The organism is Chitinophaga sp. G7 BAM 1005 (genome assembly GCF_057126945.1).
Genome location: NZ_CP181478.1, coordinates 2,768,228 through 2,998,913 on the forward strand (window position 1 = coordinate 2,768,228; position 230,686 = coordinate 2,998,913).

Here is a 230,686-nt window from a genome sequence, read left to right on the forward strand (position 1 = left end):
ATAACAATGCTGTTTCCAAAACAGGGAACTATTTTGAGCCGGAATTTCCGGAGATGCTTACGCTTAAAATGCTGAAGGGTACACGAGATGGATTGAAGGATCCTGCTTCCATCCTGTTGTCCGCGTCTACTGCAAAGGCATTATTCGGGGAGACGGATCCAACCGATAAGCTGGTGAAAATGGATAACGGAACAGCCGTGAAAGTGACCGGGGTGTATGAAGATCTTCCGTACAACTCAGCCTTCAGGAACCTGGATTTTATGGCGCCGTGGGCATTATACCTGAGCAGTCAGCCCTGGATCAGGGAGATGGAAAACCCCTGGCGGTCTAATTTTACGCAAACCTATGCGCAGCTGGCTGATCATGCGGACCTCGAAAAAGTATCCGCTAAAATAAAAGATGTGAAACTGCGTAAAGTGCGTGCGGCAGACGCCGCGTTTAAACCGGAAGTTTTTCTTCATCCCATGAGCAAATGGCATTTGTATGCAGATTGGGAGAACGGAAAGAATATCGGTGGCAGGGTCCAGTTTGTATGGCTTTTCGGGATCATTGGTGTATTTGTGCTGTTGCTGGCGTGCATCAACTTTATGAACCTGAGCACCGCCCGTTCTGAAAAGAGGGCCAAAGAAGTGGGCATCCGCAAGGCGGTAGGTTCCCTTCGTGGTCAGCTGATCATGCAGTTTTTCAGTGAATCCCTCCTGCTGGCTGCGATTGGTTTTGTAGGATCGCTGGTGCTGGTACAGGCCGGATTGCACGTATTTAACGACGTAGCTGATAAGAAGGTAAGCATACCTTTTGGCAGCCCTGTATTCTGGCTGGTTAGTCTTGGCGTTACGCTGTTCACCGGTTTAATTGCCGGCAGTTACCCGGCCTTATATCTTTCTTCCTTTGAACCGGTAAAAGTACTTAAAGGTACTTTCCGTGCCGGACGTTACGCTGCGATTCCGCGGAAAGCCCTTGTGGTAATACAGTTTACCGTATCGGTGATCCTTATTATCGGAACGATTGTAGTGTTCAGGCAGATCCATTTCGCTAAAAACCGGCCTACCGCCTATAGCCGGGAGGGATTGATCATTGTCCCCATATCTACGTCGGCATTGAAAGATCATTTCGAGCTTATCAGGAATGAGCTGGTGGCATCAGGCACAGTTACCGGGATGTCTTATTCTTCCGCGCCTACAACAGACGTGGATGCAATAAACAATGGATATACCTGGAAAGGCATGGCGCCAGGCGCGCAGGGAAATTTCGGGGCGATAGGCGTTACGCATGATTTCGGAAAAACGATTAACTGGCAGATCATTTCAGGGCGCGACTTTTCAAGGGATTTTGCTTCTGATACCACTGCTATGATCCTGAATGAATCGGCCGTTAAGTTTATGGGTCTTAAAAACCCCATAGGAGAAATTGTAAAAAAGGATGGCCAGCCTTTTACTGTGATTGGTGTGATAAAAGACATGGTGATGCAGTCGCCGTATGAGCCGGTTTTTCGTACTGTTTTTACATTGGATTACAACGCAGCAAATATAATCAACGCCAGGATAAATCCGGCCAAACAAACGGCGGATGCGCTCACCCGGATCGAGGCTGTTTTTAGAAAGTATAACCCGGGTATTCCTTTCGTTTACAGATTTGTAGACGACGAGTATGCGGCTAAATTTGATGCGGAACAACGCATTGGTAAATTGTCGAGCTTTTTCGCAGTGCTGGCAGTGTTCATCAGTTGCCTGGGGCTTTTTGGCATGGCGTCTTTCATGGCAGAGCAACGGGTAAAAGAGATAGGTGTGCGGAAAGTGATGGGGGCCTCCGTCTTCAACTTATGGCGTTTGATGACGAAGGACTTTATTCTACTGGTTATTATTGCTTTGGTGATAGGGGTGCCGGTGGCTTGTTATTTTATGAATAGCTGGCTGCAGCGTTATGAATACCGCACGGAAATATCCTGGTGGATCATTGTGGCCGCTTCGGTAGGAGCGTTGTTAATCGCCTTGCTGACGGTGAGCTACCAGTCGGTGAAGGCCGCCCTGATGAATCCTGTGAAGTCGCTGAGATCAGAATAGCAAACATTGTTTATCTCTGTATAAAAAAGGAGAAAATGAAGCTGATTCATTTTCTCCTTTTTTATGTTAGTTTATTTTCCATTCAGGACGTACAAAGTGACAGGTGTATCCATGCGGATGCTTTTGGAGATAGTCCTGGTGTTCTTCTTCGGCGTTCCAGAAGGCAGTTGCGGGTACCACTTCCGTTACAATTGGCCCGGGCCATTTACCGGAGGCATTCAGTGCTGCAATTAGTTCATTGGCGGTTTCATGCTGTGCTTCGTTCCGGTAAAAGATGGCGGAGCGGTAAGAGGTACCTATATCGTTGCCCTGCCTGTTCCGGGTGGTAGGATCGTGGATCTGGAAGAAAAATTCCAGAAGGGAACGGTATGATAGTACTGCTGAATTAAAGGTAACTTCAATGCCTTCCGCATGTGTGCCATGATTCCGGTAGGTGGCGTTTTGAACATCGCCGCCGGTGTATCCCACTACTGTAGAAATTACGCCCGGCAGCTGACGGATCAGTTCTTCCACGCCCCAGAAACAGCCACCGGCAAGAATTGCTTTTTCAATATTCATATATCTTTCCTCTTTTAATCAGGTGAAGTTAAGTTAAGCTGCTGAATCATTTGTGAGAAGCGCCACATTTTTATGAGCAGAGCTTTTCCGTTTGTTCAATATACGCTGCCGGAGCTGCAGGAACGGCGCTTCTACGGCTTTATTTAACAGGAGCGCGGCCAGCGCGGCGATGAGCAGGCATAGCACGAGCATCAGGTTGCCTTTTGGCGGAATACCTGTTTGGGCCAGCAAGGGCTGCACCAGGTGTATCACTCCTTTGTGCGACAAATAGAGTGCGAAGGACAGTTTGGCTATTAACGCGGTAACGCGGCTGTTGTACCGGTACAATATACCGGACGGACTTACTGCTGCCACCACCATCAATCCATAACCCGCTGCCACCAAAGGATAGCCGAATATGGAAGCATGAAAGCTCTGCTGGTCGTCGCACAGAAACCAGGCGCCCGTAAGAACGGCAAGGGACAGTAGCAGCATTATATTGCCACGTTTGGTAACCCATGCTTTTACAGCCGGCCTGAATGCAAACAGCGCGGCAATGGAAACGCCTGCCAGCAGGCCATCCAGCCGGTTGTAAGTAGGATAGTACATATGGCGGTACCAGATAATCCAACTGTTGTCCTGGCCTGTGTGAGGAGCAATCAGCGCATACCAGCAGTACAGCCGGATGCCGATGCCAAACAGAAATAATGCTGCCAGCAGGATGCCCGCTTTTCTCCATGCGTTGAAATGAAGCAGTGTAACCAGCACCAGCGGGAAAAGCAGGTAAAAATGTTCTTCCACGCACAGGGACCACACATGAGAGAACGTACCATAGTTTTTTATATCGAAGTTGAAGTTTTGTGTAAACGTTAAGAATTTCCAGAGAGGCGGCAGCGCTTCCCTTTCGTGGAATGCCGGGAAAAGGAAATAGATGGCAAGTACCACCAGGTAGGCGGGAATGATCCGGAAGAAGCGTTTGATAAAGAACTCCGGGAGAGCAATGCGTTTCCCGGATGCTATGTTTAGAAAGAGGGGATAGGATATGAGGTAACCGCTTAATACAAAGAAGAGGTCTACGCCCGTCCACCCGAAGCCCATTATGTTATCCAGCCATTGCGGATGCTGGAACATGCGGTAGTGATAGAACAACACCATCAGTATTGCCAGCGACCTTAAATGATCCAGTCCGTAGAGCTTTTTAGCGTATGTCATGAAAAAATGCCTGTCTGTTGATCCTTGTAAAATAGTGCCTTTAAAAGAGAATTGCAATGGGTGGGGTAGCATCCGGCCCGGAATGCACCCGGTTATCTAATTTCCCGGTGAATGGGAGTATTCCTGTTTGTTTTGCCATTGGGTTAACGTTTTTCTTAAAAATACAAAAAAAGTAAGCCGGCAGGCGGGACGGATTTTCACAGGATAACTTGTTTTTTATATACTTTTGCAAAAAGTAAGAGGCCAATACTAAATCGAATTTGCCAGCCATTTCACCATACGACGAGGATGAATTGCTAACCCGGATAGCGGAGGGTGATGCTGCCATATATCCCTATCTGCACGATACTTATTATAATTCTCTCGTTTATTTTTCCCGTGGTATTATACAGGATCAGCAACAGGCGGAGGATATCGCCGTGGACTCGCTTGTTAAGTTATGGCAGCTGCCTACCCGGTTTGAAAGTACGGGGAAATTAAGAGGCTATCTTTTTACTTTGGTGAGAAATGCCAGTCTGAATTACCTGAAGCATCTGCGGGTGCGGGAGCGCAGTGAGCGGGAGCTTTCCGGTGCGGAGGCCATCATGGATTCGAAGCTGGAAGCGCTGATGGTGGAGTCTGACCTGATGCGGCTTATGTACCAGGAAATAGCGCGGTTACCTGAACGTTACCGGGAGGTAGTGGAGTTGCTTTACCTGGACGACCTTTCTTCTGCGGAGGCGGCCGACCGGCTGGGCATCACACAGGAGAACCTGCGGCAGCGGAAAGGCCGGGCCATTAAGGAGCTGAAAAGCGAATTAATCAGGAAGGGTTTCAGCGAATTGTTGCTTTCAGTTATATTTTTTTAAGAAATCTGTCACGCTTTCTTTCCCTCAGTTGTTTTACTGGAAATAACCTGCATGGCTGAGGAGGATTTTACCAATATCAACACTGCCTTACCGGACCGGATTGCGCCCCTGCTGCAAAAGCAGCTGGCCGGCGAATTGCTTTCTGAAGAGGAGCTGCAACTGCTGGAAGAGTGGATGGACCGGGCAGCAGAGAACATGGCGCTCTTTGAGCGTTTACAGCATCCAGCGGCTGTTCAGGAGATGTTTAAAGCATGGCATGGGATTGAGAAAAACCGGGAGATGAACAAACAGCGGGGGATGAGCCGGGTGAATGACCTGGTGAATCATGCCGGCGTTGCACCGCGGATTCATTTTTTGCAGCGTAAAATTTTCCGTTACGCAGCGGCGGCCATTGTCATTTTGCTGGGTGTTGGCGCTTATTTCCTGGTTATTCATAAAAGCGGGGATCAGCAGCTGGCGGATAACCGCCTGCCGGCAGATATCATTGCACCGGGCCGTAATGGCGCTGTGTTAACATTGGCAGATGGTTCTAAAGTGGTGCTGGACAGTATGGGAAATGGTGTAGTAGCCAACCAGAGCGGAGTGCCTGTTTTCCTGCAAAACGGCCAGCTGGCGTATGGTTCCAGCGGAAGTTCTGCATCAACGATTGCATATAATACAGTGAGCACGCCTAAAGGCAGGCAGTTTCAACTGGTATTGCCGGATGGCAGCAAAGTATGGCTGAATGCCGCCAGTGCTATAAAATATCCAACGGTATTTACCGGGAAGGAACGCCGGGTAAAACTGGAGGGAGAAGCCTACTTCGAGATTGCAAAAAATGCAGAGATGCCTTTTAAGGTAACTGCGGGAGATGCGACCGAAGTAGAAGTGCTGGGCACCAGCTTTAATATCAGTTCTTATAAAAATGAAATTGCTATCAGCACTACACTACTTGAAGGAGTAGTAAGACTAAACGCCTACCAGCAAACGCAAACGCTTAAACCCGGTCAGCAGGCGGAAGTGGTGCCGTCCAAAGCACAGCTGAAAGCGCCGGTGAAGGCGGATATCGACAAGGTAATGGCGTGGAAGAACGGCCTGTTCAACTTTGATGACGCCACTTTACAGGAAGTAATGCGACAGCTGGAACGCTGGTATGATATAGAAGTAACTTACGCGAAAGATATACCTGCCATCCGTTTTGGAGGGGAGATCAATAAACAGAACACATTGCAGGACGTATTGCAGATCCTCGAACAATCCAATGTGCATTTCCGGCTGGAACAAGGCCGCAAACTGGTTGTGATACCATGATCCGGCACTCGTTGCCCGATTAAAAGCTAATACTAACTATACCATAATTAAAATCAAACCGAGTTACATGAGGACATGACAGATGACCGTGGATAGCCCATAAAGAAGCCGAAGGCGCTTGCAACACCTTCGGCGGAATGGCCGGGCCGATCCCGATAAACAATTTTCTTTCGAGGAACACCGCTTATTTTATCAACCCAAACCAAACGTAAGTTATGGATTTTACAGCTTATCCCAAGCCGTATGTGAGTGCTGTGCCTTTTAAGCAGCTCCCGGCAGATGGGGCATCAACCAAATCGCTGTGCACGATGGTCCGGCGCAAAGTACGAAGCCATCGTATCAATACAGCATCAATTGTTCTTGCAATGAAATTGACAATTGTATTATTAACCACGGCACTTATTCAAGTTCACGCGGCTGTGACCGCGCAAACAGTAACACTGTCCGGCAGGAACATTCCAGTAAAAAAAATCTTCCAGCTCATCAAAGAGCAAACCGGCTATGTTACTTTTTACAACCAGGAAATGCTGGCCGATGCCAAGCCTGTTTCCCTGGAAGTAAGCAGCATGCCGCTGAATGAAGTATTGAACGTGGTGGTAAAAGACCAGCCATTTAAACTGGAGATCAAGGAACGTACGAAAACCATTGTGCTTTCTCTCAAACCTGTGACTAACATTAATGCAACTTTTGCAGCGGCAAAAGTACTGCAACTTATTTCCGGGCGGGTTACCGACAGTACCAATGGCGTTCCGATGCCCGGAGCTTCTGTGAGGGTACAGGGAAAACAGAAAAACGTATCTACCGATGTGCAGGGACGTTTCCAGATAGAAGCGGATGCCGGCGATGTGCTGGTGGTGAGCTATATAGGCTACAGGTCGGTGTTTTATACGATTAAAGGAGATGGTAAAGCGATTAATATTTCACTGGCGCCGGCCATTTCAACTATCAGTAATGTGGTGGTGACAGGCATCTTTAATAAAGCCAAAGAGAGTTATACCGGTGCTGCCAGGGTGATTACGGCAAAAGAACTGCAAAGTTTCCAGGGGCGTAATATTTTCGTGACCATCGGTAATATTGATCCATCTTTCTACATTGTTCCGGATAACAGTTTTGGTTCTGATCCTAACCATTTACCGGATATACAGCTGCGCGGTACCCGGAACCTTCCCAATATAGACCAGTTGCAGGACAATACGTCGGCGGCTATTAATACACCGCTTATCATCCTGGATGGGTTTCCGACTACCTTGCAGCGCATGATGGATCTCAACAATAACGAGATTGCGTCTGTGACGTTGCTGAAAGATGGCTCCGCCACTGCATTATATGGATCGCGGGGCGCCAACGGCGTAATTGTGATCACTACAAAGGAGCCGGCGGGCGGCAAGTTGCGGCTTACCTACCGGGGCGGGATGAACCTGAGCATGCCGGATCTCAGCAGCTATCACCTGCTGAACGCCAGGGATAAACTGGAGCTGGAACGTTTATCCGGCTACTATCAGAGCACTACCAAAGATGCCGCTGCCAACATCGGAATGCAGCAATACTACAACCAGGTAAAAGAGCTTGTGGAGAGCGGCGTGAATACCGACTGGATCGCAAAGCCTTTGCGTACGCAGGCCGACCAGAACCATTCGTTGCGGCTGGAAGGCGGCGATGCCGCTTTCAGGTATGCGCTGGAAGGACAGATCAATAAAATAAACGGGGTAATGAAAGGTTCCGGCCGCGAAACGATTAATGGTAATGTGGATTTGTCGTACCGCCTGGGCAAACTCAATTTCCGCAATAACCTGATGATTGGGAATATGAAAGGGAATGAGTCGCCCTGGGGATCTTTCGGAGACTATGTAAAACTGAATCCTTACTGGAGTCCGTATGACGCACAGGGGCATATTGTACAATATTTTTCGCCCTTTAACTGGGACTACTGGACGCAGGGCACACATGGCGTCAAGCCATATCCCAACCCGATGTATGACGCTACGCTGAATACTTTCAGCAAAAGTGGATATACCTCTATTACCAATAATTTCCAGGTAGAGTGGGCGCCTGTGAAGCATTTATCGCTGCGCGGCGGCGCGGGTATTACCACCAATTCCAGCACTGCCGACGATTTTAAACCGGCTGATCATTCCGCCTTTGCGGGGTACAGCGATGCTGATATTAACCGGAAAGGAAGCTATGCGTATACCAGCGGGAAGACCTTCAACTTTACAGGTAACCTGACGGCTAACTATTTCAATGTTTTTGGCGGTGTACATGCACTTACAGCAGGTATATCTGCAGATGCAACGGAAGACCGGGCAACCAGTTATACTTTTAAGGCAGAAGGTTTCCCGGATGCGAGTATCGATTTTATAGGCATGGCGCTCCAGTATGAGCAGAACAGCACACCGGAAGGTACAGAGGCCACTTCGCGCAGGATAGGCGTGGTATCTAACGTGAACTATGCATATGACGACCGTTATTTTGTTGACCTGGCCTATCGTCTGGATGGCGCTTCACAGTTTGGAACAGACAAACGTTTTGCGCCGTTCTGGTCTACCGGTGTGGGTTGGAACCTGCACTACGAATCTTTCTTCAAAGACCATCTTCCTTTTGTAGACCGCCTGAAACTGAAGGCTGCCTATGGGGTAACCGGTAACCAGCAGTTTTATGCGTACCAGCCTTTGGCAACTTACAGTTATATTACCAACGACCATTATAAAAACTGGGTGGGAGCTTCGCAAACAGCGTTGGGCAATCCTAACCTGCAATGGCAGAAAACCGGTAAGTACAATGTGGGCATGGAATCAGAATTATTCCACAGCCGGCTGATCGTTCAGGCGGATGTATATAAAGAGAATACTTCCAATCTCTTATCTTCCCTTGATTTACCTTACTCCAATGGCTTTACCAGTTATGTAGAGAATATCGGTAAGCTGGAACAAACCGGTTGGGAGCTGATGGCCAGTGTGATGATCCTGCGCAATGAAGCAAAGCGGATCAACTGGTCTGTTACCGGTAATATTGCATATAACGCCGACAAGATTGTGCAGTTGTCGCAGGCCATGAAGGCCGCTAATGATAAGCTGGCCACACTTACAGATGGTAACACTCCCAATAAAATCATACGGGAAGGCGCCTCGCAGAATACAATTTATGCAGTACGGTCGCTGGGTATTGATCCCAGCACCGGTAAGGAACTTTTCCTGAACCGCAATGGCGAAGTAACCTATACCTGGAATGCAGCCGACAGGGTAGCGGTAGGCTTGAGTCAGCCGAAGTACCGGGGTAACTTCAGTACGTTGTTCCGTTATGGCGGTATGGCATTAAATGCTTCTTTCGGTTTCCGTTTTGGCGGCCAGTTGTATAACCAGACGCTGATTGATAAGATAGAGAATGCCGACCGGTTTTTTAATGTAGATGAGCGGGTGTATACCGACCGTTGGAAACAACCGGGAGATAAAACCTTTTTCAGGGGGCTTAATGAAACGTCGAGAATATATCCATCGTCCCGCTTTGTGCAGAACGAATCCACCTTTACCTGTCAGAATGTGAACCTATCCTACAATGTTACCGGCAGGTTATGGCTGGAGAGTATGGGTATGAAAGCGCTGACGGTGACGGCCAATACCGGGGAGCTTTTTTATATCTCCACAGTACGCCAGGAACGGGGTCTTGATTATCCATTCACCCGGCAGGTATCTATGAGTGTGTTTGCCACCTTTTAATCTGAAATCAACATGAAGAAGATAACTATCACTGCTATATTACTGAGTGCTTTATGCTTCACCGGATGCAAGAAATGGCTGGATGTAAAGCCGGAGGCACAAACAACCAAAGATGAGTTGTTCAGTACCCAGAAAGGTTTCCGCAATGCGCTTACAGGGGCTTATATTCATCTGAAAAGCGGCAATACCTACGGCGGCTCGCTAATGTGGGGAAATATTGAATATATGGCCCGTAACTGGGATGTGGTGAACACCAACAATACTGCGCTTGCCAGCCTGGCGAATGCCAATTACACCGATGCTACCGCAAGAAGCTGGCTGGATAATACCTATGCGGATCAATATAAAGTTGTGGCAGATGTGAACAGTATTTTGGAAAAGATAGATGCACAGAAAGCCATCTTTACAGATAATAATTACGCGCTGATCAAAGGCGAAGCATTGACTTTACGGGCTTTTTGCCACTTCGATATACTACGGATGTTTGGTCCAATGCCCGATAATCCTGGTGCTGCTATCCAGTTGCCCTATGTTACGGAGGTATCTCACGAAATTGTTCAGCCTGTTGGTTATGCGGAGTTTTCACAGGCCGTGTTAGCAGATCTGGATGAAGCAGAAAAATTACTGAAAGATGTGGACCCTTTCACGCAATATTCTATCGGGGAGCTGAATCCTTTACCTAACACGATTACACCGCCGGTAGTAGCAGACGATTACTACATGTACCGGCAGATCCGTATGAACTATTATGCGGTATTGGCGCTGAAAGCCAGGGTGTACCTGTGGCTGGCGCCGTTGAGTGATGCGAACCGCGGCAACGCGGCAAAGTACGCCCAGATGGTGATAGATGCCAAAGACCATTCCGGCGTGCCTACTTTCAGACTGGGGAAAGAGAGTGATCGTGTAAGCGGGGACTATACCATGTCGCCCGAGCATATTCTGGCGCTGAGTGTATATAACCTTGAGGCGATTGCCAATGGTACATTCGGCGAAACCGGTGGCCTGGTGCGTAACGACTTTAACGTGCAGGATGGATTTTATTACCTGAACAACCTGTTCCCTGTTGCAGAAAGAACGTCGGATGTAAGGTGGAAAGAGATGTGGGTGTACAAAACCTCCTCTGGCAACACCAGTTATGTAATGTATAGAAAATTTTTGCAGCGGGCCAGTTCTCCTGTACTCCAGGCGCCTTTGATCCGCCTGAGTGAAATGTATCTCATAGAAACGGAGTGTGCGCCAACGAAAGAAGCGGCAGAAGGTTATTACCGTACTTATTGCGAGCAGAAAGGGATACCGTTTGTAAACGGTTTTAATGCTTCCGGCTGGGAGAATGACCGGAGAAATAAACTGATCCGGGAATATGTGCGTGAGTTTTACGCCGAGGGGCAAACTTTCTTTGCCTATAAACGCTTTAATGTAACCACCCTGCCGGCCAGCTGGACTGCCGCTTTTTATAACGGTACAACCGACAGATATGTAGTGCCTAAACCGGATCGTGAAATTAATTACCATAATAACTAATTACAGCGATGAAAAAACTGATATGCTATATAGCTGTTTTACTGATAATAGCCTCCGGCTGTAAGAAAGCAGCATACCTGATATATAATGATATTGCCCGGATACAGTTAAGCGACACCGCTGCGCTGAACAGTACTTTTGTGTACGACGATCCGGCGATTATAAGAGATACCGTAGAAATAGAGGTGAATACAATTGGTGGTATCACGAAGTATGACCGGCCGGTGAAACTGGTGCAGGTAGTGGAATACGACTATTCCTATGTACGTGATCCTGTAACGAACCAGGTCACTGATACCATTATGAAAGCGCGGCCATTTACTGCAGTTCCCGGTGTGCATTATGTAGCGCTGAATGAACCATCGCTGCAATCACTGATGGTGGTAAAAGCGAATGAGGTAAAAGCGAACATCCCGGTAGTGCTGCTGCGTGACACGAGTCTGAAAAGTAATACTTACCGCCTGCGCGTGCAGCTGGTTGCCAGCGACCAGTTTGGCCTGGGCGAGCAAAGCGCAAGGGAAAGGACCATCGTGTTTTCTGATCACCTGGAGCGTTTTTACTCCTGGCGGGTAGACAATACCACGGCGTTAGCCTATCTTACTTTTGGACGATATAGCACCGGGAAGCACCAGTTTATGATTGATGTGCTGAAAGTAAATGTAGATGAGGCCTGGTACCAGGCAGCGCTTTTGGCCGGCGCATTAACGCAGTACCGGACTGTTTTAAAGGGGGCATTAGCGGCGTTTAATAATGACCCGGTTAATATTGCCAGCGGGAAGGCTCCTTTGCGTGAAACAGATGCACCTTCCAGTGCGGCGGTTACATTCCCTTGATTCACTATCAATCATTACAAAAATGAAACAGTTATATATTATTGCAGCGGGCTTTTTTTTCCTGATAGTTTCCGGCTGTAAAAAAGACAATAGTACTTATGCTGATCATCCGCAGCCACCGGTAACGGTGAGCGGGTTGGCTGCCAGTTATTCGGTATTCAGTCACCGCGATACGTTGCGTATCAACCCGGTAGTAGCGGATGAAAGCCGTTTCGAATTTTACTGGACGGCATATAGCACCACTTTTGTACAGAACACCGGACAAGTGCCTAAGCCGGATACGCTGGGCAGAGCAAAGAACCTGGACTATGAAGTGCTGCTGAATCCCGGGCAGTATATCCTGGTGTTTAATGTGAAAGACAAAACGAACGGTGTAATAAAGCTCATTAATGTGAACATGACGGTAGCCACGCTTAACATGAATGGCTGGTACCTGCTGAAAGACAACGGGACTACAACAGATTTTGATTTTATTCACAAGGATGGCCGTATCGACAACTGGATCGCGTTTTATAATAACGGGAGAAGTTTGGATGGGAAAGCGGTGAAAGCCGTGTATACGCCATCGTTTAAGATGACGCTTACTTCTACGAGTCTTTTTGATGCATTTACGGTGCTTTCTGAAAAGGATGCGGGCATATACCGGATCGATAACGGTGTGATGGCAATGAACTTTGATAACATGTTCTTTTCCAAACCTGCTACCCGTAAACTCCAGAATGTATTTCAGTCGATGAACACGGCGAATCTCGGTTTGATCAATGACAATAAGGCGTATTCGCTGACGAAGGGCGCGTTATTTACCGATTTGCCGCAAACCTACAAGGTATCCCCGGTAGCGGCGGTAGGGGCGATGGACATTGGTTTTGATGAGATATCCAAATCGGTGATCCTTTTTAACGGCGCCAGCTTTGCCATGCTGGGAGCGAACGGGGATAGCCTGAAGCGCCTCAACGCCGACCTGGTGTGGATGAATGGTTACGCCGGCCGGCGGAGTGCGGCCCTGGCACTTTTCCGTATGCCCACCGGAGAAGGGGTGCTTGTTAAGCTGAATGTGCAATATGGTTACCTCGCCGGATTTTCATCGCCGTTGCTATTGGTGAAAGATACCTTGCCCAAAACACATAGCCTGATGACAGCCGGTGTGATTGGTGGTAATTATGACGCCGATTATATTTACTATGGGGTGAACAACAAGATCTATCTCACCGATATTAATACATTACAGGAAGCATTACAGGTAACGCTTCCCGATGGGGAAACGGTTACCTGTATCCAGCATATTAAATACCCGCAACCCAACAGTACAACTATACCCACGACTACTGATTATCTGGCGATTGCTTCGTATGCCAGTGGCCGTTATAAAGTGTGGCTGCATACCATCAGTTCTACCGGAACGATCCAGGCATTGCCGAAGCCGAATTTTGAAGGCGACGGGCGGGTGGCTAATATCACCTATGTAGAGCAGGGCGCGGGAAGCAGGGTTTTCTAACATTATAAAGACAAGAGATCACATTATTGCCACTGGTAACAGACTGGCATGGTGGTCTCATGTCTTTCCAAAAAATAAATAATAAGATGAAAAGCTCATTACGATTAGCAATGGCCTGTTGTTTTTATACCGGCAGCCTGTTGGCGCAAACCGGTAACATTGACACGCCAATACTTTCCCGGCAGAAAACGGAACTGAAACAGGCGCTGGCCGCCGCCGATAAAAAGCTGGAAGACCGCCAGCAAGCCTGGCTGACAGCACAGCAGGCAAAGGCGAAATATGATACCATAGGGCTGGGTATGTACCGCGATGAAATGCGTGTGCTTAAAGCTGAAAGGAAAAGCCAGGAGTTGGTGTTTATACAGCAGCACCCGGATTATTTTGCAAGTGTTGATGCACTGAAAGACGCCATTGGACCCATTCCTGACGATATCACCATATATAACCGGTTGTTTAAAACATTGAAGAAACCGGTGCAGAAAAGCGAAGCCGGTGTTGCCACCCGTAAGCTGATAGACCGTTACATGACGGTAAGAGTGGGAGCGAAGGCGCCTTTGTTTTCCGCTCCCGATACGTTGGGTAACGCTGTACAACTACAGGAATACCGGGGAAAATATGTGTTGCTTGATTTCTGGGCCAGCTGGTGCGGCCCGTGCCGGGAAGAGAATCCGGTTGTGGTGGCTGCTTATCATCGGTTTAAAGACAAAAATTTTGATATCCTCTCTGTTTCTCTTGACCAGCCGGGGAAGAAAGCCGAATGGCTGAAAGCCATTCAAAAGGACGGTTTAACCTGGAAACATGTGTCGGATCTTCAATACTGGAACAATGAAGTGGCGAAGTTGTACATGATCCGTTCCATTCCGCAAAATTTCCTGATTGATCCGCAGGGAAGGATCATAGCCAAAGATCTCCGCGGCGAACATCTTACTAAAAAACTCGAAGAAATATTTAATTAACCATGCTTAGATTTAACATTGCTTTATTTGTGTTGCTTGGCGGTGCGGCCGGCGCTCATGCGCAAAAGGCTGTTCCTGCCGATTCCGCTGTTAAAAAAACGGATTCCCTCCCCGCCGCCGTGAAGCCGTATGCGCAGGTGATTACTGCAAAAGCGAAAACGTACGCCGGTATGTTCAAAGTTCATCAGCTGAGCGGGCGGTATTACTTTGAAATCCCGGACTCGATGTACAACCGGGCCATACTGGTAGTGAACCGTATTGCCCGTGCGGCGGCTGGGCCACGGCCGCAGATGACAGGTTACGCCGGCGATGAAATCGCCGAAAATGTAATCCACTTTGAAAAAGGGCCGGATGACCGTGTGCTGATGAAAGTGATGCGGTTTAGTGAACGTTCTGCAGATTCCACTGACAATGGATTATACCGGTCGGTGATTAACTCCAACCTGGAGCCCATTGCGGCTGTATTTCCGGTGAAGGCTTACAACAAAGATGTAAAAAGTACGGTGATTGATATTACCGATTACCTGAACACCGACAATGAGATATTTTACTTTAATCCGCAGGTAAAGAGTGTGCTGAAGATGGGCGCTGTGCAGGCGGATAAGTCGTATATATTAGCCATTAAAACTTTCCCGCAGAATATTGAAATCCGTACACTGCGAAGTTATCTGCCGGCAGCGGCGCAGGGGCCGGCGTCTACTATTCCGGATACTTATGAGCTGAACAGTTCTATGGTGCTTTTGCCTGAAGTACCTATGCAGCCCAGGTATGCCGATGCACGGGTAGGATATTTTGCCAGGGGATTTGTAGATTTTGATGCTGATCCGCAGGGCGTAAAGGAGCAATACCTGGTTACGAGGTGGAGGCTTGAACCCAAAGATGAAGATGTAGAAAAATATAAGCGCGGCGAACTGGTGGAGCCAAAGAAGCCCATCATCTATTACATTGATCCCGCCACACCAAAGAAGTGGGTGCCTTACCTGATTGCCGGCGTTAACGACTGGCAAAAGGCATTTGAGCAGGCGGGTTTTAAGAATGCGATCAAAGCGATGCCCGCTCCTGGAAATGATTCCACCTGGAGTATAGATGATGCGCGGCATAACGTGATTGTGTATAAGCCGTCGCAGGTGGCGAATGCCAGCGGTCCGCATGTACACGATCCACGCAGCGGCGAGATCATAGAAACCCATATTAACTGGTATCACAACATCATGCAGCTGGTACATAACTGGTACATGATACAGGCCGGCGCCATTGATCCTGCTGCCCGCAACATGAAATTTGATGATGAACTGATGGGACAGCTCATTCGTTTTGTTTCTTCGCATGAAGTAGGGCACACGTTAGGACTTAGTCATAATTTTGGTTCCAGCTCTACGGTGCCTGTTGAAAAATTAAGGGACAAGGCATACGTGGAAGCTCATGGCCATACGCCCTCTATCATGGATTATGCGCGTTTTAACTACGTAGCGCAGCCGGAAGATCATATTACAGAGAAAGGAATTTTTCCGAGAATAGGAGAGTACGATACCTGGGCCATTGAATGGGGATACCGGTGGTATCCGCAATTCAAATCGGCAAAGGAAGAAACACCTTTCCTGAATAAACTGATTGTTGACAGTCTTGCCAAAAACAAACGCCTCTACTTCGGTAATGAAAACAGCTTCTCCGATCCCCGCAACCAGAGCGAGGACTTGGGAGACGACGCCGTACTGGCTGGTAAATACGGGATGAAGAACCTGCAACGTATCCTGCCACATCTGCGGGAGTGGACGAAAGAGCCCAATGAAGGTTACAACAACCTGAAAACAATGTACGAGGAGCTAATCAAACAGTATAAATTGTATACCGTTCAGGTGTTAAAAAGCATCGGCGGCGAATATCGTACGCCGAAGAGCGTGGAGCAGCCTGGTGTTCAGATAGTGCCGGTAGAATACCAGCGGCAGAAAGACGCCATGAAATTCCTGAACGATTATTTGTTCACCACGCCCACCTGGCTCATTAATGATACACTCACTGCATTGACCGGCACCGAGCCTTTTGTACATATCGTTATAGCGCAGTCCAATGTACTGATGCGGTTACAGGGTTCCGGCACGCTGATGACGCTTATCAAAACGGCGGAGTTGAACAAGGGAATTAAGACTTATAAGGCAGAGGAGTTTTTAGAAGATCTGAAACACAGTATCTGGACAGAGCTGTATACCAATAAGCCGATAGATATTTATCGCCGCAACCAGCAGAAGGTATATGTAGAGAATTCATTTAAGGCGTTTAAAGCGGTGAATGAAATAGTGGGGAGGAATAATGGTAACGGCGCCATTTATTATATCAATCCTGATCCGACCGGTAACGATGTGTCGAGTATGATGCGGGCGCATTTAACGGTGTTGCGTAATGATATTCATAAGGCGATAGGGTTGCAAACGGGGATATCGAAGTATCACTTGCAGGATATGGAGGTGCGGATTGATAATGTGTTGAAAGGGAAGGATAAGTAGGAGATTGAAAGGGGGGCGGGAGGCCCCCTTTTTCGTTCTCAATCAATCTTCCTGGGCAGTTGCAAGAGATTACTGCTTTATAATATTATCGTGAAATATTCTCTGTTGCCCTTCGTATATTGCGGTGGTAAATAAGTGAATTACAGGATATGCAGGCTCCTTACTTAATAGGACAGATAAAACCATTGACCACGGCTGAATTTCAGCAAATAGCCGGTACGGTGACATTTCCTTTGCCGGTGAGCTACCGGGATTTTCTTTATACTTACGGACTGGGAGTGATCAATGAATTACTGATGATTCACCAACCCGATGAGGCGTATATCCGGTCTAATTTCGGGGAGTACATGGATTTGTGGGAGCTGCCGGAAAGTGAAGAACCGGTGGTGTTGAACGGGTTAACGATTGCCACTACTATCGACGGGGATATCATTGCGGCCATTGACAATACCCGGTATCCTTTTATTATCCTGCCGCGGCATTCCGATAAGATCTTACGGTTCGGGACTTTTGAAGAGGTTATTGATTATTACGATCACACGTATCATTTTTCAGGAGAATTGTATTTCGACAGTTACTATAACTACGAGCAGGAGAACATTACTTTCGTTAGCGGACCGGCTATCGATAAAGCGTTGTTTGAAAAAGTATACCGGGATTTTCTTGCAAACATACCCACCGATAAAGTTTATAATGAAGATAAACAGCCAAAGTATATTATCCAGGAGATGGGCGGCTGGGTGTACTTTGATAACATCTATAAAAGTTCGGTGAGGATTAAGTACCAGTCGCAATACCGGCCTGTGGCCGATAAGATTATTCAGGTCATCAGGGACCGGATGGCGTAGTGTTATTACTTATTCTTCAGCAACCGGTTATTGACTATCTTCTCCAGTAATTCTTCTTTCTGATATTTACTGATGGGTACTTCATGACTCCCCATGTGCAGCACGTTGCCTTCGATAGCACTGATGTGATTGATGTTGATGAGATAGGATTTATGTGGTTGCAGGAACTGCCGGGCAGGCAGGCTTTCCTGTACGGATTTCAGGGTGGCATGTGTTATTATTTTTTTATCTGCCGTATAGATAGCCACATAATTGCCCAATGCTTCTGCAAATAGAATATCGTTGAATATTACTTTCTCCAGTTTATTATCTGTTTTAATAAAGAAGTAAGGCTGTTCTTTGCTGGCGTGTTGGGAGGAGAAATAATCAAACGCTTTGTTGGCGGCTTTGAGGAAGCGGTCGAATGAAATCGGTTTTACGAGATAATCCAGTACATCCAGCTCGAAGCCTTGTATGGCATATTGCTCGTATGCGGTGGTAAAGATCACCTTTGGCGGATTGGGATAGCTTTTCAGGAATTCTATGCCGGTAATATAAGGCATCTCAATATCCAGGAACAATAGATCAACAGGCTGTTGTTTTAGCAGGGTATTGAGCTGTATGGCATCTTCACAAACAGCCATTACATGCAGGAATGGCGTTTTTTCAGCATAGCGTTGTAATCCTTCTCCCGCGAGCGGTTCATCGTCGGTGATAATGCAGCGTATCGTTAATTGATCCATTATTGGGTAGTGAGTTTTAATTCAGCCAAAAAACTATCTTCTTTAATCTGTGCGGTAAACGTGTGTTTACCGGGATATAACAGTTCCAGCCGTCTTTTCAGGTTATCCAATCCGATCCCTCCTTTTTCCTCGAAACTGATTTTATCGGGTATTGAATTCTCTACACAAAAAGATATTTCATGGTCCTTTTTTTTCAGATGGATATCGATATAAAAGTTTCCTCCTACGTATTTAAAGGCATTTTCCACCAGCGGCAAAAACAGCAGTGGATATACCTGTTCATGGTGCAGTGCTTCATCAAAAAACACGTTGAGCTGCAGCCTGCGCGACGACCTGATTTTTTGCAGGGCAATAAAGTTCTGCAGGTATTGTATTTCATTCAAAACGCTTACCGTTTGTTGCTGGTCGTACAGCTGGTAACGGAGCAGGTCGGAAAAACGTTCCACTGTTTTTTTGGCTGCTTCCACATCCATATCCATCTGGAAATATATGGTGTTTAGCGCATTAAACAAAAAATGGGGATGGTATTGCGCCCGGAGGAATTTGAGTTCTGTTTGCAACTGGTCGTTGGTGATTTTCTCCAGCTGCAAACGATTATTGATATATGCCTGTAAAAAGGAGTTGCTTCTGCGTACCCCATAGTAGATGAGGCAATATAACAAAGGGATCACATTGATATCGATGAGGTCGAACGATTGCAGGCCGTTGTCAGTGAAGGCGGCCATCGGTGTAAAAATGACGTTTTGTATGAGCTGATTGATGATGAATACATATAACAGTTCCTTCAGGATGATTTTATAGGAGAAGCCGGCCTGATTTTTTTTATCGAAATAGTGGAACAGGTGGTTGAAGATCCATACAAAAAGATAGCCCATCAGCATGCTGGATGTCATTTCAATAATGTTCAGCAGTAGTGGCCGGTACCAGAATTTCATCCCTGAAACGCTGTCTGTAAGCAGGCGGATGGTAAAGTATACCAGCAGGCCATACAACGGAGGGAAGAAATATTTCCAGAATATTTTCATGATAGCTGATTAATTATACTACTTCAGGTGGTGCCGGTATCAATTTGGTTCCTTTGGATCTGCGGTCTTTTTCTTTCCGTGCCGGTGGTTTCATACCAAACAGGAAACGCATGATGGCAAAGGGTCTGATAAACAAATGGAAGATGAATATACTGATTAAAAAAGTAACAAGAACAGTAAAAGTATATTTCAGCCCAACGTCATCCGGTACCTGCACAAGGTAATAAGTAAGTATCACAATAACGGTTTGATGCAGGATATAGAAAGGGTATACGGCCTGGTTGGCATATGCCAGTACGGGCAGCGGTTTATTGAGATATTTTTTTGCGTAGCCTACAATTGCCAATACCCACATCCAGGCGACGATGCCACCCAGGGCCAAAAATGCGTAGGTGAAGAGGTCATGTTTAACGTGGTTGCCAAAGGTCCAGGGTTCCAGTTTATTCCAGCGGATGTAGTTGATGATCATAAGGCCGGCGAAGCCGATGGCCAGTGAAAAGCGGCGGTTCCGCTCCAGGCTGTCCATGAACAGCGGATTGGCAATGCAGATAAATCCTGCCAGCACATAAAACAGCCAATAGAAGAAGTAGCCGTAGTCATGCACCAGGTCGCCGGTTTGCGGGAACCAGATGAGCAGGAAGGTATGTACCAATGTTCCGGGGATGATGAGTAAGTAGATATACCGTTTGCTGCCTACCCAGTTTAGTTTTTGAAGCAGTTTTTTCCCGTTGCCGGAGATCAGCCATACAAAAAGCGGCGCAAAAAGGATATCATACACCAGCAGGTAAGCGATAAACCAGAGGTGGTGCCAGCTCATATTGCCATGCGGATAAGCCCCGGTGGTAAACATACCGGCGTAGAAGTCGAAGAAGTTGCCTTTGAAGCCCTGGGTGAGGCGTTCCATGTATACCTGTGGAGGCACAATGATAAGGATACCCACCAGCAGCGGAATAAACAACCGCCGGAACCGGAGACCGATAAAGCTACCGCCGGAATTGCGTTGCAGCATAAAATGGCTTACGGTACCGGAAATAAAGAACAGCAGGGGCATACGGAACCGGTGGAGGAAGTCGTTCATTTCAAGCAGCACATTGCTGGTTTCTTTATTTTTTATATGCCATCCCCATTCAGACACATAGGGCATCGCGGAATGGAAGAACAGGACGCCCACGATGGCGATGATGCGGAGCCAGTCTAAATACGCTTGCCGGGAAGAAGATATTGGTTGCATAAATAATTGTTTACTGCAAACCTATCTGACCGGGCTTTTTTAAGAAAACATTTTTGACATGTGGACGTTTTCCGGTGTCGAAAAGTTCATTTATGTTAAAATACAATTCATTATTGACGGGAAAAGACCAGCAAGATTGCCTTTACCCGCTTATTTTTATTGCCGTTATGAAGAAAATATATCTATCTGTTTTATTTGTACTGGCATATCATTGTGGGATGGCCCGGCAGCAGCCGTCTACTAAACCCAACATGGCCCAGCAGGCCATGATAAAACGTGGCTATGGCATGTTTATCCATTTTGGTATCAACACCTTTGCGGATGTGGAATGGTCGGATGGCACTATCCCCGTTGAAAAGTATAACCCCACGCACCTGGATCCCGATCAGTGGGTGAAGACCGCCAGGGATGCAGGGTTCCGGTATGTGCTGCTGATCGCCAAGCACCACGACGGCTTTTGCCTGTGGGATAGTAAGTATACTACCTATGATGTAGCTGCATCGCCGGTGAAAACCGATATAGTGAAGGCGGTGTCTGACGCCTGCAAAAAATACGGGATACAGTTCGCCATATACTATTCACTGTGGGACCGTCATGAGCCGTCTTACAAGAACCAGGACAAGCAGCTGTACGTGAAGTATATGCTGAACCAGCTCACCGAACTGTTTACCAACTACGGCAACATCTGTGAATTATGGCTGGACGGCGGCTGGGACCGTAAGCCGGAAGAGTGGGGTATTGACCAGGTGTATAAACTGGTGAAGCAATTTAACCCAGCCTGTGCGGTAAGTGTGAACCACACGATTGTAAATGAAGAAGGGAAACGTAACTTTACTGTTCCCGCCGACATGACCGCCGACAATAAATATTTCTTTCAATACTTCCCTTCAGACTTCCGTTTATGGGACCCAAAGATCATTACCCGGTATGATAAGAAGCAGTACCTGCATGCAGGCAAGTCTTATTACCTGCCTTTTGAACATACCCTTTGTATCAGCGATCGCTGGAACTGGTTTGAAAAATCGGCACAGCTGCCGGTCCGTGACCTGGATGAACTAGAAGAACTCTTTTACTGGTGCACCGGCAATGACAACTGCCTCGTGATGAATGTACCACCCGACCAAACCGGCCGTATCAGGGAATACACGGCGCTGGCGGCAATCGGGATTGGGAAAAGACTTGGCTTGTCATTAACCAAACCACTGCCCAGGAATGGTACTTTTATTTCTGCCTTGAAACCGGTAAAGGCATCGAGTGTATATGCGGATACCGCGCATCGTTATGACGGGAGCTCCGTTAACGATGGAAGCCTGGAAAGCCGCTGGGCTGCTGCGGATACGCTGGCCAGCCTGGAGATTACGTTGAATCCTTCAGATGCGTTTAATAAGATCAGCATTTTTGAGTATAAGGATATAAAACAGCTGCCCGATGGTTTCTCGCAGGTAAGATTGCCACGTATCCAGGAGTATGCCGTGGATATTATGGCAAATGGATCCTGGCAAACGGTGTACCTGGGATCAGCGCCTATGGGGGATTGTAAAGTGATCCGGCTGCCGCGGAGTTACCGGGCGTTTGCATTGCGGTTTAGGGTAACGAAGGCGAGTGCGCCGCCATCGTTGTATGAGTTGTGTGTGATAAATAAAGTTTCATCATGAATACGCTTATTAATGATTTTTTGTGAAGATAGATATTCATGTTTGTTTGGAATATGAAAGAATTTGAGCGGATTATGCATACCTGCAAATGAAAAATCGAAACACGGGAGGGATACTGGTCGTTTAAATAAAGTTCAATAACTTTATGACTCGTTCCATCTGTAATATTTATGGCTGTTAAACCAATCGTCGATCAATCGTACCGCCTTGAGAAATTCCACGGGAAAGGTGGATGGACTTTTGCGCGTATCCCAGAAATTACTCCCGATAAAGTGAAAGCCTTTGGGTTGGTAAAAGTGAAAGGATTTATTGACGACTACGAAATAAAAAAATGCCACCTGATGCCTATGGGTAACAGCATCCTGTTTCTCCCGGTAAAAGCAGATATCAGGAAGAAGATAAAAAAGAAAGAAGGCGACTGGGTGAAAATAACTTTGTTCCGGGACGATGAGCCGCTCGAAATACCCGAGGAGCTGATGGTTTGCCTGGAGGATGAACCCAATGCACACCTGTTCTTTAAATCGCTGTCTGAAAGTGAGCAGAAGTTTTATATCGATTGGATCTATTCTGCTAAAAGAATGGAAACAAGAGTAAGCCGTATGACTAAATCGATCATCCGGTTATCCAGAGGATTAAAACTATACGGGAAGGAGGAAGTGTAAAGTCAGGAATAAAAGATAGTATGGTAGTAAAGTAGCCAGTCGTATGACAGCTAAATGGTCAGAAAACCGAATGGTTAAAGTATCTTTGACAACCGGCCCTCCTAAAGGAAACCGGCCATTTTTATGAGTATTATCCTGTCGCCAGGTAATTATTTTGGGAAAGAGCAACAGGTCTGCGAGAACGCGTCTTTCCTGCTGAACATTACGGCATACCAGCCGGATTTTCAGATGCTTCCCACCTGGTAAAGGGTTTCTTGCCCTGGAACTCTTATCCAATACAGTTGACAAGGCCGTATTCCACAAAACACTGCGAACTATCGGTGATCAGTACAGTCGGGGTGCTATCACCTGGGATGCCTTCCAGATGGAAGTGGAGAAAGCGCACGGCAGCAGTTTACAGTGGTTTTACAACCAGTGGTTTGAGCGGTTGGGAGCGCCCTCGTGGCAGAGCAGCTGGGAGCAGCAGCAAAATAAATTACAGCTTAACATTACGCAAAAGGACAGTATCTATCAGCTCCCGCTGGAAGTACTGATTACTTATAACAACGGAACCACCTTGCTGCAGCGCATAATAAGTCAGGCGGCATGGAAGCAAAGGTGGCGGGGTTGTTGGCCTCAACGGTGGTGAAAGGAAAGTAGTTTAGCACTTTCAGCATTTTCCAAAACGGAACAAATCAGATCAGCGTAACAGGATAGGGGGAAACTTTATAGAACGCAGGGGAAACGCCTGTGAAGGATTTAAATTCCCGGATGAAATGGGACTGGTCGAAATATCCGCACTCATAGGCAATAGCGGTGAGGGAAAGTTTATTTTTTTCTACCAGCTCCAGGCTTTTCTGGAACCGGTACAGCTTTGCATAGAATTTTGGCGGAACGCCGGTATATTGTAAGAAGAGTTTATGGAGATACCGGGAAGATATAAGATGTTGCCGGGCGATGCTTTCAATTTTTGCGTCGGCGTCCGGTTGCTTCATCTGGTGGATGATATTGCCCACCATAGCGATGTTCAGCGGTTTCCTGTTTATTTCCTGTAACCTGTTTAACAGGAATTGTGAAATCAGTTTGATCTGTTGCTCCAGGTTTTCTTTTTCCAGCAGCTTCATATGTAATTGGCGGATAGGTTTACCCAGCATATCAGCAGGGTCGTTCACCTGGTTATTCAGCAGCGCGATATCTTCCTGCATAAAAAAAGCGGCGGTATGAGGGTAAAATCTCACGCCCAGCATTTTATTATAGCTACCCACCGCTTTCACGGGAAGAGGACGGGTAATTTGTCCCCAGAGCTCAATTTTAGGTGTATTTTGAAAGATGTTATTGCTGCCTGTTTTCCAGGTAGCTGATCCCATGTTGAAAATGATTTCCATATGCCCGCCGGGAAATACCACATCGTCGATAGCAGTATCTGCCTCGGATTCAAAATGGTAGTAACATTTTACATATGGTTTTAACAGTTGCTCCGGAAGGATTTCCCTGTATATCATTTTGGCTGAAAATTGCGGTCACTGCAATTTAAGTAAAATCCGGTTTATAAAAAACGGTGTTGAATCAGTTCCATAAATGCGGGCCGGAATTTGTCGCTTGGCGGAATCCGCTTGCCGGAGATGAACGGGTGATTGATCTTGGAGAAGCGGTGAAAGAATTTATGTCGTAATACACCCGTTATTTGCCCTGTTTACCCCCCGTAACTGTGATAGGCTGATCGTATATTTACATCAGCCTATTTCGATGGAGCAGCCCGCTGTGCAAGGTTTCATTGGAATTATTCTTCACCTGAAAAAATCAGTTATTATGTTTAGGAAAACAAAAGCATTCAGCAGTTTTTCAGTAAATGACCTGCAACAGGCAAAGATTTTTTATCAGCAAACACTGGGAATAGAAGTGGAGTCAGGCGAAAAAGAGCCGGTGATTACACTTAAAATTGCGGGTATGCCATCGGTTTTAATTTATGAAAAACCAAATCATACGCCTGCCACATTTACGGTGCTTAACTTCCCGGTAAGTAATGTGGAAGAAGCCGTAGACGAGCTGACGGCAAAGGGCATAAAGTTCCAGCAATATGAGGGAGAACTTAAAACAGACAAGAAGGGGATATTCCGTGGAGGCGGTCCCGTGATTGCCTGGTTTACTGATCCTGCAGGAAATATTCTCTCGGTGATGGAGGAGGAGTAATATAGCCATTTGTTTTTCTTACTTTTACCGCTTAAATAAGGAACATTTATGGCTACAAAGATTACTGTTAACAACAATGGTTCACTGAAAATAGAAGGTGAATTTGAGATCGTGGATAAAAACGGCAACAATTACGACCTGGGTGGCCGGGAAGCGGTAAGCATCTGCCGTTGCGGACTTTCCGCCAATAAGCCATTTTGTGATGGCTCTCACAAAGGTCATTTTGAGCATGAAGCCGTGGCATTTGCCCTGCCTCCTAAAAAGTAGGGTTATTAAGATAATGTATCAAAGGCTCTGTGCAGGTGTTGCACGGAGCCTTTTTACGTCTGATATGGTAGAAATGAGCAGAATTGCATCTGTTTTCAGAAAATAAATCGCTGCATTTTTGTGTTACAAATTGCAGTAACATATGGAAGTAAGATTTTTTCAGGTAGATGCCTTTACCAGGCAGCCTTTTAAGGGAAATCAGGCAGGCGTATGCCTCCTGGGGCAAATGCCGGATGATGAAGTATTGAAAGCCATTGCCGCTGAAAACAACCTCGCGGAAACGGCCTTTTTATTACCAGTGGAAAATGGTTACCGCCTGAGGTGGTTTACGCCGTTGGTGGAAATGAAACTTTGCGGACATGCCACGCTGGCCAGTGCGCATGTATTATGGGAAGCCGGGCTGGTGGCTCCGGGTGAAACCATTTCTTTTACTACGCTGAGCGGTTTGCTCACCGCCAGCCGGGAAAACGGGTGGATAACGCTCGACTTCCCGGCCAGGGATTGTGAGCCCGCCACACTGCCGGAAGAGCTGCGCACATTGTTTAAAGGAGAAGTGACCAATGTGGAATTTAGTGTAGACCGTTACATCGTGGAATTGAAAACGGGAACTGCTGTAGCTGATTTTGTGCCCGACAGGAACCTGCTGGCGCCTTACCGCCTGGTAATTACCGGAAGAGGTGGAGGGCCTTACGATTTTATTTCCCGTTATTTTGCTACGCCGGTGGGCGTTGATGAAGATCCGGTAACAGGTTCGGCACATTGCAGTTTAGCGTCGTATTGGGCTCCGCGTTTGCATAAAAATGAATTCTTTGCTTACCAGGCATCACAGCGGGGAGGTGAACTGAAAGTAATATTGCAGGGTAACCGGGTATTGCTGAAGGGAGAAGCGGTAACAGTGATAGAAGGGGTATTCCGCTTTTAACGGAACAAAGAAGCGCCCCAGTAGCCCAGAGCCAGCCATAATAATCCCTTTATAAGAAAGAAAAGAAAGCCCCAGAAGCCGAGCTTTTTTATCCATTTGATGATCTTTGCTTTCCTGTTATTACCTGGTGACATAGCACCACAAAATTAAAGATTTTTGTGTAGATAAATGTATCTTACAGGGGTTAATATATTTCGCGTGATGAAATTATTTTTGGCTGACAATTACGTGTATGCGTCAGCGTAATCCCTTAATTCCTGTATATGATTTTCAGAGAAGCAACTATTGCAGATATTCCCGGTTTGCAGCGGGTACGCGCCGCCGTAAAAGAAAATGTACTGAATAATCCGGACCTGGTTACTACCGCAGATTATATGCAATATCTCACCACGGATGGCAGGGGATGGCTATGTGAAACAGCCGGGGTTATTGTAGGCTTTGCCATTGTGGATACGCACCGGCACAATATCTGGGCGTTGTTTGTGGACCCGCAAACAGAAGCGGTGGGGATTGGCCGGGAGTTGCAGCAGCTGATGCTCGACTGGTACTTTGCGGTATATCAAACGTCGCTGTGGCTGGGAACGGCGCCCGGTACAAGGGCCGCCCGCTTTTATACCCGCAGCGGCTGGAAAAACGCGGGGCTGATGAAAAACGGCGAATTGAGGTTTGAGATGGACCGCGACACATGGCTGAGCTTCCGGAAAGCCGTTTCATGATTGGATAAATGATTTAATACGTACTTTTGCGCTCTTTTAGCAACGATTTTTAAAAGATGCGTGTAGCAGTGCCGAATAATAAATTACTGATATCCCTGTTCCTGGGCCTCTGTGGCAGCGCCACGGCGCAGCAGCCGGCAGAGTCCGCCCTTACCACTCATCACCTCGATGAAGTGATTGTACAGGAAAACAGGCTGGCAGCGCCTGTAAAGGCGGTGAACCGTAACATTACCATCATCACCCGCCGGCAGATAGAAGCCATGCCGGTATCGTCTATTACAGAAGTATTGGCCTATGTACCGGGACTGGATGTGCGGCAACGCGGTCCGGGCGGCATCCAGGCGGATATTGGCATAGACGGCGGTACTTTTGATCAGACCCTGGTATTGCTGAACGGCGTGAAAATAACCGATCCGCAAACGGGGCATAACATCATGAACCTGCCGGTATCCCTGGCGGATGTGGATCATATAGAGGTGCTACGAGGCGCCGCCGCCCGTATTTACGGGATCAATGCGCTGAACGGCGCTATCAATATCGTTACCCGCAAAGCCATCCAAAGCGGCGCTACCGTTAGCGGCAGCGGAGGCAGCAGCTTTAAAAAGAACGAAAACAACCATCTTTACGGCGCTTACAGCATTGGGGCTACCGGCGCACTGGTGAAGAACGGCGTGAGCCAGTCGCTCTCCGCCAGCCGCAACCAGGGCAATGGATACCGCTACAATACAGCGTACGACAACTACCGCGCATTTTACCAGGCGGCCTTTAACCGCGATACCCTGCACCAGTACAATGTAATGGCTGGTTTTGTAAACAACGGCTATGGCGCCAACGGCTTTTACGCAGCGCCTGGCGATCTGAATTCAGAAGAAACGGTGAAAACCCTCTTCGCCGCCGTAAGCAATACTTCGCGCATCAATCCCAACTGGGTAATGACGCCCAGGGTGAGCTACCGGTACACTAAAGATGATTACATCTACATAAAACCTGATAAATACCGTAATCTTCATAATACCCACGTGTTTGATGCAGAGTTGAATAATACGTTCAGCACCGCTATCGGTACCTTTGGCGCCGGTGTGGAAGGGCGTTATGAGTATATTAAAAGCTCTAATCTTGGTAACCACGACAGAACCAACCTCGGTCTGTCCGGAGAGTACAAGTCGGTGGCCGACCGCCGCTTTAGTTTTACCGTTGGAGGTTATCTCAATTATAACACGGTATATGGCTGGCAATTTTTCCCGGGAGCAGATGTGGGCTTTAATATTACCCCCGATATAAAACTGTTTGCCAATGCAGGTACCGCCCAGCGCTTGCCCACTTACACCGATCTTTATTACAAAGGCGGCGGTATTACCGGTAATGAAAACCTGGGACCGGAGAAAGCAGCTTTTGCAGAAGCGGGTATACGGAAGTTCAGTGGCCGGTTCTCTTTTTCGGGCTCCGTGTTTTACAGGCAGGTCAGCAATTTTATTGACTTTGTAAAAGACACGGCCGGTGGTGCAGACCCAACAAAGGTTCCCTGGCAACCGCAGAATTTCCAGCGGGCAGATATAACAGGCTTTTCGCTTAACAGCGGCTACAACACTATTTTCGCCGGCGGTTCGCTGTTTAACAGCTTTGGCGTAAATGCCGGTTACAATTATCTTTCTCCATCCTTTAAGGGAGATGCCATCACGACTAAGATTTCGCGGTATGTGATAGAAAGCCTGCGGCACCATTTCACAGCCAACATACGTACAGATATTGCGCGTCACTTCAGCGTTTCCGCCGCAGCGCGTTATTGCATGCGTGTAAATTATAAAGACTATACCCTGGTAGATGCGCGTATTGCGTATAGGCAACCACGTTACCAGATCTATGCAGATGCCAACAACCTGCTGGATGTAACGTATGTGGAAGCCGGCGCTGTGCCTATGCCCGGCCGTTGGATAACGGTGGGAGGAAAGGTGAGCTTCTAACGTAAGATATAATTAAAAATAAAAAGGGCTGTCTTATGCTTGCAAACATAAGACAGCCCCTTTTTATTTTGATTGGTCTTTTCCTGTCTCATTCTTCTGACAATTGGTGTTGTACTCAGACAAAGTTTGGATATAATAAATTCATTTCAAGCCTTATAGTACAAAAGTGTTTTAGATGTGTAATATTATTGGCAAAATGATATTGGTTTTGGTGTTTTGTTATACTTATTCTCGGAATATGTTGGTAATGCGCCGCGTTATGTAAAACTCAGTTATGAAACAGATTTTAGTCGAATCTATTAAGAATTACAATCATGGATTTGTGTTGAAGGAACAGGATTTAAGGCGAATTATCGATTTAACTGTTGAGCAAATGAAGAAGCTTTCGGCAGAGAAGATTGAATTTGTTTATGGGATTAAGTTTAGAAATGGGGCAATTGCAAGAACCTCAGATATAGAGGATGTGCTTAAGCAGGAAAATGAGGGATCATCAAGTCTGACAAGACTCCAAATAAATGCAATTCAAATTAATAATAATGAGAAATCGAGAATCAAAATAGATTTTAGAAATCTTATAGAAAATGAAGACATCGGCGGGGCCGCTATTGTTCACTCAATAAGAAGCCAATCCCGAGATTGGGTTTTTGTTACCAGTTCATTAATTGAGGAAAGGATATCAAAAATTAAAAGACGGTCATTAGATTCTTTTTTCCCAAAAGCAGGAACTAGATTTATTTTAGGGATATTTATCCCTTTTTTCCTTTTCATATTTTCTTTCGGAATGTTATCTAATTTAGACAAGAAGATACGTGATGGAAATGTTATCTATCAAAAAGGAGTAAACCAAATTGAAGCTGATTGGGATAAAAAGGTCATTACTGATCCAGTTACTGTTCTGTTTAAAATTGAGAAAATCAGAATCTCACAAAATGCAAGGATTACCACTGTTGTAGATTGGTATGGGGTATTCCTCTCAAAGCCATTCTATATCTTTCTTACCAGTATTGTAATATTAATTATTTACGTTTCAGTTGCTGGAAGAATATATCCTATTTACAATTTTTGCTGGGGGAATTATTTGGACATTTTCTCAAAAAGGGAAAGCTTTCGAAAGGTTTTATTTGGGGTGATTCTGGGGACTGTGATTTTAGGTATTGTGGTTAATTTATTGTCTACTTATATATGGAATAATTTATAGCATACTACATCCGGATAATAGTTTGCGAGGGGAGAATAAGTCAATGCATTGCCGGCGATGACCACGTACTAACGTCGTCGGTTACACGTTGTTTCCTTTTTTTTATTGGTAAAGTAAATTGGCTGACGAATAAAAAAGGTTGCTGTAAAAAGAGAGGGTTATTGGTATTCCCGGGAGCATGGGCGGGAGTGCCCGTGCTCCCCAGGAATTATATAATACGGTAGTGAAAACAAGAACGAATTATTTGGCAGCAGCTACCAATGTTACATCCAGGTCAAAGTCATCATAGATGGCTTTATCGCCGATGCCTTCAAAGAAGCTTTTGGAACCGTATTTAATATTGTATTTGGTACGATCCACTTTAATAACTGCTTTGGCAGTGAGTTTGCTGCCAGCAACAGTTACAGCTGCCGGGAAGGTAACCGGGTTGGTGATTCCTTTGATGGTTAAGTTACCTGTTACTTCGTAGTTACCACCGCCTTTGGAAGTGACGTTGGTAGTTACAAAAGTGGCTGCCGGGAATTTTTCCACGGCGAAAAAGTCTTCGCTTTTCAGGTGGCCCAGTAATTTAGCATTGCCACCGGCATCTTTGATATCGGTTACTATGATGCTGCGGGTATCCAGTGAAAAGCTGCCACCTTTCAGTACATTGCTTTCTACTTCCAGTTTGCCGTCGGCAATATTGATGGTACCCTCGTGTTGTCCGGTTACTTTTTTACCTGTCCAGCTTAACTTGCTTTCTTTAACATCTACCAGGAAAACAGTTGCTTTCCTGGCGGAAGCCGCTTTGGTTGATTTTTCTCCTTTGTTGACAGTAGCAGGTGTGGTGAAAGACATCAGGAAGATTGATCCTCCAATAAAGAATAATGATGCTAATCGTTGCATATATGTTGTGTGTTTAAATTTGGTGCAATTTAAGGGGGACGGGGGGATTAGCGTTTACGGGATCCGGAAATTAAATGTTAAAAATACTTTTCAACGATTAAAGCATCCAGGGAAAGCCATCATGCGGTTGAGCGCTGGCGGCTTCTCTGACGCCACTTTCTTATCAGCGATGCCATCAAAAATAATTTTGTAGACTAACAGGAAAAGCCCGCTGCATCGTACTCTTAAGGCATCCGTATCGTTTCTCCTTAAAAAAGAACTAAATTTGCGTTTTAAATAACCTGACTTGAGTAATTCCGTTTTTTTAATAACGCCACCATTTACCCAGCTGAACACGCCGTACCCGGCTACTGCTTATCTGAAAGGATTTCTGAATACAAAGCATATTACTTCCTTCCAGTCGGACCTGGGTATTGAGGTAACGCTCCGTTTATTTTCAAAACAGGGCCTGGAGCAGCTGTTTGCGCATATCGCTGCGGCCCCGCCGGTGGCGGCTTCAGAGAATATTGCACGGATGCTGGTGCTGCAGGAGGATTACATACAAACCATCGACACGGTTATTTTATTTTTACAGGGAAAGAATCCTACGCTGGCACATCTTATCTGTAAGCGGGATTATCTGCCGGAAGCTTCGAGATTTGCGCAGCTGGACGACCTGAACTGGGCTTTTGGCTCTATGGGTACGCAGGATAAAGCGAAACACCTGGCCACTATGTACCTGGAAGATCTGTCGGATCTGATCATGGAATGTGTGGACCCGCACTTTGGTTTCAGCCGCTATGCGGAACGCCTGAGCCGCTCTGCCAACAGCTTTGATGAATTATACGCCGCATTACAGGCGGAATACACCTATATAGACAGTATCCTGACCGATCTGCTGGCGCTGCATATGCAACAGGTGCAACCGGTAATGGTCGCGATTTCTGTGCCTTTCCCCGGTAACCTGTATGCCGCATTGCGCTGCGGACAATGGATTAAACAACATTATCCGGCCGTAAAAGTAGCGATGGGCGGCGGGTTCCCCAATACCGAGCTGCGCTCGCTGGCGGATGCGCGCGTATTTGAGTTCGTGGACTTTATTACGCTCGACGACGGTGAAGCGCCCCTGGAAAATTTGCTGTTGTTTCTCGAAGGAAAGAAAACGGCAGAAGAGCTGAAGCGTACTTTCCTGCTTGCAGAAGAGAAAGTGACCTATGTGAACAGTAAAGCTACGCACGATTATAAACAGGCCCAGCTGGGTACGCCGGACTACAGCAACCTGCTGCTGGATAAATACATTTCCGCTATTGAAGTGGTAAACCCGATGCACAGCCTCTGGAGCGACGGGCGCTGGAATAAACTTACAATGGCACATGGCTGCTATTGGGGCAAATGTACTTTCTGTGATATTTCTCTTGATTATATAAAGATATACGAACCCATTACGGCCTCGCTGCTATGCGACCGGATGGAAACCATCATTGCGCAAACGGGGCAAAACGGTTTCCACTTTGTGGATGAAGCCGCGCCTCCTGCGCTGATGCGGGCGCTGGCGCTGGAAATCATCCGCCGTAAGCTCACCGTTAGCTGGTGGACGAACATCCGTTTTGAGAAGAGCTTCACCCGTGATCTTTGCCTGTTGCTTAAAGCATCGGGCTGTATTGCCGTTTCCGGCGGATTGGAAGTAGCTTCCGACCGTTTGCTGGGGCTGATCCAGAAAGGTATTACCGTGGCCCAGGTGGCGCGTGTAAACCGGCATTTCACGGAGGCGGGTATTATGGTACATGCCTACCTGATGTATGGATTCCCCACGCAAACAGCGCAGGAAACCATTGATGCGCTGGAAATGGTGCGGCAGATGTTCCAGGCGGGGATACTGCAATCGGCCTTCTGGCACCAGTTTACCATGACGGCCCACAGCCCGGTAGGACTGGAGCCGGCGAAATTCAGTGTACAAAAAGAAACAGACAGGATTGGCGCCTTTGCCAATAATGATATTATGCATATTGATCCTACAGGTGCGGACCACGAAACTTTCAGCTATGGATTAAAGAAGTCGCTGCTGAATTTTATGCACGGCGCCTGCCTGGATTACCCGTTGTCCAAATGGTTCGACTTCAAAGTACCGAAAACCACGGTGCATCCCGATTTCATTACTACCGCGCTGATGGAGGACGAAGCGGGCACGGTGAAGCCCACATCAAAAGTGGTGTACCTGGGCAAACAGCCGGCGATGGAAATTATTACCAAGTCAAAGAAGGGGAGTACCTGGGAAATGTCTTCCCTAACTTTCCAGGGCAAAAAAGAGAAAGTAAATATCAGCGTGCCACCTCCCCAGGGAGCATGGCTTACGCAGATGCTGCAACAGCTGGCTGTGGCTAACGCTAAAACATATACGCTGCAGGAAGTGAAAGACAGTTATGAGGCGGCGGGGCTGGATGATTTTGAATTGTTTTGGGACAACAAGCCGGTAAACACGCTTCACAAGCTGGGTTTGCTCAGATTGTAAAAAAGAGGATGGCTGCGGGTGGAAAGCAGTAAAATACATTACCGGGGATTTTCCCGGTATCAGTCATGAACAAAAAGTCAAATATTTGTTTCCACTAAACTGACCAAACATGAGTGATCAAATGTCCCTTGCAGGCTATGGTTGTAACGACCAGGGCTACCTGAATCCTATACCCGAACAGCTGGACTACCGTATGCCCTTTACCGAGGACCAGGCCGTGACTTATGGAATGCCCATTACTGTTGCGGCATATTTTGGCATGCTGAATAACTTCTACAAATTTTTAATTGCTAATCCGGGAGTGATTCCTTTGTTTCAGGGTTCATACTCCGTGGATTTCAGTAAAGCTTCTCTTTTACGTATTCTCAGTCAGGAAGGTTGCGAATATATACGTTTTCATTTTGCGATTCCGGAGCCCAACGAAAAACTGAGCCTGGTAGCGGAGGGATTGACTTTCGACAGAAGCCAGGTGGGGTACGCGCAGTTGCTGCAGAAAGCCACTGCCAACGATATGGTGCATGCCGGCGGCGATCCGAAAATAGAGGAGAGAGGTAATGGAACGCCGGTTCCGGATCCTCCGTTAAGAGAATTATTTGAATTGCTGAAAGGTCATGGATCACCGTTAGCCACGGTAGATCTGGACCTGATATTTAGTTAACCCGAATTAAAACTTTTTGTGCCGATGAACGGTTGGGTGTACGCATATTATGCTTTATTGATAGCCTGTTTTATTATTAGCTTATTTCACCTGGAGCACAGGGAAGTAAAGTTGCTGTGCGTATTGCTCGGCGTATCTATTATTACCGAAGTAATAGTGGAATTGATCGGCACAGAAGGTTTAGGTTTTTTTATAGTGTATCATTTTTTTGTGGTGCTGGAATATAGTCTGATTACAATTATTCTCCGATCGGGAATCAGGGATTACCGCTGGCGCTTACTGATGGGTGTATCCATTTTTGTGTTTTGCATGGTGTCTCTTTTCTACAGCTTTGTATTGGGCGGGTGGCGTGCCTTTCCGGGTATCAACATCACGATAGAGAGCTTCCTGGTTATTTGCTGGTGCCTTTTATCCTTTTTTTCAATAACCCCGGATAGTGAAGCGTCTATATTCCGGCACCCTGTTTTTTGGTTAACCCTTGCTTTTTTTATTTATTTCGCGGCTTCCGTGAGTGTAAATGCCTTTTATAACCTGTTACTGGAAAACGATACCACCAGGGCCAGGCATTTTTTCGCGGTATTGAACTCATTATCCAATTACCTGTTGTATATTATGCTGATAAAAGGCGTCGTATGCTTCCGGTCAAACAGGATCTCTTTGTAGCTGTGATTTTTATTTCGTTGCTGGTTACCATCATGGGACTGGTGGTAGTGGCAGCGGTAATAAGTTATAAGAAGAAGCAGGATGCATACTTACATCAGCTCAAGTTAATGAAAGAAGATTACGACAAACAACTCATGTGGTCCCAGATTGAAATGCAGGAAGAAGCCTTTGCCCACCTCGGACAGGAGCTGCATGACGATATCGGCCAATTGCTAAGCAGTACCAAGCTCCTGATCAATGTTACCCAAAGGAGCATGAAGGAAATCCCCGACACCCTGCAAATTGCGGAAGATACACTGAGTACCGCTATTCTGCATCTGCGGGCGCTTTCCAAGTCGTTCAGCCGCCAGTGGCTGGACCAGTTCAGCCTGATAGAAAATCTGAAGGCGGAGGTAGACAGGATCAATTCCAGCAGGGCCATCACCGTAAAGTTTACCCATGAACTAACGGTGCTGCCGTTACAGGCAGAGCCCCAGATCATCCTGTTCCGGATTATCCAGGAAGCAATGCAGAATTGTATAAAACATGCCCGTCCGCAGGTGATTGACATCAGTATCAGAACGGCCAACCAACAGTTGATCCTCATTATCGCAGATGATGGCTCCGGATTTGATAAAGTGGGGATGTCGGCTATTGGTATGGGTATCCGGAACATGCAGCACCGCACCACGTTACTTGGAGGCGATATCCGCTGGGAGGTGACCACCGCCGGCGGTACCGCAGTATTGATAACATTACCCCTTGAATAATTTTTGTTTATGAAGATCAACATAGGTATTGCAGATGATCATCAGTTGTTCCTGAAGTCGCTTAGTTTACTGGTGAGTGGTTTCGCCGGCTTTCATATTGTGGCAGAAGCCATGAACGGCAGGGAGATGCTGGATAAACTGGCACAACTGCCTGCATTGCCCGACATCCTGTTGCTGGATGTAAATATGCCGGTAATGGATGGCGCCAGGGCTACCGAGGCAGTATTGAAATTATATCCCACTGTAAAAGTAGTAGCGTTGTCGATGAAAGACAATGACGCCACGATCATAGAAATGCTGAAGGCCGGGTGCTGTGCCTATCTCCTGAAAGATATTCATCCCACAGAACTGGAAAAGGCATTAACGGAAATTTACGCCACCGGTCAGTATAACAATGATGCCTCCAATGTTAACTACCGCCGGTTGCTGCTGCAGTCCGAACAAAAGCAAACGCTCACGGAGCGGGAACGGGAGTTTCTTCACCTGGCATGCAGTGATCTTACTTATAAAGCCATTGCCGCTAAAATGAACGTCACCGAAAGAACGGTGGATGGTTACCGCGAAATACTGTTTAATAAGTTAAACGTGCAAAGCCGCACGGGTATGGTGCTGGAAGCTTTACGCAGACAATTGGTTACTTTGTAGCGCTTAGTTTTTCCGCAGGTTTTTTACGGGGTTCGACAATGCCGCTTTCAACGCTTTATAGCCTGCGGTGATCCATGCCATACGCCAACGCCCATAGCCGTATGATAATAGAAGCCGGATAACCCCGTATAAAAGATTGTTTGTGTCGAGATAGAAAGGTTATGGTACATAAACTATAGTAAAAGTACTATTGTGCAAGCGTTTGCGTACGGATCACCACTTCATCGATGCGGTGGTGATCCATTTTTTTTATTTCGAAGGTTATCTGGTTGAGCATTACTTTTTCACCCGGGGCGGGGATATGTTTCAGCTTATCGATGAGGAGGCCGGCGATAGTGATATCTTCTTTTTCATATTCCCGGAGCCATTCAAAATTCAGCGTTTCGCGGATATAGCTTAGTCGCGTGTAGCCATAGGTAAGCCAGCTTTTATCTTCCTGCTGTACGAGGTAACGCTCTGTGGTATTGAATCCTGGCAGGCTGCCGCCCAGCAGTCCCGAAACAATATCATGATAGGAAATCATTCCTTCACAGGCGCCGTACTCGTTAATCACCACGCCCATATTGGTATTTTCGCGGCGCAGCTGCTGGAAGATATCATACACCGCCTGGTTTACCGACAGGAAAGAAACGGGACTGAGGAACGCTTCCAGTGGCTTATCGGGATACAGGAGGAAGTCTTTTACACCCAGGGCGCCCAGTACTTCCTGTTTGCTGCTGATCACCCGGAAGGTACGGTGTATACTACGTTTAATCGTTTCCGTTATTATTTCCCTGCTCATTTCATTATTTACATAAGTGATCATGCCGGAGGGCGTCATAATGTTTTCGGCTGTGAGGTCGTATGCAGAGAACAGATTTTTATGCAGCGTGAATTCTCCTTTGTCTATCAGTCCCTGTTTATACGCTGCGGTGAGCATGCTCCGCAGATCGTTTTCCGTTAGTTTTTCTTCACGGATCGTATTTACGGAGAAGAGGCCGAGAATGAATTTCGTGCTTGCTGTAAGCAGTTTGATAAAGGGATAGGTAATTTTTGAAAAGAGGATCATCGAGGGGGTGATCAGGTAAGATATTTTTTGGGGATTCAGCAGGGCAAGTGTTTTGGGGATCAGTTCACCGATAACGATGGTGAGATAAGTGATGCTGCTTACGCCCACGATCAACGCCATGAGGTGTGCCATACTTTCGTGCAGGCCCCAGGAAACAAATACCGGCTCCAGCCAGGCTGCCATGAGATCGCCTCCGTATAGTCCTTCCAGTATGCCTACCAGTGTGATGCCTACCTGCACGGCGCTGAGAAATTCATCCGGATCTTTGATCAGGTTTAGTACGTTGAGGGCTTTTTTATTGCCATTGTCTGCCTGTTGCTGGAGGAGGGATTTGTCTACTGAAATTAAACCAATCTCCGCAATGGAGAAGTAAAAGTTGAGTGCAATAAGTACGAGTATGATGAGGATGGAAGTCATAGTTATTTTAACAACAGTTGTAGGGTATTTGTTTATTGGACTGGTTTTCAGGAGAATTGCGGCGGTTGACTGGAAAAATATTTCAGTGAAATTTTGGAAAAATAAAATGGCTGCTTATATTTGCAGCCCTGACACAATATCAGTTGCCCAGATGGCGAAATTGGTAGACGCACTGTGTTCAGGTCGCAGCGCCCGCAAGGGTGTGCTGGTTCGAATCCAGTTCTGGGCACTAAAGTGGACAAATCGATAATTGCTTCGGTTTGTCCATTTTTATTTTCGGGAAAGCCCGCGTCCAGCGCGTATATCAGCTTAACGGCTTCGTTGAGTCGGGCGGTTCGATAATGGCTTCCGTCAAAAACGAGTTTTTCGTGGAAAATCGAACCAATAATTTGCCACGATAGCTTTGTAATCGGAAAAGGCACAGGGTACCATTGTGGTATTACAACAGGAACTAGCCCAGCTGAATAAACTCATCTTTGGCAGCCGTCCGGAGCGGTTTATACCGGCTGGTGTTACAGGGCAGAAAGATTGAGCCCTATACCATCGTTTGTAAAATTGAACCCCGATTTAAATCTCACCGTATCCTGACCGGTAATAGCAATAGCTGTATCACCGAGGTTTTCAAGCTGGAGCAGGCGAAATTTGGTACGTCCCTCTCCTATATTATGCAGAATACCGGGTATGTACTTTATAGTGTTCTCAATAATAAGTTCCGCGTTATGAACTTTAACGCTATCCCTTTTAATCTAAAAACTGGACTGGGGAAAGGCAGGCAACACAAAAAAACACTTAACAAACATGTAGTTAAATAATTCATGGCAAGGGTAATTAGGGTTGATCTGAACTTCGAATATAATTAATTACATGAAAGTGTTATTGTTTTTTGTACCCCTAGCCTGTACCTTAGTTTTATGAAAACAGTCACCCAAATAAGTTAATCCAACAAGGTTTTTTTTTATACAATGTCATGTACCTTACCTATATAAGATAGTGGACGTTCTGCATATTCGTGATTTTTTTAGTGCCTATATCTCCTGTATCTTATCCCCGGATAAATCCCTTGATATTGTATGATACTATTAAGATATCTTGTTGAATAGCAATTGCAGTTTTATACCCTTATTCCAGGTCCTAGTATCTATGATTTATATGTTTAAGTTCTATGTTATTGGTATTTTTCGTTCGGTCAAGCTGCTGATCCAGAAATCCGACAGAGGGTACAGAATGCTAAAAGAGGTACGAACAGCTACGTGATTCAAATATCCCTAAAAATACCTAATAATGAAAAAGCAATTTTTCAAGAAACTTCGAGTGTTACTAACACTCGCCTTGTTAACCATAACTCCTCTGGCTCTTGGCCAATCAACATTCAGAGTTAAGCAAGATACTGTCATGGTTGTTGGTGCTGAGCTCCAGGTAAAAAATGCCTCCAAAAATGTACAGGGCTTTCTGTATAACCAGGGCGATGGAAATACAGTATTCAAAAAGCTTTCCCTGGAAAATATAGGAGACAGTGCTATCGCTATTGCCGGACAGGATACTATACCAGTAAGGTTCTCCGGCGGTGGAGGTGTTGGTGTGCCACCTGTTTCGCTGGCTGCTATGTCTATTGATGCCAACAGTGTGCAGCTGAAATGGTGGCAGTCAGACAGGGAGCTGTATCAGTCGCCGAAGATAGCCCTGATCGGAGACAGCCAGGGGGCGGGGAGTTATGCCAGTACACCGGCCAACTCCATTGCCGGAAAGCTGCAGGCTTATATTTATGCAGTATCTTCCAATGCACGGCTGACGAACTATTGTAAAGATGGATATAATTCCCGCAATCTGGCGCCTACAGGCAGCAATAGCTTTGTAGACTCGACGACAAACGTCACGAAGGCAATTGCTGATGGGAATAATATTATTATCCTCATTAATACCAGTAACGACTATGCATCCCAGGCCAGTGGCGGTGAGATGTCTACAGAAGAGGCGCTCTCTAATACCTTGCTGATAGATGAAGCCTGCAAAAAAGCTGGTGTACAGTTGTTGGTAATGAGCAGTATTCCCCGTACGGCTTTCGGTGCTTCACAGCGCCTTAAACTGAGAGAAACTGCAGATAACCTGCGTAAAACTTTCGGAGCCAGATGCATCTATGCTTATCACCTCCTGGAAGACCCTTCTAATCCCGATCTATTAAAACCTTCGTTGCAGTTCGGCGATAATATCCATTTGAATGACCAGGGGTACCTGGTAATGTTTAATGCAATGAGGAATGCACTCGCCAGCTATTTTACTTCCAATACCGATGTTGTTAAGTACATTGTACAACGGAGCGCTTATATAAACGGCCCCTATAATGATTTTAAAACTATTACATCACCTTCTGAAAACACACTTGTTGTCAGCCCTGATAGCAGTTTTTACCGAATGCGGATCTATTTCCGGGACGGGTATTTTTCCAACTGGAGTAATGTCGTCAAAGCTGTAGTTGATGATAATATCCCAGGGGGGCCAGGAGGGGATGGAATAACTGTCAATGCAGGTTTAGATCAATATTTAAATGAAAATGTTAGTACTACCAACTTTTATGGAAACGTAACAATCAACAATCCTTCTCTTTCAGTTGCTTCCTATCAATGGTCAGTTATTTCTAATATAACTGGTGTTACATTTTCAAACGCAAACGGTATAAATACAGGAGTTACAGGAATTCCTGTTGCTGCCAGGGCTACATATCGTTTGACTGTCACTGATAATCATGGTTCAACTTACACTGATGATATTGATGTATCAGTTGCCAGACCATCGGAGATGTTTAGTTCAGGAGGTTATTTAGACAACAAATATGATTCTAATAACCCAAATTTGAAAACATGGGTTTACTTGCCACAAGGTTATGATTCATTAAAACCAGGTGGTTACCCTTTAATAATATTCCTGCATGGAGTTGGAGTTAATGGCGTTGAGAATAACGATGATATCAATCAATTATTACTGGAAGCTGAAGGATTACCATACTTTTTGCATAATAAGTTGTTTCCTATGCAGTGTGTTGTTGTTTGCCCTCAATTGCATGATGAACTTTGGACTTTAGCAACCGCACAAAAAGCACTTAATTATGCTGTTAATGGATATGCAATTGATTCAAATAGAGTATATGTAACTGGTTTGTCTTCTGGCGGCGCAGGCACAACTAACGTTGCTTTAGGTAATCCAAATCTGTTAGCTGGTGGTATCGCTTCCAATACAACTTTTAATGATGTAGCACTTACAGGGAATGGAGATATAGTAAAAGATATACCATTTTTGTTTGTCCATTCTTATAACGATACAAGAGTTCCGTTCACTTCTCAATATTCAACCTTAGATGATGTTAATAGCATCAATGCTGCCAATCCAAAAGGTATATACCCTCCATTAACGTTAATAGCCTGGAATAGTGAACATGATAAGGGTACATGGAATAATTATGTTTATGATAAAAGAATTGCCCCATTTGATTTTGAAACTGACTTTTTACTTTTTCACAGCAAAAATTTGACAACTACCTGTAATAATTATGTTACAAAAGCAGAAGAAAAATTAAAGTTTTATGATTGGTCCAGAGCAAAATTAATTGTGGATAAATTGAATAATGGAACTGATAAAATGGATTTTACAAACCGATTGAATACAGTTTTGGATAGTATGACAACTGCTAAAGATCGTAAATATTATATGTTGAATCTTGGCAGTAATTCAACTTTTAACTTATATACTATCAACAACGTTACTTCAGCGGCTAACAATACAATGGTATCAAATTTGAAAGACATTAAAAATGGTACAAGTACAAAAGGTTTTACAGTAGTTAGCAACCCTGAAGGAATTACAACTGATGGACTTAATCATAATTACATGGGTATGAGTGCGGATATGTTCAAAACAGCATTCAAATACTCAAATGTTAATCCAGCGCAATGGAAGTTAACTGGACTGGATTTAAACAAATATTATGATGTAATTATATACAACTCTAATACTTCAGGAGCTTTATTTAATTCAAATAATAAAACTGGTACCAGGTCAGAATTGAACGGCAGTATCGCTCAAAGTAGATTGGAGGGTTTTAACACAATGTTTACAACTGACCATTATAATGTTAAACCGAATGCATCTGGAGAGATAGTTATGAATATGTCCGCTTTGGCTAATTTTCAATTCAATCAGAACATATCCTATTATGGTCAAACCGTTGCAATATTATTGATTGAAAAAACAACAACGGCTAATCCAAGAACCAATTTCGGCAAATTTAATTTCGCTAGCACAACCGCTGCTTCTCATCCTGACTGGGCAACTTTAACAGGCGACCCAACAACATCAATTCAAACAGCAACAGACCCTGTATCAGGTTGGTCAATCAATACTGTTAGTACTGATCCAACTCATTGGGCAAAGTATAGTGGTAATTATGGGAATGACAATGAAGCTCCTGCTAACATTTATACCGATATTTTTCCAGCAGTTGTTTCTAAAAGTGCGAGGTTAAATTATGCTTTGAATTTTAATCCAGCTACACAAAACTATAACTGTGAAGTAATTGGTATACCTGGAATGGGCTTACCTGCAGGCACTTACAATTTGAAGATACTTTCAAGTACTACAGCTGATTTTGCACCATCGAAAATTTGGGTAAAAATGGGTAGCAGTAATGGAGTATGTGATAATACAATTGCAGGTAAGGATAATGTTAACAACTATCTTTCTTATACAGGTTATTTAAAAGATGGAGAAACTATAAAAATTGGTTGCTATATGCCGGATGTTTGGGGTTTGTGTTTTATGAATGCAGTGATCGTTGAGAAAGTAGATTAATGTACTAATGAGGAACTTTTTGTAAAGACGTTATCTCATAAACTGTGTCCCTGGTAGAAAATGTAACACCAGATGCAAACGGGAATATCAACATTGCGGTGTATCAGTCGGCTAATTCTGCTACATATGGCTCTTTTTCATTTCTGAACGCATTGATAATACAAGAAAATTAATCCGCAGCAGGGTTGCTTCCCCGGATAGTGCCCCTGCTGCTTCCCAGATAGATAATCCCTATACCATGAAAATTTTTATATGGCAAAAGTTATAGCGGCGTGGTGTACCTGTGTGCTACTTTCCGTCACCGTTCATGCTCAAACGGCAAAAGTAAATGCCCCCGTTAAGCAACTTGAGGAAGAGGCCAAAAAAGCTGGGCTGCCTATGGGTAATCCTATGTTGCAGATGATGCTGGCAGACTCGCTGAACAAAAGGTCGGCCATGGCCCAGGCTAAAGCATATCTCCGGCAAAATCTTCCGGCTGTTCCGGATGTAGGCGCCGGCAAATATCTGCAGGAATCCGCCCGGCAGGAATTCTTTCAGTTTATCAGTAAGTCAGCCGGTAAACAGCAGCTCACGCAGTTGCAGCAGGCCATGAGTACCATCAAAGACACTGCCCGTATCCGTCAATACATCGCGGATAAACTGCGGGGCTTCTATGCCTTACGGGATGAAACGGGCGTGAATAAGCTGTTAAATGCCGGTGCGTATAGTAACAGTCTTAAAGAAGCCAGTGCCGGTGCTTTCGCAGAAAATACGCCGGGCGTGCCTATACTGGGTACCAGCGTTACAATAGAGGATCAGCTGATGATAAAGAATATACCCGTTAACGTGGGGTATTCAAATATTTCAGGACAAAGTACCTGGAACAATCCTTTTGCGGATCAGTCGCTCGTAAAGTTTTCATTTGATAAAGACGCTTATGTAAAACGCCTCAACAGCATAGTAGAAAAGAAATATGATCTCAAGAAATACTTTCTGAAAGACATTGATGTCAAAAGCGCGGTAAAATCCTTTGCCAGCAGCCGGTTGGAAGCGCTCCGGCAAAAACTCACGGGGCTTGGAGAAAAGCAGTCTGCCGCCTTCGGCCAATTGCTCAACAGCGATCATATCATCCAGCTGGATTCGTTGCAACTACGGAATGAGTTAATGAACAATAGAGCCCTGGGCATTACAGCGGAAGACCTTGAGCCGGTTGTTGCGGCATTGCAGGATAGTATCTTACTGGCACATCCGGTGGCCGACAGCAGCCTCAATGGACAGTTGGAACACTTCCGTACAGCCAGTGCAGCCAGAAAATATATGGCGGGCGTTTTTGCGCTGAAGAAAGAAGTAGGAGAAGGCCTGCTGGCTAAATCCATTATCTCAGACGAGCGGGTGGCCGGAGGAAAAATCAACAGGCAACTGGAAGAGGAGAGCAACAAAATCAGGAACATTAAAGAACTGTTGCCATTGAGCGGTCTGCAACGCCTGTTATTAAGTGTCAAACAACTCGACATCGGTAACATTGCGGCTTCCGGAAGTAAAGGAGGGGTACAGGACCTGTTTATGTCCGGTATACAAACCAGTTTTCTGAACAACAATAAATTCCTGATGCTGGGCGCCGGAAAGCGTATCGACGGCGGAACAATAAAAGACCTTGCTTTTAATTCGTCGCTTGATCCGGGTGCTTACAGCATGCAGTTCCTGCAAATGGGCGCCGGTGATATTACGCAGCCACACAGCCATGTAGGGATCGTGAACGCCAATACCAAAAGTGATTCCCGTCGCCAGTATACTACCCTGAATTTACCTAGAAATACTTTTGTAGGCGCTTTTTCGGAAGATATCAGCCTGGGTAGTTATGGCCGTATCGCCGCGCAATTATCAAAGTCCAATAACCAGTTTAAGAATTCGGCAGTAGGCAATGACCCGATGCTGGCCAGTAAGGCTGCTGCATTATCGCTGTTCAACGATTTCTGGGAAACCTTGTCTGTGGGGCTCGACTACAACGGGCAGGTAAGTGAGTGGAATATGAACCAGCGTGCCTATGTCAGCTATTCTGGCCTGGGATATAATAACCCGGCTTCTCCCGGAGCAGGAAGAGGAACGATTCGTTACGGATTAAAACTGAAAAGAAACTGGTATAAAAATAAACTGGTGCTGGGAGTAAGATCTGATTTCCAGGATATCAGTTCTTCGGCATTGACTTCCAGTAAATGGAAAAACAGGCAGTTTGCTATTGATGGCCGCTGGAAACTGAATAAGAAGATCGCCTTTGATGCGCGTTTTAATCAGTCGGCCATGAAAAGCACCGGTGAAAAGGCCGCATCCTTTCAGTATATGACCCGGCAATTATCGCTCGCTTCACAGGTACAGGGAAAAATGGCCGCGCTTCCATACAACAGCAATATTATGATGGGATATCAGCAGATCGATATTTTGCCACAACACAGCACCTTACTGAATATTAATATTAACCACAACCTTTTGATCAGCTCATATGTCCTTTCGTTAAACCTGTTTTACAATAAAGATATTAAGGGCGAGGCCGTGTATGCCAACCTCCTTACGGTGGAAATGGGATGGACCTACCAGGTGTTGAAGAAAATAAGCTGTAGCAGCGGCATTACCTACCTGGATAATAAGGCGGTGGTACAGCAACTGGGCCTCAGGCAAACAGCGGGCGCCAGTGTACTGCCCAGGTTAAATGTGAATATGTATGTTGACTGCCGTAAAAACCTGTTGAATACGCCACAGAACTATCTGTTCGGCAACTTCAGAAGTGAACTGGCTATTTCTTACCAATTGAATTAAGTACCTATGTTAAAGTTTTATCAGGGAGTGATTTTTTTGATGCTGTTTTGTACTGTTCAACTCCGTGCCCAGGTATCCTTTGTTTTTATCCCGGAACTGCATGGCCGCACATTGGATGGCCTGTTGCAGGTGAAGCTGGCGAATACCGGCAGCCAGTCGCAACTGGTAAGTCTTACCGTAAAAGTATCTGCTGCCGGTGCCGGCAATATTGTCAGTATAAAAACACCGGCCTTTCAGTTAATGCCCGGCACCAACTCCTTACCGGGTGGATTGATTGCCAGATCCGCCATCCGCTTTGCAGAAAATAAGGTGGCCACTATCTGTCGCCAGTCCGGCTACTTTACGGAAGGGGATTACGAATATTGTTTTGAATTGAATGCCGGTGATCAGTCGCACCAGGGCGAAACCCTGGGCGACCAGTGCTTCGATTATTATCTCCAGCCGTTTTCTCCCTTGCTGCTATTGAACCCGGCAGAAGAAGACAAGATCTGTAACAAGCGCCCCCCCTTTTTCTGGCAACCATTATTGCCGGCTGTTCCGGGTGTGCAATACCGGCTCGTACTCACGGAAGTGAAACCCGGACAGGCAAAGGTAGAAGCACTTAATTACAATATGCCTTTGATTAACCAGCTGGGCATTAGTGCTCCCATGCTTTTCTATCCTTCTCTGGCAAAAGATCTTGTGCAGGGAAAAACTTACGTGTGGCAGGTAAGCGCCTACAAAAATGATATGCTGCTGGTGAACTCCGAGATATGGGATTTTACTATGTTCTGCGAAGAGGAAACCGCGGCAGAAGTACCGGAAAGCTTCAGGGATATCACAGATCTGACAAAAGGTAATTTTTATGTGGCCCGCGGAAAAGTGCTATTTGCGGTAGAAAATGTGTACGACAAAGCCCCGCTGAATTATAAGATCCGTTGTATCACCAGGCCCGAACTGGAAATGCGTAAACTACCGGCGATCAAACTGAATCGGGGAAATAACCATGTGGTCATACCCCTGGCAGAGAACAGGTCATTCGTGGATGGCTACTATTACCTGCTGGAGTTGAAGCTGCCCAACGGTGAAGAAAAACAATTAAGATTTCTTTATAAAAGTGAAACGGAATAGCGATGAAATACTTAATAATATCCGTGATGATAGGGTTGTTAATGTCTGCCTGTCATTCAGGAAAGAAAGAAATAAAAGCTTTTTATGCCAACAATGGCCGGGCGCTGGTTCAGGAACAGGATGCAGGAGGTATCGGGGTAAGGGCCAGTTACCTGCCGGTGCAGTGGGAACGGATGCTGGGAAGGGGAAATCCGGATGCAGCGGGGGAAATGACATTTAAGTTAAACGTTGCCCTGCCAGCTTCCTCCCGGGAAGACAACCGGAAAATGCAGGCGGTAAGCGTGGATACCCTGTTCTGGCTGGTAGTAGGAAGTGATACACTGGCGGCACAGTTTACACAGCGAATTCCGAATGGAAGTACCTCTTCAGCAGAATACCTGACCACTTTCAAAAGGGCCGTACCGGCAGGAACAGCCGTATTGTATTTCGTGATGAATGATTGGATGTATACGCATCATAAGTTGGTGTTTCCCTTTCAGGTAACACATATCAATAGTATTGACTCATTAAGCAGCAGGTTATGATTCCAGGAAACATAATATTCAGAAAGTCCATTGCAGTTTTTTTTCTAGGCTTGCTTGCCTTCCAGATATTGTTACCCTGTGCTGCATGGGCACTTACAACCGGTCCTTCTCAACCGGAAAGCAAACAGTTTGCGGAAGCAGGCACCAGTGAAACGGTCGACATGTTTACCGGTGCGTTTAAATACAATATTCCAATAATGGATATTGATGGTTATCCCATCAATTTAAATTACCAGTCCGGTGTAGGAATGGATGATGAGGCCAGCTGGGTAGGACTGGGCTGGAATCTCAATGTGGGCGCCATTAACCGGAGCCTGAGAGGTATTCCGGATGATATGAACGGAGATAAGGTAATCACGGAACATTATACGGCGCCTAAAACAACAACCGGTGGCCGGGGAACTGTTAAAGCGGAGTTCTTTGGCGGGGCGAAACTGATTGGCCTTAAAGGCTCTTTGTCGCTCGGTATCTTCAGTGATACATATACCGGTATAGGAGCGGAGTTCGGCATAAATGCCGGTATCTCTCTTACACGCGGGAGTGGTACCTTAACACCCGGACTGGGCGTGGGCCTGATGTCCAATACCAGTAACGGTGTGGATGTATCGCCTAATATCACGCTGGCTTTATATGATAAGTCGAATGAGAATAAGACCACGAACGTAGGGCTGTCGGCCAATCTTGGTTATAACACCCGCCAGGGGCTGAAAAGCCTCACACTGAACGGGTCTTTCGGTGTAACCACGAGAGACCGGGATAATCAACCGGGTTCCTCCAGTTTTGATGTAGGCGGCATCGGATTCACTTATAACACACCACCTTTTTATCCGCATATCGGGGTGCCCTATAGGTCTACCAACCGTAGCTACAGTATAGATGTAGGACCATCCGGCGCCGGTGCTTTTGCGGGCATAGGACTTACCGGCTACCGGTATAAACGCGAAATACTGAACAGGATTAATACTAATCCGGCATACGGATACCTGTATGCTAACCAGGGTAAAGATGTGCCCAACGCAGTAATGGATTTCATGCGGGAGAAAGATAATGTGGTGATTCCCAACATGCCAAACATTGCGATTCCTATCGCTACGGCCGATATTTTTTCCTATTCCAGCCAGCTGGGAAGCGGGCAATTCCGCCTGCATCGCGGCGGTTCAGGCGTGGTGTTTGACCCTGCTGTCAATGACGCGAATAACACCACTACCCTTGGAGTAGATCTGGGTTTTGGATTATACTTTCATGGTGGGGTCACGTTTTATAAGCAGGATGTATCCAACAAAACCGGGAAGTGGACATACGATAACCGATTCAATGGAGTAGCTGATTATAAGAACATCGATAATACCCTCGAAGAGCATGCCTATTTTAAGCAGATGGATGAGAAGAATGTGGGGAGCAATGAATATGAGACATTGATCAAAGGCGAAGACGTAGTGCATGTGTCTTTGGATGGACCCGGCAGCAAAAGTGAACTGAAAGACGGATATAATAATACTTATCCCATATACACATCCAACCCGCTGACAAAGAAAGCAAGACAGGTAAGACGTAATGCCATTTCCTATCTCACCGCCTCAGAAACCTACAAGGGTGGCGTGATAAGAATGAAAGAAGATTACCGGGAGAATAAAGTAACTGGTTTTACACCCGCGCTACCTTCCGCAGTAACAGAGTCAAGATATGGTACCCATCTTTCTGAATTTACGGTCACAGGAGACGACGGAAAAAGAATGGTATACAGCCTGCCCGTTTATAACAAGGTACAGGAGGAGTATTCTTTTGCCACAGATCCGAATGCAGCGAAGGAGGAGGACAGAAACCTCGTAGGATTTTCGCTGAAACCCGATGGAGGAATTCAGCACAATTACGGCATTGATAAATATTTTCATAAGGAAACGCAGCCTGCATATGCATCGGCTTTCCTGTTGTCTGCGATATTGTCGCCCGATTATGTAGATGTAACAGGCGACGGTATTTCAGATGATGACATGGGTACTGCCATTAAATTTAACTATACAAAGGTAAACGGTAATTACAAGTGGCGCTCTCCGATGAAGCCGAATAGGGCGCTGTATAACAAAGCATTGAATGCTGATCCGGATGATGATAAAAGTAGCATCGTATATGGGGAGAAGGAAATATGGTTTTTAAACTCCATCGAAACAAAAAACAAGGTCATGTTTTTCCTGTTGGACAGCAGGAATGATGCGTTAGGTGTTACCGGTATCACCGGCGCTATAGACAATACCGCCAATGGCAGACAGCGTTGTTTGAAGGAAGTCCGCCTGTATTCGAAGAAAGATCTTACGACACCCATAAAAACAGCGGTATTCAACTATGAATACACGCTCTGTCAGAAAGTACCCAACCAGGCTGTTGCCGATAGTGGTAAACTTACCTTAACGGGTTTGCACTTTACCTATGGCGCTTCTACCAAAGGGAAACATTTTCCCTATACTTTCAAATATACGGGCAAGAATCCCAATTATGAATATCTCTCTACCGACAGGTGGGGTAATTATAAAGCGGCCAAATCCGGTTTGAATAATTTAAATAATGACCGCTTCCCTTATAGTACACAAGATAAGGCGATCGCTGATCAGAATGCCAGTGCCTGGAATTTGACGTATATCAGTTTGCCAACCGGCGGAGAAATTAACGTAGACTATGAATCCGGCGACTACGCTTATGTACAGGATAAACCGGCGATGCAGATGGTGGAACTGACCCAGTTGGTAGATAAAGACGGTAACCAGGCCCCGGACTTCTTTTCTGCCCGCGGTTTCATGATCAATATTAAAGAAAGCCTGAAGGGAGCGTCCGCGGAAGAGAAGAAAAATGATTTTATCATGCGTTACCTGAATGGTGAAAGGGATTTTTACGCTAAGCTATTTGTGAATCTGACGGATAAACCCGACAATGGTACTGCTGAAAGTAGTTGCGATTATGTTCCCTGTTATGGAAAGGTGATAGATGTGATAGAAAAAGCCGGTGGAAATGTAGCGGTTATATTCGAAACCATGGGCGAAGGAAATGTGACTTCGAATCCCTTCATTTTTGCCGCCTGGCAGAAAATGAGATTAGAGTATCCCAAGTATGCTTATCCTGGCTACAAGAACAGGATATCCGACGATATGCCTATACAGGCAGCATTAGGCGCCCTTGTGAACTCCATCAGTAATCTCAGTGAAATTACAGGTAACTTCTATAAAAGAGCGGAGCGGAAAAGATTTGCCCGCAATGTGGATCTGAAAAAGAGTTTTGGACGTATTGCAAAAGTGGATGGAATGAAACTGGGCGGTGCTGCCCGGGTGAAGCGTGTCAGAATATCAGATATCTGGAACACGATCAGTGGTGAGCCTTTAACAGGTGCTACCTACGGTCAGGAATATACGTATACCACTACCTGGAATGGAAAAACAATCAGCAGTGGTGTGGCCAGCTATGAGCCGGGAGTAGGTGGTGATGAAAATCCCCTGCGTTTACCGGTACCTTATACCGAAGATGTAAAGGGGGGGCTCAATAACTATTACTACCTGGAGAAACCCTTTGGAGAAACCTTATTCCCATCACCGGTAGTGGGTTATAGCAAAGTGGTGGTAAAAAATCTGAATGCCGAAGGCGTGGTGGAAGTCGCTCCTAAAACGGGATGGGTACAGCATGAGTTCTATACCTCAAAGGATTTTCCGGTACAGGTGAGCTATGATCAAAGTCCGGATGCATATAATTATGACTCCAAAGGCTGGTTTAGTTTTATTGGTTCCAATGTAGCACATGAACTGGTGTTATCCCAGGGGTATGTAGTGAAACTGAACGACATGCATGGCAAGCCCAAAGCGGAAAGAGTATTTAACCAGTCGGGGGCAGAGATTGCCAGCACAAGTTATTACTTCAATGCAAAGCCACTGGGGGTAGGCACGCAAACGCTCGTGAATAACGTGGATGTAGTGAACGAAAAAGGAGAGATTACGCAGAACCAGGTTATAGGTAGAGAGATAGAAATGATAGTGGACATGCGGGAAGAAGAAACCAGTAACACAGGCCGGACCATCCGCGCGGGTTTTGATATGATACCCGGCTTCCCGATACCGTGGGTGATCCCACACTGGCCGATGAGTCAGAACGATGAGTATCGGTTGTTCCGTTCTGCATCGGTATTAAAAACCGTGCAATATTCCGGGGTACTGGACAGGGTAGTGAAAACTATCAATGGATCTACCGTTACAACTAAAAATACTTTATATGATGCCGTTACCGGCGATCCGGTAGTCACCACCACCAATAACGAGTTTGATGATCCCGTATATCAGGTAAATATGCCGGCATACTGGATGAATAGCGGCATGTCTGGCGCTTATAAAAATAACAATGCCCTTATCCGGAATTTCGAGACAGATTTCAAAGGGAAAATTCCATCTACGCTTACCAGCTTTGTGACTACAGGAGATGAATTGATTGATCTGAAGCAGGATTCAATTTACTGGGTGGTAAAAACACTGACTAAGGGAGACCAGCATCCGTCCTATAAGCTTATCAAGAAGGACGGGAATGTGGCGAAGAATTTTAAAAGCGACGTAAAGTTGGCCCGCTCCGGATACCGGAACCAACTGACTGCCCCCGGAGCTTCCGTGGTGTGTTTGAAAAACCCGGTGCAAAATGGAGCTTTCCGCTTTACAACAGATACAAACGATGAACTGGCTTCCCTGGGTGTGCTGGATGCCAATGTAACATTGTACGATCAGTCCTGGGGCGCCCGTCTTGAAATGAAGGGCATTGAACCTGGGTATGACTATGAGCGCCCGGACAGGGGCGTGTATATCAGAAACCCCAATGCAAGCGACCGCATGTGGCCCTATTATGCACAGTACAAAGATAGCGAGGATGGGAATGACGGAACGAGCTTTTACGATCAGAATGGTGCGGAATATGGTAACAGAAAAGGTTATTTCTGGGGCGGGAATGGTAACGCCGGAAGATTAACGGCCATTGGGATGTATCCCCGGTATAAGAATTCAAATGGTAATGATTTGTGGTATTCTTACAACACTGATATAACACTGGAACCAGCCGCCAGCTATTCTCTGGGTTTGGGTGGTAATGATGAGGTGTATGTATATATCGATGGTGCGGAAGTGAGAAAGCTCACGGAAGAGAAGCTAAGCAATCATAGAAAATGGCATGTTTTTGAATTAACGAACCTGCTTCCTGGTAAACATAATTTCCGGGTCATGGGTCGTAATTCCAAGGGTCAGGAAGCCGGTTTTGCTGCGGAGATCTATAATAAATCGGCTTATGAATTATATAGCACCGGTAATTATACAAATATTATCGCTTATTCATCAGAAGATCTGATACGTTATCCCGCCGATGTAGAGGAACTTCAGGGGGCGTTAAGTACGCTGATAAGTAAAGAGGATTATACCACACCTATCATTTTCCAGATGAATCCTTTCTTGTATGGATTCCTCGGAAACTGGCGCCCAATAGAGCAGAAAGCTTTCCTGGTGAACAGGACCGGGCAACAACTGTCTGTCCCTGACATCAGGAAGGGTGGGGCTTATCAGAACTTTACTCCTTACTGGTATTTCTCAGTGACCGATAATTTGTGGAAGCCCACTTATGTAAATAATGAAAAATGGGTCAGCACTGGTACTATCACTCTTTTTGACGCCCAGGGAAATGGCCTGGAATCAAAAGATCCATTGGGAATTTTCAAAAGCGCACTGTTTAGTTTTAATAATACACTTACTGCTGCAGTGGCTTCCAATGCGATGCAGCGGGAAATATTTTACGATGGATTTGAGGATTATGCATATCGGGTGAAGGCTATTCCGGAAAATAGTAATCCGAAAGATAGCTTCAACATGTTCGTGATGATCCGCGACAAGGGACAGTATACAGACTGGCTGGATAACAAGATTGCTCACACCGGTAAATACAGCCTGAAACTAAACAGCCCACTGGTATTATACACGCGTCCGCATGAAAATGTACACCATACCGTGCCTTATCTGGATTTTTCTGATCTGGGAGAATATATGCGTACCACCAGGCCTTATGTTTACCCGATGGGATTTGCTCCAAAGCCGGGTTCAGAATACATTTTTTCTGCCTGGGTAAAAGATGCACAACCTGCTGGTAGTACCTCCGATCTGAAAGTGAGTATTAATGACGTTGACCGGCCCCTCACAGTAAAAGCTTCGGTAGAAGGATGGAAGCTGGTAGAGCTCAGATTTTATGCGGGTCCAGCCGCATCTTCTACTGCCCTAACCCTGTCTGCAGGCAGCGCTACTAGGATAGACGACATACGTATTTTACCTGTTGCCGGCAATATTAAAACGTTTGCTTATGATCCTCAAAACCAGCGACTCATGGCGCAATTGGATGAAAATAACCTGGCCACGCTGTATGAGTATGATGATGAAGGTACCCTGATCAGGTTAAAGAAGGAAACAGACCGGGGAATCATGACGATTAAAGAAAACCGCTCTTCCTACAGGGCGAAAAATTAACCGCTTTAATATTGAAAGATGAAGAAGTATCATATAAGTGGAAAGTTTATCATTTTATTCGTGTCGGCAGTAATGGTGGTTGGATTGGCCATAGGCGGCCGGCCTTTGCTGAGCAGCTGGTGGCCTCCCGTGAAAGAACAGGCAGTAGTAGCGGAAGAAGCAACCCATTTTCAACGGGAGGATGCTGCGTTGCTCGGACAGATCATTGCTATTTATAGGCGTGTCGATACGTTGTCTGTGATTGATATGGGAGGCAGTATCCGGATTAGTGATCCGGCGGAGCCGACAGAAAATGTCAATGCCACATTTAATTATTGCAGGAGAAATGCAGAAATGTATTATCAGCTGGGCGATAATGAAATGATCCAGCTGAAAGACGTGTGTATTTCGGCTAACCGGGGAATTGAGAAACTATTTGTTTCACCTCCCAAAGAGGTAGTGGCGGCTCCCCAGTTACCGGTGGATAGTATCATTGCACTCTGGGAGAGCGATAGCTATGCTATCAATGCCACGCACACCGATAATTTAACAACCGTGCAACTGCTTTGTGAACGCCATGTTACCTGTAAGGAGTTGAAAATTACCTATGACCGTAGTGCCGGGAAATTGAACAGCATTTATATGCGTTTAACCAACCTGGAAGATCCGCTGAACAGGAAGATGGACAGGGAGATCACCACGGTTTTCAATAAATGGAATGAGGTGATTACAGATGGCCGCCGGCTTAGTTTGTCTACCTACCTGCAGAAGGAAGGAGAGGGCTGGAAACCTGCTGCTGCCTATAGTAATTTCAGATTGATATCAACGCTTTAAGTGTTAACCTATTCACCATTAATGCCCTTTACCTATGGGTTATAGAAAATTAAATATTCTCTGTTACAGTGTATGCTGTGTACTGTTGATGCTGCTGGGAACGATTCATGTGGCAAACGCACAGGTAGAGTCTTACCAGAAAAGGCTACAGGGAAAGATAAAAAAAGGCGATACCCTTGTTATTAAGGATGAAAAATTCCGGAATGATGCCTTTGACTGGAAATCGATCAATAACAAGCTTGTAAGTAACGTCGTTACTTTCGGATTGTACAGGGATTCTACTTACCGCATTGATAAGCCTTTCAAGTGTGAGCTTGATCTGAAAATAGAATACTGGAGTCAGCCCGACCAGGACGATCCCATCACCATTGAGCATGCGCGGTTGAATATTGATTATGATACTGCGTGGCTGGCGCCCTACCAGGGAGAAAATATTTATTCTTTTACCAATGCCTATAAGGTAAAATTAACGGTCAACGATATCACGAGCAAAGAGCTGGGTACGGATCTGCCGGCAATTTTTTCGTTGAAAGGAGAGGTGATAGTAGACCGGCAGTATACCTCCAGTAAGGAAGGGGAATTGTCGATGACAGCATTTTTTAAATCCGGGGAAACGGAAGCTGCTCCCAAAAAACAGGGAAGAGCGGCCATGATGCCCATGGGTGCTACAGCCAATACGCCACCTTTAACGGGTATTATAAACGTTAACTGGAATGAGATCATACCCGGGCAGGAATATGACCTGGAGTGGACCTATATCGACGATGAATCCACCAATGGGCAGTTCATCACTGCAAACCGTTCCTCGATAACGGATGCGCAACTGGAAGCAATGTTCCGGAATAATTCCACCCGTATCACCACCGATCAGCATAACTACGATATCACGCTTTTGCATAGCAGCAAATACCTGTTGCTCCGTATCCGTTATGTGATCTATGTAAATGGTTTCCGGGAAGAACATCCCTGGGTTTACCAGGCAAAGCTGGCAAGTGGGGAAGTAGCCAGGGTACTGGATCTGAGCTGGCATCAACCTGGCTTTAACTGGCAATTCAGCGCCAGTTATGCGGAAGGGGGTAAGAAAAAAGAAGTAGTCGCTTATTTTGATGGGATTTTAAAGAACCGGCAAACGGTTACTATCAACAACGCAGATAAGAATGCAATATTGCAGGAGAATGTGTATGACGAGTATGGAAGGGTGGCAGCTAATATTTTGCCTGCACCTATTAACGCTACTGCTTTAACGTATTATGGGAGGCAAAATCTAAACGCGCTCAATAAAGTATATTCCTACAAGGATATTTACAACAACAGCACAGGTAGCTGCGTTGTAAAGCCAGCGCCGTTGGGAACGACAGGAGGAGCCGGTATGTACTATTCATCCGCCAACCCTTTTAAAGCGATGGATGCATCGATGAACTATGTTCCTGATGCCAACGGGTATCCTTTTGCGGTTACTGCCTATACCAATGATAATACAGGTCGTGTGCGGGTAAAGGGTGGAGTGGGAGATGTAATGCAGCCTAACCAGGACGAGGCATTGAATCATGCTACCAGGTACTTCTATGGAAAACCTGTACAATGGGAGCTGGACCGGCTGTTCGGTTCGAACGCGGGAAAAGCTTCGCACTTTTTGAAGAATATGACCATTGACCCCAATGGGCAGATCAGCATCAGCTATCTGAATGCTTCCGGTAAGCCGGTGGCCACTGCTTTAAGTGGCGGATCGCCCGGTAATGTGTTACCCCTGGCTTCAAAAGGGGTAACAGAACTGGTGGATGTGCCGGTCCTGGAACCAGCGTCTTTTGTGTTTGATCAGCAGGAACTGAAATTGAGGGGGGCCGCTACCTATCTCTGTGCGGTGCCGGATCATAATGCCAGCATCAGGTACCGGATAGATAAACTGATCAAGAAGTATAAAGAGAATGCGGTAGAGATCTGCAGTAATTGTTACTATGAACTGAAGATTGATGTGTATGATGATTGTAATAACAAGGTAGATGCGAATATAACACCGATTAAGATTGGGAGTCTTGCTCCCAACTGTGCGGACGATGGTAGTGTAGAAAACAGCTTTGTGGTAGACCTGGGAAAGGCCGGCGAGTATAGCATCCGCTTTGAATTGTCGCTGAACCCTGATGTCATTGCTGCCTATACCGATGACTTTATCAAGCGTAACACCAATTTGCAGCCGGAGTTCTATTTTATTATCAACCAGTTGAGAACAACTGATTTCACCGGCTGCGTGAGTGATTGTCATACCTGTGAAGTAGCGCTGGGTACAAAAGCGGAATTTCAACAAAGGGTCTGGCAGCGGATTGCCGACAATCAGGTGAATGCGACCTTGTACACCAATGACATAAATAACTGGAGCGGCCCCTTGTACGACATATTGAAGATGAGGTGCACTATTGCCTTGTTGAACTGCGTACCTGATCCATGTAAGGAGTTAAGAGAAACCCTGAAGCAGGATGTAAGTCCGGGTGGACAGTATGCGCAGTTCGACAGCTATGGCCGGCCGCTGGAACAGGCTGTGAATATCCTGGCAATTTATTTCAGAACAATATTCCCGGTCGATACTGTTGGTGGTTCCCGTTATGAGTCAACCAAGATTATCAATGTTGATGGGATAAGTATATCGCCCTGTGATGCCAACTTTACATTGGAGGACCTGGTGAAGAACTGGAGACCGGAATGGACAGATCTGTTTTTGCCATATCATTGGGAGTATTGTGCCCTGCAAAGCTGTGAAAGCCTGTCTGCTGTGAAGCGTTGGGATGAAAAGATCACTTCCCTGTGTTTAAAAGCATCGGACCTTCCAAAATATGTGGGTAGTAATTATGATCGTACTAATCCGACCTGGTTACTGAATGCCGATCCTTTTATGACAAACAGCGCAGCACAGCCCTACATCGCGAGTTTTGTTAACGATCTTAACAACTATTCCAGGAACCGGACGCCGTATAAAAGCAGCACTTACAATAACAAGAATATCTGGCAGTATGTTGATTATCTGCTCTATTGTGCCGACAGCACAGGGAATACCAATGCTACTGCAGATGTAACTTTTGTATCCCGCTGGAATAACTGTGTACCACAGACGCAGTGTCGGGTACCTGACAGGGAATGGCTGGCTTACGCGGAGTATTATTTCCAGTTGAAGGAGATCTATTATCAGCGTATCCGCGATGCGACGTGCGGTGATATCTGTAAAATAGGTCGTCCGTTGCCGATGCTGGGAGAAAGTTGTGCCACCGTGTCAGACTTTTCTTTCGCAGAAGATTCATTGGGCAATTGCAGTGCTGGAACAAAGCGGGTGCGGGTTAATTTCGAAGGAAACCGTTTTGCTATGGAAACGCGGGTGGCTGTTACATATTCCACAGGGACAACCAATACTTCGGAGATATTAATATTTGGTGCAGGAGATCGATATAAGACCATATGCATTCCACAATATCTTCCTTTGAGTGTGTTAAAAGTTGATTCGGTTTATTGCAGGAACAGTGGGGCTGTGTCTTTCCCTCCGAAAGGGGCGGTTGCGGTGCCATGTAGGACGGATTATACGGTGGCGGTGGATATTATAATACATAGTACATTAGGTTATAAGATAACATTTTTGTCTCCGCTATCAACTGATGTTGAGTATGTATTTACTCTGAAAATTGGGACAAATCCAAACAATATAGTTACTGTTAAGATGAACCCACCTGATCCGGTTTATATTGGGTCAGTCTATATTGGTACTGATAGTCCAACGCCGGCAGAACAGCAAATTACGGTACTTTCTTATACCTGTAACGACCCCACCGGCGGCTGCTCTCCTTTATTCAGGAATAAGATTTCCCGTATGGAGAGAATAGACTATGATCAGACTTTCTCCATGAATCCGGATTCTTTAAGGAACGATGGTTTTGCGCAGGTAGCAAATCTGGTGGCAGACAATTGTGCTAATAATGCAGATGTATGGATGTCGCAATTGGAGGAAGGACTTAGTGGATATACTTCTGCCGCGAAAAATGTACTTCGTCAGAAATTGATTGAAGTGTGCAAACTGGGTGGGGATACTGCTCACTTAAACGGTGCGAGTGCGGCAGTGCCTGGTGCTACTGCGGAGGGTTATCGTTCCTTCAAGGATGTGATGTTGGGTGTATTGGGCGCAGGTAGTATTACAATGAAGAATAATCCCTGGATTCTTTCCGGGCCATATCCATTTAATGTGAAAGCACAAACAGCAGAAGCGGTTATCGGCAACACAAACCCGGCTATCTGCGCCCGTTTGAGTGCTTTGCAGGCAACCTATAACAGCAGTGCTGCGGGACGCACATTCTTGAAATACCTCACAGATACGTATGGCAGTGCGATGAATCTCAAACAGGAGGAGTTGGATCAGCTGATAAAAAGTTGTGGTAACTGCCGGTATCTGCTGACCAGCCAGCTTACACTGCCGGTATTCCTGGAAGTAAATACAAAAGGATGTATTACACCTGCTGAGTTCACTGCCGGAATGACGGCTCTTAACCAGGAGCCATGGTCAGGCGGACTGGACAACACGAAGGATAATTATGAAACCATTGTGGCCACTTATCTGAACCACCGCTGGGGCTTTTCGCTGGGATATTCGGATTATGATGACTACAGGCAGAAGGTAACGGCGGGTACTTCGGCGTTGCTCTGCAATGAACCGGTATTCAGGTCAGTAACCCCTGATCCTGCTGAGTGTTTGATGGGAATGATAGATGGAGCAATTGCGGGTGGTCGTCGTCGTTATGTAGTATATATTGATTCTGTACGACAGGATTTCCGTAGACAATACGTTACCGTATGTGCTGCTACAAGGGCTACTGCTAATCTGAAAACGCAGCAGCAGCTTTATCATTTCACGCTTTATTATTATGATCAGGCGGGTAACCTGGTGAGAACCGTACCACCGGAAGGGGTGGATGTACTGAGTGCAGCGAGACTGAACACCACTACCACGGAAGTTCCTGCTGACTTTACCTGTAATTACAATGGAGATAACGTCAATACAAGTCTGCCATTAACATTGACGGAGTTGACTAACTCCCTGAATATTCAAACCGGCGTAGCAGTAGAAATGTGGATTAAAGGCCGGCCAACGGGAGCTACCCAGGTGTTGACTCCTACCTCCAATAATAATTACTTCTTTACTACCTGCATTAGCAGCACCTATTGCTATATCTCGATTTATAAGATGAATCCGGAGACTAATGCTATCAGTATTGCAAGGAGTAGTCATATAGCGGTGCCCATTACGGCTTTTAGCGGTGGCAACTGGCTACACCTGGTAGTACAGGGACCTAATTTGATGGATGGGGTACTGAGTACTTATGTAAATGGTCAATTACTGAATAATGATACGAAAGCACCGCCAGCGCCTTGCGCCTGGGAGATTACGGTTGGTACAGGCGGAGTATCTATCACCAATGATCTCAGTGATCTGAAGCACTTAAGAACATATAACCGTCAGCTTACGGCCGATGAAATATGGATCAACTCCCAGGAGCCTTGTATGGCACAGATGGCGGGCCTGGACGCGAAGCGTTTCTGGGGTCGTTTTAATGTACCGGCTAACGGTGCGCCGGGAACGGTAGGTGGTCCGAATTCCAATACTGAAGTACGGCCTATGCCGGTGCAGCCTCAACACAGGCTTGCTACCGATTATGCCTATACTTCTTTAAACCAGGTATCGAAACAGAAGACTCCGGATGCCGGTGTCAGCGGTTTCTGGTACGATTACCTGGGAAGACTGATTGCCTCACGAAATGCAAAACAGTGGGCCCGAAATAACAATTATAACTATTCAGTATATGATGAACTCGGCCGTATTACAGAGAATGGCGAGGTTTTTAGTAACGTCAGTATTTTTGAACCTGGTTTTATTATAAACTATGGGGATCTATTGGTGAGTCCCGTTTCAAATCCTGAGCGCATTTATACTTTCTACGACAGCCCCATGCTGCCCTCCGGCTTGGGTACACAGGATAACCTTAGAAATAGGGTCTCAGCTCAGTACCGGTATGTTGCCGCCTCTACAGGAGGAACTACGACTGATAATTTTGTTTACAGCTATGATCTGCTTGGGAATGTGAAAACGTTCTGGCATGGGAATGGGTTGTCCGACTACAAACGGACAGATTACAATTATGACCTGATCAGTGGAAAAGTGAATGCGGTTCGTTATCAGCCCGGAAAAGATGATCAGTTCTATTATGCCTATACATATGATGCAGAAAACAGGTTAGTAGAGGCAAAATCCGGTATCAGCAGTGTATCTGTCGACAAGTGGGAGATTAGTGGTGCAGTTACAGATGCCTTCTATCGCTACTATAAACATGGCCCACTCAGCCGCATGGAGTATCTTCGTAATGCCATACAGGGTATAGATTACGCCTATACGTTGCAAGGTTGGTTGAAAGGTGTTAACGGCAACTATCTATCGCCAGTATCCGATATGGGAAGGGATGGTGACCCTTCGGGAACGAAGGCGCATTTTGCCAAAGACGTAGCCTCGTATTCACTGGATTACTTCCAGGGTGACTATACTCCTATTGGCAAGCCTCCCACTGTTACGAATCCGTTCGCATTGGAATGGGAGAGTAAGGCCGCTGATATTGCAGGTCAGGATTTGTATAATGGGAACATCGCCCGTTCAGAGCTTGCCCTGAAAGGCATAAACGGAGGGAATCCGATAGGCTATAGCTACCGCTACGACCAGTTGAACCGGTTACGAACCATGCGTCAGCATACACTAGTGGGAGGGGCCACCACCTGGGAAATGGGTACTACTCCTCCAACACCCTATGCAGAAGATATTACTTATGATGCCAGCGGTAATATTCTCACGTATAACCGTAATAATATGAGCGGTGCGCCGATGGACCGGCTCACTTATAACTATCCGCGGAATGGTGGTGGGCAGCTTACCCGTAACCGGTTGAGATATGTCAGGGATGGGATCACATTGCCACTTTATCCAGGTGTCGATATTGGAAATCAGGCTCCAGCTGTAGAAACAGCAAGTGAGATTGGGAATGTAACGGGTGACGCCTACCAGTATGACGAAATTGGTAACCTGATAAAGGATGGAAACGACGTATCTGAAATAGAATGGAATATTATTGGAAAAATCAAGAGCTTTAAGAAAGGAACGCTTAAAACAGAGTATTTTTACGATCCGGTAGGTAACAGGTCGAGGAAAGTGGTGGAAACGTCTGCACAAAACTTTACTACCACCTTTTATGAAAGGGACGTAAACGGGAACGTGTTAGCTACCTACGAACATAAAACAGGGTCAGCAGATATCATATGGAAAGAGCAGTATCTTTATGGTAGCAGCCGTCTGGGTGTGTGGAAGCCTAATATGAAACTGGGTTCTACCGCTACAAAGGATGCCCTGTGGACCGCAGTTAATAACCGGGAATACGAGATTACGAATCACCTGGGAAATGTGCTGACGACGATTACGGACAACAAGACACCAACAGGTAGCGTGTATGATGTGACGCTTAGCAGTGCCGTGGATTATTCGCCGTTTGGAATGCAGTTGGTTGGAAGGAAGATGAATGGAGGTGGTTATCGTTATGGGTTTAATGGGAAGGAGAATGATAATGAAATCAAGGGGGAAGGGAATAGTTTAGACTTCGGAGCAAGGATATATGATCCAAGGATAGGAAAGTTCTTGTCTATAGATCCATTAACTCCGAAATACCCAGAGCTTACACCATATCAGTTCGCAAATAACAGCCCTATACAAGCTATAGATCTTGATGGCCTAGAGGCAGTTTTACCAGCTAATGCTTATAAAGGGTCATCCCTACAGGGCATAGAAAAGGCATCAGATATTAGTATGAAATATTTGAAAGGGGCTGCTAAGGCTGTAATGAATTGGGCAGAGAAGGTTAATCCTTGGAATGTTTCAGAGCAAAGATTTAATGAGAGAGCAGAAGAGTTTGGAGGATTAGTGCAAGCTGTTAGGCATCCAGTGCAAGCGGCAGGTAATATTAAGGCTGCGGTGAAAGATTGGGGAGGAAGAGTGGTAAGTGATAACCCAGAGGTTGCAGGTTATGCGTTTGGCCAAGGGTTATCTTTTGCAGGAGAGCTTTATTTGGGGAAGAGGTTTGCATCTCCGGCTATGGCTAATTATGAAGGAAATAGCATCCTGCGCAAAGCACTGAAAGATGGAGTGAAAATTATTATAGCAACAACAGAAGATGATAAGGCTTATTTAAGATCAATGGGGGCACAGGCGCTGTATATGGATGGTGAAGGAAGAGGAGGAAGCATACTAATTAGTAACGGAGCATCTCGGCCTCAAATTTTAGAGGAAGCAATCCACCATCAACAACGATTAAAGTATGGTGCAGAGTATGTACAGGATGTTCTAAATAAGGCTCGTTTAGAAATAGATGCTCAAGACCAACTGTTAAGGATTGGTAAGAAAGAAGGTTGGTCTACTTCTGAGATTTCTGAAATTCAAAAAGCAAAGGGGAGTTGGCAGGATCATTTAAAGAAGCTGGAGGCTAAGAAGTCATCTAATTAAGATACTATGGAAATAGAGGTTTTAAAAATTTATAATACAAGTTTGGGTATGATTGGGATTTTAGAATTTCCTGATGGGATTATACCTAAAGTTAACATGAAGTTGAAGAAAGGAAAGGATGTTTATTTAATAAGAGGGATAGCCTTTAATCAACCTATAGAGTTTGAAGGAGATAGTAATTACGCTTGTATCCTGGATGTTCAAGGATCAATTATTAACGTTGGCGATATCTTAAAAGTTGAATAAAATATTAATTTTTACTTCGATAAATAATGGGGTTTGTCTACGACTAACCCCATTATTTATGAGCAAAAGCCTTCTTTGTCCTGGCGTTTTGTAACAGGCTATCAATAGTATATAAAATGCAGTGTTTATCTTCTTCAGGCAATGAGCTGATCTCATTAAGGCGCTGCAACATGGCCGGATCTTTAAATGTATTACTGTTGGCAGCTTCGCCCAGTAAATAACCCACCGTTGTGTCCAAGAGTCGGGCTAAGGTTTTAGCCACTTCAATGGAAGGGAGCATCTCATCACGTTCATACTTACCCACGACAGTATAAGAAGTCTTCATTTGTTTTGCCAACTCTTGCTGGGAAAGGTTTTTAGCTTCCCTGCACTCTCTAACTCTTTTACCGAAAGTAGCCATTTTTAAACTGGATTAGGTACTAAATGACCGTATAATACGGTGTTTGTACAAATATATAGTACTTAAAGGCTACAGAAAAATCTGAAAAAGTTTGTCAAATAAATATGATTAAGTATGTTTGTATCGGATTAGGTACAAAAAATATTTTTTCTATGTTGACAAGCAGTAATAGACAAATCAAACTACAACCCAAACACCGGGATCAATCAGGCACTCATACAGTAGTGCCGTGGCTCAATATCAGCGGTGTGTGGTTAGAGGAACTGGGTTTTAAAGTGGGTGATATGGTAAAAATTACCACCCGTGACCGGTTGCTGATCATAGAGCCACTGGAAGGAACAGAGCAGGCCGCGCATGAATATAAGTCTGCCTTACAGGAAATGAAGCAGGCGTTGAAAAAGCTGGCGCAATGAACATACAGGAGATCAAACAGCAGCTTACGTTATCGTCTGTATTGCAGCACTACGGCTTAAAGCCAGATAAGCACCTGCGGTTACAGTGTCCGTTCCATGATGATAAAACGCCGAGCCTGCAGGTGTACTATAAAACGCATACCTGTTATTGTTTTAGTTCTAACTGTAAAACACATGGCAAGGCATTAGACGTGATCGATTTTGTGATGCATAAGGAAAGCTGCAGCAAACATGAGGCTATCCAGAAGTGCAAACAATTAATCGGTGGCCCCGTATATCAAACTTACGTTCCCTCACCGCCCGGTATATCTATACTGGGCAATATGTTTATCTATTTTAGGAATGCGGTACATCACAGCAAGCCAGCGCAGGAGTATATACGTAGCCGCGGGCTGGATGCTACTGTTTTAGAGATCGGTTATAATACGGCGCAGTTCCATCATGGTAACCGCAGAGATGAAACCTTTATCCGTTGCTGTGTAGATGTAGGGTTGTTATCGCCGTGGGGTACTAATAGCCGTGATGGCGGGCAGGCTTATAAACCTTTTGCTAAGTACTGTATCGTGTTCGCGTTGCGTGACCGTAGTAACCAGGTGTGTGGTCTGTACTTCCGCAGTACTATTAATGATGAAGATCAGAAACACTTTTATTTAAAAGAGCGTCGGGGTCTGTATCCTGGCTATCCTAAAGTTGAAACTGAGCGTTTAATCCTTACCGAGGCTATTATAGATGCTGCTACTCTACTACAGCAGTCCGCTATTACAAAGGATTACAGTGTATTATCCTGCTACGGAACCAATGGTTTTACACAGGAACACTGGACAGCAGTTAAATCCTTGCCATCCTTAAAGGAAATCATTTTTGCCTTTGATGGTGACGAAGCAGGTAGTAAAGCGGTCGCTAAATATGCGGCAGTGCTGCGTGAGCAGCTGCCGTATATTGTTATTACAACGCTTACCGTTCCTGCTGGCGAGGATATTAACAGCATGGCCTTATCCCATGAACCGGATATTTTTGTTCACCTGCTTAGTGAACGGAAAGATTTTTTTCTTTCATCTGAAAGTAAAACACCGGAACCCGCTACGTTGGCTGCTGGAAAGGAGCAATTACCTGGAGGTCTGGATACTACGAATCCTTATAAACTATGCTATAGTACAGAGGGTATATCTTATTATGTGCAGGGTGGCATCAGCAAGCAGTTGGATAGTATGAAAGTAACACTAGTGATAGAGCGGAAGGATAACAGCCAGAAAAGCCGTAACAAGTTGGATCTGTACGAAGATAAGCAAGTGGATAAACTGAGCAGAGAGGTGAGCGAAAAACTATTGCTTGATAAATCCTTGTTGGATGCGGATCTGTACCGGTTAACGGATCTTCTGGACGAATACCGGGAAAAGGCTCTTATTAAACCGGGCGGGGATACCGGGTCTGTTACAGGTGTGTATCCCCTTACGCTACAGGAACGTACAGTATCCGAAAGTTTTTTAAAGGCACCTGATCTGATCACCAGATTAAATGATCTGTTAGGACAGGCGGGCATAGTAGGAGAGGAAACGAACCGTTTATTTTTACTGCTGATCGCTATCAGTTATAAGATGCCCGAAACCCTGCACGCGCTGATACAAGGTAGTAGCGGTAGTGGAAAGACGCGGTTGTTAAAACAAATATCTGATTGCATCCCGCAGGAGAAAGTCACGAAGTTAACCCGCGTCAGTGATAAGGTGTTGTATAATTACCCGGAACATTATTTTGTAAACCGGTTGTTATGCCTTGAAGATATAGACGGGCTGAGCGAGGAAGCAGAGTTTGCGTTCCGGGAGTTGCAGAGCAACGGAGAGCTGAACAGTGCTACCAGTATCAAGCTGGATAATGGACAGATCACCAGCGGCCAGAAAACAGTAAAGGGGCCTATTGCCTCTCTGGCCTGTACTACGCGGGGAGAAATATATGAGGACAATATGAGCCGTGTGTTCCTGTTGGCAGTGGATGAAAGTACAGAACAGACCGGTCGCATTATTAACTATCAGAACAGTAAGGCATCCGGAGAGATCGACGGTAAGAAAGAGCAGGAAACAAAACAGTTTATACAAAATCTTGTACGCTGTTTACAGTCGTGCCAGGTGGTTAATCCTTATGCCAGTAAGTTACAGTTACCACAGGACGCACATAAGATCAGGCGTTTAAATGACCTGTTTTTAAACTTTGTAAAAATGGTAACACAGGTACATCAGTACCAAAGAAAAAAAGATAGTAAGGGTCGTTTAATTACAGAAATATCCGATCTTGAAACGGCGGTAGCTATTATGTTCGATAGTATTGTGCTGAAGGTGGACGAGTTAGATGGAAGTCTGCGGCAGTTTTTTGAGCAGCTGAAGTGCTGGCTACGCAAGGAGTACAGCGAAAATTATAAAACGGCTGTTTTTAGTCTGCGGGAAGTTCGTCAGGGAATGCGTTGTAGTAAAATGCAGGTGTTCCGTTGTTTTAATGATCTTGGGCGCCTTGAATATGTACGTCAGCAGGGCGGCCATGCTAACCGCGGGTTTACCTATCAGGTCATCTACTGGGATAATTACGAAGCCTTACGGGCAAGGGTGAAGCAGCACCTGCAAACGCAAATCGACCTGCTTAGAAATGTTACGCCAGCCGCCTCTATGTTACACCAGTGAAACACCAGCGAAACGCCAGAATCTTCTGCCATAGCCTAAATGTGCGCTGGCGTAACGTGTAACAAAAAAGTGTTCAAGCCCCCTTTTAGAAAAGTATCATACCTATACCGGAATCACCGTATCGTTAGCCCTTCCTTTTATTTTATCACAAAATAATATCATTAGTTATGTACCCGATCATAGATAGCTTTAAAAGCTATCTGTCCGTACTGGGATACAGCAGCACTACGCAAAGTATGCTGTCTGCGTGTATCCGTGACTTTTTGGAGTATGGGCAGTATAGCAGTATACAGCAGATCCAGCCAGTAGATATTAGCGTGTTTTATGAATGGCTGCATGAACGGCCGCTAAAACGTGGTGAAGGCGGCGCCTTGAGCGAAATGATGATCAGTCATTACGTGTATGCGTTAAAGGTATTTTTTAGCTGGCAGCTTGAAACCGGAGGCATTGCCAGTAATCCGGTTAGTTTATTGAAATTTAAAAGTCCAGGACGCGGCCATCGGGAACCCTTAACAGCGGGGGAAATAGAAGCCTTGTTTGCTGTGGCAGTCACCTGCAGGGAACATGCTATGCTGCATCTGTTTTATAGTTGCGGGCTAAGGCGTAGCGAGGCCGTACGGCTGGGGTTATCCGATGTTCACTTTAGACAGCGGTTACTATATGTAAGGTCCGGCAAGGGTGACAGACGGCGGGTAATCCCGTTAACGGAGCGGGTTGCGGTTAGTCTGGAGCAATATGTATTACAGGAGCGGGGTAGGGCCAGGTATACCGGTACTGCATTTATGCTTAATAACATGGGTAGGGCTATGCGTGGTGATAGTTATGCGACCCTGCTTAAATCTTTATTGCGCAAAGCAGGTATGCGGAAGTGTATCAGCCTGCATCATCTGCGCCATAGTATAGCTACCCATCTTTTACAAAGTGGTATGAGCATGGAGTATGTACGTGACTTTTTAGGACATAAATGCCTTGAATCCACGCAGATCTATGCGCGGCCCGGATCACATCAATTACAAGCCTTATGACACTATATGAATATCTTGAAAAGCACTACACACCTGCTACGGTGGAAAGTTATCACCGTGAAATATCTATCTTTTTAAGTACTTACACAGCTGCACCTATGGCTACTTATGCAGAGTTAATCGGTTACTTAAGTGTTTTACGAGAGCGTTATAATAATGCTGCCACCTTAAACCGCATCCTATGTAGTATTAAAGTGTACTATGATTATTTATGTAGCACCGGTAGCCGTAATGATCATCCTGCCCGTTCTATCCTGCTCAGGGATCAGCGTAGCCGTGATGTACAGTTGCAGGATCTGTTTACCGGGGAAGAACTGGAAAAGTTATTGGGCCGTAAAGAGCGTTATCGGGCGTTGTATTGCCGTAACCGGGTGTTAGTGGGGCTATTAATCTATCAGGGATTAAAACCGCAAGAAATGGCCGCTGTATGCTTTACAGACGTGAATCTGGAAGCAGGGAATATCTACATAAGATCTACTCCTACTACTAACAGTCGTACATTATCATTAAAGCCCAGTCAGATCCTGTTGTTATATACCTGGTTGCAGCAGGTGCGTCCGCAGTTATTAAAGAGCGCTGATAGCGCTGCACTGCTGATCGGCCACAGAGGGCGCCCCATGAGTGCGGATGATATAGTAAAGCATGTAATCAAGAGTTACAAAGATGCTTATCCCGGACGGGCAGTAACGGCGCAGGCTATACGTGGCAGCGTGGTAGCTAACCTGCTGGCTCAGGGCCATGATATTAGTGTTGTGCAGCAGTTCGCAGGGCATAAATATCCATCGAGTACAGAACGCTATAAACAAAGCGGGGTAGAGGTGTTAAAAGTCGCGATAGAACAGTATCATCCGATGAGATAAACCCCGCCCGTGCTGATATGGAATAATGCTTCTTTAGCAGTGTAAAGCCCTGGCATGTGAAAAGGTCTCCCTCTGGCCGTCGGCGGCAAAAACCCGCGCCAGGGCTCCGCTGCGCTGCGCCCTGTCACGGTTTTTGCGCGCTCGCCGTCCGCCGGTCGGGTAGCCTGCCAGTCTGGCGGGCTGTTTTTAAGGAAGGTTGCCTCTGTGGTCGCCAGCCTTCGGCTACCTCATTTTTGTCCGCCCCCTGCCGTCCCCCCGGGCCTTGCATTTTTGATTTTGCCGTCCGCTAGCGCTCCCGGCGAGACAAAGGTCGAAGGCGCGGCCTGCTGTGGCTCCGTTTGTGCAAGGCCCTTCCGCTGCGCTCCAGGGCCTGCACAAACTCTCACCCCAGCGGCCCGGGGGGAATGGCGGGCGGGGGCGGAGTATCGCTTCTTAAAAAACGAACAGATAAACGTGCGTACGTTAAGGATGGTAGCTTCGTGGGAACGGTTCCGCGGAGAATAAGACTGCGCGAACACCAGCGCCAGTCCCCTGATCACCTGTAGTACTATCTTGCTTCCGTCCTGGTAAGATGATGTGATCAGCAGCAGAACATAGGCTGGACGGTAGTTCTATGGCCATCTTCTGAATATAACATGAGCGGCAGTAACACATCATCTTACCAGGACGGTTACCTGCATTTTACCCGCCTGCATTTTTTTCTTTCAAATGGGAAAACAGATGAAATAAAAAGATATATTTATAGTAGTTCTTTGATTATTCGCCGTTTGGAATGCAGTTGGTTGGAAGGAAGATGAATGGAGGTGGTTATCGTTATGGGTTTAATGGGAAGGAGAATGATAATGAAATCAAGGGGGAAGGGAATAGTTTAGACTTCGGAGCAAGGATATATGATCCAAGGATAGGAAAGTTCTTGTCTATAGATCCATTAACTCCGAAATACCCAGAGCTTACACCATATCAGTTCGCAAATAACAGCCCTATACAAGCTATAGATCTTGATGGCCTAGAGGCAGTTTTACCAGCTAATGCTTATAAAGGGTCATCCCTACAGGGCATAGAAAAGGCATCAGATATTAGTATGAAATATTTGAAAGGGGCTGCTAAGGCTGTAATGAATTGGGCAGAGAAGGTTAATCCTTGGAATGTTTCAGAGCAAAGATTTAATGAGAGAGCAGAAGAGTTTGGAGGATTAGTGCAAGCTGTTAGGCATCCAGTGCAAGCGGCAGGTAATATTAAGGCTGCGGTGAAAGATTGGGGAGGAAGAGTGGTAAGTGATAACCCAGAGGTTGCAGGTTATGCGTTTGGCCAAGGGTTATCTTTTGCAGGAGAGCTTTATTTGGGGAAGAGGTTTGCATCTCCGGCTATGGCTAATTATGAAGGAAATAGCATCCTGCGCAAAGCACTGAAAGATGGAGTGAAAATTATTATAGCAACAACAGAAGATGATAAGGCTTATTTAAGATCAATGGGGGCACAGGCGCTGTATATGGATGGTGAAGGAAGAGGAGGAAGCATACTAATTAGTAACGGAGCATCTCGGCCTCAAATTTTAGAGGAAGCAATCCACCATCAACAACGATTAAAGTATGGTGCAGAGTATGTACAGGATGTTCTAAATAAGGCTCGTTTAGAAATAGATGCTCAAGACCAACTGTTAAGGATTGGTAAGAAAGAAGGTTGGTCTACTTCTGAGATTTCTGAAATTCAAAAAGCAAAGGGGAGTTGGCAGGATCATTTAAAGAAGCTGGAGGCTAAGAAGTCATCTAATTAAGATACTATGGAAATAGAGGTTTTAAAAATTTATAATACAAGTTTGGGTATGATTGGGATTTTAGAATTTCCTGATGGGATTATACCTAAAGTTAACATGAAGTTGAAGAAAGGAAAGGATGTTTATTTAATAAGAGGGATAGCCTTTAATCAACCTATAGAGTTTGAAGGAGATAGTAATTACGCTTGTATCCTGGATGTTCAAGGATCAATTATTAACGTTGGCGATATCTTAAAAGTTGAATAAAATATTAATTTTTACTTCGATAAATAATGGGGTTTGTCTACGACTAACCCCATTATTTATGAGCAAAAGCCTTCTTTGTCCTGGCGTTTTGTAACAGGCTATCAATAGTATATAAAATGCAGTGTTTATCTTCTTCAGGCAATGAGCTGATCTCATTAAGGCGCTGCAACATGGCCGGATCTTTAAATGTATTACTGTTGGCAGCTTCGCCCAGTAAATAACCCACCGTTGTGTCCAAGAGTCGGGCTAAGGTTTTAGCCACTTCAATGGAAGGGAGCATCTCATCACGTTCATACTTACCCACGACAGTATAAGAAGTCTTCATTTGTTTTGCCAACTCTTGCTGGGAAAGGTTTTTAGCTTCCCTGCACTCTCTAACTCTTTTACCGAAAGTAGCCATTTTTAAACTGGATTAGGTACTAAATGACCGTATAATACGGTGTTTGTACAAATATATAGTACTTAAAGGCTACAGAAAAATCTGAAAAAGTTTGTCAAATAAATATGATTAAGTATGTTTGTATCGGATTAGGTACAAAAAATATTTTTTCTATGTTGACAAGCAGTAATAGACAAATCAAACTACAACCCAAACACCGGGATCAATCAGGCACTCATACAGTAGTGCCGTGGCTCAATATCAGCGGTGTGTGGTTAGAGGAACTGGGTTTTAAAGTGGGTGATATGGTAAAAATTACCACCCGTGACCGGTTGCTGATCATAGAGCCACTGGAAGGAACAGAGCAGGCCGCGCATGAATATAAGTCTGCCTTACAGGAAATGAAGCAGGCGTTGAAAAAGCTGGCGCAATGAACATACAGGAGATCAAACAGCAGCTTACGTTATCGTCTGTATTGCAGCACTACGGCTTAAAGCCAGATAAGCACCTGCGGTTACAGTGTCCGTTCCATGATGATAAAACGCCGAGCCTGCAGGTGTACTATAAAACGCATACCTGTTATTGTTTTAGTTCTAACTGTAAAACACATGGCAAGGCATTAGACGTGATCGATTTTGTGATGCATAAGGAAAGCTGCAGCAAACATGAGGCTATCCAGAAGTGCAAACAATTAATCGGTGGCCCCGTATATCAAACTTACGTTCCCTCACCGCCCGGTATATCTATACTGGGCAATATGTTTATCTATTTTAGGAATGCGGTACATCACAGCAAGCCAGCGCAGGAGTATATACGTAGCCGCGGGCTGGATGCTACTGTTTTAGAGATCGGTTATAATACGGCGCAGTTCCATCATGGTAACCGCAGAGATGAAACCTTTATCCGTTGCTGTGTAGATGTAGGGTTGTTATCGCCGTGGGGTACTAATAGCCGTGATGGCGGGCAGGCTTATAAACCTTTTGCTAAGTACTGTATCGTGTTCGCGTTGCGTGACCGTAGTAACCAGGTGTGTGGTCTGTACTTCCGCAGTACTATTAATGATGAAGATCAGAAACACTTTTATTTAAAAGAGCGTCGGGGTCTGTATCCTGGCTATCCTAAAGTTGAAACTGAGCGTTTAATCCTTACCGAGGCTATTATAGATGCTGCTACTCTACTACAGCAGTCCGCTATTACAAAGGATTACAGTGTATTATCCTGCTACGGAACCAATGGTTTTACACAGGAACACTGGACAGCAGTTAAATCCTTGCCATCCTTAAAGGAAATCATTTTTGCCTTTGATGGTGACGAAGCAGGTAGTAAAGCGGTCGCTAAATATGCGGCAGTGCTGCGTGAGCAGCTGCCGTATATTGTTATTACAACGCTTACCGTTCCTGCTGGCGAGGATATTAACAGCATGGCCTTATCCCATGAACCGGATATTTTTGTTCACCTGCTTAGTGAACGGAAAGATTTTTTTCTTTCATCTGAAAGTAAAACACCGGAACCCGCTACGTTGGCTGCTGGAAAGGAGCAATTACCTGGAGGTCTGGATACTACGAATCCTTATAAACTATGCTATAGTACAGAGGGTATATCTTATTATGTGCAGGGTGGCATCAGCAAGCAGTTGGATAGTATGAAAGTAACACTAGTGATAGAGCGGAAGGATAACAGCCAGAAAAGCCGTAACAAGTTGGATCTGTACGAAGATAAGCAAGTGGATAAACTGAGCAGAGAGGTGAGCGAAAAACTATTGCTTGATAAATCCTTGTTGGATGCGGATCTGTACCGGTTAACGGATCTTCTGGACGAATACCGGGAAAAGGCTCTTATTAAACCGGGCGGGGATACCGGGTCTGTTACAGGTGTGTATCCCCTTACGCTACAGGAACGTACAGTATCCGAAAGTTTTTTAAAGGCACCTGATCTGATCACCAGATTAAATGATCTGTTAGGACAGGCGGGCATAGTAGGAGAGGAAACGAACCGTTTATTTTTACTGCTGATCGCTATCAGTTATAAGATGCCCGAAACCCTGCACGCGCTGATACAAGGTAGTAGCGGTAGTGGAAAGACGCGGTTGTTAAAACAAATATCTGATTGCATCCCGCAGGAGAAAGTCACGAAGTTAACCCGCGTCAGTGATAAGGTGTTGTATAATTACCCGGAACATTATTTTGTAAACCGGTTGTTATGCCTTGAAGATATAGACGGGCTGAGCGAGGAAGCAGAGTTTGCGTTCCGGGAGTTGCAGAGCAACGGAGAGCTGAACAGTGCTACCAGTATCAAGCTGGATAATGGACAGATCACCAGCGGCCAGAAAACAGTAAAGGGGCCTATTGCCTCTCTGGCCTGTACTACGCGGGGAGAAATATATGAGGACAATATGAGCCGTGTGTTCCTGTTGGCAGTGGATGAAAGTACAGAACAGACCGGTCGCATTATTAACTATCAGAACAGTAAGGCATCCGGAGAGATCGACGGTAAGAAAGAGCAGGAAACAAAACAGTTTATACAAAATCTTGTACGCTGTTTACAGTCGTGCCAGGTGGTTAATCCTTATGCCAGTAAGTTACAGTTACCACAGGACGCACATAAGATCAGGCGTTTAAATGACCTGTTTTTAAACTTTGTAAAAATGGTAACACAGGTACATCAGTACCAAAGAAAAAAAGATAGTAAGGGTCGTTTAATTACAGAAATATCCGATCTTGAAACGGCGGTAGCTATTATGTTCGATAGTATTGTGCTGAAGGTGGACGAGTTAGATGGAAGTCTGCGGCAGTTTTTTGAGCAGCTGAAGTGCTGGCTACGCAAGGAGTACAGCGAAAATTATAAAACGGCTGTTTTTAGTCTGCGGGAAGTTCGTCAGGGAATGCGTTGTAGTAAAATGCAGGTGTTCCGTTGTTTTAATGATCTTGGGCGCCTTGAATATGTACGTCAGCAGGGCGGCCATGCTAACCGCGGGTTTACCTATCAGGTCATCTACTGGGATAATTACGAAGCCTTACGGGCAAGGGTGAAGCAGCACCTGCAAACGCAAATCGACCTGCTTAGAAATGTTACGCCAGCCGCCTCTATGTTACACCAGTGAAACACCAGCGAAACGCCAGAATCTTCTGCCATAGCCTAAATGTGCGCTGGCGTAACGTGTAACAAAAAAGTGTTCAAGCCCCCTTTTAGAAAAGTATCATACCTATACCGGAATCACCGTATCGTTAGCCCTTCCTTTTATTTTATCACAAAATAATATCATTAGTTATGTACCCGATCATAGATAGCTTTAAAAGCTATCTGTCCGTACTGGGATACAGCAGCACTACGCAAAGTATGCTGTCTGCGTGTATCCGTGACTTTTTGGAGTATGGGCAGTATAGCAGTATACAGCAGATCCAGCCAGTAGATATTAGCGTGTTTTATGAATGGCTGCATGAACGGCCGCTAAAACGTGGTGAAGGCGGCGCCTTGAGCGAAATGATGATCAGTCATTACGTGTATGCGTTAAAGGTATTTTTTAGCTGGCAGCTTGAAACCGGAGGCATTGCCAGTAATCCGGTTAGTTTATTGAAATTTAAAAGTCCAGGACGCGGCCATCGGGAACCCTTAACAGCGGGGGAAATAGAAGCCTTGTTTGCTGTGGCAGTCACCTGCAGGGTATAATGGTCCCCGAAAAAAGGTCCGGTATTTAAGATAGAAAAAATCATCTTAAATTGCCAAAGTAATGACTAAAAAGAGCAGACGTAAATTTACCGGGGACTTCAAAGCAAAAGTTGTATTAGAAGCCCTGAAGGAGCGCAGCACAATTGAGGAGCTGGCGAAGAAGTATGAGCTACACCCAACACAAATAAACACGTGGAAACGGGAAGCTGCCGCGAAATTGGCTGGAGCATTTGACTCTGACGCTCCCACCAGCAATAGCGAAGACCAGGAGGCACAAATGGAGAAACTATATGCCCAAATCGGTCAATTGAAGGTGGAGAATGATTTTTTGAAAAAAAAAGTTGCGGTGAAGTCACTAGTCTCCCGTAGAAAAATGATTGAATCTTCAAATCCATCAATAAGTATTCGTCAGCAATGTCGGCTATTGAGCTTGCATCGTAGTGGATTATACTACCAGCCGCTTGCAGAAACGGAGGAGAATCTGACAATAATGCGCTTGCTTGATGAGCAGTACTATAAGACTCCATTTTTCGGGGAACGGAAGTTAAAGATCTGGTTGCGTGGCCTGGGATACTTCGTCAACCGCAAGCGGCTTGGCCGCTTAATGAAGCTAATGGGCTGGGAGACGTTATATAAAAGACCTGGTACGAGTGATCCGAATACATCACATAAGGTATACCCCTATTTACTTAAAGGGTTAGCGATTACGAGGGCCAATCAGGTATGGGCAACGGACATTACTTATGTGCCCATGCGTAAAGGCTTCATGTACCTTTGTGCGGTAATTGATTTGCATACCCGGTACGTAGTAAATTGGAGTGTCAGCAATACGATGACTGCAGACTGGTGTAAAAGCGTAGTTGAAGAAGCGATAGCGACAAGTGGTAAACCTGAAATATTCAATACTGATCAAGGGAGCCAGTTCACCAGTGAAATATTTACCAGCATCCTGAAAAAGCATGAAATACAGATCAGTATGGATGGAAAGGGAAGAGCGATTGACAATATTTTTGTTGAGAGGTTATGGAAAAGCGTGAAGTATGAAAATATTTATTTGAACGTATACGAAGACGGAGTAAGTTTGTATCAAGGATTGCAACAGTACTTTGAGTTTTATAATACAGAGCGCTTCCATCAATCACTGGGATACAAAACACCAGCGGATCTTTACAGAAAGATTGCTGCCTAGCCCCTGACGGGGCTTGTGCTAACAAAACAGATGCGCAGGCGCATCCATTTTGTTAGCACTTGAAAAAGCTTAGATCTACAAATTATCGGTCCTGACATTGGGGACCATTATAGGGAACATGCTATGCTGCATCTGTTTTATAGTTGCGGGCTAAGGCGTAGCGAGGCCGTACGGCTGGGGTTATCCGATGTTCACTTTAGACAGCGGTTACTATATGTAAGGTCCGGCAAGGGTGACAGACGGCGGGTAATCCCGTTAACGGAGCGGGTTGCGGTTAGTCTGGAGCAATATGTATTACAGGAGCGGGGTAGGGCCAGGTATACCGGTACTGCATTTATGCTTAATAACATGGGTAGGGCTATGCGTGGTGATAGTTATGCGACCCTGCTTAAATCTTTATTGCGCAAAGCAGGTATGCGGAAGTGTATCAGCCTGCATCATCTGCGCCATAGTATAGCTACCCATCTTTTACAAAGTGGTATGAGCATGGAGTATGTACGTGACTTTTTAGGACATAAATGCCTTGAATCCACGCAGATCTATGCGCGGCCCGGATCACATCAATTACAAGCCTTATGACACTATATGAATATCTTGAAAAGCACTACACACCTGCTACGGTGGAAAGTTATCACCGTGAAATATCTATCTTTTTAAGTACTTACACAGCTGCACCTATGGCTACTTATGCAGAGTTAATCGGTTACTTAAGTGTTTTACGAGAGCGTTATAATAATGCTGCCACCTTAAACCGCATCCTATGTAGTATTAAAGTGTACTATGATTATTTATGTAGCACCGGTAGCCGTAATGATCATCCTGCCCGTTCTATCCTGCTCAGGGATCAGCGTAGCCGTGATGTACAGTTGCAGGATCTGTTTACCGGGGAAGAACTGGAAAAGTTATTGGGCCGTAAAGAGCGTTATCGGGCGTTGTATTGCCGTAACCGGGTGTTAGTGGGGCTATTAATCTATCAGGGATTAAAACCGCAAGAAATGGCCGCTGTATGCTTTACAGACGTGAATCTGGAAGCAGGGAATATCTACATAAGATCTACTCCTACTACTAACAGTCGTACATTATCATTAAAGCCCAGTCAGATCCTGTTGTTATATACCTGGTTGCAGCAGGTGCGTCCGCAGTTATTAAAGAGCGCTGATAGCGCTGCACTGCTGATCGGCCACAGAGGGCGCCCCATGAGTGCGGATGATATAGTAAAGCATGTAATCAAGAGTTACAAAGATGCTTATCCCGGACGGGCAGTAACGGCGCAGGCTATACGTGGCAGCGTGGTAGCTAACCTGCTGGCTCAGGGCCATGATATTAGTGTTGTGCAGCAGTTCGCAGGGCATAAATATCCATCGAGTACAGAACGCTATAAACAAAGCGGGGTAGAGGTGTTAAAAGTCGCGATAGAACAGTATCATCCGATGAGATAAACCCCGCCCGTGCTGATATGGAATAATGCTTCTTTAGCAGTGTAAAGCCCTGGCATGTGAAAAGGTCTCCCTCTGGCCGTCGGCGGCAAAAACCCGCGCCAGGGCTCCGCTGCGCTGCGCCCTGTCACGGTTTTTGCGCGCTCGCCGTCCGCCGGTCGGGTAGCCTGCCAGTCTGGCGGGCTGTTTTTAAGGAAGGTTGCCTCTGTGGTCGCCAGCCTTCGGCTACCTCATTTTTGTCCGCCCCCTGCCGTCCCCCCGGGCCTTGCATTTTTGATTTTGCCGTCCGCTAGCGCTCCCGGCGAGACAAAGGTCGAAGGCGCGGCCTGCTGTGGCTCCGTTTGTGCAAGGCCCTTCCGCTGCGCTCCAGGGCCTGCACAAACTCTCACCCCAGCGGCCCGGGGGGAATGGCGGGCGGGGGCGGAGTATCGCTTCTTAAAAAACGAACAGATAAACGTGCGTACGTTAAGGATGGTAGCTTCGTGGGAACGGTTCCGCGGAGAATAAGACTGCGCGAACACCAGCGCCAGTCCCCTGATCACCTGTAGTACTATCTTGCTTCCGTCCTGGTAAGATGATGTGATCAGCAGCAGAACATAGGCTGGACGGTAGTTCTATGGCCATCTTCTGAATATAACATGAGCGGCAGTAACACATCATCTTACCAGGACGGTTACCTGCATTTTACCCGCCTGCATTTTTTTCTTTCAAATGGGAAAACAGATGAAATAAAAAGATATATTTATAGTAGTTCTTTGATTATGCGTCTTTGGGTATGCGGCTGGTGGGCAGGAAGATGGAGCGCGAGTGGGGGTATATCGTTATGGGTTTAATGGACAAGAGAAGAGTGATGAAATTAAGGGAGAAGGGAATAGTTATACTGCTGAGTTCTGGGAGTATGATCCGAGAATAGGACGGAGATGGAATCTTGATCCGAAGCCGAGCGTAGGTATAAGTGAATATGCAGGATTTGCGAATAATCCAATTGCATTTAGTGATCCGCTAGGAGATACTATCATGCCATACGGCAATGCGGAAGTGACGGGAAGAACATTAACGGATAGAGGCGGTATTCAGGATAGCCAGCAAGGAGCAATGACGATTGGTGATGCCCGATTAGTTCCTTCTTTGGATAGGAATAATAAATTGGTAGGTTATAATATCTGGAATACCAAGAGTAATTTAAAGCACCCGATAATGCAGATGGATGCAGGCGACTTAGGTACATTTAAGAGTAACTACAATACCTATATGTCTGCTGGTATTATGTATTATAATAATGGTGAACCTTCAGATGGAATGAAGTTAATTGGAGCTGGTGTTCTGAATGATAATGGAAGTTTGATTTGGAGAGGGCTTAAATCTGAGCACGCAGTAGCGTGGAGTGATCCTGTTTTTGTAAGTTCCTTTGCGTTATCAGCCACTCAAGCCAGTTTCTCGGTTATGGCTGCAGGACATGAGTTGAATGTTGGTACGAGGGTTAGTGCTCAAAAACAGGCTAGGCACTTAGCAGGGGGGGCGAAAGGTTACGCTAATGTTATGGGATCTGTTCAAGAAGCCCAAGACGTAGTTAATGCGCTTCATTCAGGGAGGGCCCAAATTATAGGGTTTAAAAATTTTGGACCGAATGGAGGTGGAGTTACTCAGGTAGATGTGAACTACTCCGGCGTGACAGGGACGTTTTATAGTCGCAATCTACAAACTGGTGAAATGGTAGGGATTCCAACCAATAATTTTAGAGTAGAAGGTGCAGGTAATAAAGTGAAAGTTTTTCCAATAAATCCCAATAAATAAAACTAGGTGAAATGAATGACGTAACTTTTATTGATGTCTATTATAATTTAAGTCAAGCTTTAATTGGGCTTATAACTGATAATATTAGGGCGATTACGTTTGAGTTTAGTAATAAGAAATCAGACTTGAAAATTAGAGTTTTTACAGAGAGTGAAGCCGCGGATATAGATAGGGAGAATATGTATTTAGCCGCTTCCGAAGCAGAGGGAATGCTAAATCAAAGAATTAATTATGATCTTGATTTTATAGTTAAAAAAGATAAAATTAATTTAGCCGACAAATTAGATGTTTGGCTATTTATGCGTTATGATCCAAAAGAAGATTGAATGTATTGGATTGAGTAAAAAATGGATAATGAAAGTATAACAGTAAAACCCGGTCAGCGACCGGGTTTATTACTTTAGGTAACTATATACCAGTTTAACCCAAATCGGGTAATTGGTTATTTACTTGAAATATAATGGTCCCCAGTGTCAGGACCGATAATTTGTATATCTAAGCTTTATCAAGTGCTAACAAAATGGATGCGCCTGCGCATTTATTTTGTTAGCATCAGCCCCGTCAGGGGCTAGGCAGCAATCGTTTTGTAAAGATCGGCCGGTGTTTGTATCCTAGTGATTGATGGAAGCGCTCTGTGTTATAAAAATCAAAGTACTGTTGCAATCCTTGGTACAAACTTACTCCGTCTTCGTATACGTTCAAATAAATATTTTCATATTTCACGCTTTTCCATAGCCGCTCTACGAAAATGTTGTCGATTGCTCTTCTCTTTCCGTCCATACTGATTTGTATTTCATGCTTTTTCAGGATGCCGGTAAATATCTCGCTCGTGAACTGGCTCCCTTGATCAGTATTGAATATTTCAGGTTTACCACTTGTCGCTATCGCTTCTTCAACTACGCTTTTACACCAGTCTGCGGTCATCGTATTGCTGACACTCCAATTTACTACGTACCGGGTATGCAAATCAATTACCGCACAAAGGTACATGAAGCCTTTACGCATGGGAACATAAGTAATGTCCGTTGCCCATACCTGATTGGCCCTCGTAATTGCTAACCCTTTAAGTAAATAGGGGTATACCTTATGCGATATATTCGGATCACTCGTACCAGGCCTTTTATATAGCGTTTCCCAGCCCATTAGCTTCATTAAGCGGCCAAGCCGCTTGCGGTTGACGAAATATCCCAGGCCACGCAACCAGATCTTTAACTTCCGTTCTCCGAAAAAAAGGAGTTTTATAGTACTGCTCATCAAGCAGGCGCATTATTGCCAGATTCTCCTCCGTTTCTGCAAGCGGCTGGTAGTATAATCCACTACGATGCAAGCTCAATAACCGGCACTGCTGCCGAATACTTATTGATGGATTGGAAGATTCAATCATTCCCCTGCGGGATACTAATGACTTCACCGCAACTTTTTTTTCAAAAAATCATTCTCTACCTTCAGCTGACCGATTTGGGCATATAGTTTCTCCATTTGTGCCTCCTGGTCTTCGCTATTGCTGGTAGGAGCGTCAGAGTCAAATGCTCCAGCCAATTTCGCGGCAGCTTCCCGTTTCCACGTGTTTATTTGTGTTGGGTGTAGCTCATACTTCTTCGCCAGCTCTTCAATTGTGCTGCGCTCCTTGAGGGCTTCTAATACTACTTTTGCTTTGAAGTCTCCAGTAAATTTACGTCTGCTCTTTTTAGTCATTACTTTGGCAATTTAAGATGATTTTTTCTATCTTAAATACCGGACCTTTTTGAGGGACCATTATATTCTCCCATTATACCGTCATTGAACAATATTTTTTTGAGAAAATAAAGTAATAATAACTGTTGCAGCAAAACAGGTAGGGGCCTGGTAAGGCGCCGAAGGCCGGAAAGCCCCTCACGATCCGCGCAAAATTTTCTCCATCTTTCTGCCCTTCGCCAGCTCATCCACCAGCTTATCCAAATACCTGACCTGCTGCGTCAAAGGATCTTCGATGTCCTCCACACGGTACCCACAGATTACTCCTGTGATGAGGTTCACATTGGGATTTAGTGACGCGCGCTGGAAGAAGGTATCAAAAGTTGCCTTTTCTGCTATCAGCTCCTGCAGCTTCTTTTTATCGAAGCCTGTCAGCCATTCTATGACCTGATGCAATTCTTCTTTTGTTCTGCCTTTCTTCTCCACTTTTGCGATATACAATGGGTAGACCGAGGCAAATGTCATTTTTGCAATACGCTGATGGTGTGTGTTGGAATTGTCCATGCCTTGATATTTTATATTATTTCAGGATAATATGTGTAGTTCTTTCTCCGTTTATTTTTTCGATTTGATGGAAGCCCGGGGCAGATATATCAATTCCTGAAAAATTGCGCCCCATAATCCAGGCGCTTATGTTCTCCATTGACTTCTCAACAAAGTCATTGTCCACGCCGGTCATTTTTTGAAACATCCATGTGTGAAGTTCCTCGCCTCTGATGCCGAGTGGATTTTCTAAGTCCTGACGTGGCCCTGCCCCGAATCCGTCCAGGGAAACTGAAAATGCGGCTACTTTGATCTTACCCGTAACTGGTTTAAAATATTCCTGTTAGTTGTTCGTCTACTAATTTACACATGTTTTATCTATATGGCTAAAAGACTTTCCCTGATATTATTGCTTTTCCTGGTGGGCGATATCTATTTCTACCAGGCTGTTATTACACTTACTCAAAATCCGGCGCTCCATCTGAGCTATTGGGTTGTTGATATTTTATTGATCGCAGGGATAATATCCGCAATATTTATGCTTAGAGCGGGTAAGCAGGTACGGCGTACTCTCTCCCTGCTGATGACGACTATGCTGCTGATTTTCATTCCAAAAATATTTTCTTCGCCGGTATTGTTGGCGGAAGATATCCTTCGTTTGTTCCAGGGCTTTCCGCCACGGAGCTTTTATATAAGCGAGGCAACACTTGCACTGGCCGGGCTGATCTTTCTTGTCGTCGTTTTTGGCGTAACACGCGGCCGGCATTTTTACAGGATAAGAAAGGAAACTATCTATTTCCCGGATCTCCCCGAGGCATTTGACGGTTTTACGATCACACAAATATCCGACGTACATTCCGGAAGCTTCAGTGACGCTAAAGGCGTACAAAAAGGACTAGATCTCGTAAATTCCCAAAACAGCGATTTGTTGCTATTTACGGGAGATCTTGTCAACAATCTGGCCTCAGAAATGGATCAATGGATCCCTATGTTTACGAACCTGAAAGCACCTTATGGAAAATATTCTGTTTTGGGCAACCACGACTATGGCGATTATATCAGGTGGGAAAGTAACGCGGCTAAGGAAGCTAATCTTACACGCTTAAAGGAGATTCATGCTGAAACAGGCTTTAAATTACTGCTTAATGAAGCGGTAGAAATAAACAAACAGGGAGAACGCGTCGCCCTCATCGGTGTGGAGAACTGGGGTAAAGGCGGTTTTCATCAATATGGCGATTTGAAAAAAGCAACGGCCGGGGTGCCTGACCACTCTTTTAAAATACTGATGTCGCATGACCCATCTCATTGGGACAAAGTAACGGTGGATCATGAACAACATGTACATCTTACTTTAGCCGGTCATACGCACGGTATGCAGTTTGGTATTGAACTGTTTGGCTTCAAGTGGAGCCCGATAAAATATTTCTACAAGCAATGGGCCGGTCTTTACAGGCAGGGGGGGAAATATCTGTACGTAAACAGGGGCTTTGGTTTCCACGGATTAAAAGGCAGAATTGGCATATGGCCTGAGATAACAGTACTTACCCTGAAGCGGGCTGGTGCAGCGTTAGCGCAGTAATTTTTTAAGGGAGAAGTTCAGAGAATAATTTAGTATATTAGGAAGAGGTATCACATTTTTCCGCGTTAATAGTTAATCCATCTCCTCCATGAAAAAAAATGCGATCTATTTGTTTGCCTGGCTATGTCTTGCACTCTGCTCTGCCTGTAAAAAAATAAGCCCCGGTAAGCTGATTGCCAATGACGCCAAAAAGGCCAATTTGGCTAACGAAGTGAATGAGGCGAACTTTACCCTCGAAAACACGTTCACGAACCCGCTGATACCACGCGGAGCCGATCCCTGGGTAACTCAAAAGAACGGAATGTATTATTTCATGTATACGCAGGGGAGTAAACTGGTGCTTTATAAAACGAGCGCCATGACCGAACTGGCATTGGCGACACCATATGATGCCTGGATTCCTCCACAGGGAATGCCGTACTCAAAAAATATCTGGGCGCCGGAACTTCATGAAATCGACAATAAATGGTACATCTATTTTGCCGCCGATAACGGCGCCAATGCAAATCACCGGATGTATGTGGTAGAAAATAACTCCGCCGATCCCACACAGGGAACATGGGTATTGAAGGGAAAAGTTGCAGATTCTACGGATCAATGGGCGATAGACGGAACCGTTTTTAAGTATAACGGACAAATGTACATGTTATGGTCCGGCGGCAATGCCGGCGCTGCACCACAGCGTATTTACATCGCCCCAATGAGTAATCCCTGGACAATTGCGGGCGCGAAAGTGATCATCTCCAGCCCGACATACTCCTGGGAAATGAATGGAAACGCCATTAACGAAGGTCCGCAGGTAATCGTCAACCCCAACGGACGCCTGTTCATCGTGTATTCGGGCAGCGGCTATTGGGTGGATACCTATTGCCTGGGATTATTAAGTCTTAACCTGAACGGTGATCCTATGAATCCCGCAGATTGGGTGAAAACATCAAATCCTGTTTTCTCGATGAATGCAGATAGTGGCGCTTTTGGTCCTGGTCACAATGGTTTTTTCAAATCACCCGACGGTACGGAAGATTGGATCATCTACCACGCACGCAGTGCGGCTGGGGGAGGCGCCCGGAATGCGCGTATACAGAAATTTACCTGGAATGCAGATGGCTCGCCAAATTTCGGTGTGCCGGTTAAAATCGGCTCGTTTGTGCAGAAGCCTTCCGGTGAGCCGGTACGTAAGATGTATACAAAGGAGAATTGGTCGATTGCAGGATTCAGCTCTGAAGAACTTAACAATAGCAGGCTGGCGATACGATTAATAGACGACAGCGCTTCCACGCCCTGGATAGCACGCTATTCCGCCCCTGCTACCAATTACCCTGACCATTGGATCACGGTAGACATGGGAGATACTCTTTCTGTAGATGGTTTTGTTTTCATCCAGAAGGATGGTGACCGGAAAATAAAGGAGTTGCAGATACTGGTGGGCAATGATAACCAGACCTGGGAAGACGTTGGTACCACTGTGCTGCTTAATCTCCATCCGAATAAGCAGTATTTCAATCTTCCTGCAAGGAAGCAATTCAGATATTTTAAGCTGGTACCAATATCGGGACTCGACAGTCAACCGCAACCCGGCCTGGCGGAAGCCGGCGCCTTTATGCTGGATAATTAAGCTTTGTTTTACAGCCTGTTGCCAATGGCGGGCTGTGTTGTGTATTGCCTGGAGGTTACCAGCTTATCTGATCTTTTTCTTCCCGGATAACATCCGCCGGGCGGGAAGAGATTCTGTCGTTTTTTTACAAACGGGCAACAACCGTCATTTTATATCTTTGTAAAAAGCATATGATCTATGGCAGACACTCATTCTGAAAGCAAATTAAAACATGAGCAGGTACAGTATATCGAATTCCTGTCAAAAGACATCAGCCGCGCCAAAGAATTTTATACCAGGAGTTTTGGCTGGAACTTTACAGATTACGGACCGGACTATACAGCATTTGAAGGTGATTATGTAGATGGCGGATTCACCACTGGTAAACCGGTAAAAGGTAGTGTTTTAATTATTCTCTATTCAAACAATATTGAAGCTACCCAACAAAAGATTGTTGCAGCAGGAGGTAAGATCGTAAAGGACATCTTTAGTTTTCCCGGTGGCAGGCGCTTCCACTTCACAGATCCTGACGGTTACGAATTGGCAGTTTGGTCGCTGTAGCAGGCCCGCAGCCGTATATTGCTGTAGTTGCCGGATGGATATGTATCAGGATTTCTCAGCAATGAGCCTCAGCACATATTCCATCTGGGTATCGCGGTTTTGCATGAAATCGCTGAAGGAGGGCCGTGCATAGGCTTTCACAAGAGAAGCCAGGTGAGATGCTGCCGATGCCGCCTCCTCATCAATAAGTAAATACAATTTTCCTTTGAAACCAGGTTGCTTAGGGTAATACACCGGGTTGTATTGAATGTTCTGTATATTCCTGCCGTTATGCAAGGCAGGGAAATAATCCTTCAGGAACAGCTTTCCGGCAGCCCTGGATGCTGAGTCCATCTTTACGGCAGTGGATACACCCCAAAAATATTCTTCATAGGAAATCTACAATAACCTGTCAGAATGTGGCCGGTTAGCAGGAATTTACCCGGTACTTTTTTGAAAGCACATAGTAGGTGAGAAGGCGTTTTACTTCTCAAAAGGGAATTAATAAGCTTTGTTCCGTTTTGTACAATTTAAAGGATTGCGGCTGTTCTAATTTTACATCGGGAAACAAAATCACCTCAATTAAACTGTAAATTATGAAACGGAATTTTCTTAGTATGAAAAAGAGTCTCCTCCTGGTGGCAATAGCCGCACTTTGGTTGTCCCAGGCAGTGGCAGCGCCAACCGACACCGTACTCCGCTTGTTCAGCCGGGCATTTCCCGATGCGAAATATACCCGGTGGGTGGAAGATAGTGAGTACTATATTGTTTCTTTCACCAGGGATGAAACGCAGTGCAGAATATGGTACGATAAAGCAGGCGCGCTCGTTTACGCTTTACGATACTGCGGAGAAAGTGAATTACCACTGAGTGTACTGCTAACGGTAAAGAAAGAATATGCCGGGAAACACATCGCCGGCGTTACAGAGCTTACGAATAAAAACGGCGTTTCGTATGAGCTTTTGCTGAGCGATAACAAGAAATGGTACGTGGTGAAGTCTAGCTCTGATGGCGATATGTACCTGAAATATGCGATGAAGAAACAGTAGTAACAGCGCTTCCCAATCCCCTTTATTTTGGAATAAAACGTCCCTGCTATTATCATTATTGTGCAGAAAAAAATATAGTTGAGAAACGGTGTTTTGACGCGTCATACCTTGTATTTTTGACGGCATAGCACATTCTTCACTAAATTTTTTACCGGTAAAAGGAGGGATAACATATGAACAGATTTGTACTTGGTTTTCAGGAGATAAACAGGACAAAGCTGATGGCTGTAGGAGGAAAGGGCGCTAATCTGGGAGAACTGTCCGGAATAGAGGGAATACGGGTGCCCGGGGGCTTTTGCGTTACTACAGAGGCGTATAAAAAAGCAACCGGAAATAATGAAGAGCTTAACAGCTTGCTGGATGAATTAACAGGGTTTAAGACAGGAGAGCGGGAACACATCAGTGAAGTTGGCGCAAAAATCCGTATGGTCATCGAAAGGATACCCATTGCTGAGGACATCGCTGAGGAGATTATGGGCTATCTCACAAAGTTTAATGAAAAAGACGCCTTTGCGGTGCGTTCCAGCGCTACGGCGGAAGACCTGCCAGCGGCATCCTTTGCCGGACAGCAGGATACCTACCTGAACATTACCGGGAAAACGGCCATCCTGAAGTATATCAGCAAATGCTGGGCTTCCCTGTTTACAGATCGTGCAATCATTTACCGGATACAAAACGGATTTGATCACAGCCAGGTTTATTTATCTGTTATTGTTCAAAAGATGGTTTTTCCACTGGCTTCCGGAATCTTATTTACCGCTGATCCGGTTACCGCTAACCGGAAGCAGCTCTCCATCGATGCAGGTTTTGGACTTGGAGAAGCACTGGTTTCCGGCCTGGTATCTCCCGATTGTTATAAGGTGGAGGAGGGGGAAATTATCGGTAAGATGACAGGAACCAAAAAACTGGCCATCTATGGAAAAGAAGAAGGAGGAACAGTTACCCGCCCGCTAGAGCCTGATCAGCAAAAGGCGCAGGTACTTACTGATCAGCAAATTTTACAGCTGGCACATACCGGAAGAAAGATCGAAGCTTATTTTGGCAGCCCGCAGGATATTGAATGGTGTTTGGCGGACGATACATTTTATATTGTTCAGAGCAGGCCAATTACTACTTTATACCCGATCCCTGAAGTGGATGACCAGGAAAATCACGTGTATATATCTGTCGGTCATCAGCAAATGATGACGGATGCTATGAAACCATTGGGATTATCTCTGTGGCAATTGACCGCTTTCCGACCGATGTTTAAAGCCGGTGGAAGATTGTTTGTTGATATTACGGATAGCCTGGCTACGCCCATCGGCAGAAAAACGATGATAGATGCCCTGGGACAACACGATCCGCTCATAAAAGACGCATTGATAACCATTACAGAGCGGGAAGGTTTTATAAAGCCGCTACCCGATAACAAAGCGTTGAATCCTGCCCTGACCAGTAGCGGTAAATCGGCCGCAGATATCCTGGGCCAGATTAAAAATCATCCGGCGATCGTTTCGGATCTGATCCGGCGTTTTCAAACATCGATAGCAACGTTAAAACAAAACATTCAAACGAAATCAGGGACTGACTTATTTGATTTTATCCTGGAAGATGGGCAGCAATCAAAGAAGAGCTTATTTGATCCGCAAAATATGAGTGCAATCATGGCTTCTGTAGATGCTTCCATCTGGATCAATGAGAACATGAAGACATGGTTAGGCGAAAAAAATGCCGCAGACACCCTTGCTCAATCAGCACCCAACAATATCACTTCGGAAATGGGCCTGGAGCTATTGGATGTCGCTGATGTGATCCGCCCTTACCCGGAAGTAATTAACTATTTACAACAGGTAAAGAACGATGGCTTTTTAGATGAACTGGCCAGGTTTAACGGTGGACCCGAAGCCCGGAATGCTATCAATACTTATCTCAATAAATACGGAATGCGGTGTGCAGGGGAAATCGATATTACGAGAACCCGCTGGAGCGAAAAACCGGCTACACTTATTCCGATGATCCTAAGTAACATTAAAAACCTTGAGCCCGGCGCCGGCAAGCGGAAATTTGAGGAGGGGAAGCAGGAAGCCTTGAAGAAAGAACAGGAATTATTAGCCAGGTTGAAGCTATTACCGGATGGCGAACAAAAAGCCGGGGAAACAGCGCAAATGATCAGCCTGCTCCGGAACTTCGCCGGTTATCGTGAATATCCGAAATACGGCATTATTAACCGCTCCTTCGTTTATAGGCAGGCGTTGCTGAAAGAAGCGGAACAACTCCTGCGGACTAACGTAATTCATGAAAAGGAAGATATATACTATCTCACTTTTGAAGAATTGCGCGAAGTGGTACGCACCAATAAACTGGATCACCAGCTCATCTCCAAACGGAAATACGAGTACAAATTATATGAAAAACTAACTCCCCCGCGTGTTATCACGTCTGACGGTGAAATTATAACGGGGAAGTATAAACGGGAAAATCTCCCCGCAAACGCAATTGTAGGTCTGCCCGTCTCTTCGGGAGTGATAGAAGGGCGGGCACGTGTTATCCTGAACATGGAAGATGCTGATCTGGAAGCGGGAGATATACTGGTGACGGCATTTACGGACCCCAGCTGGACGCCGTTGTTCGTGTCCATAAAGGGCCTGGTCACCGAAGTAGGCGGACTGATGACCCACGGAGCGGTGATTGCACGTGAATATGGCTTACCGGCCATTGTGGGCGTAGAGAATGCCACCAGGTTGATCAAAAACGGACAGCGCATCCGCGTGAATGGAACGGACGGATATATAGAAATACTATAAAACAGCCGGTTAACAGGAACCGGCTGTTTAGAAAAAATCTCTTACTCATCGTGATTAACGCGTTACTCCAATCCATGTACCAGCGTCATACTGCAATTATCAGTAGAACGCCACCTGATAGCCTTCAGCGGCTGATATTCCGGATCGTTGTAGCATTGCAATGCGGCCGCTTCTGACGGAAATTTAATCACTGCATTCATCTTCTTTGCCGTTCCTTCCACAGCGATGGCCTGCAGGTCTGAAGCCAGTACTTCGGCGCCGTATTTATGCAGTAGTTGAATAACCGGCGGACTGTACTTTGCATATTCTTCTTCATTAATGATATCGTAACTGTTGATATAATAAACCGGCATGTGATTTTTTTTGAATGATCAATAAACATATTCAGGAGGTACAATGTCCTGGTTGCGGAGATACACCGTTGCTTGTCCGCGGTGATGCGTAACATGATCAATAGTGGCATAGAAACCGGCCACCACCTGGTCCGACAGCGGCGTGTTTTCTATATTTTCTTTCAGTGCATCAAAAGCCTGGTTCAGATAATCGATGGTAGCGGCTTTGCGGGTAGTGGCAGCGGGAGGGTTCCAGTCGGAAGGCTGCTGCCTGATGTAATTGTCTTCCCACCAGCCAATGCCATAGCCAATATGATGTAGTAGTTCTCCAAACGTCCATACGGCTGGTGTTGGTTTAAAACTGTAACCCTTTTCAGGCATTGCTTCTGCTACGCTCAGCGTATAATTTTTAGCATTTTCCAGGGTCGTTAATAATTGCGTTTTCATGATATGAAGTTTGTACTGCAAAATTAACCGGCACGGTAGCCATCTGTTTAAGGAAAATTGCTCTTTTTACGAACGCATGGCGGAAGGTGATTTTCCAAACTGTTTTTTATAGGCAGCGGAGAAATGTTCAAGGCTGTTAAAGCCCGTGGAAAACGCAATATCCGTTACTGGGAGGCTGGTGTTGCGAAGCTGCAGGGTAGCCTGTTTGAGCCTTACCTGTAACATATAACTGTAGGGTGTGACGGCGGTGATCTGTTTAAAAAGACGGTTAAAATGAAACGGGCTCATATTTCCCAGCGCAGCGAGTTGCGGAAGGGTAACATTGTCGGCATAATTTTCATTGATAAACATTTTTACGTTTTCTATCGCCGGCAGGTAATTTCTTTTTTGTTTATCATTCAATGCCGGCAGGGGATGAAGAGGATCTCCGGCAGATAATACCAGCAGGAAAAGTTCTGACATCAGTTGCTCAGTCCATAAGCGGGGACGATGCGCCTTTTGTAGCAAACCGAATATATGCTGATGCAGGAATTCCATTTCCGGTGTAGCTTTTACCAGGATGGAGTGAATATCCGGGTTGTTGAAAAACCAGGAAAAGGTGGCGGCGTGTTCCATCAAAAGCGCCTCATTATCTGCTTCGAAGGAAAAGATGGTGCATTGATCCGGTATGTTGTGAACGTGTGCTACCCTGTGTTCGTAGCCGGGTTTACAAAGCAGGAACAGGCCGCTGTATGCATCCAGTTCGTTCCTGAAAACCCGGAAGCGGAAATTCCCTTTCCGGATATAGGCAATGGAAAATGTTCCCTGGTATTCTTTTTCAGACACGGTACACTCCTGGCACCGGCACAAAAAATTATGTACGGTGCAAATGGAAGATTGATAGAGTGTTTGTATATCCGCCTGCATGCTATAAAGTTATCGAAAAAAACGGATCGTATCATAACAACAGTCTGTCTATTTCCTTCATCAGCGTTTTCTTTTCCGCTGTTGATTTTGTGAGATGGATGGCTTGCTGATAATGTGTAATCGCTTTCTCCGTGTCGGTTTCCGCATACAGATAGCCCAGCAGCGAATGATAATGGCTGTTGTTGTTCAGGCTAAGTTTTTCCGCTTCCTGTATGCCGGGTTGATGCCCGTAAACTTTTGCAAAGGCAAAGGTCCGGTTCAGTGCGGTCATCGGTGAGTATTCAACCAGTATCAGCTGGTTATACAGCTGCAGGATGTGCGACCATTTATTGTTATTGGTTGGCGTGGTATGCCAGTATGCAATGCCTGCTTCGAGATGATATTTGGATACTTCATTTCCGGAGCAGGCATTTACGAGGTAGTAGTTGCCCTGTTCGATGAGTTCCTTACTCCACAGGCTTTTGTCCTGTTGCTCATAGCGCACGGTTTCTCCTTCGTTGTTGGCCCTGGCATCCAGCCGGGAACTTTGAAAGCACATCAGTGCCAGCAGGGCGTTGGATTGGGTGGTGTTGGTGAGCGGGTTTTCGGTGAGTATCAGCACCAGCCTGATTGCTTCTGAGCAAAGGTCTTTCCGGATGAGGTGATTATTGGATTTGGAAAAGTAACCTTCATTAAACAAAAGATAGAGGGTTCTTAGAACAACGTCGAGTCTTTCTTTTATTGTTGCTTCCTGTAGCTGCCGGATCTGGAAGTTATCGGTACGCAGATTCGCCCTGGCCCTGAGCAATCTTTTTTTAATCGTTTCTGTTTTGGAGAGAAATGCATCTGCAATTTCTTCTACGCTGAACCCGCAGAGGATCTGGAGGGCAAGGCAGATCTGTGATTCCGCGGAGTTAGCAGGATTGCAAACGGCGAAGATCATGGCCAGCTGGCTGTCGCTGATGGTTTGAGGATTGAAATCAAAGTCGGGATCCACCTGCGTTTCGTCCGTTGTAAGGGCGCCTTTTACCTGTGTTTCAAAGATGGAAATATGTTTGAGATGATCTTTCGTTTTATTTTTTGCAACGGTGTACAGCCAGGCGGTGGGGTTTTCGGGTATACCCTGTGCGCTCCATACTTCGGTGGCCTTTAGGAAAGTTTCGCTCACGATGTCTTCGGCAGTTTCCATGTGCTGTAAGCCAAAAAGACGGCATAATACTGCCGTCATTTTGGAATACTCCAACCTGAATAACTGGGGTAAAAGTTCTGAGCTGTTTGCTGTCATTGGCGTCAGCTTTTCTCTTCCGGTCTGAGTATTGCCCTTACTTCCACATTGCCGCCGGCTTTAAGTACCGGGTTGGCCTGGGCAAAGGCAACAGCTTCTTCAATATTGGCTGCTTTTAAAATCATATAGCCACTGATAAATTCTTTAATTTCCGTGTAGGGGCCATCTGTTACCATATCCGGCTTCACCGTTTTGGCGTCGCTGGCGGATAACCGGTTGCCTTTATCTGCCAGTTTGTTTTGGGCGGCAATACCCGCCAGCCAGTTGATTCTTTCCTGCAGCTGTTCAGGAGATGGGTTGTCGTGGGAGTTGGTGCTGTTTCTGAAAATTAATATGAATTCTCTCATTGCTGAATGTTTTATGGTTTCGTTTTAATAACGACCGGGTATTCATGACGGGGACAAATAACTTCTTTTTTTTCGTCCGGTAAAAAATACTTTCCGCCCTTCAGGCTTTTAGCTCCATATCGTACCGGTCGAGCCCAGGACCATAGGAGTCTTTTGTGATGCTGGTAACTGCAAACCCCAGTTTCCGGAAAAATGGGTAGGAGTGCTGCGTGGTATCGAGCCTGATAAGGCATAGCGGGCATATCGACTGGATCACATTTACCCGGTACAGGAATAGTTGTTTGCCGTATCCCTGTTTATGTAAGGCATGCATGATAAGACCCCAGGTCATGGCTGCTTCCTGTTTTGCGCTATCGATATAATAACCTCCGCAACCAATTACCTGTTCCTCCAGGGTAGCTACATAATATTGTTCGTTGTTATTTTTGGGGGGAGATGTATACCGTGCGTCCTGCTCCCGGAGCCATTCTTCAAAGTCGGGCAATTCTGCCGGCGCGAAAAAGCCAGGCATATTACTTTTAAATGCAGCTATACATGCCGGTTTATCGGAGGGCGTATATGGTCTGATAATCATGGACATTCGTCATAAAATGAATAACGGGAAGTTAGGGTTTTAATATCAACCGGAGAAAAAGAACCGGGAACAAGCCCCCGCTTTCGCTTCCATCAGGGAAAAGTATAACAGCAAAATACAGGCATCTTCCTGTATTATTAAAATTAATTGTCAGATTGACGATTAATAAAATAGTTTTATTATTTTTCCTGTGAGAACGATGCCAGCTACCTCGCCGGGCAGATTTTAAAACTCAATACACGTTATGAAAATGAATGTAAAAAAAGGTATACTCTTTATGTTCCTTATTGGCCTGTTGGGTACGCACCTGGCGGACGCACAAACAAAACGTAAAGCAGGCAAGCCTATCTCCGCCGATCTGTTCGGGATTTTTTTTGAAGATATCAGCTACGCAGCAGATGGCGGCCTGTATGCGGAATTAATCCAGAACAGGTCGTTTGAGTATACCCCGGCCGACAGGTGGGGTTGGCATTCCTTTACCGCCTGGGAATACGTAACCAAAGGCTTCGGTTATGGAGCCATAAATGTGGAAAGTAAATCGCCCATTCATCCCAACAACCCGCATTACCTGGTGCTCACCATCGAAGAACCCGGCCAGGAAGGCATGGGGTTACAGAACAACGGCTTCGATGGCATTGCTATAAAAAAGGGAGAACAGTATAACTTTTCGGTATTTACCCGCTTACTATCGGCAACGCCCATTCCTGTATCAGTACAGCTGCGCAGCCGGAAGGGCGATGTATACGGAGAAGTAAGTTTTACTGCGGATGCAAAGGAATGGAAGAAGAGCAACGGCGTCCTCACCGCGCAACAAACAGCCGATAGCGCTGTGCTGGTGATGGTAGCCAAAGCGCCCGGCAGCCTGGCGATAGATATGGTTTCCCTGTTCCCGGCCAATACTTTTCACGGCCGGCCAAACGGGCTTAGGGCCGATCTGGGACAAGCCATCGCGGATTTAAAGCCCAGGTTCATGCGCTTCCCCGGCGGTTGCCTCGTGCATGGCGACGGCCTCGAAAATATGTATCGCTGGAAAAATACCATCGGCCCAATAGAAGAAAGAAAAGCACAGCGGAATATATGGAGCTATCATCAGTCGCTCGGACTCGGGTATTTCGAGTACTTCCAGTTTTGTGAAGACATTGGCGCCAAGCCCTTACCGGTAGTACCTGCAGCAGTGAGCTGCCAGAACTCCGGCGGCACCTGGCGCATTGGCGGCACCGGGCAAAAAGGATTGCCACTGGACGAAATGCCCGCTTATATCAATGAAATACTGGACCTGATTGAATATGCCAACGGACCGGCCACTTCCACCTGGGGCGCCAAAAGAGCTGCTGCAGGGCATCCTGCGCCGTTTCACCTGGAATACCTGGCTACTGGTAACGAAGACAAGCAAACCCCCGTTTTCCGGGAGCGCTTTAAATTAATTGAAGCGGCTGTAAAGCAAAAGCACCCGGAAATCACGCTTATCGGAACCGTAGGGCCAGCGCCGGCAGGTGAAGACTTTGAGGCAGGATGGGCATTTGCCGATAAAAATGCTTTACAGATGGTAGATGAGCATTACTATGAAAAACCAGAATGGTTCCTGGAAAATAAAAACCGCTACGATTCGTATAACCGCAATAAATCCAAAGTATACCTCGGCGAATATGCATCCAGGGGAAATACCTGGTTCAACGCCCTGGCCGAAGCGGTGTACATGACGGCCCTGGAACGCAACGGCGACGTGGTACGGCTGTCGTCTTATGCGCCGTTGCTGGCCCGCACCGGCCATACTTCCTGGAACCCGAACCTTATATATTTCACCGGCACTACTATCACGCGTACGCCTAATTATTATGTACAGCACCTGTTTTCAAACAATGCCGGCGATACTTACTACCCGGATATCATCACGCTGAATAATAACAAAAATACAGGCGTGTCCTGCGTAAAAGACAGTAAAAGCGGTGATCTCATTATTAAACTGGTGAATGCCGGCGAAACCAGTGTAGCAGCCAAAGCCAATCTGGCCGGCCTTGTGGCGCGGCATACAAATGCAGCAGTAACGGTGTTGACAGAGAATGTAACGGATAAAAATGCACCGGCAGTTATAGCTACCACCGGTAAACTGGAAGTTGATAAGGCAGTTAGCTATGAAGTAGCTCCCCGCTCAGTGGCGCTCATCCGCATTCCGGCAAATAAATAGCAGGTAGCGGATTTTGTCTTTCTCAGGATTACGCTGATTATACTGATTAGCTTGATTTTTACTTTTATGATTTTATAAAGGATCAAGGGAGATAGAAGCGGATATATTCGCTCTTATCTCCCTTAATTATTAAATCAAAAGAAAATCCAAAAAGTAAAAATAAAGGTAATCAGTATAATCAGCGTAATCCTGAGAAAGACAAATTCCACGAATATATTTTACATTGCCGAAGGTATTATCAACCATTATTTTTATTTTAGATTCAAAATACCTTTCGCGGTTAAATGGGGGCAGACAACAGTTATACGGATGAGGAATTAATACAATTGCTGCAAACCGGCAAGGAAACTGCGTTTAACCTGTTGTTTGAACGTTACCGGGATAAGCTGTATTATTACCTCATCACCATTGTGAAAGCGCCGGAAATTGCAGAAGAGATAGTAACCGACATCTTTGTAAAGTTCTGGATCGGGAAAGAACTGCTGCATAATATCCGGAACCTGGAAAACTTTTTACACAAGGTAGCGTATCATAAAGCGCTTGATTTTCTCCGCACCACTGCCCGTCACGCCCGGTTACAGCAAATATATATCGACCGCCAGGAGCCGGCGCTCCAGAAAGGAGCCGATGAACTGCTGATAGATGCCGAATGCCGGCAGTTATTACTCCAGGCCATTAACCAGTTGCCCCCGCAACGGAAGCTGATCTACGCCATGAGTCGTGAACAGGGGCTTACCCACCGGCAGATAGCGGAAGCGCTGCGGCTGTCGCCCAGTACGGTCAAAAACAGCATGGTGGCGGCTACCCGGTCTATCAGTGACTTCCTGCGCAGGCATCATTCCAGCAAAGCTGCCCTAAATCTCTTCTTTATCAGCTGATCAGAAAGCCTTTTAAATTTTTTTTCGGGAGAAGTAGTCCTGTTTTTTCTTTCGTGCCGTCTTTTAAGGTATAAGCACGTTATATGCTCTCCGATCCAATAAGACTTCAATACCTGTTCCACCTGTTTGTGAATGACAGCGGCACGCCGGAAGAGATCCGTGAATTCTGGCAGCTGGTGGGCGACCTGGAAAACGACGACCCCGTAAAAGAAGAACTGTGGCAGTTATGGGGGAAAATACCCCATGATAAGTTTGCCCGGAAAACAGATTGGGATCAAACGCTCATGCATATACGCTCAGGCATACATGAATGGGAACAACAAGAACCCCCCGCATACCATCCACAGCGCCGTAACTCCTGGCTGGCGGCAGCAGCGGTAGCGGCTTTCCTGTTGCTTGCTGGTGGTACCTACCTGTTGTTGCGTCAACTGGAGCAGCCCCGGATAGCAGTCGTACCAGGAGCATTGCAGCCGGCAATAGTGCCTGGCCGCGAAGGCGCCATCCTCACCTTGTCCGACGGCAGCACCGTGGTACTCGATAGCCTCGGCAACGGGGTAGTGGCGAAGCAAAACGGTACACAGGTAACATTGAACAACGGCCGCCTGGCGTATAACAGCGAAACCATTTCCGGTACAGGGGGCATGAGTTATAATACCATGACTACCCCCCGCGGCAGGCAGTTTCAACTGGTATTACCGGATGGTACCAAAGTATGGCTCAATGCGGAGTCGTCGCTCCGCTATCCTGTGGCTTTTAATGCCGGCGAACGGCGCGTGAACCTCACCGGGGAAGCCTATTTTGAAGTGGCAGCGAATGCATCTGCCCCGTTTAAAGTATCGGTAGCCAACATGGAAGTAGCCGTGCTGGGCACCCGCTTTAATATTATGGCGTACAAAGAAGCCGCAGAGATCCAATCCACCCTGCTGGAAGGGGCCGTGAAAGTAAGTAATGGAAGCGTGAGCAAATTATTGCAACCGGGGCAACAGGCAGGATTATCTGAAAATAACAACCAATTCATTATTTCCCGTCCGGACCTCCCCGGTGTAATAGCATGGAAGGATGGGGTTTTCCGGTTCAGGTCAGAGAATATTATCACCATCATGCAGCAGCTGGCACGCTGGTATGATATAGAACCGGTGTTTGAAGGTAACCTGTCTGCAAAAAATTTTTCCGGTACTATCTCCCGGAAAAGCAGTCTGACAGAGGTATTACAGATGCTTGAACTAACAGAAGATATACACTTTGAAATTAAAGGAAGAAAGATAAAGGTTTCTTCCCTGTAATACATTTTTCCACGGTAAATGAAAAACGATTCCATCACGATGAAAAACGTCCACGTATGAGTGAATAATACACCCGTTCCCGTTAGTGATTGCCAAAAAGAAACCAGGAGCGGTTGCAACGCCCCTGGCAAGTAATTGGGCAATCCGACAACACCCATTTGTAAAAGATTGCTTAACGGATAAACCCAACCTGAACAAAAATATGAAATTCTACACTAAGTGTAAGGGGGAGCCTTTGCCTGGCTTGTCGTTCCCTAAAATGTTCCTCGTTATGAAAATGATCTTCGTTTTGATGGTCGGTGTTTGTATGCATGCCTTTGCGCATGTATCTGCCCAATCCGTTACGATTTCAAAAAAGAATGTATCGCTGGAGGAAGTGTTTGATGCCGTGCAGCAGCAAACCGGTTATTTTTTCTGGTATAATGCAGAACTGGTGCGGCGTACCGGCAAAGTGGATATAGATGTGCAAAGCGCGTCTGTTACTGCCCTGCTGGAAATTTGTCTGAAAGATAAACCGCTCTGGTACACTATCTCCGGGAAAACAATTGTTATCAAACGAAAACGCGTGTCGGTAGAGGAGCTGCCGGCGCCCAAAGAAAATATAAAAGGAAAAGTAACGGCTGCCGGCGGCCCGCCACTGTCGGGCGTTACCGTTAAAGAGAAAGAGGCGGCCAATGGTACCCTTACCAATGAAAACGGGGAGTTTGAGTTAAAAAATGTTTCCCCCGGTGCAACGCTGGTGTTTAGCTATATCGGGTACGACACACGGGAAATACCGCTTACCGGCAGCGATTTTCTGCTGGTAAATCTCACCCCTTCCCTGTCCGGCCTCGATGCGGTGGTAGTAGTAGGGTATGGTACACAGAAAAGGGGAGATGTAACCGGTGCTATTTCTTCCGTATCATCCAAAGCACTGAGAGAAGTGGCCGTAACCAATGTACAGCAAATGCTGCAGGGACGCGTACCCGGCGTATATGTAAACAATACCGGTAACAAACCCGGCTCTCAGCCATCCGTGCTGATCAGGGGCGTACGGTCGTTCAGTGCAGGGAATGATCCGCTCTATGTAGTAGATGGTATTCCATTGTCCGGCGGTTTAAATGACATCAACCCGGACGACATTGAATCCATTGATGTATTAAAAGATGCATCTGCTACTGCCATTTATGGTTCCCGCGGCGCCAACGGCGTATTGATCATCACTACCCGGAGAGGAAAGCCCGGACCCGCCGTGGTCAGTTACAATTCCTATCTCAACATATCCGATGTAACCAGGAAGGCCAATATGATGAACGGGCCGCAGTTTGCAGCATACCGCCGGGAAGCCAACCGAGCGGTTGGCCGCTACAACGATGCAGACCCCAATGCTGATGAAAAGATTTTCGACAAAGGAGAACTGGCCGCTATTGCAAACGGATCCACTACCGATTATCAGCAGCTGATATTACGTACCGGTATCGCACAAAACCACGAACTGAGCGTATCCGGCGGCAACGATAATACCCTCTTTAACATCTCCCTGGGATATTTCAGTGATAAAGGATACATCCGCATACAGGACTTTACACGGTATACCACACGCATTAATATCGACCAGAAGATAGGCCGCCGCATTAAAGCGGGCATGTCTACCCTGGGTACTTTCAGCGTATCCAATGGCATCGATGTAAATCCTTTCTATGCAGCGCTCACCACTTCGCCTTTAAGCGCGGCCTTTGATAGCACCGGGAAAATAAATATGCGCCCTTCGTCGGATCAGTTGCAGGTAAACCCGATGGTGGACCTGGAACCGGGAGCAGTAGTGAACCGCAATAAACGTTTCCGCATACTCAGCAGCATATATGGAGAAGCAGACCTGGCGCCCGGCCTGAAGTTCAGGATGAACTTCGCCCCGGATCTCACAGAAAGCAGAACCGGTAACTACCGCGGCGCTACATCCACTTTCCAGAATGGCGCAGCACCTGCAGCAAATAACAGCGAAACATTTACGCTGTCATATACCTGGGAAAACATGCTTACCTATAACAAAGTATTTGCCCGTAAACATAAACTGAATGTAACAGGCTTATACAGTCTCCAGAACTTCAGCAGCGAAAGCAGCAGCGGCAGCGTGAAAGACCTGCCCACCGGGCTGGATTCCATCCTCTACTATAACGTGGGCGCCGGCGCCACCATTACCGGTATTGGCAGTGGTTATAACCGCTGGAGCATCTTATCCTGGATGGGGCGTGTAAACTATGCTTTCGACGACCGTTTTCTGTTAACGCTTACCGGCCGCGCGGATGGATCATCGAAGTTCGCCGGAAAGAACAAGTGGGGCTTCTTTCCTGCAGTAGCACTGGGATGGAATATCAGCAACGAAGATTTTTTTAGTAAGAAGAAATGGCTGAATAATCTGAAACTGCGACTCAGCTACGGGCAGAATGGTAATGCAGGGATAGATCCCTACCAGACGAGGGCATTGTTGTCACGTACGTCGTACGACTGGGACGGGGTGGCCGCCTTTGGCTACCGGCCCGCCAGTTTGAGCAATGGCTCCCTCAGGTGGGAAACTACCCGTTCGGCCAATGCGGGCCTCGATTTTGGCGTCCTTAATAACCGGATTACCGGTACTGTGGATGTATACCAGTCCAAAACTACTGACCTCCTGTTGCCACGGTTGCTGCCCATTACTTCCGGTTATGCTACCATTACTTCCAATGTAGGGTCTACCAGTAATTCGGGTATTGAATTCGCCGTATCGTCTGTAAATATTGAAGCAAAACTGGAAGGCGGTTTTGAATGGAGCACCGATTTTAATATGGCTTACAATAAGGAAAAGATCCTTTCCCTGTCGCAGGGAAAAGTAGACGACATTGGCAATGCCCGCTTTATTGGTGAGCCGCTCGGCGTGTATTTCGATTATGTAAAAACAGGCATCTGGCAAACGGGGGAAGAGCAACAGGCGGCGCAATACAGTTCTGCAGTGGGACAAATAAAAGTAAGTGATCTGAATAACAGTAAGAAAATAGATGCGGGCGACCGCGTAATACTGGGCCAGGTAAGACCAAAATGGACCGGCGGCATCACCAGCCGCTTTAGCTACCGCGGTTTTGATTTGTCTGTTTTTCTTAACGGCGCATTCGGACACCTGATAAAAGATCCCCTGCGCAGCGGTAACACCTTTGCCCTCGAAGGGCGCTACAACACTGTAAATGTGGACTACTGGACGCCGGATAACCCGGTGAATACCTATCCGCGGCCACGCGCCGGACAAGGGCAGGGGCCTGTTTTCGGGAGCACGCTTACCTATTTTAAAGGCGATTACCTGCGGATCAAAAATATCAACCTGGGCTACCGCCTGCCGGGCAGCACACTGAAACACACCGGTATACAATCTTTTCGTATATACGCCAACGTGCAAAACCCGTATGTGTTCTCGTCCTTCGTACACGAGGATCAGGGGATAGATCCTGAAATCCTCAGTCAGCCTTTTTATGTGAACTATGTATTTGGCATCAACCTTACTTTCTAAATTCTGTTTATGAAGCCGATTTGCTTTATTATCATCATATTCGCCTGTTTTACTTCTTCCTGTTATAAACAACTGAATGAGGATATGCGTTCCGGTATCCCGGATAACTACCTCAATACACCGGAGGGCTTTAATGCCGGCGTAAACAGCGCTTACAGCTATTTGCGCGCCTGGTATGGTAACCAGATGGGCGCGCAGTTAACCGTGTATGGCACCGATACTTATACGTGTGGCAGCGGGGAGCTGGCATTGGATGCCTATAACTTCAACCTTACACCCGGCAGGGGGTTTATCTCCAGTCCGTGGAATGATCTCAACCTGGCAGTGAACGCCTGCAACGCCGTGATCACGAGGGCGCCGCTGGTACCCATTGCAGAAGGAACGCGAAATGCAAAGGTGGGAGAAGTACGTTTCCTGCGGGCTATGTATTATTTTCTGCTGGTGCAAACCTGGGGACCGGTGAACCTCTCGCTCACAGAAACCACCGAGGTAACTACGGTGGCACACCGTACACCTGTTGACAGCGTATACAAAGCCATTATTGCGGATCTGCAATTTGCTATCGCTAACCTGGGCGCCACCACTACAGAGTATGGCCGTGTTACAAAACCTGCCGCTGAAAACCTGCTGGCGAAAGTATACCTCACCCGGGCAGGCACCACCGCCCGGCAGCCGGACGATTACCAGCAAGCCGCCACGCTGGCAAAAAATGTGATCAGTAATTATAAATACCAGTTGCTGAATAATTTTTCAGATGTGTTTGCACAGGGTAGTGGGGAGAAGAATCCGGAAGTTATTTTCGCGGTGCAATACAGTAAAAATGTATTGACCAATGGCGTTGGTAATCAAACTCACCTGTTTTTTATTATGAGCTATACTTCCCTGCCAGGAATGGCCAGGGATCTGGCCAACGGAAGACCGTATTCGTATTTCAGACCTACCCGTTTCACCACAGACACATTGTTTGATAAGGCACACGACAGTCGTTATGAAAAGAGTTTCGTTACGGTGTATTATTGCAATAACCCTGGCGCCTATACGATTAACGGTAAACGCGTAACCCTGCAATTGGGCGATACCGCCGCTTATTTCCCGGGCCGTGAATACACCGCCGCAGAAAGGAATGCGGTTAACTATACCGTTATTGCCCCCAGCCAGTATAACCAAACCAATTTTCCAACGCTGACCAAGTTCCTCGATCCGCAACGGCCCGACATTAATAACGAAGCAGGTTCCCGCGATTTTATTGTTTCCCGCCTCGCGGAAACGTACCTCGTGGCCGCCGAAGCGCTGATGATGAGCGGCCAGGCCGCAGAAGCCGTACCGTATGTAAACGCTGTGCGTAAACGTGCCGCCAAACCCGGCGCTACTGCAGAAGAAACGGCCGCCAACCAGGCCGCAATGGAAATAACCGCCTCCGACCTCAACATCGATTTTATCCTGGACGAAAGAGAACGGGAACTACTTGGTGAGCATCACCGGTGGTTCGATTTGGTTCGTACGGGGAAATTGCTGGAAAGAGTACGGCTGCATAATCCTACCGGCGCACCAAATATTAAACCCTTTCATGTACTAAGACCTATACCGCAGGATCAGATAGATAAAACAGCAGGTGGTATCACCGCATTTCCACAAAACGATGGCTATTGATAATGTAACATCTTAAAAAACATTTTATGATCAACCAAATTATGCGCTGCATTACTATATGCATCACTTTCCTGTTGCCCTACATCACGCTTTCGGCGCAAACAGAGAGCCCCTGGGGTGTTTGTGCCCATGCACAAAAAAATCCGGAATGGCCTATGATTGATAATGAACTGCTGAAATGCCAGCAGGCAGGTATCAAATGGATGCGGGTAGATATACAATTCTCCTATGTGTGCGCTACCGCAGGTGTTATGCAGTTTACCCGGTATGATTCGCTGCTGCTCAAGTGCCGGCAGTATGGTATCCAGATCCTCCCCATCTTACAGGCGTTTGATTCGGAGATCACCAAACCCCGGCCGGATATGGTGCCTATTTATAATCACCTGCCCGAATGGCGGGCGTTTGTAAATGCGGTGGTAACCCGCTATCACGGCGACATGAAATACTGGGAGATATGGAATGAACAGGATGGCGGCTTCTGGAAACCCAGCCCCAACGCGGCGCAATACGTACCGGTGCTGAAAGCTGCCTATGAAGAAATAAAGAGTATTGACACAGCCTGCTCGGTGATCGTTGGCGGTCTTTCCGGATGGAATACCGACTACCTGAAAAGCATGTACAACGCCGGTGCAAAAGGCTACTTCGATAAAATAGCTGTTCATCCCTATGGCTATGCAACAGACAAAAGCGCCCGGATCATCCGTATGCGGAACGACTTCTATGCAGAAATGAAACTGCGCGGCGATTCGGGTATGCCTGTCTGGATAACGGAGTCCGGCGGCTCCTCCTTTGTGGCGCCTACCATCCAGAAGCAGCCGCAGTTTGTTGTTAAAGCCATTCGTTATGCTTTGCATAAGTTAGGAAAAGATACTACCTCCTTCAAAGTAGGGATTGCGGTATCACCCAGGGTCCCTAACCTCGATGAGGTGGAAACGTGGCGTTCGTGGTTGCCGGGCATCACCCTGGTGCCTATCCCGTACAGCCAGCTGGCAACCGTTGATCCCGCGGAGTTCCCCGTGATACTGGGTTCTGAATCCACCACCACCGATCAGCCCCTGCTGGAACCTTTGCGTAATTATGTGATCAACGGCGGATTAATGCTGGCCGTGAATGTATTGCCGTTCTATTATACCGGTATTCAGAACCCGGATGGTACCTGGAGCAATGTATCGCAAACAGGGATTACCTATCCTTATTTCAGGCTGGGCTTTGAAGCTTTCTGGACTAAACCCGGTATACCGCAGAGTACTACCCGGATTGCTGTAAGTCCTGACGCCCTGGCAGGAGGAGTGCCGGCCTTATCCAATGTACTTGTTGACCGTTTTATCAGCCCCAAAAACCTCCAGCCGGGCGATACCTATTATCCTGTTATTCATGCGTACAACAGCACCGATGTAAATATAGGAGAGGCCATGTCGTTGTTTACTTATGGCGATTGGCAGGGAGGCATTCTCATGGGTACCGCTTCGCTGGCGGGAGGTTATACCGAAAGCGACCAGGCTAACCTGCTGCAACGGGTATACCTGAATTATTTATCGTTAGGGGTGGAGAAAATATTCTGGTACGACCTGCATAACGATGGCAACAATGCCGCAGATAAGGAAAGTAATTTCGGTTTGCTGAGATGGGACTTTTCACCCAAACCATCTTATAATGCCTATAAGGAAATGACGGGGTACCTGGGTAGTAGCCCGCGGTTTGTTAAAAGACTTCCCACCGTTGATAATGACATCTGGGCGTTAGCATTCCGGAAGCAGGAAGACAGCACCGCGGTGCTGGCCGTATGGTCTGCCGATACAGCGGTTACTTACAATGTGTTACACAGGGACAGCCTCATCGCTACTTACAAGGGTGCCAAAGTACGTTTCATTGTATTGAACGATTCAATAGGCGCCTATAAAATTGGCATTCCCGGTCACCTGAGAATGGATTCCATTGCCTGGAAGCAATATGGAGATGCCGACTTTGCATTGACTGCCGGCAGTGATAACACTCTTTTGCCCATTACCTTTTCCGGCGGCAACCCTGCACTCACCAGGGTTTACCGGGACAGCAGCGATAATAATCAATGGAAGATGAAGATCCTGGGCGCGGGTACCGACACTATTACCGCTACCCAGTGGGATTATAACGTATATCCATCTGCAGAAAAAATTCAGAGAACACTGGTGATCAGCCCGGCCCTGTTAACGGCTACCCCGAAAGATACCAACAGGATATACGGGATGCCCAATCCTGCTTTTGAAATAGATTACACGGGATTTGTTTACAATGATGATTCAACCGTTATCATCCAACGCCCGGTGCTAACATCCACGGCTACACTGTATTCCTTTCCGGGGCAGTACCCGATTACTGCCACCGGGGCCGCCGCGGCGAACTATTCGTTTATTTATAATAGCGGAACGCTTACGGTGGGGGAAAGTACCAATAGTACCAAAGGAACGCCCAATGTACTCACCGGCGTATTCCTGGGTAGCACTACTTTAATGTCCAGCATGTTCAGCACTTACGCAGGAACGGCCTTTTATCAGCTGGTGGATTTAAGTGGCAGAAGGATCTTTGCACAAAACGTTACCTTACGGAAGGGGATAAACGTGTTCCAGTTCCAGGTACCCAATGTAGCAAGAGGAATTTATATAGCTACGGTTACCACGCCCCGCTGGCGTATTTCCGTTAAGATATTCAAATAGAAGGCGCCTCGTAATAATAGCGGATTAAAGCGGATTTTGTCTTTCTCAGGATTACGCTGATTTTGCTGATTTACTTTTTGGATTTTTTTGATTAATAATAATTAAGGGAGATAAAAGCGAATATATCCGCTTCTATCTCCCTTAATCTTTTATAAAATCCAAAAAGTAAATCAGCAAAATCAGCGTAATCCTGAGAAAGACAAAATCCGCTTTAATCCGCTATTACTCCACTGGCTGCAGATACTGCGCATAGGCATAGCCTTCTTCGCCTGCATCTGTGCGAACCAGCCACCACTGGTCACTTTGTTTACTGATCAGCGAAATAATTTCATTGTGTGCTGCTTTTCCTACAATAGGCTGGTCGGTGCCGGGGCCTTTGCGGATATTCAGGTTAGATGACTCTGTGATCACTTTCAGTTTAGCGCCTGCTACAGCAGTAGCTACATTAATATTCATCACTACATCGCCGGTGAGGAAGTTGGGATCAATTTTTCCGTAGATGTTCCACAGCTGGTCCTTTACAGCGCCGGTAGGTGCTTCGCCTTCTATATGCAATACACCATCCAGTTCGTTTACTTTCAGGTTGCTGGTACCTGCCGCCTGTGCTGCATCAATCAACTCTTTGTATTTATCCTGTAATGCTGCCATGATTTTTGTATTTAAAGAGAAAGATTATTTTACTTTTAAACCGGAGGCATCTACCTTTTTAGGTTTCAGGGCATCCAGCGCCATTTTCAGTTTCTTCCAACGGTCAGCTTTCTGTTCGCCGGTAATGATAATCACTCCATCTTTAACATCTGCCTGGATACCAGGAAAGTCTTTCACAATGCCTGCTACCGCTGTTTTCAGCGCATCGTCGGCAGTAACTTCTACCGGTGCGGGCGGTGGCGGAGGAGGGGCTACGGTAACATTGTTAACAACACTCTTAACACCCTGGTTCAGCTTAACAGCAGCTTCTGCTGCATCTTTGTCAGCCTGGCTGGCAACAGATCCGGAAAGAGTAACTACGCCATCCTTAACATCTGCACTAACACCGGGAGAGGACTGTAATGCAGTGGTTACTGCAGCCTGTATGTCTGCATCCTTTGGTTTCGATTTGCAGGAAATCATGAACAATAGACCCACGGAGAGGATCACTGTGGTCAGGTGTTTCAGTTTCATAATCATACTGAGGTTTTAATGATGAAAAAATACGTTCTTAAGTTAAGTATCTTTTTTCATCTGGCAATAAGCCTGTAAGAGTTGTTTATTTTTTAATAGACGCTTCCTGTCTTTTTAACCCGATTTTAATTGGACTGTCAGCCGTATTCAATTAATTTAGTTCAACTAAAAAAACTCCGGACCCATGAAGAAGTGGTACCTGTTATCATTCCTGTGCATCCTGTTTCGCACCGCATCAGCACAACAAAACGAGCAGATAGCTACTCAGTTTTTTGAGCAACTCGGTAAAGGAAACTGGGATGGCGCCAGGGAAAATATGGATGCCAATATGAAAGCAAAGGTAACGCCGGACATGATGAAAGGGATCTGGCAACAGCTTGAACAATCCTTTGGGAAGTGGGAGGCTTTTATCTCCCGGAAAACAGCAAAGGAAGCCGCATATGATATTATACTGGCAGATAACAGGTTTGGCAAAGCTATTATCACGTTTCGTGTGGTGTTCGACAGCAACCACCAGATCGCCGGCTTTTTTAGTGCCGGTACCAAACTTATAACTACCGCATTGCTGCCTTATGAAGAAACTGATACGGTGACTACCGCAGACGGGGGTATCCTGTATGGCGTGCTTACAAAGCCTGTAGCGAAACAACCCTGGCCGGTGGTACTCATCGTTTCAGGATCGGGACCCACTGATCACAATGGTAATAACCCGTTATCATCCACTACCAACGGTAACTCTTATCAGCAGCTGGCAACGGCTTTAGCTGCCAATGGCATCGCTTCCGTGCGTTACGACAAACGCGGCATCGGTCAAAGCACCGGCTTCAAAAAAAGTAACAGCGCTACCTCGCTCGATGACTATACGGATGATGCCATTGCCTGGATAGATCATCTGCAGAAAAATACGCGGCAGTTTAAAAACGTGGCGGTTATCGGTCACAGTGAAGGGGCGTTAATAGGTTTGATGGCTGCAGGCCGCAGGAGCTTCAAAAGCCTGGTGTCTTTATCCGGACCGGGGGAATGTATGGATAAAGTATTGCTGGCGCAGTTAAAACCGAAACTGGCCGATTCGCTGTACAACGACGTAACCGTGATTTTAAATGAACTCCGGCAGGGTAATAATCCGCAGCAGGTACCGGCGGCATTAAGCACGCTGTTCAATCCCTCCTTATATACTTTCTGGAAAAGCACTTTTCACTATGATCCCTGTGCATTGCTGCCGGCTGTAAAGATGCCGTTCTTTATAATCGGCGGCACCAATGATGTACAGGTACCGCCTGTGCAGGCGGATATTCTCCACAACTGCAAACCGGGTTCGCAGCTACTGATAATCAAAGGAATGACGCATGCGTTGAAAGACACCGCGCCGCTTCCCGCCGGGAATCAGGCGCCGTTGCCACTGTCGGCGCAATTAGTGCCATCACTGGTGAAGTTTATAGTGAATTAACTATACCGGTCGTTGCGCCACGGGTAGGCGGTATTGGAGTAACCCCTTTCTTCCCAGAAGCCCAGCTTGTTGGCGGTAAGGAATTCAATGCGGTGGATCCACTTGGCGCCTTTCCATGCATATAGTTCAGGGGTGATCATTCTTACCGGTCCGCCGTGTTCTTTGGGTAATGGTGCGCCTTCAAAGGTATGTACCAGTAACACATCGGGTTTCAGGGCTTCTTCCAGCGACACGTTGGTGGTGTAATCATCGTAGCCGTAACAGAGTATATGCGTGGCCGTGTCCTTTGGTTGTACCAATGCTGCCAGGTCCAGCAGGCGAACGCCTACCCAGTTCATATTCAGCTTCGACCAGGTGGTAACGCAATGAAAATCGGAGGTGTCGGATGTTTGCGGCAGTGAAAGGAAATCTTCCCAGCTTAATGTTACCGGGTGCTCCACGGCGCCATCCAGGATAAGCTGCCATTCGTCCTTTTCAATTTCCGGTTGTATCCCCAGGTCCAGTACGGGCCATTTATGTGTGATGGTTTGCCCTACCGGTAATACGGGCATGCCATGCCGGTTAGGATTGCCGCTGCCTTTGGGTTTATTGTCGGCTACCGATGGGGTGAGCCGCATCTTTTCCTCAAAGCGGGATTTGAGCTTCATTCTCGCTTCTACAATACGCTTTAGTTTGTCCGCCTCTTCCATAAAATAATTTTTGGGTCTTCTGCTGTAAATATACGGATTTACGCCCATCAGGCGGTGCTTTCGGCGTAGCACCCCGGCTTACCAGGCTCTCCCTTATCTGAAAAAAGTCCGGGGCTCATTATACTTTGTTCATACAAAGTAGTATATTGTACGTACAAAGTAAACCAAATAAACGCGCGTTATGGAGGTCATTCAAACGATATTCAAGGAGATCATCGGATTCCTGGGGATTTCACAGTTAATAGAAGTATGTAAAACGGGGAATTACAAGGTATTGCTTACGCTAAACGGGATCTTCTCTGTCATTTCCCCGCTGGTGCCTTTTCTGCTGTTGCTGGAAATAGGACGGGCTATATTTTATAAGAAGTTTAAGATCGAAGATTATAAAATGCCCTTCCTGATCTTTGTGGCCAACCGGTTCATCTCCCGGTTCATTTCCATTGCAGCAGTGGCTTTCTGTATCGGGCTACTGGAGAAATATGCGTTGATCAACACTTCTCTTAAATGGTACTGGTTTATTTACGGATATGTGATCTGGGAATTTTCTCACTTTATTTATCATTACTACGGGCATAAGGTGCGTTTGTTCTGGTGCCTGCATTCTACCCATCACGCGCCGCAAACCATGAATCTTTCGGTTACTTATGCGCATTTCTTCCTGGAAGCGCCTTATGCAGACGTGATCCGCACCAGTATCTGTATCCTGATGGGCGTTAATCCACCGTTGCTTTTTATCATTATGTTCATCGATGGTACCTGGGGATCTTTCATCCATGTGGGTGAAAACCTGGTTAAAGACGGGCGTCTTGGCTTTCTCAATAAAATAATTCTGACGCCGTCGCACCACCGGGTGCATCATGCAAAGAACCCCTTGTATATGGATACCAATTTCTGTAACCTGCTTAACATCTGGGATAAAGTATTTGGCACTTTCCAGCCTGAAAAGAGGGATATGCAGATCGAATATGGTATTTCAAGGGAAATGAATCCCAACAATTTCCTGGATGTTTATTTTGGTGAACTGTACGGCTTGTGGCGGGATGTCCGGAAAGCGCCAGGCATAAAAAATAAGCTGCTGTACGTTGTAATGCCGCCGGGATGGAGCCATACCGGGGATCATAAAACGGCAAAAGTGGTGAAACAGGCTTTCCTCGAGGAGGCGCAGCATAAGCCATTGCGACAGCCAACAGCCGATCAGGTCATCTGATCAAACAGGTAATACAACGGGGATTCTTCCAGCACTACACGGGAATTACCGGGTGCATCCTTTTTCCATTTGATCAGCCGGATAGCGCCATCTGCTATTTCCAGCCCGGTAATATCGCCATCATTAAAACAGCAGCAGCCGGTGTTGAAATAGGAAGGGGATGCCATTGTTTTTACCAGCTGTTTCCCGGCATATTCTGCCTGTCTTGCTGCTAATGCTTTTTGTAAGATGGCTATTTCACCGGTATCTCCCTGGGCGCGGGCTTTGTCCAGTTGTTTCGTGAGCTTGTCGATATGATCCAGTGATGCAAACACGGGTTTGTGGGTGTGCCCTGAAACCAGGAATGTTTTTTTGTACTGGATGCTCCATTCGTACATCATGATATTGTGCCGGTCGGCCAGGTCGAAGGAATCGGACAGGGTATCCATCCGGATGTCAAAAAAGCGTTGTACGGGCGTCCATATGGCGGCTACAAACCATTTGCTGAAAACATTGCCGTCGCTGCGCAGGTCGCCCTGGTGGCCATGTGTGAGATAGATTTTGTAATCATGGTCCTGGTAGCGTGTTTGCAGGATCAGCCCTTCATATACTTTCAGTTTCTTCCCGAAGATACCTTTCAGGAATTGCTGCCGTGGTACGGCGTAATGCCACTCCAGGTCGTGATTTCCGAATACCCGGAAGTAACGTTGCTGCTGCAGGAAGCGGGCTTCTTCCAGCAAGGTGTCCCGGTTTTCCCGGATCACGGTTGCCGGCGGGCATTCCCACAATTCCTCGCAATCGCCGAGGTTAATAAAGGTATAACCCCTGTCGTAGTAATAACGGAGCGCGGCCACATAATTGGCTTCTGCGGCCATAAAGTCGTCAGCGCCATCTTTTCCGCCCTTATGTTGGTCAGAGAAAATAATAAATCGGCTATGTTCGTAATCAAAGGGAACGATCACCCCTTTTTGCCGGTTGCCTTTCAGGATTTCTTCATGAAGCTGGGATAGGGATGCAAATACCTGGGATTTATCCGGTTGGGATGAAAATCTGTTGGAAAGCCAGATAATAGGACGTTGGAAGAATTTTTTCACTGGATGCGGCACGCTGTATTTTTTTAGGAAGGTGGCTCAGTACCTTACCACGCACAAAAATGAGCGATTATCAATAACCGCTCAGATTTTTTTATTTTAATAAAGCCAGACCTGTTACAGTTCAGCTTTTTACTTCTTTCTTTACGTTAACGGCACTTGGACCTTTCTGTCCTCTCTCCACTTCAAAAGTTACCTTGTCTTTTTCTTTAATAAGTTCAGTCAGCTGGTTAATGTGTACGAACACGCTATCCTGTGTCTGCTGATCGATAATAAACCCGTAACCTTTGGACTCATTGAAAAATTTCACCACACCTCTGCGGATCAGTTCTGCTGGTTCTTCCGGCAATTGTCTGCCTGGACCGAGCTGAATGTCTTCCACATTAATTTCCCTTTTCCTGCTTGGATCGGGTGGAGTAGAGGAGATATTACCATTCTCATCTATGTAAGCCATCATATCTTCCAAACTCTTTCCTTTTCCGCTTTCTCTCTTTCGCTCTTCCTTTCTTTCCTGTTTATCCAGTCTTTGTTTCGCTTTTTTCTTTTCTTTTTCTTTTTTACCAACTGTTTCCTGGGATCTAGCCATATTTATGTATATATTTTGATACCTTACAAAGATCGGTTTTTTTTGCGTAAAAGGCCCGGAATATAAAGCAGCACAGCCTTTATGCACACGCATTTTGCCCCAGGACTCCCCATAGCGGCTATTCTATATTTTTTGCACACCGGGAAATAAACTCCTTCACAGTACTGATTATCATGATATTTTATTTGTGATCAGGGGTAATTATGATATCAACGGATTTCCATAGATTAGCAAACTGGTTTTTAATCCGCAACAAAATAAACCGCCTGAAAGTGGTGTGGTCAAAAAATTTAAAACGCTTATGATGAGAAAAACGGCCCTGGTTTTCCTTGCTGCTATAGCAGGAGAACAGGCAATGGCACAGGTAGACGCCGGCCTGTTCCGTTATTCTGATGTATCCCGGTCGCAGATCGCATTTTCCTATGCTAATGATATCTGGATTGTCCCGAAAACAGGTGGCACCGCCATCAAACTGATCTCCCCACCAGGAGTGGAAACCTTTCCGAAATTTTCGCCGGACGGCAGTAAACTCGCCTTCAGCGCCAACTATGATGGTAACACCGACGTATACGTGTTACCGGTAGCCGGCGGCGTACCACTGCGCCTCACCTCATATGGTGGCTCCGATCGCGTGGTGGACTGGACGCCCGACGGCAAACAGGTGCTCTTCGCCTCCGGCAGGGAAAGCACCAAAGAACGCTTCAACCAGTTTTATACCATCCCGGAAAGTGGCGGTGCTGCTACCAAACTGCCACTGGCCTACGCAGAATTCGGATCATGGTCGCCCGATGGTTCCAAAATGGCCCTGGTAACCCGCTCCCAGAGTTTCCGCAACTGGAAAAGATATCGCGGCGGTATGAAGGCGGATATTCATGTGTTTGATTTTACTAAACAACAGTCGGAAAACATCTCCGCTAAAAGTGAAGCAGGCGACGAATTCCCCATGTGGCATAATAACTTCATCTACTTCCTGTCCGATCGCGGCACAGAGAAAAGAATGAACCTCTGGCGCTACGATACCAATACCAAAGCATACGAACAAATTACCAGCTACAAAGACTATGACGTTCACTTTCCCTCGCTTGGGCCGGACGACATCGTGTACGAAGCCGATGGTAAACTGTTTGTGCTGTCGCTGAACACACAGCAATCCACCGAGGTGAAAATCAATATCACCACCGATCTTGCGGCACTGAAACCACGCACGCAACGCACGGTGAAATATATCCAGTCCACCGCCATCAGTCCCGATGGCCAGCGCGCACTGATAAGCGCCCGCGGCGATGTTTTCTCCGTACCTGCCGTAAACGGTTATGTGAAAGACCTTACCCGCACCAGTGGCGTGGCAGAACGCTACCCCGTATGGGCGCCTGATGGCAAAACCATTGCCTGGTGGAGCGATAAGTCGGGCGAATATGAACTCTGGCTGGCCGCCGCCGGAAAGGAAAATGAAGCCAGGCAAATCACGCATTACGGCGCCGGATTCCGCTACCGCCCGCACTGGTCGCCCAACAGCAGGCAAGTGGCGTTTATAGACCAGGACCTGAAAATATGGGTGCTGGATGTAACTAGTGGTAAAACCACGGCGGTAGACAAAGCCCTCCATTATTCACCCGATGCACTGGAAGGCTTCCGCTTCAGCTGGACTCCCGACAGCAGGTGGTTCACCTATAGCCGCGACATGGACAACGGTCATGAAGCGGTATTCCTCTTTGACACAAAAAATAACCAGCGCCACCAGGTAACCAGCGGCTTCTATGATGCCGCCCGGCCGGTGTTTGATGAAGATGGTAAGTACCTCTATGTACTCACTAACCAATCGTTCAAACCTACTTACAGCAGCATCGACAATACCTTCATCTACGCCAACAGTACTGTGATCGGCATCATTGGCCTGCAAAAGGAAACGCCCTCCCTGCTGGCTACCCGCAACGATGCGGTGAATGTAAAGGAAGATAAAAAGGAACCGGAAAAACCGGCCGCCAAAAAAGGAAAAGAGAAGAAGGAGAAACCTGCGGAAGATAAGAAGGAAGCCGCCACCAGCATCGACCTGGATAACATGGAAGCCAGGATGGTACTCCTGCCGGTGCCAGGTGGCAATTACTCCCGCCTGGGGGCTGTAAAAGGCAAGATCCTGTTCATTAGCAGCACGCCACCCAGCGATGAGGAAAGCAGCGGTGAGGCCACCCTGCAATACTATGATATCGCCACCAAACAGGTGAAAACCATCATCAAAGATCCGGGCCAGTACGAACTCTCCGCCGACAGGAACAAAATACTGATCAACAACGGCCCCTATGGCGTGATCGACGTAGCCGAAAACCAGAAAATTGATACCGCTATGCGGGTGGAAGAAATGGAAATGACCGTGAATCCTGCCGAAGAATGGAAACAGCTGTTTATGGACACCTGGCGCATGGAACGCGATTTCTTCTACGATCCCCACATGCATGGCGTAAACTGGAACAATGTAAAAGACAAATACCTGCACCTCCTGGAAGGCGCCCGCACCCGCGAGGAAGTAAGCTTTGTAATCAATGAAATGCTGGGCGAAATGAATGCGTCGCATACGTATAACTTTGGTGGCGACATTGAAGATGGTAAACGTGAAAATGTGGGCTACCTGGGTGTGGACTGGCAGGCAGATGGTAAATACTATAAAGTTAAACGCATCATCCGCGGTGCGGCATGGAATGCGGAAGCCCGCAACCCGCTGGACGAACCGGGTGTAAACATCCACGAAGGCGATTACATCCTGGCCGTAAACGGTGAACCACTCACCACCGCGCAGGAACCTTACAGTGCGTTCCAGTCGCTCGCCGGGAAAGTAGTGGAGCTTACCTGGAACAGCCGTCCTTCGCTGGAAGGCGCTAAAATGGCGATCGTAAAAACTATCGGCAGCGAATACCGCCTGCGTCACCTGGCCTGGATAGAAAGTAACCGCAAACGTATTGCGGATGCCACCAATAACCAGGTAGGATACATCTTTGTGCCAAGTACCGGCATCGACGGGCAGGATGAACTGATCCGCCAGTTTAACGGTCAATGGGATAAGGCAGCCCTTATCATTGATGAACGTTTCAACAACGGCGGCCAGATCCCCGATCGCTTCATAGAAATGCTGAACCGCAAGCCGCTGGCTTACTGGGCTACCCGGAATGGTACGCCTACCCAATGGCCTTCTTATGCGCATTTCGGACCAAAGGTGATGCTCATCAACGGCTGGAGTGGTTCCGGCGGCGATGCGTTCCCGGATTACTTCCGCAAAACAGGACTGGGCCCCATCATCGGTACCCGCACCTGGGGTGGCCTCATAGGCATCAGCAACACACCGGGGTTAATCGATGGTGGCATCATCACGGTACCATCGTTCCGTATGTTTAATAATGACGGCACCTGGTTCCGCGAAGGACATGGCGTAGATCCGGATATTGCAGTAGATGAAAATCTCGGTGATATGGCCAAAGGTATAGATCCGCAGCTGGAACGGGCCATCACAGAGATAAAGAGCCTGTTGCAAACAAAGCCTTACAAGGCGCCTGCACAGCCTCCTTATGAAGTAAGATAGCAGTTTATATCACTGACCGGTCGCTGCTTGTTTTAAACAAACAGCGACCGTTTTTTTAATGTTTGCGCGGCTGAAAATTCCACCGTAATCCGCCACTAAAAAAGTAGTTGGCAGCAAAGCGATGCATCGGTTTATCCGAAAACATCTCAGATCAACTCTTCTCTTTGAAGGTAACACCGCTGTAAAGAATGCTGCCACCCGACGCTACAAAATCTATATGCCGGTTGAGGCGCCACGTATTCTGCAGTCCCACGCTCATTTCCGCATAACCCATCAGCCGCTTAGCGGTGTTCACGTAATTGCTCAGCATAAATACAGCGCCAAAATTATAGCGGTGCTGGTTCCTCATGAAGGTGATATTTATTGCTTTAGAAGAAGACACTATGTACCGGGTGTACCCCTATGCCATCACCGTATTTATTTTTCGGGAGATAAATAACACAATTGGCCCGCTCCTTAAAATACAGGCGTCATTACAATGTCATAATTGGCAGTTGTCATTTCCGTATAACCGTTACAGTAACTAAATTCAAGGTATACCACGTAGAAGAGCGTACGAAAAAATCTGTGAGCCCATTTGTCTTTTTTAACCAAACATACAGTGCAATGAAACCAAAATTATCGCTTGCATTCGCATTCGGATGCCTCATCCTCGCATCCTGTTCAAAGAACTATTTTGCCTCCGGCGAATCCCCGAAAGACAGCCTGTTGCCCGCCACCGTTAAAGCTTCCGGTATTACGGATATCGCCGTAGCACTAGGCAGCAATGCCTGGTTAACACAAAGCAACGCCGGGGCTGCGGAAGTAGTGGTAGACTATGGCCTGGCCAACTGGACCAGCAGCAGTTCTGTATTCAGCGCTTACTTCCGTACCAGCGCTACCGGCACGCTGCATCTCGCGTTGCGTGGCAAAGTACCCGGTGGCAGCAGCCAGCTGAAAATAACAGCAGCAGGCCAGTCGAAAACCATTACCGCTTCCGGCGGCAACTACCACACTATTGATGTGGGGGATTTCAATCTAACGGATACCGGCTATGTGAAAGTAGACTTCCAGGGCGTATCCAAAACGGGCGGCTACTTCGCGGACCTGTCCGATCTGTACATTAGCGGCGCCGCCACCAGTGGCCGGCTCAACTACATTCAAACCGATGTATACTGGGGCAGAAGAGGACCCTCTGTACACCTGGGGTATACCCCGCCTGCAGGTAAAAGCATTGAATGGTTTTATAATGAAGTAACAGTGCCCACCGGCCAGGACCCCGTAGGATCTTACTTTATGTCCAACGGTTTTAGCCAGGGTTATTTTGGCATACAGGTAAACAGTACCACGGAAAGAAAGGTGTTATTTTCGGTTTGGAGTCCTGCCGATACAGATGATCCCAACAGCATTCCGGATTCACTGAAGATTGAATTACTGCGCAAAGGCCCCAACGTACAAACAGGTTCCTTTGGGAATGAGGGCGCAGGCGGACAAAGCTACCTGGTATATAACTGGCAGGCGGGTACTACCTATCGCTTTTTAACACATGCTGTGCCGGTGGCAAATAATAAAACAGAATTCACCTCCTGGTTTTATGCCCCTGAAACCGGCGCCTGGCAACTTATTGCCAGCTTTCGCCGCCCGCAAACCAATACTTACTTAACCGGGTTGTATTCTTTCCTGGAGAATTTCTCCACCGAAACAGGTTACATCGGCAGGAAAGCACAATACGGCAACCAGTGGGCAATGGATACCAACGGCGCCTGGTATGAGTTAACAACGGCGCAGTTTACAGGCGATGCTACCGCTGCATCGCAATCCCGTATGGACTTTGCCGGCGGCGCGGAATCTACAAAGTTTTACCTGCGCAACTGTGGCTTCTTCTCCAATTTTGTAAAGATCAATACACCGCTTACCCGCACACCATCGGGCACAGCGCCGGTGATTAATTTTAATACCTTACCATAAAACAAATAAAAAGGGGCTGTGACTGCAGCCCCTTTTTTCAAACAATAGTAAACACTCAACGTGGCGGAGTATTATTTACCATCTCCACCTTATCTTTAATTTCCTTTGTGAACCGGATGCTTAGCGCTTTTTTCCAGAAGATGTTGGCGTGGATAGTATCTTTCATCTCCAGGTAATAATCTCCCATACTATCATAAGTATTAAAGCTCTCCGGGTAATAATCTATGTTCAGCTGAAAGAACATCCTGGACTTATCAAAATTTTTCTGTTGCAGGTTGGCATAGCCGAATTCATTCAACGTAGCTTCGTAGGGGCGTACACGGTAGCCCATGTCTTTCGACAAGGTATTGAAGTGCGTGGTGATAAGTGTTTTCAGCGAGTCTGCCGGGCAACTGTTATCAGTATAGAGATAAGTAGGAAAACGATAATGCGGAAACAGGAATCTTAGCCCGTCGTATTCTCCCGCAAATGGTATCGAGTTATGGTCATCATCTTCATAATATTTGTAGCTCCATTTTAACTGGTTACCGGGAGATTTTCTCAGGAGGTCCGTTAAGGTAAGGATAGCGCTGGTATGAACAGATCCCTGTGAGCTGTCTTTTCTCAATTGTATGGTGTCCAGTCCGGGTTTCATGGTATGCGCCACAGCCAGGTAGAAACTTTTATTTTCAAGTGGCTGTTGTAATTGCCGGGCGGCCTGCATTAGTATCTGGCCTTTATTCCAGAAAATGGTCGGATCAATAGCAATGTAACCGTTAAACAGCGCAGGATGATACAATAGCGTGTTTACCACCATCAGCCCGCCCAGGGAATGTCCTATCAGCGTACGGTAAGGTGCTGTGGCGTATTTTTTATCGATATAGGGAATGAGTTCTTTACCAATAAATTCGGTGAACGCCTCGCCGCCGCCGGAACCGGCATACCCGGAGTCGCGTGTGGGAGTGAGGTCGCGCATGCGGTTACCGCCGGTATTGGGGATGCCTACAATGATCATTCGCGGTAATGCAGTATTGCCATTGATAGTGCTGAGTTGCAGGATCATGGACTGAAGGGAGGAGAAATGGAAGTCGCCGTCCAGCACATACACCACGGGGTAGGCGGGCTTTACAAAATAGCTGGTATCTGCCGGTGGCGTATATATCCATAAGGGTCTGTTCTCTTTCAGTGCAGCAGAGTAGATGCTGTCGGGTTGCCCGAAGGAAACCAGGCTTTGGGCTGTTACGCCGGTGACAGCATATAGCATCAGGAGCGCCGGGAATAGTTTTTTCATACGGGATTATTATTTCCGGAAAGATGGAATTTTCGGGGCAGGAATTTCAGGAGTTGTGATGCCGGCGGGAATTAATGTGACGGAGTACCGGATTTGTGGGATAAAAAGGGCGGTTGATACCAGCGGTTACTATACCTTTGTGACGCTATATTGCTGATACATGTTGGAAAAACTAAGGGAACATATAGAAAAAATAGTGTCGCTTACGGATGAGGAGTTTGCCTTTGTGCGTGCTCATTTCACTATGAAAAAGTATAAAAAACGTGAATTTCTTATACAGCATGGAGAACGTGTAAGGTACTCTTTTTTTGTAGTGTCAGGACTTATCATGCTGGTGTATGACGACGAATCGGGTAGGCAGCACATTGTTTCCTTTGCGATGGAAGACTGGTGGGAGAGTGATTTCCTGGCCTATTTCAATCAAACTAAAGCTACCATGTCGTTGCAATGCCTTGAAGATACGGCCGTGTTGTGTCTTTCGCTGGAGGACTACGAAAAGCTATGTGCCGGTCTTCCAAAGATGACGTATTTCTTTCTCAAAAAAGCAAATAGCGGGCACATTGGATCGCAGCAGCGCATTTTGTCTTTCCTTACTTCCAATGCAAAGGAGCGCTATGAACAACTCCTTACACGATATCCTTCTTTGTTTCAAAGAGTGCCTAAAACCCTGCTGGCTTCCTATCTGGGCGTTTCGCGTGAAACCCTTAGCAGGCTTTGGCGTCCGTCCTGATCTTATTTTCCACAGTTTATAATTGTGATGTTTGTCACACAAAGGAAGGGTGCATTGTTCCCATCTTTGCAGTGTACAATTTTTATTAACTGTTGTGCCGGCAGTGGCACAAACCAAAAGGATCAGCAAATGGAAAAACAGGTTATTAATCCGTGGCAGTGGCAGGATAAACGTAGTTATGTGCAGGCTGTTGAAATAAAACAGGCGGCGGGCACGCTTTATTGTTCCGGTCAAACGGCTATAGACGCCGACGGACAATCAAGTAACGCCGACATGAAAACACAGGTAATACAGGCGTTGGAAAACCTGGAAAAAGTGATCACCGATGCGGGGTACGAATGCAGCGGTATTGCGAGGTTGAATGTGTATACCACTTCATCCGCAGAGTTTTTCGACTGCTTTGATATTTTCCAGGACTGGATAGCAAAGCATGGTATTAAGCAGGCGCTTACTTTGCTGGAAGTGAAGCGGCTTTTTGAAACATTAAAGATTGAATTTGAAGCTACGGTAGTGAAATAATAAAGAGAGAGGCCCGGTACACTGCCGGGCCCCTTTTATTAAGCTTTTCTGAAAACAACAATACCATTGTGTCCGCCGAAGCCGAAAGTATTGCTCATCGCTACGTTCACTTCTTTTTCTATTGCGGTTCCCAGTACAATCTGTAAGGTGGAAGGAATGGCGGCATCCAGTTCCTTTGTATTGATAGTGGGAGGGATGATACCTTTCTGAATGCTCATTACGCTGGCAATAGCCTCTATAGCGCCTGCGGCGCCCAGCAAATGGCCGGTCATGGATTTGGTAGCGCTGATATGCAGATGCGCCGGTGCAGCGCCAAACATTTTACCAATAGCAGCTATTTCACTCAGGTCGCCTACCGGTGTGGAGGTAGCATGTGCATTCAGGTAATCCACTTCTCCTTTATTCAACCCGGCGTCTTCCAGTGCCAGCTGCATCGCCCGCAGGGCGCCCAGTCCCTCCGGATGAGTAGCTGTCATGTGATAAGCATCGGCAGTCATGGCGGCGCCGGCCACTTCGGCATAAATATGCGCGCCCCGGGCTTTGGCATGTTCATACTCTTCCAGTATGAGTGCGCCGGCGCCTTCTCCCATTACAAAGCCATCGCGGTGCACATCGAATGGACGTGAAGCGGTGGTGGGATCATCATTGCGCACCGACATAGCTTTCATTGCGCAGAAACCACCTACGGAAGCAGGAGTAATGGGCGCTTCAGAGCCGCCGGTTACAATTACCTTCGCCTTACCCAAACGGATATACGTTAATGCATCCATGATAGCGGTATTGGAAGTAGCGCAGGCCGATACCGTTGTATAGTTAATACCCATCAGGCCATATTTAATGGAGATCATACCCGATGCCATATTGATGATGAGCTTGGGTACAAAATAAGGGCTGAAACGGGGATTAAAATCGCCGGAAACATATTCGGTGACCTGCTCCTCGAATGTTTGCATACCGCCCTGCCCGGAGCCCCAGATCACGCCGGTGTCAAAAGGATCCATTGTGCTGAAGTCCAGCCCGGAATCTTTCACCGCCTGGTCGGCGGCTACAAGGGCATATTGTGTAAACGGGTCGGTTTTGCGCACTTCGCCTTTGTCCAGTAACGCGGTGGGATCAAAGCCTTTCAGCTCATGGGCAAACTGTGTACGGAAGCGGCTGGCATCAAAATGGCTGATGGTGGCAGCACCGCTTTTACCGTTAACAAGACTATTCCAGAAATCAGTAACATTGTTACCGACAGGGGATACTGTCCCCATTCCTGTTATGACAACTCTTTTCATAGCTGGTTATTTATGACACAGGTCATCCAGCAGCTGTTCCGCAATATGGCGGAAAGCCGATGGTCCCATCACCCTCGATAAAAGAAGGGATGCCTGCAAATTAGATATGATAATGAGCGCCCGCGTGTTGGCGGCGCCTTTAAAGTGAATACGCTTCTTTTTCCGGCCTTCTTCGAGGCAATGTGTAAGCCAGGCGAGGATGCCGTTGGCCATTTCCTGTACTTTCGCCTGCATAGCCGGTTCCAACGTCTCAAAATCCGGGGCGAGAGAGCCCATCAAACAGATATTACCTTCCTTGCTGTGCCGGCGGAATACGTCCATCAGCTTCGCCAGCTGTTCTTCTTCCGGCAAACTTTTCCACCTGTTTGTTTGCGCAATAAATTTCGCAACGTCCTGGTCTACTATTTCCACGCCCAGGTCGGCCTTTGCCGGGAAATGATAATGTACCGCTGCATTTTTTATTTCCAGCGGTCCTGAAATATCTTTGTAACTAAAGGCGTTAAACCCTTTGGTTCTTACCAGGCGGTCGGCCAGCGCCACTATTTTATCTTTTGTTTCAGACATATTTTGCCGTTTGCGGCACAAATATACTTACTTAGTAGTAAGTAAACAAATGCCGCTGATTTTGATGTACATAACAAAGGCGGGAAGGCTTGATTCAAACCTCCCCGCAGGAACTATTTATATACGCGATGGTGTTATTCTGCCTTTAAACTGTTTACAGGATTCATCAACGCCGCTTTTACGCTCTGGAAGCTGATGGTAAGCAGGGCTATCAGCATGGCGGCCACGCCGGCCAGCACAAACACCCAGTAATGGATGGAGATGCGGTACGGGAATTTCTGTAACCACTGGTCCATCGTATACCATGCCACCGGGAAGGCAATCAGCGCTGCAATACCCACCAGCTTCAGGAAGTCGGCGGAAAGCAGCCGGGTAATACCGGATACACTGGCGCCAAGCACTTTGCGGATGCCTATTTCTTTGGTTCTCCGCTCGGCAGTATAGGCAGCCAGCCCAAATAATCCCAGGCAGCTGATCACAATAGCCAGCGTGGCAAACAACCGGGAAAGTTGCTGCATCAGCGTTTCATTGGTAAACATGGCGTTAAACTGGTCATCCACAAACTGGTAAGTAAAAGGATAAGCCGGATTCAATTGATTCATCACATCGCCAATTTTATGAAGTGCTGCTTCCTTGTCAGCCCCTGTATTCATGCGCACATACATGAGGTTGGCTCTATCAGGGATACAATAGAACACCACAGGATCGGGCGAGCCATACATATTGCCATATACATAATTTTTCACTACACCGGCTACACGGGAATGAATTACAGAATCGGCGCTGAATGGCGTGTTAATAGTTTTACCTACAGCGCTTCCTTTACCCATCAACTGTTCCAGCGATTCTGTAATCAGCACATCCATGCCATTGGCCGAGGCCACCGGTTTAAAATCGCGGCCAGCCACTATCTTCATACCAGCAGTTTGAATGAACTCCGGGCTTATGCGCCGCTGTGAAACAAGGATATTATCAGTAGGCGATTTTCCGTTCCAGCTGATATCGTCGGTGTTGTTGCCGCCGTATAAAGTAACCTGATCCGCCAGGGCGGCGTTGTCTACCACGCCGGTAGCCAGCAAAGCGGTTTTGATCGCTGCAAAGTTTTGCTTCATCGTTCCCTGAAGCTGCATAGATATAAGATTATCTTTATTAAGACCGAGGTTCCGTTTTTTTACATGCTGGATCTGCTGGTAAATGATAGCCGTGCAAATAATGAGTATAATAGAAACACTGAACTGCGTAATCACCAGCCCTTTGCGGATAAACGCGACACTACCGGTTTTTGATTTAATACCCTTTAACACAAAAACCGGGTTAAAGGACGACAGGTACAGCGATGGATAGCTACCCGCCAGCACGCCGCATATCACCGTAATACCCAGCAGCCAGATGAGATGTACCGGTTTATCCAGCCCCACGCTAAGCTGTTTATCTACCAGCGCATTAAATGCGGGCAACACCAGGAGTAGCAGTAGCACCGCCACCACCGCTGCCAGCATTGACATAAACAACGCTTCGCTGATAAACTGGGTGATGAGCCTGCCTTTCCCCGCACCAACTACTTTGCGGATGCCAACTTCTTTTGCACGTTTTTCACTGCGTGCGGTAGACAGGTTCATGAAATTGATACAGGCAATGAGTAAAATGATCCAGGCAATGAGCGAAAATAAACGGACATATTCAATACGGCCGCCACTTTGTTTTCCATCACTGAACTGGTCACGTAATCTCCAGTTGTTCATACTAAACAGGAATGCCTGGTTAATGGCGCCGGGATTATGCGCTGCAATAAATTGCTTCATTTTACTGTTGATAACGGCTACATCCGCATGGGGAGCCAGTTCTGCATACGTATCAACGGAATTAGCGTCCCAGTTTTTCAGATATGGATTTTGGGAAAAATAGATCTCAAAAGGAGCTACCCATTCAAATTTCAGCGTGGAATTTTCCGGGATATCTTTTATTACCCCGGATACCACATAGGGCTGTGCATTGTCGACCGTAATAGTTTTTCCCACTACATTTTTAGTGTCGCCAAAAAATTTGCGGGCGGTTTTTTCTGTGATCACAATGGAGTATAACTGCGGAAACGGAACAGCAGCATTCCCTTCTGTAAAAGGAAATGTGAAAATATTAAAGAGACTGGCATCCACATAGATACCGGAAGCATACATTTTTTTATCCCCGAAGGTAAACAGCAGGTTGGTGGCTTGTTCTGAAGTACGGCAGGTTTGAGCGATACCGGGTATTTCTGTCTTCATAGCTTCCGCCAGCAGGGCGGGAGTGGAGGTAAAAGTACGGATGTTACCATCGTAATTCCAGTTTTCCCACACCTGGTAGATCCGGTCTTTTTTTACATGCGAGCTGTCGTAGGTAACTTCATCTTCTACCCACAAAAAAATTACACCGGCGCAGGCTAAACCAATCGCCAGCCCGAAAATATTCAGAAAACTGTAGGTTTTGCTTTTCCAGAGATGTCTGAATGTGATCTTAATATAATTTCTTAGCATCATCATATGTACACATTTGGGAGTAGTGCGACTAGCTCAGACTAAGATAATGCCATAGTATTATATGCTGATAATGAGTTGTTTAGATAATCATAGTTGTCCGTTTTTAAAGGGCGCGTGTCCGGATATGAACAGGTTTCGCCAGGTAGCGACAACTATCTGCCCGGTTCATTGTTAAATAAGACTGATTCACACCCTCATTTGCCTGATTCACCTAAAAGTATTTGCTTACGGTGACCACGTCGTTTACTTTGCCACAAATATAAATAACAACACTATGAAACGGTATAAGAAATGGAAAGTAGTGCTGCTGATCTTCACGGGCTGCTTTATCGCCTTACAGTTTATCAGGCCGCGCATCACCCATCCACCAGTAACGGGAGAGCCGGACGTTCCGCCTGAAGTGAGTGCTGTGTTGAGGAAAGCCTGCTACGACTGCCACTCAAATGAAACGCGCCTGGCCTGGTTCGACCAGATTTCACCCGCTATCTGGCTGGTGGCCGGTCATATTACGGAAGGCCGGAAGGTGCTTAACTTCTCCAACTGGGATAGTATACCGAAAGACCAGCAAAAAGGCAAACTGTTTGAATCCCTCAACCAGATGCAGTTTAACGTAATGCCACTGTCGCAGTACACCGCGTTCCATCCCGCGGCACGCCTTACCAACGATGAAATCAGTATCCTGAAAAATTACCTCGCCACACAAATAACCCCGCTCAAACCCGATAGTAATAAAATAGCCGCCGCTAACCGTCAATACGCTGCCTGGCAGCCCGATAGCCCCATTGCAAAGGTATTGCCCGTGCCTAACGGTATCGCCTATATGCCGGAGTATAAGAACTGGGAGGCCATCAGCAGTACGCAACGACTGGACAATGGCACCATGCGGGTGATCACCGGGAATGACATCGCTGTGAAAGCCATCCGGGAACACCAGACCAATCCCTGGCCCGATGGCACTGTTTTCGCAAAAATAGCCTGGGATGAACTTACTGATGCCGCCGGGAACGTTACTCCCGGGGAGTTTAAACAGGTAGAGTTTATGATCAAAGACAGCCATAAATACGCTTCTACCAAAGGCTGGGGATGGGCGCGCTGGAAAGGAACGGATCTAAAACCGTATGGTAAAAATGCTATGTTCACAATGGAATGTGTTAACTGTCATCAACCCATGCGTGACAACGATTTTGTGTTCACCACACCTACACAGCACACGGCTGCATCCCTGCCTGATACACTTGGAATAAAAAGGAATGAATGGAAGGTGATCACCAGCGGTATTCAAAAAGATCAGACAATGAGTACGCTGTATGGCAATGAGCGCGCAGTAGCCAGTGCCAGGATAGGGGCTGCTACTTATCCCGCAGACGCCCTGCTTACACTGGTTACCTGGAAACAGCAACCAGACGATCATTGGTTCGGCGCCGTTATTCCGGGTATCGTAGCTTCCGTAGAACAGGTCCGGTTCCAGCCGGGTAATATCTCCCCGTTATATAAAAAATATAACGGCAAAAACCTGATCGCTGATAAAACCAGTGAAGAAGAAATAAAAAGCAGGATCGCCTATATTATCCGTCAACGGGCGTCTGTAATGCCTTAGGAAGTTTTCTTTGCTTTTTTAAGGGCGATCTTGTATTTGTCAGGGGTGCCGGAAATATTGATGTTCATAAAACGCACTTTTTTATCTTTATCCCTATACTCAATTTCATCTACCTGGTCTACATTCACTTCCTCCTGCTTCCGGCCAAAAAGAGCCTGGAAACCTACCTGGGTCACCATTTTCATGGGGATACGGAGGTAATAGTTCATGCTCATGTCCAGCGATTGATTGCCCGATACTTCGATATATCCGAGCGAAGAATTGATGTTCATATTCGGGATTACCAACGTACCGTTTTTCAGGGATAGCTTATTACGCAGCGTATCAAAGCGTACCATGCGGAGGTTTTTATCTTTGAAATAACCCGCCATTGCCTGCATAGGACCAAAGTCCAGCAAGGTACCATTGGTAATTTCAATATCCATCTGCGATTCTGTTTCGCTCAGCACCGGCGTAAGATCGGGATGCATGCGTACATAACTCTTGATATTCCCGCTCAGTATGCCTTTCAGGTTGTTGTTGAGCACAAAGTCCTGCCCGAAGTTATCAAACTTGATGAGCATTTTGGAGATATCTACATTTTTGAGATAGATTCCGCTCCGGAAATACAACTTCTTTGGATCAGCTGCATTGAACATGCCACGCATGGCAATATGTCCGCCTGCAATATTCATGGCAATGGTATCTACCTTTATTTTCTGGTCTTCCCGCATGTGAATATTGGCAAGCACATTTTTCAGCCACAGCTTTTTGTATTTGATCTTTTTTACATCCACCTGTGTTTCAAATGCTGAAAAAGGAATATTAAATACGTTGAAGCCGGTGGCATGGAGTGAATCATTTTCTTTTACCGTAGTACGTCGTGCCGGCGCCGATGTGGCTACAGGGTGTTCGCTGAAATCATAGTTCATCAGCTCATCAATGTCGAGCATATCAGATTTGAACCGGAAGTAATTGCTGCGTTTCAACTGGCGTTTACTTTTACCGGTAGCATAACGCATGTTCAGGTTAAAATCGGTACGGCCTACTTTACCGGTAAGGGTATCCACCACAATAAAGCGGTTATGACCATAACGTATACGGCCGGTTACATTTTCCACTTTAATAGGATGTTGTTTCAGTGTACCGGAAATATTAGCGATGCGGGCATCTATCTTTTTAAAAACAGTATCATATTTTATACTCATTTTACTCCGCAGCCATACATTGTTGGCTTCTTCATACCAATAGCCCTGCGGAATAAATTTATGGCCGCGTTCACTGATGAGGTCATTCACTGCAAGGCGGTCCGACTTAAAGTCGAACGCCACTTCGGTGTTTCCTTTTTTAATTTTATCAAACCAGATGAGATAGTTATTTAACCTTCCTTTGAAAGCAAAGCTGGTGCTGTCGATGTTTCCACTAAAATTAGTTACCCGTAAACTGGTGTCGTTGATCATCACCGCCGCGTTAAAATCATGCAGGGCGTGCGGATACTGCTGGAATTTTGCATACAGCTTCTCTACTTTGAAAGTTCCTTTGGGCAAAGGATTGGGGTGTAGTAATTCTTTTACGGATGTTTCAAATGCGAGGCCAATGTTAAACCCGGTGATTACTTCTTTAGATAAGATGGGGTGAGTGGAATCAAATTTATATAATTCTCCCAGCTGTAAACGCTTGCTGGAAGCGCTGAAGTTTACTGCCACCGGCTTATCCTGCTGGTGAAACAGCGCGGGTATATCACTGATAGCTCCCTGTGCCAGTATATCGGAGCTGCCTATACGAAAAGCAATGGAATCCAGCTGTAGCCGTCCCTGCTGAATTTGCGCATGCACATTCATATTGCGCACCGGCAGGTGATAACCGGGGATGCGGAATTCGAGGTTTTTAACGGTCAGCTCACTTTGCACACCGTCTTTCAGTTTAGCCAAACTTTCCTCCGGTATCCGCATATCCACTATTTCCCGGAAGTTCATGTTCAGCTTGATTTCACCGCTGATTTGTTCCAGGTCTTTAATGCCGAGGAATTCGCCTACAAAGCGAAGGTTCAGTTCAGAATATAGCTGCATCAGGATCTGTGGGTCGGTGAAGTTTTTCATCACGAAGTTACCTTTGAATACGCCGCTTCCCGGTTTGGCGTTGAAGTTCAGGATATGCAGTTCGGATGTTTGCAGGTTATGTGCGGCGCCGTTGGTATAGAATCCTTTGAAGCCCAGCTGGTCTACTTTCCGGTCAATTTTCTTATTCTGAAACCATACATTTTCACAACCGAAATTAAACTCCATTAAAGGCATGATGCCTTTTCCCATAGCTCCTTTGATGATGCCATCGAAAAATACGCGGCCATCGTGGCGGTATTTTTCCAGCATTGCGGCTACATCTGCGGGCACCATTGCCAGCAGGAGGTTCAGATCCGGCTTGTCGCCTTTTACCTTCAGGTCTGCATAATGTTCGCTCACTACTCCCTGCAGTTGCAGCGAGGCCTGTTCCAGCCGGATTGTACCGGGAGGTAAGGTCAGTTGTTTTTTTTGTTTGTCGTAAACGGCTGCCAGTTTAAAGTTCAGTTGTTTGTGCCGGAAGAGGGTGGTATCTGATTTTCCGGTAATATCTATTTCCAGCCTACTGTCCATATCGATGGCAATGCGGGCGGAATCCATAGAGAAAGCTGTTTTTATCTTATCTATATGGGTATTCACTTTCAGGCCGGACGCTCCGTCGAGGTAGCTGACATCAATATTTTTCAGGATTATTTTTTTGAGATCCAGGCTGAGGTCCTCACTGGAATCGGCCGGTGTAGCGGGGCTGCTGTTTTTAAATTCGTGGGCTTTGATCAGATCCACGTCGCCGTTGGCATAACGGGCCACATGCACCCGGCCGTTGGCCAGCACAATAATGCGGGCATTATAATGTTGCCGGAGAATATCCGGTAAGCTGAAGCCCACGTACAGGCGTTCTACCTGGTACAGTGGTGCCCCCTGCATCTTTTTATCTGCAAAAAAACGAACGTCGTGCAGGGCAATAGAAATATATGGGAAGTTGCTGAATGGGGAAATACTACTTTTTGTGATGACCAGCTCTCCCGCAAACTGCTTATTCAATTCCTTCACCGCCATCTGCGTGAGCCGTTCCTGTTGGCTGTATAAGATACCACCCGCTATTGTCATCACCAACAAAAAAATACCCGTGATGACCAGGAACAGCCTGATTATTTTTTTTCCCCGCTTCATGTAAATGCCTTTCTGAACGATAAAATTATGAAAAAATATAGCAGAAATTTGTTATCTCTTAAGAACGGCAAACGATTTTTATTATTTTTAACGATTCATAAAAATCTGGTTACATGAAAAGATTGATAGCCTTGTTGTTGCTCGCAGGAAGTACGCACGTTACAATGGCCCAGCAGAAAAAGCTGGACAAGTTATCCGGAAACCCCGTATTCCCGGGCTGGTACGCCGATCCGGAGGGAGTGGTATTTGGTAAAGAATACTGGATTTATCCTACTTATTCTGCTGCTTACGAAAAGCAGGTGTTCTTCGACGCTTTCTCATCGCCCGACCTGGTTACCTGGACAAAGCATCCGCGCATCCTGGACACCGCTTCCATAAAATGGGCCAAACGCGCCGTATGGGCGCCGTCGATTATAGAAATAGCGCAAAAGTATTACCTGTTCTTTGGCGCCAACGATATACAAAGCAATGAGGAAACAGGCGGCATTGGTGTAGCGATGGCCGACAATCCTGCCGGTCCGTTTAAAGACTATCTCGGCAAACCGCTGGTGGATAAGATCATCAATAAGGCGCAACCTATTGATCAGTATGTATTCCACGACAGCGATGGTAAGTACTACCTGATCTACGGCGGATGGGGACATTGCAATATTGCACAGCTGAAGCCCGATTTAACCGGCTTCATTCCCTTTGCAGACGGCACTACCTTTAAAGAAATCACTCCCGAAAAATATGTGGAAGGGCCTACTATGTTCAAAAAAGATGGTAAGTATTACTTTATGTGGTCTGAAGGCGGCTGGACAGGCCCCGACTACAGCGTGGCTTATGCCATTGCTGATTCGCCGATGGGTCCGTTCAAAAGGATCGGGAAAATCCTGGAACAGGATGCCACCATTGCCACCGGCGCCGGTCATCACTCCGTCATCGGCATTCCAGCCGAAAACCGCTGGTATATTGTTTACCACCGCCGGCCGTTAACAGAAAAAGCGGCTAACTCCCGTGAAACCTGCATCGAGCGGATGTATTTTGATCAAGACGGTTATATCAAACCAGTGAAAATTACCCGCGAAGGCGTTACCAAAGCGGTGATACACTAAACAATTTCCCTATCGCGTAAATAAAATTCCGGATACGATTATCTTGCCGGTCTTGCCTGCTCCAATTTTGCACCATCAAAAAAAGCAAAATATGATCAGGCAAACCGGCTTATTTTTTTTACTAATAGGATTCCTTATTTCACCCGTATGCCTGCGGGCAGAAGAGGAGAATGCTGGTACCATCAGGGGAAAAGTGGTGACCACAGATGGTAAGCCTGCCAGCGATGTAATTATCATCTTACAGGAAATCAATGAAACCGTCATATCAGAAACGGATGGATCTTTTGTATTTAAGCGTATCAAACCGGGTAGTTATCACCTCACGGTAACCCTGATGGGCTATACCCCGATAGAAGAACAGGTAGTAGTAAATGCCGGGAAAACCACCAACATCAGGCTGCAGCTGGCCGTTACCAGCAAAGCCCTTAAAGAAGTGGTGGTAACCGGTAACCATAATAAACTCATCAGAACATCCAGCTACGATGTGGCAAAAATGCCGCTGAAGAACCTGGAAAACCCACAGGTATACAGCACCATCACAAAAGATCTCTTACAGCAACAGGTAATTTTTTCGGTAGATGATGCCCTGAAAAATGCCCCCGGTCTTACCCGCATGTGGGACGCCACCGGCAGAGGCGGCGATGGTGGCGGTTATTATAACCTCCGTGGCTTTATTACCCAGAGTAAACTGCGTAATGGCCTGGCAGGTAATGTGACGGCTAAAATTGATGCGTATAACCTGGAACAGGTAGAAGTCATCAAAGGACCATCCGCTACTTTGTTTGGTAACAGCCTCACTTCCTACGGCGGCCTCATTAACCGCGTTACTAAAAAACCTTATGACCATTTCGGCGGAGACATTACCTATGCTATAGGCAGCTACGGCTTTAACCGTATAAGCGCTGATGTAAACACGCCGCTGGACAAGGAAAAGGATGTATTATTGAGAATAAATACCGCTTACAACTACGAAGGCAGCTGGCAGGATTATGGCTTTAACAAGAACTTCTCCTTTGCCCCCAGTTTATCCTACCGGGTTAACGACCGTTTGTCGTTCCTCTTCGATGCGGAATACTCCACCGGTCAGAATACCGGTCTGGGTGTGTTTTTCTTCCCTTATATGCAACCAATAGCAGACCTGGGCGCCAACCGCGCGGATAAACTGAAAATAGATTACAAACGGGCCTATGTTAAGAATGACCTGTATCAGACTTCCCGTAATACCAATATTTACGGGCAGATGAAGTACAAGTTGTCTGACCAGTGGACCATGAGCACCAACATCAGTTCTACCAACAGTTTTTCAGACGGTTCTTCTCCCTATTTTTATCTCCTGTCTGATGCTGCAGCTACCGGGGTAGCAGGCGCCAAAGGAAGTAACTATATTTCGCGTAACGACCAGTTTACGGATAACAGCAGAGATGGGATACTGGAAATACAACAGAACTTTAATGGAGATTTTAAGATCGGCAGCCTGAAAAACCGTTTCGTAGGCGGATTGGATTACTTCCATCATAATGCCAACCAGTTTTTCGGTGGTGGTACTTATGACACCATTCCATCTCACGGCGATATCCCCACGTATTCCAATTTCAACCGCCGTAATATGGATACCTTGTACGCCAATCACGGCCTGGCATTTACCTTTCCTATCAGGAATCTTACCAACACCTACAGCGCATACATATCGGATATGTTGAACCTGACCGATAACCTGATGATCATGGCCGCCCTCCGCGTAGATTATTTTGATAATAAAGGCAGCTACAATGATGTAAAAGGCATTTATGAAGGAGGTTATAACCAAACGGCTTTCTCTCCCAAACTGGGAATCGTGTATGCGCCTTTAAAGGACCGGATCTCCATATTCGGTAACTATCAGAACGGTTTTACCAACCAGGTGGGCACGAGTGCTGCGGGTAAAGCGTTTAAGCCGGAACAGGCCAACCAGCTGGAAGGCGGTGTGAAATTACAGTTGTTAAATGGTCGTATCAACAGTACGCTCAGTTACTATAATATCAAAGTAAAAGATGTGCTTCGTCCGGATTTGGCGAACCCCAATTTTTCTGTACAGGATGGAACACAGGTGAGCAAAGGGTTTGAGGCAGAAGTAATTGCGAATCCTTTCCAGGGCTTTAACATTGTGGCTGGTTTTGCCTATAATGATTCCAAATATGAAGCAGCCGCCAAAGATGTGGAAGGAATGCGTCCTGGCACCGCCGGTGCGCCTTCTGTAGCTAATCTCTGGCTCAGTTATCGTATATCCGCCGGCGTAGCTGATGGTCTTGGTGTTGGATTTGGAGGTAATTATGCCAGCGATAATAAAATAGTGAACGACAGAACAGTGGGCACTTTTATATTGCCGTCGTACACCGTGTTAAATGGCAGCATTTTCTACGATCAGCCCCGTTTCCGGGTTGCGGTTAAAATGGATAACATTACCGATAAGCATTACTGGATCGGTTATACTACTGTGAATCCGCAGAAGCTGAGAAGTTTTACGGGAAGTTTGTCGTTTAAGTTTTAATAAAAAAGAAGCCTGGGCTGTGTATCATCACAGTTCAGGCTTTTCGTTTATGCTGCTACGCCGGCGCGATTATCTCCCTGTATTTCGTAGTGTTGAACGCGTAGTTTTTTACGATAATAAACAAAGACGACAGTAGCTACGGCGCCCGCCAACCCCGCTACAAATACCGTTAACCTCGGACCTATAAAATGTGCCAGCAGGCCGATGAGTAAACTACCCACAGGAATGATCCCCTGGAAAGCCATGATATAATAGCTGATTGCCCTTGCGCGCATGGTGGGTATGGCATGCGTTTGAATGTAAGTGTTAATAGATGCCGTTTGCGCCATCATACCTACACCGGAAAGCGCCATAAATACCAGCGCCAGCGGCAACCAGCCCGACAGAGACAGCAGCAATACGCTTAGCGAAAAAATAAGGCTGGCCGTAACCAGGATCTTTACCAGGTCCTTTCCCGGCTTGAGTTTCGCCATATAAATGGCCGCGGCGATAGAACCAAGACCGGCAGCGCTTTCAAACCAGCTGAATGTTTTGGCGTCGCCATTGAAAATATCTTTGGCAAATACCGGCATCAGGGTATTAAAAGGGATCACAAAAAGGCTGCTGGCCGAAAGCATGAGCAGGAGGGACGAGAGGTCCTTGTCGCCCGCGATATAGTGAAAACCTTCCCTCAGTTCGGTCCAGATGCTCTGGTCGGACCGGAGAACGGGCGGCAGCACAATTTTCATCATCCACAAAGAGATCAGCACCGGCACATAGCTCAGGAAATTGCTCACAAAGCAGATGTCTTCCCCGAAAGTACTGAGGATAATCCCTGCCAGCGCGGGTCCCGCGATCCGGGCAAAGTTGGCCATCGTGGAATTGAGCGCAATGGCGTTGGGGAGGTCTTCTCTTTTTTCTACCATTTCCACCATCAGCGATTGGCGGCAGGTAACGTCAAAAGCATTGATAACGCCTTGTATCAGCGACAGGAAAATGATGCCTGGTATATTGTAGTAACGCAGCAGGATCATGAGCGCCAGCGCGCCTGCCTGCAGCATGGAAATGATCTGGGTGATCATCAGGATCCGGTACCTGTTATGCCGGTCGATATAGCTGCCTGCGTATGGCGACAGGAGCAGGGAAGGAATTAAACTTACAAAGCTCACCACACCCAGCAGCACTGCGGAGTTAGTGAGGCGGTATACCAGCCAGCATACGGCTGTTTTTTGCATCCAGGTACCTATGAGTGAAACTGATTGTCCGTAGAAGAATAACCGGAAATTCCGGGATTTTAAAGCACGAAAAGCATCCATCTGAAAATCATATTTAGGGTATTGATCCGTTATTGACTGGTGCAAATTTCGGTAAGAGAAGTATATTTGTTAAATAGATTGTTTTAATGATATCCATTGATAAAAACGATTAGAGCATGGAACTCCGTCAACTGATGTATTTCGTGAAGGCTGCTGAAATGGCGCATTTTACAGAAGCGGCAGCGGCGCTGTACATTACCCAGTCTACGTTGTCGCAGCAGATCAAGCAACTGGAAAATGAACTCGGCATGTTGTTGTTCGACCGGATCGGCAAGCATGTTCATCTTACAGAAGCCGGCGGGGTTTTCCTGTTGCATGCCCGCCAGGTTCTGCTCGACGTGGAGAAAGGCAAACAGGCGATCCAGGATTTGCAGAATATGCTGAGCGGCGAATTACGTATAGGCGTTACCTATGCCTTTACCTCGTTCCTGTTGCCGGCGCTGGCTACTTTCCCGGTGAAGTATCCCGGCATCAAAATATATGTGGAATACGGCACCACCGAGCAGCTGGAAAACAAGCTGCGGGCGTCTGAACTGGACCTTGTACTGGCTTTTCACCAGGAAGCTTTTTATAAAGACCTGGAAACACGGGAGCTGTTCCGTTCCAGGATTGTAGTGGCGGTGTCTAAAAAGAATAAGCTGGCAGGATTAAAAAAGATTAGCCTGCAAAGTTTGAATGGCATGGACCTGATCTTTGCTTCGCGTGGTTTCAGCGCCCGTGATTCGCTGGACGAAATATTACAGAAGAATAAAATTCAGCCTGCGGTAAAGATTGAAATGAACGATGTGCATTCTATTTTATCGTTGGTAGAGAAAGGGCATTGGGCCACCTTACTCAATGAAAGAGCGTTGCTGGGATGGAAAAACCTGGTGGCCATTCCTATTGAAGGGAAAGAGTTACAGCGCCGGGCGTACATTATCTGGCAAAAGGAAACTTATCACAAAAAGGCGGCAGATCTGTTTATAAAAGAATTACTGAAGGAGTTGCCGTCTGCAGGGAAGTAGCGCTATATGGCACTCAGCAGCAGCGCATTGCTGCCGCCGGGTGGCCACAAGTAAGGGGTTATTGTGCGGTTCGCAATTCCGCGATACTGCATTTATAATATTTTTCAAATACCGTTGACAGTTCTTCCCAGCTGCTATATTGGGTGAGGCTGGCAATATGGGTGAGTGTACGATTTGTTTCGATGAGCATTTTAAACACAAAGGCCATTTTCTCCTGCAGGATCAGTTCTTCCACAGTGATGAGGAATTCCTGTTCAAATGGCGCTTCCAGGAATTCAGGCGCTACGCCAAATCTGTCGCAGAGCGCTTCTTTGTCGGTCACTTCTGCCGGATGATGAATAATATAATTGGCTATTTCCCGCAGCTTCTCCCGGTAGTGTTCCATCAGCATCAGTGAAGGAGGCCCCTGCAGGTAACGGAGATAGGTAGCGAAAAAGTCGATGGCATTGCGCCGGAAGAAAAGATCCGCAGCTTCGCCTACTGCTTTAAAGCTCCGGATCCGGTGCATGATCTGGTAGTTGACTTCATTAAGATGATAAGGTGGCGCTTTTTTCACGGGCTGTTTGTCCACTGTTGGCTCTTTCAGGTTCAGCACTTTGAACAGGGGGAATTCAGCCACTAAATATTTTGCAAGCGGGAGGTGAAGGTTTACGTGAAAGTTGATCACAAATTCCTTTTCTGTAACCAGGGTAGCAGTATCAGTGGCGCCACGCCGGATATTCATTTCTCTTTTACACAGCTTCATTTTCATGGGGAAAGCGGCTGCATTTTCAGCAAAGCCTGAAATGCCAACTGCTAAACAGGTTTTGTCTGGCGCTACTGTGGTGAGTTCCACGCCCTGTTTCAGATGAACAAGGTGGTAATGGACAGATAGCTCGGTGAGCTGGATCTGCTGATCCACGATCACCCCGTATTCATCAATATCGGTAAAGCATTTGGCATTAGGGATCAGTTGAGACTGCAGGTAGCCGGGAACCTGTTCGTAAGTTGTGCAAACTCTTTTCCCCGGATTGATCAGCAGGTACTTGGTTTCTGGTTGACTCATTGTTATTTTCCTTTGATATTGCCTATTATTTGAAATGCAGTGTACTGTCTGCGGTAAAATAATAATCAGTACCTGTGGTGGCTTTTATCCCTTCGAGGAAGAAGCTCATAGGTGTATTTTTGTCCAGCAGACCGGTGAAAGTTCTGCTGGCAAGGTCAGGGTGATCCAGTGAGGCGCGGACGCCATACCACCGGAAAATGGCATTACATATTTCATCCAGGTGGGTATCAGAAAAGCAGTAAAGTCCTTTCTGCCAGCCCAGTTCCACCGTCGCATTAAAAGGTTGTGTATCAAGGGTAGCGGCTTCCTTGTTGAAGATGGCCTGTTGTCCGGGTTTCATGGTGACTGTTTTTTTGCCGGCCTTCATCCGCACCTTTCCGTCTACCAGGGATACTTTCACCATGCCGCTGTCGTAGCTGTTGATATTAAAGCTGGTACCCAGTACTTCCACGGTGCTGTTGGGCAGGTGTACGAGGAACGGTTTACCGGCGCGCCGGGCGATATTCAGATAAGCTTCCCCGTTGAGCGTGATTTCCCTGGTGGCGCCTTTAAAGGTAGCCGGGAAGTTCATGGTGGTGGCTGCATTGAGCGTAATGACAGAACCATCGGGGAGGGCTACTTCATAGCTTTTCCCATGCGGTACTATCAATGAGTGGATGCCTTGTGGAAGATCGTCAGATGCGTTGAGATACAGGGTATTGTTTTTATTGGGAATGGGTTTGCCGCCAATGGTTACACTGCCGGCTGCCTGTGTCAGGTTAATGGTGGGCTGGCCTGTAATTTCCAGCAGTACATCTTTATTGATGGCAGCCACTGGCGCTGGTTTGGGGCTGGCGAAAAAGTCCCACTTCCACGCGGAAAATGCAATAATGGCAATAACCGCAGCTGCGGCGGCCCAGGGAAGTAATATGCGGTACAGCGGTCTCTTCTGCTTAAAGTCAATCACTTCCAGCCAGGGGGCAGGAGGGGACGGGATCTGCATCATGGAAAGTTTTTCCCACTTCTCCCTTACAACTTCATCTTCTTCGATCAGTTCTTCCAGCAATTGGTCATCTGCTGCGGAAATTATTCCCGCAAGCTTTTCAGTCATTAGCCTGTATATTTCTTCTGCGCTGTTCATGTACACTATTAACCGTTTATTTAATCGGGCGGGGTATTAAAAAAGGATTTTTTTTAAGGATGCCCTTAAAGTTTTCAGCGCGTTGGCTACCTGTTTTTTTACAGTTTCTTCCGTGGTGTCCATGAAGGCTGCTATTTCTTTTCGCGTTTTGTGTTCCTGGTAAGCCAGCCGGAATGCCACCGACTGGCGTTCCGGAAGCTGACTGATGGCGGTTTCCAGCTGCTCTTTCAGCTCGTTATTTTCTAACCTGCTTTGAGGCATGGTGTAGGTTTCAGCCAGCATGATATCCTTTAACCTTTTGTTCCGCGTGGCATCTTTGGCAATTTTATTTAAACAGCGGTTACGGACGCTGACAAAGAGAAAATTTTTGAGAGAACTGGTGGTACTCAGGTCAATCCGCGCACTCAGATCCTTTTGCCAGAAATCGACAAAAAAATCCTGGACAAGCTCCTGGGCCTCTGTTTCGTTTTTTAGTATGGTATATGCAGTCACGTACAGCCATTGACGGTAGCTCTCATAGAAATACCGGAAAGCGGAAACACTGCCCGATTTCAGTTGTGCAAGCAATTCTATATCGTTGATAGATGCACTCATGCTGGGATTTAGTTGATAATCGCAGGCCCGGTGCCGGCTGCTGTTGTCAAATGGTTACTGATACGCGGTTAGGATAATACGTCAGACAGGCAGAAAACAGCATGGCTATTTTAAGCAATGAGGAAAAACTACCCGTAAGACAACTGATTTTAATACAATAACATGCACACTATAGAATATATTCGATCAGGGGGGATCGCCGGATTTTTAATAAGAAGCAAAGTTTGTTAATGAATTGTTATTCCATAATTCCTGAAAGCTGTCTCAGGTGTTTGGAAACACGGAGGTGGTGGAGGGAAAACCCGGGTTATTTTGCGCAGTTTGTACAAAATAACCCGGTATTACTATTTCTTTTTGGCGCCCCTTTTCTTGGGTTTGCCGTATTTCAGCATCATCTTTTCTTTATGGGTCACCTTTTTGTTGGGCTTCATATTTTTGGCCAGCTTCTGGTGAAAGGCCGGGCCTACATCTTCCCGCTTGGGCGCTTTTACCAACGTATTCCGCATGTGTATTTTCGGTTTTTCATCTTCCGTTAATACATCAGAAATCACCAGGTCTTCAGGTAATGGCTGTACCGGAATGGCATAGTTCATCAGGCTTTCAATCCGTGCGAGGTCTTCTGTTTCCGCGTCTTTGGTAAACAGGATCGAAATTCCTTTTTTATCTGCCCTGCCGGTTCTGCCTATTCGGTGAATATAGTTTTCCGGTACTTCCGGCGTATCAAAGTTGATCACATGGGTAACTTCGGCAATATCAAGTCCGCGGGCAATGATATCTGTGGCAATCAGGAAACGGTATTCGTTCTGCTGAAATTTGCGGACAGTATTAAAACGATGATTCTGTTCCTTGTTGGAGTGAATGATACCTACCTGGCCGGGGAATTCCTTCTCCAGCTGCTCATGCAGATCATCCGCCAGTTGTTTGGTGGCGGCGAAAATGAGGGTTTTGGTCATGCTCTTATCGTCTGTGATCAACATTTCCAGCAGGTTCACCTTCGTATAAAAGTTAGGAACCCGGTACACGATCTGGTCGATATTTTCCAGTGGGGTACCGGTAGGTGCGGCTTCTATTCTTACCGGGTTATTAAAATGCGTTTCAATCATTTTCTCCACGTCTTCCGTAATGGTAGCGGAAAACATCAGGTTCTGCCGCTTCTGGGGCAGCAGGTCCATGATATTTCTTAACTGCGTCCGGAAACCGAGGTTCAGCATTTCATCTACCTCATCAATGATCAAACGTTTTACCAGCTTCACTTTCAAAGCTCCGCTGAGGATAACGTCGTACAGGCGTCCCGGGGTGGCCACCAGGATATCCAGTTTGTCCTGCACGGCTTCCATCTGGGGATTCATATTCACGCCGCCATAAATGCCCAGTACCGATACATTCATGTAGGTAGTGAGCTTTTTAACGGCTTCCACCACCTGTACTACCAGCTCCCTGGTAGGTACAATGATCAGTACAGTGGGATATTTCTCTTTCGAAAATTTAAACTGCCGTAATGTGGGCAACAGGTAAGCGAAGGTTTTACCGGTACCTGTTTGCGCAATTCCGCACACATCCTGTCCGGACATGATAACGGAAAAGGCGCGCTGTTGTATGGTGGTAGGTCTTTTATAGCCTAATTCGTCTATCGCGTTTAATAATGGGGTGTTCAGGTTTAAATCACCAAAAGTCATGATACTACTATAATATGAACGGCAAAGGTAAAGAATTACCAATTATGGATTTGTCCTTTGTAATTCTTATTTCAATACATTAGCATAAAAAAAGCTATGAAAAACCTCCACATACCGGCTGTTTGTGTACACGCATATGGAGGCCCTGAGCAATTGCAATTGCAGGAAGTGCCCGTTCCGGCGCCGGCAAAAGACCAGGTATTGATCAAAGTAGTGGCCACCGGCGTAAATCCCATCGACTGGAAAATAAGAGAGGGTTTTATGAAACATCCTTTGCCTTATATACCGGGTGTGGAAGCTTCCGGTATTGTTACCGCCGTAGGGGAAGGCGTATTTGGTATGAAACCAGGCGACGAAGTATATGGCCCGGTAGATGGCTCTTATGCCGCCTACGCTATTTCAACGGCCGAGTTGCTGTTCCGCAAACCGCCCGGCGTATCTTTTGAGGAAGCAGCTACTATGGCGGGGGCCAGAACGGCCTGGGGAGCCCTGTTTGATATAGCCGGCCTCGTAAAAGGGCAACGCATCCTCATACATGCTGGAGCAGGAGGAGTAGGGCATTTTGCGGTACAACTGGCGTTTAATGCCGGCGCTTATGTGATAGCAACGGCCAGTGAGGAAAATCTCGGCTTCGTTACCTCGCTCGGAGCCAGTGAAGTGATTGATTATAATGCCGCCCCTTTTGAAACCCAGGTGGTGCCGGTGGATATTGTATTTGATACGGTTGGGGGAGATGTCACGGAAAGATCACTCGCCGTACTCAAACCAGAGGGATTACTGTTGTGTATTGTGCAAATGCCTGACGCTGAAAAGGTGGCTGCAGCCGGCGTGCGCGCGTTATGGGGCGGTACCAAAACACTGGCATCCATGAAGGAAGTGCATAAGCTGCTGGATAAAGGATTGATCCAACCCTACGTCCGCAAAGTATTTCATTCCCTGTCGGAAGCTGCTGCGGCACAGGAATACAGCAAAAACGGCGGCAGCGGAAGAGGAAAAACAGTATTGAAGATATCTGAAGGATAAACGGCTGATGCCGTTATTTGCCGAGTATTTTTTTCCGGTGCTGGATGCCCCATTTCTGAAGGGCGATGATCACACTGTCCAGCGTAGCTGCATAAGGCGTTAAGGTATATTCTACAGATACCGGCTGGGTATCATACACGGTTCGCTTCACCAGCTTATGCGTTTCCAGGTCTTTCAGCTCTTTGGAAAGTACTTTCGACGTTATTTTCGGAATACTGCGCTCTATATCACGGAAACGTTTATGTCCCCGGGAAACAGCTATAATAATGGGCAGTTTCCATTTCCCGCTGATCACATCCAGCGCATCCCTTACCGGCATAATTACTTTATGGCAATCAGTATGAGAGCTGTTTTCTGTTTCTGGCCTGCCGCAATCAATTGTGAGTTCTTCTGTTTTCATCTGCATACAGTTGGTTACCTTTTGTAAAGCACTTACCTTTGGGAAACTGCTTACTTTTTGATAGCAAATATATTAACTTTGTTGATAGAACCTAAATTAAAAATGATGAAAGTAGAAATATGGTCAGATATCATGTGCCCGTTTTGCTATATCGGCAAACGGAGATTTGAAGCAGCGCTGGAGAAATTTCCAGGGAAAGATGATATTACCGTGGAATGGAAAAGCTTTCAGCTGAACCCTTCCCTCAAATCCCAGCCTGGCAAGGATGTATATGACTATGTAGCAGAAATGAAAGGGCAGTCGCGCGAATGGGCGTTAACCGTACACGAACAGCTGGCAGGAACTGCCCGCGAAGCCGGTCTTACCTATAACTTCGACAAAGCCGTTATCGCCAACTCTTTTGATGCCCACCGCCTCATTCAGCTGGCCAAACAACAGGGCCTCGGCGACGCTGCGGAAGAACGCCTGTTTTATGCCTATTTTACCGAAGGTAAGGATGTGAGCAATCACAACACCCTGCTGGAACTTGGCGTGGAAATCGGACTGGATAAAGCCTCCGTGGAAGCCGTACTGGAAACGTCAGAAATGGCAGCAGCAGTGAATAAAGATGTGAACGAAGCACAGCAACTGGGAATCAGGGGAGTACCGTTTTTTGTACTGGACCGCAAATACGGCGTGTCCGGCGCACAACCGGTAGAAGCATTCACACAAACCCTGGAACAGGCTTTTGCAGAATGGAAAAGCACACAACCGGTAAATACACTGGATACCTTATCCGGACAAGTTTGTACACCAGACGGAGATTGTCAATAGTTTGATTTTTTATAAGATAATTGGCTGGTCAGCAGGAATGTTGGCCAGCCAATTTTTTTTATGGGTATAGCCGGAAGAGGGCTTATTAAAATCAGTAAACACACAACTTTTTGACTTCATTGATTGTTAATGACTGTTTTAAATAGCCGTAGTCATTTTCATTCACAGGAGATTATAAGCATGTTGGCCTGCATGCACTGGAACCCGTTTTCAAATAATTTTTAATCATATCAATTCTACACATGAACAAAAGTAACTCAGCAACTAAAGCTTATTTGGTAGGAAGCGGTATTGCTTCCTTATCTGCCGCCTGTTACCTGATAAAGGAAGGCGGACTGGAGGGGAAAAACATTACTATATTTGAGCAGGATGAAAAATATGGAGGAAGCCTTGATGCGGGCGGTAACCCAACAGATGGTTACAGTATGCGTGGCGGCAGGATGTTCGAGGAAAAATTTAATTGTACTTATGACCTTCTTTCGTTTATTCCATCAATAAGTAATCCTGAAAAATCAGCAAAAGATGAATTAATGGAATTTCACCAGGAATTTTTCTGGAATGATAAAGCCCGCCTGGTAGCAGGCGGAGAAATTGTTGATGTGGCGAACCTGGGGTTTCACGAAAGAGATAGAATTGACCTGGTAAAGCTTTGTGTTACCCCTGAAGAATTGCTTGAGAAAAAAACAATTGAAGATGTTTTCCAACCCCATTTTTTTGAAAGCAATTTCTGGTTCATCTGGTGTACCACTTTTGCCTTTGAGCCCTGGCACAGCGCTATCGAATTTAAGCGTTATTGCTTACGCTTTACGCATTTATTCAGCACCATTGATACGATGGCCGGGATTTACCGCACACAATTTAACCAGTTTGACGCAATGGTGAGGCCGATAGTAAAATGGCTAAAAGAAAGGGATGTACGGTTTGAAATGGGTACTGAAATAACGGACATTGCCGTACGAATTGACGATAAAGAGAAGGTGGCCGAAAAATTATACGTCAGGAAAAATGATAAAGAAAGAGAGATTGAATTGTTGGCAGATGACCTGGTGTTTGTTACCAATGGCAGCATGACAGCTAATTCAAGTACAGGCAATAAACATACAGCCCCTGTTTTGCAAACTGAAAAGACCGGAGGATCATGGAAGCTCTGGCAAACGCTTGCCGGCAAAACACCTGAATTTGGGAATACAGCTCCGTTCTGTAGTGATATCCAAAAAACAAAGTGGATGTCATTTACCGTTACCACAAAGGATCCCACCTTCTTCAACCTGTTGGAAAATTTTTCAGGAAGCCCGGCGGGTAAAGGCGGACTGGTTACAATTAAAGATTCCAATTGGCTGCTGACAGTTGTATTAAACCATCAGCCGCATTATTATGATCAGCCGAAAGATGTTTGGGTTTGGTGGGGCTATGGCCTTTTCCCTGACAAACAGGGCAATTTTGTCAGGAAAAAAATGTCTGAGTGCAGTGGCGATGAAATATTACTGGAATTACTATCTCATTTGCATTTCACAGAACAGGCGCAACATATCATCGAAACATCCATTATCATCCCCGTAATGATGCCATACATTACCAGCCAGTTTATGCCCCGGACGGGAAAAGACCGCCCAAAGGTTATACCCGCGGGTTCTAAAAATCTTGCCTTCATCGGCCAGTATGCGGAGATTCCGGATGACGTTGTTTTTACCGTTGAGTATTCGGTCCGCACTGCGCAAACCGCGGTATTTGGCCTGCTGAAATCAGACAGAAAAGTGTCACCGTTTTATAAAGGCCAATATGATCCGGGCATTTTGATGGATTCATTAAAAATGTTACACAGGAAGTAAAGCACCGCCTTTTTTAGGAGATAACCAACGTTGTTAAATAAACAATGCGCAGGACAGAATTCCTGCGCATTGTTTATTTAATGGAGATAATTTATAAAGACTTCAATATTCTCATAATGACATGCGCCTGCTCACCCGCCAACCGTTAACCCCAACCAAACACGATCATCCTGATTCATAATTTTCCTGCGCATTTCTTCTTAGCTTTACACCTCAAATATCCATTTATGGCGCTTCTGAAAAGAATAAACCCTTTTTCAAGGCAAAACGACGATACCGGATTCGGTACCAATGCAAATGGCTATGGCGGCCGGTTTATTAACCGCGACGGAAGCTTTAATATACGCCGCGAAGGACGCTCGTTTATGCAACGTTTTAATATCTATCATGCTTTACTGAGTGTTCCTGCCTGGCAGTTCGCCCTGGTGATCCTGCTTTTTTACTTCTCCATAAACCTGCTCTATACGGGCATTTACTGGTGGATAGGTACGGAAGGGTTTCAGGGGATCATCGGTAAAACCAGTTGGGAAAGATTTAAAGAAGTATTCTTTTTTAGTACGGAAACCTTTACCACTGTGGGTTATGGCCGCGTTAACCCGGTGGGCGACGGCGTAAACTTCGTGGCGGCCATCGAAGCTATGACGGGCTTCCTCTCTTTTGCGGTGGCTACCGGTCTTATCTATGGCCGCTTTTCAAAACCACGGGCACACCTGTTGTTCAGCGATCATGCACTGATTGCTCCTTACAAGGATAAAACAGCCCTGATGTTCCGCTTTGCTTCTTACAAAGAAAATCATACCCTCACTAACGTGGAAGTACTGGTAACAACAGGTTTCCAGGTGCAGGAAAACGGGGAGGCGGTATATAAGTTTTACAACCTCGCGCTGGAACGAAGCAAAATTGAAACCCTGTCTATGAACTGGACAGTGGTACATCCCATCGATGAAAACAGCCCTTTTCTCGGGTTCACGGCGCAGGACATGGAAGTGGCCGATGCGGAAATCTATGTAACGGTAAGAGGCTTTAATGATGTGTACTCCAATACTGTGTTGCAACGTACCTCTTACACCTACCAGGAAATTATTTATAACAGGAAATTTGTACCGATGTACCGGGAAAGCGATAACGGGAAAACAACCGTGCTGGAGCTGCACCACCTGAATAAAACAAAAGAATCGAAATAGTTTATACCCGGATGCAGTGATCATCACTGCATCCGGATCATATCATCAGTTTTTACGGGAAATCAGCAATAATCCCAGGAAAGTAAACAGCCCGTTGATAATCAGCAGTTCAAGCCCTATCTGGAATTTACCAAAAATGTGCGTCTGGTATACATCCACCACCAGGCAAAGCAGTGGCGCAGCCACACAAATCACCGGCACCAGCGCATCATGCACCTTGCGTTTGGTTAAAATGCCAAAAGCAAAAAGTCCCAGCAGCGGGCCATACGTATAAGTAGCTACTTTCAGGATCACGCCTATCATGCTCTGGTTATTCACCCATTCAAATACCATCACAAAAAGGAGAAAGATAAATGCCATCATCAGGTGAATACGCTGACGGTACTTTTTCTTTTCCACTTCGGTCCAGTCGGTACGTTTTTGCATATCCAGGATGTCGATGCAGAGCGAAGAGGTGAGGGCTGTCATAGCGCCGTCCGCACTGGGAAACAAGGCAGAGATAAGCGCAATGATAAAGATCACGGAAATCACCGGCGGCATGTGGTGCAATGCCAGTTCCGGGAATAATTTATCGCCGGTAGCAGCTACCTGTTGCTGCGCGCCATATAGATGAAGCAAACCACCCAGGAAAAGGAACAGGCCAATAACGATCACCATAATAAAAGCCAGCGACACCATGTTTTTCTTGGAGTCTTTTAACGTTTTTACGGAGATGTTTTTCTGCATCATCTCCTGGTCAAGGCCGGTCATGGTGATGGTGATGAAGGCGCCCGCCACAATCTGTTTTACGAAAAAGAGCTTGTCGTTTGGATCGGTATTAAAGATCTTTGTCAGCCCCCTTTCACTCATGGCTGTAAAACTTTCTCCCAAACTAAGGTTCATGGTATGCAGGATATAGCCTACACAAATTACCAGTCCGGCCAGCATACAGGTAGTTTGCAGGGTATCGGTATATACAATTGTTTTTACGCCGCCCTCATACGTGTACAGCAATATCATAAATAAGATGATAATGGTGGTTAGCCAGAAAGGCACGCCAAAACTGGAGAGGATGGCATCCTGCAAAATCCTCACCACCAGGTATAGTCTTGCGGTAGCGCCCAGTGTGCGGGAGAGGATAAAGAAGGAGGCGCCGGTTTTATAGGAACTTCTTCCAAAGCGGCTGTCGAGGTAATTATAGATAGATGTTAATTGCAGCCGGTAATAAAGCGGTATCAGTACATAGGCAATGGTAATGTACCCGATAAAATACCCCAGGGTGATCTGCATGTAGGAAAAGGCGTCGCGTCCAACGGCGCCGGGTACACTTACAAAAGTAACCCCGCTCAGTGAGGTGCCTATCATTCCAAAGGCCACCAGCATCCAGTTACTGTTGCGGTTACCAATGAAAAAGGAGTCGTTGTTGGAATTGCGGCCCGTATACCAGGCTACCACCAGCAGGATGATGAAGTAGGCAATGACGAATGAGAATAATAATCCTGGAGACATAAATCAAATTTAATCAAGATACTACTTTCCCGCTAAAGGCGCAAAAGAGCAGAAACGCAAATATAATATCTTCCGGACTTCACGGGCAGGGAAATTCCGCGCCCCAATCCCTTCATTTAAATACTTGACAAAGGCAAATAATAAATTTGCTTTTGTCAAGTATTTATTTACTTTTGTCTGGAAAACAAGTAAGTATGACTGTCGAATCTCCGGTTGTAGGTGATATCCGTCGCTTCAACCGTTTCTATACCGGCATGATCGGGCTATTGAACCAGCACATCCTGGACAGCAACCTGTCGCTGTCTGAAGTAAGGGTTTTATTTGAAATAGGGCAGCTTGGAAAATGCACCGCAGGGCAATTAATAGCCATTCTGAAAATTGACGGAGGGTATCTCAGCCGCCTGCTGAAAAAATTTGAGAAGAACGGCTGGCTGAACAGGCAGCAGTCTACCGCCGACGGACGTACGTTTTTTCTTCATCTCAGCGCAGCCGGTAAAAAAATGTTGTCCGGCCTGGAAGATAAATCCAACCGGGAAATCCAACAGATCACCGGTCATCTCTCCGAAAAGCAACGATACCAGGTAGCCGGCGCCATGAAAACCATTGAACAGGTATTATCTGCGCAGCCGGGCGGGCAAACTTCGGATATCCATATCCGTTATAACCTCCTGCCGGGGGATGTGGGATACCTCATCTACCTGCACGGGCAGCTGTACGCGAAGGAGTCGGGATATAACCTGGAGTTTGAGGCATATGTTTGTAAGACGTTCTACGAATTTCTCCCTACCTATAATCCGGCCAAAGACAGGATGTTTCTCGCTACCGTAAACGACCAGATTGTGGGGTCCGTAGCCATCCTGGGATCTTCCCGCCACCTGGCGCAGTTACGCTGGTTCCTGATCCATCCCGACTTCCGGGGTAAAGGACTTGGAAAGAAACTATTACAGGAAGCACTTGCCTTTTGTAAAGAAAAACACTACCAGAAAGTATACCTGATGACTACCAGTATGCAGGAAACCGCCATTGCCCTGTACAAGAATGCCGGCTTCCGCAAAACGGGCGAAAAATACCTGCAACTGTGGGGGCAGCAGCTTTATGAACAGCGTTACGACATGGATTTATTTTAAGCCTCCTGTTATGCATATTTATGCAGCAGTACTACCTGCCCCAGGTGGTACGCATCATGCTCGGCCAGTCCCTGCAGGTAATAAATGGCCTTATGTTCCGTTCCCGGAAAGGTGTCAAACAGCTCTTTCTCCGGGAATTTGCGGATGGTAGCGGCTATTTGTTCAAAGGAATGTGCCAGCCGGTGTTTGGCAGCCTCCCAGTTTTCTTCCCCGTGGTTCTCCGGCATATAAAAATCAGGCAGATCCCCGTCCTGCTCCGGCGCTTCATTGTGCATGTACCGCTGCACCCGCTGGTGCCAGAAGATCACATGGTTAATAATCTCCCAGGTATTATTGGATTCCCCGAAAGATTTTACCGCCTGTTGCGCATCAATACGCGAAAGATGTTCCTGGAAGGTAACATCAATCCAGGGCGCGCCATGGTAAAGATTTTCAATTGATACAGCTAAATGCTCCAGTAATAAAGACATACAATAGGATTTTTATTTTAAAAGATATCCGGCGCCAAACACCGGTAGCCTTCCCGTTATTCGTAATTTACTGAATTCTTTCCCTTATTTTTAAAGAATATAAAAACCATCGTTATGGATCAGCAGCAACTGGAAACCAACAAAAATGAAGATGCTATGCGGATGGCAATCAGCACCATGAAACAACGCCTGGGCGTAATAGAACAGGGCGGAGGAAAGAAAAGCCTGGAGAAAGTGAGACAAAGAGGTAAGCTCACCGCCAGGGAACGCATTCAATACCTCATCGATAAAGACACCCCCTTTACCGAAATCGGCGCCTTTGCCGCCTACGACATGTACGAAGAGTATGGCGGATGCCCCGCAGCAGGCACCGTGGGAGGAATCGGGTATGTAAGCGGCCGCCAATGTATGATTGTGGCCAACGACATGACCGTAAAGGCCGGGGCCTGGTTTCCCATGACCGGTAAAAAGAACCTGCGCCTCCAGGAAATCGCTATGGAAAACAGGCTGCCGGTCATCTACCTGGTAGACAGTGCAGGCGTATTCCTTCCCATGCAGGATGAAATATTCCCCGACAAAGAACACTTTGGCCGCATCTTCCGCAACAACGCCCGCATGAGCGCAATGGGCATCACGCAAATCGCTGCAGTAATGGGCAGCTGCGTGGCCGGTGGCGCTTATCTCCCTATCATGAGCGATGAAGTGCTCATGGTGGAAGGCAACGGCTCCATCTTCCTCGCCGGACCTTACCTCGTTAAGGCCGCCATCGGGGAAGACGTAGATGCGGAAACGTTAGGAGGCGCCGTTACCCATACAGAGATCTCCGGCATCGCCGATTATAAATTTAAATCCGATGAGGAATGTCTCGATCAGATTAAGCGTATTGTAAGCAAACTCGGTCACACCGGCAATGCAGGCTTCGACCGGATTGAACCACAGCCCCCTGCAAAGCCTGCCGGTGAACTGGACAGCGTGCTGCCGGCCGACAGCTCCCGGCCCTATGATATGCTGGACATAATAGACCGCATTGTAGATGCCAATACGCTCGACCAATACAAACAGGACTACGGCAAAAGTATTATCTGCGGCTATGCACGCATCGATGGCTGGGCTGTTGGTATTGTTGCCAACCAACGTAAAATTGTAAAAAGCAAAAAAGGCGAAATGCAAATGGGCGGCGTTATTTACAACGACAGCGCCGATAAAGCAGCCCGCTTCATCATGAACTGTAACCAGAAAAAAATTCCCCTCGTATTCCTCCAGGACGTAACAGGATTCATGGTAGGCAGCAGAAGCGAACACGCCGGTATTATCAAAGATGGCGCAAAACTGGTGAATGCCGTTGCTAATTCAGTGGTGCCAAAAATCACCATCGTTATTGGTAATTCCTATGGCGCCGGCAACTACGCCATGTGTGGTAAAGCCTATGATCCACGCTTTATATATGCCTGGCCATCCGCTAAAATTGCGGTGATGGGAGGAGAGCAGGCAGCCAAAACATTATTGCAGATCCAGGTGGCATCTCTCAAAGCAAAAGGACAAGTGATCACACCCGAAGAAGAAGCCCGCCTGCTGAAAGAAATTACCGATAAGTATTATGCGCAGACGACTCCCTACTACGCCGCTTCCAGGTTGTGGGTAGACGATATCATTGATCCCGCCGATACCCGGATAAGAATTGCAGAAGGTATTAAAGCAGCCAACAACGCACCGGTGGAACAGCCTTTTAATGTAGGCGTATTCCAGGTGTAAAGAACGGAGGGGAAAGTGTTCGATCCCCTCCGCACTTTTCCTTATCTTCGCGCTTCTTTAAAATTGAACATGGCTGAACTGGTAGTATATACAGATGGTGCATCCCGCGGTAATCCCGGTCCGGGTGGGTATGGCGTAGTACTCATATGGGGAAATGTCAGGAAAGAATTATCACAGGGATACCGTAAAACCACCAACAACCGGATGGAACTGCTGGCCGTTATTGTTGCACTGGAAGCACTGAAAAAGGATGGCTTAACAGTAACCGTTTTTACAGACAGTAAATATGTAGTGGATAGTATTGAGAAAGGATGGTTGTGGAGCTGGGTGAAAATTAATTTTAAAGACAAAAAAAATAAAGACCTCTGGATGCGTTTTATTCCGTTGTATAAAAAACACCAGGTAAAAATGCATTGGGTGAAAGGCCACGCCAGCAACCCTTTCAACAACCGTTGTGATGAGCTGGCAACGGAGGCCGCCGACAGTGGCAACTGGCTGATTGATGAAGGTTTTGAAAAAGGACTGGCCTAAAGAATAACACTGGCCCTGTAGCCAATATTACACTCACCACTTCAGGCGTTATCATCGCGCTGCGGATGCGTAAAGGCGGTTGATGTACTCCGCTCATCACATTTTTTACCAATGAAACCTACGTCAGTACTGAAAATCTATTTTGGTGAAAAATTTTTTCTTCAACATTTTTAACAATTCTTTTGTTTTTAATAATGAAAGCATATAGCTTTGCGACCCATTAGTCTATAGGAATTATAGGATAATAGAACGGAACGAATTTAAAGATTTGCTTATGGAGAATATTACCCAACCCAACTATTGTTGTTGCCATCATTAAAAATCAGCAATAGGTATTTGTCTGCTTAACCACAGCAGGTTACAACCGATCAATAACTGTTTCCGGAACTCCGTCTGTACCGGCGTTAAAAAACAATGGGATACAATGCTGCAATGCCTGTTCAATAACAGACAGGGACGGGTATTGCCAGGAAAAACCAGATCAATGCAAAACTCTCAACATTTTACTATGTTACAACGACTACTTCTCTTTCTACTGCTCATTGGACCCGTGGCAGTATTTGCACAAACACGTACGGTGACCGGTCGTGTTTATTCCGCGAAAGATAATTCGCCCTTACCAGGCGCCTCGGTGGTAATTAAGGGAACCACCAATGGCGTGGTGAGTGATCCTGAAGGTAACTTCAGGCTCCAGGTAACTGATCCTGCCGCCACCACGCTCGTAATCCGCTTCATCGGCATGGATCAACAGGAAGTGCCTATCAGCGCATCTCCCATCAATGTTTCACTCCGTTCTTCAGGGAAAGATATTGATGAAATTGTAGTAGTAGCCTATGGTACTGCTAAAAAGAGTTCCTATACCGGTTCTGTTTCGCAGATCAAAAGCGATGAACTGGTAAACAGGCAGGTATCCAGCGTTACCAAAGCATTACAGGGTCTCGCAGCGGGTGTGCAAAGCACGTCTGCCAGTGGTCAGCCGGGTTCTGATGCTACCATCCGCATCCGCGGCATTGGTTCTATCAACGCATCCGCCGATCCGTTATACGTGGTAGACGGAGTGCCTTACGGAGGTAGCCTCAATGCGCTCAATCCTTACGATATTGAATCCATCAGCGTTCTGAAAGACGCTGCTTCCAGCGCGTTGTATGGCTCCCGTGGCGCCAATGGCGTGATCATCATCACTACCAAAAAAGGAAAGAAGCAGGGAAGTAATATAGACGTTCGCGTTAGTCAGGGTTTTTCAAAAAGAGCAGTGGATAATTACGACCGGGTAAGCACCGATCAGTATTTTGAAATGTACTGGGAAGCTATCCGTAATGGCGGTCTTACCAGCGGCTTATCACCCGCCACCGCCGCCGCCCAGGCCAGCAGCAACCTCGTAAGAAGGGTAGGGATTAACCCCTATGGCACCGCTTTCCCGCAGCCGGTTGGCCCCGACGGGAAACTGGTAGCAGGCGCTAAAGCCCTGTGGGACGATAACTGGGACGATGCTATGCAAAGAACCGGGAAACGTACCGAAGCAGATGTGGCACTCAGCGGCGCCACCGAAAAATCAAGATACTATGTTTCCGGAGGATACCTGAACGACCAGGGTATTTATCTCGCTTCCGGTTTCAAACGCTATAACCTCCGCAGCAACATTGATATTGATGCCAAGAAATGGTTAAAGGTAGGACTGAACCTGAATGGTACGCACTCCGAACAGGATGCGCCTCCTTCAGAAGACAGCCGCTCTGATAACTATGTGAACTATGGCCGCCTGATGTCAAATTTCTATCCTATTTATGAGCGCGACCGGTCCACCGGCGCCTATATCCTGGATGCCAACGGTAATAAGATCTTTGACTACGGCAGCTACCGCCCAAGCGCTGCTAACACCAACACCAACCTGGTGGCTACCTCCGCGATAGATAAACACCGCCTCACCCGCGATGATTTATCGGCCCGTTTATATGGCGAAGCCACTATCTGGCGCGGACTTAAATTCAAATCAAGTTATAACGCCGATTATACCGCCAAACAACAATACGACTACACCAACCCCAACCTGGGCTTTGATGCAGAAGTAGGCGGAACAATAGAGCGGTTGAATACCCGCGTGTTCAGCTGGACATTCAACAACATCTTCACCTACGAAGAAACATTTAATGAAAAGCACCACCTGAACCTGCTGGCAGGCCAGGAAGCCTATAAGTATACCACCACTTTTTTAGATGGTCAGAAATCCGGCTTCTCCCTGCCGGGACTGGAAGAACTGTCGGATGCCTCTCTCATCAAGGATTTGCAGGGATATACCGATACTTACACGCTCTCCAGTTTCCTGGGCAGGGCTGAATATGACTACGCAGGAAAATACTTTTTATCTGCTTCCCTTCGCCGCGACGGATCTTCCCGTTTCGCACCCAATCACCGCTGGGGTACCTTCTGGTCTGTTGGCGGTTCCTGGAAATTGACAGAAGAAGATTTTCTAAAAAACAATTCCTGGCTTAACCTGCTCACACTCCGCGCCAGCTACGGCGGACAGGGGAACGATAACCTCGGGGACGATGCCTTCTATAACTACTACCCGTTGCTGAACGTAAACAGTAACCTCGGAGAAGGGGGTACCTACCGCCGCCAGGTGTACAACCCCAACCTGCAATGGGAAACCAATCTGAACTTAAATATTGGTGTTGACTTCAGTATGTTTGGAAATCGTTTAGGCGGCACCGTAGAATACTTCCAGCGCAAATCACAGGATCTGCTGTATTCCCGGCCTATGGCGCCTTCAATAGGTTATTCTGCTGTGGATGAGAACATCGGCGCACTGAAAAATACCGGTGTGGAAGCTTCCATACACGCAGTGCCCGTGAAAACAAAAGAGTTCAGCTGGACGATTGATCTCAACGCCACACACTATAAGAATAAGATCACCGAGTTACCGCAGCAAGAAATTATCAGCGGTACCAAAAAACTCATGGTAGGTAAATCTATCTATGATTTTTACCTGAGAAAATGGGCAGGCGTAAACCAGGAAACAGGTTTGCCTATGTGGTACATCGATAATGCAGATGGCACCCAAGGTACTACCGGCAACTATTCCGCTGCTACGCAGTATTATAACGGCTCCTCCCTGCCGGATGTATACGGCGGCTTTACCAATACATTCACCTACAAGGGATTTTCATTGTCGTTCCTGATGGTGTACAGTCTTGGCGGTAAAGTACTGGACCAGGATTACCTGTTCCTGCTGGGTACAGGTACCTCCGCAGGCCGCCCTTTCAGCACGGAAATGCTGAACCGCTGGACGCCGGACAACAAGATAACGGACGTGCCTAAACTGACTACCGTACAAACCAACTGGACATCCGTATCCGACCGGTTCCTGTATGATGCCAGCTATGCCCGCCTGAAAACCCTGAACATCAGCTACAACCTTCCCAAATCATTAATGGATAAAGCACATCTTAATAATGTACTGGTATATGTGCAGGGAGAAAACCTGTTCACGATCTATAACCACCAGGGGCTGGATCCGGAGCAGTCGGTAGGAGGTACTACTTACTTTCGTTACCCGGCCATTAAATCCATTTCTGCAGGTATTAATCTGAGCTTCTAAAAATTACGACCATGAAAAAGAATATATTCTTAATAATAATCGCTGCTTTGGTATTGGGCGCCTGCAACAAGGATTTCCTGGATACCAAACCAACCAATGCCGTACCGGACGACCAGGTGTTTAATACTGCCGACAACGTGGAAACCGTGATCAACGGTACCTGGGCATATATGTTTGAAGAGTTTTTCACGTATGCAGTGCCGGGTTATAAATCTATCCATCTCACCAGCGACGCGATGGGCAGCGATATCGCGGTAACGCAATCGTATGGACTACGTGATTCGTATGGATACACTGAAATGACAGACAATACCAAGAACCGCGTAAACGCTTTCTGGACCATTCTGTACAAGGTGATCGACAACTGTAATAATGTGATCGCAAAAGTAGATAATGCCACCGGCGATGCCGATAAGAAACAACGTCTCAAAGGCCAGGCATACGCGCTGCGGGCCAATTGTTATCTCACGCTGGCATCCTTTTACCAGTTTAACAGAACCGGTACAGAGAAAGCCATTCCCATCTACACAGAGCCATCCGGCCCCACCACTGCAGGAAAGGCAAAATCAACGGTGGCAGAAGTGTACAAACAGGTAATCGACGACCTGCAGAAAGCATTGCCGCTGCTGCAGAATTATCAACGCAGCGCCACCCAGAAATGGAAAATTGATCTCAACGTAGCCAATGGCTTACTGGCCCGTGCATACCTTTACAACCGTCAGTGGCCAAGCGCTATCACCGCAGCAGTCGCTGCCCGCAATGGCTACCCCCTGATGTCAGGCGATGATTACAACAAAGGCTTCAGCGATATCAACAATGGTGAATGGATCTGGGGACATGCACAAACGCCCAACCAGAGCAACGCCAGCTACAACTTCCATTTCCTCGATGTTTCCAGCCCTGCCTCTTACTACCAGAGCTTTATGGCAGATCCTTACTTTAAGAACTTCTTCGACAGCGCAGATGTACGGTTCCGCTTATTCGACTGGGATACCTTACCTGACCAGGAAGGCTATCTGCGCTACAAGAAATTCCGTTTCCGTGATGCCGGTGCGCTGGTGGGCGACCTGGTGCTGATGCGCTCCGCAGAAATGTACCTGATAGAAGCAGAAGCTTATGCACAAAGCGGCAACACTACCAAAGGCGCGGAAGCCCTCAACGTATTGCGTGCGGCACGGAATGCCACCCTTTATAAAGGCGGTGGCAGCCTGGTAGATACCATCCTGGTTGAAAGAAGAAAAGAGTTGTGGGGAGAAGGATTTTCATTGTCTGATATTATTCGTACAGGCGGCGCCGTAGTACGGAAGCCTTTCCTCTCTTATAACGGGCAGGATAGTATCATCAGTGTGCCGAGAGGCGATGGTACCTTTGTGAAAGTACCGGCACAGGGGCATCTGACGCTGAAACAACCGGATGGTACCCCGTTTGTACCGTACAGCAAATACTATCTCTTTGCTATCCCGATTACAGAATTGCAGAATAATCCGAACATTAATAACTGATGATGACAAAAGCCTCCGGAATTTCCCGGAGGCTTTTTTATAACTAATTGCCTAATATATCCACGGAATGATCCGGCTGGTATGCTTCATATAATCGGTGTATTCTTCTCCAAACTTCGCACACAGTACTTTTTCTTCTATCTTCATCCGGTAAACAAATGCCACAAAAACCGGGATGAACACAATGGCTAATCCCAGCCAGTTATTCTGTGATAACCCGAATCCCAGGAAAGATAACAGGGAACCGGCATAGGAGGGATGCCGCAATATGCTGTACAGTCCATCCTTTTTGATGTGATGGTCTTTCCGGATAGTTACATTCACGGTAAATAATCGTCCCAGCTGCGCAATGGCCACAAAGCGAAGCACCATCCCCAGCAGTATAACGCTAAGGCCTATACGGTTCATACCAGGCCCCGGAAGAATCGGGTAAGATGTTTTGGCAGATACCAATACAGAAATATTGATGAACACAATAATTACGATCCAGATAAAAGCGAGGCTGCCCTGGTCCTGTTTTTTCTTGTCGTCTGCGTCCTTGCCGCGGAGGATGCGGTGCAGCAGTATTTCAGACAGGAACCAGGCAAAATAAATAATGGTGGATAGCACGTTCATATACCAACAAATAAGACGGAATTATATTTGTAATATATATTATATTTTCTGATTTTCAAAAAGTCGTAATTTGTGAGTGCTATTAAAACTTTGTGTTATGGAGAATCTGCAGGCAATACTCGCTTCGCCCACACCTGTACTTATTGATTGTTTTGCTACCTGGTGCGGTCCCTGCCAGATGGTGCCGCCTATCCTGAAAGAAGTAAAGGATAAAATGGGAGAACAAATCAGGATTATCAAGATTGATATAGATAGAAACCCGCAGCTGGCCGCTCAATGGCAGATCGCCAGCGTACCTACGTTATTGCTTTTCCGGGAAGGAAAACTGATTTGGCGGCAGAGTGGGGTGGTGCCTGCGCATCAGCTGATACCGCTGTTAAAGCAAAAAATATAGTCCCTGTTACATTCGGGTTACTTCTCAGGCGCCCCGGACCTGCGTATGTCATGGGTCATCTATGCACTATCTATACTGTTCCCATGCACTCCTCATGGACTCCTCATGGACTCCTCATGGACTCCTCATGCACTATCTATGCACTATCTATGCACAATGTCCCCGTCGGAGTCCGCTAAATCCTATTATAAAAACTTTGCAGATCTCTCGCCAGCTGGTCGTAAATGGGCCGGGTAAATTCCATAAATAAGTCAGTAGGTGGTGGTGGCGGCATATCCCGTCCTCCCATCAGTTGCTTGTCCTCGTCACTGAGCGCCCTTTCGTCTCCTTTAAAGGTACCAAACTGGTTGAGCCAGGTGTAGCTGCCGGGAATACGGTCGGTTCGCAATAACTGTCCGTTGCCGGTATTGGTGATGCGGTAGTCCAGCAATCCTTTTGATACCACTGTTTTTTTAGTGATAAAGAGCGTAGCTTTCACCGTTTTGTAGATGTTAATGTCTTTACCGGTAGAGTCTTTCGTGGTACTAACCACAATTTCTTTTGAAACATCGCGCTGGATACGGTCTATATATGTTTGACCCACTACGAAGTCAAAAAAGCGGAGTTCAATATATTCATCGGGCCGGAGGTTTTCATTGCGTACTACCCGTTCATCGTAAAATTGTACAAACTGGTTGATATTGCGCTGTTGCAGGTTGCGCACCAGGTAATCGCGGAACTGATCGGCGCTGAACTGGTAATAGGGGGAGCGCACTTCAATTTCACTGACTACCACATTGATCACTCCCATCTGGTATGCCTCATCCCGCCGTTGTTTGGTATCCCGGTAATTGGGAATCAGCTTCAGTGCCGCGCCAAATTCGTCGTATGCCTGGCGCGCACTGGCTTTATCGCCTTTGTCCAGTAAAGCCATGCCCCGGTCGTACCGCATTTCTGCGGCGTTTTCCTGGGCGCCGGTGATGGCATCGCGGTAATCCTTCGGCTGTACCAGTTTAAGGGCAGCAGGGGAGCTGTGAATGGCGTTGTAGAGGGTTTGCAGGGCCCGGTACTCATTCCGTATATTTTCCCACTTAAGTTGGTTATTGCCCCGGAGGTATTCGTTAACGCGGTCTTCCCGCACCAGTTGCGCCTGTTTATAGGCGTCCGGCAGCATCCGCGTGGCGGTGGCATCCTGCGGTTTACGTTGCAGCTTTTTCACAAAAGCGGTAACTGCGTCGTCGTATCGGCCTTTGTTGTATAATTTTTCACCTGATTTACAGGAAAGAATACAGGTGTAGAGAAGGATGGCTGTAATGCTCAGTAACTGCCTGAATGCTAGCTTTTTCAATGGGGAACTGTTTTATAAGGATATGCTTCGCCTGCCGGCGCTGTATTTATTTGAATTGCCTTCTAAGCTCCCTGTCTGCCTCCCTTGCTTTGATAGAGTCGCGTTTATCGTGGAGCTTTTTACCTTTACCAATGCCAATCTCCATTTTTGCGAGGCTTTTATCGGTAATGAACATACGAAGTGGTACAATGGTATAGCCGCGTTCTTTCATTTTATTTTCCATCTTTCTCAGTTCCCGCTTGGTAAGCAGCAGCTTACGTTCACGCAGCGGATCATGATTGGAGGATGTACCGTGCGAGTATTCTGCAATGTGCAGGCTTTTTACGTACAATTCTCCTTTGGAAAAATAGCAGAAAGAATCATTAAAGCTCACTTTACCTGCACGGATCGACTTGATCTCTGTACCAAGCAACACCATCCCTGCAATAAATTTATCTTCTATTGCGTACTCAAAATATGCCGATCTGTTCTTTAATTCTGCCATTTGCGCTTTAATATGAGCTGTTAGTTTTTAGCCTTCAATTGTTAGCAGGGGCCGGAGAGATCCATACCATTGCTAACAATTGAAGGCTAAAAACTGTCTTCTTAATTTTTAAAGATGGTCAGCAAACTTGCCAACCTCGTTTTAAGTTCTTTTCTATCCATGATGAAATCCAGGAAACCATGTTCCAGCAGGAACTCGGCGCTCTGGAAACCAGCAGGTAAATCTTTTTTAATGGTTTCTTTAATGATCCTGGGGCCTGCAAAGCCAATGAGTGCGCCCGGTTCAGCAATGTTAAGGTCGCCCAGCATTGCGTAAGAGGCGGTTACACCACCGGTAGTAGGATCGGTCATTAAAGAGATGTAGGGGAGTCTTGCATCCGCCAGCTGTGTAAGCTTGGCCGATGTTTTAGCCATCTGCATCAGGGAGAAGGCGCTTTCCATCATACGGGCGCCGCCTGATTTGGAGATGATCATCAGCGGCATCTTGTGGATGATGCAGTAGTCGATAGAACGCGCTATCTTTTCACCTACTACGGAACCCATAGAGCCTCCGATAAAGTTAAAATCCATACAAGCCACTACCAGGTCATTACCCAGCACCTTGCCGGCTCCAACGGTCATCGCATCTTTCAGTCCGGATTTCTTCTGCGCATCCTTCAGCCTGTCGGCGTAGGGCTTCAGATCTTTAAATCCCAGGAAGTCGGTCGGGTATATATTTGGGAACAGTTCCTCGAACTGATTGTTATCAAATATGATCTCAAAATACTCTGCAGAGTTAATACGGTTGTGATAATTACACTTATCGCAAACATAATAATGCTCCTTCAGATCCTTTACGGTGGTGGTTTTTTTACAGTTAGGACACTTGTGCCACAAACCATCCGGTGCTTCTTTCTTTTCACTGGTGGTGGTAGAGATGCCTTGTTTAATTCGCTTAAACCAGCTTGACATATTTTACTATTAGATTAGAAAATAGTGGTGCAAGATACGAATTATCGCATAAAGCCAAAAACATATAGGGAAAAGTATAAAGTTTAAATCAAAAAGCAAAAAGCCATTGTAGCGGAGATAATAACATATACATATAATATATGATCGCTTTTATCCCGGTTACAACAGCTTTTTGCCTTATAGGTTCAGCTTAATGCTTGATTATGCGTTCCTGTTAATACAGTTCAGATCCCTGAACGCTTCTTCCAGGCGCTTAACAAAGGTTTCTTCGCCTTTACGCAGCCATACGCGCGGATCGTAGTATTTCTTGTTTGGTTTGTCAGCGCCTTCGGGGTTACCCAGCTGACTCTGCAGGTAATCTTTCTTAGCTTCGTAGAAATCATGAATACCTTCCCAGAATGCCCACTGCATATCTGTATCGATGTTCATTTTGATAACGCCATAACCCAGCGCTTCTGTGATCTGGTGTTTTGGAGAACCGCTACCACCGTGGAATACATAGTAAACTGGTTTGGCGGCAGTTTTGTATTTCTCCTGGATGAATTCCTGGCTGTTATGCAGGATTACCGGGCGTAGTTCTACGTTACCCGGGGAATATACGCCGTGAACATTACCAAAAGCAGCAGCTACCGTGAAACGGGGGCCTACCTTTGATAAAATTTCATACGCATAAGCTACTTCCTCAGGCTGGGTATACAGCTTGGAGTTGTCTACACCGGAGTTGTCCACACCGTCTTCTTCACCACCGGTTACGCCCAGTTCGATTTCGATGGACATGCCCAGCTTATTCATTCTCTCAAAATATTTATGAGAAATTTCAATGTTCTCTGCAATAGGTTCTTCGGAAAGATCCAGCATGTGAGAGCTGTACAGCGGTTGACCGGTTTGTTTGAAGAACTGTTCGCCTGCGTCCAGCAAACCATCGATCCACGGTAACCATTTTTTAGCCGCATGGTCGGTATGCAGCACTACCGGAACACCGTAGTATTTTGCTACTTCGTGTACGTGTTTAGCGCCGGAAACACCACCTGCAATGTTCGCCTGCAGTTTGTCGTTCGGCATGCCTTTACCGGCAAAAAATTGTGCGCCACCGTTAGAAAACTGAATAATAACCGGTGAATTCACTTTAGCAGCTGTTTCCAGTACCGCATTCACGGAGTTAGTTCCCACAACATTTACGGCAGGCATAGCAAATCCGTTGTCTTTGGCATCGTTATACAGCGCATCCAGCTCTTCGCCGAATAATACGCCAGCTCTGTATTTTCCCATACTCTGATATGTGTTTTATTTTTTAGGAAAGCAAATATAAGGAGTTAAATAGAAGATTTATAGCGAAAAGTAAGCGCTTACGTATTAATTCTACCAACAGAAAAATGTATTTTAACCGGTCTTAATCCGGTTCTGTATGAAATTGTTCCTGTTTTTCCTTGCAGGCGTATTCCTGAAAATGTCTGCTGCTGCTGCGTTTGCGGCCAATGTTGCGGATTCCCTGCTGGTACACGGGTATAAGGTGATCCCCCTCCATTCGCCGAATGGGTACTCGACTTCCTGCAAAAACACTAACTAACGGTGAGTACATTGCCATCTACCTTGATGGTGTAAGCCGTTAACGCAGCGGTAGCCGGACCCGTATTCACCGCCCCGGTAGTGGTATACCGGCTGCCATGACCACAGGGCGCATTGCATTCTATTAATTTAGACGTGTTGTTAAAAGTAGCAACGGTGCATCCCTGGTGGGTGCAGGTGCTGGAAAGGGCCGTGAAAGCCGTTGCAGTATTGCCTGAACCGGTACGGATAATGATCACCCCGTTGGAGATCCTGAAATCGCCCACATTGGTGAGGTCACTGCCGAGGTTCAATGTTAGCTTTGCGTTGCCGCCGCCCGGAGGAGTTGGGTCGGGATCATTACTGCCTCCCTTGCTGCAGGCAGCCAAACCGGCTGTACATACTAATGCCAGCGTTAATCCAATGTTGGAAACAAAATCTCTTCTTTCCATAAAATGCGTTTTAGTTGATCGTTATCCTGTTTACGCAAGTGAAAAGAAGAAAGTTGCCTCGGGGATTTAATTTTCTATCACCGATTGAAAGTAGGCGGGCGCCTCTGCCAAACGGCTGCCATACCAGGAAAACATTTCCCCGTCAACCAGCTGGATGCGCGCTTCCGGCAAAATGGCCTGCAATTCCGCTATATGTTTTTCCTTAAATGGATAGGGTTCAGACGACAATAACACCCTGCGGCACCCGCTGCCGGCCAGCCGACTGGCGGTAACAGACGGATACCGGGGCAGGTCGCCGAATACATTGTGAAATCCGCATAACTGCAACATCTGGTGAATGAACGTGTCGCCACCCGCTACCATCCAGGGATCACGCCAGATAAAATAAGCGGTGGGAACCGGCTCTGTAAGCGGCTGCAGTGAGGCAAAGCCGGCTTTTATCCGGGAAACCAGGTCAGCGGCGGCTTGCACACGATCCGTTATCGCGCCGATGCCGGCCATCATTTCATAAGCATCTTCCAAAGTCCGGATATTACTCACCCATACGGGGTAATCCTTCATCAGCGGCTCTACATCAGTGGCGAGGTTTTCTTCTTTATTGGCAATGATCAGATCGGGTGCAAGCTGCCGTATGATACCGGTGTGAACATTTTTGGTGCCACCCACCCGTGTTTTCTCCCTGAACCACGTTAACGGATGTACGCAAAACTTAGTGATGCCTACCACTTCCGTTTCCAGTCCGAGGGAATATAATAACTCCGTTTGGGATGGCACCAGTGAAACAATCCGCTGCGGCGGGTGTTTAAGCGTTATCTGCCTGTTGAGCTGATCGGTAAACAACATGTGGTTCTTTTATCTGCCCAATGCCTGTATGATATCGTACTTCGTAACAATGTGGTGATTGCCGCTGTCGTCTTTCGTCAATACCGCGCCATTTTCCCGGTTGATATACACCGAAAGCTTTTCAATAGGCGTGTCCTGGCTCACCAGCGGGAACGACGGCTGTATTACCTGGCTTATCAGTGCATCTTTCAGGTTGGCGTCGTCGATCAGGCGGTTAAACAACCCGTTTTCAGAAATGGAACCAATCAGTTCTCCGCCCTGCTCTACGGGTATATGCTCGATATCATATTTTTTCATCCGTGCAATGGCTTCACTCACTTTCTCATCCGCGCTGATCGTTACCAGCGGCTGGTTCCGGCGGCCATTCACTACATCTTTTACTGTTTTTACATCCAGGAAACCACGTTCCATCATCCACTGGTCGTTATATATTTTACCTACATAGCGGCTGCCATGATCATGAAAGATAACCACCACCACATCTGTTGGCTTTAGTCCTTCTTTCAGCTGCAACAGCCCGGCTATGGCCGATCCGGCGGAATAGCCAACAAAGATGCCTTCTTCTTTGGTGATGCGGCGTGCCATCACGGCAGCATCCTTATCAGTTACTTTTTCAAATTTGTCGATCACCTTCATGTCATAATTCTCCGGCACAAAATCTTCCCCGATACCTTCTGTTATATAAGGATATACCTCGCTCATATCCAGTTCTCCGGTTTCAAAATACTTCTTCAGTAAGGAACCATAACTGTCGATAGCCCATACTTTAATATCCGGATTTTTTTCTTTCAGGTATTTCCCGGTGCCTGTAACGGTGCCACCAGTGCCGGTAGCCACCACCAGGTGCGTAATTTTCCCGTCGGTTTGTTCCCATATCTCGGGACCGGTTTGCTCGTAGTGCGCATCGCGGTTAGCCAGGTTATCATATTGATTCACATAAAATGAATTGGGTACTTCTGTGGCCAGTCTTTTAGACACAGAATAATAGGAGCGGGGATCTTCGGGTTCTACATTCGTGGGACAAACAATTACTTCGGCGCCTACTGCTTTCAGGATATCCACCTTTTCTTTGGATTGTTTATCGGTAGTGGTGAAAATACATTTGTATCCCCTGATAATGGCTGCCAGCGCCAGGCCCATACCTGTATTGCCGGAAGTACCTTCAATGAGGGTGCCGCCGGGTTTCAGCAATCCTTTCTCTTCCGCTACATCCACCATTTTCACGGCCATGCGGTCTTTAATAGAGTTGCCGGGGTTAAAAAACTCCACCTTCGCCAGTACGGTGCAGGGAAGGGAGGCGGTTACGCGGTGCAACTTTACCATCGGGGTATTGCCTATCGTTTCGAGTATATTATCACAGTATTTCATAAAAAAGGAGATTGTATGATTACGAAAATACGGAATTGAACCGATGCGGATGTTGTCTTTCCCGGGATTACGCTGATTATACTGATTTAGAGATTGGATCACTGGGATTTTAAAGGATTTTGGGAGATATAAGCGGGTATTTTCGCTTGTATCTCCCAAAATCTTTTAAAATCCTTTATAAAATCCAAAAAGTAAAATCAAGCAAATCCGTATAATCAGCGTAATCCCGGGAAAGACAACATTCGCGTATATTTGCGGCAATGATTGAACGGATTTTTATAACAGGAACAGGTACCGGTGTGGGCAAAACCATTACTGCGGCCTGTGTTACGGAAGCATTGACCGCCGACTACTGGAAACCCATTCAAACGGGTTTAATGGAAGGCACAGATACAGATACGGTATCCTCTTTGTTGTCGAACAGGGTGTCAGTTTGTCACCCGGAAGCCTGGCGGCTGCAGGCGCCCGCCTCTCCGCATCTGGCAGCGCGGCTGGAGCACTGCACCATCGATATGGCGGGTATCCTGCAGTTGGCAGACCAGTACCAGCCGGTCGGCCGGCCATTGGTAATGGAAGGCGCGGGAGGAGTGATGGTACCCATCAATGAGGAATTGTTTACGCTGGACCTGGTGGTGGCCCTGAAAGCCAGGGTGCTCATTGTGGCGCAGAACTACCTGGGCAGCATCAACCACGCGATGCTCACTGCAAGGATGCTGCAACATACAGGCGTGCCCGTTATCGGATGGGTGTTTGGCGGCGATTATCACAGCAATGAAGACGATGTGGTAAAATGGAGCGGGTATCCGAAAGTTGGCCGCATCCCGCTGACAGATACGGTAGATAAGGCATTCGTTCAACAACAGGCACAGTTGTTGTCGGCCTCGCTGCATAGTTTACTGGCATGACTACGAAAAAGGATATACGAAAACATTTCCTGGAGCTGCGGCTGAACCTGGACGAACGCACTGCCCTCGCATTGAATGAGCGGTTACTGGCGAATGCCTGTCAACTCGATTACAGCAACGTCAGGAAAGCGCATATTTTTCTCCCTATCTCTGAAAAAAAAGAAGTAGATACCTGGCCCCTGGTAAAATGGGGGAGAACCCAATGGCCGGAAATGGAATGGGTGCTTTCCCGCTCTGACATGAAAACCGGCGAGATGAATCATTATCTCTGGAAAACCACTACCATCCTGGTGAAAAATAAGTTTGGCATCCCGGAACCGGATCAGGGGGAAGGAGTGCCACCGGAAAATATAGACCTTGTATTTGTACCTTTGCTGGCCTTCGACCGGCACGGACAACGGGTAGGATACGGTAAAGGCATGTACGACCGTTTTCTTAAACAATGCCGGCCGGATGTGCGTACCATTGGCCTGTCGCTGTTTGAACCCGTTCTGCAGATAGAAGACGCAGATTCCCGGGATGTACCACTGCATACAGTGGTGACCCCGGATCACATTTATCAATTTAAATAAACAACAGTGCTTAAATACCTGAATATTCTTTTATATCCTTTTTCCCTGCTGTATGGCCTGGTGATGTGGTTGCGAAACAGATTTTATGATAAAGGGCTGCTCACCGCCGTGGAATTTGACCTCCCTGTGATTGCCGCGGGTAACCTGTCGGTAGGAGGCACGGGAAAAACCCCGCACGTGGAATACATGATCCGCCTGCTGAAGGATCATCTGAAAGTTGCCACCCTCAGCCGGGGGTATAACCGCCGCACCAGCGGCTATATCCTGGCCGATGAAAGAAGCACTGCCGCCGATATCGGGGATGAACCCATGCAGTTTCACGATAAATTCCCGGATATTAAGGTATGTGTGGGGGAAGAAAGGATGCTGGCCATCCCGCAGCTGCTGGGAGATGAACCCGATACCCAGGTGGTGCTGCTCGATGATGCTTTCCAGCACCGTTCCATAAAACCCGGTCTTAATATCATGATCACCGATTACAGCCGGTTGTTTACCCGGGATCATGTAGTACCCTTTGGTCGTTTAAGGGAAGGAAGACAGGGATATCACCGGGCCGACTGCATTATTGTATCCAAGTGTCCGCCGGCCATGAGCAAGGAAGAGAAGCAGGCCCTGGAAAAAGAAATTAAACCATTGCCTCATCAGCGGCTCTTTTTCACTACCTTGCAATACGGCGCCTTGTCCGATATGATCACCCATCACCCGGTGGCCCTCCCCAAATCAGCAACCGTATTGCTGGCGTGTGGTATAGCAAGGCCCGAACCATTGCTCGAAGAATTGAAACGACGTTACGAACAGGTATACCTCTTGTCTTTTCCCGATCATTATTATTATACGGAGAAGGATATACTAAAAATAAAAAAAGAATGCAGCGACCTGCCCGGCACAGAAAAGATGATTATTACCACAGAAAAGGATGCGGTAAGATTACATCTGCTCAAAGGAATGCTGGCAGAACAAAATCTGCAGATGGCTGTTATTCCGGTGGAGATTGCATTCCTCTTCGGAGAAGCAGAATTATTTAATAACTTTATTTTTGACTACATAGGCCGGCACCTGCCAGCGCCCGGTCAACAATAACTTACGACTAACATGAGTAGAAAAAAGAAAAATAAAAAAGGCGGTAATCATAACCCTAACAACCCCCAACAAAGCCATAGCCAGAAGAAAACCTTTAAAGGCATATTGGAAGTAACAAGGTCCGGAATGGCCTTTGTGATCGTGGATGGCCTGACAAAAGACATCATGGTGAAGCAGAAAAACCTGCATACCGCCCTCGATAAAGATGAAGTACTGGTGGATGTATTGAAAGCAGCCCATAACGACGGCCGCATGGAAGGCATCATAACGGACATCCTTAAACGAAATAAAACCGAATTTACCGGTACCCTGCAGGTCAGCAAAAGCTTTGCTTTCCTCATCCCTGAAAAGGGATTGTTTATGCCGGATATTTATATCCCCGCCAACTCCCTCGGAGAAGCGAAAAGCGGCGACAAAGCCGTGGTGAAAATAGTAGCCTGGGGCGAAAAATCCCGCAAACCGGTAGGCGAAATCGTGGAAATTCTTGATGCCAGCGATACCAACGACCTCGCCATGAAGGAAATCCTCATTGAAGCAGGATTCCCCCTCAGCTTCCCTAAAGAGGTAATAGCTGAACTGGATACCATCCAGGAAAATATTTCGGAAGAAGAAGCAGGTAAACGGAAAGATATCCGCAAAATCCTCACCATGACCATCGACCCGGTGGATGCTAAAGATTTTGATGATGCCATCTCCATCCGGTTACTGAAAAACGGTTTGTATGAACTGGGAGTGCATATTGCGGATGTAAGTCATTATGTACTGGCCGGCACCGAGCTCGATAAAGAAGCCGATAAACGGGCTACCTCCGTGTACCTGCCGGACCGTGTATTACCGATGTTGCCGGAAAAGATCTCCAATGAGCTTTGTTCCCTTCGTCCGCACGAAGATAAACTGACCTTCTCTGCCATGTTCCAGATGAACGAAAAAGGAGAGGTGAAGCAACACTGGATCGGTCGCACCGTAATCCATTCTGATCACCGGTTTACCTACGAAGAAGTACAGGAAATCATAGAAGGCAAATCTGACGGTCCGTATAAAAATGAAGTGATGTTGTTAAACCGCATCGCCCAAACCCTGCGTGGCCAGCGTTTTGCGCATGGCGCCATTAACTTCTCCTCGCAGGAAGTACGCTTTAAACTCGATGAAACCGGCAAGCCTATTGGCATTGTCATCAAAGAGAGCAAAGAAGCGCACCAGCTGATTGAAGAGTTTATGCTGATGGCCAATAAAACCATCGCGGCATACGTGGGCAAGCTGCGGATCAATAAACAGCCCATCCCGTTCCCTTACCGTGTGCATGATACGCCCGATCCGGAAAAACTGAAAGTGTTCGCACTGTTCGCGGGAAAATTCGGTTATAAATTCGATCTCAGCACACCGGAAAGTATTGCCAGCTCCTTCAATAAAATGCTGGCACAAGTGAAAGGGAAACCGGAACAACCGGTGCTGGAAACGCTGGGCATCCGTACAATGGCCAAGGCCATTTACACCGTGAATAATGTGGGGCACTATGGTCTCGGTTTCGAGGACTATTGCCACTTCACTTCCCCTATACGCCGTTTCCCCGATGTACTGGTACACCGCGTATTGGCCGAATGCCTCGCCAACAGCGTGCGTCCCGACAAGCAAATGGAGCAGAAATGCAAACACAGCTCTGAAATGGAACGTAAAGCAATGGAAGCAGAACGCGCCGGTAACAAATACAAACAGGTGGAATACATGCAGCAGTTCATTGGTCATACCTTCGATGGCGTGATCAGTGGGGTAGCGCATTTTGGCTTCTGGGTGGAAACAATGGATACCAAGTGCGAAGGACTGATCAGCATTCACAATCTGAATAAAAGAGAAGAGTTCCAGTATAATGAAGGGGAATATTCCCTCGTGGGCCAAAGCACCGGCCGCAAGTTTCGTATAGGCGAAAAAGTGAGTATCCGCGTGGTGGCTGCCAGCCTGGCCAAACGCCAGCTGGACTACGACCTGGAAGATGAACTGACCGGCACCGGCACACCTGCCGCTGCTCCATTCCAGCATAAACGCCGTGACGACCGCAAAGGTGGTGATCATCGTCGTGACGATCGCCGTGACGACCGGAAGAAGAAAAAAGACAAGCAACGCTATAAGCCCTGGGAACAGGAGGCTAAAGCACCTCACAGGGCGCCGGAAATATCTCTCAGTGAGTCCGATCCACTACCGGTTGTTGACCAGGTGATTGTGGAAACGCATGTGGTACCGGTAATACCAGACGCACCTGAAACACCTGCAATACCGACACCAGCGCCTGTACATAAAAAGAAACCGAAGAAGGAAGTGACTGAAAAAGTAGCGGAAGAAAAACCGGTACCGGTAGTGCCTGCACCAACACCCGCTCCAGCTCCTGCGCCGGTGGCTGAAAAGGTGGTTGTTAAGAAAACAACTGCTAAACAGAAACCAGCAGTCAAAGTACCTGCGAAGAAGACAGCAGCTAAATCAGCACCGGTCGCTAAGAAAGCCGTGCCCGCGAAGAAAGCTGCTGCCAAACCAGTTGCTAAGAAAGCGGTACCTGCGAAGAAAGCTGCTGCCAAACCGGTAGCTAAGAAAGCGGTACCTGCGAAGAAAGCTGCTGCCAAACCAGTAGCTAAGAAAGCGGTACCTGCGAAGAAAGCTGCTGCAAAACCGGTAGCTAAGAAAGCGGTACCTGCGAAGAAAGCTGCTGCAAAACCAGTTGCTAAGAAAGCGGTACCTGCGAAGAAAGCTGCTGCAAAACCAGTTGCTAAGAAAGCGGTACCAGCAAAAAAAGCCGCCGCAAAAAAAGCCGTACCGGCGAAGAAAGCAGCTGATAAAAGCAAGTCAAAGAAAAAAAGTAAATAATAAAACACGAGCCAACAGCAATGCATTCATTCAAAGATTTAACAGCGCAGTTTAGTCAGCATTTTGAAAAACAACAGTTTCACGAACAGCCCCGCGGATTATATGATGCAGCGTCCCATATCCTGGGAATAAGCGGAAAAAGGATCCGCCCTGTACTGTGCCTGATGGGGAACGAATTATTTGATGACCTGCGTACGGATGCATTTGAGGTGGGCAGTGCGATAGAACTGTTTCATAATTTTACGTTACTGCATGATGATATCATGGATAAAGCGCCGATTCGCCGCGGTAAACCCACCGTTCATACGGTATATGGCGAGCCTGCAGCTATCCTGGCGGGTGACGTGATGCTCATTTATGTATATGAACGCCTGAACAAGATAGAACCGCACTACAAACAAAAGATCATCTCCGTATTTAATAAAGCCGCTATTGAAGTATGTGAAGGGCAGCAGCTCGACATGGACTTTGAAGGCATGGATCCCGAAAATGTGCAGTACGACGATTATGTACATATGATCGGGCTTAAAACCTCCGTGTTACTCGCCGCCAGCCTGCAGCTGGGCGCTATCATAGGCGGCGCCGGCGAAGGCAACCAGCAGCATATTTATTCTTTTGGTAAAAATATCGGTATCGCCTTCCAGATCCAGGACGACTACCTGGATGCTTTTGGCGACCCCGAAAAATTTGGCAAGCAGCAGGGAGGAGACATCCTCGTTAATAAAAAGACGTTCCTGCTCCTGAAGGCGCTGGAACTGTGTACCCCGGAACAACGGGCAGAGCTGAAAATGCTCATGGAAACATCGCCGGCCGATAAAGTGGAACAGGTACTGGCATTATTCCGCAGCTGTAAAGTGGATGAATGGGCGGAGAAGGAAAAAGAACGCTTCCAGCAGCTGGCGTTCCAGAGCCTGGATAACGTGGCGGTACTGTCTAACCGCAAGGCTGCACTGATGGAAGTGGCTAACTACCTCTTAAACCGTCAGCAATAAGGTTCGTATTTAAATTCGCATTATATTCGCGCTCGTCTAAACGTAATTCCTTAGCCAATGTCGTCAAATTCGCTGTTTCGGAAAAAATCACTTACTGCCATTATTAGAGATGCCAAAGACGGTTTGTCAGATGGTCATGAAACAGGGGGGATGAATAAGGTGTTAAAGGTGAAAGACCTTACCGCTATGGGAATTGCGGCGGTTATCGGGGCCGGGATCTTTTCCACCATTGGCGAAGCCTCTTTCCACGGCGGCCCAGGTGTTTCCCTGCTCTTTGTGATTACAGCAGTTACCTGCGGATTCTCCGCACTCTGCTATGCGGAATTTGCTTCCCGCGTACCGGTATCCGGCAGCGCTTATACTTATTCCTACGTTACTTTCGGAGAACTGGCCGCCTGGGTGATCGGCTGGGCCCTGATCCTGGAATATGCCATCGGCAATATCGCCGTAGCCATTTCCTGGAGCGGATATTTCAATAACCTCTTAGGTGGTATCGGTCTTAGTTTACCCGACTGGCTGGCCAGTAACTACGACAGTGCTACCCCGGAAACCATTGCCGCGGCGCCACATATTGCAGGCATCCCCTTCATCGTGAACCTCCCGGCGTTTCTGATCGTACTGCTGGTAACTTACCTGGCCTACGTAGGCATCCAGGAAAGTAAGAAAAGCGCCAACTTTATGGTAGCCCTGAAGATCCTGGTGATCCTGTTTGTGATTGTAGTAGGCTTCTTTTACGTAAATAAGGCCAATTGGCACCCTTTTATGCCCAATGGGTTCTCTGGTGTGCTGAAGGGGGTATCGGCCGTATTTTTTGCTTATATCGGCTTTGATGCGGTAAGCACCACTGCTGAAGAATGCGCCAATCCGCAGCGGGATCTGCCCAAAGGCATGATCTATTCCCTGATCATCTGTACCGTACTTTATATCCTGATCTCATTTGTACTCACCGGTATGGTGCCGTATTATAATTTGAAGGTAAACGATCCCCTGGCTTATGTTTTCACACAGGTAAACCTGCCCTGGATCAGTTATCTTATTTCTGTGAGCGCCGTGGTGGCTACCACCAGCGTACTGCTGGTATTCCAGATCGGCCAGCCGCGCATCTGGATGAGCATGAGCCGCGATGGCCTGTTGCCTAAACGCTTCAGCAAAATACATCCCCGGTTTAAAACGCCTTCTTTCGCTACCATTATCACCGGTGTCCTGGTGGGCATTCCAGCGCTTTTCCTGAACCTGACCATTGTTACGGATCTGACCAGTATCGGCACCCTGTTTGCCTTTATCCTGGTTTGCGGTGGTGTACTCATTTTGCCCAGGGAAGAAAAATCAGTGGTAAAACGGTTTCAGCTGCCTTATATCAACGGGCAATTCATTGTTCCCGGCATTGTGCTGGTACTCGTTTTCCTGTTTAGTAAGGAAATCATGACAAAACTTTCCTTCGCCGGCGGCTGGGAGGTATGGAAACATAATATTCCTTTCTACATATTTGTGCTGGTCACTATTGCACTTTCTTATTTCTCACTCACCCGCAAGCTCTCGCTGATACCGGTTCTGGGGATGCTCAGCTGTTTTTACCTGATGACGGAAATAGCGCTTAAAAACTGGATCGTTTTCTCGGTATGGCTCGCGGTGGGATTAACCATCTATTTCCTCTACAGCTATACCAACAGCAAGCTGGCCACAAAAGCGTAAATCTTCGTAACTTCAGGGTAGCTCTTTGATCTTAAAATTTATATTTTATGAACATGCTACAACGGGTTGAACACTGGGGTGATACACATCACCCGAATTGGCTGAGTGTGGTTCGCATTCTGCTGGGCGTATTTCTCATGTACGTAGGCGTCCGGTTTGTACAGGACAGGGACGCATTGATTTCCATGATTAACCAGAGCCCGGCTTTGGCCACACTGTCCATATTACTGGGACATTATGTGGTATTTGCACACACAGTAGGAGGGCTGTTCATCGCTATGGGACTGCTTACAAGGGTTTCTGCGCTGGTGAATATCCCGGTATTGCTGGGGGCTGTATTTTTTGTTCATTCTCCAACAGGGTTGTTTACAGTATACCCGGTCATGGGTATTTCCTTACTGGTGTTGTTCCTGCTGATCTTTTTCCTGATAGAAGGCAGTGGCCGCATTTCGGTAGACGACTATATGCGGCGGCATCCTGAAAAAACAAGGGCCAGGAAGTACGCTGAATAACTCTTTCTTCATATAGCCGTGCAGGTGAGTGTTACCATTTTAATGGCAATAAAGAGCTATGTCTTTGCCTGATCCTGCAAATCTTAAATCTCTTCCACGCATATCCCTTCAATATTCTATTTTTGCAGTTGAAGAATGCAATTATGAAATACCAAAAAGGCGACAACATCTTGTTGTTGAGTTCAAAAGAAGAAGGAACGGTTGTTGACATTGTGAATGATAATATGGTCATGATAGAGGTGAAAGGAACGTCTTTTCCGGTGTACCTGGATCAGATCGACTTCCCTTATTTCCATCGTTTTACCCAGCAGAAACTGGTCAAAGAAAAGCCAAAACTGATTCCTGGCGACGAAATCAAAGTAGACAGAAGCAAGTATGAAGTGTTTAAAACAGATAAGGGCATGTTCCTGTCTGTTTTGCCGGTATACCAGATGGATGGATATGATGAAACCGTGAAGCTGATGAAGTTTCACCTGTTTAATGATACGCCGCATGCCATGCGTTTCTATTTCCAGATATGGCTGAATAACCAGCTGGACCTGGAAATTAAGAACGAAATACACCCTTATAACCACTTTTATCTCGCTGATCTCATCTTTGAATCACTGAATGATAATCCGCGGTTTGAGTTTACTTTTTTCCTGAAAGAGCCACAGCCCAAGCTGGCGACTTCTGTAAAGAAAACCTGGAAGATCAAGCCCAAACAGATGTTTGTACAGCTGGAGCAGTTGCGTACCAAAGCAGAAGCTACCATTACCTACCCGCTGTTTGATAAATTTCCGGAGAAAGAACCCGAACCACCAGCGTCGCCAGAACAGGCAAAAAAGAAAGCGCCCGTTACCACTGTCGGATCGGGAAATTTTGCCAGCCTGTTAAGTAAAATACAGCTGCAACCCGAAACTTCCCTGGACCCCAAACAAGAGGTAGACCTGCACATCGAGGCACTCGAAAAAAACTGGAAAGGGCTGAGCAACATTGCCATCCTGGCTATACAGCTCAATGCCTTCCAGCGTTACCTGGAACTGGCTATCAGTCATCATCAGCATAACCTGATCGTGATTCATGGCATCGGGAAAGGAAAGCTCAAAGACGAAATTCACCAGATCCTGAAACAAACGCCGGAGGTAGCCGGCTTTGTGAATCAATATCACGCCAAATACGGCTATGGGGCTACAGAAATAACGTTTAGGTAATATTTTTATTTACCTTCGCGCTTCAACTACAAACCGTGCTATCGTTTCGCTGACTTGTTCAGTGGGAAGGAAAGTCCGGACAGCGCAGAGCAACGCACCACCTAACGGGTGGGTCCCGGTGCAAACCGGGAACAGCAAGTGCCACAGAAAATAACCGTCTGCTTCGGCAGATAAGGGTGAAAATGTGGGGTAAGAGCCCACGGTGCAGGCAGGTAACTGTTTGTGCGGGTAAACCTTGCGTGCTGAAATGCCATGTATACGGTCGATTGAGGGCTGCTCGCCCGATGACCGAGGGTAGGCAGATACAGACAACGTGCGAACGTTGTCGCAGATAAATGATAGCAGTCTGTCCCGGCTTGCCGGGGCAGAAACAGAATCCGGCTTACAGGTTTGTAGTTTTTTTTCTTCTCTTTTTTGATATCCTGAAATAAGCTGTTAACTTCCCGCATATATTTAATCTCTATTTTATGAATCAGAAAGATGAACGAACCTGGGGAGCCATTGTTCACCTGGGGGGAATTATTGGTATGCTGATATTACCTACTGTCGGCAATGTTCTTGGAGTACTGATCTTTTGGCTTATCAAAAAGAGTGAATCCACTTTTGTAGATAGCCAGGGCAAAGAAGCGATCAATTTTCAGATCACCATGAGCATTGCCGCCGTGATTGTAAACCTGATCAATAATATCGTTACCGGCTTCTGGTCACTCACCAGCTTCTGGCGTCATGCAAGAGGGGAGTTTTATAGCACCTGGGGCTGGACAAACCTGCTCGGTGTATTATGGCTGCTGAATGTTATCTTTAGCATCGTCGCTGCCGTGAAAGCCAGCAAGGGCGAATCTTACAAGTATCCGCTGAGCGTTCGTCTCGTTAAATAATTGCATAAAAGAAGGGCGGGGATTCTATCTCTTAAAAGATAAAATCCCCGCCCTTCTTTATACTGATTGAATTAGTTCTTTTTGATAGCCTTTATTTTTGCCCTGTGCTGTTTTTTACCTTTTACATTTTCGCCTTTGATAGTAGCCGCCAGCTTTAATGCTTCATAGGCATTGATCATTCCGCCGGTGATAGACAGATCCGAAAAATTTACCTTTTCATCAGCTGTACCTGGTTTGTTTACCTGCGCAGAATCTCCCGGTAATGGTGTTGCGCTTTTCTCCAGCACATATTTCAGCTGGGTGGCACTGAGCTCCGGGTAATAGGAGAGTACCAGTGCTGCTACGCCGGCTACTACAGGGCTGGCCATACTGGTACCGCTGGCGCTGCCGTATTTATTGCCACCCGGAATAGTAGAGTAAATTTGTACACCGGGAGCAAAAAGATCCACACTTTTCTTACCATAGTTAGAGAAAGGAGCCACTTTATCGTTGCCCAGGCCCGTATTGCTCGCGCCTACCGTGATCACGTTGGTGGCAACGTTGCCATCCAGGTAATTAGGGTTAGGATAGTTGGCTACAGAGTCGTTGTTGCTGCCGTCATTGCCGGCGGCATGAATCAGTAATACGCCCTTTTCTTCTGCATATTTAATCGCTGCATCCACCCAGTCTTTATGCGGGGAGAACGGTTTGCCAAAGCTCATATTGATGATCTGTGCGCCATTGTCTACTGCATAACGGATGGCCAGGGCCACATCTTTATCTCTTTCATCGCCATCCGGCACGGCTTTTACCGCCATGATGCGCACATTGTCGGCCACGCCGTCCATACCCACGCCATTGTTCCTGGCGGCCGCGATAATACCGGAAACGTGCGTGCCGTGGAACCCAAAGGTACCCATCACATCGTTGTTGCCGTATTTGTTATCGTTGATATCGTCGAGGTTGTCGCCTACAATCCTTTCCCTGTTGGCGTTTGGCGCTACTTCTGTACTTTCCGCCTTGCGCTTCAGTTCATTCATGTACTCGTCGAATTCCATTTTGAACTCGCCGAAAGTGGCTGGTTCATCACCGGCGCTTTTCAGCAAACGGCTCATGAAATTACGCGCCAGCAATACATCCTGGTTAGTTGTTTGAATACTGTCCAGCTGGGCTACATTGAAATCATCCTTACCCAGGTAGGTTTTCAAAATAGATTCACATTTGTTCACGTTTTCCTGGAGCTTCGACATGCTTTTGTATTGCATCTTAAACTGGGAATTAGGCTTCTCAATTTTCGACCGCAACTGCTGCCAGATGGCATATTCTTTTGAATCTTTTGCCAGTGCGGAATCCGGGTTGCCATAAAGGCTTTTGTAGCGGTAGTATTCACGGGCTGCTTCTTCAGAATCTTCTTTCAGGCTGCTGCCGTCTTTACCGCCCAGGAAGTTCCAGCCATGAATGTCGTCCACATATCCGTTACGGTCGTCATCCTTACCGTTACCGGGAATTTCGCGGGTATTGGTCCACAGGATACTTTTGAGATCTTCATGTGTGGTGTCGATACCAGAGTCGATCACCGCCACAATCACGGGCGTACTTTTCTTCCCTTTTAACAACTCCTTGTAAGCTTTTTCCGTTGACGTACCCAATACACTGTCGGTATCGTAACTCAACAACTGCCAGTTTTTAGGTATCTGGGGTTTACTCTGCGCTTCCGTATTTGTTGTAAATGCAGTCATCAATGCAACACACCCTGCCAGGACTGCAACCTCTCGGCTTAACAATTTCATGTTCAATAATTTTCCCTATAAAAAACAACTAAAAATATCATGATGATAACATTAAAGGTATAGAAAAAGCGGTATAACATTAAATATTAATGATAAACGCGCTATATATTGGTTGATTGGGAGATTGGAGGGGTTTCCGATCACTACAGGGACCCTTTATGTGCCGGGCATTGTTTCCGTCTATCTTATCCTGATTTGCTTGCCGGACATAGCCAGTAACCACCTGTCACAATCCCTTTTGCAATTGTTCCCAGCTGTCTTAGCTTTAGCCTGTTCTTATTCCTCATACCCCTCATCTGCCAGATCTTCGTTCGGGATTATTACAGGTATCGTATTTCATTTATTTAAATCTACCAATCATGTTAAAAGCTGTTCTCATGGCCACATTGCTGGCTACCGGCACACCTGTGTCTGCCGCTGAACCTGAAGTTACCACCCTCATTTTTGTGAACGCTGCAGAAATGGAGTCATCCCCATCAGCAGATCCCGGCCTCAGTGCCACAGGGCAGGAACAGGCCACTCAGCTGGCATCTTCCCTGGAAGGAACGGAGATTGCTGCCATCTACACCACCTATCTGAACCGCGCCGTGCAAACGGTTACCCCGCTCTCCAAGGCGCATCAGCAGCAGCTGGACTACTTCCGGTTAAACGGTGATCCGGAGCAAACCACCGCCACTCTTAAAGACATGATAAAGAAAAATAAGGGTAAAACGATTGTTATCTGCAGTGTTCCTGAAAATATTACTGCTATGTTACAGCATGCAGGCGTAAAGGGCAAAACCATGAAAACGCTGTATGATAAAGGGGCCGGGCAGGTTTTAGTGGTGAAACACAGTGGCAATAACACGGCAGTAGCACAAAAGTTGAATATGAATATTCAAAAAAAAGTCTAATATTTATATTCTGAAGAGTTTCTGATGGCTTCCCGCCATTTTTAACTTTTCTCATAAGCATGGTTTCCGTTTAACGAAAAGCGGGGTTCTCTAACCTCGCTACTATTTTTAAAACCTTGCTGCCGTCGGTGTATGTAGAGAAAAGCAACGCAGGTTGCTGAAACGTTTTTGACACGTAGTAATTTTATCAACCGCTTTTAAAAATCTGATCGGGTAGCATCTCCTGTCACGAAAATTAAAAGCTCCGGGGCAAGCGCCTCGGAGCTGGATGATCCGGAAAAATTTACAGTAAAAATATTGTTGTCAGCTATCCGTATTGGGGTATTTGTACCTGCAAACGGATAGCTGATTTATTTGCGTCAGAGATCAAATTTGATGCCCTGCGCCAGTGGGAGACTGTTGGAATAGTTGATGGTATTGGTTTGCCGGCGCATATAAGCTCTCCATGCGTCAGAACCACTTTCACGGCCACCGCCGGTTTCTTTTTCACCGCCAAAAGCGCCGCCTATTTCAGCGCCGGATGTGCCGATATTTACATTGGCAATACCACAATCAGATCCTGCATTTGAAAGGAACTGTTCTGCTTCGCGGAGGTTCAGCGTCATGATGGCGGAGGAAAGCCCCTGCGGCACATCATTCTGCATAGCAATGGCTTCGGCCAGCGTGGTGTATTTCATGACGTACAAAATAGGCGCAAAGGTTTCATGCTGTACGATGGCGTAAGTGTTTTCCACCGCTGCAATGCAGGGTTTCACATAGCATCCGGATTCGTAACCCGGGCCGGACAATACCCCACCTTCCACGAGGAAGGAACCGCCCTGTTGCTTTACCTGTTCTATTGAGCTGAGATAAGCATCCACAGCGGCTTTGTCGATCAACGGGCCTACGTGGTTGTGCTGATCCAGCGGATTGCCGATACGCAACTGTGCATATGCTTTTACCAGCCGCGCGGTAAACGCATCATACACGCTTTCGTGGATGATGAGCCTGCGGGTAGAAGTGCAACGCTGCCCGGCGGTACCTACCGCGCCAAACACGGCGCCAATGAGCGACATATCCAGGTCGGCATCCTGTGAAATAATGATGGCGTTGTTGCCGCCCAATTCCAGCAGGGAGCGTCCTAAACGTTCGCCTACGGCAGCTCCCACGGCTTTACCCATCCGGGTAGAGCCGGTGGCGGAAACCAGCGGAATACGTTTGTCGTGCGCCATCCATTCACCAGCATCACGGTTACCGGTTACCAGGCACGAAACGCCCTCCGGTACCTTGTTGGCGGCGAATACATTGGCTACTATATGCTGACAGGCCAATGCCGTAACAGGTGTTTTTTCAGAAGGCTTCCAGATACATACGTTTCCGCAAACCCATGCCAGCATGGAGTTCCAGCTCCAAACTGCTACGGGGAAGTTAAAGGCGGAAATAATACCGGTGATACCCAGCGGATGCCACTGCTCATACATACGGTGGCCCGGACGCTCGGAGTGCATCGTTAATCCATGCAGCTGCCTGGAGAGGCCTACGGCAAAGTCGCAGATGTCGATCATCTCCTGTACTTCTCCATATCCTTCCTGCAAACTCTTTCCCATTTCATAGGATACCAGTTTACCAAGATGCTCTTTATGTTCACGGAGCGCTACCCCGATCTGTCGTACTATTTCGCCTCTTTTGGGCGCCGGCCATGTGCGCCATTCTTTGAAAGCCTCCTGGGCCACGGCTACTACCTGGTCATAATCTTCCCGGTTAGCGCTTCTGACGGTAATAATCTTCTTATTATTTACCGGCGAAACCGAGGTGATTTCCTCGCCGTGAGCCGGCAACCAGTGGGTTCCCGTGCTGATACCACTTTGTGCCGCTGTGATGCCAAATGCTTTTAAGATGTCTTCCATTGTTGGTGTATTAATAAACTAAATTAGGAACTTTTTTTTGTTTGGGCGGCGTAGGTGCTTTCAAAGATCTTATCGGCATTGCCGGCTTCAAAACCTTCCCTGCGGTGTTCCCTGCATATTTCACCGGCAGGTAAATGCGCAAATGCAGGGAGCACCTTTCTTTCGGCAAACTCCACATAGGAGCCGGCAATGGGGAATTCTTCCCCGCCTGAAAAAGTAGCGGTGATCATTCCCGCTACCGTGGCGCTTTGCAGCAGCCTGCCATCCGGGCTGGTTTTAATTTTACCACCGGAGTCATTGAGATGAAAACCATGTTTCTCCAGGAACTGGTTGAAATCGGCCACTGTATTATATCCCGGGGGAAGATTATGTACGCTTACGGTAAAGTGATTAAGGTAATAGCGGTTGTAGATCACCCAGGCAGCATACTCACTCTCCGCGGCCAGCATTTTGTAGTCGGCCAGGGTAGGGGTTTGCCACAGGGCACTGTGAAGGAAAGCATCTACCGCCTTGCTGTTGTCGAGGTCCAATGCATTTACCGGATCAGACTTTACTTCATCCGTATAATGATGGATGATGGTTTGTGCGGCGGTACTCAATTCGGGCACACGCAGCTCACTGATAAAGATACGCGGGTATTGCGGTTCCGGCGGAGCATACCACCACGCATCCAGCTTCTTGGCGGGGAAGTGATACTTATCCATTTTCGTATAGCCGTAATGGAGAAATATCTTCTCGAGCGACTGTACCCCGAGCTGTGGTACGCCCATTGTGCGGAAGGCGATATGGTCATTCTCTATATCGTCTGCCTGCGTAATAATGCCTTCCTTTATCATGGCGGCGATAACGGCTCCAACATCCGGAACCCTTTGCTGATAGCGCTCCATCAGCCCGTCTAAAACATCTTTTAACATGACATACAGCTTTTAGGGCTAGTTATAATATACCGCAAAGCGGTTGTTGATCAGGTCATTAAATGCTACGTCTTCCTGGCGCACAAAACCATTGGCTGGCAGCAGTCCTTTTGCATGCAGGTCTATCACTGCACAGGCCGCGCCGGCAGTGGTAAGTTGTATGGCGGTAAAGTCCCTGCCAGACACCGCCTGGTTATAGATCTTGCGTGAATAGGAGCGTTGCACAGAGCGGCCGTTCACCATTCCCGATACAGATACAAAAACCAATACCACATCCTGCTGGGTGAAAGGTATGCTATCTTCCATAATCTCCTTCAGCATTTCTCTTTTTTTATTGAGTTTCAGCTCATTCAAAAGTATTTTCATCAGTTGGCAGTGGCCCGGATAACGTACTGTTTTGTAATCCAGATTGTACACTTTATGGTCCAGGATTTCAGCGAGGGCTCCCAGTCCGCCGGAGGTATTAAATGCCTCATATTCCACGCCATCAAGGGCAAAGCGCTCATATCCCTCCATTGGCATTACTTCTTTGCGTTCGCCTTCGTGAATGGCATCGCAGGGGTTGCAGTATTCGTTGATCAGCCCATCGGTGCTCCAGGTGAGGTTATACATGAGGCTGTTGGTAGGAAACTGTGGCAACGCGCCTACACGGAGGCGAACAGCGTCCAGCGTATCAAACTGTTTGGCAATATCGTGGGCGGCAATGCTGATAAAACCCGGCGCCAGTCCGCATTGTGGCATGAAGCTTACATTGGCTTGCGCGGCTATTTCGCGGATAGCATTGGTAGTAGCTACATCTTCTGTTAAATCAAAATAGTGGGTGTTGGCTTTGGCTGCTGCGGCAGCAATTTTTACGTTCAGAAAGAAGGGGCAGGCGCTCAGCACCATGTCCTGTTCCTGTAATGCCTGCTGAAGCGAGGTGGCATTGTTTACGTCCAGTACTGTTTTGCGGATACGGGTGTCGGTGCATTTCTGCAGCAGGGCGTCGTTGCTGTCGGCCAGCGTTACTTCATAGTCGCCGGACTGTTGCAGTAAGAAGGCAGCGGTTTCGCCGATCTTACCGGCGCCAATAATCATTACACGTTTCATAATCTGTTTGGAATTATAGTGAAGAGAGAAGCATATTTTGCTTCCGGAATAAATAATAATAAATGACGCTTCCCATAACTACGTATACCCATTACTGTTATACACGAACCTATGCATTTGCAGATGGATTGAAAACAAACCAATGCAAATCATCTGTTGTGATGAAAGCCAGTATTGCAGATACAATAGCATTACAAACCGCTAAGCGGCGCTGCAGGAAAGGAAAAGAAGGGAAGTGCTACCTATGGCACATGGGAGCAGGTGCTCCGCAGATAGGAGAGTAAAGAGAGTTGTATGTTTAACAGGTAGTTCATTCAACTTATAAAGTGCGAGGCGAATATAGGGAATTTATATCAAATACAAATGACGAATTTGTATGGAGATAATGATCTCTCTACAAATCCGTCATTCTTATTAATTAATCAGTATTGTTCATTTTCATTCGGGAAATCTTTGGATTTTACATCATTGATGTATGCCTGGGTGGCGCCAAAGATCTGGCTGTAAAGGTCGAGATAACGACGGAGGAAACGTGGTTTGAACTCCTTATTAATGCCGAGCATATCGTGCATTACCAGTACCTGCCCATCCACATACCTGCCTGCACCGATGCCGATGATCGGAATTTCCACGGTTTCGGCAACGATCTTCGCCAATGATGCCGGGATCTTTTCCAGTACAATGGCAAAGCAGCCGGCTTCCTGCAACAGTCTCGCATCGTTGATCAACTTATTGGCTTCTGCTTCTTCGGTAGCGCGTACAGCGTAGGTGCCAAATTTATAAATCGACTGGGGCGTAAGTCCCAGATGGCCCATTACCGGAACACCGGCGGAGATAATACGTTTTACAGATTCAATGATTTCTTCGCCTCCTTCAATTTTGATACCGTGGGCGCCTGTTTCTTTCATAATACGGATGGCAGATCCAAGCGCCTCCTTGGAGTTCCCCTGGTAGGAGCCAAAGGGCAGATCCACGATTACAAAGCAGCGTTTAATAGCCCTGACCACGGAAGCGGCATGATAGATCATCTGGTCCAGCGTAATTGGGAGGGTGGTTTCATGACCAGCCATTACATTGGATGCGGAATCTCCCACCAGCAGGATATCAATACCTGCATCATCAAAAATGCGGGCCATAGAATAATCATACGCAGTAAGCATGGAGATCTTTTCCCCGTCTACTTTCATCTTCTGCAGTGTATGCGTAGTGACACGCTTTATTTCTTTATTCACAGACATAAGCAGTGAGCTTTTAGCATTTAGCTGTTAGCAATAACCGCAAAGGTGGTAATATAAAAAGATAAAAGAAAATGTTTTTTATGTACGGCCGGGGATCAGGAACTCACGGCGATTTCCTCATAAAGGGCATGAATAAGGCCATCTGCAAGCCCTATCTTGGGTACATATATTTCCGGCGTATCTGCCCAGCGCATAATATTTACATAGATCTGCAGGGCAGGAACAATCACGTCGGCGCGGTCTTCCCGCAGCCCGTACAGGTGAATGCGTTCTTCCACCGTAAAGGCGCTGAACTCCTTATAATAGTCTTTCAGCGTATCCAGTGAAAGGGGCTTGCCTTCTTTTCGTTTGGAGAGAGAGAATATTTTATTGATGTTACCGCCGGAGCCGATCGCAATCACGGCGCCGATGGCTTTGAGGTGTTGTTTCAGGAAGTCTTTCAGCTGCTGCCAGTGCGCGTCGGTAACCTGTTGCTGTAACAGCCGGATAGTGCCTATATTAAAGGATTCTTTAAAGATCTGTTTGCCCGCGCTGAAAAGGGTGATTTCTGTGCTGCCGCCGCCTACATCGATGTAGAGGTACGACTTTGTTTTATCCATGTTTTCAGCCACATGGTTTTCGTAAATAAAGGCAGCTTCTTCCTGGCCAGTAATGATCTGTATATCAATGCCGGTTTGTGCTTTTACTTCCTGCAGGATACCCACACCGTTGCTGGCGTCGCGCATGGCAGAGGTGGCGCATGCCTTGAGATATTTCACTTCGTATACATCCAGCAGCAGTTTATAGGCCCGGATGGTATCAATAAGATGTGTGGCCTTTTTGTCTGAGATAACCTGGTTGTTAAATACATCAAAACCCAGCCGTAACGGTACTCTTACCAGGTTTAACTTGGTAAAGTCCATTACGCCTGCACTATTCGGCGATGCTTCAGAGATGAGCAATCTGGCAGCATTGGAGCCTATATCAATCGCAGCTAATTTCATCTGTCAGTCGTTAGATCAAAAGGGCAAAAGTATAACTTTTTAAAGTTAATGGTATTCTTTTTCGTGAAGGTATTTATAGATCTCTATCTGTGTACGGATCTTTTTATCACCGGCTTTCTTGTATTCATTTTTCTGTTCGTTGTCCAGTATACGGGCTTTTACATTACCGCTGAGCTGAATATTCATGATGTCTATCAGTTCCCTGCGTATAGCCGGGTCCGTTATGGGAGCAGCCGCCTCCACGCGGTGATCGAGGTTCCGGATCATCCAGTCGCATGAAGCAATGTATACCTTTTCCTGTCCCCCGTGGTGAAAAATAAATACGCGGGCGTGTTCCAGGTATTCATCCACGATGCTCACTGCGGTGATATTCTTTTTCCACTTTTTATTTTCCGTATAGGCGCAACAGATACCTCTTATCACCATCTTCACTTCCACGCCGGCTTTCGCGGCTTCATACAGTTTGGCGATCAGGGCGGCATCAGAAAGTGAATTCATTTTAATGGTGATAGCCGCTTTCCTTTTATGTTTCGCATTCTTGATTTCCCGGTCCATCAGGCGGAGGAAGGTATCGCGCATGTTAAACGGGCTAACCGGGAGGGTTTTGCAGCCCTGCAGGATTTTGATATCATGACGCACGTTTTCCAGGTAGGAAAAGATGCGGTTCATATCGGCAATGATAGCGCGGTTGGTGGTGAGCAGGCAGTGATCGCCGTATACCCTTGCCGTTCTTTCGTTGAGATTCCCGGTGCTTATAAAGCCGCATTGCAGCGTTTTGGTACCGATCCGTTTTTTGATCACGCAAAGTTTGGCGTGGATCTTCATATTCGGGATGCCCAGTAATACTTTCACGCCTTCCTCTTCCAGTCTTGATTTCCAGTCGAGATTGGCGGCTTCATCAAAGCGTGCACGCAGCTCCAGTACTACGGTTACCTGTTTACCATTACGTACGGCATTCACCAGCGCATTCACTATTTTGGAATTACGGGCAAGCCTGTACGCAGTTATTTTTATGGAAGATACATTCGGATCTATCGCGGCTTCCCTCAGCAGGTCGATGATGGTATCAAACGAGTGATAGGGGAAGTGCAGCATTACATCCTGCTGTTGTATGACATGCATTACGCTGGGTGCATTAACAAACAGTGGATGGGTAAACGTTTTACGGTGTAAATGAGGCGGGAAGATGGATTCCGGGAAATCCATAAAGTCTTTGAAGTTATGGATCCGGGCGCCGGGGATCAGGTTATCCTTTCCGGAGAGGCCCTGTCTGCGCATAAGATATTCCAGCAACAGCGGGTCTATGTCCTTGTCATATACAAACCGTACCGGCTTGCCTTTACGACGGTCTTTCAGTCCTTTTTCAATCTGGTGAATAAGGCTGTCAGAAATATCGTTATCAATATCCAGTTCCGCATCGCGTGTTACTTTGATGATGTGTGCAGAAAATTTATCGTAACCGAAATAGGAAAAGATATTGGGTAAGCAGAAGCGTACCAGGTCTTCCAGCAGGATGATATCATGTTCTCCGGGTTTGGAGGGCAGGATAATAAAGCGTGGAAGTACGGTGGTAGGTATTTCTATGAGTGCAAATTTTTGTCGTACAGAATTATCCTGGCGGGCCAGTACAATAGCCAGGTAAATAGATTTATCACGCAGGATAGGGAATTGTTGTATGCTTTCAATCATCAGGGGAATGATGTTGGTGCGTACCTGTTCATTGAAGTAGTTGAGTACAAATTTCTGTTGCTCGCGGTTAAGCTGCTTTTCCGTTCGCATGAAGATGTGCTGGGCTTCCAGTTCTTCCGCAATATCTTTCCACACCAGGTCAAACTCGCGTTGTTGCTCAATTACACGGGCCTGTATTTCGTCCAGTATTTTATCAGGATTTTCTTCGAGATGCATTTTTCCGGCTTTACCGAAAGACATCATGCGTTTGAGGGTAGCTACTCTTACCCTGAAAAATTCATCGAGGTTGTTGGAAAAGATGCCTAAGAAGCGGATACGCTCAAGCAATGGAACGGTTTTGTCTGCTGCCTCCTGTAAAACCCTGGCATTAAAAGAAAGCCAGCTGATATCCCTGGCAATCAATTTCTTTTTCTCTGTAAGGGGCTTCCTGGTTGTTTTCTTTGGTATTGTTACTTCGGGCATTGTCATAATATCAAGGTTCTCTCCATTCGGCAAACGCATACGAACTTATTTACATTCAAAAAAATCACATCGTCTAAACCACGATGATACAGCTTTCACTTTAATTGAAGTATTAAATTAAAGTTAAAGAAAATTGGGGAGATCGCCTTCGGCGATTGTAAATTGTCCTGGAGCAGGATTACACTGATTTAGGGATTTGATCATTTGGATTTATAAAGGATTAAGGGAGATATAAGCGGGTATATTCGCTCTTATCTCCCTTGATCATTATAAAAATCAAAAGTAATCAATCAAAAAAATCAGTATAATCAGTGTAATCCTGCTCCAGGACAATTTCCATCGCCGAAGGCGATCCCTCCGCTCTACCCGCGCGCCGGCAGCTTTTTGTTGTATATCGGCAACGCCACCAGGCTGATGAAGCCGAGCAGGATCACGAGCACGGTTTGGGCCACCCAGATGATCCAGCCAAAGGCAAAGCCGATAACCAGGGGGATGCCGTACAGCTCCAGTGATTTCTGTACCAGGGGCTGGTAAGCGCCAATACCGCCGGGGGTAACGATCATGCCTACACTACCAATCATCAGTACGGCGAGAGCGGCGCTGATGCCCAGGTGACTGGTTTCTTTCAGGCAGAAGAACCCGATGTATACCTGCGACAGGTAGCAGGACCAGATCAACACCGTATGTACCAGGAACCAGCCTTTATTTTCCATTTTGCCGATAGAAAGAATGCCTTCCATGATACCTCTTGCAAGATTTTTAATGGTGATAGCTACTTTGGACCTGGCAAATTTTTTCAGCAGCCAGAGTAAAAGCAGTATTACGCCGGCGAGTATCACAACGCCTATCAGCAGCTGGATACCATTGGCGTGTGCTATTTTATTGGATACCGGTACAAAGATCGATTCATTGACATAGGAGCCCAGAACATCCAGCTGGGTCAATACGGTGAGGGCCATGAGCAGAAGCAGGCAAACCATATCTACCGCGCGTTCCGCGATCATGGTGCCTACCAGTTTGTCGGCCGGTACTTTTTCATATTGGGCCAGTATCCCGCAGCGGGTTACTTCTCCTAGGCGGGGTACCGCGAGGTTGGCGAGGTACCCCACCATCACCGCAAAAAAGGTATTCAGGGTGGTGGGCTGATGGCCCAGTGGTTTCATCAGCAGTTTCCATCTTATGGCCCTGAACCAGTGACTGGCAATACCGATGGTCATGGTGGGTATGAGCAGCCAGTAATTGGCTTTACGGAAAGCGGTGTTGATCTGTTCCCATTGTTCTGTTGTGATGTCTTTGGTAAAAAGCCATATCAACAGCACCCCAATGCCGAAAAAGCAAATAAACTTAATGACGTTCTTAAGCATTTTGGGCATGATCCAAAGTTATTTTAGGGCGTTAGTTAAAAACAGGTACAGATACGGGTTTACAGTTTATTTCCTTCTTTGGGGAAAATGGCAATAGGCGTATATTTTTTCGCTTCTTCAAAATCCATAGTGGCATAGGAAATAATAATTACTATATCACCTGGGGCAACAAGACGGGCAGCGGGACCATTCATACAGATCACACCTGAACCACGTTTTCCTTTGATCACATAGGTTTCCAGGCGTTCTCCGTTATTTACGTTTAATACCTGCACTTTTTCATATTCGATTAAACCAGCGGCGTCCATAAGGTCTTCGTCAATCGTAATACTTCCAACATATTGCAGATTGGCTTCCGTCACAACCGCGCGGTGAATCTTACACTTTAAAATTTCGATTTGCATAATTTATACTGGCTTAGCGCTATAGAGCGTTTGCAAAGCTAGGAAAAAAATACGGAAGATCGAACAGGGGATGCAGCAGTAATGCAGTGCCTGCTGCATCCCTTGCGGGATAAGGTTAGAGACTGCCCTGCAGTATCATATTATCGATGAGCCGGACGCCATCCAGCCAGGCAGCAACGGCAACAACTACCGTGGCGTTTCCGGGAGGCTGATCCAGGTGAATGAGGGTATCATTATCCAGCTGGAGGATATCCACGTATTCCGGTTCAAAGCCTTGTTTTTTGAGTGCATCAAAAGCTTCATGGGCGCCTTCCATAAAGTGGAGACCTTTCCCGAAGTTGTTTTTTATATGAAGAAGGGCCTGGTAGATCCCCACTGCTTTTTTCCGGGCGGCGGGAGAGAGGCGCGCATTGCGGCTGCTCATGGCCAAACCGTCTTTTTCCCTTTCGGTAGGACACACCACCAGCTTTACCGGCGAATGGGTTATTGCGAGGAGCCGGCGGATGATAAGACATTGCTGCAGATCTTTTTGTCCCATAAAAAGCTGGTCAGGTTGCACAATATCCAGTAACTTGTGTACAATACGACCCACGCCCTGAAAATGCCCTGGGCGGAATTTACCTTCAAGGATTGTTTCCAGGTCGCCGAAGTCATAATGCAGATCGCTTTCCAGGCCTCCGGGATACATTTCCTCTACGGATGGCAAAAAAAGTATATCTGTCGACGCATTATTTAATTTTTTTATATCCTCTTCTATTGTGATGGGATATTTTTCAAAATCTTTTGGATCATTAAACTGAGTTGGATTGACAAAGATGCTGCAAACGACCACATCATTTTTTTGCCGGGTTGCCTGAATAAGTGACAGGTGACCGGCATGGAGGGCTCCCATAGTGGGCACAAAACCAATGCTTTTGTTGCTTTTTCTTACCAGGTCCAGGTGCTTCTTCAGGTCTGCGCTGCGCTTAAATAGATACATAAATCATTGCTTAAAAGGATGTTAAAACTGACAGATTGACCAATATTCCGTAAAAAATCCGTAATTTTGCAAGCCAAATTAAAAATTACTGCATTAATAATCAGCGTTAAATGTCCACAAAGAAAAGAATTCTTTTTATTGCCCAAGAGATGTCGCCGTACCTGGAATTGAGTGATTACGCGGCAATGGTCAATAAAATGGCAATTAAGTCCAATGAGGCTGGCCTGGAAGTGAGAGTGATCATGCCTAGATTTGGAATTATTAATGAGAGAAGACACCGTTTGCACGAGGTCGTAAGATTGTCGGGGATCAACATTGTGATTGACGGGGATGATTACCCGTTGATTATCAAGGTGGCTTCGCTTCCAAACGCCCGGTTGCAGGTTTACTTCCTGGATAATGAAGATTATTTTAAGCGTAAAACTGTGTTTGCCGATGAAAACGAAGAGTTTTTTGACGACAACGCAGCGAGAGCTGTCTTCTTTTGTAAAGGAGCCCTGGAAACGGTGAAAAAGTTCGGATGGCCTCCGGACATCATTCATTGCAGTGGCTGGATGACCTCTCTGATACCTATGTATCTGAAAACGGCTTACAAAAAAGAGCCTGTCTTTGCCAATTCAAAGATCATATATTCGCTGACTCCCAATACGTTCAAGGAAAAGTTAGGCACTACCTTTGTTAAGAAGGCCACAATCAGTAACCAGATCAAGGAAAAAGATATGGAACTGTTTAAGGAAGGTACCAACACTGCACTGAACAGGGGAGCGGCAAAATACGCGGACGCGGTTGTACTGGCCGGTGATAAACTGGAAAAGAAAGTAGTGGACGAAGTGAAAGCGGAAAAAGGAAAGATCATTCTGCCGTTTAAAAAAGACAACGATGATCTGGGCGATTACCTGCAATTGTATAATCAACTGCTGGGTAAATAGCGATCAAGTCCACCTTTAAAGCGTAGTTGAAGCGTATTTAAAGCATATTTAAAGCATGTTCGGGCAGTAAAACCAATACTCACTAACAACATAACGCGTGAAGATCAATTTCAGGAACCTTAGCTTCTTAGCTACCTATATTACTCTGCTGTACGGAGCAACCGGTTGTAACAAATCCACTATCCTGGGAAGTGGTCTAATTCCTCCCGGCGATTTTGTGAATGCACAGGACACAACGCTCACCGGTATTATTGCCAACAATATACTCCGGTATGATTCCTCTATTTTAAACGGACAAAACGCCTATAATAAAATCCTGGGATCTGTTACCACCGACCCTGTTTTTGGCAGAACTCACGCTTTCGTATACACGCAGGTGTCGTTACCCAAAAGCGCCTTTACCTTTGAAGGTACCGGTCAAACACTGGATTCTGTTGTATTGTCGCTGAGCTATAGCGGCTATACCGGTGATTCTTCCTCGCCTCAAACCTTCCGGGTGTACCGGATGGCTGAAACCGGGTTCACCATTGACTCCAGCTACGCTTATAACAAAGCTTTGGCTTATAACCCGGGAGAGTTACTGGGTACCGCTACCGTTACGCCACTGTCGCTCCGCGATTCCGTAAGCATTTACGGCACGAAGGAAACCGCCCAGCTGCGTATTAAACTGAGCACCGCTTTTGGTAATCAGCTGCTGAGCCAGAAGTCTGATGGCGCCTTTGCCACAGATTCTTCCTTCCGCGCCTACCTGAAAGGGTTTGCCATTGTACCGGATACTAATCTCGGTACCAACAGGAACATGATCTACCTGAACCTGAACAATACCAATACCAAACTGACGGTGTTCTACAAAAACACCACAGACGATTCGCTCCGGGCTACCATGTCGTTCGATCAGTATGCCAGCGCCCATGCCAATTACTTCACCCGTAATTACAATGGCTCGCAGGCTGCCAGGTTTATCAATACCAACAACCCGAACGGGGATAGTATCCTCTTCCTGAACGCCGCACCGGGGCTGTTTACCAATCTGACTATACCCGGTCTGGAAAACTTCCCGAATGTACTGATCAATAAAGCAGAACTGGTAATTACACAAATAACTTCCGGCCCAAGCGATATGAATAATATATTTATTGAACCAGGAAGCTTATCTTTACGCCAGTATACAAACGGTGATACCACCAAGATCCCCGCAGACTATTATACAGGTGGAGGCGCAGCCTATTTTGGCGGCACCCGCCAGGTGATTACCAACTTTGGAGGCGTACAGGTGGTGCAATACACCTTTAACCTCGCCAATACCATGCAGCGGTTTATCAGGAAACTGGATACCAACAAGGGTTTCAGGCTTGAAGGATATTCGCCGTTGTACATGGATCTGAATCGTGTGAAAGTCGGTGGTAGTAATCTGTCACAGTATAATATCAAGCTCAGAATTATTTACACTAAACCATAAAACTACTAATCCCAGTTTTTTATGCCTTATTTATTTACATCTGAATCCGTTTCAGAAGGACATCCTGATAAAATAGCTGATCAGATCTCTGACGCTTTGATCGACAACTTTCTGGCATACGATGCAAAATCTAAAGTAGCTTGTGAAACGCTTGTAACTACCGGCCAGGTTGTTTTGGCAGGAGAGGTGAAATCAGAGGCATATCTCGATGTGCAGGACATTGCGAGAGAAGTAATCCGTAAAATTGGTTACACCAAGAGTGAATACATGTTTGAAGCGAATTCCTGTGGAATTCTTTCTGCCATTCATGAACAATCTCCGGATATCAACCAGGGCGTTGACCGTAAATCTCCGGAAGAACAAGGTGCAGGAGATCAGGGGATGATGTTTGGTTATGCTACCCGCGAAACAGAAAACTACATGCCGCTGGCACTGGATCTGGCACACAAACTGTTGCTGGAACTAGCTGTACTCCGTCGTGAAAATAAAGAAATAAAGTACCTGCGTCCGGATGCCAAATCCCAGGTAACTATCGAGTATTCTGACGATAATAAACCGGTAAGAATTGATTCTATCGTGATTTCTACCCAGCACGATGATTTCGACCAGGACGAGAAAATGCTGGCAAAGATCAAGGAAGATATGATCAATATCCTGATCCCCCGCGTAAAAGCACAGCTGAAACCGGAACTGCAAAAACTGTTTGATGGCTTCAACATCAGTCACCATATCAACCCAACCGGTAAATTTGTAATCGGTGGTCCTCACGGTGATACCGGCTTAACCGGCCGCAAAATCATCGTAGACACCTACGGTGGTAAAGGTGCTCACGGTGGTGGCGCTTTCTCCGGTAAAGATCCTTCCAAAGTAGACCGTTCCGCTGCTTATGCAACCCGTCATATCGCCAAAAACATGGTGGCTGCAGGTGTGTGCGACGAAATACTGGTACAGGTTTCCTACGCCATTGGTGTGGCTAAACCCTGCGGTATTTATGTAAACACCAACGGTACCTCCAAAGTGAAACTGAAAGATGGCGAGATTGCAAAGAAGATTGAAGAGATCTTTGACCTGCGTCCTTATGCAATCGAGCAAAGACTGAAGCTGCGCAACCCTATCTACAGCGAAACTGCTGCTTATGGTCATATGGGCCGCGAATCTAAAGTGGTTACCAAAGTCTTCAATAAAGGCAAGAAACACGAGAAGAGTGTGGAAGTTGAGCTGTTTACATGGGAGAAGCTGGATTACGTTGATAAAGTAAAAGCAGCTTTCGGGTTATAGTCATTCCGGAAACATATATATAATTTAATTACAACCTGGCCGTTTCAACTATTGAGACGGCTTTTTTGTTTAGAGCCTGTACCTTTTTATTCATTTGTGCTTCATTTTATCACATTTTCAGAATGTGGAAAAGTTTTTCATTTTTTTTATAAAAAGTTCAAAAAAAGTTACATATTACTATTTATTTTACATCATATTTAATAGTAATATTATTGATTGGCCTACGTTTGAGGACTGGCAAGCGCATTATCGGCTCGGTCCATTTGGGATTAAATGCATAAAGACATCAGTTGGTTTCCTGAAATCCGTTATAACTCATAAAGCCCCATTTCAGGCGCATAATATTTCGCCAGGGACGTCCGTTTAGATGCTGTTTTATATCCAAAATTCTGGATATTCGCAGCCATAAATTAAAATGGACCGTTTAAATTGTTTCCGGAGACAATTGTATGCAGTGCATTATTTTTTGAATGACCGAATCCATATCACTTGAATCAATTTGCAATTTACCAATGGGTAATTGTGAGCTTTTTATTGAAACCATATAATATCTGAAAAACCATGAGGCACTACATTACCGCACGATTGTCTATGTTTACATTCGTATCCGTTGCTCTGGCTTTAGTCATCACAACTGAAAGTTGCAATAAGGATCAATTAAGCCAGGTACTACCGGAAAATAATCCAACTGAAACTGCTGCAAAGCCCCCTGTTGGCGGGAAGCAATACACGCTTGTTCCCGACAAAGACGGGAGATTGGTTGTAGATGGGAGCATCTACAAAGCCGGAGAAATTCTGAATCTGAAAGGAACATTTTCTGCTATCGTTTTTAATAACCTGAAAGGCGCTTCAGGCAGCCCTATCATTGTTAAAAACGCCAGTGGCACCGTAGTTAAAATAGGTAATCCATCCTGGAGCGGTGGTTCCTGGTCTACAGCCATCAGTTTTGTGAACTGCCATTACGTGAAAGCGGGTGGTGAAAAATCAAAATCTGAGTTTGTAGTAGAAGGAAGTACCCAGGCAGGCAGAGAAGCATATTTTAATTTTACGCTCAGCAAGCACACCGATAATTTTGAGATTGCCAATGTTACCATACGCAACGGCGGTACAGGGATATGGGCTAAAACAGACCCGGTAAAGGGCGATGTAAGCACACAGTACCCTAATTCCTATATGGACAACCTGCTGATTCACGACGTGGCTATCAGCGGTACCAACAACGAAGCATTCTATATTGGTCATACTGCCCTTTACTGGAACCTCACTGCTAATGCTCCTTATTATGGTGCTCCTTCAGGATTCACCAGCGGACAGGAGTATGTGCAGCCCATTAAATGGCGCAATGTAAAGATCTATAACAATAGTGTTTCAAATGGTGGTGCAGATGGCATCCAGACTGCCGCCATCGACAAGCTGGAAATATATGGCAATACCGTTACTAGCTGGGGCGGCCAGCATAATTCAGGTCATAACGGCGGCATCCTGATCGGCGGCCGTACCACCAACACCAACGTGCACGACAACTATGTACACGACGGATGGGGTGAACTGATCCAGTTTTACGGATCAGGCGAAAATGGCGCCACACACATTATCCATAACAACCTGTTGAGAGATAACCAGGGAGATGGCGTGAGCCTGAGAGGAACCGACAAGGCAGTGGTGCAGATCACCAACAACACTATTGCAAGAACCGGCGGCGTGTCTCTCCGTGTTAACGGCTATTTCGGTCAGACTGCTGCGCAGATCGTGAAAGATAACGCGTTCATTCAACCACGTGTAAGTGGCGGTACAATTGTTCCTAACGCCTACATATACACTGAAAATGGTGCAGCTGTTACAGAAGGAACCGGCACAGAAGCCAATTCCAAATTTGCAACAGTGGCGGATGCTGGTGTGGACACCAACAATTTCTATCAGCCTAAATCCGGTTCAGCGTTGCTGACCACGGGCTATAGAACAAACTAATCCGGACGATTCAGCAATATGCTATAATGAAACAGCCGCCTTGGTTATCCGGGCGGCTGTTTTCTTTTTTACCGGGCATTACTTTTTTCCTTCAAGATACTTCCACATCATTTCATTCACCTTCTGTGGTTGCTCGTAATGGGGCATATGCCCGGCACTGTCTACTTCATGTACTTCTAAAGTTGGGTATAAAGCAGTATAAGAACTTAATTTTTCTTTTGAGAAAAAGGGGTCTTGTTTACCATAGATGAGTAATATTTTTCCGGCTGGTATTTTCTCCAGTAAATAAAGCTGGCTTTGATTCAGCATGTTCATCCAGGACGACAGCGTGATACGCTTATATCCCCTGAAATTTATAAAATATTTTAACCGCTCCGCGTAGCTGTTAAACAGCGGCTGGTTGACGAATTCTTTCCGTTGGTTCTCCACTGAGCGGGGATACCAGTAGCCACTCATTAAAATATCTCTCATTACCGGGATCCGCAACAACCTGCTGGGCTGAAGGTCACCACTGGCAGCTGGCCCCAGCAATATAACCTGTTTCACACGCTCCGGGTGGCCAGCAGCATAATCCAGCCCGATAGGCGCTCCCATTGACATTGCGATCATATCGAATGGCTGGCGGAGCTGTAACGTGTCCAGCAAAGCGATCAGTTGCTTCCGGTACAGGCTAAGGTCATACACCGTTTCCGGCCGGTCGGAATAGCCCCTGCCGTATAGATCATAAGAAAGCACCCGGTAGCCTTTGGACAGGAGATAGGGGATATTATATTTCCATACTTCCATACCACTGCAGCCACCTCCGTGGATCAATACCAGCAACCGGGCGGTATCGGGGCCATACAGGCTGTAATGTACATTTCCCTGTTCCAGACGGATGAACTGCCCCGGCGCAGATTTGCGTGTGTGCTCATTAAGAGGCGCGGTTTCCTGCCCGTGTTTAATGAACAGGAAAGCCGCTATCAGCAGCAATAGAATGCCACTCGCCAGTGATAGTATCCATTTCGTGACCCTGGGCATACAGGGTTATCTTTTAAATTGCAGCAGCCACTCATAAATATTCATACCATCTTCCCGGTAGGAAGGGTTGTAATATCGTTCCCAACAGCAGTGTTTATGATCCCCGATGCTCAGTTTGGTCAGCCCCGGTTTGTATTTGTTCGTGCTATCTGCATAAAGTTTACAGTTGCCAAGAAACACCGGTTCTTCACGGCCGCCGAAATACCATACGTGAATATTGTTCTGGGCAGTTACCTGGAAACTTTTCAGGTTCTCTGCATCAATAGTGGCAGGAGACATGTTCACAGCTGCCGCCACCCGCTTTGCCATCTTTTTATCGGTTACAGCCATCGCAACAGACCATCCGCCCGCACTGTACCCGGTGATGTAAATACGGGAAGAGTCGATCGGGTATTTTTTCAATACATCCGTAATCGCCGCATCCAGGTGTTCCGGACCCAGTGACCAACTGGTAGCCAGCGGCGCCATTACAATAAACTCATATTTTTTGCCATCTACTTTATTAACGGCATCAATATTCTTTCCTTCGTGCATTTGCCTCGCCACACCCTGTCTGAAGATTTTAGTAATATCAGTACCGGCGATACTTCTGCCGTGGAGGCAAATAAGTAACGGGTATCTTTTCCCGCCTTTCAGATTGTCCGGTAGTTTCAGGAGCGCTGGAATGTGGTGCCAGGGCGTAATCTGTACCTCAATCTGTTTGAATGGTTTCAGGTCCTGTGCAGACAATAACGCCGTCTGCAACATAAACGTGATAATAAGAAATACTCTCATCCTTGATTTTATTTTCAGTAATCCGCCTTGCAGGCTACCATGTTCACAAACCTCTGTATTATAAATGAAGCAATACTTCTTCCAGCGAAGTGCCGATAATTGATTCCAGTACCAGCTTCGATTGTTTTACTTCTCTTTCCAGGTTTACTTTACGCACCATTTCTGCATTATAAATACGGTAAGCATCATTCAAACCTTCCACAGCAGTGTTTTGATCTCCTTTTGAGAAACGCTGCTCCACTTGTTTGTAATGATTGTAGGAGTCTTCCAGCAGGGGGAGTTGCAGTTCATACAGTTGTTTGTTTGCTGCATAGTCTTCGTAGGCGCGCAATACAGCCGATTTCAAAGCAAGCTTTTCACCTTCTTTCTGTTGTTCGAATACTTTCCCGTTTGCCTTCGCAGTTTTAACTTCGTTAGGAATGCTGATCAAATGTCCAAGTGGCACATTGATACCAAAGTTGTACCTGGGGTACAATGTATTGTTGCTGGTGGTACCGCTTCCTTTAATGGTGAATTCATTCAGGTTACCGGAAGCAACGATCATATCCAGCCAGCCGGCTTTAGCCCTGTTTTCGTCGTATTTTGTAATCTGTTTTTTTATGTCCAATGCTTTGATCTGGGGATTTTCCATCGCAAGCTCCACCAGTCTTGCTTTTAACCTGACCACTGTTGGCTGATCTGCAGGCAGGCGCAGCACAATACTGGTGTCGGCTCTTTGCGCCTTTGCCACTGTACCTGTTAATGCTACTAATAAAAAGAATAGTACTCGTTTCATGTTGTGATATTTGGAGATGATAATAAATATTTTAATTTTATAGAGATGCCGTTGAGGGCATAGTAAAGCAGGGCTGATTCAATAAGGCCGGATGATTCCTGTGCATAAATACTTACTACCAGGGCGAACATCACACAAAGGATGACCAGTGTAAATTGCTTTTCCACTTCTGTTCTGCTGGCAAAATAATTGGCGACCATATATTGCATCACCAGGTAGATATTTACCATGATGAGCAGTAAGCCGATCCATCCCTGTTCGAGGGCGGTACGTAAATAACCGCTGTCGGGCGGAAAGCCATCCAGTTCACTGCCGGAACCCGGTTCGCAGCTGAGGAACCCGCCACCGATAGGATGGCTGTATATGTAAGGTTGTATACGATGCCTGTTCACTTCCCGCACATTCAGGGAGGCATCTTCTGAACCGGAGAAGGCAGTCCTCATCCTGATAACAGTGGAATTACCGTGAAACGGACCAAACATCAATACCAGGAAAGCAAATACAAATACCAGTGCACCTATTACGGTATTCCTGTTCCGCAGGTTTACGAACAGCATCATGATCAGTCCCATTGGAACCATGATGTAAGCCGTACGGGTACCGGAGAATCCCAGTGCCATAAACTGAAGCGCCAGTGATATCAGCAGGAACACTTTTTTTGATGCAGATATCATTTTATTCGAGCTGGTCAGCAATACAATATTTATAATACAGCCGCAGGCCATGATAACACCAAATACAGCGGGATCCGACACAAAGGAGAAATTACGGATGCCGGTGAGGATGATTACTGTTTTGAATTTCTCCGGGTATTTGGCGATGTATGCTTTTTCAAATGGCATTAATCCAAACCATTGCTGAATACACGCATAAAAGGCCGCAATCGTAAGTATGATGATCCAGAATTTCAGGAATACTTTCAGGTCATTCATGTTACGGATCATTTTCATGACCAGGTACATAAAGATCATATTGCGGACAAATACCCGCGCAAAGGTGGTCCAGCCATGCCGGTCGAAAACAAACGCAGGATTGAAAAACTGCAGCAACACGTAGCCTCCGTAAATGTAAAAGGTGATCAGCACAGGATCCCGGAGGAAGTCTACTTTCTTAATACTGTCGTCTCCTGCCTTTAGCAAACTGCCCAGTAACGTGATTAACAGAATGGCATCTATCAATACGCCCACGGGTATTTCCGTGCCGGACATTCTTTCAAGCAAACGTACTGTCAGTGCTACCGTACAGGAGATAAAATAACCTGCGCGGTAATTCAGAATGGAAATCGCAGCAATAGTGGTTCCTATCACCAGCCCGATGAGCAACGCAATGTATTTTATCTCCTGGGCGCTGATATAAGCTATAGCCGGAATCAGCAGTACCCAACCGATAATAACAAATATATTGAAGATATTTTTTTTCGCAATTTCCACTTATGTCAATTTATAAGAATACTATTTTAACAGCCATAGCGATAATAGTAAGCGCTATAAAGATGAGGATCAGCATCTGATGGAGATGTTGGTCTATCGGCTTTTTCTTTGGTTGTACTTTCATATAAAATTATGCGTCATTATTTTTCCTTTTGAACGGCTTATACCGAACTTTCCTGTAAAGAGGAACCCGCATCCTATTTTTACCAGTAAACGGTAAGCAATAATCGAAAGCAGGATAGCGGATGGTATACAGATCAGCAGCAATACTATTCCGTTGGTAATTCCGATACCCAGCAGCATTGCCCGCAATGCCGCAAAAACAGTAATATGCAGCAGATAGATGTATAGAGAATAATGGCCGGTTACGCTCAGGAACTGCAGCTTCTGCAGCTTTGCGAGCCAGGATGCCAGCATTATTACAAACAAACAGCCATTAAGCGCAATGATCATTAACAGGTACAGGTTCATTTGCTGATGATACAGGTAATACCATTGCAGGGCACAAAACACCGGTGTCAGCACGAGCAGGTTTACCGGGTTGGATAACTGCTGTTGTGTTTGCGCACGGAAAAAGTATGCTGCAGTAATATCGCCGATCGCAAAGTAGATGTAGTGTAGCGCAATATCATAAAGCGCACTGTAGCTTTGCACATAGGGCGCTACACCCAGCAGTAGCAGCCCTATCACCAGTCGCCAGCCCTTTTTCTTTTTGATCAGCAGGGATGTCAGCAGGTATAATATAGTTACGTTGAATAACGCAAACAGGTACCACAGCTGATCCAGCGTTCTTGGCTGGAGCAGGATATTCAGAAAATCTCTTCCCGACCGTTCTGCGTTTGAATAATCTGAAAATAAAATCTGTAAACTGATTTGTATTATTGCCCAAAGTATATAGGGATATAATAGCGTATTGATCTTTGATATTCCAAAGCTTACGGCGCCTCTTTTAGCAACACTTCTGCTGAAAAAAAATCCGGAAAGCAGGAAAAATAATGGCATCCTGAAACTGTAAAGCATATCGTTTGTTGCCAGTACCTCTTTTGGAAGAGATACGCCCCGCGCTACCAGACCGTATGCCAGATGACGGTAAACCACCAGTACAATGGCTATTCCCTTGGCATAATCGATCCAGGCGTAACGCGAATCATTTTTTTCGGGCCGCAAACTAAATATGTCTTTTAAGATCCGTTGATACATGTTTTAAAGATCATAGCTCAATAAAATCTTCTTTTACATTATTCAAAACCACTCCGAGGAACTTATCACCAAGAGATTCCAGGAACTCCGAAGATTCTCTGTCAATCTGTTTCATTTTTAAGCGGGATGAGAAAATGGCTACCACGCCTTCGGCGTAGGCCGCCAGCTCGCGACTGTCTGTGAAATCGTTCAGTGGCGCGCCTTCCATCAAAATATAATCGTAATGTTTTTTCAGCTCCGGCAGATAATTGAGCAGGTGGTTTGGCGGTAAAATTTCTGACGGCGTATAATCGCCACCTTTACATCCGATAATTTCAATACCTGGCGTCTCGTAAGTAGTAACAATCTCTTTTACCTTTTCAATGGAAAACTCTTCCGGTGGCACAGAGAAATGTTCCAGGGTTGGCTTTGCTTCCATTTGAACGCTCACATCATTGTTACAAAAATTGGTGTCGATGATCAACACTTTCTTGTTGCTCAAACTGAGGCTGTAAGCTACCGCCTGCAGCAATGTGGTTTTACCCTGCTGTGGTTCTGTACTGGTGAACAAGAATATTTTTTTACCGCTGCTTTCCAGTTCATATCTGAGTTTGCGTAAAAGTTCGCGGAAAACATTTTGTCTTTTTAACCATTGGGCTTCATCCGTTTTCCGTTGCAATATTTCCAGCAGTTTATATCTCTGAAGATTGGTATGATTGATAGTGGCAATCAGTTTCAGGTTGGAGTTGCGGTTGAATACAGAAGGGGATTTCAGTGAATTATCCATAAACTCCCTGAAGAGGATGCCGATGCAGGAGATCATAAAAACAGCCATACCAGACATGCCCATAATGATCAGCCTTTTGGATGATTCGGGAGTGAAAGCCGGCTGTCCTTTTAATGTTTGACGGAAATTATCCTGTGGTACATTCCGGTTATCCAACGCGGAACCCAGTTTTTCTTTCAGCTTATTATATTCATCCTGGGCTAACTCTACTTCCTGTTGCAGGGAAGTAACAGTAGCTTCCTTATTGGCATACGATCCAACAGAGGAACGAAGATTACGGATCTTTCCTTCCAGGGTGCTGATATTTAACCTGGAGGCGCTTACCTGTGCTTCCAACGCATCCCTGCTTTGGATCAGTTCTTCGCGGGTACTCACTTTACCGGTAGTAGAGGAGGCGTCCAGCAGTACCTTTTGCAGTTTGGCGCGCTGCGTTTTTATTTTCTCTGCCAGCGCATTATCAGTGGAACCGGAATTTACATACTGGTCATTCAGGTCGTTGATCTGTTTTCTGAGGGTAATTATTTCTCCGTTTGAATTGGAGTAAGTTGGTTTGCCACTGCCTGCCTGAGCCAGCTGTGCGTTTACATTATTGAGAGAAGCCTGCAGGTTATTGTAGTTAGCTCTTTCATCTGATACAGATTTCTCAAACTGTTTGATCAGGTCCCATTCGTTGCCGCTGGCGGTTTCTACGTTTAACACGCCCTGTTGTGTTTTGTAACCTCTGAGCGCTTCTACTTTCTGATCCAGTTCCTGTTTCTTCTGGTTCACCAGTGCTTCAAATGTTTCTACGTTTTCAACAGAACGTTCGGAACGTGAACTGCGGTAGAAACGGATAAATTCTTTGTAAAGGGTATTAACAGTGTAAGCAGATAATTCAGGATTATCTGAATAGCAAATGATATTGATATAGTCTGTACGGGAAAGGCGTGTGGCGTAAAGCATTTTACGGATAGACTCAAAGTCGTACCGGTAAACCTTCATGAATTCCAGTATTTTTCTTTCTTCCGGCTGAGAGGAAGAGAGTATTTGCAACGAGTCAATTTTCTGACGGCAGATCCGTACTATTTCTTCCTTGCTGGCACTGGTATAATGGGGATCTTTTAAATCTTTTTCTGAAAGATGTCTGAATGGTTTATTGGAGGTGAGATCGTGTACCATCAGGTCACATGCCAGCAATCCGATTACCAGCGGGGAATTCATGGTCTCAATGACGTTATCAAATTTAACGTCTGCTTCAAAAAGATTCAGATTTTCATCGCGCAGTTTGATCTGTTCATTTGTTGTAAAGCCTGTCGCCATCTGGGCGGTGGAGGCATATAATTTGGGCTTACCGATGGTAAAGGCAAATGCTGCTGCAACGGCGGCGATGGTGCTGAACAGGATCCACCATTTCTTTTTAAGCAATGCCTTTATAAAATACACAATGTCCATATAGAATTTTTCCTTTAAGCTTTAATTGATACGCGGAGTGGGATACACAGATAAATGTATATCAGCCTTGTCCCGGCGTGGTAACTGGTATGTCAGAGGAGATGGTAAAAAATAAGATGATAATGTTTGGCAATAAGCCTTACAATATATCAGGTTTTTGGTTGAGGATGAGGTTAATGGGGAGATATCCGGGGAGCAAAGCTATCCAGGTATATCCGGTTACGGCTCAAAGGTAAAAGATTATATTAAAACACACTTTATTTTTAAGTGAAACGTAAAAATTAGTTGGTAACCGCTGAAGTTTGGCGGGTAAAGCGAATATTTTACAAAAAAAACCGTTCCGGAGCATGGCCCGGAACGGTTTTACTTTTATAATAATCATTCAGTTACAACTCAGTTCTGCCTGATAAGTTTAACACTCTTTGTTTCACCGGTAGAAGAAGTGATCTTCAGGATGTACACACCCGGCAGTACCACTGTACGTTGGGTATTGATCCTTATCAGGTTTTTACCCTGCGGTACTTCTTTCCTGGTTTCGCTGTAGAGACGCTTACCACTGAGGTCATTGATTTCGATGAGCATTACAGGTGCTGTTTTCTGCAGCGTCATATCAATGGCCAGGTTATCTATATAAGGGTTTGGATAAACGTTCACCAGCATGCTGCTTCTTGCAGTGTTCGTTGTGGTGCTTATTGAATTGCCCATTCCCATCAGCTGGGTGTTATTTCCCAGGTTCTCGATGTTGGTGGTGGCAATGATTTCCATCGCATTCAGATAGCCCACCTGACCGCCTGCAGGGATGCTGAGGGTGAAGGCAATTTCACCGTTGGCGTCCGCTGTAAGGTTCAGAAAATCAGCTGTTGTGCTGGTATTGTTTTGCGCACTCAGCGTTTTGCTTACACCATTGATGGTGAATTGGGTGCTGCCATTATCGGGCTGTGGCGCCCACCATTTACTGTTAGACAGGAACTTGATGGTGTAAGTGGTATTGGCACTTAACCCGGTGAGGTGACCGTGCATTACCGGTGCGCCTGTAAAGAAGCCAGGTAATGAGCCAAAGTAAAGGTATTCTGCCAGTACTGCATCCGGATATACACCGCTGTTATTACCGGTAGTAGCGCCTTCAACGCCGGCTGCCCACCATGTTTCATCAAAACTCAATCCTACGGTAGTGGTTTGTCCCTGGTCATTTTTCAGGTTAGACGCGGCGCCGGTAATATTGTTCCACGGAGCCGGTACGGTGTTATTGAGCTTGAAGTTCAGTAACAGTTTGTAACTGCCGCTTGTGTTCGGTGGCGGAGTTACCGTGATATTGAACGTAGTGGTATCGGCAGCGCCGTAAGTATCTTTCACAATAACTTTTACATTATTGTAAGTACCTGCATCGCTGATAGTTGGCGCTATAGAAAGGGATACGTTACCGCCTGACTGTGCCAATGTAACAAATGAAGGCAGGTTGACGGTGCTATAAGTAATCGGGTTGTTGTCCGGGTCCGTTGCCGTCACGGGAACATTCAGACTGAAACCTGCCTCCACACTCTGGTTGGTAATAGCTGTTATTACCGGTGCGTGATTGACTGCTGGCTCCGTGGAAGTACCCGCTACAACTTCGATGGCATTCAGGTAACCTACCTGTCCGCCTGCAGGAATACTCAGCGTAAATACTATTTCACCATTCGCGTCGGGGCTGAGGTTGGTGAAGCTCACCACGCTCGTGGAATTATTTTGTACATACAGTGTCTGGCTAACACCGTTGATAGTAAATTGGGTGCTGCCATTATCCGGTTGCGGCGCCCACCATTTACTGCTGGAGAAGAACTTAACGGTAAACTTCTTACCGGCTTCCAGGCCTGTGATATGACCGGTCATGCTTGATGCTCCTGTGAAGAAGCCCGGCAATGAACCAAAGTAGAGGAAGTCGTTGATCACAGCATCAGGGTATACACCACTGTTATTACCGGTAATAGCGCCTTCACCATTTGTAGCCCACCAGGTTTCATCAAACACGAGGCTGGATGCGGTGGTTTGTCCCTGGTCGTTTTTCAGGTTGTTGGTAACCCTTCCGGTAACATTATTCCACGGAGCAGGCGCAGTGCTGTTCTGTTTAATACTGAGGAACAGTTTATAACCACTGGTATCTCCACCTGCCGGCGCATTCACAGTGAGGTTAAATACCGCCGTGTCGCTGTTGCCATGTGTATCCGTACCAATTACGCCGATGTTATTAAACTGGCCTGCGTTGTTGGTAGCAGGGGCTACCAGGAGGTAAGGATTACCCGGAGACTGTACTACGGAAACAAAGGAAGGGAGGTTATAACCGGTGTAAGTAATCGCATCATTTTCAGGATCGGATCCCTGCAACTGTACATGCAGGGTGTCTCCGGCTTCCAGTGTTTTATTTGGAATAGCCGTAATCACCGGAGGCTGATTTACTACGATGGTAGTATCACCGGCTCCGCCTGCGTTTATTTCCATTGCATTCAGGTAACCTACCTGGCCGCCTGCCGGAACGCTGAGGGTAAATTTGATTTCACCGTTAGCGTCTGCTGTCAGGTTTTCAAAAACCGCCGTATTCGTAGTATTGTTCTGAACGTTCAGGGCTTTGGTTACACCATTAATAGTGTACTGTGTGCTGCCGTTGTCCGGCTGCGGCGCCCACCATTTACTGCTGGAGAAGAACTTAATGGAATAAGTCCTGTTTGTTTCCAGACCGGTGAGGTGTCCGTGCATGGACAGTGCACCGGTGAAGAAGCCGGAAAGCGAACCAAAGTAAAGGTACTGGCTCATCACGGCATCAGGGTATACACCGCTGTTATTACCGGTAGTAGCGCCTTCTGTTCCGGCTGCCCACCATGTTTCATCGAACGACAGGCCAACACTGGTGGTTTGTCCGTTGTCATCTTTCAGGTTGGATGTAGCCCCTGTGATATTATTCCACGGTGCAGGCGCAAGGCTGTTCAGCGTGAAGTTAAGGAGCAGCTTATAGTTAGGTGTTGGTTTATCCACCACGGTTAATACGAAACTGCGTACATCAATACCACCCTGGTTATCGGTTGCCTGTAACTTAATAGTATAAGTACCGGATGCGCCGTAACCTGGCTGCAGGTTGATCACACAGGTATCATTATTACTGGTTATGGTGACAAAAGGAGGGATCTGGAGTGCTGTCCAGGTGTAAGTATTACCCGGATTCAGATCATGCAGGGATACCTTCACGGTTTGCTGCGTTCCTTCATCTGCGCTCCATCCTGCAACGGAATCTATTACCGGAGGATAGTTATCATTTACGATGATATTAAACAGTGCGGTATCCTTTCCGCCGTTAGCATCTGTGGCAATCACTCCAACACCGTTATAGGCGCCCTGCTGTGCTGCTGTTGGCGCCAGGATCAGGGAAGTGGTACCGGCATTCTGCTGCAGGGAGAAAAATGCAGGCGCGTTATAAAGACTAAAAGTAATCGCATCATTATCCGGATCGGTAGCCGACAGCGGGATACTCTGGGTAGTGCCGTAGCGGATAGTCTGACTGCTGATATTGGCTATCACCGGTAGATTGTTCAGTGATTTTGCTATCACTGCTTTGGTAAATGCAGAGTAACCGCCTTCACCGAAAGCTCTTATCTTATAATATACTACTGTATTGGCAACGAGGGAAGAATCAGAGAAAGTTCCCTGTCCGGAGGCCACAGGACCCAGGCTTTTCAGCACGCTGAAGTGCAGGCTGTCTGCGAGGGAACGTTGAATTTCGTAACCTGTTTCAATAGTGCTGTTATCAGTCCAGGTTAATTTCACTACCTGGGTGGAAAGCGCCTGTGTAACCAGGTTGGTAGGCACTGCCGGCGGTAATGGCTTAGCCGCTGTGGTAGCATTGGCTACAGCGCTATAGGCCGACTCGCCATAAAGGCCGATAGCCCTTATCTTATAATAATAAGCAGTGGAGGCATTCAACGCAGTATCTGTATAGCTTACCGCGTTGGCAGCTGCAGTAGCAACAATGGTATAAGTTCCGCCGCTGCTGGTGCTTCTGTATATTTCAAAGCCTGTTTCATTATTGCTTCTGTCTGTCCATGTCAGGTTTAGTTTACTGTAATTATTTACAGCTACAGCCAGGCCATTGGGAGATGTTGGTGCGGTACCGTTTACTACAGACGTATCAATAAAGGATTCTGCCGGTATCAGCGTACGGGTATTGATGCCCGCAGCAGTGCTGGTCCAGTATACGCCCATAGCGGAGCCGCCGCCGCCCTGGAAGTAGGTAACCGTGATAGGATACACACCTGCGCTTACAGTTACGGTACCTGATGCATAAGCAGCAGCATGTGCACCATCGTTGTTTACTGTAGCTGTAGCGGAGCTGGTATACGTTTTATTAAAATACAGTTTGCTGCCGTCGTCTGAATACGTTTCAAATTTGTAGGAGCCTGTAACCGGGATACGGATATAACCTGTCCACATTACCGCGTAATTGGTGGTAATACCGGCTGGTACGATGCTCCGATCCGGTACGTAAGCCTTGCCTGTTTGGGCAGGTGTAAGGTTGGTAAAGTTGGGTAGGTTACTGTAAGAACCGGTATAATACTTATAATTAAGATTTGCTTTTTTGGTTCTCACCGTTACCTGGTTACTTGGGGTAGATGATTTTCCCGACACATCTTTTGCCTTTACATAGAAGTTATACAAAGTACCATCTGTAAGACCTGTTACGGTTGCAGTAAGTACTTTGCCTACGGATGTTCTCAACACATTGTTTGCATAGATATCGTAACCGGCGATGCCTGCATCATCTGTAGCGGCGGTCCAGTTCAATATTACCTGGTTATTGGTATAGCTACCGAGGGTTAAAGACGGAGGGGCAGAAGGAGCAGAGCTGTCTGCAACAGTGGTGCCTTTTACCTCGGCAGAGAGAGGTCCGGCCGCATTGTCGTTTACAGGACGTACTTTATAGAAATAGCTCGTATTTGGAATAAGATTGTTATCAGTAAAGGTAATTACGTTGGCATTGTTTTTTCCAACAAGCACATAAGGGCCACCGGCCTGGGTTGCCCGGTATATTTCAAAATACTTTTCATTATAGGTTGGTGTGGCATTTTCCACCCACGACAACACGATCTGTGTTTTGGTGAAACTGTTTACTGCCAGGCTGCTGATAGGATCAGGTCCGTTCACGCCGGTGCTGTTTACAATCCGGAATGTATCAGAATAGGTGCCGATGCAGTAATTTGGCGCTGTAACACGCACTACATAAGCTCCCGGGGTAGAAGTGGTTAAAGTATTGGTGGTGCTGATAACGGTAGCGCTGCCTGCACGTATCCATTCATAACTGAGCATACCCGCAGGTACCTGCAGGGTAAGACTGGTAGTACCATCCGGAGCCGGAAGCACATTGCTGGCAAGGGCAGGGGAGGTAGTGATGGTTTGCGCAGGAGAAGCAGGCTTGTAGCTGATCGCCAGCGGGGTCGGCGACCAGCCGGTCCAACCGTTAGGCAGTTGCCCTCTTACACGATAGGCGCCCGGAGTGGTTACCACGATGGAGTTAGAAGTGCCGGTAGATATAGTGACACCATCTTTCTGCCATTCATATTGCGAAAATCCCGGCGCTATACCAACGGTGATAGTCTGGCCCGGACAAAAAGTTGCAGATCCATATAATGGATAAGGATTCAGCCTGTTGGCTCTCAGCATGAAGGGCGCAAAATCTGTTTCATTCCAGGCGTCATTCCAGGTATTATGTTCATCGTTGGGGTACGTAGTAAGTTTAAAATTACCACCGGCGGCATTAATCAATGCCACCACCTGGTTAGTAGTATAGGGAGCGGGGTTGCCATCCAGGCCGCCCTGGAAAAGCCACATCGGCGTAAACTTGTAGGTATCAATATGATTGCCGTAATCTGTGGCCATCGCGCTCATTGGCAAAGCAGCCGCTGTTAACTGGGGATAACGCATGGTGAATTCCCATGTGGCCCATCCACCACCGGATAATCCGTTTACAGACAGACGGTCAGGATCACCTTTCGCGCTGGTAACGATGGAATCGATCACCTCTTTCAGGTTATCGTAGTCGTTAGGCCCCCAGTAACCACCCTGGCTTTGAGGATAAATAAGGTAACCGTCGAACTGGCCGTTATCAACACGGTTGGCCCATGTCTGGCCTCCCCATAATAACTGGAATTCGTTATCGTAGATGGTGCCTTTTTCACCTACCCCATGAAAGAACAGGTAAATGGGATATTTTTTCCCGTCGTTTACACCAGGGGCATAGGTTTTCGGGAATTTCAGGCGAAATGCCATGTTCTTATAAATGTAGCATTTATAAGAACTGGTGGTATAACTCATCCTGACTGTTCTCACCCATTTGGTGATCTTATCATACTGCGGATCTGCCGGGGGGGCTGCAGGATTGTAAGTGACTACAGGATCACTGGGGTTTAATGCTGACTGGGCTTTCACTGCAGGTAGATAGCAGAGCCCTAAGAGCATTAAAAGGAGCATGCGGTGTAAAGTTCGATTCATGGAAGTGTGTTATATGTTATGTTATCCGGCAGTCATTCGGCTTCAACTGCAGGAAAAAAAGTATAACAAGCCTGATCCGGAAAGCCGGACATACTTGCAATTCAAAGGAGATGGTAAAAATTAAATACACTCCGGATATCTGTTATCCAAAGTTGACGTGGCTTTATCGAAGGATGAGGTCTTTGGAAAAATGGCTGTAAGTAAATCATCAATTCACTGATGGTGTATTTGTATTCTCAGCTCATTTGTGACAAAAATGATTCTACAATTGGTTTTATATATTCACCGCTAAAGTAAATAACTGTAGCTATATATTAGGTTTTTTTTTGCAAACGGCGTCTTTTTGCTGGTAAACGCAAATTTTTATCGGGTGAAATAAACCGGCGGTCTCACTATTGAACGGCAATACTACGTTGTGCGCGTTCCCATACAGCAGATTGCCGTTTCCTGAAGAAGCGGATGCAACCGATGTAAACAGCTACGTTCATGAATACAAAGTAAAAAGGGATATAGAAATATTTGGCTTTGATCTGTTTTTGGGCAAGTAAGTAACCGGTAAATGCGGCCATATAGAAGAGCAGCTGTAATACGCCGGCGATTATATATATAATACCACCATTTAACAGGATAAGAAGAATATTGGAAACCAGCGCCAGTAGCAGGGATAAGGGTGCAAGCGTCCAGCGCAGCACCCGGTGGGAAACATACTGCCAGGTAATTTTGGGGTATCTGAAAGGATTTAATAGCGGAAGTAACCGGCCCATCGACTGAAAACCGCCTGCACTGATCCTTACCTTGCGCTTATACTCTTCCTGGAGGGAGGCCGACGAGGTTTCCATTGCATAAGCAGCGGGTTCATACATTACCCGGTAACCTTTCATGTTAATTTTGAACGAAATCATGAAATCATCCAGTATGGTATCTTCCTGTGGCTGTTCATAGAGTGCAGTACGGATAGCTATCAGCTCGCCGGCGGCGCCCATCACGCTATACAGTTCTGCATCCCATCTTTTTAGCAATGATTCATATTTCCAGTACATGCCCTCGCCCTCCGCTTCGGCGCCACCGGTGGTAGCCATCACTTTCTTTTCTCCGGCAACCACGCCCACCTGGTCATCTGCAAAATGTTGCATGAGCAGGGATACGGCTGCAGGGTTCAGCAGGGTATTGGCATCAGACAACACCACAAACGGAGTGGTAACAGTTGCCATTGCACGGTTTACTGCGGCCATTTTTCCTTTGCGCTGCGGATCATACAATAAAGTGATCCGGGGATGCTGCGAAATGATCTCATTGGTGTTATCGGAAGAACCATCTGTAACAAAAATGAACTGTATTTTCGCGGCGGGGTAATCCATTGACAGGCTATTGGCTATCTTTTCCGCAATAAAATCTTCCTCATTATAAGCAGCTACCAGGAAAGTAACATCCGGTACAAAAGGAGCCGCCGCTCTGGATGGTTTGCCCTGTAATAGCCGTTTGACGCGGATTACAAGATAAAGGAGCAAACCATATCCTACGTAACTATAGCATACAATAAAAATACTTAACCAGAAAATCACAGACAAAATTGACATAGAGGACAATACATTTATGGGGACACGTATGTTTTCACTGCAAAAGTATCACAATTTGCATCATACGCAATTGTATTTTTATATTAGATCGTTGTTTCATATCGTTTTATTGACATCATTCCGACCGTTTACAGTAAAAATAGTAACACTTACCCTCCAAATTAAGTCGTTTACCAAAAAAAGTATCTATGATATCCTGAAAATAATACTTTTGCTTCATGTTCATCAGATAACGGATCTGGTAACGAACAACAAAAATGTAAAAACCATCTTTCCTCTCTCATATCCCCCATGTTAAAACCGCAGAAGGTAATTTACCTGACTAATAATTGACCACATCCCATCAAAGGCCTTCGGGAGCTTGCGTATTTTTTGCATGTCCCAGATTAACGATTTTTAATAATTGTTTGTAAAGAAGGTATAAATGAAAAAGAAAATTTTGATAATTGACGATAGTATGCCGATGCGTTATTTGCTGGAGGCAGTTTTAGGAAAAGAATATTCGGTGGTTTCCGCACAGGATGGGCTGGTAGCTATTACCTGGTTGCTGAAAGGAAACAAAGCGGATCTGATCATCACTGATCTGCAGATGCCGAATATCGACGGCTGGGAATTGCTGGACTACCTGTCAGGCAGCTATCTCTACCAGGATACGCCGGTAGTGGTGCTTTCAGGATTCTACCCCGAAAAAATAAATGATCTTTCAACAAAATATAATAATGTGAGAGAAGTGCTGCAAAAGCCCTTCGACCCGATGCAATTGTTAAACAAAGTAGATTATATACTGGAAAAACAATTGAGTGTTGCTGCTGTATAAATGTCATTGTAACCTACGAATACACTACTAATTTTTAACCGATGGATACCTTTACTCATAACTTACTGCAAGTAGAAAGCATCAGAGGAATAGATACCGGTAAAAGCTCCTTGTTTTACAAACTGCCGGACGCTGAAAGTATTTTGCTTTTTGTTGGCGCTCCACATAAAGGAATGCTGACTGAAAACAATCAGTTCAGATGCATAGTGACAGAGAACGTAGAGGATGCGCAAAAAGTAATCAGCCAGTTACAGCACGTTTTTAAGAAAGTGCCTGCAGCAATTATTTACCGGTTCGACAGTGCCTATGAATCGGCCCTTTCAGAATGGGAGGCCTATTTTAAAACACACCAGTTTCTTTGCTCCATTCCCTTTTTTGTATACACAGAAAAAGGATTTGATGAACTGAAATCACTGGTGACCAGGCATTCCTTTATTGATGATGTCATCACAATAGACGCATGGCATGTACTGGGTAACAAAATCGCCATCGTGAGCAAGTTCAAACGTATGCGCACGTTCCCGGTATATAAAAGCAGCAGCCTCCGCACCCGGTTATATACCCGTAAGTTCTACAGTAATTTCCTGAAACGTACACTCGATGTGGCTTTGGCTGGCAGTGGTCTGATATTGCTGAGCCCCGTGTTGCTGGCTATCGCAGTATTGATCAGGATGGAATCCAAAGGCCCGGTGTTTTACGCTGCCAAACGTGCCGGTAGAAATTACCGCGTCTTCAAATTCTACAAGTTCCGCACAATGATACCCGATGCGGACAAGCAGCTGGATAAAATTAAACACCTGAATCAGTACGACGGACAAACAGACGGCCCTGTTTTTATAAAAGTATCCAACGATCCGCGGGTAACCAAACTCGGCAGCTTCCTCCGTAACACCAGCCTGGATGAAATTCCGCAACTGCTGAATGTACTGAAAGGAGATATGTCGCTGGTGGGTAATCGTCCCTTACCTTTGTATGAAGCTACCACGCTTACTACAGACGAATGGGTGGAAAGATTTCTCGCTCCGGCCGGTATCACAGGTTTGTGGCAGGTTAGTAAAAGAGGAAAGAAAGATATGTCCGTAAAAGAAAGGATCGACCTGGATATTAATTATGCCCATAAACGCTCGCTCAGGTATGATATGTGGCTGATGGCAAGTACGCCATTCGCGCTTGTACAAAAAGATAATGTATAATGATAACAATTATAGAAGTAATACTGTTTGTTTACCTGGCCGGTTGTGTATTGTACAATCTGTTGTTAGCCATAGCCGGCCGTTTGAGCCGGAAAAAAAAGATTGCATATGAGGAAACTGTTAACTATGCGAGGATTGCAATCCTCATCCCGGCATATAAGGAAGACAGTATTATTTTATCTACTGTAAATAGTTATAACCGCCTGCGTTATCCATTAAAACAGTTTGAAGTAGTGGTAATTGCGGATTCACTGCAGCCACGGACGATGGAGGAACTGACAGCAACAGGCGTGAATGTGATAGCTGTTAAGTTTGATAAAAGTACCAAAGCTAAATCGCTGAATACCGCTTTTGAAAGGTTGGGAGATAATTATGACCTGGCCCTTATCTGTGATGCAGATAACATGCTGGAAGCAGATTTCCTTTTAAAAATCAATCACGCTTATCAGCAGGGGCATTACGCCATCCAGGGACAAAGAGTGGCCAAAAATCTGAACACTCCTTTTGCCGTCCTGGATGCTGCCAATGAAATCATTGCCAATCACCTTTACCGCAAAGGCGCCAATGCGCTTGGATTGTCTTCTTCGGTCATTGGTTCGGGTATGGCTTTTCACTACCCCCTCATCAAACAGATCCTTAGTGAAATACAGGCTACCGGTGGATTTGATAAGGTACTCCAATTGCTGGTGATCTCAAAAGGACACAGCATTTTATACCTGGAAGACGCCTACGTGTATGATGAAAAGATTACGCATGCGGCGGTGTTTGAAAATCAGCGGAAGCGCTGGATGTCGAGTCAGCTGGTATATCTGCGCACATTCTGGAGTAAAGGATGGTCGGCATTATTCAAAGGCGATGTCAATTATTTCAATCTTGCTGTGTGCCAGAATGCACTGTTGCCGCGGATGCTCTTGCTGGCAGCATTAACGGTTTGCACAGCGCTGGCCTTCCTGCTGGAACGTTTTATACCCGTTTCTGTTTATTGGTGGATAGCCTTGTTTATACTGAATATACTTAGTCTTTTGTTACCTATTCCGGGGAAATTCTTTACAAAATATCTTTTTACCGCAGTGTTCACCTTACCACGCGCTGTTGGCATCATGATATTATTGTTATTCCGCCTGAAAGGAGCAGATAAAACCTTTATACATACTACTCATACCCAAACAGGTATTGATAATCCTTTATTAGATGCAGCCAGAAAGTAATACATATTATCCACTGGTATCGATTATAACCGTTAACTTTAACAATACTAAGGTAACCGTGGAGCTCATGGCTTCCCTTAACAGGATCAGCTATCCGAACCTGGAGATCATTGTAGTGGATAATGCCTCTGCAGAAAGCCCGGTTCCGGCAATAAAGAATGAGTACCCGTCTGCTACTGTCATCGAAAGTAAAAGTAACCTGGGTTTTGCGGGAGGAAATAATCTCGGTATCAAAGCCGCCACCGGTGAATATCTTTTCCTGGTGAATAATGATACAGAATTTACCGAAGGACTGATAGAAGGCTTGCTGGAAGTATTTGCCAAACATCCGGATGCCGGTGTGGTAAGCCCCAAGTTCCATTATTTTTTTCAGAAAGGAACGATAGAGTATGCCGGGTATAAAGCCGTGGATACACTCACCGGAAGAAACAGTATGATTGGTTGCCGGGAAGAAGATAAGGGTCAGTACGATACTATATCGGAAACGCATTACGCGCACGGCGGCGCTATGATGGTATCTGCCCGCGCCCTTGCAAAGGTGGGCCTGATGCCGGAAGTATATTTTCTGTATTATGAAGAATTCGACTGGTGCGAACAATTCAAACGCCAGGGATATAAAATATACTATCAGTACAAATCGCTGATCTATCACAAGGAGTCCATGACCACCGGTAAGAACAGCCCGTTGAAAACGTATTATATTACACGTAACAGGATATTATTCATGCGCCGGAATGTAAAGCTTCCCGCCAGGATGTTTTTCATGCTGTATTTTATTTTTCTCACCATTCCCAAAAATACCCTTCAGTTTTTATTAAAAAGGGAATCGGTTCATATGAATGCATTCTGGAAGGGAATTTTCTGGAATCTTAAACACCCTAAACCAGATAACATATGTGTGGCATAGCAGGGTTTATTGATTTTACCCAAAAATCAGACGCAGACATCCTGCGTAGCATGACAGATGTGATGGCACACCGCGGGCCCAATGATGCCGGCTATGAAGTGTACGAACATCCACAGGCATCTGTTGGCCTCGGTCAGCGGCGTTTATCGATCCTGGATCTCTCGAAGTCCGGGCACCAGCCAATGCACTATGAACAGTATTCCATCATTTTCAATGGAGAGATATATAACTTTAAAGAGATCCGCGCAGAACTGGAAAAGCTGGGTCACCACTTTCATTCCGGTGCAGATACAGAGGTATTGCTGAAAGGCTATGCACAATGGAAGGAAAAGATCCTGGATAAATGCATCGGTATGTTTGCCTTTGTTATTTATGACCGCACCGCAGAAGAAGTAACTCTTTTCCGCGATCGCGCTGGTGTTAAGCCTTTATACTATTACTGGCATGACCGCACGTTGCTTTTTGCATCAGAGTTAAAAGGAATTTGTGAACATCCGGCATTCCGGAAAGAAATTGATGAGAAGAGTTTGTCGCTGTTCCTCCAGTACAGCTACATTCCGGCGCCGTACACTATTTACAGGAACACCCATAAGCTGAAACCGGGGCATCTCCTGAAGTTATCGCTCCGGGATACTTCGATCCGGGAAGTTCAATACTGGAATGTACTGGATGCCTATCGTCAACCGCTTACCGGGTTGTCTGAACACGATGTGATCAAGCATACGGAAGAACTGATGCACAGCGCCTACGGTTACCGCATGGTATCTGATGTGCCGGTAGGGGTTTTCCTAAGCGGGGGATACGACAGCGCCAGCGTTGCCGCACTGTTACAGTCCAATACTTCCAGTCGCATCAAAACCTTCACCATTGGCTATAAAGAGCCACAGTGGGACGAATCAAGGGAAGCGAAAAAAATTGCCATGCACCTGGGTACGGAGCATCATGAATGGATAGTAGGTCCTAACGAAGCCAAAGAGGTATTACATCATTTACCGGAAATATATGATGAACCATTTGCAGATAATTCTACCGTACCTACTACGCTGGTCAGCAGGTTTGCCAGCAAGGAAGTAAAAGTAGTGCTCTCTGCTGATGGGGGAGACGAGGTGTTTGCCGGGTATAACAAGTTTAACCAGTCGCTCCGTTATACGGGAAGTTTTCCAAAACCTATACAGCGTACACTCAGTGCTGCGATGTCTGTGGTGTCGCCGGAAATTATTCCTTACTTTAACAAGCAATATAATTTTGCTTCCCGGTATGAAAAAATGAAACTGATATGGGCCAGCGGAAAGCCGCAGCATGCGCTTAAATATATCAGTCAGTACCTGACAGAAAACGAAGTAAACTATTATACCGCAGTTCCCGCAGATGGTTATAAAACCAACTTCGATATGAACGGGGAGCTGGACAATATGAATGATCCGCTGAACAGGTTGCTGGCGGTGGATTATAAAACTTTCCTGGTAGATAACAACCTGGTAAAGGTAGACAGGGCGACGATGTCGGTGAGTATTGAAGGACGGGAACCTATGCTGGATCACCGTTTGGTGGAGTTTCTTGCGAAGGTGCCCGCCAGCCTGAAAGTAAAAGATGGCATCAATAAATATATACTGAAAACCATTGTGCATAAGTATATCCCCAAAACCTTAATGGAACGTCCGAAAAGACCTTTCATTGCTCCTTTGCAGGAATGGTTTAAAGATGAGCTGAAAGAGCAGATGCAATATTATCTTTCGGGTGAGCGCCTTGCAAAATCAGGGCTTTTCAATGTACCTCACGTAGAGGGTTTATTGGAAACTTATTTGTCGGGAGGCAGGGTGAGTCATCAGAAGCTATGGAATATGCTGGTTTTCCAATTATGGTATAGCCGCTGGATAGAAAAATTGTAGTATGATGGGCAAAACAAATGGTAGAACACGGGTGCTTGAAACTATCCGCCAGGGTAAAATTGGCGGGGGAGAGAGTCACGTACTGGACCTGGTGGCCTCGCTGGATAAATCCGCATTTGATCCCATCGTGCTTTCTTTTACAGAAGGCCCAATGATAACGGCTTTACAGAAAATGGATATTCCCGTGTTTGTGATCGAAAGTGAGAAAGCATTTGATATCAGCGTCTGGAAAAAAGTAAAAAAATTCATGCAGGACCAGCAGATAGATATTGTACATGTGCATGGTACCCGCGCAAACACAAATGTGTTATGGGCCGCACGCCGCCTGGGTTTACCGGTGGTATACACTATTCATGGCTGGTCTTTTCATGACGGGTTACATCCGCTGGCCAAACGCCTGCGCATTGCCGCCGAAAAATTTATTACGGGTAAAACACAGGTAAATATTTGCGTGTCGGAATCTAACCGGCAAACGGGTATCAAAGCATTTAAGGACTTTACCGGTATCGTGGTACGAAACGGTGTAAACCTGCAGAAGTTTAATCCGGATCAGCAATACCCGGATTTGCGGGCAGAATATGGCATCCCGGAAAATAAGCTCCTGATCTGTTTTATTGCGCGTATGACTTATCAGAAAGACCCGGTGTGTATGGTCAGGGGTTTTGCAGCAGCGCTGCAACAGGCGCCGGAATTGCACTTGCTGATGATAGGAGACGGGGAGCTGATGGCAGCCGCGGTAAGTGCAGCTGCTGATGCAGGTGTGGAAAATCAGGTAACATTCGCGGGCTTCCGCCAGGATGTACCCGCAGTGCTTCACGCAGGAGACATTTATTGTTTGCCCTCTTTATGGGAAGGCTTCCCCATCGGGGTACTGGAAGCAATGGCAATGGGGAAAGCCGTTATTGCCAGCGATGTAGACGGTACAAAAGAAGCGGTGAAAGATGGCGAGAACGGGCTGCTGGTGCCATCAGGCAATCCTGCAGCACTGGCTGCTGCCATTGTAAGGGTGGCAAAGGATCATACATTAAGGACTACCTTACAAAATAATGCTAAAGCTGCCATCGCGGCGAATTTCAATGTGGCTGGCATGACGGAGAAAATTGCGGCGGTATATCAAGAGCTTTGTAAATAATAACATTTTATCAATTTCAATATGACAAAAACCGTAATCACCTACGAATATGATCGGATCACCGATATAAAGAGACTCAATTTTATAACGGATAGTCTGAAGAGTAATATTCCCGATGGAGGCCGGGTATTGGATGTAGGATGTGGTAATGGCGTTATCAGCCGGCATCTCGGGCAGTTTGGCTACGAAGTGCTGGGGATAGATATCAGCGAGAAAACCATTGCTGTTGCCCAGCAACGCAATACGTATCCCAATGTGAAGTTTGCGGCCATCAGCGCAGAAGCGCTTACTGCCCAGGGCGAAACCTATGATGCCGTAATATGCAGCGAAGTTTTGGAGCACCTGGATCAGCCGCAACTGCTGCTGAACACGATCCACGCATCATTGAAAGACGATGGCTTGCTGATAGTAACCGTTCCCAATGGTAACGGCCCCAGGGAATTGTGTGTAACAAGACCCATGCTCAAAGCACGCAACAACCCGGTTTTATGGAAGAACATTAATAAAGTAAAAAGCGCGCTTGGGTTTAAAGGAACCACCGCACAATCCCAGGCAGATAACCTGGATCACGTACAGTTCTTTACGCGTAAAGACTTACAGGACCTGGCGCAGGCGAGCGATTTCAAAATAGTGAGGTTTGCGAAAACGAATTTTGTAGAAGATGTATTTCCTTTTTCCCTGCTTACAAAGCGACTTAAATTCCTGCAAACCCTCGATTGCCAGGTAGCAGAAATATTGCCTTACAATTTTACCGGTGGCTTTAACACCTTATGGAGAAAAAGTGCCGGTTGATTTTTGAATGTTGGTACAAAAAAGAAGAAGGCTGCTCACGGTGACCAGCCTTCTCTTTTTTTATCGGCGATTGGCCGCCGCATCTATCTTATCCAGTAGTTCCGGCGTTTTATCCATATCAAATTTGCGGGCCAGTAATTTGCCTGACTGCAGTATAGCAAAAAGGTCGCTCATGGCAAATGTTTTAGGATGCGCATGCCCTTCGGACCAGTCGATATACCGCTGGTAATTATTCTGTACACTGTTTTTAAAAGGCCCGTTCATGATAACGGTCTGGAAAATAAATTCATCTCCTCCCCAGGTATATTTGTAAAAGCGCTCCAGTTCCGGGTGATCCTGGATATAATGCAGGCACCACTCGGCGCATTCCTGCGTGAGGCTCCACCAGAGCGATCCTCCATACACCTCCAGGTTCAGCGGGTGGCGTCTTTGAGGTAATATTTTGTTGATCCACGCAGTGATCCGGTATTTCCCCGGCAGCCGCAGATCTTCAAAATGCCAGGAGGTAATTTTGGGCATCATCTTTTTCAGTTCCTGAGCAGGAAGCAGATCCAGGAATTGCTGTCCTGCATGAGCGTTGAAAAACTCATAGTACACATTCATATCTGTAAGCGGATAATCCTGGGCACTGATGAGGTGAATAAATCCATATCGGTTACCCGAACCGGCAATAAATTCAATTCCATTCAATGCTGCCTGTATCGTTCCATATCCCGCCCAGGTAACATCTACCCGTTTCTCAATAAAATATACCTGCGGCATATTCATCGCCTCCTGCCATTTATTGATATCAGACTTGGCATCGAGGTGTATATAGCAATCAATAGCAGGATGTTGCAGTCTGTTCAGCAACCGGCATAATTGCGCCGGATTTTTATGACTCAGTATAATAAAAGCGAGTTTCATAAACTGAAGATTATTTATACTGTAAACGGAACAGTTTTATTTTTGATAATAATATTTTGCATTCAAGCCAGCCATAACGCCATATGCTTTTCAGGTTCACAGTGGGAAGATAACGCCGCAGGAAAATATATCCGAAGATTACTGCAAATAAAAGATTCAGGGAAGAAGCGATAGCCACTGCGCGGATATCTGCAAAAAGCAATACCAGTACAACATCCAGCACAATATTCAGTATCAGTTTAATAAGATTTTTGTAGAAATTGATCAGCGGTTTATTGATCATATCCAACGTAACCCCGATAAACCGGTCGATAGGATAGAGGATCGCCGAAAGCAGGAATATCCGTACAATATCTGTAGCCGGCAGATAAGCCTTTGCGGCGAGTAAAAGGATCAGGGGTTTGGTAAATAAAAGCAGTCCGATCACAAAAGGAAGAATAAGAATTGTAACAGTACCGGTGTACCTGCAAAAAGCACGGGATACTTCTTTCCAGTCGTTCCGGTTGGCGGCAGCAGAAATAGTAGGTTGTGAAGTAGCCACAAAACTTCTCAATATAATTTCAATCACCTCCATGAATTTCTGCGGGATGCTGTAAACCGCTACGGCAGCGGGATTAAGCATTGTTCTGAGTACCAGGTTATCGGAGTAATTCAGGAAGGCAGAAGAAACCATACTACCTACTATCAACCGGCCGTAATGATACAATGCTATTGCCTGGGCCTTTGTTCTGGCAGCCATAGTAGTCAGGGCCGTCCACCGGAATACCATGCAGTAAATGCTGGTGATCAGCAGCGACAGCGAATAAGTATATAATACATTGTGCAGTGTTACCTGTTTCAAGAAGAACAGGGCGCCGAGCAAAACCAGGAAGGACCCGTTCTGGAGCATGCGTATCTGTACAATTTTATCAAACCTGTGCGCTGCCTGCAACACCCAGGTGGCAAAGTTAAAAGGCAGCGAAAATAAAGTCATAATTCCGAGCCAGCCCAGGAAGAAATGCCACGTGGCGCTGAAATAGGGATAGGCTACCGCATATACCAGGAAGGAAAGCAGGATAAAAGAAAAGGTGAGCAACAGGGAAATATACCAGGCGGCTCCTGTTACCTGCCTGCTGATAGCAATATCTGTTCCTGCGCTGAACTTAATAATGCCGGATTGCAGCATGGCTGTGCGTATCTGATCCAGGATATTATAAGTGGCCAGAAATAATACCCATTCCCCAAAGGCGCTCAGGGAAAGCATCCTAACCAGTAATGCAAAGGAAAGTACGTTGAAAAAAGCCATTATTACATTTCCAAGAAGAGAATGGAAATGCCTGTTACGGACAACAGCTAAAAGTCTAAATGCCATGAACCATTAATTACAGTCAAATTGTATGAAAAACAATGGTCTTTTTACAGGATGAGGTTAAAAAAGGAGGAATATTCATGTCCAGAAGGACAAAGATAGTTTTTTTATTTAGAATTATTAGCATCACAATGGAGGATAGATTGAAAATAGACAAATAAATATAGATATAAAATATTTATACTTTATTTATTGTCGTGATATATGTTATTTTTTTTCATTATGTGAATTAAAAAAAAGCTTTCTTTGCAGTAATAAAAACCCTTTTTCCGGGAACTTTTAAGTATTGACTATGAGGATAGACTTTTAAAAACCATTGCACAAGCCATATATTTTTATGATAAACCATCTGCTATTGCTAAGGCAATTTTTTTGCCGCAGTATTTATAGGCTAGGCGCTGCTATATTGTTAGTATCCTGTATTGGATTAGTCCCTGTTTTCGGCCAGGTTCAGACAGCGCGTTCTTTCAGTGATCCTACCATGTCCAATATCAAAGGTTTCTATGAATACCTTCCCGCGGGCTATACCCCCGGAAACGGTAAGAAATATCCCCTGATCATTTTCTTTCATGGCAACGGCGAACTGGCCAGCTATGGTTCTCCGTTATCTTCAGTGCTAAGAAATGGTCTTCCCCGGGTAATCAATGATGGTAAATTTCCCACCACATTCACTGTAAACAATCAAACTTTTTCATTTATAGTAATATCCCCTCAGTTTAATACATGGCCGGGTTCCGGAGATGTAACGCTGTTTAAAAATTATCTTCTTACAAAATATGATATTGATCCCTCCCGCATTTACATCACAGGCTTGAGTATGGGAGGCGGATTAACATGGGGTGCACTCTGTGAAGATAAAACAAAAGCAAAAGCATTTGCAGCAGCAGCAGTTGTTTGCGGCATGTATCCACCCACCACTGCCTATGCCGGCGTAGTGGCCTCCAATAATACGCCTGTATGGGCATCCCATAACGATGGCGATCCCACCGTACCTTCCGATTATTCAAAGAACTGGGTAAAATATATTAACGCCACCGTGCCGGCTCCCAATCCGCTGGCTAAATTGTCTATTTATAGCTCCACTTCGCACGATGCATGGACCAAAGCCTATGATCCTGCCACAAAGGAAGATGGCAAAAATATGTATGAGTGGATGCTTCAGTATACACAGGGCGGAACCGTAACACCGCCACCCGTTACAGGAGGAAAGCGTATCGTAGTGCCAATGAGCAACACCGCCAACGGTCGCGCAGAAATATATTATCCGGATGCCATGAAAACATTTAACGTAAGTCCCGGTGACACGTTATGTATTCCTGCAGGAGAATATGAATATCTGCATCTCGGTAACCTGACCGGAACAGCGGCCAAACCTATTGTCATCATCAACTGCGGCGGACAGGTAAAGCTCGGGGTAAAGAACCAGGGCACTGCAGCGGTGTTTAATGCACCCACCTGCCGGTTTGTGGAGATAAGCGGAAGCGGGGACAAAAATTATGAATTTGGTTTTGACCTGAATGGTACAAACATTTCGGGCCTTAAAATATTCGGTCTTACACTGGGTGTAGGCGCTTCCGATTTTGATGTACATAATATCTACATCCATGACGGCAATATCCTGTTACAGGCTAAAACCCTGCAAACCTGTGCGCAGCCGCAATACCTGGAAGGCAGCTTTGTCATGAAGAATGTGAAACTCCATCACATTAAATGCCGCAACTCTACCGGCGAAGGTTTCTATATCGGTAACACACACTATTACTGGACGGAAGGCACCTGTGTTGATATGAAGTCGCACTGGATTGAAAACCTTTGGGTATACGACAACGACCTGGAAAATATTGGCAGCGACGGATTACAGATCTCGATGACTAAAAATGGCGACAACCGCGTATTCAATAACCGGTTAGTAAACTACGCCATGTCAAAGAACTCCGCACATGGTTATGGCATCCTCATTGGTTCCGGCTCCAGCCTGAAAGTTTATAATAACACTATCACCACCGGCTATATGCCTGCGGTGACCGTTTTCGGTTCCGGAGTAAGCGAGATATATAACAACGTGATCTCTGATATCTTTTATGAAGGGATTAATGTGGCAGATAAGATACCGGACAACACTACCCCCGATGTATTTCCTCCGCCTGCCGCTATTATCTATAATAACACCATCGTTAATACAGACGCGGGTAAGAATGGCATAAAAATATTTGCCTACCAGACACCCATCGGGCACCAGGTGTATAACAACCTGCTGGTGCAAACAGGAACAGCCTACGATTATCCTTCAAAGGGGATGTATATTAAAGGGGATCTGCCTATTAAACTAACAGCCAGCAATAACATCTGTTATACGGATGTAGCCTCCGCTAAATTTGTAGACGGAGCCGCCAAAAACTACCGGCTGTTGTCCACATCAACAGCGGTAAACACCGGCCGGGATATGTCTGACTTCACCCTGAAAACAGATTTCGACAATACCGCGCGGCCGCAGCAGAGTAAATTTGATGTAGGTGCATTTGAGTTGAAAACCGGTACTACCTCACCGCCTGTTTCAAATGCCGGCGGCGATGTTACCATTACTTTGCCAATAGATTATGTAACGCTGGATGGCGCCTCGTCTGCCGCTTCAGGTGGCAGCACCATTCAAAGCTATGCATGGAAGAAGATCAGTGGCCCTGCCGCAGGAACCATCGTGAGCCCCAATGTGATCAAAACAAATGTAACGGGTCTCACCGCCGGAACCTATGTATATGCTTTAACCATCACCGATGATAAAGGGCTGACAGATAGCGACAGCATCACCGTTACCGTGAAACCCGCTGCCAATAAGCCACCGGTGGCCAATGCGGGGAGCAATATCCAGGTACAGTTGCCGGTAAACAGTACCTCGCTGGACGGCAGCGCCTCTGCAGATGCCGACGGACAAATAACTACATGGGCCTGGACAAAAACTGCCGGTCCCGCCGGGGGAGATCTTTCCGCCGCCAATGCTGCAAAAACAAATGTAAGCAACCTGGTGGCGGGCAACTATACTTATCGCCTCATCATCACCGATAATGCAGGTGCAAAGGATACTGCTTCGGTAAACGTTACCGTATTGGCCGCCGCCAATAAACCGCCGGTAGCCAATGCCGGGAAAAATATACAGATCCAGTTGCCGGTAAACACTACTGCGCTCGATGGCAGCAGTTCCGCAGATACGGATGGACAGATCATTAGCTGGTCGTGGCAAAAAACTGCCGGTCCCGCAGGTGGCGACCTGGCAAGTGCCGGAGCGGCCAAAACAACTGTGAGTAATCTGTCTGCCGGTACATATACCTATCAGCTTACAGTTACCGACAATAATAACGCCACCGCTACCGCCACCGTAACTGTCCTGGTACTGGCGGCCGCACCAAATCAATCGCCGGTGGCAGATGCCGGCAATGACATCCCGATTCAATTGCCGGTAAACAGCGCCGCCCTGGATGGCAGCGCCTCCAGCGATGCCGACGGACAAATAGTTACCTGGCTATGGGAGAAAACCGCCGGTCCTGCCGGGGGAAGCCTTTCCGCCGCCAATGCCGCAAAAACAAATGTTACCAATCTGCAGGCAGGAACTTATACGTTCCGGTTAACAGTGACAGATAATAACGGCGCCACCAGCACAGCTACTGTAAACATTACAGTAACAGCAGCCGCCGTTAATAAGCCGCCCGTGGCCGTTGCGGGCAATGACATACAGATCCAGCTGCCGGTAAGCAGCGCCGCCCTGGATGGCAGCGCCTCCAGTGATGCCGACGGACAAATAGTTACCTGGCTATGGGAGAAAACCGCCGGTCCTGCCGGGGGAAGCCTTTCCGCCGCCAACGCCGCAAAAACAAATGTTACCAATCTGCAGGCAGGAACTTATACATTCCGGTTAACGGTAACCGATAATAATGGCGCCACCGCTGCCGCTTCAGTAAACATCACCGTATTGCCCCTGGAAAATAAGGCGCCGGTAGCCCAAACACAGGGCGACAGAAGCATTCAGCAACCAATGAATTCATTCATCGCAGATGGCAGCTCTTCTTATGATCCCGATGGCAATATTGTGAAGTATGAATGGTCACAGGTAGAAGGACCCGCCACCGCAAATTTAAAAAGCCCGGATCAGGTACAAACACTGATCAATAGCCTCAATGCCGGTAAATACCAGTTCAGGCTTACCGTTACGGACGACAGAGGCGGTACCGCTACCACTACCTTTAACTTAACCGTACTTGGCAACGACATCGTCACTCATGCGGAAGACTCATTGGGTATATTCCCGAATCCGGCCACGCAATACATCCGCTTACGGATTGTCAGGAGCGGTGGAACGCCTTTGCAGGTAAGGATTTTTGACATGAACGGCCGCATGCAGCAACAACTGAGGTATACTACTCCGGATTCATTCCAGACAGAAGTGAACATCAGCAATTTATCAAACGGACATTTTATAGTGGATGTGAAATCAGAAGACAGCAGCTATAATAAGAAAGGGCGTTTTATAAAAGTAAGCAACTAGATTTTTTCCCAGGTACCACTGGATGGCTGATATTGACGTATAGGGCGGGCAGGGTTGCCCGCCACTATTGTAAAAGGAGGAACGTCTTTGGTAACCACACTGCCGCCCGCCACAACTGAATGACGTCCTATGGTTACTCCTGCGGTAATAACGCTGTTGGCCCCAATCCAGCAATCTGCTTCTACAACGATTTCTCCAACAGTGCAGGGCTGCAACGCAATAGGAACATCGGGATCTTTATAACCATGATTCAAACCGGATAATACAATGTTCTGCGCCAGTATAACATTGTCGCCTATACGAACCGGGCCAATCAGCACATTGCCTATCCCGATCCTTACATGGTTGCCAATGATCACCGCCCCCATGCCATTATTCACCGTAGCAAAATCCTCTATCGTGGAGTAGCTTCCGAGGGTAAACGTATTAAATGGCAACACATCCATCCGCGTCCGTCTTCTTATGAGGGAACCTTTTCCCTTTTTATGAATGAAGGGGTTGATAAACAACCGCACCCACAGCCGGGGACGTGCCTGATGCTTTGGCATCAGCAGGTACAGAGCCAGTTTTTTCAAACCCGGGTGTTGTTTCAGTTTGTCTTTTATGCTCATAATCAATTACCGCTGGAGTTTAAGATCGCCTGATAAATGGCCGCAACGGAATTCTCCCAGGTATGTGTACCTGCAAAGCGGATACGTTCAGTGGCCAATCCCGGATCCGCGTTTTCTGACAGTGCTTTTTCAATCAGTGGAACATAGTCGTCCGGTGTAGCTGCCAGGTAAACATGTTCCCTGAACAACTCCATCGTTTTAGTGGCGGTTGCTACTACCGGCTTACCCATTGCAAGGTACTCGTCAATTTTCAACGGGTAATTACCTGCCGTTACTTCATTGATCACCTGTGGATTAAGGCATACATCAAAAGACTGCACGTAGGCAGGAAGCTGCGAGAGATCTTTATGCCCCGTAAAATAAACGTTGGGAAGGTGGTGTAGTCCGGAGGCTTTGAAGTCATCATCTTCCGGACCAACCAGTACCAGCTGCCATTCCGGTCTTTCACTGGCTATCTTTACCAAAACGGAGATATCCAGCCGAAGTGATTTAAGCGCGCCCACATAACCAATGACAGGGCCTTTTCCTGTTGGCACATCATCCGGAACCGGATGTTTGTCGGCCGCATTAAAAAGCCGGAGGTCACATCCCTGTCCAACATAATAGCTGGAAGGGTTATACTGCTGCAGCATTTCTTTGAGATATAATGAATTGGCTACCGCGGCATCGGCCTTGGCGATGTGCTGTGGCTCAAGCCGGAGCCCGTGCTTTTTCCAGTAAGGCACGCCCAGGAGGTAGTCCCTGCTGTAGTATACATAGCTGGAAGGCCGTAGCATTTCTTTGAGATAGAAGCCCCGGAAGATGTCATTATCATTAAATAAAATGATGTCTTTGAAATTCATTTCCCGGACAGCCTCCATAATACTGTCTGCAAACTTTCTGTTATTCCGCTTGTTAAACCAGGAAAATATTGGTGTGAAAGGGAGCCAGTTAATAGACTCCAGTATGGCAGATGGATAATAGTTCCAGAGGTTGTCACTGATAGGAACAATAGCAGGAACTTTTTTCTGAATGGCATTCAGCTGGTATTGCACATGTGGATCTTCTTTCCCCGTCATAAGGGTATTTCTGTCCAGCGGAGCGTTAATATATAATACCCTGTTATGCCGGGCAAATTCCAGCGCAATATTTTTACAGTTGCTTCCAATAGTGGTGTACCATTGTTGCAGCCCTATTACAACGATATCTCTGTTTTGAATTAAAGGCACGATAGCAAAGGTGTAGATGATGTATAACGGTTTCTTGAATTAAATGTGCAGGTCTGCCGTTGGGGATGGTTAAATATTGAAGTTGATAACTTAAATACAAAGTAAATAAAAAAAATCGATATTATTGAAGTATTACGATAAGAATCGTTCTATAAAAAAGAGGCTATGTCAGAAACAGTAGAAATAAGAACATTGACCGTCGAGGATTACCTGGACCTTAAAGAATCTATGGTGTCTGCCTATGCCGATATGGCCGGCAGCTACTGGCGGGAGCCAACCATACAGCGGCTCATTACGCTTTTCCCGGAAGGGCAGATAGCCGTTACGGTCAATGATAAAGTAGTAGGGTGCGCGCTGGCTATTATAGTGGACTATGAAAAATTCGGAGATAGTCATACCTATGAGCAGATCACCGGGTACTATACTTTTAATACGCACAACCCCAAAGGGGATACGTTGTATGGAATCGAGGTTTTCGTACATCCCGACTATCGGGGGAAAAGACTGGCCCGCCGCTTATATGATGCCCGTAAAAATCTCTGCGAACAACTGAACCTGCAAGGGATAGTGGCCGGCGGACGGATACCCAATTTTGAAAAGTTCTCCGACCGGATGTCGCCCAGGGAGTATATCGAGAAGGTACAGGACCGGGAAATTTATGATCCCACGCTTACCTTCCAGTTTTCAAATGACTTCACCGTAAAGAAGATTCTTAAGAATTACCTGCCCAACGACGAGGCTTCCAAAGGCTTTGCCACGCTGCTGCAGTGGTTCAATATCTATTATGAAAAGGACCAGGATACTATCCGGTATAACAAATCAACGGTACGCATAGGGCTGGTACAATGGCAGATGCGTGATTATGGTAGTCTCGACGGTTTCCTGCAACAGGTGGAGTATTTCATTGACGCGGTAAGCGACTATGGATCAGACTTTGTCGTTTTCCCGGAACTCTTCAACTCTCCGCTGATGCAGGAGTTCAACCAGATGGACCCCGCCGGGGCTATCAGGGGAGTGGCCCAGTACACAGAGCAGTTAAGGGAAATATTCCAGCAGCATGCAGTGGCCTATAATGTAAATATCATTTCGGGCAGCATGCCCATTGTGATCGATGAGGGACTCTACAACATTTCATATCTCTGCCGCCGGGATGGTACGTACGAGCAATATATCAAGATTCATCCAACCCCCGGTGAGGTGGCTGCCTGGGGAATCAAGGGTGGAAGCGATATCAGGGTGTTTGATACGGATTGCGGCAAAATAGGGATCCAGATCTGCTATGATGTGGAGTTCCCGGAACCCTCCCGTATCCTGGCGGAACAGGGCATGCAGATCCTGTTTGTTCCCTTCATGACCGATACGCAGCATGCGTATAACAGGGTGCGGTTCTGCGCGCAGGCAAGGGCCGTTGAAAATGAGTGCTATGTTGCCATAGCCGGCTGTATCGGTAATTTGCCGAAGGTAAATAATATGGACCTGCAGTATGCGCAATCCTGCGTGTTTACCCCGTCGGATTTTGCGTTTCCCGTAACCGGTATAAAAGCAGAATCAACGCCAAACACCGAAATGGTGGTTATTGCCGACGTGGACCTGGTATTGCTGAAAGAATTACATGCCTTCGGAAGCGTACAAACTAAAAAGGATATCCGGCGGGATTTGTATGAAGTGAGTTATAAAAGAAAGCATAACTAGACATATAAATAAGGAGGATTTTTTCGAATTGTAAATAAATACAATTTGATGTCTGAAAATAAATAGGGTAACGGCTGGCAGAGGCTTGCTGTTATCCTTTTTTAGGTTTAAATTCAGTCTAAATCCCCTAAGTTATGAAAGATCAAGCCTATTATCCTTCCTGGAAGAATTTATCCAAGTACAGGCAGTATCTTGCCTATTTCAGTGAGTATATCCGGTATAACGACTGGAAATCCCTTCAGGCGTCCCTTAAACTCGTTTTCTTAAACAAACCCTCTCTGAGCGAATGGAAGGCAAAATCAGCGATGGGGCTTTTCCGGATCCGCAGAGGTACTACCGACTTTCAGTTTATCAATTACGCCTACGAGAAGCGGGTGCGCGACTTCCTCAAGGAGCAGGTGGAAAACGGCAACATCGATGGCTTTATTGATATTGGCGCCTGTATCGGGGAGTATGATATCTGGCTGGCCGGAAAAGGAATACGCTGTGCTGCCTTTGAACCCGTAAATTACAAAGCCATTCAGGAAAACATCAGGCTTAATCATGTGGAAGATAAGGTGAAACTTTATGCCTGCGGCCTTGGTAGTAAACAGGAGAAGGTGAACTTCAACATTATGAGTACTGTTACCGGGTCAAGTTATATCGACAGGGATAACGACAAGGAAGGTAATATCCCTATTGAAAAACTCGATGACCTGATCCCCGAACTGGGATTTGATCTGCGCAGTAAAATCATTATAAAGCTGGATGTGGAAGGAATGGAGACAGAAGTGCTGGAAGGGGCGCGGAATTTTATAAGCAAGGCCGAACACCTGCGTATCATTTTTGAGCGCTATGAAGGTGACAATACTGTAAATGATAAGTTGAGCTCCCTGGCCAATTTTACTTTCGACCAGATAGACCAGTTTAACTACCTGGCTACAAAAATATAATCAGTCTCTTTATGGTGATAAAGGCAATACATGTTCATTTGTGTATTGCCTTTTGTAGTTTTACTGCTTTATGCGGGTTGGACAGATGTTCTTTATTTGTTATGTATAATGAAATACACAATGATTTTAAATAATGAAAACCGGGTAAAATATTTCTTCTTTAGTTATTGATAATTAAAATATTGATAGATTTAATTAAAGTGATACTATAACTTATGCAGCCTGTTTCCCACTATTCGTAGTAAATTACATCCTGAAAAAGTGGGTTTTAATTGAACCATCACTGTAGATATGTTGTTTAAATCAATTGATAACCATAAAATTAAAAAATAGTAGAAAGATGAGCAATAAGATCAATTTAGCACTGCAAATCATTCCTTCAGTGCCTTCAGAACAGGTATACGTGGTAGTAGACGAAGCCATTGCTGTGATTAAAGATTCCGGTGTAAAATACAGGGTATGTCCTTTTGAAACAGTGATGGAAGGAACCTATGATGAGCTGATGGAAGTAGTGCGTAAAACCCAGGAAGTATGTTTTAAGGCCGGTGCATCCCAGTTACTAGTGTATATAAAAATGCAGATAAGAAAAGACGGAGATGTTACCATTGAAGAAAAAACCGGGAAGTATGACAGCATATAACCATTTTTTTTTACCTTACTCACCGAACTAAAGGAGAGCCATAATTATGAGATACGCCGCCCCGTTGGATGATAACTCGAAGATTGTAACAAACCTGGTCATCATTATCACACTAGTGTTTTTATGCAGACAGATGACGGATGTTTCGCATGATGCCGTTACCACTACCATGTTTTTGTTTATCCTGGTGCCAGCCATCCTGGTGGCCTGGTGCCTGAGTCCCAGGTATTATATCCTAACAGCTACGACTATACTTATCAAGCGACCGCTGCATAGCATAACTATCCGGCTGGAAGATGTGGTAAGGCTGAGAAGCATTACGGAAGAAGACCTCGGCACAAGCTCCCGCTTACTGGGAGTAGGAGGCATTTTCGGGTACCTCGGTACTTACCGTTCCAGTGAAATAGGGAAGTACCAGCGCTGGTGTACCAGCCGGGAAAACCTGGTGCTGATAGAATCACTCAACAGGAAATGGCTGATCAGCCCTACCGGTGCAGATGATTTTGTAAAGCGGGTGAACGCCACCATTAACGTACCAGCTTAAAAATAGCCGGAAGCCGCTGTAATACCACTTATTATTTAATGAAAGAAGAGATATCCGAGTAATATTGCGCAGAGCATTCCAAAGAAGTCGGCAATCAGTCCGGCTGCCAGGGCGTAACGTGTAAGCTTGATATTTACCGAGCCAAAGTACACCGCCAGTACATAAAAGGTGGTTTCTGTGGTACCCTGTATAATGCTGGCCAGTTTGCCCACGAAAGAATCCGGTCCGTGCGTTTTCAGGATATCCACCATCAACGCGCGGGCGCCTCCGCCACTCAGCGGCTTCATAAAGGCCACCGGCAGGGCAGGTACAAAATCCGTATTGAACCCCATTGCCGCAAACAGCAGCCCAATTCCATTGGTGATATAGTCCAGGCAACCGGTGGTCCGGAATACGCTGATCGCTACCAGCATCCCTACCAGGTAAGGAATAATCCTCACAGATACCTGGAATCCTTCTTTTGCCCCCTCAATAAAGGCATCATATACGTTGATCTTTTTTACGATCCCTGCTACCAGGAAAATAATGACGATGCTGAAAATGATCGCACCACCGAGGGAAGCCGTTTTAGGGCCTATCTCCGCAGGAGGTAAACTACGTACCCAAAACCATAAAGCAGCCATAATCCCTGCAAACAGGGCCAGGAATATCAGTACAGGTAATTTAAAAAGATTGATCTTCTGGTAGATGGAAACAACAAACATCCCCATGATAAAGGCCATGAACGTGGATATCAGGGTAGGGATGAAGATGTCTGCCGGGTTAGCCGCGCCTGCTGCCAGTCGCAGCGCAATAACAGAAGTCGGGATCAGCACTACGCCGGCAGTATTCAGTACCAGGAACATGATCTGCGGATTACTGGCCTCTTCGGGCCGCGGATTGATTTCCTGCAGCTCCTTCATGGCCTTCAGTCCCATTGGCGTGGCCGCATTATCCAGCCCCAGCATGGTGGCGGAGAAGTTCATCATCATGGACCCCATCGCCGGATGCCCTTTGGGCACCTCCGGGAACAGTTTGGAAAAGAAAGGGTTTACCAGCCTGGAAAACCGGTTGATCATCCCGGCCACCTCGCCAATCCGCATGATGCCCAGCCATAAAGTCATAATGCCGGCCAGCCCCAGGGAGATCTCCGCACCGGTTTTGGCACTGGCAAACATGCCGTTCATGATCTCCCCGAAAATAGACGCATCATGTAAAACTACTGACTTGAAAAGTGCTACAACAAATGCAATAAGAAAAAATCCCAGCCATACGTAGTTTAATGCCATTAGATTATTGGTTTATTCAATCAACAAATAAACTAAAATAAACCTATCTTTGCGCAAATTTTAAAAAATGGCTTTGCAAGTTGGAATTGTAGGATTGCCGAATGTAGGAAAATCGACTTTATTTAATGCGGTGAGCAACAGCGCTAAGGCGCAGGCCAGTAACTACCGCTTCTGTACTATAGAACCTAACGTTGGCCAGGTGGACGTACCAGACGAACGTATGCACAAACTGGCAGAGCTGGTAAAGCCTGACCGGGTGTTGCCTACCACCATCGAGTTTGTAGACATTGCCGGCCTGGTAAAAGGCGCCAGCAAAGGGGAAGGCCTGGGAAACAAGTTCCTGGCCAACATCCGTGAGGTAGATGCCATCGTGCACGTGATCCGCTGCTTTGAAGATGAAAATATTCTCCGCGAAGAAGGCGACATCAACCCTGTCAGCGATAAGGAAATCATTGATACCGAATTACAGCTGAAAGACCTCGACAGCGTGGAACGTAAAGTAGCCCGCACCGAGAAAATGGCTAAAACCGGTGGCGATCCAAAAGCAAAGATCGAATTTGAAATACTGAAAAGATGCCAGGAACACCTGCAGAAAGGCCGTAATGTCCGCGAACTCGGTCTTGACAAAGAAGAACGGGCAGCCATTGCCGACCTGTTCCTGCTCACCGAAAAGCCAGTACTCTATGTAGCCAACGTAGATGAAGCTTCCCTTCACACCGGTAACAAATATTCCCAGGCCCTCCAGGAATCTGTGAAAGCAGAAAATGCACAGGTAATTATCATGAACAACACCATCGAAGCACAGATCTCTGAAATGGAAGATCCGGCCGATAAAGAATTGTTCCTGGGAGAATATGGTCTCACTGAACCCGGATTGAACCGCTTAATCCGTTCTGCCTATAACCTGCTGGAACTGATCACTTACTTCACTGCCGGCGTGCAGGAAGTACGTGCCTGGACTATCCATAAGGGCTGGAAAGCGCCACAGGCTGCCAGCGTAATCCACACCGATTTTGAGAAAGGCTTCATTAAAGCAGAAGTAATTGCCTACGAAGATTACGTGAAATACGGATCTGAAGCTGCTGCCCGTGATAACGGCCGCCTGCGTATTGAAGGTAAAGAATACATCGTTGCCGACGGAGATGTAATGCACTTCCGTTTTAACGTTTAAAAATACTTCTGGATAAAATCCATGAAGGTTACAACAAAAAGACGGGCC

General features: G+C 46.4%; 176 protein-coding genes, 1 tRNA gene, 1 other RNA gene and 2 pseudogenes (1 of these 180 only partly in view). 109 read left to right on the forward strand and 71 right to left on the reverse strand.

The annotated features are described in order from the left end of the window. Nucleotides 1-2,060 carry the 3' portion of an ABC transporter permease gene (locus ACMXI2_RS10930; RefSeq protein ID WP_483781628.1) on the forward strand. Its footprint begins 325 nt before the window's first position, so the window shows 2,060 of its 2,385 coding nt (coding positions 326-2,385); its start codon lies beyond the left edge, outside the window; the stop codon is at nucleotides 2,058-2,060. A 66-nt stretch (nucleotides 2,061-2,126) separates the two neighbouring features. Here the strand turns inward: ACMXI2_RS10930 and msrA are convergent, their stop codons facing one another. After that, on the reverse strand, nucleotides 2,127-2,618 hold the full coding sequence (msrA, locus tag ACMXI2_RS10935; RefSeq protein WP_483781629.1) for a peptide-methionine (S)-S-oxide reductase MsrA: 492 nt from the start codon (nucleotides 2,616-2,618) through the stop codon (nucleotides 2,127-2,129). Between the two features lie 33 nt (nucleotides 2,619-2,651). Further along, a complete protein-coding gene (locus ACMXI2_RS10940; protein ID WP_483781630.1) occupies nucleotides 2,652-3,809 on the reverse strand; it encodes an acyltransferase family protein in 1,158 nt (385 codons plus the stop codon). A gap of 260 nt (nucleotides 3,810-4,069) precedes the next feature. On the opposite strand from ACMXI2_RS10940, the gene ACMXI2_RS10945 reads away from it, so the two are divergent. The 9 genes from ACMXI2_RS10945 (at nucleotide 4,070) to ACMXI2_RS10985 (ending at nucleotide 17,814) form a co-directional block, all read left to right on the forward strand. Further along, nucleotides 4,070-4,657, forward strand: coding sequence for an RNA polymerase sigma factor (locus ACMXI2_RS10945; RefSeq protein WP_483781631.1), 588 nt, complete (start codon nucleotides 4,070-4,072; stop codon nucleotides 4,655-4,657). A gap of 51 nt (nucleotides 4,658-4,708) precedes the next feature. Continuing rightward, nucleotides 4,709-5,947: a FecR family protein gene (locus tag ACMXI2_RS10950; protein ID WP_483781632.1), complete on the forward strand. Its 1,239-nt coding sequence runs from the start codon at nucleotides 4,709-4,711 to the stop codon at nucleotides 5,945-5,947. 365 nt (nucleotides 5,948-6,312) lie between these two features. After that, nucleotides 6,313-9,660 (forward strand): SusC/RagA family TonB-linked outer membrane protein, encoded by a 3,348-nt coding sequence (locus tag ACMXI2_RS10955; RefSeq protein WP_483781633.1) that lies wholly within the window; start codon nucleotides 6,313-6,315, stop codon nucleotides 9,658-9,660. Nucleotides 9,661-9,672: 12 nt separating this feature from the next. Then, nucleotides 9,673-11,181 carry a RagB/SusD family nutrient uptake outer membrane protein gene (locus ACMXI2_RS10960; RefSeq protein ID WP_483781634.1) on the forward strand — a complete coding sequence of 503 codons (1,509 nt, stop codon included), beginning with the start codon at nucleotides 9,673-9,675 and terminating at the stop codon, nucleotides 11,179-11,181. Nucleotides 11,182-11,189: 8 nt separating this feature from the next. Further along, nucleotides 11,190-12,014, forward strand: a complete 825-nt coding sequence (locus tag ACMXI2_RS10965; RefSeq protein ID WP_483781635.1) for a DUF4843 domain-containing protein — start codon at nucleotides 11,190-11,192, stop codon at nucleotides 12,012-12,014. A gap of 22 nt (nucleotides 12,015-12,036) precedes the next feature. Further along, entirely contained in the window at nucleotides 12,037-13,509 is a 1,473-nt protein-coding gene (locus ACMXI2_RS10970; protein WP_483781636.1) for a PKD-like family lipoprotein, read from the forward strand. Between the two features lie 86 nt (nucleotides 13,510-13,595). Then, nucleotides 13,596-14,465: a peroxiredoxin family protein gene (locus ACMXI2_RS10975; protein WP_483781637.1), complete on the forward strand. Its 870-nt coding sequence runs from the start codon at nucleotides 13,596-13,598 to the stop codon at nucleotides 14,463-14,465. Nucleotides 14,466-14,467: 2 nt separating this feature from the next. Next, on the forward strand, nucleotides 14,468-16,966 hold the full coding sequence (locus tag ACMXI2_RS10980) for a zinc-dependent metalloprotease (protein WP_483781638.1): 2,499 nt from the start codon (nucleotides 14,468-14,470) through the stop codon (nucleotides 16,964-16,966). 149 nt (nucleotides 16,967-17,115) lie between these two features. Further along, the gene (locus tag ACMXI2_RS10985) at nucleotides 17,116-17,814 is read left to right on the forward strand and encodes a hypothetical protein (RefSeq protein ID WP_483781639.1); all 699 of its coding nucleotides are present in this window, start codon (nucleotides 17,116-17,118) and stop codon (nucleotides 17,812-17,814) included. Between the two features lie 5 nt (nucleotides 17,815-17,819). On the opposite strand, the gene ACMXI2_RS10990 is transcribed toward ACMXI2_RS10985, so the two are convergent. From ACMXI2_RS10990 to ACMXI2_RS11000, 3 genes are read right to left on the reverse strand one after another with little or no spacing between them, the layout of a single operon-like run. Beyond that, on the reverse strand, nucleotides 17,820-18,536 hold the full coding sequence (locus ACMXI2_RS10990; protein ID WP_483781640.1) for a LytR/AlgR family response regulator transcription factor: 717 nt from the start codon (nucleotides 18,534-18,536) through the stop codon (nucleotides 17,820-17,822). Further along, a complete protein-coding gene (locus tag ACMXI2_RS10995; RefSeq protein WP_483781641.1) occupies nucleotides 18,536-19,561 on the reverse strand; it encodes a sensor histidine kinase in 1,026 nt (341 codons plus the stop codon). Before ACMXI2_RS10995 ends, ACMXI2_RS10990 begins: the two co-directional genes overlap by 1 nt. Nucleotides 19,562-19,574: 13 nt before the next feature. Next, complete coding sequence (locus ACMXI2_RS11000; RefSeq protein WP_483781642.1) at nucleotides 19,575-20,792, reverse strand: acyltransferase family protein; 1,218 nt, start codon at nucleotides 20,790-20,792, stop codon at nucleotides 19,575-19,577. Nucleotides 20,793-20,959: 167 nt separating this feature from the next. On the opposite strand from ACMXI2_RS11000, the gene ACMXI2_RS11005 reads away from it, so the two are divergent. The 4 genes from ACMXI2_RS11005 to ACMXI2_RS11020 all read left to right on the forward strand — a co-directional run bounded on the left by ACMXI2_RS11005 (nucleotide 20,960) and on the right by ACMXI2_RS11020 (nucleotide 23,737). Next, nucleotides 20,960-22,447, forward strand: coding sequence for an alpha-L-fucosidase (locus tag ACMXI2_RS11005; RefSeq protein ID WP_483781643.1), 1,488 nt, complete (start codon nucleotides 20,960-20,962; stop codon nucleotides 22,445-22,447). A 170-nt stretch (nucleotides 22,448-22,617) separates the two neighbouring features. Further along, entirely contained in the window at nucleotides 22,618-23,109 is a 492-nt protein-coding gene (locus ACMXI2_RS11010; RefSeq protein ID WP_483781644.1) for a DUF1905 domain-containing protein, read from the forward strand. A 123-nt stretch (nucleotides 23,110-23,232) separates the two neighbouring features. Continuing rightward, entirely contained in the window at nucleotides 23,233-23,355 is a 123-nt protein-coding gene (locus ACMXI2_RS11015; protein WP_483781645.1) for a hypothetical protein, read from the forward strand. Between the two features lie 118 nt (nucleotides 23,356-23,473). Further along, nucleotides 23,474-23,737: a hypothetical protein gene (locus ACMXI2_RS11020; protein ID WP_483781646.1), complete on the forward strand. Its 264-nt coding sequence runs from the start codon at nucleotides 23,474-23,476 to the stop codon at nucleotides 23,735-23,737. 46 nt (nucleotides 23,738-23,783) lie between these two features. On the opposite strand, the gene ACMXI2_RS11025 is transcribed toward ACMXI2_RS11020, so the two are convergent. After that, complete coding sequence (locus ACMXI2_RS11025; protein ID WP_483781647.1) at nucleotides 23,784-24,590, reverse strand: DUF6597 domain-containing transcriptional factor; 807 nt, start codon at nucleotides 24,588-24,590, stop codon at nucleotides 23,784-23,786. 307 nt (nucleotides 24,591-24,897) lie between these two features. Here ACMXI2_RS11025 and ACMXI2_RS11030 point away from each other — a divergent pair, with 307 nt between their 5' ends. From ACMXI2_RS11030 to ACMXI2_RS11040, 3 genes are all read left to right on the forward strand, one after another. Next, nucleotides 24,898-25,278 (forward strand): VOC family protein, encoded by a 381-nt coding sequence (locus tag ACMXI2_RS11030; protein WP_483781648.1) that lies wholly within the window; start codon nucleotides 24,898-24,900, stop codon nucleotides 25,276-25,278. A gap of 48 nt (nucleotides 25,279-25,326) precedes the next feature. Then, nucleotides 25,327-25,545, forward strand: a complete 219-nt coding sequence (locus tag ACMXI2_RS11035; RefSeq protein ID WP_079467539.1) for a CDGSH iron-sulfur domain-containing protein — start codon at nucleotides 25,327-25,329, stop codon at nucleotides 25,543-25,545. 142 nt (nucleotides 25,546-25,687) lie between these two features. Beyond that, nucleotides 25,688-26,467: a PhzF family phenazine biosynthesis protein gene (locus tag ACMXI2_RS11040; protein ID WP_483781649.1), complete on the forward strand. Its 780-nt coding sequence runs from the start codon at nucleotides 25,688-25,690 to the stop codon at nucleotides 26,465-26,467. Here the strand turns inward: ACMXI2_RS11040 and ACMXI2_RS11045 are convergent. Continuing rightward, on the reverse strand, nucleotides 26,464-26,601 hold the full coding sequence (locus tag ACMXI2_RS11045) for an alanyl-tRNA synthetase (protein ID WP_483781650.1): 138 nt from the start codon (nucleotides 26,599-26,601) through the stop codon (nucleotides 26,464-26,466). The genes ACMXI2_RS11040 and ACMXI2_RS11045 overlap by 4 nt on opposite strands. A 129-nt stretch (nucleotides 26,602-26,730) precedes the next feature. Between ACMXI2_RS11045 and ACMXI2_RS11050 the strand changes: the two genes are divergently transcribed. The 3 genes from ACMXI2_RS11050 to ACMXI2_RS11060 all read left to right on the forward strand — a co-directional run bounded on the left by ACMXI2_RS11050 (nucleotide 26,731) and on the right by ACMXI2_RS11060 (nucleotide 30,342). Further along, entirely contained in the window at nucleotides 26,731-27,183 is a 453-nt protein-coding gene (locus ACMXI2_RS11050; RefSeq protein ID WP_483781651.1) for an N-acetyltransferase family protein, read from the forward strand. 56 nt (nucleotides 27,184-27,239) lie between these two features. Next, nucleotides 27,240-29,144 carry a TonB-dependent receptor plug domain-containing protein gene (locus tag ACMXI2_RS11055; RefSeq protein WP_483781652.1) on the forward strand — a complete coding sequence of 635 codons (1,905 nt, stop codon included), beginning with the start codon at nucleotides 27,240-27,242 and terminating at the stop codon, nucleotides 29,142-29,144. Nucleotides 29,145-29,418: 274 nt separating this feature from the next. Then, complete coding sequence (locus tag ACMXI2_RS11060; RefSeq protein WP_483781653.1) at nucleotides 29,419-30,342, forward strand: hypothetical protein; 924 nt, start codon at nucleotides 29,419-29,421, stop codon at nucleotides 30,340-30,342. A gap of 240 nt (nucleotides 30,343-30,582) precedes the next feature. On the opposite strand, the gene ACMXI2_RS11065 is transcribed toward ACMXI2_RS11060, so the two are convergent. Next, the gene (locus ACMXI2_RS11065) at nucleotides 30,583-31,227 is read right to left on the reverse strand and encodes a YceI family protein (protein ID WP_483781654.1); all 645 of its coding nucleotides are present in this window, start codon (nucleotides 31,225-31,227) and stop codon (nucleotides 30,583-30,585) included. A 286-nt stretch (nucleotides 31,228-31,513) separates the two neighbouring features. On the opposite strand from ACMXI2_RS11065, the gene ACMXI2_RS11070 reads away from it, so the two are divergent. From ACMXI2_RS11070 to ACMXI2_RS11090, 5 genes are all read left to right on the forward strand, one after another. Beyond that, nucleotides 31,514-33,715, forward strand: coding sequence for a B12-binding domain-containing radical SAM protein (locus tag ACMXI2_RS11070; RefSeq protein ID WP_483781655.1), 2,202 nt, complete (start codon nucleotides 31,514-31,516; stop codon nucleotides 33,713-33,715). A gap of 109 nt (nucleotides 33,716-33,824) precedes the next feature. Further along, nucleotides 33,825-34,373 carry a hypothetical protein gene (locus ACMXI2_RS11075; protein WP_483781656.1) on the forward strand — a complete coding sequence of 183 codons (549 nt, stop codon included), beginning with the start codon at nucleotides 33,825-33,827 and terminating at the stop codon, nucleotides 34,371-34,373. Between the two features lie 24 nt (nucleotides 34,374-34,397). Continuing rightward, nucleotides 34,398-35,036, forward strand: a complete 639-nt coding sequence (locus ACMXI2_RS11080) for a hypothetical protein (protein ID WP_483781657.1) — start codon at nucleotides 34,398-34,400, stop codon at nucleotides 35,034-35,036. Then, nucleotides 35,006-35,785: a sensor histidine kinase gene (locus ACMXI2_RS11085; protein WP_483781658.1), complete on the forward strand. Its 780-nt coding sequence runs from the start codon at nucleotides 35,006-35,008 to the stop codon at nucleotides 35,783-35,785. The genes ACMXI2_RS11080 and ACMXI2_RS11085 overlap by 31 nt, the downstream gene beginning before the upstream one ends. Before the next feature lie 9 nt (nucleotides 35,786-35,794). Further along, nucleotides 35,795-36,430, forward strand: coding sequence for a response regulator (locus tag ACMXI2_RS11090; protein WP_483781659.1), 636 nt, complete (start codon nucleotides 35,795-35,797; stop codon nucleotides 36,428-36,430). 187 nt (nucleotides 36,431-36,617) lie between these two features. Here ACMXI2_RS11090 and ACMXI2_RS11095 read toward each other — a convergent pair whose 3' ends face one another. Continuing rightward, nucleotides 36,618-37,895, reverse strand: a complete 1,278-nt coding sequence (locus ACMXI2_RS11095; protein WP_483781660.1) for a hemolysin family protein — start codon at nucleotides 37,893-37,895, stop codon at nucleotides 36,618-36,620. A gap of 145 nt (nucleotides 37,896-38,040) precedes the next feature. On the opposite strand from ACMXI2_RS11095, the gene ACMXI2_RS11100 reads away from it, so the two are divergent. From ACMXI2_RS11100 to ACMXI2_RS11140, 9 genes are all read left to right on the forward strand, one after another. Then, a tRNA-Leu gene (locus ACMXI2_RS11100) sits at nucleotides 38,041-38,124 on the forward strand. A gap of 1,052 nt (nucleotides 38,125-39,176) precedes the next feature. Beyond that, nucleotides 39,177-42,734 carry a PKD domain-containing protein gene (locus ACMXI2_RS11105; protein WP_483781661.1) on the forward strand — a complete coding sequence of 1,186 codons (3,558 nt, stop codon included), beginning with the start codon at nucleotides 39,177-39,179 and terminating at the stop codon, nucleotides 42,732-42,734. A 252-nt stretch (nucleotides 42,735-42,986) separates the two neighbouring features. Then, nucleotides 42,987-45,524 carry a TonB-dependent receptor gene (locus ACMXI2_RS11110; protein ID WP_483781662.1) on the forward strand — a complete coding sequence of 846 codons (2,538 nt, stop codon included), beginning with the start codon at nucleotides 42,987-42,989 and terminating at the stop codon, nucleotides 45,522-45,524. A gap of 6 nt (nucleotides 45,525-45,530) precedes the next feature. Beyond that, nucleotides 45,531-46,634 carry a hypothetical protein gene (locus ACMXI2_RS11115; protein ID WP_483781663.1) on the forward strand — a complete coding sequence of 368 codons (1,104 nt, stop codon included), beginning with the start codon at nucleotides 45,531-45,533 and terminating at the stop codon, nucleotides 46,632-46,634. Between the two features lie 2 nt (nucleotides 46,635-46,636). Continuing rightward, entirely contained in the window at nucleotides 46,637-47,158 is a 522-nt protein-coding gene (locus tag ACMXI2_RS11120) for a hypothetical protein (protein WP_483781664.1), read from the forward strand. Further along, entirely contained in the window at nucleotides 47,155-53,673 is a 6,519-nt protein-coding gene (locus ACMXI2_RS11125; RefSeq protein WP_483781665.1) for a hypothetical protein, read from the forward strand. Before ACMXI2_RS11120 ends, ACMXI2_RS11125 begins: the two co-directional genes overlap by 4 nt. Before the next feature lie 18 nt (nucleotides 53,674-53,691). After that, a complete protein-coding gene (locus tag ACMXI2_RS11130) occupies nucleotides 53,692-54,486 on the forward strand; it encodes a hypothetical protein (protein WP_483781666.1) in 795 nt (264 codons plus the stop codon). A 34-nt stretch (nucleotides 54,487-54,520) separates the two neighbouring features. After that, nucleotides 54,521-63,046 (forward strand): RHS repeat domain-containing protein, encoded by an 8,526-nt coding sequence (locus tag ACMXI2_RS11135; protein WP_483781667.1) that lies wholly within the window; start codon nucleotides 54,521-54,523, stop codon nucleotides 63,044-63,046. Nucleotides 63,047-63,052: 6 nt separating this feature from the next. Beyond that, nucleotides 63,053-63,292 carry a hypothetical protein gene (locus tag ACMXI2_RS11140; protein ID WP_483781668.1) on the forward strand — a complete coding sequence of 80 codons (240 nt, stop codon included), beginning with the start codon at nucleotides 63,053-63,055 and terminating at the stop codon, nucleotides 63,290-63,292. A gap of 52 nt (nucleotides 63,293-63,344) precedes the next feature. Here ACMXI2_RS11140 and ACMXI2_RS11145 read toward each other — a convergent pair whose 3' ends face one another. Next, entirely contained in the window at nucleotides 63,345-63,692 is a 348-nt protein-coding gene (locus ACMXI2_RS11145) for a helix-turn-helix domain-containing protein (RefSeq protein ID WP_483781669.1), read from the reverse strand. Between the two features lie 152 nt (nucleotides 63,693-63,844). Between ACMXI2_RS11145 and ACMXI2_RS11150 the strand changes: the two genes are divergently transcribed. The 6 genes and pseudogenes from ACMXI2_RS11150 (at nucleotide 63,845) to ACMXI2_RS11175 (ending at nucleotide 70,676) form a co-directional block, all read left to right on the forward strand. Next, the gene (locus tag ACMXI2_RS11150; RefSeq protein ID WP_483781670.1) at nucleotides 63,845-64,105 is read left to right on the forward strand and encodes a SymE family type I addiction module toxin; all 261 of its coding nucleotides are present in this window, start codon (nucleotides 63,845-63,847) and stop codon (nucleotides 64,103-64,105) included. After that, complete coding sequence (locus tag ACMXI2_RS11155; protein WP_483781671.1) at nucleotides 64,102-66,771, forward strand: CHC2 zinc finger domain-containing protein; 2,670 nt, start codon at nucleotides 64,102-64,104, stop codon at nucleotides 66,769-66,771. Before ACMXI2_RS11150 ends, ACMXI2_RS11155 begins: the two co-directional genes overlap by 4 nt. Nucleotides 66,772-66,938: 167 nt before the next feature. After that, nucleotides 66,939-67,796, forward strand: a complete 858-nt coding sequence (locus tag ACMXI2_RS11160; protein WP_483781672.1) for a tyrosine-type recombinase/integrase — start codon at nucleotides 66,939-66,941, stop codon at nucleotides 67,794-67,796. Beyond that, a complete protein-coding gene (locus ACMXI2_RS11165; protein ID WP_483781673.1) occupies nucleotides 67,793-68,656 on the forward strand; it encodes a tyrosine-type recombinase/integrase in 864 nt (287 codons plus the stop codon). The genes ACMXI2_RS11160 and ACMXI2_RS11165 overlap by 4 nt, the downstream gene beginning before the upstream one ends. Nucleotides 68,657-69,425: 769 nt before the next feature. Next, a pseudogene (locus ACMXI2_RS11170) lies at nucleotides 69,426-70,430 on the forward strand (RHS repeat domain-containing protein); the annotation flags it as partial. 6 nt (nucleotides 70,431-70,436) lie between these two features. Further along, a complete protein-coding gene (locus ACMXI2_RS11175) occupies nucleotides 70,437-70,676 on the forward strand; it encodes a hypothetical protein (protein WP_483781668.1) in 240 nt (79 codons plus the stop codon). Nucleotides 70,677-70,728: 52 nt separating this feature from the next. On the opposite strand, the gene ACMXI2_RS11180 is transcribed toward ACMXI2_RS11175, so the two are convergent. Further along, entirely contained in the window at nucleotides 70,729-71,076 is a 348-nt protein-coding gene (locus ACMXI2_RS11180) for a helix-turn-helix domain-containing protein (RefSeq protein WP_483781669.1), read from the reverse strand. A gap of 152 nt (nucleotides 71,077-71,228) precedes the next feature. On the opposite strand from ACMXI2_RS11180, the gene ACMXI2_RS11185 reads away from it, so the two are divergent. The 8 genes from ACMXI2_RS11185 to ACMXI2_RS11220 all read left to right on the forward strand — a co-directional run bounded on the left by ACMXI2_RS11185 (nucleotide 71,229) and on the right by ACMXI2_RS11220 (nucleotide 79,466). Further along, complete coding sequence (locus ACMXI2_RS11185; RefSeq protein WP_483781670.1) at nucleotides 71,229-71,489, forward strand: SymE family type I addiction module toxin; 261 nt, start codon at nucleotides 71,229-71,231, stop codon at nucleotides 71,487-71,489. After that, entirely contained in the window at nucleotides 71,486-74,155 is a 2,670-nt protein-coding gene (locus ACMXI2_RS11190; protein WP_483781671.1) for a CHC2 zinc finger domain-containing protein, read from the forward strand. The genes ACMXI2_RS11185 and ACMXI2_RS11190 overlap by 4 nt, the downstream gene beginning before the upstream one ends. Nucleotides 74,156-74,322: 167 nt before the next feature. Next, on the forward strand, nucleotides 74,323-74,721 hold the full coding sequence (locus ACMXI2_RS11195; RefSeq protein ID WP_483781674.1) for a hypothetical protein: 399 nt from the start codon (nucleotides 74,323-74,325) through the stop codon (nucleotides 74,719-74,721). Between the two features lie 61 nt (nucleotides 74,722-74,782). Next, the gene (locus ACMXI2_RS11200) at nucleotides 74,783-75,910 is read left to right on the forward strand and encodes an IS3 family transposase (protein WP_483781675.1); all 1,128 of its coding nucleotides are present in this window, start codon (nucleotides 74,783-74,785) and stop codon (nucleotides 75,908-75,910) included. A gap of 96 nt (nucleotides 75,911-76,006) precedes the next feature. Continuing rightward, nucleotides 76,007-76,489: a tyrosine-type recombinase/integrase gene (locus ACMXI2_RS11205; protein WP_483782396.1), complete on the forward strand. Its 483-nt coding sequence runs from the start codon at nucleotides 76,007-76,009 to the stop codon at nucleotides 76,487-76,489. Beyond that, the gene (locus tag ACMXI2_RS11210) at nucleotides 76,486-77,349 is read left to right on the forward strand and encodes a tyrosine-type recombinase/integrase (RefSeq protein ID WP_483781673.1); all 864 of its coding nucleotides are present in this window, start codon (nucleotides 76,486-76,488) and stop codon (nucleotides 77,347-77,349) included. Before ACMXI2_RS11205 ends, ACMXI2_RS11210 begins: the two co-directional genes overlap by 4 nt. An 804-nt stretch (nucleotides 77,350-78,153) precedes the next feature. Further along, entirely contained in the window at nucleotides 78,154-79,140 is a 987-nt protein-coding gene (locus ACMXI2_RS11215) for an RHS repeat-associated core domain-containing protein (RefSeq protein WP_483781676.1), read from the forward strand. Nucleotides 79,141-79,151: 11 nt separating this feature from the next. After that, the gene (locus ACMXI2_RS11220) at nucleotides 79,152-79,466 is read left to right on the forward strand and encodes a MafI2 family immunity protein (RefSeq protein WP_483781677.1); all 315 of its coding nucleotides are present in this window, start codon (nucleotides 79,152-79,154) and stop codon (nucleotides 79,464-79,466) included. Between the two features lie 280 nt (nucleotides 79,467-79,746). Here ACMXI2_RS11220 and ACMXI2_RS11225 read toward each other — a convergent pair. The 3 genes and pseudogenes from ACMXI2_RS11225 to ACMXI2_RS11235 all read right to left on the reverse strand — a co-directional run. Next, nucleotides 79,747-80,394: pseudogene (locus ACMXI2_RS11225) on the reverse strand (IS3 family transposase); the annotation flags it as partial. A gap of 153 nt (nucleotides 80,395-80,547) precedes the next feature. After that, the gene (locus ACMXI2_RS11230) at nucleotides 80,548-80,835 is read right to left on the reverse strand and encodes a transposase (protein WP_111580750.1); all 288 of its coding nucleotides are present in this window, start codon (nucleotides 80,833-80,835) and stop codon (nucleotides 80,548-80,550) included. Nucleotides 80,836-81,012: 177 nt separating this feature from the next. After that, nucleotides 81,013-81,378 (reverse strand): DUF2200 domain-containing protein, encoded by a 366-nt coding sequence (locus tag ACMXI2_RS11235; RefSeq protein ID WP_483781678.1) that lies wholly within the window; start codon nucleotides 81,376-81,378, stop codon nucleotides 81,013-81,015. A gap of 361 nt (nucleotides 81,379-81,739) precedes the next feature. Between ACMXI2_RS11235 and ACMXI2_RS11240 the strand changes: the two genes are divergently transcribed. From ACMXI2_RS11240 to ACMXI2_RS11250, 3 genes are all read left to right on the forward strand, one after another. Continuing rightward, on the forward strand, nucleotides 81,740-82,936 hold the full coding sequence (locus ACMXI2_RS11240; protein ID WP_483781679.1) for a metallophosphoesterase: 1,197 nt from the start codon (nucleotides 81,740-81,742) through the stop codon (nucleotides 82,934-82,936). A gap of 88 nt (nucleotides 82,937-83,024) precedes the next feature. Further along, nucleotides 83,025-84,551, forward strand: coding sequence for a family 43 glycosylhydrolase (locus ACMXI2_RS11245; protein ID WP_483781680.1), 1,527 nt, complete (start codon nucleotides 83,025-83,027; stop codon nucleotides 84,549-84,551). Between the two features lie 177 nt (nucleotides 84,552-84,728). Next, nucleotides 84,729-85,091 carry a VOC family protein gene (locus tag ACMXI2_RS11250; RefSeq protein WP_483781681.1) on the forward strand — a complete coding sequence of 121 codons (363 nt, stop codon included), beginning with the start codon at nucleotides 84,729-84,731 and terminating at the stop codon, nucleotides 85,089-85,091. Between the two features lie 45 nt (nucleotides 85,092-85,136). Here the strand turns inward: ACMXI2_RS11250 and ACMXI2_RS11255 are convergent, their stop codons facing one another. Continuing rightward, the gene (locus ACMXI2_RS11255) at nucleotides 85,137-85,424 is read right to left on the reverse strand and encodes a hypothetical protein (RefSeq protein WP_483781682.1); all 288 of its coding nucleotides are present in this window, start codon (nucleotides 85,422-85,424) and stop codon (nucleotides 85,137-85,139) included. A 242-nt stretch (nucleotides 85,425-85,666) separates the two neighbouring features. Here ACMXI2_RS11255 and ACMXI2_RS11260 point away from each other — a divergent pair, with 242 nt between their 5' ends. Further along, nucleotides 85,667-86,119, forward strand: coding sequence for a hypothetical protein (locus ACMXI2_RS11260; protein ID WP_483781683.1), 453 nt, complete (start codon nucleotides 85,667-85,669; stop codon nucleotides 86,117-86,119). Between the two features lie 173 nt (nucleotides 86,120-86,292). Then, the gene (gene ppsA / locus ACMXI2_RS11265; RefSeq protein WP_483781684.1) at nucleotides 86,293-88,905 is read left to right on the forward strand and encodes a phosphoenolpyruvate synthase; all 2,613 of its coding nucleotides are present in this window, start codon (nucleotides 86,293-86,295) and stop codon (nucleotides 88,903-88,905) included. 62 nt (nucleotides 88,906-88,967) lie between these two features. Here ppsA and ACMXI2_RS11270 read toward each other — a convergent pair whose 3' ends face one another. The 6 genes from ACMXI2_RS11270 to ACMXI2_RS11295 all read right to left on the reverse strand — a co-directional run bounded on the left by ACMXI2_RS11270 (nucleotide 88,968) and on the right by ACMXI2_RS11295 (nucleotide 92,781). Further along, a complete protein-coding gene (locus tag ACMXI2_RS11270; RefSeq protein ID WP_483781685.1) occupies nucleotides 88,968-89,258 on the reverse strand; it encodes a DUF1330 domain-containing protein in 291 nt (96 codons plus the stop codon). A gap of 18 nt (nucleotides 89,259-89,276) precedes the next feature. Next, entirely contained in the window at nucleotides 89,277-89,684 is a 408-nt protein-coding gene (locus ACMXI2_RS11275; RefSeq protein ID WP_483781686.1) for a DinB family protein, read from the reverse strand. A 66-nt stretch (nucleotides 89,685-89,750) separates the two neighbouring features. Continuing rightward, the gene (locus ACMXI2_RS11280; protein ID WP_483781687.1) at nucleotides 89,751-90,590 is read right to left on the reverse strand and encodes a helix-turn-helix domain-containing protein; all 840 of its coding nucleotides are present in this window, start codon (nucleotides 90,588-90,590) and stop codon (nucleotides 89,751-89,753) included. Nucleotides 90,591-90,621: 31 nt separating this feature from the next. Next, the gene (locus ACMXI2_RS11285) at nucleotides 90,622-91,854 is read right to left on the reverse strand and encodes an RNA polymerase sigma factor (protein WP_483781688.1); all 1,233 of its coding nucleotides are present in this window, start codon (nucleotides 91,852-91,854) and stop codon (nucleotides 90,622-90,624) included. A gap of 5 nt (nucleotides 91,855-91,859) precedes the next feature. Further along, nucleotides 91,860-92,201, reverse strand: a complete 342-nt coding sequence (locus ACMXI2_RS11290) for a YciI family protein (RefSeq protein WP_483781689.1) — start codon at nucleotides 92,199-92,201, stop codon at nucleotides 91,860-91,862. Between the two features lie 100 nt (nucleotides 92,202-92,301). Next, a complete protein-coding gene (locus tag ACMXI2_RS11295) occupies nucleotides 92,302-92,781 on the reverse strand; it encodes a GNAT family N-acetyltransferase (RefSeq protein WP_483781690.1) in 480 nt (159 codons plus the stop codon). Nucleotides 92,782-93,019: 238 nt separating this feature from the next. On the opposite strand from ACMXI2_RS11295, the gene ACMXI2_RS11300 reads away from it, so the two are divergent. The 6 genes from ACMXI2_RS11300 to ACMXI2_RS11325 all read left to right on the forward strand — a co-directional run bounded on the left by ACMXI2_RS11300 (nucleotide 93,020) and on the right by ACMXI2_RS11325 (nucleotide 104,978). Continuing rightward, nucleotides 93,020-94,960 (forward strand): alpha-L-arabinofuranosidase C-terminal domain-containing protein, encoded by a 1,941-nt coding sequence (locus ACMXI2_RS11300; protein WP_483781691.1) that lies wholly within the window; start codon nucleotides 93,020-93,022, stop codon nucleotides 94,958-94,960. A 284-nt stretch (nucleotides 94,961-95,244) separates the two neighbouring features. Further along, a complete protein-coding gene (locus tag ACMXI2_RS11305) occupies nucleotides 95,245-95,838 on the forward strand; it encodes an RNA polymerase sigma-70 factor (protein WP_483781692.1) in 594 nt (197 codons plus the stop codon). A gap of 83 nt (nucleotides 95,839-95,921) precedes the next feature. After that, nucleotides 95,922-97,121 carry a FecR family protein gene (locus ACMXI2_RS11310; RefSeq protein WP_483781693.1) on the forward strand — a complete coding sequence of 400 codons (1,200 nt, stop codon included), beginning with the start codon at nucleotides 95,922-95,924 and terminating at the stop codon, nucleotides 97,119-97,121. A 271-nt stretch (nucleotides 97,122-97,392) separates the two neighbouring features. Beyond that, on the forward strand, nucleotides 97,393-100,635 hold the full coding sequence (locus tag ACMXI2_RS11315) for a TonB-dependent receptor (protein ID WP_483781694.1): 3,243 nt from the start codon (nucleotides 97,393-97,395) through the stop codon (nucleotides 100,633-100,635). 9 nt (nucleotides 100,636-100,644) lie between these two features. Next, nucleotides 100,645-102,285, forward strand: a complete 1,641-nt coding sequence (locus ACMXI2_RS11320; protein ID WP_483781695.1) for a RagB/SusD family nutrient uptake outer membrane protein — start codon at nucleotides 100,645-100,647, stop codon at nucleotides 102,283-102,285. Nucleotides 102,286-102,311: 26 nt separating this feature from the next. Continuing rightward, on the forward strand, nucleotides 102,312-104,978 hold the full coding sequence (locus ACMXI2_RS11325; protein WP_483781696.1) for an MBG domain-containing protein: 2,667 nt from the start codon (nucleotides 102,312-102,314) through the stop codon (nucleotides 104,976-104,978). Nucleotides 104,979-105,200: 222 nt separating this feature from the next. On the opposite strand, the gene ACMXI2_RS11330 is transcribed toward ACMXI2_RS11325, so the two are convergent. Then, on the reverse strand, nucleotides 105,201-105,626 hold the full coding sequence (locus tag ACMXI2_RS11330; protein ID WP_483781697.1) for an SH3 domain-containing protein: 426 nt from the start codon (nucleotides 105,624-105,626) through the stop codon (nucleotides 105,201-105,203). 24 nt (nucleotides 105,627-105,650) lie between these two features. Then, on the reverse strand, nucleotides 105,651-106,139 hold the full coding sequence (locus ACMXI2_RS11335; RefSeq protein ID WP_483781698.1) for a BON domain-containing protein: 489 nt from the start codon (nucleotides 106,137-106,139) through the stop codon (nucleotides 105,651-105,653). Between the two features lie 184 nt (nucleotides 106,140-106,323). Between ACMXI2_RS11335 and ACMXI2_RS11340 the strand changes: the two genes are divergently transcribed. After that, nucleotides 106,324-107,586 carry an alpha/beta hydrolase gene (locus tag ACMXI2_RS11340; RefSeq protein WP_483781699.1) on the forward strand — a complete coding sequence of 421 codons (1,263 nt, stop codon included), beginning with the start codon at nucleotides 106,324-106,326 and terminating at the stop codon, nucleotides 107,584-107,586. On the opposite strand, the gene ACMXI2_RS11345 is transcribed toward ACMXI2_RS11340, so the two are convergent. Further along, nucleotides 107,583-108,275 (reverse strand): molybdopterin-dependent oxidoreductase, encoded by a 693-nt coding sequence (locus ACMXI2_RS11345; RefSeq protein ID WP_483781700.1) that lies wholly within the window; start codon nucleotides 108,273-108,275, stop codon nucleotides 107,583-107,585. The genes ACMXI2_RS11340 and ACMXI2_RS11345 overlap by 4 nt on opposite strands. A 181-nt stretch (nucleotides 108,276-108,456) precedes the next feature. Here ACMXI2_RS11345 and ACMXI2_RS11350 point away from each other — a divergent pair, with 181 nt between their 5' ends. Continuing rightward, a complete protein-coding gene (locus tag ACMXI2_RS11350; protein WP_483781701.1) occupies nucleotides 108,457-109,482 on the forward strand; it encodes a sterol desaturase family protein in 1,026 nt (341 codons plus the stop codon). Here the strand turns inward: ACMXI2_RS11350 and ACMXI2_RS11355 are convergent. Both ACMXI2_RS11355 and ACMXI2_RS11360 read right to left on the reverse strand, forming a co-directional pair. Continuing rightward, nucleotides 109,470-110,555 (reverse strand): metallophosphoesterase, encoded by a 1,086-nt coding sequence (locus ACMXI2_RS11355; protein ID WP_483781702.1) that lies wholly within the window; start codon nucleotides 110,553-110,555, stop codon nucleotides 109,470-109,472. The two genes, ACMXI2_RS11350 and ACMXI2_RS11355, sit on opposite strands and share 13 nt — an antisense overlap. Before the next feature lie 121 nt (nucleotides 110,556-110,676). Further along, nucleotides 110,677-111,138, reverse strand: coding sequence for a cold-shock protein (locus ACMXI2_RS11360; RefSeq protein WP_079469927.1), 462 nt, complete (start codon nucleotides 111,136-111,138; stop codon nucleotides 110,677-110,679). A gap of 301 nt (nucleotides 111,139-111,439) precedes the next feature. On the opposite strand from ACMXI2_RS11360, the gene ACMXI2_RS11365 reads away from it, so the two are divergent. Beyond that, a complete protein-coding gene (locus ACMXI2_RS11365; RefSeq protein ID WP_483781703.1) occupies nucleotides 111,440-114,706 on the forward strand; it encodes a S41 family peptidase in 3,267 nt (1,088 codons plus the stop codon). Nucleotides 114,707-114,857: 151 nt separating this feature from the next. On the opposite strand, the gene ACMXI2_RS11370 is transcribed toward ACMXI2_RS11365, so the two are convergent. Beyond that, nucleotides 114,858-115,055, reverse strand: coding sequence for a DUF6268 family outer membrane beta-barrel protein (locus tag ACMXI2_RS11370; protein ID WP_483781704.1), 198 nt, complete (start codon nucleotides 115,053-115,055; stop codon nucleotides 114,858-114,860). Between the two features lie 257 nt (nucleotides 115,056-115,312). On the opposite strand from ACMXI2_RS11370, the gene ACMXI2_RS11375 reads away from it, so the two are divergent. Then, nucleotides 115,313-116,653, forward strand: coding sequence for a DUF3472 domain-containing protein (locus tag ACMXI2_RS11375; protein WP_483781705.1), 1,341 nt, complete (start codon nucleotides 115,313-115,315; stop codon nucleotides 116,651-116,653). Between the two features lie 55 nt (nucleotides 116,654-116,708). Here the strand turns inward: ACMXI2_RS11375 and ACMXI2_RS11380 are convergent, their stop codons facing one another. After that, on the reverse strand, nucleotides 116,709-117,923 hold the full coding sequence (locus ACMXI2_RS11380; protein ID WP_483781706.1) for an alpha/beta hydrolase-fold protein: 1,215 nt from the start codon (nucleotides 117,921-117,923) through the stop codon (nucleotides 116,709-116,711). A 160-nt stretch (nucleotides 117,924-118,083) separates the two neighbouring features. Between ACMXI2_RS11380 and ACMXI2_RS11385 the strand changes: the two genes are divergently transcribed. After that, on the forward strand, nucleotides 118,084-118,653 hold the full coding sequence (locus ACMXI2_RS11385; RefSeq protein WP_483781707.1) for a Crp/Fnr family transcriptional regulator: 570 nt from the start codon (nucleotides 118,084-118,086) through the stop codon (nucleotides 118,651-118,653). Between the two features lie 129 nt (nucleotides 118,654-118,782). Beyond that, nucleotides 118,783-119,172 (forward strand): RidA family protein, encoded by a 390-nt coding sequence (locus tag ACMXI2_RS11390; RefSeq protein WP_483781708.1) that lies wholly within the window; start codon nucleotides 118,783-118,785, stop codon nucleotides 119,170-119,172. Nucleotides 119,173-119,210: 38 nt separating this feature from the next. Here the strand turns inward: ACMXI2_RS11390 and fabF are convergent, their stop codons facing one another. From fabF to ACMXI2_RS11405, 3 genes are all read right to left on the reverse strand, one after another. Next, entirely contained in the window at nucleotides 119,211-120,452 is a 1,242-nt protein-coding gene (gene fabF / locus ACMXI2_RS11395) for a beta-ketoacyl-ACP synthase II (protein ID WP_483781709.1), read from the reverse strand. Between the two features lie 6 nt (nucleotides 120,453-120,458). Further along, nucleotides 120,459-121,016: a TetR/AcrR family transcriptional regulator gene (locus tag ACMXI2_RS11400; RefSeq protein WP_483781710.1), complete on the reverse strand. Its 558-nt coding sequence runs from the start codon at nucleotides 121,014-121,016 to the stop codon at nucleotides 120,459-120,461. A gap of 134 nt (nucleotides 121,017-121,150) precedes the next feature. Continuing rightward, nucleotides 121,151-123,532: an ABC transporter permease gene (locus ACMXI2_RS11405; RefSeq protein WP_483781711.1), complete on the reverse strand. Its 2,382-nt coding sequence runs from the start codon at nucleotides 123,530-123,532 to the stop codon at nucleotides 121,151-121,153. Nucleotides 123,533-123,803: 271 nt separating this feature from the next. On the opposite strand from ACMXI2_RS11405, the gene ACMXI2_RS11410 reads away from it, so the two are divergent. After that, on the forward strand, nucleotides 123,804-125,126 hold the full coding sequence (locus ACMXI2_RS11410; protein WP_483781712.1) for a cytochrome P460 family protein: 1,323 nt from the start codon (nucleotides 123,804-123,806) through the stop codon (nucleotides 125,124-125,126). Here ACMXI2_RS11410 and ACMXI2_RS11415 read toward each other — a convergent pair. After that, nucleotides 125,123-128,332, reverse strand: coding sequence for a hypothetical protein (locus ACMXI2_RS11415; protein ID WP_483781713.1), 3,210 nt, complete (start codon nucleotides 128,330-128,332; stop codon nucleotides 125,123-125,125). The two genes, ACMXI2_RS11410 and ACMXI2_RS11415, sit on opposite strands and share 4 nt — an antisense overlap. 113 nt (nucleotides 128,333-128,445) lie before the next feature. Between ACMXI2_RS11415 and ACMXI2_RS11420 the strand changes: the two genes are divergently transcribed. Together ACMXI2_RS11420 and ACMXI2_RS11425 are read left to right on the forward strand one after the other, a co-directional pair. Further along, nucleotides 128,446-129,429, forward strand: a complete 984-nt coding sequence (locus ACMXI2_RS11420) for a glycoside hydrolase family 43 protein (RefSeq protein WP_483781714.1) — start codon at nucleotides 128,446-128,448, stop codon at nucleotides 129,427-129,429. Nucleotides 129,430-129,520: 91 nt separating this feature from the next. Beyond that, nucleotides 129,521-131,956 carry a TonB-dependent siderophore receptor gene (locus tag ACMXI2_RS11425; protein WP_483781715.1) on the forward strand — a complete coding sequence of 812 codons (2,436 nt, stop codon included), beginning with the start codon at nucleotides 129,521-129,523 and terminating at the stop codon, nucleotides 131,954-131,956. Nucleotides 131,957-132,003: 47 nt separating this feature from the next. Here ACMXI2_RS11425 and ACMXI2_RS11430 read toward each other — a convergent pair whose 3' ends face one another. After that, on the reverse strand, nucleotides 132,004-133,251 hold the full coding sequence (locus tag ACMXI2_RS11430) for an MFS transporter (RefSeq protein WP_483781716.1): 1,248 nt from the start codon (nucleotides 133,249-133,251) through the stop codon (nucleotides 132,004-132,006). Nucleotides 133,252-133,367: 116 nt separating this feature from the next. Between ACMXI2_RS11430 and ACMXI2_RS11435 the strand changes: the two genes are divergently transcribed. Continuing rightward, on the forward strand, nucleotides 133,368-134,255 hold the full coding sequence (locus ACMXI2_RS11435; RefSeq protein WP_483781717.1) for a LysR substrate-binding domain-containing protein: 888 nt from the start codon (nucleotides 133,368-133,370) through the stop codon (nucleotides 134,253-134,255). Between the two features lie 58 nt (nucleotides 134,256-134,313). Here the strand turns inward: ACMXI2_RS11435 and ACMXI2_RS11440 are convergent, their stop codons facing one another. The 4 genes from ACMXI2_RS11440 to ACMXI2_RS11455 form a co-directional block, all read right to left on the reverse strand. Further along, complete coding sequence (locus tag ACMXI2_RS11440) at nucleotides 134,314-135,300, reverse strand: helix-turn-helix transcriptional regulator (RefSeq protein WP_483781718.1); 987 nt, start codon at nucleotides 135,298-135,300, stop codon at nucleotides 134,314-134,316. A 25-nt stretch (nucleotides 135,301-135,325) separates the two neighbouring features. Then, nucleotides 135,326-136,390 (reverse strand): FecR family protein, encoded by a 1,065-nt coding sequence (locus ACMXI2_RS11445; RefSeq protein ID WP_483781719.1) that lies wholly within the window; start codon nucleotides 136,388-136,390, stop codon nucleotides 135,326-135,328. Between the two features lie 66 nt (nucleotides 136,391-136,456). Then, nucleotides 136,457-137,014, reverse strand: a complete 558-nt coding sequence (locus ACMXI2_RS11450) for an RNA polymerase sigma factor (protein WP_483781720.1) — start codon at nucleotides 137,012-137,014, stop codon at nucleotides 136,457-136,459. A 344-nt stretch (nucleotides 137,015-137,358) separates the two neighbouring features. Then, entirely contained in the window at nucleotides 137,359-138,690 is a 1,332-nt protein-coding gene (locus ACMXI2_RS11455) for a DEAD/DEAH box helicase (RefSeq protein WP_483781721.1), read from the reverse strand. A 96-nt stretch (nucleotides 138,691-138,786) separates the two neighbouring features. Here ACMXI2_RS11455 and ACMXI2_RS11460 point away from each other — a divergent pair, with 96 nt between their 5' ends. Then, a complete protein-coding gene (locus ACMXI2_RS11460) occupies nucleotides 138,787-139,713 on the forward strand; it encodes an NADP-dependent oxidoreductase (protein WP_483781722.1) in 927 nt (308 codons plus the stop codon). Nucleotides 139,714-139,726: 13 nt separating this feature from the next. Here ACMXI2_RS11460 and ACMXI2_RS11465 read toward each other — a convergent pair whose 3' ends face one another. Beyond that, on the reverse strand, nucleotides 139,727-140,119 hold the full coding sequence (locus ACMXI2_RS11465; protein WP_483781723.1) for a winged helix-turn-helix transcriptional regulator: 393 nt from the start codon (nucleotides 140,117-140,119) through the stop codon (nucleotides 139,727-139,729). Nucleotides 140,120-140,218: 99 nt separating this feature from the next. Between ACMXI2_RS11465 and ACMXI2_RS11470 the strand changes: the two genes are divergently transcribed. The 3 genes from ACMXI2_RS11470 (at nucleotide 140,219) to ACMXI2_RS11480 (ending at nucleotide 143,939) form a co-directional block, all read left to right on the forward strand. Then, the gene (locus tag ACMXI2_RS11470; protein ID WP_483781724.1) at nucleotides 140,219-140,926 is read left to right on the forward strand and encodes a DsbA family oxidoreductase; all 708 of its coding nucleotides are present in this window, start codon (nucleotides 140,219-140,221) and stop codon (nucleotides 140,924-140,926) included. 242 nt (nucleotides 140,927-141,168) lie between these two features. After that, a complete protein-coding gene (locus ACMXI2_RS11475; protein WP_483781725.1) occupies nucleotides 141,169-142,755 on the forward strand; it encodes an oleate hydratase in 1,587 nt (528 codons plus the stop codon). A 227-nt stretch (nucleotides 142,756-142,982) separates the two neighbouring features. Further along, the gene (locus tag ACMXI2_RS11480; protein WP_483781726.1) at nucleotides 142,983-143,939 is read left to right on the forward strand and encodes an ion channel; all 957 of its coding nucleotides are present in this window, start codon (nucleotides 142,983-142,985) and stop codon (nucleotides 143,937-143,939) included. Between the two features lie 45 nt (nucleotides 143,940-143,984). Here the strand turns inward: ACMXI2_RS11480 and ACMXI2_RS11485 are convergent, their stop codons facing one another. Continuing rightward, the gene (locus tag ACMXI2_RS11485; RefSeq protein ID WP_483781727.1) at nucleotides 143,985-145,427 is read right to left on the reverse strand and encodes a sodium:solute symporter; all 1,443 of its coding nucleotides are present in this window, start codon (nucleotides 145,425-145,427) and stop codon (nucleotides 143,985-143,987) included. A 194-nt stretch (nucleotides 145,428-145,621) separates the two neighbouring features. Here ACMXI2_RS11485 and ACMXI2_RS11490 point away from each other — a divergent pair, with 194 nt between their 5' ends. Then, on the forward strand, nucleotides 145,622-146,554 hold the full coding sequence (locus ACMXI2_RS11490; RefSeq protein ID WP_483781728.1) for a bifunctional helix-turn-helix transcriptional regulator/GNAT family N-acetyltransferase: 933 nt from the start codon (nucleotides 145,622-145,624) through the stop codon (nucleotides 146,552-146,554). Between the two features lie 8 nt (nucleotides 146,555-146,562). On the opposite strand, the gene ACMXI2_RS11495 is transcribed toward ACMXI2_RS11490, so the two are convergent. Then, complete coding sequence (locus ACMXI2_RS11495) at nucleotides 146,563-147,024, reverse strand: DinB family protein (protein WP_483781729.1); 462 nt, start codon at nucleotides 147,022-147,024, stop codon at nucleotides 146,563-146,565. 114 nt (nucleotides 147,025-147,138) lie between these two features. Between ACMXI2_RS11495 and ACMXI2_RS11500 the strand changes: the two genes are divergently transcribed. The 4 genes from ACMXI2_RS11500 (at nucleotide 147,139) to ACMXI2_RS11515 (ending at nucleotide 154,407) form a co-directional block, all read left to right on the forward strand. Next, on the forward strand, nucleotides 147,139-148,776 hold the full coding sequence (locus ACMXI2_RS11500) for an acyl-CoA carboxylase subunit beta (protein ID WP_483781730.1): 1,638 nt from the start codon (nucleotides 147,139-147,141) through the stop codon (nucleotides 148,774-148,776). Between the two features lie 69 nt (nucleotides 148,777-148,845). Continuing rightward, nucleotides 148,846-149,307, forward strand: a complete 462-nt coding sequence (gene rnhA, locus ACMXI2_RS11505; RefSeq protein WP_483781731.1) for a ribonuclease HI — start codon at nucleotides 148,846-148,848, stop codon at nucleotides 149,305-149,307. Between the two features lie 508 nt (nucleotides 149,308-149,815). Beyond that, nucleotides 149,816-152,905, forward strand: coding sequence for a SusC/RagA family TonB-linked outer membrane protein (locus tag ACMXI2_RS11510; RefSeq protein WP_483781732.1), 3,090 nt, complete (start codon nucleotides 149,816-149,818; stop codon nucleotides 152,903-152,905). Nucleotides 152,906-152,916: 11 nt separating this feature from the next. Next, a complete protein-coding gene (locus ACMXI2_RS11515) occupies nucleotides 152,917-154,407 on the forward strand; it encodes a RagB/SusD family nutrient uptake outer membrane protein (protein ID WP_483781733.1) in 1,491 nt (496 codons plus the stop codon). Between the two features lie 51 nt (nucleotides 154,408-154,458). Here the strand turns inward: ACMXI2_RS11515 and ACMXI2_RS11520 are convergent, their stop codons facing one another. Next, entirely contained in the window at nucleotides 154,459-155,022 is a 564-nt protein-coding gene (locus ACMXI2_RS11520) for a methyltransferase family protein (protein ID WP_483781734.1), read from the reverse strand. A gap of 97 nt (nucleotides 155,023-155,119) precedes the next feature. On the opposite strand from ACMXI2_RS11520, the gene trxA reads away from it, so the two are divergent. Next, complete coding sequence (trxA, locus tag ACMXI2_RS11525; RefSeq protein ID WP_483781735.1) at nucleotides 155,120-155,416, forward strand: thioredoxin; 297 nt, start codon at nucleotides 155,120-155,122, stop codon at nucleotides 155,414-155,416. 175 nt (nucleotides 155,417-155,591) lie between these two features. On the opposite strand, the gene ACMXI2_RS11530 is transcribed toward trxA, so the two are convergent. From ACMXI2_RS11530 to fbaA, 4 genes are all read right to left on the reverse strand, one after another. Next, on the reverse strand, nucleotides 155,592-156,743 hold the full coding sequence (locus ACMXI2_RS11530; protein ID WP_483781736.1) for a tetratricopeptide repeat protein: 1,152 nt from the start codon (nucleotides 156,741-156,743) through the stop codon (nucleotides 155,592-155,594). A 46-nt stretch (nucleotides 156,744-156,789) separates the two neighbouring features. Next, entirely contained in the window at nucleotides 156,790-157,227 is a 438-nt protein-coding gene (gene smpB / locus ACMXI2_RS11535) for an SsrA-binding protein SmpB (protein WP_079467455.1), read from the reverse strand. A 101-nt stretch (nucleotides 157,228-157,328) separates the two neighbouring features. Then, the gene (gene accD / locus ACMXI2_RS11540; protein WP_483781737.1) at nucleotides 157,329-158,177 is read right to left on the reverse strand and encodes an acetyl-CoA carboxylase, carboxyltransferase subunit beta; all 849 of its coding nucleotides are present in this window, start codon (nucleotides 158,175-158,177) and stop codon (nucleotides 157,329-157,331) included. 201 nt (nucleotides 158,178-158,378) lie between these two features. After that, nucleotides 158,379-159,446, reverse strand: a complete 1,068-nt coding sequence (gene fbaA, locus ACMXI2_RS11545) for a class II fructose-bisphosphate aldolase (RefSeq protein WP_483781738.1) — start codon at nucleotides 159,444-159,446, stop codon at nucleotides 158,379-158,381. A gap of 136 nt (nucleotides 159,447-159,582) precedes the next feature. Between fbaA and ACMXI2_RS11550 the strand changes: the two genes are divergently transcribed. Continuing rightward, nucleotides 159,583-159,744, forward strand: a complete 162-nt coding sequence (locus tag ACMXI2_RS11550) for a hypothetical protein (RefSeq protein ID WP_483781739.1) — start codon at nucleotides 159,583-159,585, stop codon at nucleotides 159,742-159,744. Here ACMXI2_RS11550 and ACMXI2_RS11555 read toward each other — a convergent pair. The 3 genes from ACMXI2_RS11555 to ACMXI2_RS11565 form a co-directional block, all read right to left on the reverse strand. Next, on the reverse strand, nucleotides 159,737-160,174 hold the full coding sequence (locus ACMXI2_RS11555; RefSeq protein WP_483781740.1) for a QcrA and Rieske domain-containing protein: 438 nt from the start codon (nucleotides 160,172-160,174) through the stop codon (nucleotides 159,737-159,739). The two genes, ACMXI2_RS11550 and ACMXI2_RS11555, sit on opposite strands and share 8 nt — an antisense overlap. Before the next feature lie 66 nt (nucleotides 160,175-160,240). Further along, nucleotides 160,241-161,017, reverse strand: coding sequence for a helical backbone metal receptor (locus ACMXI2_RS11560; RefSeq protein WP_483781741.1), 777 nt, complete (start codon nucleotides 161,015-161,017; stop codon nucleotides 160,241-160,243). A gap of 9 nt (nucleotides 161,018-161,026) precedes the next feature. Further along, complete coding sequence (locus ACMXI2_RS11565; RefSeq protein ID WP_483781742.1) at nucleotides 161,027-162,385, reverse strand: pyridoxal-phosphate dependent enzyme; 1,359 nt, start codon at nucleotides 162,383-162,385, stop codon at nucleotides 161,027-161,029. Nucleotides 162,386-162,645: 260 nt separating this feature from the next. Here ACMXI2_RS11565 and bioD point away from each other — a divergent pair, with 260 nt between their 5' ends. From bioD to ACMXI2_RS11615, 10 genes are all read left to right on the forward strand, one after another. Further along, complete coding sequence (gene bioD, locus ACMXI2_RS11570) at nucleotides 162,646-163,290, forward strand: dethiobiotin synthase (RefSeq protein WP_483781743.1); 645 nt, start codon at nucleotides 162,646-162,648, stop codon at nucleotides 163,288-163,290. Further along, the gene (locus ACMXI2_RS11575; protein WP_483781744.1) at nucleotides 163,287-163,862 is read left to right on the forward strand and encodes a 5-formyltetrahydrofolate cyclo-ligase; all 576 of its coding nucleotides are present in this window, start codon (nucleotides 163,287-163,289) and stop codon (nucleotides 163,860-163,862) included. Before bioD ends, ACMXI2_RS11575 begins: the two co-directional genes overlap by 4 nt. Before the next feature lie 6 nt (nucleotides 163,863-163,868). Then, on the forward strand, nucleotides 163,869-164,942 hold the full coding sequence (gene lpxK, locus ACMXI2_RS11580) for a tetraacyldisaccharide 4'-kinase (protein WP_483781745.1): 1,074 nt from the start codon (nucleotides 163,869-163,871) through the stop codon (nucleotides 164,940-164,942). 12 nt (nucleotides 164,943-164,954) lie between these two features. Then, nucleotides 164,955-167,792, forward strand: coding sequence for a ribonuclease R (rnr, locus tag ACMXI2_RS11585; protein ID WP_483781746.1), 2,838 nt, complete (start codon nucleotides 164,955-164,957; stop codon nucleotides 167,790-167,792). A gap of 20 nt (nucleotides 167,793-167,812) precedes the next feature. Then, a complete protein-coding gene (locus tag ACMXI2_RS11590) occupies nucleotides 167,813-168,784 on the forward strand; it encodes a polyprenyl synthetase family protein (protein ID WP_483781747.1) in 972 nt (323 codons plus the stop codon). A gap of 57 nt (nucleotides 168,785-168,841) precedes the next feature. Then, nucleotides 168,842-170,476 (forward strand): amino acid permease, encoded by a 1,635-nt coding sequence (locus ACMXI2_RS11595; RefSeq protein ID WP_483781748.1) that lies wholly within the window; start codon nucleotides 168,842-168,844, stop codon nucleotides 170,474-170,476. Nucleotides 170,477-170,523: 47 nt separating this feature from the next. Then, complete coding sequence (locus ACMXI2_RS11600; RefSeq protein ID WP_483781749.1) at nucleotides 170,524-170,988, forward strand: DoxX family protein; 465 nt, start codon at nucleotides 170,524-170,526, stop codon at nucleotides 170,986-170,988. A gap of 143 nt (nucleotides 170,989-171,131) precedes the next feature. Further along, entirely contained in the window at nucleotides 171,132-172,181 is a 1,050-nt protein-coding gene (locus ACMXI2_RS11605; protein WP_483781750.1) for a Smr/MutS family protein, read from the forward strand. Between the two features lie 25 nt (nucleotides 172,182-172,206). Beyond that, nucleotides 172,207-172,582: RNase P RNA component class A (gene rnpB / locus ACMXI2_RS11610), an RNA gene on the forward strand. A 66-nt stretch (nucleotides 172,583-172,648) separates the two neighbouring features. Then, nucleotides 172,649-173,059: a DUF4870 domain-containing protein gene (locus ACMXI2_RS11615; protein WP_483781751.1), complete on the forward strand. Its 411-nt coding sequence runs from the start codon at nucleotides 172,649-172,651 to the stop codon at nucleotides 173,057-173,059. 71 nt (nucleotides 173,060-173,130) lie between these two features. On the opposite strand, the gene ACMXI2_RS11620 is transcribed toward ACMXI2_RS11615, so the two are convergent. After that, nucleotides 173,131-174,828 (reverse strand): S8 family peptidase, encoded by a 1,698-nt coding sequence (locus ACMXI2_RS11620; protein WP_483781752.1) that lies wholly within the window; start codon nucleotides 174,826-174,828, stop codon nucleotides 173,131-173,133. Nucleotides 174,829-175,187: 359 nt separating this feature from the next. Here ACMXI2_RS11620 and ACMXI2_RS11625 point away from each other — a divergent pair, with 359 nt between their 5' ends. Beyond that, nucleotides 175,188-175,721, forward strand: coding sequence for a phosphoglycerate mutase family protein (locus ACMXI2_RS11625; RefSeq protein WP_483781753.1), 534 nt, complete (start codon nucleotides 175,188-175,190; stop codon nucleotides 175,719-175,721). A gap of 359 nt (nucleotides 175,722-176,080) precedes the next feature. On the opposite strand, the gene amaB is transcribed toward ACMXI2_RS11625, so the two are convergent. From amaB to ACMXI2_RS11640, 3 genes are read right to left on the reverse strand one after another with little or no spacing between them, the layout of a single operon-like run. Further along, entirely contained in the window at nucleotides 176,081-177,607 is a 1,527-nt protein-coding gene (gene amaB / locus ACMXI2_RS11630; RefSeq protein WP_483781754.1) for an L-piperidine-6-carboxylate dehydrogenase, read from the reverse strand. 23 nt (nucleotides 177,608-177,630) lie between these two features. Next, on the reverse strand, nucleotides 177,631-178,521 hold the full coding sequence (locus ACMXI2_RS11635; RefSeq protein WP_483781755.1) for a 2-oxoadipate dioxygenase/decarboxylase family protein: 891 nt from the start codon (nucleotides 178,519-178,521) through the stop codon (nucleotides 177,631-177,633). An 18-nt stretch (nucleotides 178,522-178,539) separates the two neighbouring features. Further along, nucleotides 178,540-179,610 carry a saccharopine dehydrogenase family protein gene (locus tag ACMXI2_RS11640; protein WP_483781756.1) on the reverse strand — a complete coding sequence of 357 codons (1,071 nt, stop codon included), beginning with the start codon at nucleotides 179,608-179,610 and terminating at the stop codon, nucleotides 178,540-178,542. 62 nt (nucleotides 179,611-179,672) lie between these two features. On the opposite strand from ACMXI2_RS11640, the gene ACMXI2_RS11645 reads away from it, so the two are divergent. Then, on the forward strand, nucleotides 179,673-179,894 hold the full coding sequence (locus ACMXI2_RS11645; RefSeq protein ID WP_483781757.1) for a hypothetical protein: 222 nt from the start codon (nucleotides 179,673-179,675) through the stop codon (nucleotides 179,892-179,894). A 138-nt stretch (nucleotides 179,895-180,032) separates the two neighbouring features. On the opposite strand, the gene panB is transcribed toward ACMXI2_RS11645, so the two are convergent. The 6 genes from panB to panC form a co-directional block, all read right to left on the reverse strand. Then, nucleotides 180,033-180,848, reverse strand: a complete 816-nt coding sequence (gene panB / locus ACMXI2_RS11650) for a 3-methyl-2-oxobutanoate hydroxymethyltransferase (protein ID WP_483781758.1) — start codon at nucleotides 180,846-180,848, stop codon at nucleotides 180,033-180,035. A gap of 95 nt (nucleotides 180,849-180,943) precedes the next feature. Then, nucleotides 180,944-181,831, reverse strand: a complete 888-nt coding sequence (locus ACMXI2_RS11655) for a Ppx/GppA phosphatase family protein (protein WP_483781759.1) — start codon at nucleotides 181,829-181,831, stop codon at nucleotides 180,944-180,946. Between the two features lie 45 nt (nucleotides 181,832-181,876). Then, entirely contained in the window at nucleotides 181,877-184,021 is a 2,145-nt protein-coding gene (ppk1, locus tag ACMXI2_RS11660) for a polyphosphate kinase 1 (RefSeq protein WP_483781760.1), read from the reverse strand. A 323-nt stretch (nucleotides 184,022-184,344) separates the two neighbouring features. Further along, complete coding sequence (locus ACMXI2_RS11665) at nucleotides 184,345-185,355, reverse strand: lysylphosphatidylglycerol synthase transmembrane domain-containing protein (RefSeq protein ID WP_483781761.1); 1,011 nt, start codon at nucleotides 185,353-185,355, stop codon at nucleotides 184,345-184,347. Between the two features lie 50 nt (nucleotides 185,356-185,405). Further along, complete coding sequence (gene panD, locus ACMXI2_RS11670; RefSeq protein ID WP_133811105.1) at nucleotides 185,406-185,750, reverse strand: aspartate 1-decarboxylase; 345 nt, start codon at nucleotides 185,748-185,750, stop codon at nucleotides 185,406-185,408. A 115-nt stretch (nucleotides 185,751-185,865) separates the two neighbouring features. Next, nucleotides 185,866-186,729 (reverse strand): pantoate--beta-alanine ligase, encoded by an 864-nt coding sequence (gene panC, locus ACMXI2_RS11675; RefSeq protein WP_483781762.1) that lies wholly within the window; start codon nucleotides 186,727-186,729, stop codon nucleotides 185,866-185,868. A 110-nt stretch (nucleotides 186,730-186,839) separates the two neighbouring features. Here panC and ACMXI2_RS11680 point away from each other — a divergent pair, with 110 nt between their 5' ends. From ACMXI2_RS11680 to ACMXI2_RS11695, 4 genes are all read left to right on the forward strand, one after another. Further along, the gene (locus ACMXI2_RS11680; protein ID WP_079467430.1) at nucleotides 186,840-187,658 is read left to right on the forward strand and encodes a glycogen/starch synthase; all 819 of its coding nucleotides are present in this window, start codon (nucleotides 186,840-186,842) and stop codon (nucleotides 187,656-187,658) included. A gap of 97 nt (nucleotides 187,659-187,755) precedes the next feature. Beyond that, nucleotides 187,756-189,117, forward strand: coding sequence for a DUF4270 family protein (locus ACMXI2_RS11685; RefSeq protein ID WP_483781763.1), 1,362 nt, complete (start codon nucleotides 187,756-187,758; stop codon nucleotides 189,115-189,117). A 21-nt stretch (nucleotides 189,118-189,138) separates the two neighbouring features. Next, a complete protein-coding gene (gene metK / locus ACMXI2_RS11690) occupies nucleotides 189,139-190,395 on the forward strand; it encodes a methionine adenosyltransferase (RefSeq protein WP_483781764.1) in 1,257 nt (418 codons plus the stop codon). A 561-nt stretch (nucleotides 190,396-190,956) separates the two neighbouring features. Further along, nucleotides 190,957-192,363 (forward strand): right-handed parallel beta-helix repeat-containing protein, encoded by a 1,407-nt coding sequence (locus tag ACMXI2_RS11695; protein ID WP_483781765.1) that lies wholly within the window; start codon nucleotides 190,957-190,959, stop codon nucleotides 192,361-192,363. 78 nt (nucleotides 192,364-192,441) lie between these two features. Here ACMXI2_RS11695 and ACMXI2_RS11700 read toward each other — a convergent pair whose 3' ends face one another. From ACMXI2_RS11700 to ACMXI2_RS11735, 8 genes are all read right to left on the reverse strand, one after another. Continuing rightward, nucleotides 192,442-193,383, reverse strand: coding sequence for an alpha/beta fold hydrolase (locus ACMXI2_RS11700; protein ID WP_483781766.1), 942 nt, complete (start codon nucleotides 193,381-193,383; stop codon nucleotides 192,442-192,444). Between the two features lie 6 nt (nucleotides 193,384-193,389). Further along, nucleotides 193,390-194,157 carry a carboxylesterase family protein gene (locus ACMXI2_RS11705; protein WP_483781767.1) on the reverse strand — a complete coding sequence of 256 codons (768 nt, stop codon included), beginning with the start codon at nucleotides 194,155-194,157 and terminating at the stop codon, nucleotides 193,390-193,392. A 58-nt stretch (nucleotides 194,158-194,215) separates the two neighbouring features. After that, nucleotides 194,216-194,932: a TolC family protein gene (locus tag ACMXI2_RS11710; RefSeq protein WP_483781768.1), complete on the reverse strand. Its 717-nt coding sequence runs from the start codon at nucleotides 194,930-194,932 to the stop codon at nucleotides 194,216-194,218. Beyond that, the gene (locus ACMXI2_RS11715; RefSeq protein WP_483781769.1) at nucleotides 194,929-196,362 is read right to left on the reverse strand and encodes an O-antigen ligase family protein; all 1,434 of its coding nucleotides are present in this window, start codon (nucleotides 196,360-196,362) and stop codon (nucleotides 194,929-194,931) included. Before ACMXI2_RS11715 ends, ACMXI2_RS11710 begins: the two co-directional genes overlap by 4 nt. A gap of 120 nt (nucleotides 196,363-196,482) precedes the next feature. Then, nucleotides 196,483-197,562 carry an acyltransferase family protein gene (locus tag ACMXI2_RS11720; RefSeq protein WP_483781770.1) on the reverse strand — a complete coding sequence of 360 codons (1,080 nt, stop codon included), beginning with the start codon at nucleotides 197,560-197,562 and terminating at the stop codon, nucleotides 196,483-196,485. Between the two features lie 10 nt (nucleotides 197,563-197,572). Then, complete coding sequence (locus tag ACMXI2_RS11725; RefSeq protein WP_483781771.1) at nucleotides 197,573-199,759, reverse strand: GumC family protein; 2,187 nt, start codon at nucleotides 199,757-199,759, stop codon at nucleotides 197,573-197,575. A gap of 393 nt (nucleotides 199,760-200,152) precedes the next feature. After that, nucleotides 200,153-206,269 carry a fibronectin type III domain-containing protein gene (locus ACMXI2_RS11730; RefSeq protein WP_483781772.1) on the reverse strand — a complete coding sequence of 2,039 codons (6,117 nt, stop codon included), beginning with the start codon at nucleotides 206,267-206,269 and terminating at the stop codon, nucleotides 200,153-200,155. Between the two features lie 392 nt (nucleotides 206,270-206,661). Beyond that, nucleotides 206,662-207,846 carry a glycosyltransferase family 2 protein gene (locus ACMXI2_RS11735; RefSeq protein ID WP_483781773.1) on the reverse strand — a complete coding sequence of 395 codons (1,185 nt, stop codon included), beginning with the start codon at nucleotides 207,844-207,846 and terminating at the stop codon, nucleotides 206,662-206,664. Nucleotides 207,847-208,270: 424 nt separating this feature from the next. On the opposite strand from ACMXI2_RS11735, the gene ACMXI2_RS11740 reads away from it, so the two are divergent. Genes ACMXI2_RS11740 through ACMXI2_RS11770 form a run of 7 tightly spaced genes read left to right on the forward strand, consistent with a single transcriptional unit; the run spans nucleotide 208,271 to nucleotide 215,784 of the window. Next, nucleotides 208,271-208,663, forward strand: coding sequence for a response regulator (locus tag ACMXI2_RS11740; protein WP_483781774.1), 393 nt, complete (start codon nucleotides 208,271-208,273; stop codon nucleotides 208,661-208,663). Between the two features lie 41 nt (nucleotides 208,664-208,704). Then, complete coding sequence (locus ACMXI2_RS11745; protein WP_483781775.1) at nucleotides 208,705-209,856, forward strand: sugar transferase; 1,152 nt, start codon at nucleotides 208,705-208,707, stop codon at nucleotides 209,854-209,856. Further along, nucleotides 209,856-211,064, forward strand: coding sequence for a glycosyltransferase family 2 protein (locus tag ACMXI2_RS11750; RefSeq protein WP_483781776.1), 1,209 nt, complete (start codon nucleotides 209,856-209,858; stop codon nucleotides 211,062-211,064). The genes ACMXI2_RS11745 and ACMXI2_RS11750 overlap by 1 nt, the downstream gene beginning before the upstream one ends. Then, on the forward strand, nucleotides 211,048-211,971 hold the full coding sequence (locus ACMXI2_RS11755) for a glycosyltransferase family 2 protein (protein WP_483781777.1): 924 nt from the start codon (nucleotides 211,048-211,050) through the stop codon (nucleotides 211,969-211,971). Before ACMXI2_RS11750 ends, ACMXI2_RS11755 begins: the two co-directional genes overlap by 17 nt. Next, complete coding sequence (gene asnB / locus ACMXI2_RS11760; RefSeq protein ID WP_483781778.1) at nucleotides 211,959-213,860, forward strand: asparagine synthase (glutamine-hydrolyzing); 1,902 nt, start codon at nucleotides 211,959-211,961, stop codon at nucleotides 213,858-213,860. The genes ACMXI2_RS11755 and asnB overlap by 13 nt, the downstream gene beginning before the upstream one ends. Nucleotide 213,861: 1 nt before the next feature. After that, entirely contained in the window at nucleotides 213,862-214,992 is a 1,131-nt protein-coding gene (locus tag ACMXI2_RS11765) for a glycosyltransferase family 4 protein (protein WP_483781779.1), read from the forward strand. 21 nt (nucleotides 214,993-215,013) lie between these two features. Next, the gene (locus ACMXI2_RS11770; RefSeq protein ID WP_483781780.1) at nucleotides 215,014-215,784 is read left to right on the forward strand and encodes a class I SAM-dependent methyltransferase; all 771 of its coding nucleotides are present in this window, start codon (nucleotides 215,014-215,016) and stop codon (nucleotides 215,782-215,784) included. Nucleotides 215,785-215,844: 60 nt separating this feature from the next. Here the strand turns inward: ACMXI2_RS11770 and ACMXI2_RS11775 are convergent, their stop codons facing one another. After that, entirely contained in the window at nucleotides 215,845-216,690 is an 846-nt protein-coding gene (locus ACMXI2_RS11775) for a beta-1,6-N-acetylglucosaminyltransferase (protein ID WP_483781781.1), read from the reverse strand. A 10-nt stretch (nucleotides 216,691-216,700) separates the two neighbouring features. Then, the gene (locus ACMXI2_RS11780) at nucleotides 216,701-218,041 is read right to left on the reverse strand and encodes a lipopolysaccharide biosynthesis protein (protein ID WP_483781782.1); all 1,341 of its coding nucleotides are present in this window, start codon (nucleotides 218,039-218,041) and stop codon (nucleotides 216,701-216,703) included. A gap of 478 nt (nucleotides 218,042-218,519) precedes the next feature. Here ACMXI2_RS11780 and ACMXI2_RS11785 point away from each other — a divergent pair, with 478 nt between their 5' ends. After that, nucleotides 218,520-222,572, forward strand: a complete 4,053-nt coding sequence (locus tag ACMXI2_RS11785; protein WP_483781783.1) for a PKD domain-containing protein — start codon at nucleotides 218,520-218,522, stop codon at nucleotides 222,570-222,572. Here the strand turns inward: ACMXI2_RS11785 and ACMXI2_RS11790 are convergent. Together ACMXI2_RS11790 and ACMXI2_RS11795 are read right to left on the reverse strand one after the other, a co-directional pair. Continuing rightward, nucleotides 222,569-223,183, reverse strand: coding sequence for an acyltransferase (locus ACMXI2_RS11790; protein WP_483781784.1), 615 nt, complete (start codon nucleotides 223,181-223,183; stop codon nucleotides 222,569-222,571). The two genes, ACMXI2_RS11785 and ACMXI2_RS11790, sit on opposite strands and share 4 nt — an antisense overlap. A 2-nt stretch (nucleotides 223,184-223,185) precedes the next feature. Continuing rightward, nucleotides 223,186-224,391, reverse strand: coding sequence for a glycosyltransferase (locus ACMXI2_RS11795; RefSeq protein ID WP_483781785.1), 1,206 nt, complete (start codon nucleotides 224,389-224,391; stop codon nucleotides 223,186-223,188). 165 nt (nucleotides 224,392-224,556) lie between these two features. Between ACMXI2_RS11795 and ACMXI2_RS11800 the strand changes: the two genes are divergently transcribed. The 4 genes from ACMXI2_RS11800 to ACMXI2_RS11815 all read left to right on the forward strand — a co-directional run bounded on the left by ACMXI2_RS11800 (nucleotide 224,557) and on the right by ACMXI2_RS11815 (nucleotide 228,199). Further along, complete coding sequence (locus ACMXI2_RS11800) at nucleotides 224,557-226,083, forward strand: GNAT family N-acetyltransferase (protein WP_483781786.1); 1,527 nt, start codon at nucleotides 224,557-224,559, stop codon at nucleotides 226,081-226,083. 134 nt (nucleotides 226,084-226,217) lie between these two features. Then, nucleotides 226,218-227,015 carry an FkbM family methyltransferase gene (locus ACMXI2_RS11805; RefSeq protein WP_483781787.1) on the forward strand — a complete coding sequence of 266 codons (798 nt, stop codon included), beginning with the start codon at nucleotides 226,218-226,220 and terminating at the stop codon, nucleotides 227,013-227,015. Between the two features lie 340 nt (nucleotides 227,016-227,355). Continuing rightward, on the forward strand, nucleotides 227,356-227,655 hold the full coding sequence (locus ACMXI2_RS11810) for a thiamine-binding protein (RefSeq protein WP_483781788.1): 300 nt from the start codon (nucleotides 227,356-227,358) through the stop codon (nucleotides 227,653-227,655). 46 nt (nucleotides 227,656-227,701) lie between these two features. Further along, nucleotides 227,702-228,199, forward strand: a complete 498-nt coding sequence (locus ACMXI2_RS11815; protein ID WP_483781789.1) for a PH domain-containing protein — start codon at nucleotides 227,702-227,704, stop codon at nucleotides 228,197-228,199. Between the two features lie 35 nt (nucleotides 228,200-228,234). Here the strand turns inward: ACMXI2_RS11815 and ACMXI2_RS11820 are convergent, their stop codons facing one another. After that, nucleotides 228,235-229,467 (reverse strand): nucleoside recognition domain-containing protein, encoded by a 1,233-nt coding sequence (locus ACMXI2_RS11820; RefSeq protein ID WP_483781790.1) that lies wholly within the window; start codon nucleotides 229,465-229,467, stop codon nucleotides 228,235-228,237. A 67-nt stretch (nucleotides 229,468-229,534) separates the two neighbouring features. Here ACMXI2_RS11820 and ychF point away from each other — a divergent pair, with 67 nt between their 5' ends. Then, nucleotides 229,535-230,638: a redox-regulated ATPase YchF gene (gene ychF, locus ACMXI2_RS11825; protein ID WP_483781791.1), complete on the forward strand. Its 1,104-nt coding sequence runs from the start codon at nucleotides 229,535-229,537 to the stop codon at nucleotides 230,636-230,638. The last annotated feature ends 48 nt before the right edge of the window (nucleotides 230,639-230,686 follow it).

Excerpts from the sequence above, each read along its gene's own strand:
- msrA (WP_483781629.1), bottom strand. The coding sequence starts at position 2,618 with ATGAATATTGAAAAAGCAATTCTTGCCGGTGGCTGTTTCTGGGGCGTG.
- ACMXI2_RS10940 (WP_483781630.1), bottom strand. The coding sequence starts at position 3,809 with ATGACATACGCTAAAAAGCTCTACGGACTGGATCATTTAAGGTCGCTG.
- ACMXI2_RS10950 (WP_483781632.1), top strand. The coding sequence starts at position 4,709 with ATGGCTGAGGAGGATTTTACCAATATCAACACTGCCTTACCGGACCGG.
- ACMXI2_RS10955 (WP_483781633.1), top strand. The coding sequence starts at position 6,313 with ATGAAATTGACAATTGTATTATTAACCACGGCACTTATTCAAGTTCAC.
- ACMXI2_RS10960 (WP_483781634.1), top strand. The coding sequence starts at position 9,673 with ATGAAGAAGATAACTATCACTGCTATATTACTGAGTGCTTTATGCTTC.
- ACMXI2_RS10965 (WP_483781635.1), top strand. The coding sequence starts at position 11,190 with ATGAAAAAACTGATATGCTATATAGCTGTTTTACTGATAATAGCCTCC.
- ACMXI2_RS10970 (WP_483781636.1), top strand. The coding sequence starts at position 12,037 with ATGAAACAGTTATATATTATTGCAGCGGGCTTTTTTTTCCTGATAGTT.
- ACMXI2_RS10975 (WP_483781637.1), top strand. The coding sequence starts at position 13,596 with ATGAAAAGCTCATTACGATTAGCAATGGCCTGTTGTTTTTATACCGGC.
- ACMXI2_RS10980 (WP_483781638.1), top strand. The coding sequence starts at position 14,468 with ATGCTTAGATTTAACATTGCTTTATTTGTGTTGCTTGGCGGTGCGGCC.
- ACMXI2_RS10985 (WP_483781639.1), top strand. The coding sequence starts at position 17,116 with ATGCAGGCTCCTTACTTAATAGGACAGATAAAACCATTGACCACGGCT.
- ACMXI2_RS10990 (WP_483781640.1), bottom strand. The coding sequence starts at position 18,536 with ATGGATCAATTAACGATACGCTGCATTATCACCGACGATGAACCGCTC.
- ACMXI2_RS10995 (WP_483781641.1), bottom strand. The coding sequence starts at position 19,561 with ATGAAAATATTCTGGAAATATTTCTTCCCTCCGTTGTATGGCCTGCTG.
- ACMXI2_RS11000 (WP_483781642.1), bottom strand. The coding sequence starts at position 20,792 with ATGCAACCAATATCTTCTTCCCGGCAAGCGTATTTAGACTGGCTCCGC.
- ACMXI2_RS11005 (WP_483781643.1), top strand. The coding sequence starts at position 20,960 with ATGAAGAAAATATATCTATCTGTTTTATTTGTACTGGCATATCATTGT.
- ACMXI2_RS11010 (WP_483781644.1), top strand. The coding sequence starts at position 22,618 with ATGGCTGTTAAACCAATCGTCGATCAATCGTACCGCCTTGAGAAATTC.
- ACMXI2_RS11015 (WP_483781645.1), top strand. The coding sequence starts at position 23,233 with ATGAGTATTATCCTGTCGCCAGGTAATTATTTTGGGAAAGAGCAACAG.
- ACMXI2_RS11020 (WP_483781646.1), top strand. The coding sequence starts at position 23,474 with ATGGAAGTGGAGAAAGCGCACGGCAGCAGTTTACAGTGGTTTTACAAC.
- ACMXI2_RS11025 (WP_483781647.1), bottom strand. The coding sequence starts at position 24,590 with ATGATATACAGGGAAATCCTTCCGGAGCAACTGTTAAAACCATATGTA.
- ACMXI2_RS11030 (WP_483781648.1), top strand. The coding sequence starts at position 24,898 with ATGTTTAGGAAAACAAAAGCATTCAGCAGTTTTTCAGTAAATGACCTG.
- ACMXI2_RS11035 (WP_079467539.1), top strand. The coding sequence starts at position 25,327 with ATGGCTACAAAGATTACTGTTAACAACAATGGTTCACTGAAAATAGAA.
- ACMXI2_RS11040 (WP_483781649.1), top strand. The coding sequence starts at position 25,688 with ATGGAAGTAAGATTTTTTCAGGTAGATGCCTTTACCAGGCAGCCTTTT.
- ACMXI2_RS11045 (WP_483781650.1), bottom strand. The coding sequence starts at position 26,601 with ATGTCACCAGGTAATAACAGGAAAGCAAAGATCATCAAATGGATAAAA.
- ACMXI2_RS11050 (WP_483781651.1), top strand. The coding sequence starts at position 26,731 with ATGATTTTCAGAGAAGCAACTATTGCAGATATTCCCGGTTTGCAGCGG.
- ACMXI2_RS11055 (WP_483781652.1), top strand. The coding sequence starts at position 27,240 with ATGCGTGTAGCAGTGCCGAATAATAAATTACTGATATCCCTGTTCCTG.
- ACMXI2_RS11060 (WP_483781653.1), top strand. The coding sequence starts at position 29,419 with ATGAAACAGATTTTAGTCGAATCTATTAAGAATTACAATCATGGATTT.
- ACMXI2_RS11065 (WP_483781654.1), bottom strand. The coding sequence starts at position 31,227 with ATGCAACGATTAGCATCATTATTCTTTATTGGAGGATCAATCTTCCTG.
- ACMXI2_RS11075 (WP_483781656.1), top strand. The coding sequence starts at position 33,825 with ATGAGTGATCAAATGTCCCTTGCAGGCTATGGTTGTAACGACCAGGGC.
- ACMXI2_RS11080 (WP_483781657.1), top strand. The coding sequence starts at position 34,398 with ATGAACGGTTGGGTGTACGCATATTATGCTTTATTGATAGCCTGTTTT.
- ACMXI2_RS11085 (WP_483781658.1), top strand. The coding sequence starts at position 35,006 with ATGCTTCCGGTCAAACAGGATCTCTTTGTAGCTGTGATTTTTATTTCG.
- ACMXI2_RS11090 (WP_483781659.1), top strand. The coding sequence starts at position 35,795 with ATGAAGATCAACATAGGTATTGCAGATGATCATCAGTTGTTCCTGAAG.
- ACMXI2_RS11095 (WP_483781660.1), bottom strand. The coding sequence starts at position 37,895 with ATGACTTCCATCCTCATCATACTCGTACTTATTGCACTCAACTTTTAC.
- ACMXI2_RS11105 (WP_483781661.1), top strand. The coding sequence starts at position 39,177 with ATGAAAAAGCAATTTTTCAAGAAACTTCGAGTGTTACTAACACTCGCC.
- ACMXI2_RS11110 (WP_483781662.1), top strand. The coding sequence starts at position 42,987 with ATGGCAAAAGTTATAGCGGCGTGGTGTACCTGTGTGCTACTTTCCGTC.
- ACMXI2_RS11115 (WP_483781663.1), top strand. The coding sequence starts at position 45,531 with ATGTTAAAGTTTTATCAGGGAGTGATTTTTTTGATGCTGTTTTGTACT.
- ACMXI2_RS11120 (WP_483781664.1), top strand. The coding sequence starts at position 46,637 with ATGAAATACTTAATAATATCCGTGATGATAGGGTTGTTAATGTCTGCC.
- ACMXI2_RS11125 (WP_483781665.1), top strand. The coding sequence starts at position 47,155 with ATGATTCCAGGAAACATAATATTCAGAAAGTCCATTGCAGTTTTTTTT.
- ACMXI2_RS11130 (WP_483781666.1), top strand. The coding sequence starts at position 53,692 with ATGAAGAAGTATCATATAAGTGGAAAGTTTATCATTTTATTCGTGTCG.
- ACMXI2_RS11135 (WP_483781667.1), top strand. The coding sequence starts at position 54,521 with ATGGGTTATAGAAAATTAAATATTCTCTGTTACAGTGTATGCTGTGTA.
- ACMXI2_RS11140 (WP_483781668.1), top strand. The coding sequence starts at position 63,053 with ATGGAAATAGAGGTTTTAAAAATTTATAATACAAGTTTGGGTATGATT.
- ACMXI2_RS11145 (WP_483781669.1), bottom strand. The coding sequence starts at position 63,692 with ATGGCTACTTTCGGTAAAAGAGTTAGAGAGTGCAGGGAAGCTAAAAAC.
- ACMXI2_RS11150 (WP_483781670.1), top strand. The coding sequence starts at position 63,845 with ATGTTGACAAGCAGTAATAGACAAATCAAACTACAACCCAAACACCGG.
- ACMXI2_RS11155 (WP_483781671.1), top strand. The coding sequence starts at position 64,102 with ATGAACATACAGGAGATCAAACAGCAGCTTACGTTATCGTCTGTATTG.
- ACMXI2_RS11160 (WP_483781672.1), top strand. The coding sequence starts at position 66,939 with ATGTACCCGATCATAGATAGCTTTAAAAGCTATCTGTCCGTACTGGGA.
- ACMXI2_RS11165 (WP_483781673.1), top strand. The coding sequence starts at position 67,793 with ATGACACTATATGAATATCTTGAAAAGCACTACACACCTGCTACGGTG.
- ACMXI2_RS11175 (WP_483781668.1), top strand. The coding sequence starts at position 70,437 with ATGGAAATAGAGGTTTTAAAAATTTATAATACAAGTTTGGGTATGATT.
- ACMXI2_RS11180 (WP_483781669.1), bottom strand. The coding sequence starts at position 71,076 with ATGGCTACTTTCGGTAAAAGAGTTAGAGAGTGCAGGGAAGCTAAAAAC.
- ACMXI2_RS11185 (WP_483781670.1), top strand. The coding sequence starts at position 71,229 with ATGTTGACAAGCAGTAATAGACAAATCAAACTACAACCCAAACACCGG.
- ACMXI2_RS11190 (WP_483781671.1), top strand. The coding sequence starts at position 71,486 with ATGAACATACAGGAGATCAAACAGCAGCTTACGTTATCGTCTGTATTG.
- ACMXI2_RS11195 (WP_483781674.1), top strand. The coding sequence starts at position 74,323 with ATGTACCCGATCATAGATAGCTTTAAAAGCTATCTGTCCGTACTGGGA.
- ACMXI2_RS11200 (WP_483781675.1), top strand. The coding sequence starts at position 74,783 with ATGACTAAAAAGAGCAGACGTAAATTTACCGGGGACTTCAAAGCAAAA.
- ACMXI2_RS11210 (WP_483781673.1), top strand. The coding sequence starts at position 76,486 with ATGACACTATATGAATATCTTGAAAAGCACTACACACCTGCTACGGTG.
- ACMXI2_RS11220 (WP_483781677.1), top strand. The coding sequence starts at position 79,152 with ATGAATGACGTAACTTTTATTGATGTCTATTATAATTTAAGTCAAGCT.
- ACMXI2_RS11230 (WP_111580750.1), bottom strand. The coding sequence starts at position 80,835 with ATGACTAAAAAGAGCAGACGTAAATTTACTGGAGACTTCAAAGCAAAA.
- ACMXI2_RS11235 (WP_483781678.1), bottom strand. The coding sequence starts at position 81,378 with ATGGACAATTCCAACACACACCATCAGCGTATTGCAAAAATGACATTT.
- ACMXI2_RS11240 (WP_483781679.1), top strand. The coding sequence starts at position 81,740 with ATGGCTAAAAGACTTTCCCTGATATTATTGCTTTTCCTGGTGGGCGAT.
- ACMXI2_RS11245 (WP_483781680.1), top strand. The coding sequence starts at position 83,025 with ATGAAAAAAAATGCGATCTATTTGTTTGCCTGGCTATGTCTTGCACTC.
- ACMXI2_RS11250 (WP_483781681.1), top strand. The coding sequence starts at position 84,729 with ATGGCAGACACTCATTCTGAAAGCAAATTAAAACATGAGCAGGTACAG.
- ACMXI2_RS11255 (WP_483781682.1), bottom strand. The coding sequence starts at position 85,424 with ATGGACTCAGCATCCAGGGCTGCCGGAAAGCTGTTCCTGAAGGATTAT.
- ACMXI2_RS11260 (WP_483781683.1), top strand. The coding sequence starts at position 85,667 with ATGAAACGGAATTTTCTTAGTATGAAAAAGAGTCTCCTCCTGGTGGCA.
- ppsA (WP_483781684.1), top strand. The coding sequence starts at position 86,293 with ATGAACAGATTTGTACTTGGTTTTCAGGAGATAAACAGGACAAAGCTG.
- ACMXI2_RS11270 (WP_483781685.1), bottom strand. The coding sequence starts at position 89,258 with ATGCCGGTTTATTATATCAACAGTTACGATATCATTAATGAAGAAGAA.
- ACMXI2_RS11275 (WP_483781686.1), bottom strand. The coding sequence starts at position 89,684 with ATGAAAACGCAATTATTAACGACCCTGGAAAATGCTAAAAATTATACG.
- ACMXI2_RS11280 (WP_483781687.1), bottom strand. The coding sequence starts at position 90,590 with ATGCAGGCGGATATACAAACACTCTATCAATCTTCCATTTGCACCGTA.
- ACMXI2_RS11285 (WP_483781688.1), bottom strand. The coding sequence starts at position 91,854 with ATGACAGCAAACAGCTCAGAACTTTTACCCCAGTTATTCAGGTTGGAG.
- ACMXI2_RS11290 (WP_483781689.1), bottom strand. The coding sequence starts at position 92,201 with ATGAGAGAATTCATATTAATTTTCAGAAACAGCACCAACTCCCACGAC.
- ACMXI2_RS11295 (WP_483781690.1), bottom strand. The coding sequence starts at position 92,781 with ATGTCCATGATTATCAGACCATATACGCCCTCCGATAAACCGGCATGT.
- ACMXI2_RS11300 (WP_483781691.1), top strand. The coding sequence starts at position 93,020 with ATGAAAATGAATGTAAAAAAAGGTATACTCTTTATGTTCCTTATTGGC.
- ACMXI2_RS11305 (WP_483781692.1), top strand. The coding sequence starts at position 95,245 with ATGGGGGCAGACAACAGTTATACGGATGAGGAATTAATACAATTGCTG.
- ACMXI2_RS11310 (WP_483781693.1), top strand. The coding sequence starts at position 95,922 with ATGCTCTCCGATCCAATAAGACTTCAATACCTGTTCCACCTGTTTGTG.
- ACMXI2_RS11315 (WP_483781694.1), top strand. The coding sequence starts at position 97,393 with ATGAAAATGATCTTCGTTTTGATGGTCGGTGTTTGTATGCATGCCTTT.
- ACMXI2_RS11320 (WP_483781695.1), top strand. The coding sequence starts at position 100,645 with ATGAAGCCGATTTGCTTTATTATCATCATATTCGCCTGTTTTACTTCT.
- ACMXI2_RS11325 (WP_483781696.1), top strand. The coding sequence starts at position 102,312 with ATGATCAACCAAATTATGCGCTGCATTACTATATGCATCACTTTCCTG.
- ACMXI2_RS11330 (WP_483781697.1), bottom strand. The coding sequence starts at position 105,626 with ATGGCAGCATTACAGGATAAATACAAAGAGTTGATTGATGCAGCACAG.
- ACMXI2_RS11335 (WP_483781698.1), bottom strand. The coding sequence starts at position 106,139 with ATGAAACTGAAACACCTGACCACAGTGATCCTCTCCGTGGGTCTATTG.
- ACMXI2_RS11340 (WP_483781699.1), top strand. The coding sequence starts at position 106,324 with ATGAAGAAGTGGTACCTGTTATCATTCCTGTGCATCCTGTTTCGCACC.
- ACMXI2_RS11345 (WP_483781700.1), bottom strand. The coding sequence starts at position 108,275 with ATGGAAGAGGCGGACAAACTAAAGCGTATTGTAGAAGCGAGAATGAAG.
- ACMXI2_RS11350 (WP_483781701.1), top strand. The coding sequence starts at position 108,457 with ATGGAGGTCATTCAAACGATATTCAAGGAGATCATCGGATTCCTGGGG.
- ACMXI2_RS11360 (WP_079469927.1), bottom strand. The coding sequence starts at position 111,138 with ATGGCTAGATCCCAGGAAACAGTTGGTAAAAAAGAAAAAGAAAAGAAA.
- ACMXI2_RS11365 (WP_483781703.1), top strand. The coding sequence starts at position 111,440 with ATGATGAGAAAAACGGCCCTGGTTTTCCTTGCTGCTATAGCAGGAGAA.
- ACMXI2_RS11370 (WP_483781704.1), bottom strand. The coding sequence starts at position 115,055 with ATGAGGAACCAGCACCGCTATAATTTTGGCGCTGTATTTATGCTGAGC.
- ACMXI2_RS11375 (WP_483781705.1), top strand. The coding sequence starts at position 115,313 with ATGAAACCAAAATTATCGCTTGCATTCGCATTCGGATGCCTCATCCTC.
- ACMXI2_RS11380 (WP_483781706.1), bottom strand. The coding sequence starts at position 117,923 with ATGAAAAAACTATTCCCGGCGCTCCTGATGCTATATGCTGTCACCGGC.
- ACMXI2_RS11385 (WP_483781707.1), top strand. The coding sequence starts at position 118,084 with ATGTTGGAAAAACTAAGGGAACATATAGAAAAAATAGTGTCGCTTACG.
- ACMXI2_RS11390 (WP_483781708.1), top strand. The coding sequence starts at position 118,783 with ATGGAAAAACAGGTTATTAATCCGTGGCAGTGGCAGGATAAACGTAGT.
- fabF (WP_483781709.1), bottom strand. The coding sequence starts at position 120,452 with ATGAAAAGAGTTGTCATAACAGGAATGGGGACAGTATCCCCTGTCGGT.
- ACMXI2_RS11400 (WP_483781710.1), bottom strand. The coding sequence starts at position 121,016 with ATGTCTGAAACAAAAGATAAAATAGTGGCGCTGGCCGACCGCCTGGTA.
- ACMXI2_RS11405 (WP_483781711.1), bottom strand. The coding sequence starts at position 123,532 with ATGATGATGCTAAGAAATTATATTAAGATCACATTCAGACATCTCTGG.
- ACMXI2_RS11410 (WP_483781712.1), top strand. The coding sequence starts at position 123,804 with ATGAAACGGTATAAGAAATGGAAAGTAGTGCTGCTGATCTTCACGGGC.
- ACMXI2_RS11415 (WP_483781713.1), bottom strand. The coding sequence starts at position 128,332 with ATGAAGCGGGGAAAAAAAATAATCAGGCTGTTCCTGGTCATCACGGGT.
- ACMXI2_RS11420 (WP_483781714.1), top strand. The coding sequence starts at position 128,446 with ATGAAAAGATTGATAGCCTTGTTGTTGCTCGCAGGAAGTACGCACGTT.
- ACMXI2_RS11425 (WP_483781715.1), top strand. The coding sequence starts at position 129,521 with ATGATCAGGCAAACCGGCTTATTTTTTTTACTAATAGGATTCCTTATT.
- ACMXI2_RS11430 (WP_483781716.1), bottom strand. The coding sequence starts at position 133,251 with ATGGATGCTTTTCGTGCTTTAAAATCCCGGAATTTCCGGTTATTCTTC.
- ACMXI2_RS11435 (WP_483781717.1), top strand. The coding sequence starts at position 133,368 with ATGGAACTCCGTCAACTGATGTATTTCGTGAAGGCTGCTGAAATGGCG.
- ACMXI2_RS11440 (WP_483781718.1), bottom strand. The coding sequence starts at position 135,300 with ATGAGTCAACCAGAAACCAAGTACCTGCTGATCAATCCGGGGAAAAGA.
- ACMXI2_RS11445 (WP_483781719.1), bottom strand. The coding sequence starts at position 136,390 with ATGACTGAAAAGCTTGCGGGAATAATTTCCGCAGCAGATGACCAATTG.
- ACMXI2_RS11450 (WP_483781720.1), bottom strand. The coding sequence starts at position 137,014 with ATGAGTGCATCTATCAACGATATAGAATTGCTTGCACAACTGAAATCG.
- ACMXI2_RS11455 (WP_483781721.1), bottom strand. The coding sequence starts at position 138,690 with ATGACTTTTGGTGATTTAAACCTGAACACCCCATTATTAAACGCGATA.
- ACMXI2_RS11460 (WP_483781722.1), top strand. The coding sequence starts at position 138,787 with ATGAAAAACCTCCACATACCGGCTGTTTGTGTACACGCATATGGAGGC.
- ACMXI2_RS11465 (WP_483781723.1), bottom strand. The coding sequence starts at position 140,119 with ATGCAGATGAAAACAGAAGAACTCACAATTGATTGCGGCAGGCCAGAA.
- ACMXI2_RS11470 (WP_483781724.1), top strand. The coding sequence starts at position 140,219 with ATGAAAGTAGAAATATGGTCAGATATCATGTGCCCGTTTTGCTATATC.
- ACMXI2_RS11475 (WP_483781725.1), top strand. The coding sequence starts at position 141,169 with ATGAACAAAAGTAACTCAGCAACTAAAGCTTATTTGGTAGGAAGCGGT.
- ACMXI2_RS11480 (WP_483781726.1), top strand. The coding sequence starts at position 142,983 with ATGGCGCTTCTGAAAAGAATAAACCCTTTTTCAAGGCAAAACGACGAT.
- ACMXI2_RS11485 (WP_483781727.1), bottom strand. The coding sequence starts at position 145,427 with ATGTCTCCAGGATTATTATTCTCATTCGTCATTGCCTACTTCATCATC.
- ACMXI2_RS11490 (WP_483781728.1), top strand. The coding sequence starts at position 145,622 with ATGACTGTCGAATCTCCGGTTGTAGGTGATATCCGTCGCTTCAACCGT.
- ACMXI2_RS11495 (WP_483781729.1), bottom strand. The coding sequence starts at position 147,024 with ATGTCTTTATTACTGGAGCATTTAGCTGTATCAATTGAAAATCTTTAC.
- ACMXI2_RS11500 (WP_483781730.1), top strand. The coding sequence starts at position 147,139 with ATGGATCAGCAGCAACTGGAAACCAACAAAAATGAAGATGCTATGCGG.
- rnhA (WP_483781731.1), top strand. The coding sequence starts at position 148,846 with ATGGCTGAACTGGTAGTATATACAGATGGTGCATCCCGCGGTAATCCC.
- ACMXI2_RS11510 (WP_483781732.1), top strand. The coding sequence starts at position 149,816 with ATGTTACAACGACTACTTCTCTTTCTACTGCTCATTGGACCCGTGGCA.
- ACMXI2_RS11515 (WP_483781733.1), top strand. The coding sequence starts at position 152,917 with ATGAAAAAGAATATATTCTTAATAATAATCGCTGCTTTGGTATTGGGC.
- ACMXI2_RS11520 (WP_483781734.1), bottom strand. The coding sequence starts at position 155,022 with ATGAACGTGCTATCCACCATTATTTATTTTGCCTGGTTCCTGTCTGAA.
- trxA (WP_483781735.1), top strand. The coding sequence starts at position 155,120 with ATGGAGAATCTGCAGGCAATACTCGCTTCGCCCACACCTGTACTTATT.
- smpB (WP_079467455.1), bottom strand. The coding sequence starts at position 157,227 with ATGGCAGAATTAAAGAACAGATCGGCATATTTTGAGTACGCAATAGAA.
- accD (WP_483781737.1), bottom strand. The coding sequence starts at position 158,177 with ATGTCAAGCTGGTTTAAGCGAATTAAACAAGGCATCTCTACCACCACC.
- fbaA (WP_483781738.1), bottom strand. The coding sequence starts at position 159,446 with ATGGGAAAATACAGAGCTGGCGTATTATTCGGCGAAGAGCTGGATGCG.
- ACMXI2_RS11550 (WP_483781739.1), top strand. The coding sequence starts at position 159,583 with ATGAAATTGTTCCTGTTTTTCCTTGCAGGCGTATTCCTGAAAATGTCT.
- ACMXI2_RS11555 (WP_483781740.1), bottom strand. The coding sequence starts at position 160,174 with ATGGAAAGAAGAGATTTTGTTTCCAACATTGGATTAACGCTGGCATTA.
- ACMXI2_RS11560 (WP_483781741.1), bottom strand. The coding sequence starts at position 161,017 with ATGTTGTTTACCGATCAGCTCAACAGGCAGATAACGCTTAAACACCCG.
- ACMXI2_RS11565 (WP_483781742.1), bottom strand. The coding sequence starts at position 162,385 with ATGAAATACTGTGATAATATACTCGAAACGATAGGCAATACCCCGATG.
- bioD (WP_483781743.1), top strand. The coding sequence starts at position 162,646 with ATGATTGAACGGATTTTTATAACAGGAACAGGTACCGGTGTGGGCAAA.
- ACMXI2_RS11575 (WP_483781744.1), top strand. The coding sequence starts at position 163,287 with ATGACTACGAAAAAGGATATACGAAAACATTTCCTGGAGCTGCGGCTG.
- rnr (WP_483781746.1), top strand. The coding sequence starts at position 164,955 with ATGAGTAGAAAAAAGAAAAATAAAAAAGGCGGTAATCATAACCCTAAC.
- ACMXI2_RS11590 (WP_483781747.1), top strand. The coding sequence starts at position 167,813 with ATGCATTCATTCAAAGATTTAACAGCGCAGTTTAGTCAGCATTTTGAA.
- ACMXI2_RS11595 (WP_483781748.1), top strand. The coding sequence starts at position 168,842 with ATGTCGTCAAATTCGCTGTTTCGGAAAAAATCACTTACTGCCATTATT.
- ACMXI2_RS11600 (WP_483781749.1), top strand. The coding sequence starts at position 170,524 with ATGAACATGCTACAACGGGTTGAACACTGGGGTGATACACATCACCCG.
- ACMXI2_RS11605 (WP_483781750.1), top strand. The coding sequence starts at position 171,132 with ATGAAATACCAAAAAGGCGACAACATCTTGTTGTTGAGTTCAAAAGAA.
- ACMXI2_RS11615 (WP_483781751.1), top strand. The coding sequence starts at position 172,649 with ATGAATCAGAAAGATGAACGAACCTGGGGAGCCATTGTTCACCTGGGG.
- ACMXI2_RS11620 (WP_483781752.1), bottom strand. The coding sequence starts at position 174,828 with ATGAAATTGTTAAGCCGAGAGGTTGCAGTCCTGGCAGGGTGTGTTGCA.
- ACMXI2_RS11625 (WP_483781753.1), top strand. The coding sequence starts at position 175,188 with ATGTTAAAAGCTGTTCTCATGGCCACATTGCTGGCTACCGGCACACCT.
- amaB (WP_483781754.1), bottom strand. The coding sequence starts at position 177,607 with ATGGAAGACATCTTAAAAGCATTTGGCATCACAGCGGCACAAAGTGGT.
- ACMXI2_RS11635 (WP_483781755.1), bottom strand. The coding sequence starts at position 178,521 with ATGTTAAAAGATGTTTTAGACGGGCTGATGGAGCGCTATCAGCAAAGG.
- ACMXI2_RS11640 (WP_483781756.1), bottom strand. The coding sequence starts at position 179,610 with ATGAAACGTGTAATGATTATTGGCGCCGGTAAGATCGGCGAAACCGCT.
- ACMXI2_RS11645 (WP_483781757.1), top strand. The coding sequence starts at position 179,673 with ATGACGCTTCCCATAACTACGTATACCCATTACTGTTATACACGAACC.
- panB (WP_483781758.1), bottom strand. The coding sequence starts at position 180,848 with ATGTCTGTGAATAAAGAAATAAAGCGTGTCACTACGCATACACTGCAG.
- ACMXI2_RS11655 (WP_483781759.1), bottom strand. The coding sequence starts at position 181,831 with ATGAAATTAGCTGCGATTGATATAGGCTCCAATGCTGCCAGATTGCTC.
- ppk1 (WP_483781760.1), bottom strand. The coding sequence starts at position 184,021 with ATGCGTTTGCCGAATGGAGAGAACCTTGATATTATGACAATGCCCGAA.
- ACMXI2_RS11665 (WP_483781761.1), bottom strand. The coding sequence starts at position 185,355 with ATGCCCAAAATGCTTAAGAACGTCATTAAGTTTATTTGCTTTTTCGGC.
- panD (WP_133811105.1), bottom strand. The coding sequence starts at position 185,750 with ATGCAAATCGAAATTTTAAAGTGTAAGATTCACCGCGCGGTTGTGACG.
- panC (WP_483781762.1), bottom strand. The coding sequence starts at position 186,729 with ATGTATCTATTTAAGCGCAGCGCAGACCTGAAGAAGCACCTGGACCTG.
- ACMXI2_RS11680 (WP_079467430.1), top strand. The coding sequence starts at position 186,840 with ATGTCCACAAAGAAAAGAATTCTTTTTATTGCCCAAGAGATGTCGCCG.
- metK (WP_483781764.1), top strand. The coding sequence starts at position 189,139 with ATGCCTTATTTATTTACATCTGAATCCGTTTCAGAAGGACATCCTGAT.
- ACMXI2_RS11695 (WP_483781765.1), top strand. The coding sequence starts at position 190,957 with ATGAGGCACTACATTACCGCACGATTGTCTATGTTTACATTCGTATCC.
- ACMXI2_RS11700 (WP_483781766.1), bottom strand. The coding sequence starts at position 193,383 with ATGCCCAGGGTCACGAAATGGATACTATCACTGGCGAGTGGCATTCTA.
- ACMXI2_RS11705 (WP_483781767.1), bottom strand. The coding sequence starts at position 194,157 with ATGAGAGTATTTCTTATTATCACGTTTATGTTGCAGACGGCGTTATTG.
- ACMXI2_RS11710 (WP_483781768.1), bottom strand. The coding sequence starts at position 194,932 with ATGAAACGAGTACTATTCTTTTTATTAGTAGCATTAACAGGTACAGTG.
- ACMXI2_RS11720 (WP_483781770.1), bottom strand. The coding sequence starts at position 197,562 with ATGTATCAACGGATCTTAAAAGACATATTTAGTTTGCGGCCCGAAAAA.
- ACMXI2_RS11725 (WP_483781771.1), bottom strand. The coding sequence starts at position 199,759 with ATGGACATTGTGTATTTTATAAAGGCATTGCTTAAAAAGAAATGGTGG.
- ACMXI2_RS11730 (WP_483781772.1), bottom strand. The coding sequence starts at position 206,269 with ATGAATCGAACTTTACACCGCATGCTCCTTTTAATGCTCTTAGGGCTC.
- ACMXI2_RS11735 (WP_483781773.1), bottom strand. The coding sequence starts at position 207,846 with ATGTCAATTTTGTCTGTGATTTTCTGGTTAAGTATTTTTATTGTATGC.
- ACMXI2_RS11740 (WP_483781774.1), top strand. The coding sequence starts at position 208,271 with ATGAAAAAGAAAATTTTGATAATTGACGATAGTATGCCGATGCGTTAT.
- ACMXI2_RS11745 (WP_483781775.1), top strand. The coding sequence starts at position 208,705 with ATGGATACCTTTACTCATAACTTACTGCAAGTAGAAAGCATCAGAGGA.
- ACMXI2_RS11750 (WP_483781776.1), top strand. The coding sequence starts at position 209,856 with ATGATAACAATTATAGAAGTAATACTGTTTGTTTACCTGGCCGGTTGT.
- ACMXI2_RS11755 (WP_483781777.1), top strand. The coding sequence starts at position 211,048 with ATGCAGCCAGAAAGTAATACATATTATCCACTGGTATCGATTATAACC.
- asnB (WP_483781778.1), top strand. The coding sequence starts at position 211,959 with ATGTGTGGCATAGCAGGGTTTATTGATTTTACCCAAAAATCAGACGCA.
- ACMXI2_RS11765 (WP_483781779.1), top strand. The coding sequence starts at position 213,862 with ATGATGGGCAAAACAAATGGTAGAACACGGGTGCTTGAAACTATCCGC.
- ACMXI2_RS11770 (WP_483781780.1), top strand. The coding sequence starts at position 215,014 with ATGACAAAAACCGTAATCACCTACGAATATGATCGGATCACCGATATA.
- ACMXI2_RS11775 (WP_483781781.1), bottom strand. The coding sequence starts at position 216,690 with ATGAAACTCGCTTTTATTATACTGAGTCATAAAAATCCGGCGCAATTA.
- ACMXI2_RS11780 (WP_483781782.1), bottom strand. The coding sequence starts at position 218,041 with ATGGCATTTAGACTTTTAGCTGTTGTCCGTAACAGGCATTTCCATTCT.
- ACMXI2_RS11785 (WP_483781783.1), top strand. The coding sequence starts at position 218,520 with ATGTCCAATATCAAAGGTTTCTATGAATACCTTCCCGCGGGCTATACC.
- ACMXI2_RS11790 (WP_483781784.1), bottom strand. The coding sequence starts at position 223,183 with ATGAGCATAAAAGACAAACTGAAACAACACCCGGGTTTGAAAAAACTG.
- ACMXI2_RS11800 (WP_483781786.1), top strand. The coding sequence starts at position 224,557 with ATGTCAGAAACAGTAGAAATAAGAACATTGACCGTCGAGGATTACCTG.
- ACMXI2_RS11805 (WP_483781787.1), top strand. The coding sequence starts at position 226,218 with ATGAAAGATCAAGCCTATTATCCTTCCTGGAAGAATTTATCCAAGTAC.
- ACMXI2_RS11810 (WP_483781788.1), top strand. The coding sequence starts at position 227,356 with ATGAGCAATAAGATCAATTTAGCACTGCAAATCATTCCTTCAGTGCCT.
- ACMXI2_RS11815 (WP_483781789.1), top strand. The coding sequence starts at position 227,702 with ATGAGATACGCCGCCCCGTTGGATGATAACTCGAAGATTGTAACAAAC.
- ACMXI2_RS11820 (WP_483781790.1), bottom strand. The coding sequence starts at position 229,467 with ATGGCATTAAACTACGTATGGCTGGGATTTTTTCTTATTGCATTTGTT.
- ychF (WP_483781791.1), top strand. The coding sequence starts at position 229,535 with ATGGCTTTGCAAGTTGGAATTGTAGGATTGCCGAATGTAGGAAAATCG.